General features: G+C 40.9%; 218 protein-coding genes, 1 tRNA gene, 3 pseudogenes, 1 riboswitch and 1 other annotated feature. Of the genes and pseudogenes, 59 read left to right on the top strand and 163 right to left on the bottom strand.

The genetic code is table 11. The annotated features are described in order from the left end of the window. Positions 1–115: 115 nt before the first annotated feature. The 7 genes from FS736_RS20680 to FS736_RS20655 form a co-directional block, all read right to left on the bottom strand. The gene (locus tag FS736_RS20680; RefSeq protein WP_144480871.1) at positions 116–1,249 is read right to left on the bottom strand and encodes a glycerate kinase; all 1,134 of its coding nucleotides are present in this window, start codon (positions 1,247–1,249) and stop codon (positions 116–118) included. Between the two features lie 324 nt (positions 1,250–1,573). After that, entirely contained in the window at positions 1,574–2,842 is a 1,269-nt protein-coding gene (locus tag FS736_RS20675) for a GntP family permease (protein ID WP_144480906.1), read from the bottom strand. 121 nt (positions 2,843–2,963) lie between these two features. After that, positions 2,964–4,076: a sugar diacid recognition domain-containing protein gene (locus FS736_RS20670; RefSeq protein ID WP_144480869.1), complete on the bottom strand. Its 1,113-nt coding sequence runs from the start codon at positions 4,074–4,076 to the stop codon at positions 2,964–2,966. Positions 4,077–4,164: 88 nt separating this feature from the next. Beyond that, complete coding sequence (locus tag FS736_RS24480) at positions 4,165–4,302, bottom strand: hypothetical protein (protein WP_186326874.1); 138 nt, start codon at positions 4,300–4,302, stop codon at positions 4,165–4,167. 620 nt (positions 4,303–4,922) lie between these two features. Beyond that, positions 4,923–5,336: a CoA-binding protein gene (locus tag FS736_RS20665; protein ID WP_144480867.1), complete on the bottom strand. Its 414-nt coding sequence runs from the start codon at positions 5,334–5,336 to the stop codon at positions 4,923–4,925. Positions 5,337–5,426: 90 nt separating this feature from the next. After that, positions 5,427–6,731, bottom strand: a complete 1,305-nt coding sequence (locus tag FS736_RS20660) for a purine/pyrimidine permease (protein ID WP_144480865.1) — start codon at positions 6,729–6,731, stop codon at positions 5,427–5,429. Positions 6,732–6,918: 187 nt separating this feature from the next. Continuing rightward, positions 6,919–8,355 (bottom strand): phospholipase D family protein, encoded by a 1,437-nt coding sequence (locus FS736_RS20655; RefSeq protein ID WP_144480863.1) that lies wholly within the window; start codon positions 8,353–8,355, stop codon positions 6,919–6,921. A gap of 276 nt (positions 8,356–8,631) precedes the next feature. Here FS736_RS20655 and plsY point away from each other — a divergent pair, with 276 nt between their 5' ends. After that, positions 8,632–9,216: a glycerol-3-phosphate 1-O-acyltransferase PlsY gene (gene plsY, locus FS736_RS20650; RefSeq protein ID WP_144480861.1), complete on the top strand. Its 585-nt coding sequence runs from the start codon at positions 8,632–8,634 to the stop codon at positions 9,214–9,216. A gap of 48 nt (positions 9,217–9,264) precedes the next feature. Here the strand turns inward: plsY and FS736_RS20645 are convergent, their stop codons facing one another. Then, positions 9,265–10,095, bottom strand: coding sequence for an STAS domain-containing protein (locus FS736_RS20645; protein ID WP_144480859.1), 831 nt, complete (start codon positions 10,093–10,095; stop codon positions 9,265–9,267). Positions 10,096–10,324: 229 nt separating this feature from the next. Here FS736_RS20645 and FS736_RS20640 point away from each other — a divergent pair, with 229 nt between their 5' ends. From FS736_RS20640 to FS736_RS20625, 4 genes are all read left to right on the top strand, one after another. Then, complete coding sequence (locus FS736_RS20640) at positions 10,325–11,293, top strand: two-component system sensor histidine kinase NtrB (RefSeq protein WP_144480857.1); 969 nt, start codon at positions 10,325–10,327, stop codon at positions 11,291–11,293. 102 nt (positions 11,294–11,395) lie between these two features. Further along, on the top strand, positions 11,396–11,581 hold the full coding sequence (locus FS736_RS20635) for a hypothetical protein (protein ID WP_144480855.1): 186 nt from the start codon (positions 11,396–11,398) through the stop codon (positions 11,579–11,581). A gap of 491 nt (positions 11,582–12,072) precedes the next feature. Beyond that, on the top strand, positions 12,073–13,236 hold the full coding sequence (locus FS736_RS20630; RefSeq protein ID WP_144480853.1) for a CapA family protein: 1,164 nt from the start codon (positions 12,073–12,075) through the stop codon (positions 13,234–13,236). 78 nt (positions 13,237–13,314) lie between these two features. Continuing rightward, positions 13,315–13,608, top strand: a complete 294-nt coding sequence (locus FS736_RS20625) for a HesB/YadR/YfhF family protein (RefSeq protein ID WP_144480851.1) — start codon at positions 13,315–13,317, stop codon at positions 13,606–13,608. 22 nt (positions 13,609–13,630) lie between these two features. Here FS736_RS20625 and FS736_RS20620 read toward each other — a convergent pair whose 3' ends face one another. From FS736_RS20620 to FS736_RS20580, 9 genes are all read right to left on the bottom strand, one after another. Beyond that, entirely contained in the window at positions 13,631–13,927 is a 297-nt protein-coding gene (locus FS736_RS20620; protein ID WP_144480849.1) for a hypothetical protein, read from the bottom strand. Beyond that, positions 13,928–14,371: an acyl-CoA thioesterase gene (locus FS736_RS20615; protein ID WP_144480847.1), complete on the bottom strand. Its 444-nt coding sequence runs from the start codon at positions 14,369–14,371 to the stop codon at positions 13,928–13,930. A gap of 57 nt (positions 14,372–14,428) precedes the next feature. Continuing rightward, complete coding sequence (locus FS736_RS20610; protein ID WP_144480845.1) at positions 14,429–16,750, bottom strand: AAA family ATPase; 2,322 nt, start codon at positions 16,748–16,750, stop codon at positions 14,429–14,431. 115 nt (positions 16,751–16,865) lie between these two features. Beyond that, positions 16,866–17,087 carry a small acid-soluble spore protein Tlp gene (gene tlp, locus FS736_RS20605; RefSeq protein ID WP_144480844.1) on the bottom strand — a complete coding sequence of 74 codons (222 nt, stop codon included), beginning with the start codon at positions 17,085–17,087 and terminating at the stop codon, positions 16,866–16,868. Positions 17,088–17,294: 207 nt separating this feature from the next. Continuing rightward, complete coding sequence (locus FS736_RS20600) at positions 17,295–17,438, bottom strand: acid-soluble spore protein N (RefSeq protein ID WP_144480842.1); 144 nt, start codon at positions 17,436–17,438, stop codon at positions 17,295–17,297. Positions 17,439–17,505: 67 nt separating this feature from the next. Then, positions 17,506–17,637 carry an FbpB family small basic protein gene (locus FS736_RS20595; protein ID WP_144480839.1) on the bottom strand — a complete coding sequence of 44 codons (132 nt, stop codon included), beginning with the start codon at positions 17,635–17,637 and terminating at the stop codon, positions 17,506–17,508. 169 nt (positions 17,638–17,806) lie between these two features. Next, positions 17,807–18,328, bottom strand: a complete 522-nt coding sequence (locus FS736_RS20590; protein ID WP_144480838.1) for a peroxiredoxin family protein — start codon at positions 18,326–18,328, stop codon at positions 17,807–17,809. 148 nt (positions 18,329–18,476) lie between these two features. Beyond that, a complete protein-coding gene (gene mtnA / locus FS736_RS20585; protein ID WP_144480836.1) occupies positions 18,477–19,526 on the bottom strand; it encodes an S-methyl-5-thioribose-1-phosphate isomerase in 1,050 nt (349 codons plus the stop codon). A gap of 125 nt (positions 19,527–19,651) precedes the next feature. Further along, positions 19,652–20,542, bottom strand: coding sequence for a LysR family transcriptional regulator (locus tag FS736_RS20580; protein ID WP_144480834.1), 891 nt, complete (start codon positions 20,540–20,542; stop codon positions 19,652–19,654). A 134-nt stretch (positions 20,543–20,676) separates the two neighbouring features. On the opposite strand from FS736_RS20580, the gene FS736_RS20575 reads away from it, so the two are divergent. Continuing rightward, complete coding sequence (locus FS736_RS20575; RefSeq protein WP_144480832.1) at positions 20,677–21,963, top strand: NCS2 family permease; 1,287 nt, start codon at positions 20,677–20,679, stop codon at positions 21,961–21,963. Between the two features lie 31 nt (positions 21,964–21,994). On the opposite strand, the gene FS736_RS20570 is transcribed toward FS736_RS20575, so the two are convergent. Then, positions 21,995–22,543, bottom strand: coding sequence for a hypothetical protein (locus FS736_RS20570; RefSeq protein ID WP_144480830.1), 549 nt, complete (start codon positions 22,541–22,543; stop codon positions 21,995–21,997). An 853-nt stretch (positions 22,544–23,396) separates the two neighbouring features. Beyond that, positions 23,397–26,105: an aconitate hydratase AcnA gene (gene acnA, locus FS736_RS20565; protein WP_144480828.1), complete on the bottom strand. Its 2,709-nt coding sequence runs from the start codon at positions 26,103–26,105 to the stop codon at positions 23,397–23,399. A gap of 333 nt (positions 26,106–26,438) precedes the next feature. On the opposite strand from acnA, the gene sspO reads away from it, so the two are divergent. Beyond that, the gene (gene sspO, locus FS736_RS20560) at positions 26,439–26,588 is read left to right on the top strand and encodes a small acid-soluble spore protein O (RefSeq protein ID WP_144480826.1); all 150 of its coding nucleotides are present in this window, start codon (positions 26,439–26,441) and stop codon (positions 26,586–26,588) included. 56 nt (positions 26,589–26,644) lie between these two features. On the opposite strand, the gene FS736_RS20555 is transcribed toward sspO, so the two are convergent. After that, on the bottom strand, positions 26,645–26,902 hold the full coding sequence (locus tag FS736_RS20555) for a DUF2524 family protein (protein WP_144480824.1): 258 nt from the start codon (positions 26,900–26,902) through the stop codon (positions 26,645–26,647). Between the two features lie 115 nt (positions 26,903–27,017). On the opposite strand from FS736_RS20555, the gene FS736_RS20550 reads away from it, so the two are divergent. After that, complete coding sequence (locus tag FS736_RS20550) at positions 27,018–27,161, top strand: small acid-soluble spore protein P (RefSeq protein ID WP_079509097.1); 144 nt, start codon at positions 27,018–27,020, stop codon at positions 27,159–27,161. 38 nt (positions 27,162–27,199) lie between these two features. On the opposite strand, the gene selA is transcribed toward FS736_RS20550, so the two are convergent. Beyond that, positions 27,200–28,606 (bottom strand): L-seryl-tRNA(Sec) selenium transferase, encoded by a 1,407-nt coding sequence (gene selA, locus FS736_RS20545; RefSeq protein ID WP_144480823.1) that lies wholly within the window; start codon positions 28,604–28,606, stop codon positions 27,200–27,202. Positions 28,607–28,760: 154 nt separating this feature from the next. Beyond that, positions 28,761–28,943 (bottom strand): annotated as a pseudogene (locus tag FS736_RS25520) (Rdx family protein); the annotation flags it as partial. A 138-nt stretch (positions 28,944–29,081) separates the two neighbouring features. On the opposite strand from FS736_RS25520, the gene selD reads away from it, so the two are divergent. Beyond that, positions 29,082–30,182 carry a selenide, water dikinase SelD gene (gene selD, locus FS736_RS20535; RefSeq protein WP_186326873.1) on the top strand — a complete coding sequence of 367 codons (1,101 nt, stop codon included), beginning with the start codon at positions 29,082–29,084 and terminating at the stop codon, positions 30,180–30,182. Positions 30,183–30,216: 34 nt separating this feature from the next. Here selD and FS736_RS20530 read toward each other — a convergent pair whose 3' ends face one another. After that, the gene (locus tag FS736_RS20530; protein WP_144480821.1) at positions 30,217–31,161 is read right to left on the bottom strand and encodes an L-threonine 3-dehydrogenase; all 945 of its coding nucleotides are present in this window, start codon (positions 31,159–31,161) and stop codon (positions 30,217–30,219) included. 66 nt (positions 31,162–31,227) lie between these two features. Continuing rightward, positions 31,228–32,418, bottom strand: a complete 1,191-nt coding sequence (locus tag FS736_RS20525) for a glycine C-acetyltransferase (protein ID WP_144480820.1) — start codon at positions 32,416–32,418, stop codon at positions 31,228–31,230. Positions 32,419–32,788: 370 nt separating this feature from the next. Between FS736_RS20525 and arcA the strand changes: the two genes are divergently transcribed. Further along, positions 32,789–34,021: an arginine deiminase gene (arcA, locus tag FS736_RS20520; protein WP_144480819.1), complete on the top strand. Its 1,233-nt coding sequence runs from the start codon at positions 32,789–32,791 to the stop codon at positions 34,019–34,021. Between the two features lie 56 nt (positions 34,022–34,077). Here arcA and FS736_RS20515 read toward each other — a convergent pair whose 3' ends face one another. Both FS736_RS20515 and FS736_RS20510 read right to left on the bottom strand, forming a co-directional pair. Next, positions 34,078–34,359, bottom strand: coding sequence for an AbrB/MazE/SpoVT family DNA-binding domain-containing protein (locus FS736_RS20515; protein WP_144480818.1), 282 nt, complete (start codon positions 34,357–34,359; stop codon positions 34,078–34,080). A gap of 201 nt (positions 34,360–34,560) precedes the next feature. Then, a complete protein-coding gene (locus tag FS736_RS20510; protein WP_144480817.1) occupies positions 34,561–35,961 on the bottom strand; it encodes an LVIVD repeat-containing protein in 1,401 nt (466 codons plus the stop codon). Between the two features lie 299 nt (positions 35,962–36,260). Here FS736_RS20510 and FS736_RS20505 point away from each other — a divergent pair, with 299 nt between their 5' ends. From FS736_RS20505 to FS736_RS20490, 4 genes are all read left to right on the top strand, one after another. Further along, on the top strand, positions 36,261–37,817 hold the full coding sequence (locus tag FS736_RS20505) for an ABC-F family ATP-binding cassette domain-containing protein (RefSeq protein ID WP_144480816.1): 1,557 nt from the start codon (positions 36,261–36,263) through the stop codon (positions 37,815–37,817). Between the two features lie 1,043 nt (positions 37,818–38,860). Continuing rightward, on the top strand, positions 38,861–39,718 hold the full coding sequence (locus FS736_RS20500; RefSeq protein ID WP_144480815.1) for a putative selenate ABC transporter substrate-binding protein: 858 nt from the start codon (positions 38,861–38,863) through the stop codon (positions 39,716–39,718). Between the two features lie 9 nt (positions 39,719–39,727). Then, positions 39,728–40,474 (top strand): phosphonate ABC transporter ATP-binding protein, encoded by a 747-nt coding sequence (locus FS736_RS20495; protein WP_144480814.1) that lies wholly within the window; start codon positions 39,728–39,730, stop codon positions 40,472–40,474. Position 40,475: 1 nt separating this feature from the next. Then, positions 40,476–42,107 carry a PhnE/PtxC family ABC transporter permease gene (locus FS736_RS20490; protein ID WP_144480813.1) on the top strand — a complete coding sequence of 544 codons (1,632 nt, stop codon included), beginning with the start codon at positions 40,476–40,478 and terminating at the stop codon, positions 42,105–42,107. 46 nt (positions 42,108–42,153) lie between these two features. On the opposite strand, the gene FS736_RS20485 is transcribed toward FS736_RS20490, so the two are convergent. Further along, a complete protein-coding gene (locus tag FS736_RS20485; RefSeq protein ID WP_144480812.1) occupies positions 42,154–42,576 on the bottom strand; it encodes a hypothetical protein in 423 nt (140 codons plus the stop codon). A gap of 165 nt (positions 42,577–42,741) precedes the next feature. Continuing rightward, the gene (locus FS736_RS24475; RefSeq protein WP_186326872.1) at positions 42,742–42,888 is read right to left on the bottom strand and encodes a hypothetical protein; all 147 of its coding nucleotides are present in this window, start codon (positions 42,886–42,888) and stop codon (positions 42,742–42,744) included. Positions 42,889–43,095: 207 nt separating this feature from the next. Here FS736_RS24475 and FS736_RS20480 point away from each other — a divergent pair, with 207 nt between their 5' ends. Next, positions 43,096–44,163: an AI-2E family transporter gene (locus FS736_RS20480; RefSeq protein WP_144480811.1), complete on the top strand. Its 1,068-nt coding sequence runs from the start codon at positions 43,096–43,098 to the stop codon at positions 44,161–44,163. Positions 44,164–44,278: 115 nt separating this feature from the next. Here FS736_RS20480 and FS736_RS20475 read toward each other — a convergent pair whose 3' ends face one another. After that, complete coding sequence (locus FS736_RS20475) at positions 44,279–45,001, bottom strand: esterase/lipase family protein (RefSeq protein ID WP_144480810.1); 723 nt, start codon at positions 44,999–45,001, stop codon at positions 44,279–44,281. A gap of 174 nt (positions 45,002–45,175) precedes the next feature. On the opposite strand from FS736_RS20475, the gene FS736_RS20470 reads away from it, so the two are divergent. Further along, positions 45,176–45,682, top strand: coding sequence for a YhcN/YlaJ family sporulation lipoprotein (locus tag FS736_RS20470; RefSeq protein ID WP_144480809.1), 507 nt, complete (start codon positions 45,176–45,178; stop codon positions 45,680–45,682). Positions 45,683–45,734: 52 nt separating this feature from the next. On the opposite strand, the gene FS736_RS20465 is transcribed toward FS736_RS20470, so the two are convergent. Both FS736_RS20465 and FS736_RS20460 read right to left on the bottom strand, forming a co-directional pair. Beyond that, the gene (locus FS736_RS20465; protein ID WP_144480808.1) at positions 45,735–46,283 is read right to left on the bottom strand and encodes an HD domain-containing protein; all 549 of its coding nucleotides are present in this window, start codon (positions 46,281–46,283) and stop codon (positions 45,735–45,737) included. Positions 46,284–46,423: 140 nt separating this feature from the next. Further along, on the bottom strand, positions 46,424–49,915 hold the full coding sequence (locus tag FS736_RS20460; RefSeq protein ID WP_144480807.1) for a hypothetical protein: 3,492 nt from the start codon (positions 49,913–49,915) through the stop codon (positions 46,424–46,426). A gap of 214 nt (positions 49,916–50,129) precedes the next feature. Between FS736_RS20460 and FS736_RS20455 the strand changes: the two genes are divergently transcribed. Continuing rightward, positions 50,130–50,489 (top strand): hypothetical protein, encoded by a 360-nt coding sequence (locus FS736_RS20455; RefSeq protein ID WP_144480805.1) that lies wholly within the window; start codon positions 50,130–50,132, stop codon positions 50,487–50,489. Between the two features lie 342 nt (positions 50,490–50,831). On the opposite strand, the gene FS736_RS20450 is transcribed toward FS736_RS20455, so the two are convergent. The 7 genes from FS736_RS20450 to FS736_RS20420 form a co-directional block, all read right to left on the bottom strand. After that, a complete protein-coding gene (locus FS736_RS20450; protein ID WP_144480803.1) occupies positions 50,832–51,503 on the bottom strand; it encodes a GNAT family N-acetyltransferase in 672 nt (223 codons plus the stop codon). A 20-nt stretch (positions 51,504–51,523) separates the two neighbouring features. Next, positions 51,524–52,396, bottom strand: a complete 873-nt coding sequence (locus tag FS736_RS20445; RefSeq protein WP_144480801.1) for a carbon-nitrogen hydrolase family protein — start codon at positions 52,394–52,396, stop codon at positions 51,524–51,526. A 313-nt stretch (positions 52,397–52,709) separates the two neighbouring features. Next, on the bottom strand, positions 52,710–53,516 hold the full coding sequence (locus tag FS736_RS20440) for a serine hydrolase (RefSeq protein WP_144480799.1): 807 nt from the start codon (positions 53,514–53,516) through the stop codon (positions 52,710–52,712). A 9-nt stretch (positions 53,517–53,525) separates the two neighbouring features. Then, the gene (locus tag FS736_RS20435) at positions 53,526–54,536 is read right to left on the bottom strand and encodes an ABC transporter ATP-binding protein (protein WP_144480904.1); all 1,011 of its coding nucleotides are present in this window, start codon (positions 54,534–54,536) and stop codon (positions 53,526–53,528) included. A gap of 2 nt (positions 54,537–54,538) precedes the next feature. Next, positions 54,539–55,468, bottom strand: coding sequence for a C40 family peptidase (locus tag FS736_RS20430; RefSeq protein ID WP_144480797.1), 930 nt, complete (start codon positions 55,466–55,468; stop codon positions 54,539–54,541). A gap of 3 nt (positions 55,469–55,471) precedes the next feature. Then, positions 55,472–56,560, bottom strand: a complete 1,089-nt coding sequence (locus FS736_RS20425) for a dipeptide epimerase (protein ID WP_144480795.1) — start codon at positions 56,558–56,560, stop codon at positions 55,472–55,474. A gap of 19 nt (positions 56,561–56,579) precedes the next feature. Continuing rightward, positions 56,580–57,500, bottom strand: coding sequence for a S66 peptidase family protein (locus FS736_RS20420; protein WP_144480793.1), 921 nt, complete (start codon positions 57,498–57,500; stop codon positions 56,580–56,582). A 239-nt stretch (positions 57,501–57,739) separates the two neighbouring features. Here FS736_RS20420 and FS736_RS24470 point away from each other — a divergent pair, with 239 nt between their 5' ends. Then, positions 57,740–57,910, top strand: coding sequence for a hypothetical protein (locus tag FS736_RS24470; RefSeq protein ID WP_186326871.1), 171 nt, complete (start codon positions 57,740–57,742; stop codon positions 57,908–57,910). 65 nt (positions 57,911–57,975) lie between these two features. On the opposite strand, the gene FS736_RS20415 is transcribed toward FS736_RS24470, so the two are convergent. From FS736_RS20415 to FS736_RS20385, 7 genes are all read right to left on the bottom strand, one after another. Next, the gene (locus FS736_RS20415; protein ID WP_144480901.1) at positions 57,976–59,580 is read right to left on the bottom strand and encodes a peptide ABC transporter substrate-binding protein; all 1,605 of its coding nucleotides are present in this window, start codon (positions 59,578–59,580) and stop codon (positions 57,976–57,978) included. Positions 59,581–59,657: 77 nt separating this feature from the next. Continuing rightward, on the bottom strand, positions 59,658–60,653 hold the full coding sequence (locus FS736_RS20410) for an ABC transporter ATP-binding protein (RefSeq protein ID WP_144480791.1): 996 nt from the start codon (positions 60,651–60,653) through the stop codon (positions 59,658–59,660). A 5-nt stretch (positions 60,654–60,658) separates the two neighbouring features. Next, entirely contained in the window at positions 60,659–61,612 is a 954-nt protein-coding gene (locus FS736_RS20405) for an ABC transporter permease (protein ID WP_144480789.1), read from the bottom strand. Next, positions 61,612–62,544: an ABC transporter permease gene (locus FS736_RS20400; protein WP_144480787.1), complete on the bottom strand. Its 933-nt coding sequence runs from the start codon at positions 62,542–62,544 to the stop codon at positions 61,612–61,614. Before FS736_RS20400 ends, FS736_RS20405 begins: the two co-directional genes overlap by 1 nt. 89 nt (positions 62,545–62,633) lie before the next feature. Next, the gene (locus tag FS736_RS20395; protein ID WP_144480786.1) at positions 62,634–63,458 is read right to left on the bottom strand and encodes a M55 family metallopeptidase; all 825 of its coding nucleotides are present in this window, start codon (positions 63,456–63,458) and stop codon (positions 62,634–62,636) included. Between the two features lie 295 nt (positions 63,459–63,753). Further along, on the bottom strand, positions 63,754–64,383 hold the full coding sequence (locus tag FS736_RS20390) for an NUDIX hydrolase (protein WP_144480784.1): 630 nt from the start codon (positions 64,381–64,383) through the stop codon (positions 63,754–63,756). Between the two features lie 976 nt (positions 64,384–65,359). Continuing rightward, positions 65,360–65,506, bottom strand: a complete 147-nt coding sequence (locus tag FS736_RS20385; protein ID WP_144480782.1) for a lmo0937 family membrane protein — start codon at positions 65,504–65,506, stop codon at positions 65,360–65,362. Between the two features lie 161 nt (positions 65,507–65,667). Between FS736_RS20385 and FS736_RS20380 the strand changes: the two genes are divergently transcribed. Next, a complete protein-coding gene (locus FS736_RS20380; protein WP_144480780.1) occupies positions 65,668–66,456 on the top strand; it encodes an HAD family hydrolase in 789 nt (262 codons plus the stop codon). A gap of 60 nt (positions 66,457–66,516) precedes the next feature. Here FS736_RS20380 and FS736_RS20375 read toward each other — a convergent pair whose 3' ends face one another. Beyond that, complete coding sequence (locus FS736_RS20375) at positions 66,517–67,353, bottom strand: formate/nitrite transporter family protein (RefSeq protein ID WP_144480778.1); 837 nt, start codon at positions 67,351–67,353, stop codon at positions 66,517–66,519. Positions 67,354–67,536: 183 nt separating this feature from the next. Between FS736_RS20375 and FS736_RS20370 the strand changes: the two genes are divergently transcribed. Together FS736_RS20370 and FS736_RS20365 are read left to right on the top strand one after the other, a co-directional pair. Continuing rightward, positions 67,537–68,139 (top strand): PadR family transcriptional regulator, encoded by a 603-nt coding sequence (locus FS736_RS20370; protein ID WP_144480776.1) that lies wholly within the window; start codon positions 67,537–67,539, stop codon positions 68,137–68,139. A gap of 11 nt (positions 68,140–68,150) precedes the next feature. After that, on the top strand, positions 68,151–69,392 hold the full coding sequence (locus tag FS736_RS20365; RefSeq protein WP_144480774.1) for an MFS transporter: 1,242 nt from the start codon (positions 68,151–68,153) through the stop codon (positions 69,390–69,392). Between the two features lie 43 nt (positions 69,393–69,435). Here FS736_RS20365 and aspA read toward each other — a convergent pair whose 3' ends face one another. Next, positions 69,436–70,860: an aspartate ammonia-lyase gene (aspA, locus tag FS736_RS20360; RefSeq protein WP_144480772.1), complete on the bottom strand. Its 1,425-nt coding sequence runs from the start codon at positions 70,858–70,860 to the stop codon at positions 69,436–69,438. 308 nt (positions 70,861–71,168) lie between these two features. On the opposite strand from aspA, the gene FS736_RS20355 reads away from it, so the two are divergent. Next, positions 71,169–72,473 carry a MerR family transcriptional regulator gene (locus tag FS736_RS20355; protein ID WP_222125087.1) on the top strand — a complete coding sequence of 435 codons (1,305 nt, stop codon included), beginning with the start codon at positions 71,169–71,171 and terminating at the stop codon, positions 72,471–72,473. A gap of 114 nt (positions 72,474–72,587) precedes the next feature. Next, a complete protein-coding gene (locus FS736_RS20350) occupies positions 72,588–73,463 on the top strand; it encodes a glycerophosphodiester phosphodiesterase (RefSeq protein WP_260983673.1) in 876 nt (291 codons plus the stop codon). Positions 73,464–73,511: 48 nt separating this feature from the next. On the opposite strand, the gene FS736_RS20345 is transcribed toward FS736_RS20350, so the two are convergent. Next, the gene (locus FS736_RS20345; RefSeq protein ID WP_144480766.1) at positions 73,512–74,141 is read right to left on the bottom strand and encodes a pyridoxamine 5'-phosphate oxidase family protein; all 630 of its coding nucleotides are present in this window, start codon (positions 74,139–74,141) and stop codon (positions 73,512–73,514) included. Between the two features lie 228 nt (positions 74,142–74,369). Here FS736_RS20345 and FS736_RS20340 point away from each other — a divergent pair, with 228 nt between their 5' ends. Beyond that, positions 74,370–74,735, top strand: coding sequence for a hypothetical protein (locus FS736_RS20340; RefSeq protein WP_144480764.1), 366 nt, complete (start codon positions 74,370–74,372; stop codon positions 74,733–74,735). Positions 74,736–75,073: 338 nt separating this feature from the next. Here the strand turns inward: FS736_RS20340 and FS736_RS20335 are convergent, their stop codons facing one another. From FS736_RS20335 to FS736_RS25275, 6 genes are all read right to left on the bottom strand, one after another. Beyond that, positions 75,074–75,805, bottom strand: a complete 732-nt coding sequence (locus tag FS736_RS20335) for an alpha/beta fold hydrolase (RefSeq protein ID WP_260983672.1) — start codon at positions 75,803–75,805, stop codon at positions 75,074–75,076. A gap of 137 nt (positions 75,806–75,942) precedes the next feature. After that, positions 75,943–76,449 carry an NUDIX hydrolase gene (locus FS736_RS20330; protein ID WP_144480762.1) on the bottom strand — a complete coding sequence of 169 codons (507 nt, stop codon included), beginning with the start codon at positions 76,447–76,449 and terminating at the stop codon, positions 75,943–75,945. A gap of 130 nt (positions 76,450–76,579) precedes the next feature. Beyond that, the gene (locus tag FS736_RS20325; protein ID WP_144480897.1) at positions 76,580–77,212 is read right to left on the bottom strand and encodes a zinc dependent phospholipase C family protein; all 633 of its coding nucleotides are present in this window, start codon (positions 77,210–77,212) and stop codon (positions 76,580–76,582) included. Positions 77,213–77,913: 701 nt separating this feature from the next. After that, on the bottom strand, positions 77,914–78,318 hold the full coding sequence (locus tag FS736_RS20320) for a DUF6188 family protein (protein WP_144480760.1): 405 nt from the start codon (positions 78,316–78,318) through the stop codon (positions 77,914–77,916). Positions 78,319–78,758: 440 nt separating this feature from the next. Further along, positions 78,759–79,484, bottom strand: a complete 726-nt coding sequence (locus FS736_RS20315) for a DUF3231 family protein (protein WP_260983671.1) — start codon at positions 79,482–79,484, stop codon at positions 78,759–78,761. A gap of 10 nt (positions 79,485–79,494) precedes the next feature. After that, positions 79,495–79,767, bottom strand: coding sequence for a DUF3231 family protein (locus FS736_RS25275; RefSeq protein WP_260983670.1), 273 nt, complete (start codon positions 79,765–79,767; stop codon positions 79,495–79,497). A gap of 248 nt (positions 79,768–80,015) precedes the next feature. On the opposite strand from FS736_RS25275, the gene FS736_RS20310 reads away from it, so the two are divergent. Together FS736_RS20310 and FS736_RS20305 are read left to right on the top strand one after the other, a co-directional pair. After that, positions 80,016–81,464 (top strand): GGDEF domain-containing protein, encoded by a 1,449-nt coding sequence (locus tag FS736_RS20310; RefSeq protein WP_186326869.1) that lies wholly within the window; start codon positions 80,016–80,018, stop codon positions 81,462–81,464. Next, positions 81,457–81,945, top strand: a complete 489-nt coding sequence (locus FS736_RS20305; RefSeq protein WP_144480756.1) for a hypothetical protein — start codon at positions 81,457–81,459, stop codon at positions 81,943–81,945. The genes FS736_RS20310 and FS736_RS20305 overlap by 8 nt, the downstream gene beginning before the upstream one ends. Before the next feature lie 320 nt (positions 81,946–82,265). On the opposite strand, the gene FS736_RS20300 is transcribed toward FS736_RS20305, so the two are convergent. Continuing rightward, complete coding sequence (locus FS736_RS20300; RefSeq protein WP_144480754.1) at positions 82,266–83,315, bottom strand: ATP synthase beta subunit C-terminal domain-containing protein; 1,050 nt, start codon at positions 83,313–83,315, stop codon at positions 82,266–82,268. 265 nt (positions 83,316–83,580) lie between these two features. Between FS736_RS20300 and FS736_RS20295 the strand changes: the two genes are divergently transcribed. Next, positions 83,581–83,775, top strand: coding sequence for a CsbD family protein (locus FS736_RS20295; protein WP_144480752.1), 195 nt, complete (start codon positions 83,581–83,583; stop codon positions 83,773–83,775). A gap of 56 nt (positions 83,776–83,831) precedes the next feature. Here FS736_RS20295 and pssA read toward each other — a convergent pair whose 3' ends face one another. Then, complete coding sequence (gene pssA / locus FS736_RS20290; protein WP_144480750.1) at positions 83,832–84,527, bottom strand: CDP-diacylglycerol--serine O-phosphatidyltransferase; 696 nt, start codon at positions 84,525–84,527, stop codon at positions 83,832–83,834. Positions 84,528–84,781: 254 nt separating this feature from the next. Between pssA and FS736_RS20285 the strand changes: the two genes are divergently transcribed. Further along, on the top strand, positions 84,782–85,252 hold the full coding sequence (locus FS736_RS20285; protein WP_144480748.1) for a DUF2062 domain-containing protein: 471 nt from the start codon (positions 84,782–84,784) through the stop codon (positions 85,250–85,252). A 44-nt stretch (positions 85,253–85,296) separates the two neighbouring features. On the opposite strand, the gene FS736_RS20280 is transcribed toward FS736_RS20285, so the two are convergent. From FS736_RS20280 to FS736_RS24465, 6 genes are all read right to left on the bottom strand, one after another. Continuing rightward, positions 85,297–85,647 carry a VOC family protein gene (locus FS736_RS20280; RefSeq protein WP_144480746.1) on the bottom strand — a complete coding sequence of 117 codons (351 nt, stop codon included), beginning with the start codon at positions 85,645–85,647 and terminating at the stop codon, positions 85,297–85,299. Between the two features lie 64 nt (positions 85,648–85,711). Then, the gene (locus FS736_RS20275; protein ID WP_144480744.1) at positions 85,712–86,749 is read right to left on the bottom strand and encodes an S-adenosylmethionine:tRNA ribosyltransferase-isomerase; all 1,038 of its coding nucleotides are present in this window, start codon (positions 86,747–86,749) and stop codon (positions 85,712–85,714) included. Continuing rightward, the gene (locus FS736_RS20270) at positions 86,749–87,474 is read right to left on the bottom strand and encodes an SDR family NAD(P)-dependent oxidoreductase (RefSeq protein ID WP_144480742.1); all 726 of its coding nucleotides are present in this window, start codon (positions 87,472–87,474) and stop codon (positions 86,749–86,751) included. The genes FS736_RS20275 and FS736_RS20270 overlap by 1 nt, the downstream gene beginning before the upstream one ends. A 165-nt stretch (positions 87,475–87,639) precedes the next feature. After that, positions 87,640–89,322: a glycoside hydrolase family 13 protein gene (locus tag FS736_RS20265; protein ID WP_144480740.1), complete on the bottom strand. Its 1,683-nt coding sequence runs from the start codon at positions 89,320–89,322 to the stop codon at positions 87,640–87,642. A 41-nt stretch (positions 89,323–89,363) separates the two neighbouring features. Continuing rightward, positions 89,364–90,404, bottom strand: a complete 1,041-nt coding sequence (locus FS736_RS20260) for a LacI family DNA-binding transcriptional regulator (protein WP_144480738.1) — start codon at positions 90,402–90,404, stop codon at positions 89,364–89,366. A gap of 127 nt (positions 90,405–90,531) precedes the next feature. After that, positions 90,532–90,687, bottom strand: coding sequence for a hypothetical protein (locus tag FS736_RS24465; RefSeq protein ID WP_186326868.1), 156 nt, complete (start codon positions 90,685–90,687; stop codon positions 90,532–90,534). Between the two features lie 118 nt (positions 90,688–90,805). Here FS736_RS24465 and FS736_RS20255 point away from each other — a divergent pair, with 118 nt between their 5' ends. After that, on the top strand, positions 90,806–91,348 hold the full coding sequence (locus tag FS736_RS20255) for a histidine phosphatase family protein (RefSeq protein ID WP_144480736.1): 543 nt from the start codon (positions 90,806–90,808) through the stop codon (positions 91,346–91,348). Positions 91,349–91,438: 90 nt separating this feature from the next. Continuing rightward, complete coding sequence (locus FS736_RS20250; RefSeq protein ID WP_041965366.1) at positions 91,439–91,558, top strand: DUF4023 domain-containing protein; 120 nt, start codon at positions 91,439–91,441, stop codon at positions 91,556–91,558. A gap of 55 nt (positions 91,559–91,613) precedes the next feature. Here the strand turns inward: FS736_RS20250 and FS736_RS20245 are convergent, their stop codons facing one another. Beyond that, entirely contained in the window at positions 91,614–93,170 is a 1,557-nt protein-coding gene (locus FS736_RS20245; RefSeq protein ID WP_144480734.1) for a DEAD/DEAH box helicase, read from the bottom strand. A gap of 214 nt (positions 93,171–93,384) precedes the next feature. Between FS736_RS20245 and FS736_RS20240 the strand changes: the two genes are divergently transcribed. After that, positions 93,385–93,759 carry a nucleotide excision repair endonuclease gene (locus FS736_RS20240; protein WP_023614140.1) on the top strand — a complete coding sequence of 125 codons (375 nt, stop codon included), beginning with the start codon at positions 93,385–93,387 and terminating at the stop codon, positions 93,757–93,759. A 27-nt stretch (positions 93,760–93,786) separates the two neighbouring features. Here FS736_RS20240 and FS736_RS20235 read toward each other — a convergent pair whose 3' ends face one another. The 4 genes from FS736_RS20235 to FS736_RS20220 all read right to left on the bottom strand — a co-directional run bounded on the left by FS736_RS20235 (position 93,787) and on the right by FS736_RS20220 (position 97,163). Next, a complete protein-coding gene (locus tag FS736_RS20235) occupies positions 93,787–94,386 on the bottom strand; it encodes a response regulator transcription factor (RefSeq protein ID WP_144480732.1) in 600 nt (199 codons plus the stop codon). Next, complete coding sequence (locus tag FS736_RS20230) at positions 94,383–95,522, bottom strand: sensor histidine kinase (protein WP_144480730.1); 1,140 nt, start codon at positions 95,520–95,522, stop codon at positions 94,383–94,385. Before FS736_RS20230 ends, FS736_RS20235 begins: the two co-directional genes overlap by 4 nt. Before the next feature lie 122 nt (positions 95,523–95,644). Continuing rightward, a complete protein-coding gene (desA, locus tag FS736_RS20225) occupies positions 95,645–96,679 on the bottom strand; it encodes a Delta(5) desaturase DesA (RefSeq protein ID WP_144480895.1) in 1,035 nt (344 codons plus the stop codon). A 193-nt stretch (positions 96,680–96,872) separates the two neighbouring features. Continuing rightward, the gene (locus tag FS736_RS20220; RefSeq protein WP_144480728.1) at positions 96,873–97,163 is read right to left on the bottom strand and encodes a hypothetical protein; all 291 of its coding nucleotides are present in this window, start codon (positions 97,161–97,163) and stop codon (positions 96,873–96,875) included. A 112-nt stretch (positions 97,164–97,275) separates the two neighbouring features. Between FS736_RS20220 and FS736_RS20215 the strand changes: the two genes are divergently transcribed. Further along, positions 97,276–98,103, top strand: coding sequence for an SDR family oxidoreductase (locus FS736_RS20215; RefSeq protein WP_144480726.1), 828 nt, complete (start codon positions 97,276–97,278; stop codon positions 98,101–98,103). Between the two features lie 61 nt (positions 98,104–98,164). Here the strand turns inward: FS736_RS20215 and FS736_RS20210 are convergent, their stop codons facing one another. The 5 genes from FS736_RS20210 to FS736_RS20190 all read right to left on the bottom strand — a co-directional run bounded on the left by FS736_RS20210 (position 98,165) and on the right by FS736_RS20190 (position 101,121). Continuing rightward, positions 98,165–98,704: a VUT family protein gene (locus FS736_RS20210; RefSeq protein WP_144480724.1), complete on the bottom strand. Its 540-nt coding sequence runs from the start codon at positions 98,702–98,704 to the stop codon at positions 98,165–98,167. 19 nt (positions 98,705–98,723) lie between these two features. Then, complete coding sequence (queE, locus tag FS736_RS20205; protein WP_144480722.1) at positions 98,724–99,452, bottom strand: 7-carboxy-7-deazaguanine synthase QueE; 729 nt, start codon at positions 99,450–99,452, stop codon at positions 98,724–98,726. Then, complete coding sequence (gene queD, locus FS736_RS20200; RefSeq protein ID WP_144480893.1) at positions 99,445–99,921, bottom strand: 6-carboxytetrahydropterin synthase QueD; 477 nt, start codon at positions 99,919–99,921, stop codon at positions 99,445–99,447. Before queD ends, queE begins: the two co-directional genes overlap by 8 nt. After that, a complete protein-coding gene (gene queC, locus FS736_RS20195; RefSeq protein ID WP_144480720.1) occupies positions 99,921–100,577 on the bottom strand; it encodes a 7-cyano-7-deazaguanine synthase QueC in 657 nt (218 codons plus the stop codon). The genes queD and queC overlap by 1 nt, the downstream gene beginning before the upstream one ends. Positions 100,578–100,630: 53 nt before the next feature. Continuing rightward, a riboswitch (PreQ1 riboswitch) is annotated at positions 100,631–100,673 on the bottom strand. Positions 100,674–100,746: 73 nt separating this feature from the next. After that, on the bottom strand, positions 100,747–101,121 hold the full coding sequence (locus tag FS736_RS20190) for a hypothetical protein (protein WP_144480718.1): 375 nt from the start codon (positions 101,119–101,121) through the stop codon (positions 100,747–100,749). A 256-nt stretch (positions 101,122–101,377) separates the two neighbouring features. On the opposite strand from FS736_RS20190, the gene FS736_RS20185 reads away from it, so the two are divergent. Beyond that, positions 101,378–101,677, top strand: coding sequence for a hypothetical protein (locus tag FS736_RS20185; RefSeq protein ID WP_144480716.1), 300 nt, complete (start codon positions 101,378–101,380; stop codon positions 101,675–101,677). A gap of 1,121 nt (positions 101,678–102,798) precedes the next feature. Here the strand turns inward: FS736_RS20185 and FS736_RS20180 are convergent. After that, positions 102,799–103,512: a nucleotidyltransferase domain-containing protein gene (locus FS736_RS20180; protein ID WP_144480714.1), complete on the bottom strand. Its 714-nt coding sequence runs from the start codon at positions 103,510–103,512 to the stop codon at positions 102,799–102,801. A 141-nt stretch (positions 103,513–103,653) separates the two neighbouring features. Here FS736_RS20180 and FS736_RS20175 point away from each other — a divergent pair, with 141 nt between their 5' ends. Beyond that, complete coding sequence (locus tag FS736_RS20175) at positions 103,654–104,163, top strand: hypothetical protein (RefSeq protein ID WP_144480712.1); 510 nt, start codon at positions 103,654–103,656, stop codon at positions 104,161–104,163. Positions 104,164–104,206: 43 nt separating this feature from the next. Here the strand turns inward: FS736_RS20175 and FS736_RS20170 are convergent, their stop codons facing one another. Continuing rightward, complete coding sequence (locus FS736_RS20170; RefSeq protein ID WP_395883626.1) at positions 104,207–104,674, bottom strand: PaaI family thioesterase; 468 nt, start codon at positions 104,672–104,674, stop codon at positions 104,207–104,209. Positions 104,675–104,799: 125 nt separating this feature from the next. Further along, positions 104,800–105,399: a methyltransferase gene (locus tag FS736_RS20165; protein ID WP_144480708.1), complete on the bottom strand. Its 600-nt coding sequence runs from the start codon at positions 105,397–105,399 to the stop codon at positions 104,800–104,802. 706 nt (positions 105,400–106,105) lie between these two features. Between FS736_RS20165 and FS736_RS20160 the strand changes: the two genes are divergently transcribed. Continuing rightward, positions 106,106–106,438, top strand: a complete 333-nt coding sequence (locus FS736_RS20160) for a cyclic-phosphate processing receiver domain-containing protein (RefSeq protein WP_144480706.1) — start codon at positions 106,106–106,108, stop codon at positions 106,436–106,438. Between the two features lie 292 nt (positions 106,439–106,730). Here the strand turns inward: FS736_RS20160 and FS736_RS20155 are convergent, their stop codons facing one another. The 4 genes from FS736_RS20155 to FS736_RS20140 all read right to left on the bottom strand — a co-directional run bounded on the left by FS736_RS20155 (position 106,731) and on the right by FS736_RS20140 (position 108,833). Next, positions 106,731–107,099 (bottom strand): YbaN family protein, encoded by a 369-nt coding sequence (locus FS736_RS20155; RefSeq protein ID WP_144480704.1) that lies wholly within the window; start codon positions 107,097–107,099, stop codon positions 106,731–106,733. Positions 107,100–107,124: 25 nt separating this feature from the next. After that, on the bottom strand, positions 107,125–107,520 hold the full coding sequence (locus FS736_RS20150) for a flavoprotein (protein ID WP_144480702.1): 396 nt from the start codon (positions 107,518–107,520) through the stop codon (positions 107,125–107,127). A gap of 99 nt (positions 107,521–107,619) precedes the next feature. Next, positions 107,620–107,892 carry a hypothetical protein gene (locus FS736_RS20145; RefSeq protein WP_144480700.1) on the bottom strand — a complete coding sequence of 91 codons (273 nt, stop codon included), beginning with the start codon at positions 107,890–107,892 and terminating at the stop codon, positions 107,620–107,622. A 257-nt stretch (positions 107,893–108,149) separates the two neighbouring features. Further along, positions 108,150–108,833: a Na-translocating system protein MpsC family protein gene (locus FS736_RS20140; RefSeq protein WP_144480698.1), complete on the bottom strand. Its 684-nt coding sequence runs from the start codon at positions 108,831–108,833 to the stop codon at positions 108,150–108,152. 239 nt (positions 108,834–109,072) lie between these two features. Between FS736_RS20140 and FS736_RS20135 the strand changes: the two genes are divergently transcribed. Then, entirely contained in the window at positions 109,073–109,402 is a 330-nt protein-coding gene (locus FS736_RS20135) for a DUF3231 family protein (RefSeq protein WP_144480696.1), read from the top strand. A gap of 283 nt (positions 109,403–109,685) precedes the next feature. Here FS736_RS20135 and FS736_RS20130 read toward each other — a convergent pair whose 3' ends face one another. From FS736_RS20130 to FS736_RS20090, 9 genes are all read right to left on the bottom strand, one after another. Next, positions 109,686–111,470, bottom strand: a complete 1,785-nt coding sequence (locus tag FS736_RS20130; RefSeq protein WP_144480694.1) for an L-lactate permease — start codon at positions 111,468–111,470, stop codon at positions 109,686–109,688. A gap of 386 nt (positions 111,471–111,856) precedes the next feature. Further along, entirely contained in the window at positions 111,857–112,639 is a 783-nt protein-coding gene (locus FS736_RS20125) for an IclR family transcriptional regulator (RefSeq protein WP_144480692.1), read from the bottom strand. 48 nt (positions 112,640–112,687) lie between these two features. After that, on the bottom strand, positions 112,688–113,467 hold the full coding sequence (locus FS736_RS20120) for a fumarylacetoacetate hydrolase family protein (RefSeq protein WP_144480690.1): 780 nt from the start codon (positions 113,465–113,467) through the stop codon (positions 112,688–112,690). 160 nt (positions 113,468–113,627) lie between these two features. After that, positions 113,628–115,808 carry a malate synthase G gene (locus FS736_RS20115; protein WP_144480688.1) on the bottom strand — a complete coding sequence of 727 codons (2,181 nt, stop codon included), beginning with the start codon at positions 115,806–115,808 and terminating at the stop codon, positions 113,628–113,630. 144 nt (positions 115,809–115,952) lie between these two features. Next, positions 115,953–117,419, bottom strand: coding sequence for an FAD-linked oxidase C-terminal domain-containing protein (locus FS736_RS20110; protein WP_144480891.1), 1,467 nt, complete (start codon positions 117,417–117,419; stop codon positions 115,953–115,955). Beyond that, positions 117,419–118,777, bottom strand: a complete 1,359-nt coding sequence (locus FS736_RS20105; RefSeq protein ID WP_144480686.1) for a (Fe-S)-binding protein — start codon at positions 118,775–118,777, stop codon at positions 117,419–117,421. Before FS736_RS20105 ends, FS736_RS20110 begins: the two co-directional genes overlap by 1 nt. A 2-nt stretch (positions 118,778–118,779) precedes the next feature. Continuing rightward, on the bottom strand, positions 118,780–120,105 hold the full coding sequence (locus tag FS736_RS20100) for an FAD-binding oxidoreductase (RefSeq protein WP_144480684.1): 1,326 nt from the start codon (positions 120,103–120,105) through the stop codon (positions 118,780–118,782). 45 nt (positions 120,106–120,150) lie between these two features. Further along, a complete protein-coding gene (locus tag FS736_RS20095) occupies positions 120,151–120,843 on the bottom strand; it encodes a FadR/GntR family transcriptional regulator (RefSeq protein WP_144480682.1) in 693 nt (230 codons plus the stop codon). Between the two features lie 237 nt (positions 120,844–121,080). Next, entirely contained in the window at positions 121,081–121,665 is a 585-nt protein-coding gene (locus tag FS736_RS20090) for a YitT family protein (protein WP_144480680.1), read from the bottom strand. A gap of 233 nt (positions 121,666–121,898) precedes the next feature. Here FS736_RS20090 and FS736_RS20085 point away from each other — a divergent pair, with 233 nt between their 5' ends. Then, positions 121,899–122,798 carry a glycerophosphodiester phosphodiesterase gene (locus FS736_RS20085; RefSeq protein WP_144480678.1) on the top strand — a complete coding sequence of 300 codons (900 nt, stop codon included), beginning with the start codon at positions 121,899–121,901 and terminating at the stop codon, positions 122,796–122,798. Between the two features lie 76 nt (positions 122,799–122,874). Here the strand turns inward: FS736_RS20085 and FS736_RS20080 are convergent, their stop codons facing one another. The 4 genes from FS736_RS20080 to ystJ form a co-directional block, all read right to left on the bottom strand. Then, positions 122,875–124,119 carry a glutamate-5-semialdehyde dehydrogenase gene (locus FS736_RS20080; RefSeq protein WP_186326866.1) on the bottom strand — a complete coding sequence of 415 codons (1,245 nt, stop codon included), beginning with the start codon at positions 124,117–124,119 and terminating at the stop codon, positions 122,875–122,877. Continuing rightward, a complete protein-coding gene (gene proB / locus FS736_RS20075; RefSeq protein WP_144480676.1) occupies positions 124,119–125,237 on the bottom strand; it encodes a glutamate 5-kinase in 1,119 nt (372 codons plus the stop codon). The genes FS736_RS20080 and proB overlap by 1 nt, the downstream gene beginning before the upstream one ends. Before the next feature lie 91 nt (positions 125,238–125,328). Next, positions 125,329–125,549: a binding site (T-box leader), on the bottom strand. Between the two features lie 285 nt (positions 125,550–125,834). Further along, positions 125,835–126,137, bottom strand: coding sequence for a hypothetical protein (locus tag FS736_RS20070; RefSeq protein WP_144480674.1), 303 nt, complete (start codon positions 126,135–126,137; stop codon positions 125,835–125,837). 144 nt (positions 126,138–126,281) lie between these two features. Next, entirely contained in the window at positions 126,282–127,496 is a 1,215-nt protein-coding gene (ystJ, locus tag FS736_RS20065; RefSeq protein WP_144480672.1) for an NADP-dependent malic enzyme, read from the bottom strand. Between the two features lie 273 nt (positions 127,497–127,769). On the opposite strand from ystJ, the gene FS736_RS20060 reads away from it, so the two are divergent. Beyond that, positions 127,770–128,663: a LysR family transcriptional regulator gene (locus FS736_RS20060; RefSeq protein ID WP_144480670.1), complete on the top strand. Its 894-nt coding sequence runs from the start codon at positions 127,770–127,772 to the stop codon at positions 128,661–128,663. Positions 128,664–128,813: 150 nt separating this feature from the next. Here the strand turns inward: FS736_RS20060 and FS736_RS25270 are convergent. The 4 genes and pseudogenes from FS736_RS25270 to FS736_RS20030 all read right to left on the bottom strand — a co-directional run. Continuing rightward, positions 128,814–129,390, bottom strand: a pseudogene (locus FS736_RS25270) (RNA-guided endonuclease TnpB family protein); the annotation flags it as partial. Between the two features lie 320 nt (positions 129,391–129,710). Then, positions 129,711–130,040 (bottom strand): MGMT family protein, encoded by a 330-nt coding sequence (locus FS736_RS20040; protein WP_144480668.1) that lies wholly within the window; start codon positions 130,038–130,040, stop codon positions 129,711–129,713. A gap of 65 nt (positions 130,041–130,105) precedes the next feature. Continuing rightward, positions 130,106–130,675, bottom strand: coding sequence for a CBO0543 family protein (locus FS736_RS20035; RefSeq protein ID WP_144480666.1), 570 nt, complete (start codon positions 130,673–130,675; stop codon positions 130,106–130,108). Between the two features lie 92 nt (positions 130,676–130,767). Then, positions 130,768–131,049, bottom strand: coding sequence for a hypothetical protein (locus tag FS736_RS20030; protein ID WP_144480664.1), 282 nt, complete (start codon positions 131,047–131,049; stop codon positions 130,768–130,770). Positions 131,050–131,170: 121 nt separating this feature from the next. Between FS736_RS20030 and FS736_RS20025 the strand changes: the two genes are divergently transcribed. Then, positions 131,171–131,632 (top strand): hypothetical protein, encoded by a 462-nt coding sequence (locus FS736_RS20025; RefSeq protein WP_144480662.1) that lies wholly within the window; start codon positions 131,171–131,173, stop codon positions 131,630–131,632. A 67-nt stretch (positions 131,633–131,699) separates the two neighbouring features. On the opposite strand, the gene ppc is transcribed toward FS736_RS20025, so the two are convergent. The 6 genes from ppc to FS736_RS19995 all read right to left on the bottom strand — a co-directional run bounded on the left by ppc (position 131,700) and on the right by FS736_RS19995 (position 147,595). Next, positions 131,700–134,462 carry a phosphoenolpyruvate carboxylase gene (gene ppc, locus FS736_RS20020; RefSeq protein ID WP_144480661.1) on the bottom strand — a complete coding sequence of 921 codons (2,763 nt, stop codon included), beginning with the start codon at positions 134,460–134,462 and terminating at the stop codon, positions 131,700–131,702. 242 nt (positions 134,463–134,704) lie between these two features. Next, positions 134,705–143,809: a carboxypeptidase regulatory-like domain-containing protein gene (locus FS736_RS20015; protein WP_144480659.1), complete on the bottom strand. Its 9,105-nt coding sequence runs from the start codon at positions 143,807–143,809 to the stop codon at positions 134,705–134,707. 181 nt (positions 143,810–143,990) lie between these two features. Beyond that, positions 143,991–144,845 carry a GNAT family N-acetyltransferase gene (locus FS736_RS20010; protein ID WP_144480657.1) on the bottom strand — a complete coding sequence of 285 codons (855 nt, stop codon included), beginning with the start codon at positions 144,843–144,845 and terminating at the stop codon, positions 143,991–143,993. Between the two features lie 53 nt (positions 144,846–144,898). Next, on the bottom strand, positions 144,899–145,864 hold the full coding sequence (locus FS736_RS20005; protein ID WP_144480655.1) for a DMT family transporter: 966 nt from the start codon (positions 145,862–145,864) through the stop codon (positions 144,899–144,901). 119 nt (positions 145,865–145,983) lie between these two features. Further along, the gene (locus FS736_RS20000) at positions 145,984–146,406 is read right to left on the bottom strand and encodes an RDD family protein (RefSeq protein ID WP_144480653.1); all 423 of its coding nucleotides are present in this window, start codon (positions 146,404–146,406) and stop codon (positions 145,984–145,986) included. A gap of 166 nt (positions 146,407–146,572) precedes the next feature. Beyond that, complete coding sequence (locus tag FS736_RS19995; protein ID WP_260983669.1) at positions 146,573–147,595, bottom strand: FUSC family protein; 1,023 nt, start codon at positions 147,593–147,595, stop codon at positions 146,573–146,575. A 180-nt stretch (positions 147,596–147,775) separates the two neighbouring features. On the opposite strand from FS736_RS19995, the gene FS736_RS19990 reads away from it, so the two are divergent. Further along, positions 147,776–149,455, top strand: coding sequence for a glycosyl hydrolase family 28-related protein (locus tag FS736_RS19990; protein ID WP_144480651.1), 1,680 nt, complete (start codon positions 147,776–147,778; stop codon positions 149,453–149,455). A 44-nt stretch (positions 149,456–149,499) separates the two neighbouring features. Here the strand turns inward: FS736_RS19990 and FS736_RS19985 are convergent, their stop codons facing one another. The 3 genes from FS736_RS19985 to FS736_RS19975 form a co-directional block, all read right to left on the bottom strand. Beyond that, complete coding sequence (locus FS736_RS19985) at positions 149,500–150,252, bottom strand: Cof-type HAD-IIB family hydrolase (RefSeq protein WP_144480649.1); 753 nt, start codon at positions 150,250–150,252, stop codon at positions 149,500–149,502. Between the two features lie 14 nt (positions 150,253–150,266). Further along, positions 150,267–151,091: an STAS domain-containing protein gene (locus tag FS736_RS19980; protein ID WP_251540341.1), complete on the bottom strand. Its 825-nt coding sequence runs from the start codon at positions 151,089–151,091 to the stop codon at positions 150,267–150,269. Positions 151,092–151,270: 179 nt separating this feature from the next. Next, positions 151,271–151,963, bottom strand: coding sequence for a hypothetical protein (locus FS736_RS19975; RefSeq protein ID WP_144480645.1), 693 nt, complete (start codon positions 151,961–151,963; stop codon positions 151,271–151,273). A 108-nt stretch (positions 151,964–152,071) separates the two neighbouring features. Here FS736_RS19975 and FS736_RS19970 point away from each other — a divergent pair, with 108 nt between their 5' ends. Beyond that, complete coding sequence (locus FS736_RS19970; RefSeq protein WP_144480643.1) at positions 152,072–152,278, top strand: YwbE family protein; 207 nt, start codon at positions 152,072–152,074, stop codon at positions 152,276–152,278. Between the two features lie 62 nt (positions 152,279–152,340). Here the strand turns inward: FS736_RS19970 and FS736_RS19965 are convergent, their stop codons facing one another. After that, on the bottom strand, positions 152,341–153,486 hold the full coding sequence (locus FS736_RS19965) for a cation:proton antiporter (protein WP_144480641.1): 1,146 nt from the start codon (positions 153,484–153,486) through the stop codon (positions 152,341–152,343). 235 nt (positions 153,487–153,721) lie between these two features. Here FS736_RS19965 and FS736_RS19960 point away from each other — a divergent pair, with 235 nt between their 5' ends. Beyond that, complete coding sequence (locus FS736_RS19960) at positions 153,722–154,615, top strand: YitT family protein (protein WP_144480639.1); 894 nt, start codon at positions 153,722–153,724, stop codon at positions 154,613–154,615. Positions 154,616–154,699: 84 nt separating this feature from the next. Here FS736_RS19960 and FS736_RS19955 read toward each other — a convergent pair whose 3' ends face one another. Beyond that, on the bottom strand, positions 154,700–154,957 hold the full coding sequence (locus FS736_RS19955; protein ID WP_144480637.1) for a DUF1292 domain-containing protein: 258 nt from the start codon (positions 154,955–154,957) through the stop codon (positions 154,700–154,702). A gap of 197 nt (positions 154,958–155,154) precedes the next feature. Here FS736_RS19955 and FS736_RS19950 point away from each other — a divergent pair, with 197 nt between their 5' ends. The 3 genes from FS736_RS19950 to FS736_RS19940 all read left to right on the top strand — a co-directional run bounded on the left by FS736_RS19950 (position 155,155) and on the right by FS736_RS19940 (position 157,347). Continuing rightward, positions 155,155–155,970 (top strand): YitT family protein, encoded by an 816-nt coding sequence (locus FS736_RS19950; RefSeq protein WP_144480635.1) that lies wholly within the window; start codon positions 155,155–155,157, stop codon positions 155,968–155,970. Positions 155,971–156,250: 280 nt separating this feature from the next. After that, a tRNA-Arg gene (locus FS736_RS19945) sits at positions 156,251–156,324 on the top strand. Between the two features lie 378 nt (positions 156,325–156,702). Continuing rightward, the gene (locus tag FS736_RS19940; protein WP_144480633.1) at positions 156,703–157,347 is read left to right on the top strand and encodes a phosphatase PAP2 family protein; all 645 of its coding nucleotides are present in this window, start codon (positions 156,703–156,705) and stop codon (positions 157,345–157,347) included. Between the two features lie 65 nt (positions 157,348–157,412). Here FS736_RS19940 and FS736_RS25265 read toward each other — a convergent pair. The 9 genes and pseudogenes from FS736_RS25265 to FS736_RS19890 all read right to left on the bottom strand — a co-directional run bounded on the left by FS736_RS25265 (position 157,413) and on the right by FS736_RS19890 (position 165,820). Beyond that, positions 157,413–157,814, bottom strand: a pseudogene (locus FS736_RS25265) (DUF2512 family protein). Between the two features lie 68 nt (positions 157,815–157,882). Continuing rightward, entirely contained in the window at positions 157,883–159,235 is a 1,353-nt protein-coding gene (locus tag FS736_RS19925; protein WP_144480881.1) for an amino acid permease, read from the bottom strand. A gap of 113 nt (positions 159,236–159,348) precedes the next feature. After that, positions 159,349–159,696 carry a hypothetical protein gene (locus FS736_RS19920; protein ID WP_144480627.1) on the bottom strand — a complete coding sequence of 116 codons (348 nt, stop codon included), beginning with the start codon at positions 159,694–159,696 and terminating at the stop codon, positions 159,349–159,351. Positions 159,697–159,796: 100 nt separating this feature from the next. Continuing rightward, positions 159,797–161,143 (bottom strand): ABC transporter permease, encoded by a 1,347-nt coding sequence (locus tag FS736_RS19915; protein ID WP_144480625.1) that lies wholly within the window; start codon positions 161,141–161,143, stop codon positions 159,797–159,799. Beyond that, entirely contained in the window at positions 161,133–161,831 is a 699-nt protein-coding gene (locus FS736_RS19910; RefSeq protein WP_144480623.1) for an ABC transporter ATP-binding protein, read from the bottom strand. Before FS736_RS19910 ends, FS736_RS19915 begins: the two co-directional genes overlap by 11 nt. A 98-nt stretch (positions 161,832–161,929) precedes the next feature. Beyond that, a complete protein-coding gene (locus FS736_RS19905) occupies positions 161,930–162,451 on the bottom strand; it encodes an RNA polymerase sigma factor (RefSeq protein WP_251540351.1) in 522 nt (173 codons plus the stop codon). A gap of 154 nt (positions 162,452–162,605) precedes the next feature. After that, a complete protein-coding gene (locus FS736_RS19900) occupies positions 162,606–164,564 on the bottom strand; it encodes a DUF6449 domain-containing protein (RefSeq protein ID WP_144480621.1) in 1,959 nt (652 codons plus the stop codon). Then, positions 164,539–165,438 carry an ABC transporter ATP-binding protein gene (locus FS736_RS19895; RefSeq protein WP_144480619.1) on the bottom strand — a complete coding sequence of 300 codons (900 nt, stop codon included), beginning with the start codon at positions 165,436–165,438 and terminating at the stop codon, positions 164,539–164,541. Before FS736_RS19895 ends, FS736_RS19900 begins: the two co-directional genes overlap by 26 nt. Beyond that, positions 165,413–165,820 carry a GntR family transcriptional regulator gene (locus FS736_RS19890; RefSeq protein ID WP_144480617.1) on the bottom strand — a complete coding sequence of 136 codons (408 nt, stop codon included), beginning with the start codon at positions 165,818–165,820 and terminating at the stop codon, positions 165,413–165,415. The genes FS736_RS19895 and FS736_RS19890 overlap by 26 nt, the downstream gene beginning before the upstream one ends. Before the next feature lie 442 nt (positions 165,821–166,262). Between FS736_RS19890 and FS736_RS19885 the strand changes: the two genes are divergently transcribed. Then, positions 166,263–167,171, top strand: coding sequence for a VanW family protein (locus FS736_RS19885; protein WP_144480615.1), 909 nt, complete (start codon positions 166,263–166,265; stop codon positions 167,169–167,171). Positions 167,172–167,419: 248 nt separating this feature from the next. Then, positions 167,420–169,498 carry a peptidoglycan D,D-transpeptidase FtsI family protein gene (locus FS736_RS19880; RefSeq protein WP_260983668.1) on the top strand — a complete coding sequence of 693 codons (2,079 nt, stop codon included), beginning with the start codon at positions 167,420–167,422 and terminating at the stop codon, positions 169,496–169,498. 37 nt (positions 169,499–169,535) lie between these two features. On the opposite strand, the gene FS736_RS19875 is transcribed toward FS736_RS19880, so the two are convergent. Both FS736_RS19875 and FS736_RS19870 read right to left on the bottom strand, forming a co-directional pair. Beyond that, entirely contained in the window at positions 169,536–170,036 is a 501-nt protein-coding gene (locus FS736_RS19875; RefSeq protein ID WP_144480613.1) for a hypothetical protein, read from the bottom strand. 158 nt (positions 170,037–170,194) lie between these two features. Next, the gene (locus FS736_RS19870; protein ID WP_260983667.1) at positions 170,195–170,665 is read right to left on the bottom strand and encodes a GNAT family N-acetyltransferase; all 471 of its coding nucleotides are present in this window, start codon (positions 170,663–170,665) and stop codon (positions 170,195–170,197) included. A 436-nt stretch (positions 170,666–171,101) separates the two neighbouring features. Between FS736_RS19870 and FS736_RS19865 the strand changes: the two genes are divergently transcribed. Then, the gene (locus FS736_RS19865) at positions 171,102–171,665 is read left to right on the top strand and encodes a GNAT family N-acetyltransferase (protein WP_144480611.1); all 564 of its coding nucleotides are present in this window, start codon (positions 171,102–171,104) and stop codon (positions 171,663–171,665) included. Between the two features lie 235 nt (positions 171,666–171,900). Here FS736_RS19865 and FS736_RS19860 read toward each other — a convergent pair whose 3' ends face one another. From FS736_RS19860 to FS736_RS19840, 5 genes are all read right to left on the bottom strand, one after another. Then, positions 171,901–172,398 carry a GNAT family N-acetyltransferase gene (locus tag FS736_RS19860; protein ID WP_144480609.1) on the bottom strand — a complete coding sequence of 166 codons (498 nt, stop codon included), beginning with the start codon at positions 172,396–172,398 and terminating at the stop codon, positions 171,901–171,903. Between the two features lie 61 nt (positions 172,399–172,459). Beyond that, positions 172,460–173,380 carry a DUF1002 domain-containing protein gene (locus FS736_RS19855; protein WP_144480606.1) on the bottom strand — a complete coding sequence of 307 codons (921 nt, stop codon included), beginning with the start codon at positions 173,378–173,380 and terminating at the stop codon, positions 172,460–172,462. Positions 173,381–173,752: 372 nt separating this feature from the next. After that, on the bottom strand, positions 173,753–174,502 hold the full coding sequence (locus tag FS736_RS19850) for a hypothetical protein (protein ID WP_144480603.1): 750 nt from the start codon (positions 174,500–174,502) through the stop codon (positions 173,753–173,755). 1 nt (position 174,503) lies between these two features. Further along, positions 174,504–175,208 carry a hypothetical protein gene (locus FS736_RS19845; protein ID WP_144480601.1) on the bottom strand — a complete coding sequence of 235 codons (705 nt, stop codon included), beginning with the start codon at positions 175,206–175,208 and terminating at the stop codon, positions 174,504–174,506. A 29-nt stretch (positions 175,209–175,237) separates the two neighbouring features. Next, positions 175,238–175,768, bottom strand: coding sequence for a YdcF family protein (locus FS736_RS19840; protein ID WP_260983666.1), 531 nt, complete (start codon positions 175,766–175,768; stop codon positions 175,238–175,240). Between the two features lie 300 nt (positions 175,769–176,068). Between FS736_RS19840 and FS736_RS19835 the strand changes: the two genes are divergently transcribed. Then, positions 176,069–176,590, top strand: a complete 522-nt coding sequence (locus tag FS736_RS19835) for a MerR family transcriptional regulator (protein WP_144480595.1) — start codon at positions 176,069–176,071, stop codon at positions 176,588–176,590. Between the two features lie 90 nt (positions 176,591–176,680). Here the strand turns inward: FS736_RS19835 and FS736_RS19830 are convergent, their stop codons facing one another. The 7 genes from FS736_RS19830 to FS736_RS25260 form a co-directional block, all read right to left on the bottom strand. Then, complete coding sequence (locus FS736_RS19830) at positions 176,681–176,881, bottom strand: cold-shock protein (RefSeq protein ID WP_144480592.1); 201 nt, start codon at positions 176,879–176,881, stop codon at positions 176,681–176,683. A 183-nt stretch (positions 176,882–177,064) separates the two neighbouring features. Next, positions 177,065–178,093 carry an ion channel gene (locus tag FS736_RS19825; protein ID WP_144480590.1) on the bottom strand — a complete coding sequence of 343 codons (1,029 nt, stop codon included), beginning with the start codon at positions 178,091–178,093 and terminating at the stop codon, positions 177,065–177,067. A gap of 16 nt (positions 178,094–178,109) precedes the next feature. Then, entirely contained in the window at positions 178,110–179,342 is a 1,233-nt protein-coding gene (locus FS736_RS19820; protein ID WP_144480587.1) for a glutathionylspermidine synthase family protein, read from the bottom strand. A 10-nt stretch (positions 179,343–179,352) separates the two neighbouring features. Next, the gene (locus FS736_RS19815; protein WP_144480584.1) at positions 179,353–179,817 is read right to left on the bottom strand and encodes an RNA helicase; all 465 of its coding nucleotides are present in this window, start codon (positions 179,815–179,817) and stop codon (positions 179,353–179,355) included. Between the two features lie 15 nt (positions 179,818–179,832). Next, the gene (locus FS736_RS19810) at positions 179,833–180,231 is read right to left on the bottom strand and encodes a DUF350 domain-containing protein (protein WP_144480582.1); all 399 of its coding nucleotides are present in this window, start codon (positions 180,229–180,231) and stop codon (positions 179,833–179,835) included. 15 nt (positions 180,232–180,246) lie between these two features. Beyond that, a complete protein-coding gene (locus FS736_RS19805; RefSeq protein ID WP_144480580.1) occupies positions 180,247–180,687 on the bottom strand; it encodes an aminotransferase yhxA in 441 nt (146 codons plus the stop codon). 230 nt (positions 180,688–180,917) lie between these two features. Further along, positions 180,918–181,043 carry a hypothetical protein gene (locus FS736_RS25260; RefSeq protein WP_260983665.1) on the bottom strand — a complete coding sequence of 42 codons (126 nt, stop codon included), beginning with the start codon at positions 181,041–181,043 and terminating at the stop codon, positions 180,918–180,920. A gap of 86 nt (positions 181,044–181,129) precedes the next feature. On the opposite strand from FS736_RS25260, the gene FS736_RS19800 reads away from it, so the two are divergent. After that, entirely contained in the window at positions 181,130–182,104 is a 975-nt protein-coding gene (locus FS736_RS19800) for a LacI family DNA-binding transcriptional regulator (protein ID WP_144480578.1), read from the top strand. Positions 182,105–182,154: 50 nt separating this feature from the next. Here the strand turns inward: FS736_RS19800 and FS736_RS19795 are convergent, their stop codons facing one another. From FS736_RS19795 to FS736_RS19760, 8 genes are all read right to left on the bottom strand, one after another. Then, positions 182,155–182,724 (bottom strand): MEDS domain-containing protein, encoded by a 570-nt coding sequence (locus FS736_RS19795; RefSeq protein ID WP_144480576.1) that lies wholly within the window; start codon positions 182,722–182,724, stop codon positions 182,155–182,157. Between the two features lie 190 nt (positions 182,725–182,914). Continuing rightward, entirely contained in the window at positions 182,915–183,913 is a 999-nt protein-coding gene (locus FS736_RS19790; protein WP_144480574.1) for an NAD(P)H-dependent flavin oxidoreductase, read from the bottom strand. Between the two features lie 116 nt (positions 183,914–184,029). Continuing rightward, positions 184,030–184,218 (bottom strand): hypothetical protein, encoded by a 189-nt coding sequence (locus FS736_RS19785; protein ID WP_144480573.1) that lies wholly within the window; start codon positions 184,216–184,218, stop codon positions 184,030–184,032. 121 nt (positions 184,219–184,339) lie between these two features. Next, positions 184,340–184,900, bottom strand: coding sequence for a glycerol-3-phosphate acyltransferase (locus tag FS736_RS19780; RefSeq protein WP_186326862.1), 561 nt, complete (start codon positions 184,898–184,900; stop codon positions 184,340–184,342). Positions 184,901–185,006: 106 nt separating this feature from the next. Then, positions 185,007–186,260 carry an MFS transporter gene (locus FS736_RS19775; protein ID WP_144480569.1) on the bottom strand — a complete coding sequence of 418 codons (1,254 nt, stop codon included), beginning with the start codon at positions 186,258–186,260 and terminating at the stop codon, positions 185,007–185,009. A 174-nt stretch (positions 186,261–186,434) separates the two neighbouring features. Then, positions 186,435–186,668: a group-specific protein gene (locus tag FS736_RS19770; protein WP_144480567.1), complete on the bottom strand. Its 234-nt coding sequence runs from the start codon at positions 186,666–186,668 to the stop codon at positions 186,435–186,437. 121 nt (positions 186,669–186,789) lie between these two features. After that, positions 186,790–187,518: a ZIP family metal transporter gene (locus tag FS736_RS19765; protein ID WP_144480873.1), complete on the bottom strand. Its 729-nt coding sequence runs from the start codon at positions 187,516–187,518 to the stop codon at positions 186,790–186,792. 91 nt (positions 187,519–187,609) lie between these two features. After that, the gene (locus FS736_RS19760; protein ID WP_144480565.1) at positions 187,610–187,993 is read right to left on the bottom strand and encodes a VOC family protein; all 384 of its coding nucleotides are present in this window, start codon (positions 187,991–187,993) and stop codon (positions 187,610–187,612) included. An 89-nt stretch (positions 187,994–188,082) separates the two neighbouring features. Here FS736_RS19760 and FS736_RS19755 point away from each other — a divergent pair, with 89 nt between their 5' ends. Both FS736_RS19755 and corA read left to right on the top strand, forming a co-directional pair. Further along, positions 188,083–188,595 (top strand): CBO0543 family protein, encoded by a 513-nt coding sequence (locus FS736_RS19755; RefSeq protein ID WP_144480563.1) that lies wholly within the window; start codon positions 188,083–188,085, stop codon positions 188,593–188,595. 96 nt (positions 188,596–188,691) lie between these two features. Continuing rightward, positions 188,692–189,642, top strand: coding sequence for a magnesium/cobalt transporter CorA (gene corA / locus FS736_RS19750; RefSeq protein WP_144480561.1), 951 nt, complete (start codon positions 188,692–188,694; stop codon positions 189,640–189,642). 216 nt (positions 189,643–189,858) lie between these two features. On the opposite strand, the gene spoIIP is transcribed toward corA, so the two are convergent. Both spoIIP and FS736_RS19740 read right to left on the bottom strand, forming a co-directional pair. Next, a complete protein-coding gene (spoIIP, locus tag FS736_RS19745) occupies positions 189,859–190,989 on the bottom strand; it encodes a stage II sporulation protein P (RefSeq protein WP_144480559.1) in 1,131 nt (376 codons plus the stop codon). 163 nt (positions 190,990–191,152) lie between these two features. Then, the gene (locus FS736_RS19740) at positions 191,153–192,091 is read right to left on the bottom strand and encodes a magnesium transporter CorA family protein (RefSeq protein ID WP_144480556.1); all 939 of its coding nucleotides are present in this window, start codon (positions 192,089–192,091) and stop codon (positions 191,153–191,155) included. Positions 192,092–192,762: 671 nt separating this feature from the next. Here FS736_RS19740 and FS736_RS19735 point away from each other — a divergent pair. Together FS736_RS19735 and FS736_RS19730 are read left to right on the top strand one after the other, a co-directional pair. Continuing rightward, positions 192,763–192,960: a hypothetical protein gene (locus FS736_RS19735; protein WP_144480554.1), complete on the top strand. Its 198-nt coding sequence runs from the start codon at positions 192,763–192,765 to the stop codon at positions 192,958–192,960. Positions 192,961–194,124: 1,164 nt separating this feature from the next. Beyond that, positions 194,125–196,239, top strand: coding sequence for a PBP1A family penicillin-binding protein (locus FS736_RS19730; protein ID WP_144480552.1), 2,115 nt, complete (start codon positions 194,125–194,127; stop codon positions 196,237–196,239). Positions 196,240–196,295: 56 nt separating this feature from the next. Here FS736_RS19730 and FS736_RS19725 read toward each other — a convergent pair whose 3' ends face one another. The 3 genes from FS736_RS19725 to FS736_RS19715 all read right to left on the bottom strand — a co-directional run bounded on the left by FS736_RS19725 (position 196,296) and on the right by FS736_RS19715 (position 198,808). Next, entirely contained in the window at positions 196,296–196,856 is a 561-nt protein-coding gene (locus FS736_RS19725) for a GNAT family N-acetyltransferase (protein WP_144480550.1), read from the bottom strand. Between the two features lie 69 nt (positions 196,857–196,925). Next, positions 196,926–197,870, bottom strand: coding sequence for an ABC transporter permease (locus FS736_RS19720; protein ID WP_144480548.1), 945 nt, complete (start codon positions 197,868–197,870; stop codon positions 196,926–196,928). Further along, positions 197,867–198,808 (bottom strand): ABC transporter ATP-binding protein, encoded by a 942-nt coding sequence (locus FS736_RS19715; RefSeq protein ID WP_144480546.1) that lies wholly within the window; start codon positions 198,806–198,808, stop codon positions 197,867–197,869. Before FS736_RS19715 ends, FS736_RS19720 begins: the two co-directional genes overlap by 4 nt. A gap of 199 nt (positions 198,809–199,007) precedes the next feature. Here FS736_RS19715 and FS736_RS19710 point away from each other — a divergent pair, with 199 nt between their 5' ends. Next, positions 199,008–199,160: a YpzG family protein gene (locus FS736_RS19710; RefSeq protein ID WP_079509236.1), complete on the top strand. Its 153-nt coding sequence runs from the start codon at positions 199,008–199,010 to the stop codon at positions 199,158–199,160. A 70-nt stretch (positions 199,161–199,230) separates the two neighbouring features. Here FS736_RS19710 and FS736_RS19705 read toward each other — a convergent pair whose 3' ends face one another. The 6 genes from FS736_RS19705 to FS736_RS19685 form a co-directional block, all read right to left on the bottom strand. Further along, positions 199,231–200,058, bottom strand: a complete 828-nt coding sequence (locus tag FS736_RS19705; protein ID WP_144480544.1) for an undecaprenyl-diphosphate phosphatase — start codon at positions 200,056–200,058, stop codon at positions 199,231–199,233. A gap of 133 nt (positions 200,059–200,191) precedes the next feature. Beyond that, a complete protein-coding gene (locus FS736_RS19700) occupies positions 200,192–200,686 on the bottom strand; it encodes a GtrA family protein (protein WP_144480542.1) in 495 nt (164 codons plus the stop codon). Then, entirely contained in the window at positions 200,643–201,677 is a 1,035-nt protein-coding gene (locus FS736_RS19695; protein WP_144480540.1) for a glycosyltransferase family 2 protein, read from the bottom strand. The genes FS736_RS19700 and FS736_RS19695 overlap by 44 nt, the downstream gene beginning before the upstream one ends. A gap of 18 nt (positions 201,678–201,695) precedes the next feature. Further along, a complete protein-coding gene (locus FS736_RS19690) occupies positions 201,696–203,366 on the bottom strand; it encodes a DUF6044 family protein (protein ID WP_144480538.1) in 1,671 nt (556 codons plus the stop codon). A 99-nt stretch (positions 203,367–203,465) separates the two neighbouring features. Then, the gene (locus tag FS736_RS25515; protein WP_353056075.1) at positions 203,466–203,954 is read right to left on the bottom strand and encodes a CBO0543 family protein; all 489 of its coding nucleotides are present in this window, start codon (positions 203,952–203,954) and stop codon (positions 203,466–203,468) included. Positions 203,955–204,392: 438 nt separating this feature from the next. Then, a complete protein-coding gene (locus FS736_RS19685; RefSeq protein WP_144480536.1) occupies positions 204,393–205,628 on the bottom strand; it encodes an MFS transporter in 1,236 nt (411 codons plus the stop codon). A 325-nt stretch (positions 205,629–205,953) separates the two neighbouring features. On the opposite strand from FS736_RS19685, the gene FS736_RS19680 reads away from it, so the two are divergent. Beyond that, positions 205,954–207,696: an AAA family ATPase gene (locus FS736_RS19680; RefSeq protein WP_144480534.1), complete on the top strand. Its 1,743-nt coding sequence runs from the start codon at positions 205,954–205,956 to the stop codon at positions 207,694–207,696. Between the two features lie 50 nt (positions 207,697–207,746). On the opposite strand, the gene FS736_RS19675 is transcribed toward FS736_RS19680, so the two are convergent. From FS736_RS19675 to FS736_RS19665, 3 genes are all read right to left on the bottom strand, one after another. Further along, positions 207,747–208,577: an STAS domain-containing protein gene (locus FS736_RS19675; protein WP_144480532.1), complete on the bottom strand. Its 831-nt coding sequence runs from the start codon at positions 208,575–208,577 to the stop codon at positions 207,747–207,749. A gap of 115 nt (positions 208,578–208,692) precedes the next feature. Beyond that, positions 208,693–208,968, bottom strand: a complete 276-nt coding sequence (locus FS736_RS19670; RefSeq protein ID WP_144480530.1) for a YkvA family protein — start codon at positions 208,966–208,968, stop codon at positions 208,693–208,695. A gap of 229 nt (positions 208,969–209,197) precedes the next feature. Continuing rightward, a complete protein-coding gene (locus FS736_RS19665) occupies positions 209,198–209,956 on the bottom strand; it encodes a MerR family transcriptional regulator (RefSeq protein ID WP_144480528.1) in 759 nt (252 codons plus the stop codon). 511 nt (positions 209,957–210,467) lie between these two features. Between FS736_RS19665 and FS736_RS19660 the strand changes: the two genes are divergently transcribed. Next, positions 210,468–211,217 (top strand): hypothetical protein, encoded by a 750-nt coding sequence (locus FS736_RS19660; protein WP_144480526.1) that lies wholly within the window; start codon positions 210,468–210,470, stop codon positions 211,215–211,217. A gap of 78 nt (positions 211,218–211,295) precedes the next feature. Here FS736_RS19660 and FS736_RS19655 read toward each other — a convergent pair whose 3' ends face one another. The 10 genes from FS736_RS19655 to FS736_RS19615 all read right to left on the bottom strand — a co-directional run bounded on the left by FS736_RS19655 (position 211,296) and on the right by FS736_RS19615 (position 220,631). After that, complete coding sequence (locus FS736_RS19655; RefSeq protein ID WP_144480524.1) at positions 211,296–211,928, bottom strand: hypothetical protein; 633 nt, start codon at positions 211,926–211,928, stop codon at positions 211,296–211,298. Continuing rightward, positions 211,918–212,442: a sigma-70 family RNA polymerase sigma factor gene (locus tag FS736_RS19650; RefSeq protein WP_144480522.1), complete on the bottom strand. Its 525-nt coding sequence runs from the start codon at positions 212,440–212,442 to the stop codon at positions 211,918–211,920. The genes FS736_RS19655 and FS736_RS19650 overlap by 11 nt, the downstream gene beginning before the upstream one ends. 161 nt (positions 212,443–212,603) lie before the next feature. Beyond that, positions 212,604–214,892 carry an ATP-dependent DNA helicase gene (locus tag FS736_RS19645; RefSeq protein ID WP_144480520.1) on the bottom strand — a complete coding sequence of 763 codons (2,289 nt, stop codon included), beginning with the start codon at positions 214,890–214,892 and terminating at the stop codon, positions 212,604–212,606. Positions 214,893–215,002: 110 nt separating this feature from the next. Then, positions 215,003–215,131 (bottom strand): hypothetical protein, encoded by a 129-nt coding sequence (locus tag FS736_RS25255; protein WP_260983664.1) that lies wholly within the window; start codon positions 215,129–215,131, stop codon positions 215,003–215,005. Positions 215,132–215,479: 348 nt separating this feature from the next. After that, the gene (locus FS736_RS19640; protein WP_144480518.1) at positions 215,480–216,700 is read right to left on the bottom strand and encodes a tetratricopeptide repeat protein; all 1,221 of its coding nucleotides are present in this window, start codon (positions 216,698–216,700) and stop codon (positions 215,480–215,482) included. Positions 216,701–216,897: 197 nt separating this feature from the next. Continuing rightward, a complete protein-coding gene (locus tag FS736_RS19635; RefSeq protein ID WP_144480516.1) occupies positions 216,898–218,172 on the bottom strand; it encodes a S8 family peptidase in 1,275 nt (424 codons plus the stop codon). 388 nt (positions 218,173–218,560) lie between these two features. Next, positions 218,561–219,307, bottom strand: coding sequence for an STAS domain-containing protein (locus tag FS736_RS19630; protein WP_144480515.1), 747 nt, complete (start codon positions 219,305–219,307; stop codon positions 218,561–218,563). Further along, positions 219,294–219,953, bottom strand: coding sequence for a cobalamin B12-binding domain-containing protein (locus FS736_RS19625; protein ID WP_144480513.1), 660 nt, complete (start codon positions 219,951–219,953; stop codon positions 219,294–219,296). The genes FS736_RS19630 and FS736_RS19625 overlap by 14 nt, the downstream gene beginning before the upstream one ends. A gap of 22 nt (positions 219,954–219,975) precedes the next feature. Then, positions 219,976–220,329 (bottom strand): hypothetical protein, encoded by a 354-nt coding sequence (locus tag FS736_RS19620; protein ID WP_144480511.1) that lies wholly within the window; start codon positions 220,327–220,329, stop codon positions 219,976–219,978. Beyond that, entirely contained in the window at positions 220,326–220,631 is a 306-nt protein-coding gene (locus tag FS736_RS19615) for an antibiotic biosynthesis monooxygenase family protein (protein WP_144480509.1), read from the bottom strand. Before FS736_RS19615 ends, FS736_RS19620 begins: the two co-directional genes overlap by 4 nt. Before the next feature lie 165 nt (positions 220,632–220,796). Between FS736_RS19615 and FS736_RS19610 the strand changes: the two genes are divergently transcribed. Next, the gene (locus FS736_RS19610; RefSeq protein WP_144480507.1) at positions 220,797–221,579 is read left to right on the top strand and encodes a GNAT family N-acetyltransferase; all 783 of its coding nucleotides are present in this window, start codon (positions 220,797–220,799) and stop codon (positions 221,577–221,579) included. Positions 221,580–221,615: 36 nt separating this feature from the next. Here the strand turns inward: FS736_RS19610 and ltaE are convergent, their stop codons facing one another. Then, the gene (ltaE, locus tag FS736_RS19605) at positions 221,616–222,641 is read right to left on the bottom strand and encodes a low-specificity L-threonine aldolase (protein ID WP_144480501.1); all 1,026 of its coding nucleotides are present in this window, start codon (positions 222,639–222,641) and stop codon (positions 221,616–221,618) included. Between the two features lie 255 nt (positions 222,642–222,896). On the opposite strand from ltaE, the gene FS736_RS19600 reads away from it, so the two are divergent. Further along, a complete protein-coding gene (locus tag FS736_RS19600) occupies positions 222,897–223,322 on the top strand; it encodes a CBS domain-containing protein (RefSeq protein ID WP_144480499.1) in 426 nt (141 codons plus the stop codon). Positions 223,323–223,439 lie beyond the last annotated feature (117 nt).

Genomic DNA, 223,439 nt, shown 5'->3' with positions numbered 1-223,439 from the left:
GTTTTTTTATTACTACCACGCTATAAGCTCTCTGGAACCCCCGGCATAGCCAGGGGTTTTCTAACACAGTAAAAAAACCGCGAGCTGCAGACAATCAGCATCGCGGTTTTTCTTTTTACTTGCTTAATTTGATCAGGGACGCTATATTCGCAGCAGTATTTCTAACATACGTACTGGCATTATTGAATGCATCCTCTAGAGATATCACACCTGGTACAACACTGAATAAAATATCGATTCCGTGTTCGTGGACAATTTCACTGTCCTGTGCAACATGGCCAGCAATTGCGATTACAGGGATGCCGTGCCGTTTTGCGGTCTTTGCTACCCCAATTGGGGTTTTGCCAAAAATCGTTTGTCCATCTATTTTCCCTTCTCCAGTAATAACAAAATCCGCATTTAAAAGTTGCTCTTCAAGCTTTGTAGCCTCAAGAACGATATCAACTCCTCTTTTCAAGTCTGCTGACAGGAATGCCAGCAGGCCGCTGCCGAGTCCGCCTGCGGCCCCTGCACCAGAAATATGTTCGATATCTTTTCCTAGATCTTTCCGGATAATTTCTGCGTAATGTTGAAGATTGCCATCCAATACTTCAATCATTTCTGCAGTTGCCCCTTTTTGCGGACCAAAAATATGGGATGCGCCTTTGGGACCGGTTAATGGGTTATCCACATCACAGGCCACTTCGATATTCACCGCGATCAAACGGCTATCTGCTTGCGTCATATCAATGGAAGCCAATTCACCAAGAGATCCGCCACCTTCGCTGATCTCATTTCCATCAACATTGAGGAACTTGATCCCGAGGGCTCTCGCCATTCCTGCTCCTCCATCATTCGTGGCACTGCCGCCAATTCCGATGATGATCTTTTCCACACCAAAGTCAAGGGCGGCAGAAATTAATTCTCCAGTGCCGCGCGTAGTGGTTACCAGCGGATTGCGTTTCTCCCTGGATACCAGATGAAGCCCTGAAGCTGCAGCCATCTCGATAATCGCGGTCTTTCCATCACCAGACAGGCCGAAAAATGCCTTAACTGGCTCGCCAAGCGGTCCTGTTACAGTTTTTGAGATTATCTTTCCCTTAGTTGCATCAACGAGAGATTGTACAGTGCCTTCACCGCCATCCGCCATTGGAACTTTTACAAAACTTGCTTCTGGCAAAATCTTTCTCATGCCTGCCTCGATCGCGCTTGCTGCTTCAAGTGCAGTCAGACTTTCCTTGAAGGAATCTGGAGCTATTACGATTTTCATACTTTGTTTCTCCTCTCATTTACTAACGGAGTAATGTGTAAGGAAGGTATGGAGTTTAAAATAATCCATATTGATTTTGTGAAAATATATTTTTTAATTTGGCTCTGTTAAGGCTGAATGTTGATTTTTAAACCCTGTTGATTGTAGTGGAAGGCGCGTAGACTCCTGCGGGCTCAACTGGTCAGGTGAGACCCCGCAGGAGCAAAGCGATGAGGAGGCTCAGCGCCAGTCCCGCGGAAAGCGAAGCGCCTGGAACGAAAATCAACAGCCTTAATTAACAGAGCCAATTTCAAAAAGGTTTCTGAAGAAATTTAACCGAAAAATCTATCCAAAGAACTTAAAGATTCCAAAAATCAGGGTTGAAACGATGGCAAGTGTCAAACCTATTGCAGTTTCATACGGAATCAATTTCAGACGCTCTTTAATCTCCATATTCACACTTCCTCCAGTTGCATGGAAAAAGCTTCCGTGCGGGAGGTGGTCAAGCACAGTTGCACCAGCATGCACCATTGCCGCACCCGCCAATGCAGTTACACCCATTTCTAAAATGGTGGTTCCAAATACCTGGGAGGCAACAGCTGTTCCAGCAGTAGTCGAAGCTGTAGCAGCAGACATAAAGATACCCGATACAGGTGCAAGAACGAAGGCCGGAAGTCCAAGTGCATCAAGACTGTTGATGAGAACATCCTTTAAGCCTGAATTCGCGATGATTCCCGCCAAAGTACCTGTACCCAGAAGCATGATAGCGACACCGGACATTTTCCCAAGGCCTGATACAGCATAGTCATTGATATGCTTGATTCGTCCCATTGCCAGTGCTCCTGCAATCCCGCCGGCTGGCAAGGCAATCATTGGATCAATGTTTATATCAAACAATGGTCGAAGGGCAAGCAGGATAATCGTCACTAATGGGGCGACAATCGCTGGCACCACAAGCGGCAGCTCCCCGTTAACTTTCGTTTCGCTTTCCTCAGCTGAAACGCTTGAACCTTTATGAACCAATTTTTTAGCTAAAATATACGTGACTGTAAGTCCAAATGCAGCTGGGATGATTCCTGCTGCCATGATTGAAGTCAATGGAACACCGAACGCATCGGATGCAGCAATGGCATTCGGATTTGGTGACATGATGTTACCGGCTTTACCCCCGCCAATCATCGCAAGCAGAATCGCAGTTTTTGAGATGCCTGCTTTGCTGGCAATTGCCAGGGCAATTGGAGCGACTGTGATAACAGCCACATCAATGAATACACCAACTGTCGTAAGGATCATCGTTGCAATTGCCAAAGCAAGCAACGCCCGAGTTTCCCCGACTTTTTTAACAATCGTTTCCGCAATGACTGCTGCTGCGCCTGATTCAATCAAGACCCCGGCCAGTACACCTGCAGCGAGGATGCGCAATACAGCAGGAATAATTCCTTTGGCGCCCTCCATCATCAAGGTAACCGTATTTGTAACATCGACGCCGCCAACGAGACCGCCAATCAATGCTCCGGCGATCATTCCGTAAGCAGGTGAAACTTTTTTCAGTATTAAGAATATAGCTACGATAAGGGCTACTAATGCGCCGAAAGCGCTTACTTGAATATCCAAGTTGTGTTCCTCCTTCAAATCTTTGATTACCTCAATTGTAAGCGCTATCTCATTCGATTTCATTGGTCAAACCACCAAAAAAAGATCTGTATTAATACAGATCTTTCGTGCATTTGCACAATCATTCAAGTTCATTATTGAGAAATGACAAGTAAAGATGAAGCAAATCCGTGGTTTTTCGAGGATCTTTGCCTGTTATTTCTGTTATCTTGTCTAATCTGTACCTAAGGGTGTTCCTATGGATAAAAAGCATTTTCGCAGCACTGTTCATATCACCATTGGTATCAATCAGTGCTCTTAATGACTCAGTCAATTCCCCTTTAGTATCCCTGGCTTTTAACCTTGTATAATAAGGCTCTAAACCCTCAGTCAATCCCATATTTGAAGCTGTTAGGAGGAAAACAGGCAGATAATAATCTTCATACACGAAGATATCTTTGTCAGGTGCTAATTTCTGGCCTGCTTTCAAGGTATGTTCAGCCTGTTGATAAGACATTGCCAATCCTGTCAATCCAGGGTGTTGTTGTCCAATACCTATTTTTATGTACACATCACTGGTTGATTTATAACTGTCGACCCATCCCTCTGCCAGTTTTCTAACCTGATTGGCACTTTGGGCGGAAGGCATCCTCTTTAAAATCACTATCCTGTCATGCTGCATAAGCAAAAGGTCATCCTTTTCCAGTCTGCCTTTAAGAAAGGTGAAGGTTTTCTTCCTGTCAGAAGTTAAAATAACCATCGCTATCCGAGGTAAATCCAGATTAATTCCCAAACGCATGGCCCTTTCCAGGAAAAGCGGATCCATCTTCCCTTGGGAATGGATAATTTGACTGACAAGCTCTTCCTTCAGCCTCTCATCCCACTGGATTTCATTCATTAGCACTGCTTGCTGCAGACTTAGTTCAGCAGCCATCCTGACAAGTTCACCAAAACTTCTGATTTCCTCAGGAGAACCAGTGATACCGATAACACCAACTATTTCTCCGTCAAAGCGAATGGGAAGGTTGATACCTGCCTTCACCCCATGGAGATTCTTTGCTTCTTTTTCTGTAATTTCATAGCCAGATCCCTGTTTGATGACATTGACAGCACCTTCATGTATATCATCGATTCGTTTCTGGTCCCCCGACCCAATGATGACACCCCGGTTATCCATTACATTGATATTTTTCCCGATGATTCCCATCGTCCTGTCAACAATCTCCTGAGCCAGCTGCTTGTCTAAAAAATCCATTCTACATTCCCGCCTCGCAAAACATATGTATCTACTTTATCACCATTACTTAATAAATATTATAAAACAAAGATTTTCTATTGATCATTTAATCTGAAGTGCATCCTGGTTCAGACAAATCAACGGCGATTACTCCTGATTTGTACGAAGTTGGCCCTGGTTCAGACAAAACGACGGCGATTACTCCTGGTTTTGTCCGAAGTTGACCATTGTTCAGACAACTCAACGGCGATCACTCCTGGTTTTGTCCGAAGTTGGCCCTGGTTCAGACAAAACGACGGCGATTCCACCAGGTTTTGTCCGAAGTTGGCCCTGGTTCAGACAAATCAACGGTGATTACTCCTGGTTTTGTCCGAAGTTGGCCCTGGTTCAGACAAAACGACGACGATTCCACCAGGATTTGTCCGAAGTTAGCCCTGGTTCAGACAAATCAACGGCGATTACTCCTGATTTTGTCCGAAGTTGGCCCTGGTTCAGACAAAACGACGGCGATTCCACCAGGATTTGTCCGAAGTTGACCATTGTTCAGACAACTCAGCCGCGATTACTCCTGATTTTGTCCGAAGTTGACCTTAGTTTAGACAAATCAACGGCGATTCCACCAGGTTTTGTCCGAAGTTGGCCCTGGTTCAGACAAAACGACGGCGATTCCACCAGGATTTGTCCAAGTTGAACAGTGTTCAGACAACTCAGCCCCGATTACTCCTGATTTTGTCCGAAGTTGGCCCTGGTTCAGACAAAACGACGACGATTCCACCAGGTTTTGTCTGAAGGCGACCCTAGCCTGACTAATAAATGCCGATAAAAGTAAAACGTGAGGAAGCTGTTCCTCCTCACGCAAAGATATTATTTAGTTAAAGCATGCTCTACCTTTATACAGCGATCCATGATCACGGTGTACCCTTTTTCTTTCAAAAAGCGATAAGCTTCTTCATTTTCGAGACCTAGCTGTGCCCAGAAGATATCCGCATCAATTTCTGCAAATTCCTTAGCGACGTCCATCAAATATTCCGACCTTCGGAAGACATTTACGATATCAACATGACCGTCTATTTCTTTAAGGGACTTTACCGCTTTTACGCCAAGTACTTCCTCCACTGCAGGATTCACTGGGATAATTTCATACCCTGCCTTCTGCATGGCTTCAGATACCATGTATGAAGTTCGCTGCGGATTATCACTTAAGCCCACTACCGCTATCCTTTTTGACTTTTTTAAAATCTTGCCGATTTCTTCACGGCTTGGATACTTCATTTCCATCCTCCATCACTCCAATGTTTAGTTTCTTTACTTTTATCCTACCCTCTAAAAGAATTATTTTAACTTATTAACCTGAAGAACAGTATACTATTAAGCTTCTTTAAAAGTTTGCATTTTCCTTTTCCTGGCTAATGAGAACTGGTCAGTTATAACTGCTATTAACGTCCCAAGAATCAAACCATTATTCAGGATTGAAACCATGATAGGAGGAACATGGCTGAATGCTTCTGCTGGTACAAACATGGACCCTACGCCTGCAAACAGGGAGGTTCCAATAACCGCCCGTGTCCTATGTTTGTCATTTTCCCGGTCGAATTCGGAAAATGCAATTCCAATCATATTAGCAAAGATCACAAACGTGACTGAATAGCCGACAGGTGCTGGCAATGCGGCAAATACAGACATGACTTGCGGCAGGAAGCTCGCTCCGATTATGAATAAAGAACTAATGATGAACGGCAGCAGCTTTGTGATTCTTGTTGTTGCGATAAACCCGGCTGCTCCTGAAATAGGCACAGAACCAATGGCAGAGAATAACCCTCCAAGGATCTGATTGATTCCGGCGGTATATCCGCTGGCACGGTAACGGTATTCACGATTATCAGCTCCCAGATCATTCAGCACTTGGCCTGTTACCCTGATGCTTGCGAGCATATTGGTTATGAGTAAGAAGGTGATGAATACAGAGGTTACCATCAGACCTGAATCATAAATAGGCGTCCCGAAAGCCAGAACATCCGGGAAAGCAAACACAGGTCCTTCATACCGATGAAAAGTCTCCCCTAAGTCAAGCAGTGAAAAAAGCAGCCAACCTGTACCCAAACTGATCAATATGGCATACTGACTGATTAGTTTTAAACGGTGACGGGTTAAGTAAAATGTTAAAGCAACCAGAAACAAGCTGAATAAAGCGACTGAAAGATTCACTTCGCTATTGCCTCTCCCAATCCCCATCATCCCCTTAAGAAATGAACCGCTTAATTGGATAACCAGCAGCAGCAGATAAATTCCACTGACAACAGGCGTGAACAATTTTGCCAGCTTGTCGATCAGCTTAAAAAAGCTTAACAGGAAAAAGACCACTCCGCTTACAATCATGGCGCCTTCCAGTGCCTGAAGGGTCTCAATATTAGAAGTGAACAAGGCAGTACTTAAACCTGCATAGATCGTGAAGACACCCCACCATAAACCGGCAGGTCTCTCGTTGATCGGCAGCCGGTGGCCGATCAAAGCCTGCAGAAGACTTGATATTCCCAATACAAACATTGTCCTTTGAACCAGGCCGGTTGTCTGTATTTCATTAAGATGAAAAACATCTGCAATCGCAATAGGGGCAACAATTGAGCCGGCAATAATAAAAGCCATCCACTGTATGGCTGAAAGAAAAGTTTTCATATGTGGATCTCCGTTCTAATAAGTTTCTAAATGTATAACCCATGTGCAGCACACTGATGCATTTAGTCTATAATAATATTTTAATTAAAGATATATATAAGGATGATTAGTTTTTGTCACAGGCATTCAAGGGCTTCCATCCAAGCTCTCAAACAAGAAAGGACACCCAGTGTCGGTGTCCTTTTGGTTAATAGCTGGTAAACCATAATATTCTTTGAATCCAGTAGACAATGTATTTAAATGGTGTCATTTTGTCCTTGTTTTCTTCATATTCTACTGTGTATACTGCAGATTCGTTATTCCAGATTTTCTTGAAATATTGGTCAACGTCCCTGGCGAGCTCACTGTCGGAAGGAGCGGATACTTTCATATTGGTTTCCAGATTTAGGTCAACCAGATTCCTTCGGGTAAAATTAGCTGATCCTCCTACTATGACATCCTTATCCTTACGGTCAAAATAAATCATTTTGGTATGATACTGTTCTTCTCCCGTCTTGTACCATTTAACCTCGATGTTATCACTGCCCAGATTTCTGATTTCTGCCGAAACCGGTATGTTTGGAAGACCGGTTTTCTGATTTCCAAAGGCATTTTTATTGGGATCGAGAATGATCTTTATTTTCGTACCTCGATCGGCCGCCTTGTCGATTTCATCAATAACGGATCTTTCAGCAAGATAGAACATTCCGATCCAAATTTGGTCACCCTCTTCACTTTTCTTCAACTCATTCAGGATATGTTTGAGAATCTTGCTTTCCGTCAGGACCTGGACTTCAAAGGGGCCAGTTTCTTTTTTTGGCATGTATTCAGGAAGCTCAGGCCCTCCCGAAAAGTCGGCGACAGCCTGTTCCGACTCGAGGATATCTCCGATAATATTTCCGCTTGTTTCAAGGGCGATATTCGAATGCAAACCGCTAGCATCATGAGGATTGGCAGATGTAATAATGGCCGTTTTTTCAGTCACAAACACTTTCCGATGATTCGCCTTTAGGTTCATCAATTCGAGATAAGAACGGATCGTTACATCAGGAGCATTCTTGGCCATGGGGTTCGGTATCCAGCCTTCACCGGATTGACCAAACCACTGAAAAAATAATCTCCAAACTGCTGAATATAGCGGATTGGAATCCCGCAAAGGGTCCAGGTCAGTAAAGACAACCTCGATTTCATTCTCCCTTAATTCTTTTAAAAATTTGGCTTTATGGGATCCATATGTCAGGTTGATTTCATCAGTAATGAAGACAATTCTGAGATTGGGATGTTTCTTCTTTTGGGCGATCAGTTTATCGGTGATGTTCCGGCTTAAGTCAGGAAATCCAAGATCCTCATTATAGTAATCATTGAACAGGAACATATCGAGGACGATGAAATCTTCTGCTTCTTCGATCCTCTTCAAAACAGTATCAAAAATTTCCTGTTCAGTTTTTCTTTTGCCATCTTTTCCTTGATAGGTAAGATCATATAAAAATCGCACATTCTTTGCCCTATGGACATCACCTTCGTAGGAAAGGCCTGGCGGAAGGTCTTTATGTGTATGATAATAGGCTGTCAGGAGAACCAATAACCCAATGAACAGCATGAACATAAGCTTTTTACTTTTTATCATATTCTTAAACTTCACCATCGGGCAGGACTCCTTAAACTTTGATAGTATACTTATTCACTTCTTAAGCAAGTTATAAACTTAGCAAGCATGCAGCCGGGAAATTAACTGATTCCAAATCGAACAAACTCTGCTATTTCTTCGAATAGCAAATCTGAGTATAAAAGAATATTCTAATTTAACAGTTTTGGAAAATATACTAAGCCGGATGAAACCTTTGTTTCAAGAATTACATGGTGTTTTCAGGAGAACGTGGTAAAATAAAAGAACCGTAAAATCTTTAAAGGAGAATATTTCATGGCATTAAATGCAATTATTATTATTCTAGCTTATTTGCTCGGATCGATTCCTTCTGGATTGATTGTGGGAAAAGTATTCTATGGCAAAGATATCCGTGAACATGGGAGCGGGAATTTAGGGGGCACAAACACATTCCGGACACTAGGTGTTAAAGCAGGAATGGCGGTGAGTATCGCTGATGTACTTAAAGGTACTCTTGCTGCAAGTCTTCCTTTACTTCTTGATGCTGAAATCCACACCCTGCTGGTTGGTATTTTTGCAGTAATTGGACATATGTACCCTATATTTGCGGGCTTTCGCGGCGGAAAAGCGGTCGCTACTTCCGGCGGTGTTTTGCTTGCCTATGTACCGGTTTTATTCTTGTTCATGCTGATCTTCTTTTTCATAAGCTTGTACATAACAAAATATGTTTCTCTTTCTTCCATTTTGACTGGGATTGCTGCCTTCATTTACTCACTTTTCACCCGGGATCTTCCTCTAATATTGGTCGTTGCGGTGCTGGCAACCTTCGTAATATACAGGCATAGGGCAAATATTAAGAGAATCCGAAATAAAACAGAACCAAAGATCACGTGGCTGTAAAACAGTCAAATAAAAAACCGGCAAACCAGATGATGGTTTGCCGGTTTTTTATTTGCGGACGACTCCAAAGGCCTTCAGCGCCTGTCCCAAATTGTTGTACATTTTTACATCATCAAACCTGATGCCGAGAGTTACAACTGAATGGGCAAGTTCAGGCCGGATACCTGTAAGATTCACTTCCACTCCAGTAAGCTTCAGACCGTCGATGATCTTGAATAGTTCCTGGGCCACCATAGTATCGACAATGAATACTCCTGAAAGATCCAGGATCAGGCAATCAACTTCCTGGCGGTTTGCTTCTCGCAAGGTATGCTCCCTTAGAACTCTTGCTCTATGGGTATCGATATCGCCTATAATCGGGAGCACTGCCACTCCATCAACGATTGAAATCACAGGAGTACTGAGCTCATCGATAACTGCTTGTTGTGCTTTTAACCTTTTATTCGCCAATCCTGTATAGGACGCAGAGAAAATAAGTATCAAATCATCTATAAATCCGTTGATGACTTTCCCTACCCTCATACCTTCTCCCATGGTAAGCTGACTATCATTTTCCGTTATGCTTATAAACTCATCCCACAGCACATCGCGAATGATATGAAAATGCTTAATCGATTCACTAAGTGAAAGTCCTTGCCGAACCTTGTCCTCACTTACCCTTGTTCCCCAATCAAGTATGTCCTGATCAACCGATTCTCCTTCCATAATCCTTTCTAATAAACGAATTAACTTTCCAATCTGTTCTTTATAGAGTTCGGATTGTGATTGTCTTGCAAGCTTCAGGAAGGTATCCGGCTGGTTGTCACTAATCGATTGGTGTATCTTGTCAACTAAATCTTTTTCTCTTTCCTTAAGCAAATCATTGAATACCTTTGTCATGTTATATCTCCTTTATAGTAATCACATTTGTTCTTTATTAAAATATTTTTGTTCTTTATAATGAATATTTTATTTTTAATGGTATAATTTATATAAAAATGTCATATATATCCGAAAGAAATCGAATTTGGCTGTCTAATTTAATATTGCGAATTCCTGATGAAATTACCCAAATACGTATGTTTTCAAACAACATGATGCAGTGAATTTTTTAAAAGAAGGGAACCAGATGAAAATGATGAATCCTTCCTCTGCCTATAGTTTTTACCCAATGATCGAACCGAATTCTTCGTTTCGAGCTGATTTCACATCACAGAACGGTTCACATATTTTCCCGCTAAGCACAGTTCTCCCCTCTGAAAACAAGTCAATAGCTTTTCGTAAATTAATGGTAAAAGATGAGTTAACCATTATGATTGACAAAAAGAAGGCTGAATTGGAAAGTGAACTTCAAAATTTAAACCAGGAGATTCAAGAAAAACAACAAATCTTAAAATCATTGAAAACCGCTTTGACCGATGTATCCAGAGACTTTCAATCTGTTTCTTCAAGCGCTCTGGCGGCCGGATTCGCCCATGAAATAAGGAACCCATTAACTACAATAAAAGGATTTATCCAATTATTGAAGCCTGAGCTTCAATCAACTGGCAAACAAGAACTGGCCGACGTTGCACTGGAGGAAATCAATCGGGCAAACAGCTTACTAACTGAATTCCTATCTGTGTTAAAACCAACTCCTGCTGTGAAAAAAAGGCTTCCAATCAACGGTCTGATAAAAAAAATGAAGGATTTGTATACAAGCGAGGCAATCCTGAAGGGGATCGACTTAAGTTTTGAACTTCCGGATGAGGAACTTTTTATAATGGCAGAGGAAAATTCAATAAAACAAGTCCTGCTCAATTTATTGAAAAATGCAATGGAGGCTGTCGAAGGAAGTGGGAGAAACGATGGAGCCGTTAAAATGATTGCTGGAAAGGATGCGGATTTTGCAACGATCAGTGTAATTGATAATGGAAGCGGAATTGATGAATGGAGCTTAAAGAAAATCTTCACCCCTTTTTATACAACAAAGGCAGAGGGAACAGGCATTGGACTGGCAATCAGCAAACAATTAATTGAAAATCACGGCGGTGAAATGAACGTCTATAATGAGTCTTCGAGAACAATATTCAAGATCTCTCTACCCGCCCTGTTGTAAACAGCTTTTCGATTAGTCAAAAAATTGTCAAATTGAATTCGGTCTAATTGTACGATTGTTGATAAAATAAAAATAAGAACACAGGAAAGAAGGCGGACTAGTATGGAAGAAGTTATGAAGCTGACAGACCAATTTGTTTATTCAACCACAACAGCCGATGTAACGACTCCAGATGACTTTATAGTTGAATTCCTGGCTGATTTACATGAACAATCGAATCCAAAGACTATTAAGATCAAGAATCTCGATGAGTTAATGGACTTTATAGAAAAAATGGATAGCGAATAAAATGCGGCTCTTGATTGAGTCGCATTTTCATATTTTCAGCAGTTTAAACTTACCCTTCCCAAACACATCCCTAATATAATCGAGCTTGATTCCATTAAAATAAACCAAATCATCCTGATGGATCAAGATGTCGACATCATCGAAAGTGTAGATTTGATCATTGCCTAATGGCCGCTCTTCCAGAGCAACTCTGAGCTGGGGGCCTCCTCAGCCAATTCCCATAGTGAGGCGGATAAAAAGTTTTTCTCCGTCGCTGCTTTCTTTGCGGATTGCATGTTCCAGTATTTTTTTGGCGCTCTCCGTTATCTTGAACATCATCCTCCATCCTCTCTTTCTGCATTTTTCTCACATCTTCGGGACATGAAAGAATCAAATTTTGACAAAAATTTGAATATCATAATGAAACATATATATTTAGCATCTATCTTATAATATATTATCTTTAGGGGCAAAAAAATAGATAAGCCTCATCAAATACTGGGGAGATTTCTATGAGAAAAAAGAAGAAAACTTTTTTTGGCATGATCTTGGTTACCGGATTAAGCATTATAGCAGGAACACTAACATTCCAGATGTATCATGAAGCACAGGCAAAAGAACCGAATTTGACAGTAATACAAAAAAAACATTCTGTGCGAAGTATGGATGTATCCGGTAAAAATTTTGAGGAAACCGTGAAATTAGGGGCAATCGGCGATATTCTGATTCATGATACGGTTTATGAAGACGCTCTTACTAATTCAGGATATGATTTTAAACCGATGTTAACCAATGTTAAACAGCAATTAACGGAGCCTGACCTTCTGCTGGCCAATCAGGAGACCATTCTTGGCGGGGTCGAAATTGGTTTATCCAGCTATCCGGCGTTCAATAGTCCTGTTGAAATTGGGGATGCACTGATCGACACTGGTGTCGATATTGTTTCCAATGCCAATAATCATTCCCTGGACCGTTCTGAAAAAGGCGTCATGACCTCCTTACGAAATTTGGAAGCTGCCGGGCTGCCTTATGTGGGTTCTTTCAAGGATGATGCTGACAAGAATAAATTAAGGATATTGAATAAAAACGGTATTCATATATCTTATTTGTCATACACCTATGGAACAAATGGGATTCCGGTACCCTTCGGCAAAGACCACCTCGTCAACCTGATTGACCGCGAGGTAATGAAAGCTGAAATCCACCGTGCCAGAGAGGAGTCGGATGTGGTTGTCATGAGCATTCACTGGGGAAATGAATACCAGCGCTTTCCGACAGATGATCAAAGAGAACTTGCTCAGTTCCTCATCGACGAAGGTGTAGATATCATCTTCGGACATCATCCGCACGTCCTTCAGCCAATGGAATGGGTGACCGCCTCTGACGGCAGAAAGGGTCTTGTAGTGTATTCTCTCGGTAATTTCCTGTCTGGTCAAATGTGGGATTACAAGGATATTGGAGGCCTCGCAACGGTGGAGGTTACAAAGCGCATCACTCCCGATGGTACTGATATTGCTTTGCAGAATCCAGAATTCCTTCCTACCTTCGTTTCCAGCAGCAGACAAAGCCATTACAGGGTGGTACCTTTGAAGGAAGCAGGGAGATTCGGTCTTGCCGACGCAGAAAATAAATATAACGAAATCATGCATCATATGACACAATACATTAAAAAATAATCCTGTAAGTGCCTGGCAAATGATGACCGGGCATTGCTTATGTTATAATCGGGGCATCTGGTATGGAAGGAGAACGATATGGAAATTACAATCAATGACGATGCGGCAGCCTGGTATGAAAACGAAATGGACCTTTCCACCGGAAGCTATTTACGCTTTTTTGTACGGTATGGAGGCTTCAGTTCGATTCAAAAAGGTTTTTCACTTGGCGTTTCGAAAGAGGAACCCGATCATATCGGCGTGAAAACAGACAAAAACGGAATCACTTATTATATTGAAGAAAAAGACATTTGGTATTTTGACGGCCACGATATGGTAGTGGATCTTCACCCTGTTGGCCAGGAACCCGAGTTTAAATTTGAAAAAAAATAAGGCGGGCGCATGTGCGCCTGCCTTATTTTTTGCCAAGAAAATTCTTAATGCCTTCCTTTTTCAATACCTCTTCCTGTTTCATGCCAAAGAGGTCGAAATGCGGGTAATCAGGTTTTCTATTGTCAATCCATTCAGGGCTGAGACCGTATTTTCTCCCCCACTCTGCCAACTTTTCAATGTCCCTGCACCCTGCTTTTGTCACCGTGGTACAACCAGGAAAACGGTCATCTATCCAGTAGTGAGTGAGAAAGGCAATCTCTCCTTTGTGGATTTTCTCTTTCCACTCTGCTAGTTCATGCTTTTTGATCCCGAATGCCAATCAGACCTGCTCCTTTTCATTCTCAGGCTTTTTCATGGCTTTTAGATAAGCTTCATGCCAGTCAGGAAAAGACCTTTTTAATGAAATGGGCCGGAAACTGTCCTTTTTGACACAGACGTGCTTTGAGCTGCCAGTGAGTGCAAGTTGACCTTCGCCATTAAAAATTTCATAATTATAGACAGAACGGAGACCATCATATTCTTCCACCCATGTCCTGATTGTGGCAGTATCCCCATACCGCAAAGGTTTTTTATAAGAAGCCTGAATATCAAGGACAGGCGAGATAATGCCTTCCTTCTCCATCTCAGCATAATTAAAACCGAGCTCTTTAATCAATTGCGTCCTGCCCAGCTCCATCCAAACCAGATAATTTGCGTGATAAACTACACCCATCTGGTCTGTTTCTGCATATCTAACCTCTATTTCTCTTGATGAAATCTGCATCCTCATTCCCCTTCTGCTGCTAGATTGTCTTGTTCAATAAAAATTTTCGAAACATTATTATGACAGTATTTTTGACAGCGCCGCTTCAAAATCCTGTTTCTCCAAGTATATAACATCCTGGTCCAAGTTCTCTACCGATCCGCCGCCCATCAGGCGATAGGCTTGAGACTGTATGGTTTCGTCCACCAGATTTGTAGCAAACCTTCCGTTCCCCTTAATCTCTGTTTCGGAAAGCTTTTCTGATAAAAAACCAATGGCCTGATCATTGATTTTATACTGATATTTTCCGGCATAGTTCCTGATAATGAGCAATAATTCATCGACACTATAATCAGGGAAGTGAAAAAACTTCTTGAAGCGTGATCGAAGGCCTGGATTGCTTTCCAACAGCAGATCCATCTCGGCAGGATAGCCCGCCAGGATGACGACAAGGTTTTCATTATGCCTGGTCATCTCATCCACAAGCGTATCGATCACTTCTTTGCCAAAGTCACCTGAGCTTTGACCAAGCAATGAATAGGCCTCATCTATAAAAAGAACTCCGCCAAGTGCCTCACGGATTTTTTTCTTTGTCTTAATGGCTGTCTGGCCTACATAACCAGCGACAAAATCCGCGCGGCTGCTGGTGATCAGATGTCCCCGCTTTAACATCCCGCATTCTTTTAACAGTTCAGCGTAAATCTTTGCGACAGTTGTTTTTCCGGTCCCGGGGTTCCCGGTGAAGACAGAATGCAGCTGGATTGGGACAGCGGGCAGCCCTTTTTCCTTTCGGAGCTGCTGCATCCTTACGAAAGAAATAAGCGAGGTGACTTCTGATTTTACCGTATCCAATCCTACTAATGCCTGGAGGCGATCAAGCGGTGGTTCTGCTGAAGGCTTTGAAGAAGATTCAAAGTCTGCTTTTTCCAACAACGTATATGTTGAAAAATCATCCTCTTCAGACTTTCTTGAGCCTTTTTTAAATATAGCTTCCAATACAAGGTTACGCACTGTTCGTGCATTGCCAAATGTATCATCAACTCTTTCCTTTTCAATTCTGTCCCTTAGCTCAAGCTTTGCAGGTTCAGTCATGGCGTAATCATTATCCCGCGCTGCCTGCTCGGCAATCTCCATCAGTTCATCTTCCGTATAATCAGGCAGATGAATAAAATTCGATTGCGGGAAACGAGACCTTAATCCTGGATTTGCATCGAGAAACTGGCGCATTTCTTCTGGATATCCAGCAAGGATTACCGCAAATTTGCCGCCATATTCATTTCCAGTCATTAAGGATACCAATGTATCGATTGCAGTTTGGCCATAATCATTCCCTGTCTGGCCTTCACGCTTAAGACTATATGCTTCATCGATGAATAACACACCGCCAAGAGCCTGTTCGACAATTTTGCGTACGTTTTCCTCGGTCTGCCCAACATAAGCGCCGACTAACTGTGAACGGTCAGCCTCGATGATTTCTTCTCTCGGCAAAACACCAAGTTGATGATAAATTTTTGCAAGCAATCGTGCAAGCGATGTTTTTCCTGTTCCTGGATTGCCTGTCAGCACCATATTCAAGCTTTGGTCATCTTTTGTTTGCAGTCCAAGTTCTTTTCGCTTTTGCTGATATTTGAGGAAACGATAAAAATCATTCACTCTCTCTTTTACGGATTCCAGGCCAACCATCTGATTTAGTTCAGCCAAAGGATCCGTTTCCGACTGGTTTTGAAACTCCATATCCTCGGCGAATTCTTCTTTCCATTGAAGCTTGATTTCATCAAGGTTATGAAGTCTTTTTTTCATTTCTTCATAGTGGACTGCTGTATGGAAAACGCCCGTTACCGACTCTTCATATAGTTCTGTTGCTTTCAGGAGTGCTGCTGTTTCATCGATTGCCTTTTCGAGTAATTCTGTCAGCCTGCCGAATTTTCGGCTTAAATCGGAACCATCTCCTGGTGTCTGTTCCTTTAGCTCATCCAGCACTTCTTCGGCATGTCCAAGGAATTGCTGGGAAATATCGATGTATTGTTCTGCTGTTTTCTTTTTCAGTGCCCGATTGTCTGTTTCCCTGATCCGAGGGTAGACCAGGTTTTCGAACAAATTCCCTTTATTCTTCCATTGGTTTGACGCAAGCAGGGATTTAGCTTTTTTGTTAGAAGCATCTTGCTCAACCGCTGATTTCAGCCACTCAAGGACAAGTGAATCAAATCCGTTCCGTTTAGCTCTTGATTGAGCTGCCAGCGTCAAAACATGTGACAGTTTTGTCGGCGCTTCACTTTTTGTCAGTACTTTAATGGCTGTAATCAAACCAGCTTCATCACGAATGAAACCCTTAGAATGTATTTCTTCCTCCCAAAGTAACAGCTGTTCATCTAAAGGGATTTGCTTTTTGTGTTGTTCCATACGAATCACTTCTTTATCTATAATTTAACGAATGCCATTTCAACTTTACATTCCGTATATTAACACATTTTCCCGCAAACGAAAAAAGACCCGCCTTTACGACGGGTCTCTCCCCTTACTGCTGTCTGTTAGCTTCATCCTTAATTTCTGCCCTGAAGGCATCAATACTCTCACGGCGGCGCTCATTCTTCTCCTGAATCCGCTGCTGGTCTTCAGGACTCGAATTATTCATTGCAGCCTCAGCATCTTCCATGTTCGCAATGGTGTGATGGATCATGGACTGCAGCTTTTCTACATTATCACTGCGATCGTCTGGCTTAGGTGTATGGTTTGCCATTGTCATGTACCTCCTTTTAAAAAGTACAACAATAGTATGTGATGAATGAAAGTGAATATAAGCGGAAAACAGTGGATACTTTTTCGACAAGGATTTTATCGCAGATATTGTTGCTTTCTGGGTCTAAGGCATCGGGTACGGCATTTTGAGAGAAATTAAATAAAAAATAAAAGCCTGCCATCTATTCGGCAGGCGTGGTTCCAAGATCTATTCACCTTTAGTCTGGATTACCTGTGCATGTTCTCCAGATTTATCATTCATCTTCTTGCCCTTGTTACCGCTGAAACCGCGCGGCTGGGTTCCAAGGTGGCTCGGAACATGGTGCTTGCTGTCCCTTTTAGGATTACTCATGACCATCCCTCCTCTAGATTAAGTTTTACCAGAAGAAGAGTTAATCATGAATGGTAATGTATGAAAATTACTCAGCTTTACCTAAGTGTTTTTGCTCTAATTTTGCCTCGATTTTTTCGAGTGCATCACGGTCATTCAGAAGTTGACGTTTATTTTCCATAACTAGCTCTTGAAAAGAACGTTTTCTAGGTTTCCTCATCGTGTTCACCATCCTTTATCATCATTCTAACAGTTATTATGTCCGGAAACGGTTGCAATTATTACAACTTTTTGAAAATTTAATCGTATTTTTATTCATACCCTTATTTTCCGGGTACTCCCCATGCAATTTTTCCCATAAAAAAACACCAGGAAGGGTACCTGATGTGTCATTTTAACAGTTCTTCCATTTGCTCATAACTCATGGAACCAATATGCTTTTTTAAAATCACTCCATTTTCGTCAATAATATAGGTAGTCGGAATTGAAACAATCTGGTATGTCTGCTGTGTCGTGCCAGATGCATCAAGCAAGATCGGAAATGACAGCTTATTTTTTTCAGCAAATGCTTTTACATCATTTTGGGGATCCAGATTAATGGCGAGAATTTCTATCTCCTCTGAGTGATTTTTGTAAAACTTCTCCATCGCAGGCATTTCCTCTTTACATGGCGGGCACCATGTAGCCCAAAAGTTAATCATAATCTTCCTGCCCTTATATTCCTTAAGATCAACCTTTTCCCCTGCAAGGTTTTTTAAGGTAAAAGGTGGTGCCATCAAACCAATATCGATGCCAGAAGATGTGGTTGAAGCCTGAATGGCGTCAGGGTCATCTGCCTTATAAAAATGCTGATAAACAGCAAACAAAAGCAATCCAGCAAGAATCCCAGCACCAATCGCCTTTTTAATCATGAAGTACCCTCCTTAGACTTAGTTACAAGTAGGTTATCCCAAGTATACTAAGATAATGAAAGTGGATATGTCAGAATATATGATGATTGTGTGAACTATATCGTTGCAAATAAAAAACCGGAGATCATATCTCGGGCGGTCTTCCTCATTATTTTTCAAAAAGACGCGGCAATTCCTCGCTGTAATTTCCGCGCATGATTCCTTTTTCGGTGATGATGGCTGTTATTAAATGATGAGGTGTGACATCAAAGGCTGGATTGAAAACTTTGACTCCTTCAGGAGCAGTTGCTTTCCCGAATCCGGCAGTGATTTCTTCTGCAGCACGCTCTTCAATTGGAATGTCTTCACCTGTTTTGGTTTCAAGATCGATGGTTGATAACGGCGCTGCCACGTAAAACGGAATATTGTGGGCTTTTGCCAGTAAGGCAACACCGTAAGTACCAATTTTATTTGCGACATCCCCGTTGGCGGCAACGCGGTCGCAGCCGACAATGACTGCCTGCACTTTGCCCTGTTGCATTACCATTGCCGCCATGCTGTCAGTTATAAGAGTCACATCGATCCCAGCCTGCATCAACTCCCAGGCGGTCAGTCGGGCTCCCTGCAGCAATGGACGCGTTTCATCGGCAAATACCTTTATATCCATGCCTCTTTCCTTCGCCAAATAAATCGGCGCCAGGGCAGTTCCATACTTTGCTGTCGCAATCCCGCCTGCGTTACAGTGAGTCAGGACTGTCATCCCATCTTGAAATAAACTTAACGCATTTTCACCTATGGAGCTGCAGACATTTTCATCTTCCTGGCGAATGGTATGAGCTTCTTCGATCAGCAATTTCTTAATACTCGTTACAGGTTTCCCGTTTTCAGCCTTGGCGCGTGCATCCATCCTATTTAGAGCCCAGAACAAATTGACTGCAGTCGGCCTGGAGGTGGCTAAATAATCTGCCTTTTCCTTGAAATACTCATAAAATGTCTCAAAGTCTGACTCAGGTGCGTCTTTGATGCCGAGAGCCAGTCCGTAGGCAGCTGCAATGCCAATTGCTGGAGCCCCTCTGACTTTTAGCTGTTTAATCGCGTCCCATACATCCTCTATATCCGTGATTTCCAGGAATTCTGTCACCTGTGGAAGTTTTGTTTGGTTCAATATGTAAAGCTTTTCATCGTCAAATTTTACCGACTGTAAAAATATCTCCTCCATGCTGCTGCTCCTCCTTCTGCATTAACACAATTTTGAAACTAAATATCATTTTACCAATTTTCAGGCATTGAGCAAGTGAAATATTAAGTGGGCGTAGTTTTCATATTTATAAATATAAGATGCACTCAATCAATGTTATGATCATGAATACCAAGCTGCTGTTTCACCAGTTCGATGAAATTACGTGCTGGCCGGGATAGATGGTGCTGCTTCAGCCAGATCAACCCTATCGATGAAGTCAGGGTCGAATCTGTTATTTCTCTGGCATACAAATTATTTTGGCCGTATGACCGGAATACCGATTCAGGAACGATGGTCGCGCCAATCCCTGAAGAAACCAGCTTCATCAGGATATTCATGTCAGAACACTCAGAAATGATCTGCACAGGCAGCTGCGCTTTTGTTATGGCCTCATGGATGATATTATAGCTCCCAAGTCCCTCTGTCGAAGGAAGGATGAGCGGGAACCGGCTGATCGTTTCAAATGATATACTTTCATCAATCTTCTCCCTGCAAACAAACACAAATGGCTCATTATACAAATGAAGATAACTTAAATCATGATGAGACAAGGGAAGTCTGACAAGCCCCAATTCAATAGAGCGATTTCTTACAAGTTCAGCCAGGTAGGCAGAATCATTTTGGACAATACGCAAATAAACCAGAGGAAACAAAGAATGGAATTCGTCAAGCCATTCCGGAAACTGGGGAACGGAAAGTGTATTGATTCCCACTGATAAATTCCCTTTCCTGCCTTCATCGGTTTCTTGAAGTTCATTTTTTACTTCCTCAAATGAATGGACAATATTGAGTGCATGCCGGTAAAGCAATGTTCCTTTATCAGTCAGCTCCAGTTTCTTTCCATGCCGTTCAACGAGCATTACTCCCAATTCTTCTTCCATTTGTTTCAATTGAAGGCTTAACGGAGGTTGTGACATATGAAGACGATGTGCAGCCGCTGTGATGTTTTTTTCCTCCGCAATCGCAATGAAATAACGCATTTGTCTAATATCCATGTAATCCCTCTATTTAAAAAAGATATGATTAATATATAAATTATATATTTTCAATATACCAATTGTCTATGTTACGATATTTTCATTCGTTTCAAAGCGAAAAAATTTATCTATATAAAGAGAGAGGAGAAAAAATGGATAAATTATTTCAATTAAAAGCACATGATACAACAATCGGAAAAGAGTTTTCAGCTGGCCTGATCTCTTATATAACTGTTGTGTATATCATCATTGTCAATGCTACCATTCTGTCAGCAGCTGGAATTCCTTTGGAAGCTGGAATCATTGCCACCATTTTGACCGTTTTCGCTGGCTGCCTGCTCATGGGTTTCTGGAGCAATACACCTATTTTGGTGATTCCGGGAATGGGATTGAATGCGATGTTTACATACACAATCGTACAGTCAGGGGGCTTTGCATGGCAGGAAGCACTTGCCATGGTGTTTGTTTCCGGGGTTATTTTCATGTTATTAGCTTTCACTCCACTGGCAAAAACGATTGTCTCGTCCATTCCTGATTCCCTGAAGGAAGCCATCACTGTTGGTATCGGCATCCTATTAATCCTGATCGGTTTCGATAATAGCGGAATCATTACAAGTTCGGAACATACTTTACTTGCAATCGGAGACCTCAGCAGTTCAACAGCCCTCATCACTTTGATCGGATTGGTTGTCACTGTCGTATTATTCATTAAAAATGTGCCCGGCAACCTTTTGCTAAGTATCGCATTCACAGCAGCACTTGCCTTGATTTTTGGTGATTTCAAGGGTGATGGAGCGTCATGGAGTATGCCATCATTCAAAGGGTATATGGCAGTGTTTGGTCAAATGTCGTTTGCCAAAGCGGGTGATTTTGTTTTTTGGCTTACTGCTTTTTCATTGGCAATGGTTGTTATCTTCGAAAATATTGGCTTGATCCATGGACATACAAAGATGCTAAACCAGACACAAAAATCCAGGAAAGCTTTACAGGCAAATGCAATTTCAGTAGCCACAGCCGGAATTTTCGGGACTAGCCCTACCGTTGCATCTGTCGAAAGTGCTGCCGGAATTGCTGCTGGCGGACGGACTGGATTAACGAGCATCGTAACTGGTGTCCTATTCCTGGCGTCCATTGTATTAATCCCTGTTATTAAAATGGTACCGGAAAGCGCAGTCTCTCCTGTCTTAATTTTAATAGGTGTACTAATGCTGCAGAATATTACCAACATCAAGCTCGATGATTTACTTGAAAGCTTCCCTGCTCTGCTGATCATTGTCCTGATTCCGCTGACATATAGCATTGCAGACGGAATGGCGATTGGTTTTATCCTTTATCCCTTAATGAAGCTATTAATGGGGAAAGGCCGGGAGATCCAGCCTGCACTCTATATGATTGCCTTGCTGTTCCTGGGTAACTTTGTTTTGCAATATGCTCTATAATGAGAAAAACAGCCCTGGGTCCAGGGCTGTTTTAGTTTGCTCTTTTTAGAATATAGGATGAAGGATTCATATAAACATTCGGAATAAACTTGGAAGCTTCTTGCAGCAGATGGATCTGAGCTGCCTGTGCCTGGTCAACTGTCCCCATTCCATACATCTTCAATGACCGTTCAAGGACAAGCATCGGTTCGTAGCCATTTACATAATAGAGACTCTCACCAGTGGCAGGATAATAGGATTCAAGCGGCTTTATGTTGGAAATGATGTGATATTGAGCTTTACCTTTTTGAGAGTAACCAGCCACCACCGCCTCAAAGGGACGGCCATCTGCAGGAAGCAAAGGATTATTGATTGATGACTGGATTGATTCAGCCAGTTCTCTGAGACTGAATCCTTGTTTAATAAGGGTTTCAGCGGCATCTGCTGCCATCACCGCATATTCCTCATCACCTGAAAAAGCAATGAACGCTGTATCCGGTATCAATTCTTTGAAATGGATGTCATCAGTCATCTGCTGTATCCCCAAATCAGTAACCAATGAAATAAAATCTTCTCTTGCTACTATTGATACAAGGCCCATAGAAATCACTCCTTATGTTCCACCTACCTTAAACATACCTCTTTGGCAGCAAATTTCAATAGGAGAGTTTGTCGATTTATCAGAAGTTTTCGTGAATTTTGTAGGATATGTGGAAAAGATAAATTTCCTCTGGTGTAATAGTGGTGGGAACTATGTTTAATAGAAGTTTTATTCTATTAACAGGAGTACTAAGTGAAGAAAACCATAACGTAACCAGGTGAAAACCGCTTCCAATATAAAGCTAGCTTGCTGACAGATACTTGTCACCTGGCAAAACCAGTATTTTGACAGGTTTAGCTCCTTCACTCGAAAACCTGTCAAGATAACCCCGTTTTTTTGACAGGTTTGGCCCGATTACTCGAAAAGCTGTCAAGATAAGCACATTATTTTGACAGGTTCAGCCCGATCACTCAAAAAGCTGTCAAGAAATCCACGTTTTTTTGACAGGGTCAGCTCCTTCACTCAAAAAGCTGTCAAGATAACCCCGTTTTTTTGACAGGTTCAACCCAATCACTCGAAAAGCTGTCAAGATAACCCCATTATTTTGACAGGTTCAACCCAATCACTCGAAAAGCTGTCAAGATAACCCCATTATTTTGACAGGTTCAACCCGATCACTCGAAAAGCTGTCAAGATAACCCCATTATCTTGACAGGTTCAACCCAATCACTCGAAAACCTGTCAAGATAACCTCATCCTTTTTACAGGTTCAGCTTCTTCAGGCGAAAGCTATCAAAATAAATCAGATCTTTTTAAAATGTTAAGCATCATAACAAATCCCCGCGGTGCTAATTCCACATATACTAAAAAACCCCCTGTTCCTCGTAAGGACCAGGGGGTTAGATGTATTAAATTACGCTTTTAATTTGTCGCGAAGAACCATTTGCAGGATGCCGCCGTGACGGTAGTAATCGATTTCTACTTCTGAATCGAAACGGACAAGCGCTTCGAAAGTTTTCTTGTTGCCTTCTTCGTCAGTAGCTGTCACAGTGATGATGTCGCGCGGACGAACCTTTTCATCGATCTGGACATCGAATGATTCTCTGCCTGTCAGGCCAAGAGTCTCAGCGTTTTCACCAGCTTTGAATTGAAGTGGCAGAACGCCCATCAATACAAGGTTTGAACGGTGGATACGCTCGAAGCTTTCAGCGATAACAGTCTTGATGCCTAATAGGTTAGTACCCTTTGCAGCCCAGTCACGGGATGATCCCATTCCGTAATCTTTTCCTGCAATAACCATAAGGCCGGTGCCTTGCTCTTTGTACTTCATGCAAGCATCAAAGATGGACATGACTTCGTTCGTTGGCCAGTAAGTCGTGAAGCCGCCTTCTGTGCCAGGAGCGATCTGGTTGCGGATACGGATGTTCGCGAATGTTCCGCGCATCATGACTTCGTGGTTACCACGGCGTGAACCGTAAGAGTTGAAGTCACGTGGCTCTACACCCTTTTCGCGAAGGTATTTTCCAGCTGGTGTATCTTTGCCGATCGCACCTGCAGGAGAAATATGGTCAGTTGTGACGGAATCACCGAACTTGCCGACAACACGAAGGCTGTTCAATGGAGCAACTTCTCCAGCTTCTGGAGTCAAACCTTCAAAGAATGGAGGGTTTGCGATATAAGTTGAATCCTCATCGAAAGTGTATAGCGGATCGCTATTTGTCTGGATCTCATTCCACTTTTCGTTGTCAGTGAATACAGTTTCGTACTCTCTGCGGAATAGTTCAGGTGTTACAACGCGGTGAACGACTTCGTTCACTTCTGCAGTTGATGGCCAGATATCCTTGAAGAATACATCATTGCCATCTTTATCTTTTCCGATAGGGTCATTCTGAAGATCGATGTCCACTGTACCAGCAAGTGCGTAAGCCACAACCAATGGCGGTGAAGCCAGGTAGTTTGCTTTTACAAGCGGGTGGATACGTCCTTCGAAGTTACGGTTGCCTGAAAGTACTGAAGTTACTAGAAGATCGCTTTCAGCAACAGACTTTTCGATTTCTGGCTTTAATGGACCAGAGTTACCGATACATGTTGTACATCCATAACCAACAAGGTTGAAACCAAGAGTTTCAAGGTAAGGAAGCAATTCTGAATCGCGAAGGTATCCAGTTACAACCTTTGAACCAGGTGCCAATGAAGTCTTAACAAACTTAGGAACTTCCATTCCTAGCTCAACAGCTTTCTTGGCAACAAGACCTGCACCTACAAGTACGTATGGGTTAGATGTATTTGTACAGCTAGTGATCGCAGCAATCGCGATAGCACCTGTTTTCATAGTAGTTGTATCGCCATTTGCGAATTCAACAACAGCTTGTTTTTGGATTTCCTTTTTGCCAAGTCCGAATCCCTGGTTTCCTGCAGGAGCAGTCAATGCTTCCAGGAAGGATTTCTGCATTGCAGAAAGTGGAATTAAATCCTGCGGACGCTTTGGACCAGACAGGTTAGGTTCGATTTCAGAAAGATTGATTTCTACTACATCAGTATAAACTGGCTCTAAAGCAGGATCGAAGAATAATCCGTTTTCCTTGCAGTATGCCTCAACCACTTTAATGTGGTCTTCTGGGCGGCCAGTTAAACGCATGTAATCCAATGCTTCTCCATCTACTGGGAAGAATCCGCAAGTAGCGCCGTATTCTGGTGCCATGTTTGCAACAGTCGCACGGTCAGCAAGTGGAAGCGTCACTACGCCAGGTCCGAAGAACTCGACGAATTTGCCAACAACGCCTTTGCTGCGAAGAACCTGAGTCACTTTAAGTGCAAGGTCTGTTGCAGTAGCGCCGTTCGGCATATCTCCTACTAATTTAACACCTACTACTTCTGGTACTGGGAAGTATGAAGGCTGGCCAAGCATTCCAGCTTCTGCTTCGATACCGCCTACGCCCCATCCAAGAACGCCAATACCGTTGATCATTGTAGTATGAGAGTCTGTACCTACTAATGAATCTGGGAATGTTTCGAATTCACCATCTGCATTTTCTACAGCGTGGACAACGTTTGCAAGGTACTCAAGGTTCACCTGGTGAACGATACCTGTTGCCGGCGGAACAGCGCGGTAGTTGTCGAATGCTTTCTGTGCCCAGCTCAAGAACTGGTAACGTTCAGCATTACGTTCGAATTCAAGTTCCATGTTCACATTAAGTGCGTCTGGAGTTCCGTATTTATCAACCTGTACAGAGTGGTCAATGACTAGATCAACCGGCTTTTCAGGATTGATTTTGTCTGGGTCTCCACCCATGTCAGCCATTGCTTTCCTTAGAGAAGCTAGGTCAACGACTGCTGGTACACCAGTGAAGTCCTGAAGAATGACACGTGAAGGCTTGAACGGCACATCCACTTCTTTCACTTCGCTGGTTCCCCATTTTGCTAGATTTTCAACATGCTCTTTTGTGATCACAAAGCCATCATGCTGGCGAAGCACGGATTCAAGCAATACCTTAACAGAATAAGGCAGTTTTGATACATTGCCGATTCCAGCATTTTCTAATGCTGCCAGGCTATAGTAATGATAGCGTTTCCCGTCAACTTCAAATGAACTGCGGGCGTTAAAAACATCTTGGTTTGACATATGTTTACCCCCTTCTTCTACGTAAACATCATAAACTAAATAAAAGTAATTGTCGAAAAGTTTGAATCTTGTATTCCATCCTAACTTTTCTCACAATTTCATATTAATATAACCTTGTATATAAGTAAATAACAAGAAAGTTATTGCGATTGATAAGTTTTCCTTATTATAAAAATTATAAACATGTTAAAAACAAACTTTCTGTTATTTTATCAAAGAGGAATATTGTTTCCTAATTTAATCCAAGTCAATTAAAAACTATTTTACAAAAGTGAAAAAGCAGGATTATGCAGTGTGTAATGGGAAAAAATATGACAGATGGAGGTGATTCATGTGGTAAAAAGAAAAGCAAATCATGTCATTCCCGGAGCAAATGCTGCAAAAGCTCAGGGAAATGGTGCGGGATTCAATGAAGAAATGGCAAATGAACCTATGACCGAGCTTGAAAAACAAAATAATAAGAAGCGTAAAAAGAATCAATAAATAATAACATGCCTGGTATATGAAAAAGCGGAAGGAACACCTTCCGCTTTCAACTTTTATTCCATATTCACTTCGTTCACGATACTTCTGAGATCCTGCTGGAACCTTTCTAATTGTCCCCTTTGATGTTCAGAAGCGGTTTCAAGAGCATTTTCAATTTGTTGGAATGCTTCATTCACTTCATTTTTAAGGTGCTTTAACTGGTGACCATAGCTTGCTGAATCACGGACAATTTCCGAATAAAGACCTTGTGCGTCTTCAAACCCTTGCTGAGCTGCCTGGAAGGCTTGTTGTTTATCTTTATTGTAAGGCATGTGTGATTTCCTCCTGATGTAGTAAAATCTATACCGTTAAATTGCACATTTAAAAGTTATTTATTCAGTATAAATTCAAGTGAAAATCTAATCCTAAAATCAGGAGGGATGAGCAATGAACAAAAACGATTCCAAGGATATGCGCAAAAATGCTCCCAAGGGTGACCAAGACAGCCAGCCTGCTCCACTAAGCGGATCCAAAAAGGTAAAAAACCGCAACCATACTCGCCAAAAGCACAATTCTGGCCACGATATGTAAAAAACAAATGGCTGCCAAATAATCTGGCAGCCATCATGCTATATTAATTTGAGTGCGGCCAATAGCTGCTGTTCTTCTTCCGGGGTAACGGTCCGAAGGTCGACATGCACCTCTTCTTTATGAATTCTCACTATGATGGCTGGTGAATGTTCTGTCCTAAGCTTTCTCGCAATATGTTCAGCACTTACTTCAGGGTGGCTGATGCTGGCCAGGCAGGCAGGCAGCTCGACATCCGGCATTGTTCCCCCGCCGACCTGGCTAGTCCCTTCTGTGATATTTACATTTAATTTTCCGCCAAAAGATTGGATAGACTTGACGAATTTTTCAGTCCTTGCCTCAAGTTCCGTTAAAGGCACAAGTAAATCCCGAAGAGTCGGGATATGGCCCATTCCCTTTTCTCCCTTAAGATAATCCATCAATGTTGCTTCAAGTGCTGCCAGCGTCATTTTATCAACTCTTACGACCCTGGCCAGCTGATGCTTTTTCAGTTGATCAATAAGCTCTTTTTTTCCAGCGATAATACCAGCTTGCGGACCGCCCAGCAATTTATCCCCGCTGAATGATACGATATCCGCTCCCATTCTGATCACTTCACTAACAACAGGTTCTTCCCCAATACCATGCTTTTGAAAATCATATAAAACACCACTACCTAGATCTTCGTAAAAAATGACATCTTCGTGTTTATTTGACAGTTGTGCTAACTCTTCGGTTTCTACGGTTTTCGAAAAGCCATATATCTTAAAATTGCTTGTATGGACCTTCAGTATCATGGATGTTTCTTCTGAAATCGCATTCTCATAATCGTATAGATGGGTTTTATTTGTTGTCCCTACTTCGACTAATCTCGCTCCGCTTTCTTCCATTATCGAAGAGATACGGAAGGAACCGCCAATTTCCACAAGTTGTCCACGCGAAACGATAACCTCTTTACCTCGTGCAAGCGCACTGAGAATGATAAAAACAGCAGCAGCATTATTATTGACGACCATAGCCGCTTCTGCACCTGTAATTTCCTTGACCAATGCTTCCACATGACTGTGCCGTGACCCGCGTTTGCCTTCATCTAGCTTATATTCAAGATTGGAATAGTTCATAGCTGTTTCCACTACATGCTTTATGGCATTCTCGCTCAATCGGGCCCTGCCTAAATTTGTATGCAAAATGGTTCCGGTAGCATTAATGACAGTTTTAAGTGTATATTCCAATCGTTCAGCTGCAGAACGGTCAACAGCTTCAAAGATTTGGTCTATAAATGCTTCTGTCCCTGGTTCTGCCCCTGCCCAATTCCCTCTTAGCAGTTCTTTCCTTATCCTATCTATTTCTGATTTCATCACATCAGTCAGATAGACTTCATCGAGATCATACTGGTCAATTAAATCCGTAAACCTTGTATCTTTCTGCAGTTCATGTACTGCAGGCAAGGCTCTCAAAAATTCTTTCATGCTCGCATGCCCCCACAAAACAAATCTACATTGTTCCATTATATCATTAATATCCAATCGTAATTTTTTCAATCAGGTGAATTAAGTCTTGTGAAATTACAGCAATATTGCATCCTGCAGCTTAAAAAAATGCCTGGCAGCTGCCAGGCAATATTTATGCTTCTATTTGCTTTATGATTTCGTCGACATCCGGAAATAAGCCTGTATCAAGTTTGGAGTATAGAAGTTTTCCGTTAACCGTAACCTCAAAAGCTCCTTTGGAACCTGGTATCAGTTCCATTTTTTCTATTTGGCTTCGAAAATGCGTGAATAAATCTTCCGCGAGACTCGCGGCTTTTGGTGCATAATTTCACATCATGCAAAATTCGACGGCGACTTGATACTTCTCCATTAAAAATCCCCCTTGCAAATATATATATAATTACTGTAATTTTAGTGTAAAGTCTGACTCTGTGCAAATAATAGTAGCTTAAGGATGATTTTAAAAACAAGAAGGAGTATACTTTCTGTTGAGGTGATAAGGTTGAGTGAACATGAAAAAATCCGTTTGACTTCGTTGTCAACAAAAGCTGGCTGAGGATGTAAAATCAGTCCAGAGGACTTGACGCAGGTTCTGCGTCTATTACCTGAACAGGAACCTGTTCCTGAGTTGCTCGTCGGACATGAAACATCCGATGATGCAGGTGTATATAAACTGACAGATGATATCGCCCTGATCCAAACAATTGATTACTTCACCCCAATCGTGGATGATCCATATATGTTTGGCCAGATTGCTGCCGCCAATGCACTTAGCGATGTGTACGCAATGGGTGGAGAGCCAAAAACTGTTCTTAATATAGTAGGATATCCTGTCAAAAAGCTTGGTCCAGATATACTTGCAGAAATATTAAGAGGGGCGAGTGACAAAGTGAAAGAAGCTGGTGCCGTTACAGTTGGCGGACATTCAGTCGATGATCAGGAGCCTAAATTCGGCTTATCCGTGACAGGTCTGGCACACCCTGAATCCATATGGAAAAATGTCGGCGCCAAACCAGGTGATGTGCTGGTCATTTCAAAACCAATCGGGGTTGGAATCATAACGACCGGAATTAAGCGTGGTGTGGTAACGGCCGAACAAGAACAGTCCGTTACCGAAACAATGGCCTTATTGAACAAATCCGCTGCAGAAGCGCTCAAAAGCTTCACTCCTCATGCAGTAACAGATGTGACTGGATTCGGCCTCCTCGGTCATGGAAGTGAAATTGCACGAGGCAGCAATGTCAGCTTTGAGATTGAATTAACCAGAGTTCCTGTCCTGGAAGGTACATATGAATTGGCGGCAAAAGGCGTTGTACCAGGAGGTTCTAAGTCAAATCATAAGTGGCTAGTGGATGATGTCGAGTATGCAGACATATCTCCTGAAGAGCAATTGGTCCTTTGTGACGCAATCACGTCAGGCGGCCTTCTTGTATCACTGCCAGAAAATGAGGCCATTCAATATGTAAAAGCACTCCAAGACAAAGGATTGAATCAAGCTGCTGTAATAGGAAAAGTCACAGAAAAGCAGGATAAACTGATTTATGTAAAAAGGTGAAATCAAATTTGATTTCACCTTTTTTCTTAATTTATTATAATTTGACTTTCAATTTTTCCAGCATATCGGCAGTCATACTCCCGAGGTCATATTTTGCCTTGAATCCCCATTCTTCAGCAGCAGCAGAAGCATCGATTGAATTCGGCCAGCTATCAGCAATTGCCTGCCTTACAGGATCCACTTCGTAAGACAGTTCAAATCCTGGAATATGCTTTTTTATTTCAGCTGCAAGTTGCTCCGGGTCAAAACTCATTGCCGTTACATTAAAAGCATTACGGTGGATGAGCTTAGAAGGGTCTGCTTCCATCAAATCAATGATCGCCCCAAGCGCGTCAGGCATGTACATCATGTCCATGTATGTCCCTTTGTTGATATAGGAGCTGTATTTACCATTTTTGATTGCTTCGTAATAAATCTCAACCGCATAATCAGTTGTTCCGCCTCCTGGAGGTGTGACGTAAGAAATCAATCCAGGGAATCTCACTCCCCTGGTGTCAACTCCAAAACGGTGGAAATAATAATCTGCAAGTAATTCTCCTGCAACCTTGTTCACACCATACATCGTAGTAGGACGTTGAATTGTGTCCTGATGCGTATCGTCTTTAGGTGTGTTCGGACCGAAAGCACCGATAGAGCTTGGAGTGAAAAATTGCAGGTTCAGTTCCCTTGCTGTTTCGAGGGCGTTCATCAAACCGCCCATATTCAGGTTCCATGCAAAAACCGGCTTCGTCTCAGCTGTTGCTGATAGCAGTGCAGCCATGTGCATGATTGTGTCAACATTGTATTCTTTTGCCAATTCAGCCATCCTGTTGGCATCCATGACATCGAGAATCTCGAATGGGCCGTTGACTGCTGCTTCTGAATTAGTCTGTCTGATGTCAGTCGCAATGACATTGTCCTGTCCGTATATGTCACGAAGTTTAACTGTTAATTCTGAACCAATCTGGCCAAGTGCACCAGTAATCAAAATCTTTTTCATTCTATGTACTCCTCCTGCTTTTCCTTAAAACTATGCCGGCTTGTCAGACAAACCGGCATCCCCCAATTAAATAATCCCTAATTCTTTTCCTACCTTTTCATAAATAGATAATGCCTGATCAAGCATTTCTTTCGTATGCGCCGCGGAAGGCATATTCCTTACCCGGCCTGTTCCCCGCGGTACTGTTGGGAATACGATTGATTTTGCGTAAACCCCTTCTTCATATAATCGCTTGCTGAATTCCTGTGTTTTCACTTCGTCTCCAATGATGCATGGAGTGATCGGCGTCTCAGAGTGTCCAATGTCAAAACCAAGCTTTTGCAGTCCATCCTTCAGATAGTTTGCATTTTCCCATAGACGCTGGTTCAATTCTGTGCTTTCCATCAGGATTTCAATTGCCTTTATGCTGGCAGCAACGTCAGCAGGAGTGAGTGAGGTTGAGAACAGAAATGGACGGCTTCTCACTTTCAGCCAGTCAATCAGGTTTTGCTTTCCAGCAACATATCCTCCGACTACACCAATAGCCTTCGATAATGTTCCAATCTGGAAATCGACTTTATCTGAAAGTCCGAAATGCTTGACAGTTCCTGCGCCTTCCCCAAGTACTCCAGAACCATGTGCATCGTCGACATATGTAAATAAGTCGAATTCTTCGGCGATTTCAACGATTTCCGGCAATTTTGCAATGTCTCCATCCATGGAGAATACGCCATCGGTGATGACCATGATTTTATTGTATAGACCGGATTCTTTGGCTTCTTTTGCTTTTGCGCGCAGGTCTTCCATGTCAGAATGGTTGAAACGGATGATTTTTGCACGTGACAGACGGCAGCCGTCAATAATCGAAGCATGATTCAATTCATCAGAAAGAATCGCATCATTTTTATCCATTACAGCGGAAATCGCAGCCATATTACACATGAAGCCGGATTGATAAGCAATAGCAGCTTCTGTCTTTTTGAACTTGGCAAGCTTTTCTTCAAGTTCAACATGAAGCTTAAGTGTGCCGTTAATCGTCCTAACGGCGCCTGCTCCCACTCCAAACCGGGAAATCGCTTCATCGGCAGCTTTTTTCAATCTGTCATCAGTAGCCAGTCCTAGATAGTTATTAGAAGATAGATTGATCATTTCTTTTCCATTGATTGTTATGACTGGTCCATTAGGGCTTTCTAGCGGGTCGATTACATTGTATAGCCCCTTCCCCTTTAATTCCTCCAGGTTCTCGTTCAAAAATTGATCCAATGTTTTGCTAGACATCGAATTCCCCTTTCTGCCGAAACGGCATGTCATTTTTACAAAAACAACTGTCTTTTTGGAGCGGACAACACCTAAGTCCATCAATCCATATGTAATGGGTATTTATAAATTATACTTTATCACATTTCTATGAATTGTACATCTATGAAGGACAGAAAACGCTTACTTTTTATTACTTTTCCCTAATGTGCTTTAAAAAACATGATTTTATTAAAACGTGGTTTGAATAATTTTTAAAGGGTAAATAAAAGAGGGCCCGTCTGTAACCAGGCAGGCATCAAGAGGGCAGCGAACAACCTTTCATCTGCATCATCATCACTCCCTCATGTCTCATATAGAAATAGAAACTGAGTTTTGGAGGTTAATTTTTATGAAATATCCACTTAATATAAATTCAGAGATTGGAGAGTTGAAGTCAGTAGTGCTGCATAGGCCTGGCAAGGAAGTCGAAAATCTGACACCAAAATATTTGGAACGGCTTCTTTTTGACGACATTCCGTATCTTCCAGCAGTCCAAAAAGAACATGATTATTTCGCTGATGTATTAAGGAACCGAGGCATCGAGGTTCTTTATCTCGAAAAATTAATGGAAGAGGCCTTACATACAGAAGAATTAAGACAGGAATTCATTGATCAGGTACTCAATGAAAGCAAAAGCAATTTGAACGGATCGAGAAGCATAGTGGAAGAGTATCTTCATTCCTATTCTACTGAAGAGATGATTCAAAAAGTGATGTCTGGCGTGTTGAAATCAGAAATCGAACAGGAGAAGAAAGTGCACTTGCATGAACTTCTGGACGACTACTATCCTTTCTTCCTGGATCCTATGCCAAATCTCTATTTTACAAGAGATCCAGCCGCCGTGATTGGGGATGGAATATCATTGAACAAAATGTGTGAAGGAGCAAGGAAAAGGGAGTCACTTTTCATGGATTTCATCATGAAGCATCATCCCCGGTTCGCTGCCCATGATATTCCTTTTTGGTACGACCGGGATCAGTACTACCCTCTCGAAGGCGGGGATGAACTCGTGCTCAGTCCTGAAGTCATTGCCATCGGGGTAAGTGCGCGGACTTCTGCCCAGGCAATTGAAAAATTGGCAAAACAGATATTCTCCAAAAATGATCGAATAAAAAAGGTGGTAGCTGTTGAAATCCCTAAATTGAGGGCATATATGCACCTTGATACAGTGTTTACAATGGTTGACCATGAAAAATTCACCATCCATCATGGAATCGAGGGGCCCAACGGTGATATAAAAATATATATTCTTGAAAAAGGTACAGACCCAGACAAACTTGCCATCTCAGAACGCTCCAACTTAACAGAAACATTGAAGGAGGTCCTTCGCCTTCAGGATTTAATCCTGATACCCTGTGGAGGCGGTCATGAAATCGCTGCTGCCCGCGAGCAGTGGAACGATGGCTCTAATACACTGGCGATCGCTCCCGGAGTCGTTGTCACCTATGATCGAAACTATGTGTCCAATGATTTGCTGAGGAAAAATGGCGTCGAGGTAATTGAAATTCCAAGTTCTGAACTCTCACGCGGGCGCGGTGGCCCTCGATGTATGAGTATGCCAATCTACCGGGAAGATTTGTAAATAAGAAGAATAAAGCAGTCCTGTATTTAATTCAGGACTGCTTTTATATGAAAATTCTAGTTGGCAGCAAGGTAGCTTTGCAATTCTTTAACCAATTGTTCAGCCCCTTCTTTACTTAACACAATTTTTCCGTCTGCAAGCGACATGTTGTCATTGCTGATCGTGCCAGTTATAAGGCAAGTCAGGTCAGGCTGGTATTTTTTCAGGATGATCATATCCTCATCCACGAATATCTCCAGCGGATCATTTTCACCGATACTTAGTTTCTTCCTTAATTCCATCGGAATGACCACCCTGCCCAGCTGATCCGTCTTCCTCACGATTCCTGTAGCTTTCATATTGCATCCTCCCCTTCCTACCATGTGGGATATGGATGTCTGTACTGTGAAACGATTCTAGCCCAATACAATTATAGCAAAACGAGGCATATATTTACATTTATCAAGTGTCGGTTTCGTTAAAATATTTACTTTTAAAAATCTTCATTTGCAAATGAAAAGCACGCAAAATGCGTGCTTTTCAAAGTTCTATTCAAAGTACTATTCTACTCCCTGGATTTCAGGTGATGATCCATTGTTTTTCAGTAATACTTTTAGTCCGGATCCAATATCAGAAGCAAGAACAAAGTTCCTGTCGACAAATACTCCCCAAACATCTGACTTTTCAGGAACATACTGCCCAGCTTGTTTAGGATTTGCCGGATCCGTTATGTCCACCGCGTATACTCCCCCAGCGTAATGTGATAAATACAATGTATTCCCCTGTACTTTCGGGTCATGGACTGTATTGGCGAAAGTAACCCCATTTTCTATATTATCTACTAAATCGGTCTTGAACTCGCTAAGCAATTTAGGATTTGTTTTATCTTTAATGTCAAAAATCCTAGTATAGCCGTATGATTGTTCATAGCCTTCTTTAGATGGATTATAAACTTCCCTTGTCTCAATCAGCACATTGCCGCCTTTTGCCAGTGTAGCTGAGTGTGCAGATCCCTGCTGGTTAGAAGCGAAATCTGTCCTTCCCAGATATTCCGGATTTTCTGGGTTGCTGATGTCAAAAATGACCGTTCCCAGATCCCACATCGAAACATATGCATACTTCCCGGTTTCATCGATCATAGTGCTATGGTTGAAGACTGGACGTGTTTTCCCATCAGGAGAATTCCAGTGGTAGCCGTTAAAATCTTCAGGAATTTCTTCCATTGACCTAGGATCGAATTCCCATAGCTTCTCTGGATTCGACGGATCGCTTACATCGACAATCTGAAAATCCTTCTCCTCCCCATGACTGTAATAGTCAGCATAAGGGTTAGCAGCTAGTACAAGCGCGCGATTGCCCTGCATGGTCAGGTACAGCTCATGCGTTCCATTGGTTTTTTTGGTCACTTCATAAAAACCCAGCTTCTTAGGGCTTTCTGGATTTGTTACATCATATAGCAAAAATCCGCCCTTTGAGTCAGGATTATTTCTATTAAGCTGCTGAACACTAACAACTGCAAGATCCCCTTTAAAAGATGGTGTGTTCACACTCTTGACGATAACCTTTTCCTGCCATGTACCAGGGATGTCATTATTCGCGAATACAGACACTTCTTTTGGGTTGGCCGGATCTTTGAGATCAAATACACGTACTCCGCCATTACCCCCATTCCTAGTATGGGTGCCAAGATAAGCGTACCCTTTGTGGGCAAATACATCTGCAAAACTATTCTGCTTTCCATCTGCCCTGACTGTTTTCATTTCAGGAGCAGCGGCTTCATGTAAGAATTTGAGGTTTTTATTTCCCTCCATGACAGGGACCGATACTTCGCTATAGCCTGTCCGTTCACCTTTCTCAATGTTTACATCACCAAGTTCATCATGGGCAAGGACATTGAATGGAACAGAAGAAACAGTTAAAGCTCCAGCAAGAATCAAGCTAGGGAACAATCGTTTTTTCACTATTTAAAACCTCCTCCTATGTATTGAATAACAATATAGCAGAGGTAGAAACTCATCAGCAAACAAAAAACTGTATATTTTGTAAATTCAGTTAATTATCCCTAATTTTACAAAAAATTCCTAAGGAAATGGTAATTGTTTCGAAAATCGAATTAGGTAAATTTCCACAACAATTAAATTCTTCGTTTCCATTACTTCCTGCCCACAAAACTCTAGAACAAAATCAAAGATTTTAGTATGATTAATGAATGTGATTAGGAATGAATGAATTGAAAATAGATAAAGCGAGGACTTAAACAATGAGTTTATTGAATGTAGAAAATTTAAGCCATACATTTGGGGATCGTACCCTTTTTAAAGATGTGTCATTTCGTCTGCTAGCCGAGGATCATGTCGGCCTTGTTGGCGCAAACGGTGTCGGGAAGTCCACCCTCATGAACATCATCACCGGACAACTAATCCACGATTCTGGAAAAGTAGAATGGACACCCGGAGTTGAGTACGGGTATTTGGACCAGCATACGGTTTTATCTCCTGGAAAAACAATTCGGGACGTGTTACGTGATGCCTTCCTCCCTCTCTTTAAAAAGGAAGAAGAGCTGAACGAAGTCACTGGCAAAATGGCAGATGCAACACCTGAGGAACTGGAAAAGCTGCTCGTAGAAATGGCGGAAATCCAGGATGCTCTTGATGCTGGCGGTTTTTATTCCCTTGATATCGAAGTTGAGGAAGCGGCAAGAGGCCTTGGCCTTGATGCAATCGGCATCGACCGTGATGTTTCTGCATTAAGTGGCGGACAGCGCACTAAGGTCTTACTTGCTAAGCTTTTGCTTGAAAAACCAAAGGTCCTTCTGCTTGATGAGCCGACTAACTATCTTGACGTTGAGCATATTCAGTGGTTGACCAGGTACCTGAAAGATTATCCTTACGCTTTCATTTTGATCTCGCATGATACCGAGTTCATGAATCAGGTTTCTAACGTCATTTTCCAGCTCGAGTTCTCAAAACTGACACGATACACTGCTACGTATGAAAAATTCCTGGAATTAGCTGAGATCAACAAGAATCAGCATCTAAATGCATATGAAAAACAAAAGGATTTCATCAAGAAACAAGAAGATTTCATTGCAAAAAATAAAGCACGTTATTCGACAACAGGCCGCGCGAAGAGCCGCCAGAAACAACTTGATCGCATGGAAAGGATCGACAGACCTGAGACGGCTTTAAAACCCGCTTTTGATTTCAAGGAATCACGCGCAAGCAGCCGATATGTATTTGAAGGCACAGATTTCGAAATCGGATATACGCACCCGCTGCTTCCAAAACTATCCGTTACAATAGAACGCGGTGAAAAGATTGCGCTAGTTGGTATGAATGGAGTCGGGAAATCCACTCTACTTAAAACAATGCTCGGAAAGATTCCTCCATTGAGCGGCAAAATCGAGCGGGGTGACTTCCTCTTCCCTTCCTACTTTGAACAGGAAGTTAAAGCAGGAAGTATCACACCTATTGAGGATGTGTGGAGTGAATTCCCTGGGATGGACCAGCATCAAGTAAGGGCGGCATTGGCCAGAAGCGGCCTCAAGAACGAGCATATTTCACGCCCCCTCAATCAACTGAGCGGCGGCGAGCAGGCTAAGGTACGCCTGACCAAATTGCTTATGAATGAAAGCAACTGGCTATTATTCGATGAGCCGACAAACCACCTGGATATCACAGCAAAAGAAGAATTAAAACGTGCATTAAAAGCATATAAAGGAACAATTGTCCTGGTCAGCCACGAACCTGACTTCTATGAAGATTGGGTTACAAAAGTTTGGAACGTGGAAGAATGGGCAGCGAATGCGAATAACTAATCCAGGAATAAACCTGCTGGTTCATATACCAGCAGGTTTATTGTTTATTATCCACTCTGTATTTGATCCCTCTATCTACTTCGGGTGAATATTCAAACCAATGAGAACTTCAGACAAAACCACATTAGATTGCAACTGAAATGTCCGTACTTACACCTACTTCAGATAAAACCACATTGAATTGCCACTGAAATGTCTGAACTTGCACTTACTTCAGACAAAACCTCAACAAATAACCCATGAAATGTCTGAACTTCCCCCTTCTTCGGACAAAATCCCATCGGAAAGCCACTGAAATGTCCGAACTTGCACCTAATTCAGACAAAACCACATTGAACTGCCACTGAAATGTCTGAACTTCCCCCTTCTTCGGACAAAATCCCATCGGAAAGCCACTGAAATGTCCGAATTTGCACTTACTTCAGACAAAACCTCAACAAATAACCCATGAAATGTCTGAACTTTCCCCTTCTTCGGACAAAATCCCATCGGAAAGCCACTGAAATGTCCGAACTTGCACCTAATTCAGACAAAACCACATTGAACTGCCACTGAAATGTCTGAACTTACACTTACTTCAGACAAAACCTCAACAAATAACCCATGAAATGTCTGAACTTCCCCCTTCTTCGGACAAAATCCCATCGGAAAGCCATTGAAATGTCCGAACTTGCACCTAATTCAGACAAAATCCCAACAAATAACCCTTCAAATATCTGAACCTTCCCCTGCTTCGGAGAAAATCCCATCGGAAAGCCACTGAAACGTCCCAACTTGCACCTACTTCAGACAAAATCTCAACGAATAGCTGCTGATAGGTTCGAACCAGGACAGCATTCTGACAAAAACTATTGAAATAAAAGCTGGATTGTCCAAACCCTCACACTCCGCAGCTAAAAACCCAATAGAGAAAATTACCGAGATGCTTCGGCCTAGAAAATTCCACCTTTCATAAAAAAGTTAGCGAAATGTATTGAGTTATTCACTAGTTATTGATAAATTTTATAAAGGTTATAAAATTTATTTATATAGGTGATGTGAAAATGAAAAAACTTATGATCGCAGCAGTCTTGCTGCTGACTGCTCTTTCGGGCTGTGCTGGGGAAAATACCGAAGAAGCTAAAAAGGAAACAATCAAGATTGGAGCAATTCCGGATCAAAACGCAGCTGATTTGAACAGGAGCATGGAAGACTTTGCAAAGGACCTGGGCAAAAAGACAGGTATGAATGTTGAGTACGTCCCTTCTGTGGATTATTCAGCTTTGGTAACTGCTTTTCAACGCGGTGAAATTCAGCTTGCATGGTTTGGAGGATTGACGGGTGTCCAGGCTAGAAATTTAGTCCCTGAAGCTGAAGCATTCGCACAGAGGCCGATTGATGAAAAATTCAAGTCTGTTTTTATTGCCCAAAAAGATAGTGAGATTGATAGTCTTGAAGATTTAAAAGGTAAATCTTTTACATTTGGCAGCGAAAGTTCAACTTCGGGACACCTGATGCCTCGTTACTTCATGATGAAAGCAGGCATTGACGCTGATCAAGACCTTGATGGGAAACCTAACTACTCAGGTTCCCACGACAAAACTTATAAGCTAGTTGAATCTGGAGCCTACGAGACAGGAGCATTGAATATTTCTGTTTGGGAAGCAGCTATCAAAGAAGGCAAGGTCGATGAATCAAAGGTAAAAGTATTCTACACAACTCCTGAGTATTTTGACTACAACTGGACTGTCAACATCGCAGATGAAGAATCAAAAAAGGAAATCAAAGATGCGATTCTATCAATGACTAAAGAAGACAATGAAATTATGGAATTACTGCAAACCGATCGATTCATTGAAACAAATAATGAAAATTATAAAGCAATCGAAGAGGTCGCCAAGCAACTAAAGATCATCAAGTAGGTGGACTTCATGAGCGAATTCATTGAGGTAAAAAATATAGAAAAAGTTTACGAGCGGAAGATAGCCTTATCTTCCCTTTCTTTGTCGATAAAAAAGGGTGAATTAATCGCTTTGATCGGGCCAAGTGGTGCAGGAAAGACGACTTTGCTGAATCTGCTTGCCGCTAACTTATCGCCAGATCAAGGAGAAATTACGATTGACGGCCAGCTGTTGGCTGAAATGACCGACCAGAAAAAACGGGCCAAAAAGATCGGTATCATCCGTCAGCAATTTGACCTTATAGGGGAATTGCCGGTGATTCATAATGTACTTGCAGGAAAATTATCAGAATGGGGCATCATAAAATCTCTCCTATCCATGTTGTTTCCTCAGGATAAGGATGATGCAATTCGAGCTCTTACACGTGTGGGTCTGAGTGAAAAACTGTATGAACGAACATCTGCCCTTTCAGGCGGGGAACAGCAGCGTGTTGCCCTTGCCCGGCTGCTTGTCCAGAGCCCTGAGATCGTACTGGCGGATGAACCTGTCGCATCACTTGATCCTGCTCGTGCCGAGGACATCCTGGCACTCCTTGTCAAAATCGCATCAGAGGAAAATCAAACATTGATTGCCAGTCTGCATTCCGTTGAGTATGCAAAAAGATACTTCGATCGCTTGGTCGCACTGCAAGATGGGCAAATTTTCTTCGATTTGCCTTCATCATCCGTATCAGACGCTCAAATTGCCAGCTTGTACAAACTGAAGGAGCAAGAGTAACATGGAGAGAAGCTGGTGGAAATTCGAACTTCATAAAAGAAAGATACTTAGTCTTATCCTCTTGCTGGCCTTTCTTTGGAGTCTGACATCCATACATTGGAACAAGGACTTGTTTCATGGCGGAGGAATAAAAACGGCCAAACAGATTGCAACGGCATTTTTTAGTCCAGATTTATCGAAGGATATACTCCAGCTTGCCCTGGAGTCCACCTGGACGACGCTAAGCTATGCTGTGGCAGGAATGAGCCTGGCCCTTGTCATTGCTTTTTTCTGGGGAATCCTTGCTTCTGGAGTCCTTGTATCCAATTTAAAAACAAAGCGGCATGTAAAAGCATTCTTCAGAGGTCAGCTTGGCTTCATGCGAGCAATCCACGAGCTTGTTTGGGCCTGGCTGTTCGTTGCTTCAATCGGCCTTTCCCCCTTTGCCGCTATTTTTGCCTTGGCCATCCCTTATGGGGGGATTCTGGGCAGGATTTTTGCAGACATGCTAGAAGACGTCCCGACACAACCAATCAAGGCATTGGAAGCTGCTGGCGCAGGCAAATTCCAGTCACTATTTTACGGATACCTTCCGATGGTCAGGTCAAGCATCGTAAGTTATGCCATGTACCGTTTTGAATGCGCGGTTCGTTCATCAGCCATCATGAGTTTTGTAGGCATTGGCGGGCTGGGCTACCAAATACAATTAAGCCTTGATGATTTACAATATAATGAAGTATGGACATTTGTGTTCTTCCTGATCCTTCTTGTCATCCTTATCGATGTCTGGAGCAATCTTTTAAGGAAGAATCTGAATTCAGCAAACGCAGAAAAAAAACAGCTGAAAATTTCTTTCTATTCAATGATTCTACTCGCCATTGGATCTTGGCTTTCCATTTACACCATCGAAAATGCTAGCCTATCAATGCTATTCACAAAAGAAAATCTCCAATACTCCAGTCAGTTCTTCAAAGGGCTAATTGGGATTGGTGAAGATCAGCCGGCTTTTCTGAGCAGTGACAGCTGGTCCAATGCTGTTTCCCTTACATGGGAAACATTAGTGATGAGTATAATGGCCACTGGGTTTGCAACCATTGCAGCCATATTAACAATGATTCCTGCAGCCAGGAATGTGGCAGACGGGTCGCTTACCCTGTCAAAAAAATGGCATGGATGGCTGTCATTCGGTATTGTGCGGGCTGGGTATATTTTCACAAGGGCCGTTCCGGAACTGGTTTGGGCCATGATTATCATCTTTATTTTTAAGCCTGGAATTCTGCCTGGTGCGATAGCACTTGCCCTTCATAACTATGGAATTCTTGGCAAGCTTTTGGCCGAGGTAATAGAGGATTTAGATTCCCGCCCGGTGAGGAACCTGGCATCCTGCGGTGCAAGCAGGGTCCAATTATTATTATACGGTGTCCTGCCGGCTGCGCTTCCCCGTTTCCTGACGTATATACTCTACCGATGGGAGGTAATCATGCGGACCACTATCGTAGTTGGCTTCGTTGGAGCAGGTGGACTTGGACAGCAATTCAAATTAAGCATGAGCTTCTTCCATTATACAGATATCACACTATTACTGTTCTTCTATCTTGTTCTTGTCTTTGCTGCAGACTATATTTCGGAAAAAGCAAGATTCTTCATAAAATAAACCCGGCCAGTAAAAGGCCGGGTTTAATCTTTTCCATTTAAAAACCTTATAGAAGATCCAACTTGTCCAGCCCATTTTCAAGGAAGTATTTTTCATAGCGGGCTTTCAGCTGGAATAGTCGATTAATTTTTTCTTCAATCGTAGAATTGAAATCGACTTCACGTTTTAAATCAATCGTTGCCAATTTATGCGTAAGCTGGTCCCAAAAGACATCTTCCTCATATTCATCGATAATGGCTTCGACTGTTTCTTTAAGGCTATCGGAAAGATAGTAATACTCCTCTTCATTGTCAAAGTATATTTCTTCACCAGCTTCAAAGTCCCTTGCAAGGGAAAAAATATACTGTTCCAGGTCCTCTGCTTTTTCGGCCAGTCCATGATTTGCTTCCGTCAGTCCAAGCGGCCAATTTCCAAGCTGCAACAGCTTGACAAGCGTCAAAAATTGATCTTTTGAAAGGTCAATTCTCATTACACCCTCCCCTTTCATATGCTTGTTCCATTTATATGATGGAAGTGCGCCCGATTTTCCAAAATTTCCGCGACATCTTCGACTTTTTCGTGACCGCCCCTTAACTCCCAAACGTGAAAAATAAAAACGGCAGGTCCCTTTTCCAAGGGCCTGCCAGAATCTATATTAGTTGCTAATGTTTATTGCTTCACCAATTAACTGAATGTCTTTATAAATCTCGTTTTTCACATCACTGTCTTCACAATGCGCATATTCATCGAACAAACGGCCTAATTCCTTGATAAACAAAAGATGTTCTTCTACTGCAACCATACAGAGACCCCTTTACACACAAGATGACCATTGGCATTTTCTGTAATTCCGTTTTCTCAGACCTGAATATTTACCCGTTAAATAAACTATCAAACTACCAATTTTTAATAATATATGCAGCAGCTGTCCACTATATGACAACCATTGTTTAACGAGTGGCCCTTTAAGGTAAGTAATTAGTAGATATAATAACCAGGGGGTAATGAAATGTGGGTTCAACGGCCTTTTTTTAAATATTCGACAGGTCTTATCCTGATACTGCTAATCATCTTTCTTTTTGGTAAAATTGATTACTTCGTCTCGCCTCTGCAAAATTTTATAATCGCCATTTTCTTTCCGGTCCTGATCTCAGGCCTGATGTATTATATTTTACGTAAGCCGGTTCAATGGATAAGCCGCTATCTCCCTAAAATCGCCAGTATTTTAATCGTGTTCGCCCTTGTAGCAGGATTATTTACAGCCTTATCTTATTTTGCAGGCTCCCTATTGGGAGAAGAGATTAGCGCCCTGACAGAAAATTTTCCTGAAAAAGTCGACGAGGTTACAGAAGAATCCCAAAAAGTCATCAATGACAATAAAATAGGAATTATCAAGGCAGATGAAATCAAGCAGAAGGCTTTAAATTATTTAAGCAAGCTCTCTCAAAATCTCGGGGAAAATATCATGACATTATTTTCCGTGATTACGAGTATTGCAACTGTTCTAGTCGTAGTACCTTTCCTGGCTTTTTTCTTCCTGAAGGATGATGAAAAATTAAGACCATATATTCTAAAGCATATACCCAGTGAACATGCACAGGAAGGAAATAAAATTTTAACGGACATTGATAAAACCTTGTTTACCTATGTAACAGGACAATTCATAATCGCACTGGTTGACGGTATTTTAATGTACTTAGGATATTTATTTATCGGCCTGGACTACGCTCTCTTGCTTGCGGTCTTGGCAATGTTTTTAACTATCGTTCCATTTTTAGGCCCCCTTTTAGGAATCATTCCGGCGCTGTTCATTGCATTAACGAACAGTCCATTAATGGCGCTTAAGGTGCTCATCGTGCTGGTGGTCGTGCAGCAGCTGGAGGGTAATCTTGTCACTCCGCAGGTAATGGGGAAAAAGCTCAGCATCCACCCAATTACCGTCATCCTGATTTTGATTGCAGCCGGATCATTGTATGGATTTATCGGCATCCTGATTGCCATACCACTATACTCGGTGGTAAAGATCATCATCAAGGATGTTTGGAAGTTCTATAAACTTCGAGATAAAAAGATATAACCTGAAAAAGACAGCCAAATTCCTCTGGCTGTCTTTTTTGGTATTAGGAAGCAGGAACTTGCATTTTTTTACATGTGCCGTGTACATAGTACGGAACTGGGTTCTTAGTCTTTCCTTAATTAGAGTTCTCCCCGCCATCCTTGAGTCCATTAAGAATCAATGGTCGAACGGACGAGTCTGTAAGCAGGCCACTGTGGCTAACACCGCTAATTTCCACATTGTCTGCTCCATCAATAATCGAACTCGTATACGGGTTAATAACCGTATCGGCACTGCTGAATATCGATGTATATTGGATAACTGAGGTAGAATCATTTCCATTTGGGGTTTCATCAACACTGTTCAAATCATTCAGGAAAGCACTCCCTGGCACCATTTCCCTTGCTCCCTCAGTCCATAAGCCGAAATAAGAAGAATTTGTTCCATGATGCGGTGAACCTAAAGTTATAACGTCATCGACATTCTGGGCACCATCCAGGTACTTCACATAATAGCGAGTGCTTAACCCACCCATACTATGGGCGACTATGTCTACTTTCGATGCTTTTGTCTGCCGAAGGACATTTTTAATGAACGATTCCAATTCATACGCGTTATTAATATTGCTTCCAGTTGTATTCGAATATTGGATAGCAAACAGATAGTTTGATGGCCATCCCTGGCTGACAAGCCATTGTTTCATATCATCATAACTCGATGATGAACCTGTAAACCCATGGACAAAAACAACCGGATCTTTTTCAGAGGCCGCTGTAACCCTCTTGGCTGCACCGGCGGGTGAAACAAGAACAAGGAGCAGGACAATCGAAACAGATAAACTTATAAATCCCCTGATCATTGCTTATATCAATCCTCCTAAATATATAATCTATAAATCTTATGGAATTGATTTCGTAAAATTCCATAAATAAAAAAAGGAATATATGAATTCAGCAAGATTGATTTGAAACCGTATAAAAAGGGATTTATTTGGGCAGTCTATTCCCAATTTGATATAAGGGAGGATTTGCCAATGAATCGCGTCAACTCGTCATTCCTGACACTATTAGCACCGGCCTTTTTGATTGCTGGTTGCAATACTTATACAGATGAAGGAGCAGGAAATCCTCAAGTTTACGGGGAGAATAGCCCGCGTATCCAAAATGTTAATGAGGAATACCGCTCTGCTTCTTATAATCAGACATACAGGATGAGGGTCGAGGATGACTTAGAGGATCAAGTAGTAAGGCTTCAGGATGTGCAGAGCGCTACCGTCATTTCTATCCAGAGACAAGCCTATGTAGCTGTTGTGCTGGAGGATGGCAATACTGAATCTGTTCCCGACGACGTATACGATGAGATCACCAGCCAAATTAAAGCCGCCGATGAAACGATTTCGGAAGTTTATGTATCATCAAATGCAGATTTTGTTGTGGAAATGTCGGATTATCGTGATCAGCTGCAGAGCAGAAGACCGATCCCAGGGCTCGCAGAAGATTTTAATGATACGATTGAAAGGACATTCCCTGTAAATCGTTAAAACAATCCGGAGTGAAAGGGCATCGGAACATATCCGGTGCCCTTATCATCACTTAAATAGGCAGGCTGGTTTCCCCGCTGTCCGCCCCTTTCGACAATTCTGCATCAATCATTTTATCAAGCCGGATAATACTTTGTTTCGCCCGATCGTGATCTATTTTTCGGTAATGGTGTTCACCGCCTTCTTCTTCGTCTTTTTCATCCGCCCATTTTACGACTTTTTGGAGCGGAGTACGGACAATATCATTCGAAGGCAAAAAAGAGTCTGTGTGGAAAAGGATGGCAAGTGAAGTGGCTTTCGCCTGTACGGGGTTTTCACCCAGTCTGATCAGGAGCTTGTGCGCTCTTTCCGCTCCTTTTATAGGGTGGATATCGTTCTTCCGGTATAATTCGTAATCCCACTTTCCGTTTTTGTACCAGGTAAAATGGCCGATATCGTGAAGGAACCCAGCTTTGGCAGCCATATCTACATCCACATTATGCTCCTTGGCAAGCTGGAACGCATGATAGGCAACTGCGATTGCATGCGCCATTCCAGAACGTTTCAAATACTTTTGGGCAATATGGTGTTCATATATATCCAAAAGAGTGACATCTCTCATTGGCTGACCTCCATACATAGTGATTTGCTTATTTTTATGAATGTTAACAGAATTAAAGAAAAATTGCACACTTAAAACCTTCCTTATCTTTGTAACGCTAAAAAGGCCGGCAAAGAAGTCCCTTTGCCGGCAGTCTGTCATTAGTTCCAGTTTTTCAACTTCTTTCTTACACTCTCTTTTATCCTTACTAAAATGGTCTTCTCTCCTTTAGCTCCCTTTTGTTTGTTCCATTCATTAAAACTTGCGACACTGATAAGGATTGAGCCTGCAATCAGGAGGTACCCCCACCACGGAAGGTTTCCCCAGAAAGGTCTCGTTTGCAGGAACAAGTTCAAAAGCAAGACCCCCGCTCCAACAAAGAAATACGATTTTACCCTCAGCCACATACCCACAAGCATGGAAACAAGCGACAAGGACCCAAGAATCAATGCATCATAGACCGTGTTGCTTGCCAGCCCATCCTGAATTAGCAGCAGAGAGACAATCACGAGAACTGCCCATTGAATATAGTCTATAATCTTTGCATTTTGCTTTTTGAACATCCGTCGCATGAAGATGACTAGCCCCACGAACGGCAATACATATACCTCCCTTTCTAATAAAGCTGGAACTTCGATTTGCCCAATGACCGTATAATACGGTACCAGTAAATAGGCTCCTGCCAGAAAAAGAATCCACTCAGAATTCACACCGTTGATCCTGTTTTTTTGAAGCCATAATCCTCCTGAAAGAAGCAGACCATGAATAATCAGTGCCCAGTACGTTTCAGTGTGAAGTGGTGCGATTGAGCAGATGAACAGGAAGCCAACGATTGTATAAGCATCTAGACTCTTCAGCCCATAAACACCGCCACTCTCCCAAAAATGCTTATACAGCCATGTTCCTAGTAAAACAGTCGTGACTCCAAAGGCAGCAAGGATGGCAATCTCGAAAAACACTTGAAGATTGGACAGGAACATAAACTGGATTGTTCCGTAAAAAATCATCAGCAACGGTGCAATGGCAATCAAATCCCACTTAAATCGGCGGAGCAGGACCAATACAATCACCGCATAACCAATCGTTATACCATATAAAACCCATGTGTATGGATAGGCGACGAGAAATTTTAAGATTCCCAATAGCGAAAACGGAATCAGATAAAACTGTGTTCTGTTTTTAAAATCCCTGGATGAAAAGAACCAGATGACTGTGATTAACATACTGACCATCAGAAAAGCATATTGACTCGATTCTTCTGTTGTAAAATAGCTGATCCCAGTCTTGGTTGCCATAAATAATGTAGTGAACGCTCCATACAGGAAGGATTTGATCATCCATTCTTTCTTCGCGAATATAAGGCTTGCAGCATATACAGCTGTTGCGACCAGGTAGCTCCACACCGCAGTATCTTCATAATAGAAAAAGTTAAATGCCATGAGAGGAATTAAATATATATTTCCAACCCAGGCAAAACCTGTTGCCAGTCGCGTTTCCTTACCCCGCAGCCCTGCTGCCATGCCCAGCAGCAGCCATCCTCCTGCTGGCATTAAAAGTGACTCCGCTATGTCATTAAAGAATATAATCTCTTCACTTATTGAATTTACAGTGATCAGATACCAGACAAGGATAATGATTCCCGGCAAAAATACTATTATTCTTTCCCTGACCGCAAAGTAAAGCAGCAGTGACATGAAAATGCCGACAAACCAGATAAGTGATTCGCCATATATGCTGTCAATATGTGAAACGAACGTAAAGAATAGGCTGATAGCATAAAAACCATGGGCAGTGAAGAAGGAACTTTTGGCTAGAACGGAATCTTTCATTTTCCTAAAGGCCCTGTGAACAGCTAAAAGCAAGATTCCTGCCATCGCAAAGTTTCCTGGCATTCCAATAAAATCATCATACATACTGGATTGGGTCCTTACTTCCTCTCCAAATGAGGCAACAGCCAAACCAAGGCAGACTGGAACAGCCCACTGAGCCAAAGTAGGGATAAGATTCCTAGAATCGATTTTCCGCATGCTGTAAAATACAAAGCTCGTGAGCATGAACATCAGTCCCAGCTCCCACCAGCCAAACATCGAAAAAGTAATAAGGACCATGAAAAGCATAATCAACAACCCAATATCACGCGAGCTGGTTTTAATGACCTGAAGCTGCTTATGTTGAAGCAGCCAGCCAAAGGTCATAAAAAGGACCAGACCAATTAAGTATAACGGCAGTGTTAGATTCTCGAACTGAATCCAGTTTTGCAGCTTCAACACCACTTCAAACAATGCGGCCGCAAGAAATATCGGGCTTAGATATGCAAAGATCATATTTCTATCTGCATTTGCAAGATAAATGAAATTAGCAGCAATCAGCAGGTAAGCCACAAATAAAACCAGCGACGGATTTTGTGAGTGCATCATCAGTCCCTCAGCGGTTATGAAGAGGAACGCAAAAGCTGATACAACTGCACTTGTCATTTGGAAAGCCTTTTTCAAAGAAAATTGGTCCCCGAACAATCTTGGCAATAATAGAAAGACAAATCCAAGAAGCGCATAGCCGATAGGACTCACTTCTGTAAGACGCCAATTTTCTAAGATTTGATAAGCACCATACACTAACATAGTGCTGAACACAAAATGGTACTGCTTTTGGCCAATCACAAAAATCATGGATAGATAAACAATGGAAGTTAAAATCAAACTGAATCCATTGAAAAACTGATTCTCATAGAAAAAGAGCATCAACAAAGTTGATAAGACTAAGTTAGCCTGTGAATAAACGGCAAGTTCCCTTGTGAAAAGAGGCAGACGGCCTTTCTTTTTGAGCTGGTGATACCCAGTGATCAAAATCCCATTGAAAATCACCAATCCCAGGTAAAACCCATCTGATTCAAGACCTGTTGCCCTCAGTACATAAGCAGCCGCAATCGAAGATGAAATAAACGTAAACCATACAAATAGTCTTGATGATAATCCCCTGGCAAGCATGGCATAAATCGGAATCAGAATTGAACTGCTGATTGTTCCTAAAATGAATCTTCCTTCACCGTAAAATGATAAATAAGGACCTAGCAATTCAAACCAACCCAGTGACAGAGTGAAAATAGGCAAAAATAAACTTGCAAGTACCACAAACGCGAATGCGGTCTTTTCGATTTTCAGCACAGTGTAGCTTATATAGGCGATACCATAAAATAACACCGAGACAAGGGCGATCGATCCAGCTTTCATCCAGGAAGTCATTGTGTCCCAATTGCTTGTCGCCACGAACAGGCCGCCGATTAAGAGCATAATTACCCCAATATTCAAAGACCAGGATATATTCCGTTCACGAATGTCTTCTGGAGATTTCTTAGGCCTGATTTTCACCGATTTCGGCTTCGTTTCCACTTTATTTTCAGATGAATTATGAACATTACTTGTGTGTTTAACCTGCTGTTTCGTTTTTACCGATTTAATACTATGTTGATCCGCACTTCTGACTGTTCTTACCTTCTCTTTCTCCTGCTGTTCCCTGGCAAGCAAATCAATGAAATATTCATTATACGCTTCAGCGACGGTGTCCTGTTCCTGTTCAGAAACATAACCTAGCTCCTTTAAATGATAGAGCTCATCACGGAAAATTCTCCGTCTTTCCTCTTTAGGAGTGAATTCCATTTTTATCCCTCTATTCCTGTATAATCCCAATCTGATCATTTAGTGTAATTTTACACCATTAATAAAATAATTCAATATTTTATCAGGAATTTCCATACGTGTTTTTTCGACAAACTCTGTTCCATTCATGCCTAAATCCCTTTATAATAGCAAAGTGGTACAGGTTTAAATTAAATAATCACAAAAAATATTAAGAGATTTAGAGGTTAATAAGATGGCTGATTTTTTATGGGTAATTTATCTCGGGTTTCTGGGGACAACGGCAATCTGGTTTTTAATTAAAGGAAAATACAAGAACAATATCACCAGACTTGACTTCATTGTTTCGATCATAACCTGGATGGGTCTATTCGGATATGTAACTGAAACGGAAATGCTGGTAACTTTGGTGTGGAAAATGGTATTTATTCTTGGACTACTGTGGGATGTGGTATTCACCATTTTCTTTGCTGAACGTTTTGCCGGTGATTTTGGCTTTGATGAAGATGAGGAATCAATGCCAGTGGCAGCGAGATTGGTTGGTTTGATTACTGTCGCACCATTATATTATGGAATTTTTCAATACGCTTTTTAAAACGGCTTTGGCCGTTTTTTTGTTTATCTAAAAATATTATCTCAACATAATAATGTTGTTTTCTAGAATAGCATCGCCCTATTTTTATGGATTTTAAGCACTTTTTCACAACAGATTTACCTGGAATTATCACCAGGTACTAATAGCAACGGAAGTGTATTTCTGAGACGGACACCGTTTGGATACTACGCCGATCGCAATCTGAGCAATAAAAAAAAGATAAAACCAAATGGTTCTATCCTGTTATTGCGGACCACTGTATAAATTGCTTTTGCCTACGTCATTTCATTCTACTTGCATATTAAAAGACCATCAGTTTCGATTACTGCTAGTCCGTATACATTATAGAGGCAGCAAGGACACTGTTTCTTTCCTCTTAAGCTGCTCCACCATCTTGATCCATTTCTCTGGCTTCTTTTCGAGTACAGAATAATAAGTCGTCAAGAAGTCTGTGATTAAAGCTGCCGGCAATTCAATGGTTTCCTCATCACCCGGCATGAAGCATAAATCCAACCCTTCTACAGCTTCTCCGTCATTTTCCCATGAAGGATGGACATAATCTAAATCCAATCGCTTATAACCCAGGTGCGAAAGTACTTCGCGTCTAACAAATGGGTCCATTGTTTTTACGCCGCCAAACTCGTGGTCTGTTTTACGATAAGGGTCATAAATTTCAGCAAACATCCCGAATAAGTCTACACCCTGCTCAGCTGCTAGGCTTTGCAGATCATCCATTCTTTTATTGACTAGAAAGCGCCCAATGCTAAGGCCCGGTTTGCCGACAATCGTGAAGTCTGTCATTGCGATATTCCAATCCGGGTAATAGCGGTATTCAGTCACCCCCACGACTTCTTCTTCATGGAGGGCAACGAAAACACGGATTCCCGGGTCTTCAAGCGGTTCTTTCCACAGATCAAATTCCAAAACTTCCTCAGGAGGGAAAACCTCTTTCATTAAGTTATGGAGTTTGGCAAAAAGGGGATCTTCAATGCTGCTAACACGGATATACTCCATCTAAAATGCTCCTTCTCGAGTCAGATTTTTTCTGCTTCTTCCCAGTCTGGATATAGATCTGTTCGACGATCACGCCAAGTTGTCACAGAACCTCGCTCCCTTACTTCGTACAAAAGCTCGAGGTCAAGGTCTGCAGTAACGACCATATCATCATTCAGTTCTCCTTCTACCTGAAGACCTTTAGGAGGGAATGGGATATCATTTGGTGTGATGACTGCCGCCTGGCCAAAGTTGGCACGCATAAAATCGACCGTCGGCAACGCACCGACTGTGCCGGTCAAAACTACATAAACTTGATTTTCGATCGCCCGTGCATGGCTTGTATAACGAACACGGTGGAAACCATGTCGGTCATCCGTGCAGGAAGGTACAAATATAACATCAGCACCTTTACCTTTAGCCATTCTGACAATTTCCGGGAACTCAATATCATAGCAGGTCAAAAGAGCAATTCGCCCCTTTTCTGTATCAAATACCCTGAAATCCTCTCCCGCACTCATATTCCATTCATTCACTTCAGTTGGTGTGATATGGAGCTTTGCCTGTTCAACGATCCTTCCATCGGGATAAAACATATGTGCCACATTATATAATTTTCCTTCTCGCGCGATGACATGTGTTCCTCCGATGATATGCATGCCTGTTTCCAAAGCGAAATTCTGGAACAGGTTTAAGTATTGTTCAGTAAAACCAGGGAGTTCATTGATGGTCAGTCTTGTACCCTGTTCACTGCCGATTGATAACAATTGAGTAGTGAAGAACTCAGGAAACAATACAAACTCAGAACCATATTCCTGTGCTGTTTTAACATAATGCTCACATTGCTGAGCGAACTCTTCAAACGACCTGATCGTGTGAAGATGGTATTGGACTGCGGAAACCCTCATTTTCATCCATCATTCCCCCTGTATAATAAAGAAATAGCATCTTGAAATCAAAACTTCAGAAATACGAAAATCATTATAGTACATTTTATTTTTTTTGGATATATTTTTGATTAAAAAAACCATATTAATATGAACAGATAAGAATTCATGAAAAAAAGAACGAGAGTGAACCCTCGTTCTTTTTCATTTCGAGAAAATTTTATTGGTAAAACCAAGCGGGACCATAATCATTGTATATCCGCTTGCACTTAATAATTCATACCCACCCCGCTTAATAGCAAACTGCTAGCAATTTATATCTTTTTAATATCAATAGCTATCAATAATTGGGGTTCCCTGTCGAAATTCCTGAAATATAGCTGTTTATCTGCTTTCCAACTTGCCGAATTATCGATTTTCCTGTCTCATTATCTTCCAGGCCATCGATCAGGACAGCGGCATATGCTCTTTTGTCTCCATAAGTGATAAAAGCACAGTCATGCTCAATACCAGCCAATTCTCCAGTCTTATTTCCAATTTCCATTAAAGATTGATCCATATAAGCAGGCAGTTTTTCCTTAAATTGCTGCTGAAGGAGCAAAGCAGTGAATCGATCTCTTGATTGCTCCTTCAACCATTGGCCTTCAATAGCTTCTTTCAGGCAAAGTACAATATCCGCAGAAGTGGTGAAATTATCGTTTCCGGCTTGGGCAGCTTTGAAATCTAGCATTCTTCGCTTCAGAATCGTGTTTTTCATCCCGATTTTTGAAATTGTCGAATTAATCGGGGCCATTCCAATCAGGTCGATCACCAAATTCGTTGCTGAATTATCAGAAACGATTATCATAAGGGTCAACAGGTCATGAATGGTTATCTGCTGTGTGTTCATTGCTTGCAGGACCCCTGTATCTCCCACTTTGTCTTCTTGCCTGACACTTAGCAGCCTATCCGGCTGCAGAATTCCTTCCTCCAACTGCCTCAAAGCCTCAAATAAGATCGGCAGTTTTATCAGGCTCGCTGACCGGAAAACTTCGGTACTGTTAAACTCTATGATCCTATCTTCAATTTCTAAAAACAAACTCGCCTGGCCTTTCCCACTGGCGAGTTCTTTTACTAGTTGATCCTCTAATTCTTCAATGTGCATCATACCAAACCCTTACCTGATATTTACTAACATTTCCTTATTCCTATCGTTGGCTACATCTTCATTATATAGATGACAAGCTACAAAATGGTCCTTATCGATTTCTTGCCAGACCGGTTTCTTCTGGGCGCAGATTTCCATTGCGTGTTTGCATCTTGTCCTGAAAACACAACCGCTTGGCGGATTCATCGGACTAGGCAGTTCTCCCTCAAGAATGATGCGTTCTCTCTGGTCTTCGATATCAGGATCAGGTATTGGGATGGCCGATAATAATGCCTGGGTATATGGGTGAAGCGGTTTATTATACAGCTGGCTGCTTACGGTCAGCTCGACGATGTGGCCAAGATACATGACACCAATCCTGTTGCTTATTTGCTTTACCATAGAAAGGTCATGGGCGATGAATAAATATGTCAATCCTTTTTCCGCTTGCAGTCTTTTCAGCAGATTCACTACTTGCGCCTGTACAGATACATCCAGTGCGGAAATCGGTTCATCAGCAATGATGAAATCCGGATCGAGCGCAAGTGCTCTTGCTATTCCTATCCTTTGACGCTGGCCGCCGCTGAACTCATGGGGATAACGATTTGCATGATCCCGATTCAGGCCAACATCCTCGAGCAGTTGATAGATGCGTTCAAGACGTTCCTTCTTATTTGGAAATAACCCATGGACTTCCATTGGTTCGGCAATGATTTCTTTGACTGTGGATCTCGGGTTCAAAGATGCGTAGGGATCCTGAAAAATCATTTGCATCTGCTTATGAAATTGGAATTTCTCTTTTTCAGATAATGCATGGACATTTTTGCCGTTGAAAATGACTTCTCCATCTGTACGGTCATACAGACCAATCATCGTCCTTCCGGCAGTGGATTTGCCACAGCCTGATTCTCCAACAAGCCCGAATGTCTCACCTTTAAAAATATCAAATGATATACCATCTACAGCTTTCAGTACTTCATTTTTACCCATTGTGAAATGCTTCTTTAAATCTTTGACACTTAATAGAACTTCATTTTTCATCATTATGCCTCCGTATTCATCCAGTAGCGTCTAGCTGCACAGAGTTCTTTTTCATAGATTGTACCTTCGAGCCGAATGATTTCAATGTTCTTACCTGTATTGGGAGAATGAAGAAGTTTCCCATCTCCATAATAGATGCCTACATGATGAAGTTGTCCTTTTCCTTCCTCATATGCGAAAAAGAGTAAATCACCTGGCAAAATATCATGTATTTCTATTTTCACGCCGGCTGCTGCCTGTTCATGGGCATCCCTTGGAATAATGCAACCATTGGCCCGGCACATACTGTAGCTGAATCCAGAGCAATCATATCCATAGCTGCTCATTCCTCCCCACAGATATGGCAGCCCAAGGAATTGCTCGCCCGCTGCAACGATTGCATCGCCATTCTTTTGCGGAATTTCTTTTTCAGATGGATGGACTTCAACATCCTCTGTCCGCAAAATTCCGATTCCTGTTGGCGTCTTGACGCGGATGCGGTCGACGACATCCTCCACGACAGGCAGCATTGTCTGATAGCTTAATTCCATCAATTTTTCATTTTGCTCTGAGTAAAGCAAAGCTTTCCTGGAGGTTACCACAGCAACTTGGCCTTTCTTGATATACCAATCAGACTGTTGAATCAGCTGATCTTTTGGGATCCAGCCCGGATAACCTCTTTTGTCTTTGCCTGAAGGCTGGTCCGGGATAACGACATGGACCCAATCATCCTTTTCATCAATGATCAAAACTTCCTGGCCAAATAAAACCTGTGATTGAACGAGGTTATCATCACATAATTGCAGCCTCAGTTCATACGTGAGTTTTTCGAGCCATTCTTCCAAATTAACGTTCCCTGATACAGCAGCTTCATCGATTTCCCTTGAAGAATCATAGGAAGTCCAAAGAGTTGCTACCGGTACATTGACGAGCCAAAAATTATTGCTTTCCATTGATCATTCCTCCTTCAAAAAGACTTGTTCAATCCCAAGGCCTGTTCGTACGGGAAGTGTTATTTTTCTGCCATTATACTTTATCCCGCCTGAAATGGATTCTTTTGCAAGCATTAATGGTGCATCAAAATCAAAGCGAGTGATGTTCTTCTTGCTGGCGGCAAAATGGGCAGCAGCCGTGATACCGAGCTTGGTTTCGATCATACTGCCTACCATGCATTCGATCCCGGCTGTTTCAGCCAATTGGTTGATGATTTGAGCCTGATAAATTCCGCCTGATTTCATTAACTTTATATTAATCAGATCTGCACTTCTCCTTCTGATCACTTCAAATGCCTGTTTTGGTGAAAATACACTTTCATCGGCCATGATCAATGTATCAACCGAATCTGTGACCTGTTTCAGGCCGTCGAGGTCCTCGGCTTTTACGGGTTGTTCTACCAGTTCGATGTCCAGACCCGCATCCTCCATGCTTCGAATTGCCCTGACTGCATCCTTCGGTTTCCAACCCTGGTTCGCATCAAGACGGATTTTTATCTCTTTGCCGACCCTGTTGCGGATTTCTTTGATCCTCGCAATGTCTGTAGATATCTCGCCAATACCTACCTTAACCTTCAGGACATTGAACCCATTCTTCACGTATTCAACTGCATCGTCACCCATCTCTTCGGGACTATTCACGCTGACGGTAAAATCTGTTTCGATTTCATTCCTGAAGCCGCCGAGAAGTTGATAGAGCGGAAGACCGCAATTTTGAGAGATGCAGTCGTACAATGCCATATCTACAGCTGCCTTCGCACTTGTGTTATTGACAAGGATTGTTTTTAACCCCTGAAAAATAGCTTCATAGCCAAGAAGATTTTGATTTAATAAGAAAGGGCGGATTACATCATTGATTCCTGCTTCAATGCCAGAAAGACTGTCTCCAGTAATCACCAAAGTCGGAGGTGCCTCACCCCAGCCAACAATCCCATTATCACATGTGATTTTAACAAAAGTCGCTTCAGCTACAGTAACTGTACGAAGAGCCGTTTTAAAAGGCTTATTCAGAGGGACTGCTGTGCGGAATGTCTCAATCTTTTCAATAATCATATCCTTATCTCCTTCGGTACTAGTTAATGCCACTCTCGACAAATAAATGTTTTGTTTCGGTGTCCATTCTGGCAGCCGCTCCCAACGGGACTCCAATATGCGGTGCACAGTGACCCATTTTGAATCCCTTTAGTGCAGGCCTGCCCGCGAGCTTAATGTAGTGTTCGATGACTTCATCCAAGGATAATGACAGGTCCCTTTCCGGAACACAATTATTGAAATCACCTAAAATAATTCCGGTTGCCTCCTGTAATTTCCCTGCCATATACAACTGATTAAGCATCCTATCAACAGCACGCGGTTCTTCATTAATGTCTTCAATCAACAGGATCTTGCCTTTTGTATCAATTTCAAATGGCGTCCCCATTGAACTTGTTAGGAGTGATAGATTGCCGCCGACCAACGGGCCTTCAGCTGCACCCCTTACCAGTTCTTCTATTTGCGAAAGATCAAGACCATATCGCAATTCTGCTGGCTGGAACAATTGCCGGAATGTCTCTTTGGATAGTGGATGGGCACCTTCTTTGCCAATATCCGAGGCAAGCATGGGACCATGAAATGTGATGAGGCCAGTCTTCTGCCGAATGGCTGTGTGTAAAAATGTGATATCGCTGTAACCCCAGAATATCTTTGGATGTTTTTCAATTAGTTTATAGTCTATAGATGATGCGATTCGTGCGGTGCCATAACCACCTCCGGCACAGATAATCGCATTAACCTCGTCATCAAGGAACATTTCATGTAAATCTTCCAACCTCGCATGATCATCGCCAGCAAGATAACCATATTCTTCGTATAATGATTTACCTAATTTATAGTTCAAACCAAGCTCAGCAATAAAGGCTAAGCCTCGCTTCAAATTTTCTTTATTTGGCGGACTTGCTGGCGCGATGACTGCAACAGTATCACCTTTATTCAAACGGTTGGGCTTAATTGCCATGTCAATCAACTCCCTTTAGTCATTTTGGACAAGTTCATAAGATATATAATTCCATTAATATGGTAAAATCAAAATCTTTCCGTGAAAAAAGAATAGTATGTTATAGGATATTAATTAATGGCTCTGTTAAAGCTAAATTCTAATTCTACTCCTGTTGATTGTAGTGGAAGGCGCGTAGACTCCTCCGAAAATGCTAACGCATTTCCATCGTGCGTGGGCAGGTTCGAAGAAGCTTATCAATGTCCCGCGGGCTTAGCTGGTCAGGTGAGACCCCGCAGGAGCAAAGCGACGAGGAGGCTCAGCGCCAGCCCCAAGGAAGAATTGCTTATGAAAAAGACGGCAGTTGGTCTTTTTCATATCTTCCAGCGGAAAGCGAAGCGCCTGGAACGAAAATCAACAGTCTTGTTTAACAGAGCCTATTTTATGTACTATTAAAAAGAGGTGTTCCAAGACGAACACCCCTTTCTTAGAATCATTACTTCTTATCGGCCCACTTCAATTCCAGATATCCTACTGGGTGGCGCACAACACCAGTTACAGCTTCGTTTTGAAGATATACCTGATTGTAAAAATGAACAGTGAAGATTGGAGCTTCTTCAAAAAGAATCTTTTCAGCTTCGTACATTAATTCAAAACGTTTCGTTTCATCAGATTCGTTCTTCGCTTTTTGAATCAATTCATCATACTTCGGATTTCCCCAGCCCGTACGGTTCATGGAGTGTCCAGTCTGGAAGTTTTCCAGGAAGTTGATTGGATCTGCATAGTCAGCTAGGAATGAGCTTCGTGAAAGCTGGTGCTTCAGTGCTTTCTGGTCTTCTGCGAAAACATTCCATTCCATGTTCGCTAGCTTGACTTCCACTCCCAAATTTTCCTTGAACATTTGCTGCAATGCCTCTGCGATCTTTTTATGAGTATCGTCTGTGCTATAAGTCAGGGTAACGTCTGGAAGTTCAGAATACCCTTCTTCTTCCATACCCTTCTCTAGCAATGCTTTAGCTTCTTCAATGTCTGTCTTGTTAAAATCTCCATTTACTTCACGGAAATCTTTGCCTGATGGATCTTGGAATCCTGGAGATACAAAACCATAAGCTGCTTCTTCTTTGTTCTTTGTTACAAAATCAACAATTTTTTGCTGGTCCACAGCAAGTGCAAACGCTTTACGGATATTCACGTTTTGGAATGGTTCCTTCGTAACGTTGAAGCGGTAGAAGTAATCTCCTGCCTGGTCTTCAACCTGGACCTTTCCTTCTTTAAACAGCTTTTCGCTCAGTTCAGCAGGTACGTCTGAGACGTCAAGGTCCCCTGCCTGATACATTTGATATTCAGTATTTGTGTCATCAACAATCGCCCATTCAACACGGTCAAGTTTAACGTTTTCTGCATCCCAGTACTGGTCATTCTTTTCCATGACGAATTTCGTATCATGTTCCCAACTTGCCAGATTGAAAGGTCCATTGCCTACAAATGACTCCGCTTCTGCGAACCATTTTGGATTTTCCTTCGCAACTTTTTCATTCACCGGGAAGAAAGCCGGGTTAGCAATTACACTAAGAAAGTATGCCTGTGGACTTGTCAAAGTAACTTCGAACGTCTTTTCGTCAACAGCCTTTACTTTGACATCTTCAGCAGGCCCCTTGCCACTGTTGAAATCTTCTCCGCCTTCGATAAAATAACCCAGGAATGCTGCAGATGAACCAGTCGCAGGATCAAGCAGACGTTTCCAGGCAAATACGAAATCATTTGCTGTTACATCATCACCATTAGACCATTTTGCATCTTTACGGATATGGAATGTGTATGTTTTTCCATCTTCAGATACATCCCACTTTTCTGCCGTCGCAGCTTCTGGCTGATGTTCTTTGCCAAGTCGTGTCAGGCCTTCCATCAGGTTGTTCAACGAATTCCATGATGCGGAATCGAAACCGATTGGCGGATCAAACGATGTAGGCTCCTGGCCGTTATTCAGGTGAAGTACCTTTTCGCCGCCTTTTTCGCCACTGTCTTTTTCTGTTTCTTTGCCAGCTTCATTATTGGCGGTACATGCCGCCATCGTGAACACAAGCAATGCTGCCATTAACATTGTTAAGATCTTTTTCACTTTGTCTCCCCCTTAAGTTGAACTTCTTTTATATCAAAAGGCAAAAGCCTGTTTGACCATTATTTGTTTGCGAGCAGCTTTTGGGCACGCTCATCCTGAAGCCAGCAATCTACTGCATGGCTATCCGAAAGGCTGGTCTGATCAGGATATACTCTGTCACATACTGACATCGCATATGGGCATCTTGCTGTGAACGGGCATCCCACAGGCGGAGAAAACAAATCTGGCGGTGTACCTCCAATTGGAATCAATTCCTCTCCTTCTACATCCAAACGGGGTACAGAGTTCAATAACCCTTTAGTATACGGGTGCTGTGGATTATAGAAGATTTCTCTTCTGGTACCTGTTTCAACGATCTTGCCGGCATACATGACAGCAATCCGGTCAGCCACTTGAGCCACTACACCAAGATCATGGGTAATCAAGATAATTGATACGCCTGTCTTTTTCTGAATATCCCTGAATAATTCCAGGATTTGCGCCTGGATGGTCACATCAAGTGCGGTTGTAGGCTCATCCGCAATCAAAACCTCTGGCTGACATACTAGCGCCATCGCGATAACGATCCTTTGCCTCATGCCTCCACTGAATTGATGCGGGTATTGTTTTAACCGGACATGCGGACTGGGGATCCCGACAAGGGACAGCATATCAACCGCTACTTTTTTCGCCTGCTCTTTGGTCAGCTTCATATGCTGCAGGATTCCTTCAGTAAGCTGGTCGCCAATCGTCAAGGTTGGATTCAGTGCCGTCATCGGATCCTGGAAAATCATCGAAATATCCGATCCGCGTATTTTTCGCATTTCTGAATCTTTCAATTTTGACAGGTCTTTCCCTTTAAAAAGAATCGACCCTCCATCAAACTTCCCTGGCGGTTCTGGGATCAGTCTCATGATGCTTTGCGAAGTTACGCTTTTACCGCATCCAGATTCTCCAACGATAGCCAGGGTTTCTCCCCTATGTAAATCAAAAGTGACACCGCGGACGGCTTTTACCTCGCCCCCATATGTCTTGAATGAAACATGAAGGTCATTTACTTCAAGTACTTTTTCCATGGTGCTTACCTCCTTAGCTTCGGATCAAGTGCATCCTGAAGCCCATCACCTAACACATTAAACGAGAACATCGTCAAAGAGATGAAGAATGCCGGGAAAAACAGCCTCCACCAATCACCCGATAATATGACCGGCAAAGCATCGCTGGCCATTGAACCCCAGCTCGCCAGCGGTGCCTGGATTCCAAGACCAAGGAAGCTAAGGAATGCTTCAGCAAAGATTGCCGATGGAACGGAAAGGGTGATTTGAACGATGATCGGTCCCATCGTATTGGGAAGAAGATTTTTGCGGATGATCCGCCCTGCTTTTGTACCGAATGTCTTAGACGCTAAAACGTATTCATAATTCTTGATTTGCAGGACCTGACCGCGGACAATCCTCGCCATTCCTATCCATCCTGTTATCGTCAAAGCAAATATGATCGTAGCCAGGCTTGGTCCCATCACAACGCTGATTAGAATCACCACCAGCAAATACGGCAGTCCATAAAGTACTTCAATGACCCTCATCATGTAATGGTCTGTCCTGCCGCCCTTATAGCCAGCAATACCGCCATAGATGACGCCAATGACAAAATCAATCAAAGCCGCTGCGATGCCGACGAACAAGGATATTCGTGCCCCGTACCAAGTACGTGTGAATACATCGCGACCCAGCTCATCAGTACCAAACCAATGTTCACTGGATGGCGGGAGGTTCTGGTTGATTAAATCCTGATGGTCGACTGTATGTGGTGAAATGAGTGGCCCGAAAATAGCCATAAAGGTCAAACCTGATAAGCAAAACAATCCCATCATTGCCAGTTTATTTTTCAGGAGGCGTCTCCAGGCATCCTGCCAATACGAGAGACTGGGCCTGACAACAGCTTCTGCTTCTGAGTCACTCTTTTCTATAGGAACAAACCAGTCATCGGGAATCGACGAATTTGTCTGATGTTCCTGATGTTTTCGCAGAGCCATCATTTCCCCTCCTTTTTATGAAGTTTGATTCTCGGATCCAGGATTCCGTATGCCAGGTCAACCAGGAAAAGCATCACGATCAGCACAGTACTGTAAAAAATCGTGGTTCCCATAATGACAGGATAGTCACGCTGGTTGATGCTCTCGACAAAGTACTTGCCCATGCCCGGAATCGCAAAGATTTTTTCGATTACGAAGGTACCTGTCAAAATGCTTGCCGCCAGGGATCCCAAAATGGTTACTACCGGAAGCAAAGCATTTTTCAACGCATGTTTGAACACAATTTTTACAGGGGAAAGCCCTTTTGCTTTCGCTGTCCTGATATAATCCTGAGTCAAAACCTCCAGCATGCTCGCCCTCGTCAAACGGGCGATGATGGCCATTGGTCCGGTCGCAAGTGCCAATGTAGGCAGGATCATATGCTTCGGGCTGGTCCAAGTGGCGACGGGCAAGATTTGCCAGGTCACGGCAAGCTGCTGGATCAAAAGCGTGGCCATCACAAAGTTAGGGACGGAGATCCCGACCACCGCAATGGTCATTGCAAGATAATCGATAATGCCGTTATGCCGCAGGGCTGCGATGATTCCCAACAGAATTCCTGAGAAGATTGCCACAATGAGCGTGACCATTCCCAGTTCAAACGAAACCGGAAATCCTCGGCCCAGCATTTCGTTCACGGTTTGGGAGGATTTTTTAATAGACGGTCCGAAATCGAAAGTAACAACTGACTTTAAATACAAGATATATTGAACATAAAGCGGTTCATCCAAATGGTAAAAACTTTCGAGGTTTTTTTGTACAGCCTCGCTTGTCGCCCGCTCTTCGTTAAAAGGTGAACCAGGTATAGTGTGCATCAAGAAAAAGGTCAGTGTAATGATGACCAATAAAGTCAGCGCCATAGAGCCCAGCCGTTTGATTATGTATTGCAGCATTAACTCACTTCCTTATCATGTCTTCATGTCAGCAGATGTCTTTGACGGTCTTAATGAAAGCACAGGCATCAAGATAGCGAAAACACTGCTTACGAAAAAGTTGTTCTCATGGCTAACTCTGTCATCACAAGCATAGCTTGATAGGCTTCTAGAATATCCTTTGCCTGAAAACGGACAATGGTCGTTCCCACTTCTATTTCCGTTCCCGGCATCAGATTAGCCCACTCTGCCTGCCCATAGTTAGCGAATTGGATTCTCAGGACCGGATTATCCGGCGGAGTAAGCGGTTTCACTTTGTCGCTGTTTTTAATAGCTTGTTCTGTCTTCTCGGCAATAAGTTCCCCAGCTTTGATAGGTGTTAACGATTTTGCCGCAGATCTCGAAATTGACTCCTTAACAACCGCAGTGGTGATATTTGGAATCAATGCTTCTGCTTCTCTTGCTGCTCCATCATCTCCAGCCACCATGATAACTGGTACCCCAAAATAACCTGCTACATATGCATTAAATCCGAGTTCCCCAATTTGAACATCGTTGATCCACATATTGCGGACACCAAAAATCATGGAATGCGACATTACGCCACTCATTGAAGCTCTGGCATGATAGCCGACAAACACTGCTCCTTTAAAACTGTCATCCAATCCCTGGACCATCGAGAAGGGCTTCACATCACCGGTTATCAACTGGGTATCAGGGTGAAGATCTTCAATCAGCAGATTATTCATTTTAGAATGGCTGTCATTGACGATGACTTCCTCACATCCAGTTTCAAAAGCCTTAGTGATCACATAGTTCGCTTCCTGGGTCATGATTTTCCGGCTACGTTCGTAATTATGTTTAGATGAATCCACATGGGTATGGTCTACCAATCCGGTGATCCCTTCCATGTCCACTGATATGTACAATTTCATTTTCAACCAACTTTCTATAAATAAATAATTATCTTAAAATTATAAATAATAAATCTACCAACCGCAACCTTTTCTCCTATAAATTTCTGCAATTACTAAGAAATAGGAGTATTGTCACTAAAAGTAAATATGGGTAAAAAACTATTTGTGCAATAATAATTTTTGGGTGTCTATTTTATTTAATCTGGATAGAAACTGAATAGTTAATTAATATTTTATGATGCATGTGAATACGAAACAGCTTTTTCAAAATAATGGTATTCAGGAATAAAAAAGAGCGCCAGAAATGGCACTCCTAATCTCTAATATTTTCTTGTTCCATCAGTTCAAGGAAATGAGTCAGTACCCGTGCTGTCAATCCCCAGATCACCTTGCCATTCACCCTATAAAAATATTCATCCATTGATCTGGTCTGCCAGTTGTAATTCTCTCCACCGATAATCAAGTCAAACGGAAATCCATCCTCTGGTTCGACCTGGAAATTAATTTTATATGTAGCCGGCTGATTCTTTTTGAAAAATGCCAGGGGAACAGTGAAGACCTCACCTACCTCGGCTTCACTCGGCTTGATTGACTCTGGGTTATTTATCGTTCCAACAAACGGGTAGATGATGGTACCAAAAGCTGACACCATAAAATCCAATGGAATCATATTTGTGATCTCACTCTCTTTAATACCCAGTTCCTCTGACGTTTCCCTTGCAGCAGCTACTCTTGGTTCCTCTCCCTTTTCAATCCTGCCGCCGGGAAAACAAACCTCGCCAGGCTGCCTTCTAAGTGTAAGTGCCCGTACTTCAAACAAGATATGAACCTCATTATTGACCTCCACCAACGGCAGCAGCACAGCAAATTTCATAAATTGTTCATGTCCCAATATTGAGGGTGTACGCCCCAATAAAGCTTCTGATATTTGTTTAATTTTCATTATTGGACATCCACTCTCCCCGTATAAGTATATGTCTTTATTGTATTATGAAAAACCATTGAAAATAAAGGAAACGGCTCTTGATATTTTACAGAGTAAAAATAATCTAAGAAGAGTTTTTAAAAATCCTGAGTAAACAAGGTTGTTGCCAAAAATCACTTAAAACTATTTCATCCGATACACATTTATCCTTATTGGCGAATCCAATATCCTTAATCAAAATGTTTCCATTAATAAAATCATTTAATAGAAAATAAAGCGCAAAAAGCTTCATTGGTGATTTGAATCTTTATATACCGGATAAACATGTCACTAATAAGATCTATTGGTGACTCTAATCTCAACATAATGGAAAAAAAGGTCTCCAAACAAGCTCCATTGGCGACATAAATCTCCACTTACTGGAAAAACAGGGGCACCAATAACCTTTATTGGTAACTCGAATCTCCATTTACTGGTAAAACAGGTCACCAATAACCTCCATTGGTGACCGAAATCTCCACTTACTGGAAAACCAGGTCACCAATAACCTCTATTGGTAACTCAAATCTCCACTTACTGGGAAAACTAGTCACCAATAACCTCCATTGGCGACTCTAATCTCCACTTACTGGAAAATCAAGTCACCAATATCCCTCATTGGCGACTCCAATCTCCACTTACTGGAAAATCAAGTCACCAATAACCTCTATTGGTAACTCAAATCTCCACTTACTGGGAAAACTAGTCACCAATAACCTCCATTGGCGACTCTAATCTCCACTTACTGGTAAAACAGATCACCAATAATCTCCATTGGCGACTCTAATCTCCACTTACTGGAAAATCAAGTCACCAATATCCCTCATTGGTGACTCCAATCTCCACTTACTGGAAAATCAAGTCACCAATAAGATGTCTATTATACAAACCACTGGTTCCGCCTCTAGCAAAGCAAAAGACAGCGACAAATTTGCCGCTGCCCTTAATTCGATAATCAACCTGTTGATCGTCCTTTGATTGCTTTGTATGCAATCAATATGATGCCAATTACGAGGAGGATGTGGATAATTCCGCCGGCTACCTTAAAAACCAGCCCCAGCACCCAGAGTACCAGCAATATTGCTGCAATTGTCCATAACATTGGCAAACATCTCCTTCCCTGTTGTTGTCTTGGTTAAAGTTTACCCTTTTGAAATTTTTATTAAACAAGCTGCCCTCTAACTGGAGACATGATAAATATTTGATAACATATGTGTCGTTGTGTAAAACTTAAACTATTCATTCATGACAGGAGAAATTCACATGGGACCATACAAGATTTTATTTTTGGATATAGACGGAACAATCTTAACGCCTGATGACACGATTGAGAATTCTACAAGGGCAGCCATTAAGGAAATGAAAAAACAAAATATTGAGGTGGTATTGGCTACAGGACGCCCGCTCCACGAAATATCGGATCTTGCAGAGGAACTTCAGATTACCTCTTTTATCGGATATAACGGTGCGCTCGGCATATATGAAGGAGAAACCATTTTTGCAGAACCTATGAAATCTGAGGATGTAAGATACATCCTGGACATTGCCGATGATAATGATCATGAGGTGGTCTGTTATTCGAATTCAAAAAATTACTTTACCAGCCTAGAGCCGGATGCGGTCCAAGCCTTTCAAAAACATTTTCATTTGCGCCAGAATGATATTTTTACTGAGGATGCCATTGAAGATGTTCTTGGAATGACAATCATCACAGCGGGAAACAAAGATTACTCCCTTTACCAGTTCAATGATGGAATCCATTTATCCCAAGTGAACGTTGAGGGCATGCAACACTGTTTCGATGTCATTCGCGATCAAGTTAATAAGGGAATTGGCGTGGAATTTCTTTTGAAAAAGCTTGGTATAAAACGTGAGGAATCGATTGCTTTTGGAGATGGTATGAATGATAAGGAAATGGTGGCCTTTGCAGGAGAAGGATTTGCGATGGGCAATGCACACCCTGATTTGTTTCAGCATGCCAAACATAAAACCACTTCTGTCACCAATTCAGGAATATATAACGGATTAAAGTCACTTGGGTTAATCGAATAATAGCCACAAATACAGACCCGCAATATAAAAAAGGAACCTCAAGTTAGAGGCTCCTTTTGTTTACCTTATCGCCCTTTTCTTCGCGCTTGCTTTTGAAAATTCATTTTCGGGCTGTTCAGCTTGCCTTTTAATGGTATCTTTATAGCTCATCCAATAAATCAAAGCCACAAACACACCACCGCCTACTGCGTTGCCCAAGTATACTGGCACAAAGTTGGTGAAGTATTCACCCCAACTATAATAACCCGCAAAAATTGCTGCCGGAATCACGAACATGTTTGCAACAACGTGCTGGAATCCAATGGCAACGAAGCCCATAATCGGGAACCAGATTGCTAATACCTTCCCGGTCATGTCGGAAGCACCATATGAAAGCCAAACCGCCAGACCAACAAGCCAGTTACAGCCAATTCCTGAAATAAATGCCGCCCAAAAACCAGCATCCAGTTTTGCCCCTGCCACAGAGACTGTTTTTTCAAGATAAGGACCAGTCTCCGTCAAACCTACAATATGGCCAAAAAAACAGGCTACAAATAGAGCACCTACAAAATTGCTTAAAGTGATCCAAAACCAATTTTTCAATAGCATCTTCATTTTTACCTTCTTAGCGAGACTGGCCATCGAAATGGCTGTCATATTCCCCGTAAGCAGTTCTCCTCCAGCAAGAAGGATCAAAATCAGTCCTAGGGGAAAAACCGAGGCACCTAGGAATGTTCCGAATGTCCCCCACTCATGCGGCAGGTTTGCGATCACCCTGATGTCCAAAAGATAGCCAATAGCGATAAACGCTCCTCCGAGAAAACCCAAAATAAGCATATTCTTCACGGGCATTGCAGCCTTATATGTGCCAGAGTCAATAGTCACTTGTGCGATTTCATGGGGTTTACGAAATGCCAATTTTATTCCTCCTGTCGTTTAGATGCATTATTTCCTTTTGATAATTGAACATTTCTTTAATGAATTAATTCCCCTTTGTCCAACAAAAAAACGGTGTTTCATTATGTTTTGACATTTTTTATAAATAAACATATCATATTGATATATCAAAATGATATATATAATCATAAAGGAGTGCTGAACATGTCAATTGAACATTCCATCCTTGCAGTCATCAGCTTCCGTCCAAGCACCGGCTACGACATTAAATCCGAATTTGAGCATAAAGCAGCGGGTCTATTCTGGGGCATGAGTTACGGCAGTCTTTATCCCAAACTTAAAAAGCTTGAAGAAGAGGGATTCATCACCACCATTGAATCAGAGACTGGAGGGCGAAAGAAAAAACTCTATGAGCTGACCGGTAAAGGCTGGTTTGAATTGGAAAGCTGGCTTGCCAGAAGACCTGAACCACCAGCTATTAAGGATGAGTTATTCATGAAGATGGCTGCCTGGCATAACCAAATGGATATTACAATCCTGGCCGAACATCTAAAAGAAAGAGCAAAGGAGTCACAGGAAATCCTGAATTTCGTCAAAGAATGGAAACAAAATAATACTTCATATATTAACGGTGTCGGAATGCTTTCAATGAGATATGCCGAGTTAAAACTTGAGGCTGAGCTTACTTGGATAAAAGAATCGCTCTTCTTCATCGAGAATGATGAGCTGCCTGAAGGCCAGGATCCGAAGAAGCTTGGCGAAAAACAAATAGAACGAAGAAAAAAAGCGCTGAAAAACGGCCATTAGGAGGATGGAATATGGAGGCAGGTATCTTTAAACCGTTGAAGAACAAAGCTTATCGTTCGCTTTTTGGTGCACAGGTGTTTTCTGATTTGGGGAATTGGCTGGATTTTATTGCGATACAGGTAATCGTTGCATACCATTGGGGACTGGGCGAAGCAGCAATCGCTTCAGTAATCATCGTCATGGGAATTCCCTGGGTGATCATCGGCCCGCTAGCCAGTGTTTTTGTTGACAGACTTCCCCAGAAGACATTGATGATCACTTGCTTATTACTTAGAATCCTTTTTGTTGTTGGTGTGTTTTTCGCGCCGAACCTTTATGTACTCCTGTTGTTTGTTTTTCTTAAGGCAACGGTTGCCGCACTCTATGATCCTGCTAGACAAAGTGCGATCAGGCATATCGTTCCTGAAGATGAATTGCCGGAAGCTGTGACTTTAAGCCAGCTTTCAGTCAATACCATGAAAATCATCGGCCCGGCCCTGGGCGGTGGATTGATCGCGCTTTCCGGTGTAAGAAGCCCCTTTATCTTTGAAGCCGCAGGCTTTCTGATTGCGGTTGCGATTTTGATGGCCCTGCCAAAAATCGAAGCAGAAGCTTCCATAAAGAAACAACATCAAACTTCTTATTTGGAAGACCTCACAGAAGGCATAAGACACATCTTCACTGCCAGGATACTAAAGGCAGCAATCATCCTTTCCTCCATTGCCTTCTTCATTATTTTTCTCTATGATGGTTTGTTTGTCTTTGTCGCACAAAATCTTGGGTTTGCTGGAGAGGAATTTGGTTTGCTGGTAAGTTCTGTTGGTTTCGGCAGCGTAGTCGGAGCCCTTCTCCTCGGACGATTTACAAGCTGGAAAAATAAGCCGATCCACCTGATGGCTTCAGCTTCTGTCATGAGCGGCATTCTCATTCTTCTTATCGGAGTAGGTGTGTATGGTGTTTTCGAACTTCCGAAAATATTATGGATGGCTGGTGCATTCCTGCTTGGGATCCTTGCTTCTGCTGAAGGTGTTCCATATGGATATGTACTGCAATCAGAAACACCCAAGAATATTATGGGCAGGGTGTCTTCTGCAGCCGCATCCTTGCAGACATTCTCGATGCTAGTCGCTCCTGCTGCAGGTGCCTTGTTGGCTAAATGGATTGGTGTTTCAGGGGTGCTCGTCGGTGCTGGCATTTCTACCTTTTTCCTCGGTACCTTTGCTTTAGCCTTCCTTTTAAGAAAAACCGCTGATACAAGAAGTATTGGAGCCTAAAACAAACGAAGCCGTTGTCGGTCAGGACAACGGCTGTTTGCAATCAATCTTTATTCAGCAACTCTTCACCGGCTATCCCGGGATTCGTCATTTCATAAGGATTCAGGATCAAATCCAGTTCTTCCTCTGTCAGTACATTATATGCCAGACATAGCTCTCTTACCGATTTACCGGTGAGGATGGCTTCCCTGGCTATTCGTGATACCGCTTCATACCCAAGATGGGGATTTACAGCGGTTATAATGCCAACGCTTCTTTCCACATCTTTTTCCAGCTTTTCCTTATTTGCTTCGATTCCAACAAGACAATGATCTGTAAACACCTTAAAACCATTGTTCATGATACTGATTGATTGGATCAGGTTGAAAACGAGAACAGGTTCCATGACGTTAAGCTCAAGCTGGCCTGCTTCCGAAGCAAGGCAGATGGTATGGTCATTCCCAATGACCTGGAATGCGACCTGGTTGATGACCTCTGGCATAACCGGGTTCACTTTTCCAGGCATGATAGAAGAACCTGGCTGCCTTGATGGCAAGAAAATCTCATTAAAACCGACCCTTGGTCCAGAAGCCATCAAGCGTAAATCATTGGCAATTTTGGACATATTCATCATACAAACCTTTAATGCCGCTGATACCGTTGTATATGCGTCTGTGTTCTGAGTGGCATCGACTAGATGATCTGCATTCTTCAATGGATATCCGCTGATCTCAGAAAGGTGACGGACAACATTCTTGATGTACTTTGGATTGGCATTAAGGCCTGTTCCAACTGCTGTAGCCCCCATGTTAACTTCGAATAAGTGGCCACGGGTATGCTTGATTCTTTCAATATCTCGCTCAACGACTCGGGTATAGGCTTCAAATTCCTGACCGAGGCGAATTGGCACAGCATCCTGCAGATGAGTCCTGCCCATCTTGATTACTCCATCAAATTCTCTTGATTTCTGGGAAAAAACATCGCGCATGATATTCATCGTATCTAAAAGCTTGTCCAGCAGCGACAGCACGGATAAATGGATTGCTGTAGGAAAAGCATCATTAGTCGATTGAGCCATGTTCACATGAGAGTTCGGGCTGAGGGTAAAATAATCACCCTTATTCTCCCCTAGCAATTCCAATGCACGGTTCGCAATGACCTCATTCGTATTCATATTGATAGAGGTTCCTGCTCCACCCTGAATCGGATCAACGATGAATTGATCATGCCACTGACCCTGGATAATTTCATCAGCCGCCTTTACGATCACCTCACCAAGTCCGCCATACAGTCTTCCTGTTTCCATATTTGCTAATGCCGCTGCTTTTTTTACCATGGCCATTGCCTTAATTAATTCACTATGTATTCTGTACCCGGTAATCGGGAAATTTTCTACTGCTCTTAATGTCTGGATGCCATAATATGCATCTGCCAATACTTCCTTTGTTCCAAGGAAGTCTTTTTCTATCCTGACTTTTACTTCAGTCATTTCCTACCCCTCCAAAAAGCTTCAGATTTAGATTAAGTATTGAGGGCAATCAATTTCCGACAATTTTTTTATCCCTCAGCCTAGTTATTGGGCTTACATGACTATTGTAAATCAAAATCATAAATTCATCACGACAAATCAAACTTTTTTCTTGGGAATCGAATGCAAACTCTGTACCTTTATTGGTTGTTATGCAGAAATCCCACTAGTTTTGATAGCTTTTGTCATCATGCAGGAAAACAGGAATACATTTGCTGAATTGTAATAGGACACTGATTTTTCATAATACAATTCAGAAAGGAATGGGCATGATGACTGACACTCAATTCACGAAGGCATATACAATTAAAGAGGTGTCCAAGAAAATTAATGTTCCGTCTGGAACCATCAGACAATGGGAAAAGGACCTGTCCGGCCTGCTTGTTGTTCCCAGAACGAAGCAGGGAGCAAGATTCTATACGGATGTTGAAATAGATCAACTGATGAAAATAAAACAGATGCGGGATAAAAATCTCAGCAAAGATATGATTAGGGACCTTCTGCAGCATCATATGGAGACAAACCATTTTCCCGACCAGGAATACAATCCTAACAGCCTGACAATTAAGCCTGAATCGCCTGGCACTTCCCTTTCTTACAGCCAGGATGAATATAGTGATTTCATGAAGGCAATGGAGCAATATAAAGATTCGTTGATTGAAGAAGTCAAGGCAGAGATCAGAAATGGTATTAGAAAAGAAGTCATTGAAGAGGTAAAAAAGGAAATTTCCAAAGGAACTCTCACTACAGTTAAATCCCTGTCGGATTCAATTTATAAAACCGGTGAAAGAACCAATGAGCATATAACGGTGCTTTCAGAAACAGTGAACAGGACTTCAGAAGATAGTTCCAAACGGCTCGTAACCATTTCATCCGAGCTTACGAATGTTTCGAAAGGCACCTCCGAAATTAATGCCAATCTCGAGAAGGTTTCAAAGGGTACTTCCGAAATGTTCACCAAATTATCGGAGCGGGTTACCAAAGCTTCTCATGGTACCACTGAAAAAATTACCCAGTTATCTGAAACTATCCAGAAAAGCTCAAAAGGTACAAGTGAAAAAATCTCTAAACTGACTGAGAGTGTTGCGAAGGTTTCAAAGGGTACTTCTGAAAAAATAAATGCACTTACAGGAAGCCTTACGAATGTTTCAAAAGGCACCTCCGAACGAATTGCGACGCTTACGTCCAATATGACAAAAACGTATAAAGGAACGAATGAGAAAATCTTAAAATTAGCAAGTACTGTTGATCAGCTATCTTCTGGCACTAACAAGGATATATCCAATCTTGCCAAGCGTCTGAACGAAACGACCGAAACGGTCTCCGAGGAATTCAAGATTCTTGCTGATTATGTTTCCAACAGTCGGGAAACTACAAATCAGGAGTTGGCCAATCTGAATCAAGTCATCAACCAAGAACGCGAATATTTGGTCCGTACCCTACAGAGCGAACGGGAAGAATTAAGACAGGAAATCAAACAGCGCGATGAAATGTTCAAAGGTATGGTTGACAGTTTCAGGGAAACAGCCGCTTCAAAACAGGCAAAAAGAAACTGGTGGAAGGTTTGGAAATAGAATCAGCATATAACCAGGCAATTTGTAAATAATAGTTACACTAGAACAGGATTCAAGCAAAAGAATATCGTACAGCAAATGCAAATGAATCTGGAGGGAAAACTAGTGGGCCGTATGAATCGCTGGCTGGGAACTATTGCGTTGGTCATTTTTTTACCGTGGAATCTGTCTCCACAAGCAGCCAGTTCCTCAATTAATGGAATGGAAGATATCAATATCTCACACCGTGGTGCTTCTGGTCATGCGCCTGAACACACTTTCCCATCTTATGAATTAGGAAAGGCAATGAATGGCGATTACATTGAGATCGATCTGCAAATGACCAGGGACGGTGAATTGATTGCCCTGCATGATGAAACGATTGACCGGATTACAGGCAAGACTGGACTGGTTAAAAACTTAACACTGGAAGAAATCAAGCGGCTTGATGCAGGCAGCTGGTTCAATGAAGCTTTTCCGGATAAAGCGAAAACTGAATTCAAGGGGCTTAAGATCCCGATGCTTAGGGAAATCCTTGAAAAATTCGGCTCTGATTCGAAATTTTTTATCGAAACAAAATCACCGGATGTCTATCCCGAAATGGAACAAAAGTTGATTGACCTTCTGAATGAGTATCAACTGATTGGTGCCGAAAATAAAGCTGGCAATGTGATCATCCAGTCATTCAGTTCTGCAAGTTTGCGGAAAATCCATGCAATCGATGAATCGATTCCATTAATCCAATTACTTTCCTATTATGCTCCAGCTACTATAACGGATAGTGAAATCGGGAAATTGCAAGAATATGCTGTAGGTGTTGGGTTGCATTACACTGCTGCCAATCCTGCGTATATAAAAAAGATTTCTGATTCTGGATTACTGATTTTTCCTTATACAGTCAATGAAAAGGAAGATATGGAAATGCTTCTTGATTGGGGTGTAAACGGGATGTTCACTAATTATCCTGACCGCCTGTACGAAGTCTACCGGGAGAAAATCAAGAAACGTTGAAAATTAAAATGCTTTAGAAAAAGCTGCCAAAGGGCAGCTTTTTTAATCCTAATACAATCTATTCCTATACCCATCTTCTAATCTATCTTTTATTTCGGCCGCAGTCGTGCCGGGCAATTTGGAATGAGCAGCAAGTATTTCAGCCCCTGATGGCAGTGTGGAAGGATCTGCCCAGCTTTCGGGAACCCATAATCCAGAACGTCTTAATGCTTTTCCGCACTGTATGAAACATTCTTCTACCTCTATTTCTATACCTAACAGTGGATTTTTCCCTCCTGCTGCCATCCTTCCCAGCAATTCAGGATCAAGTGTAAGGCTTGCCCTGCCATTGACTCTTAATGTTTCCGACATACCTGGGATAAGGAATAATAAGCCAACTTGTGGATTCGATAAAATATTTTTCAGCGAGTCCATTCTTTTGTTTCCGGGACGGTCTGGTATCACAATCCTATTTTTATCGAGAATCAGCACAAACCCTGGAGTATCTCCTCTGGGAGAGGCATCACTGCAGCCGTCTTTATCCGAAGTGGAAAGAATTAAAAAGGGTGATTTTGATATGTAGTTGCGGCAATGCTCATCCACATAAGAAATGACCTTGCGCTTTGCCAGTTCACTTGGTTCCCCGAATCGTTCTCTTAATTCATCAAAGCTTTTGATCGTATGATCCAATTCCCTCATTCCCCCGTTTTCTGTTTATGTAAATCCTTACCACTTTAATCATCATATTATAACGAATTGTTTTAAACTCATCCTAAGAATGTTCATAAAACACTTTGGTTAAGCATTACTTTACCACAGCAACTAATCTCCCGCCTTTTTCTTCTCAAATTTGAACCAGTATATGGATTCTAATGAAATTAGAAGGGTATATTAATAAACATCTTAAATAGAGTTGGAGGTACAAATATGAACAATGCTGTTAACCAATTTCTTGAAAAAGCAAGAAACACTTTAAACCAAGCGTATAGCAATGCAAAGGAGACTTTTTATTCCATCACCTCTACACCATCAGCTACGGTACAGCAGATTGCAAATTATGTGATGAATCATCCTGACAGTAAAGTGACCACGAAACACTATTTGGGGATTACTTTGTCATTCTATGAGCTTGCGCAAGGACAAATGAAGTATTATTTAGAAACAAATGGCTCTAAGATTCTTCAGTTAGATGTTCATTCAAACTTTCACAGTGTCGTTGCTTATCGTTCCTACCGGGATCAACTATCATTAAATACCCCCGTCAAATTCCCGAATTTGAATCAAAGTCAATGAACGAAAAGAAAGTACCTTTCCACTTTTTTAACGACTTCTGTTCTAAACGGCAAAAGCTAATTAAAAGGAGATTTGGCAAGAAAAATGCTTGGGGTAGTGAATCTCCAAGCATTTCACTAATTATTTTTCTGGCATAAGTACCCGTTACTTTAAGTAGTTTTTTACACAATTGTTCTGATATTCATTTAGAAAATATACGTGCTTGTTAACAGTCCAACCAACTATTTACGACTTCTTCAAAATCTCATTTATGGTGGTGACAATTTCGTTGTGGATTAACTGTATGGAAGTCAAGACTTGAGGATCTCTTTAATTTTACAATATGATTTAAGTTTTTCTTAAAATAACTGGCCCATTTGCTTAATAAAAGGTTTTAAGACTTCACCTAATTCTTTCTTCTTGTTTAGCCAAATATAATGTTCTGCTCCTTCAATTTCGATATATCTAGAATTAGGAATAAGATTTGAGATTTGTTCAATTGACCAAGAAGGGCGAATATCATTTTCGGCATAAATAAAAAGTGAAGGTAAGTCAATCTGTGAGATTTCTTTTAACAATAATGGTTTCTTTATAAATTCTCTCCAAGAATCAATAAGAGAACGGTGAACAATATTATTAGCCTCATACTCAAAATCCGGTTTCAATTCATCAATTTCTACTTTGTTTCGATTATAAGTATCTTTCCAATCCCTATCATTTTGGATTCCAGTTCCTGAAATTGAAACATAGCCTATTACGGATTTGGGATACAAAAGCGAATAAGCCAACCCTAAATCAGCCCCCCAGGAATGTCCAATTACTACCCAACTTTGATGGCCGTACTCTTCCCGAATGTTTTCAATGTCTTGAAGACAAGCTTCTAAATCGTACCCATTTCCATCATAATTTGATCGACCACATCCTTTAGGATCAAACATAATAACTTCACAGATATCATCAATAAGATTTGATATAGAATCTAAATAGTTACAAGAGCCAGGACCACCGCTGATTAAAATAACCGGAACTCCCTGCCCTCTTTTATCTGTCCAAAGATTGCCATTTTCCACCTTAATGTACTTTTCAACCAATAATATCACCCTTGAAATAAAGTTTTAATGCTGATATTCTTCCTAAATACACCAATCTTCTTCCACTAAATTGCTTCGTTTTTTTAAAAGTTTTTTCAAACCCTATTTATCTTTCCTAATCGATGCGCCTGTCAGTATCATATTGGAGAAACAATCTGCTTCGATATCCCTGTCTGATGCTTGATTTTAAACTGGGGGCTTGTAATATATTCAATGTAATTTACCTCCCCTTTAAACTGCAGATAAGCTTGAGAGCGAGTTCGAATAGCGGGATGTGTAACCATTTCTAAAACTTGATCTTTCGCTACCCAGCGGCAATCAGTGGTTTCTTCAGAAACAGCTAATTGACCACCAATAGGATGACATACGAAATCAAAAATAACTTGAGTAGGAACATCAGTTTCACCATCGTACCATTTAAAAGTACCCGTATTTGAATAGACACCAACTAAGTGGCTAACCGTCGTGCTAATTCCACTTTCTTCTTTGATTTCACGAACCAAAGCATCCATGAGATTTTCTCCGGCTTCCACTTGTCCTCCAGGATAAACCCAACCACCGTCACGAGTTTTTACTAAAAGAATATTTCCTTCCGAATCTTCAACAAATCCACCAGCAGATACAATATGTGTAGGAAAGAACATATTCCAACCCCCTTTTTATTCGGAATTTTCCGTTTATTTATTGCGTATGCAGTATCCATATTCCTTGATCGTTTTTAATTAGAAAGAACTCAAAATGTGTAGGCAGTTTCACCATGAGTCTACGCATCTATTAGTTTCTGACTTGTTTTGTAAGGTGTGGTTTAATAATTTGTACCGCATGATCAACTGAAGTCTCTATATAACCGATAATTTGATTAAAAGTAAAAACATTAAGTTTTTCATTTAGAAGTTCCTTATCGTACACCATATCTCCTAATACATAAGGAACTAATTTTTCAACTTCTATCGAAGTAACCTCATCTAAATCTTGGGTTAGATGATAATGACTAAATAACTTTCTCAATTCATCTGAAAAACCATAGTGTTCTAATAACTTTCCATTTAGTAATCGGAAATCATTATGGTATAACTTGTATAATCCATCATCAGCATCCATTCTGTTCTTTAACCAAGACAGGTTAAAACCTCTTAACCATATATCATCAGCAATTAAATGTGCACAGTACCCCAATATATAAGCGTTTTCTACTTGGGAACTATATTTATGTAAAAATCCTTTATAATCAACGTTTCTTGAATAATCTTGCACTTCACCTATGAAGAAATGTGATAAGTTTTTTTCCTCGTATGTAAAAACTGCGTCTGGAGCAATGCTGCCAAGCAAAAATGATGTTTTGTCCTCGATCGATAAAGCCTCTGCAATTTTTTTACCAATAATTGAGTGCATTATTCTTGAACCCAAAATACTCTCCCCTTTTTTCACTTCTGATCTATTTAATTCAAGAAGACATTTTATAACCCTATGTTTTCCAGCTTCTTCTTTAACTAAATTGCGCCATTTGTTCAATAAGGAAAAAAAGAAGGAAGCTATTCCTTCTTGAATCAACCCACCTTATACTGTCCGTACATTTCTATCTCCTCCAAGTAAAAAAGAAGACATACAGCATTCCCATCAGTAGATAATTGCTAATAAAAGAAGGCATAAGCACCTTAATTAACCATATATCAGATCCATTGGTGAGTATTGACAGAAAGGTAGAAAAACTAAAATATACTAATACGTATACAATAATCCCCTTATTGCCCATTCCAATTTTATTTTTAATAAGATTACCAATATATAATGATATATAGAAAAATTGACTAATTTGTTTATTCATCCTTTTCTCCTATTCCTGGTTCATTTTGTACTTTAATCCAAAAGATAATAAATTAGCCTATCCTAAGACAAAAACTTATAATAAACTAACTGCCCCATGCAAATAGGAATACAACAAAAAAGGTACCATCTTCCTTTTAGATCAAATAAATTTCATATTACGTGAGTTTCCATTAGTACACGTATGGGTATGCTGCTACGTTTAAGAAATAATAAGGAGGTATTACAGCTAAATGCATTATTATACTTAAGCCACCAAACAATCGTACGATGGTTGTGCTTAACTAATCCGAATAAGAACCTCCTGGCAAAGATACTAATTCAAACCCTTTGTCTTCACTTATCTGCCATCCTTCAAAATAATTACTGTCATGGAACAATTCAAGAACAACGTCACCCTCAAATTTCACGACTAAATCAGATATTTCATCAAAATGAAGGATATTAATTATTCCTTTTCCCATAAGTATCTTTTCAATCTTTTTATGAGAGTATCTTTCAGGTGAGTGGATACAGTCTGAATACCCAATGGCAATTTCTTTCTTAACTTGCAGCCTCCATGGACATTCAACTATTAATCTGCCTGATTCAAAAATCATTACTAAAGGTAGATTCTTATCCACTCTTACCTCGGTTACTTTCTGGCCTATAAAAGAATTGAAGTCAATATTACTTAATTTTCTATACATTTTCTTCCCTACTTTATATAGAAATCATTTAATTAGAGTTCTTTTACTTAAGAACACAAAGCTGTTATAAGAGAGCTTTTTAAAACAAAGCGACATTTCATTCTTAGTATTCTTTACCGGCAAGGAAATTCCTCTTAGGATATCTAGGTTTCTTATTTAACTATTCGTCGTAGAAAGTTGAAAAATATAAAAATATATATCCGACCCTATTTTACCAATTCTAACAAATATAGTCATATGAATTTACATACTGATAATAACTTTTTGTCACCAAGTCTAATTGGGTACGAATTACCGCGCTGATTCACCCTCAACAAAAAGAAACAGTCCAATTCAGTTACAAAATGGACTGCTATTTAGCGTGCTTATTAAGTTATATTCTCTTATAAATAGAGTTACTAATTTTGGAAAGAGATTTTTCTAATTGGATCAAATTAAGCTTATTTCTGTCCGGAAAGCACGTCTCGATCGTCGGCCATCGGGGGTTCCTCCAACCAGGAGTTTTTAATCATGATATTCGCACCGTCCTCAGCATACAATGCGATTTCCGGGATCAATGATGCATACTGTATTCCGATATCTTTTCGCGGACTTGCCGCCATTGCTGCACCATAATTGCCGATACCCGCGGCAATCATAGCTGAAACATGGAACATAATCAGCTTATCCGAGAAAATTTGTGTTGTCGTATCTGTTACTGCCGAGTCCCAGAACATCGGAGCTGGTATATCATTCTGCTTAAGAATATCACTGAATAAATCTCCGTGCTTATGGGCGATTTTCTTTCCTCGTTGTAAGTATCCCTTGACTTCTTTATCTTGAGCTACCTGGATGAAACCCATAATTAAGGCCTTGCCTATTTGATTTGTCTGTATATTCAAGAATAAATGTGAAATTTCTATAGAAGTCAATGCTCGCCTTCTATTTTTCAATCCGGAAAGAAATTTTTGTTTTTCCACAAATTCTGCTTTATCCGGAACCGATATAAATGGAGGCCTTATGTAAGTACCCTGTTCAAGCATCAATTCCCTGGTCTTATCCTGCAGCTGGATTGCCGATTTTAATACGCTTTTATGCAGGAGGATAACATCAGGCCGTGTACCGAGACCGATTGCCGCTGCGTTTGCAGCCATGCCAAGAATGGACATATACCTAAGATACATCATCACAAACGTATCAGAAAAGAGCCTTGGGGGAATGGACATTCACGTCTTTTGCTGTAAAACCGACCGGATAGGGAAATCCTTCTCCATCGAAAATCTCCTGTCCAAGAGAAATGTTTTTTCGTGAAGCATTTAGGGCAAATTCGACGATTTCTTTTACTCTGTTATCTTCGGTTTTATTCAAAAAATAGCTTAATACACAGATTGAAACCGTATCGTTTATATACTGTGTCCAAAGACTGGACATTTCTGCAGCTGTTAAGTCGATTTTCGTCTTATCTTCCATCTTCTCACCCCGATACTTCGATGATATAATTATTATTTCTGATTCAGTTTTTTTTATTTATTACATAACTAATTTAGATAAAAATCTTTATAGTGAAAAAAACCGAGTCCATATGAAATAAATAGTAAAATGGACTTAAGATGTCCCATATAGGAGTGAGCACTCTGATTGAACTTCTTTTTATAATCCTAATCTCCGGCGGGTTAGCTGGATTAGCGAATATCATTAGATTCCATGTAAGCGCTTGGTTGAATCGACTTATCCTGGTCCTCGCCTCTCTGTTGCTTGTCGAAATTTCTGGTTTGCTTTTTGGAACAAACCATTTAATATGGATGGTTCTCTTTTTTATTGCATTATCAGGATCCTCCTTCAACCTGATAGGCGGATTAACTGCCGCTGGATTAAGCACCTCCCTTGTTTTCTTTCAGGCTGAAGTTTTCCCGATACTCCTTATCCCGGTGTATTTTGCAATTGGTTCAGCAGCAGGTTATGTTTCACAACAAATCGATAAAAAGGGAACCAATCATCAGTTGTGGACAAATATGCTCATGAATCAATCAAAGCATTTACAAGTGTTCCGTGAAGTAAGTACGACCATGCAGCGAACTCTTCAGCAGGATATGCTATTGAAAGTAATCCTGACTTCGGTTACTGCGGGTCATGGACTAGGCTTCAATCGGGCAATGATTTTCTTGTCATCACATGAAACAAATTCTTTAAAAGGAGTAGTCGGTGTAGGGCCGATGGATGTAAAAAAAGGCTATGAAGTTTGGGAGAAGATATCGGAAGACAAATTGAAGCTGCGCGACTTGATTGAACATAATTTCGACAGCAACTTCACTGATCCTGAATTGAATTCAATACTTCGGTCACTGGATATTCCGCTTGATGGCCAAAATGTCTTTAGCCAATCATTAACACGACAACAGCCGGTGATCGTGAAGGAGATCGATGAAACCGATTCCTCCCAGGCACTGATTAACAGCCTGTTCCAAACGGATGAATTTGCGGTCATCCCCTTGATTAATCAGGGGAAAAATATCGGAATCCTTTTGATAGACAATATTGTTAACAAGCGTCCGATTACATTGATAGATACTGAGAATATTCTGCCGCTTGCCAACCAGGCGGCCATCGCGCTTGACCATGCCAGACTTTATCAACAGATTGAAGAAATGGCCTTGAGAGATGGACTTACGGGGCTCCTAAACCAGCGCGCATTCCAGACTATTCTTGATGATTACTTTCCAGATGATGCAAAAGGTCCCGGGCCTTTGTCATTGATTATTTTCGATATTGACTATTTCAAGGTTTTTAATGATAAGAATGGACACCTCCTTGGTAATGAGGTGTTGATGAAACTTGCACGTGTCATAGAGAATTCATTAAGAGCTGGTGATTTCTCCTTCAGGTTTGGCGGTGAGGAATTTGTTGTGCTTTTACCGGGAACACCTCTGCCAAAAGCAGAAGTAATGGCGGAAACCATTCGAAAAAATGTAGAAGCAGCAAGCTTTCCCGGCGAGGAAACCCAACCACATGGCATTTTAACTGTAAGCATTGGAATAGCATGTACAGATCACCCTGCCATCACGAGTAAAAATGAACTCATTGAGGCAGCCGATCAAGCACTTTATAAAGCAAAAAGATCTGGAAAAAATACGGTGGTCACATTTAAGGAGTTCGTTTGCATTGATTGAACTGACATTTATTATCGCTGCATTGGTCTTCGTTTTGACATCTATAATGACAAGCAGGCCGATGTATACCCTTTCGATGAAGAATTACTCGAAGCGGGTCACATCCCAATATGCTATCAGAATAGCTGATTTACATTACTCTTATGACCAGATGATCTATTTCATTTCACTTCCTACTACTCTTCCCTATATAAAAGCGGCGGTGAAAGAGGACTTGATCATCGAACAGGATTACTCATCCTTTTTTTATCCTGAGTTAAAGGGAATAAAAATATCTTTGGACCATGAAGGAGAAAAACTATATCTCGCATATTTGCCAATCGGAAATTTCCGGCTTCCCCATTTAGATAAGCTTCAGCAAGAAGGCAGTATTGATGAAGAGGCTTATTTAAAAATTAGTACCACAAAGCTGCTCCACCCTGACACCCTGCAAGAGGTTCGGGATGAGGTGTTCAAGCAGCTGCAAGTAGGCCGTTATTAAGGAGCCAAAGGTCAAAGAACACCTCACTGTTAAATGCATATCTAATAAAAACGGAAAGAGCCGGTTTTAATTAATTGCCGGCTCTTTTAATTCTTTTAGTGAATCTTTATCTGGGCTTTCCAATCAACGATAAATCCATTTTTTCAGCAGTGCAGCCCAAAAAACCATCAACAAATGGATGGAATTATTGACCAATACATGGCGCAAATTCTTCATTGCAATCCCCGTCTTCAAAACATACAAATCCATGTTAAGCATGAATATTCAGCTGGTGAACGATAAAAAGCCCTAGGCACCTCGGGCTTTTCTCAATTATCTGATCAAGATTCGATTTTACCAATAAATTGGAGGTCTTCTGCATTAAACTCACTTGGAGAGCTTTCAAGAATTTTTTTCACGTCAGATAAAGTTTCTTTTAATCCTACTGTTACACCTTTTTTCCCAGTATAAGGTTCGGCAACATAAAAGGGCTGAGTCAAATAGGCCTCCAGTTTTTCACCTTGCTTGTAGACTTGAAGTTCGGATTCCGGCAGACGGCCGACACCGTGAACCGTAACGATCGAACGCAACTCCCGATATCGGCGGAGTAATTTTTGTGCTTTTTGCTGTACGCCATGGTGAACGGGGTCTAGATAAGAACCCTCAAGGATGGAAGATGTAGAGTAGATAGGATTTACGGCCGGATATTTATGTCTTGCAGCCAAATCAGCATCGAATTGCCACAAAGTATCGAGCGGTCCATATGGAAGATCATCATCCACTGCTTCTCCTTTTAAATCGAGCAAGAATGTTGTTACTTCTGTCATGTCTTTATCATCAAGCATTTCTTGCAGGGTGTACATCTCTCCTGATAAAACATATGCACGATCAGCTGTAAGTACAAATTTCTTGTCAACCCCTGCAGAAATCATCATGTTAAAAGTCTCTTCTATACTATTAGCCACAAAGTCAACATCATCAAGGATGTCGTTCATTTCAGGATGGTTGTCCTTTGGATTGAGAAGAATGGTCTTATACTCTTCCATTTTTAATCTGTGCAGCATTTCAGCCAATACTACTAATTGGCCCATACCCGGCCGTGCGACCAGGCCAACTGTCCCGCCTTTTGCAATTGGAGCAAATAAGTCTAAGATTTTAATACCAGTTTCGATCATTTCCACACTCTCCCCTCTTAAAATAAGTTCATCCAGGGAGCAGCCAGCAAGCTCCGCCAGTGCCACAATTGTACGTACCTCCGCCCTGCCAACGGGAATTTTACCCGTAGATAGGTTTGAAACAGTAGCAGGTCTTAGTCCGACAGATTTTGCTGCGGTAGTAAGATTAGGTACTCGCTTCCTCAGTAAAGCCACATTCAATCTAAGTTTTTCCATCGCTTCCTCCTCCTTACTTTTAATAGTAATCATTTTTACTCTATAAAGCAACGATCACTTACTCTCTAAAGTAATTTTTTTACTCATTAACTTTTCGTGTGCATAAAAGGCAGTTCACCTAAATAAATTAAATGCTTATCGATTTGTGTAACTGTACTCAACATCAAGCTATTTTAACTAGAGTTACTTTCACAGAAGTCTTATGAGTTTGTCCTCCCTTTAAACGGGTATAAAAGAATATACACAATTAAAGGAGGCCAAAACAATGAATGACGAACAAACAAAAGGCGCTTTCGATCAGGTAAAAGGTGAAGCCAAGAAGCAATTTGGCAAGGTGACCAACAATGAATCCATGGAAGCGGAAGGCCGTCTTGATAAAGGAAAAGGCAAATTGAAAGAAACCGCCGGGGATTTAAAAGAGGACGTATCACGCGCATTTAACGATTCTTCAAGAGATTAATAGCTATAAATAAGAAAAAATGCCTTCGCAACGAGCGAAGGCGTTTTCTTGTTGTTCTACTCAACATTATTCTTATTTTTACCCTTTACAAACCGGTATGCAAGATAGGCTATATATAACGGTGTTGCAAAATAAATCAAATATGGGAATTGTCCATACGTCCCTTTCCATATGACAAATAACAAAGACCCAAGAAAAATGGTAACAATGGTACCGTATTTTGGAAGCGGAACTTCTTTAAAGCTAGGAATCCTCACCCTGCTGACCATCAGGAAGCTGAGAGCTGTAAAGACAACCGTCGTAACGATATTAGGAATCAAGTGCCCGAATAGGGTAAGGATGGCCATGATTCCGCCTGCAGCAGTGATTGGAACGCCAATAAAGTAATTAAGTGATGATTTATCCGTGCTGATGTTGAACCTCGCCAGGCGATAAGCTCCAAAAAGCGGAAATAGTCCGGCAACCATTAGACCCCATATCCCAAATTGGTAGAAATATGTATAATACACCAGGAATGACGGCGCTACACCGAAGGTAACGATGTCCGCAAGTGAGTCAAGCTCCTTGCCAAGCTGGCTATCCGCCTTCAGCATCCTCGCAAGTCTTCCATCCATGCTATCGAGCATCATGCCGATTAATATTAAAATGGCCGCATTGTTAAATTGACCATTAGCCGCAAATCCAATCGAAAGAAAACCACAATACAGATTCCCCAGTGTGAACATATTGGGAATCATCTTTGTAAACCGCATCAGTTGTCATCACTCTCCGAACATAATCTAATTCTGCATATGCCTATTTTTACCCTGGCAGCCTAGCAAACATGTTTATTTTTTCATTTAATCGCCGAAAATATAGTTTAACTATATCATTAATTCTCATCCTGAGTAGAATATAATCATAAAAATTCATAAAAGATTTTGTAAGAAATGTTATGGATGGCCTCTGTAAAAAATGCTTTAAAAATGTTTCTTCTAATTGTATACTTATCTGGGGTTGGTGAATTATGATCAACAAATATATGCGCAGGATCAAATTTCTTCTTATAAAATTATTAAGAATAAAGGAAAACGCACACAATGTTTCAATAGGATTTACCATGGGTTTTTTAATCCATTTCATTCCATCTTTTGGGATGGGACCCATCCTGTCTACCGTAAGTGCTAAGGTGTTCAAGGGTAATGCTATGGCAGGTTTCATAAGCGGCGTAGCTCTGATCTGGCTGTTTCCATTTTTGTTTTATCTGAATGTAGTCGTGGGTGAGACTGTCATTCCAGGTGGGAACTTTCATTCTCCAGTTGGTATGACATTACATGGAATGGAAGCAGGAATGCATTTAGGTGCCGTTTTCTTCATTGGCATGATTATTAATATCCTTCTCTTCGGTTTGATTGTCTATTATGTCGTTTATACCATCATGAGAAAGTACCGATTAAACTTCCTGAATATAGTAAAAAAATGGGATATAAAAAAATAAGGAGCAAGAAAATTCTTAAGATTTTTCTGCTCCTTATTTTTTATTTATATGACTTCCAGGAATTCGATTAATTCTCGTTCAAGGCCTGGGTAAAATACAGTCCTCCAATTCCCCACAATATAAGGACCCTCTATAGGTATGATATTTCGACTACGAAATTCCTTTATAACAGAATTCAGATGATCCACCTCAAAGCAAAGATGCATAGACACTCCACTTTCCGATACGGGCACGTTTCCAATAAGTTCAATCTTGAAGCCATCCTTTTCCAAGAAGAAAATATCCTCTCCCCCAAATCGGAGTCCTCCATTTTCTTTAAACCCGAAAATTTTCTCATAAAAGGCTTTCGCAGCCTGTAAATCACTTACTTCAATCCCTAAATGATGGAACCTCATTATTCCCCCGCTCTCCTTTCAGGTGACTTATGATCAAAAACTAACAGTGTCATCTTAAACTCGGTTAAATAATCAGATTGATATCACCGAATTCGTGCCATAAATAATTGTTTTTAATTGCGGCAGCATAAGCTTCAAATAGGCCATTCTCATTAATGAATGCTGTCAGCATATCCAAATGGCTGGCCTTCGGTTCATGAAATCCCGTAATGATCCCGTCCACGAGCTGTAATTGATATTCAGAGTTAACGTAAAGATTGGTCCAACCATTCAGGGTTGATTCAGCAGCTGCGGTTTCAAGCGCCCTAACTACGGTCGTTCCCCCGGCGATAATCTTCCTTCCCCCTGCTTTCGCTTTGAGTATTTCATCCATTGCTTCCTGGTTTATTGAGTATTCTTCATAAAGATCTTCCGGCGAATGAGGATTCAGGTCATCAAGCAAATAACCAAGCCCGGTATGAAGTTGAAGATACACTAGCTTTATCCCTTTTCCCTGGAGCTTCATTAACATTTCCCAGGTGAACGCCCTGCCTGCTGATGGCATTTCTATTGACCCTGGCTGGCTTGCGAAAACAGTCTGGTAATAATCAAGCTCCCACGGAACTTTGATATACTCGTATCTTACTGGGTATCCTACTGAATAGATTGCATCATAAAACTTTTCTCCTTGAAGAGTGAATTGCATAATTTTTAATGGGGATTTCAAGACTTCCCCAATAACCTCAGCTTCTAATTTATCCGATATTTTAAAACAGTCCCCTGTTTTTACATTCTGCTGTGTAGCCAGGACTTCCCAAACGGCTCCAGCCCTTTTTCTGGCTAGTCTTAATTCAATGTCAGTTCCAATTACCTTCCCGTCGCGCATCCAATCTGCCTTCAGGGCAGCCGGTATGGTTCTGCTGTTATTCAATACAAGTATATCTCCTGGGTTCAAGTAATTTTCGAGGCGAATAAAATGATCGTGACTAACACGGCCAGTTTCCCTGTCTAAAACCATCATCCTGACCTGATCGCGGCGAAGTCCCCGCCTTTCCGGCGGATGGGAAGCATTAAGGTAATCTGGCAGGAAGAAATCATATGTTGCAGTTGTTTTTGTCTGCATTATAATCCCTCCTTTTTAAATGCCTGAGCCTCTAATCTCTGGCCATTGACCCCTTTTGAGGCATCTGAGGCAAGATAAAGGAAGACATCAGCGACCTCATTTGGATCTGCTAACTCATAATCGCAATCTGGAACCGCAAGTGCATGCATCTCGGTGTCCATTTCACCCGGGTCAACCATATTTATTCTAATATTCGTAGATTTTAGTTCATCTGCCCATGTCTCGGTCATACCTTCGACGGCAAATTTTGAGATTCCATATGCTCCCCAGCCGGCATATCCAACATTACCTGCTTCTGATGTTACATTTATAACAGACCCCTCATTATTTACCAGCATGGAAGGCAGGACCCTTCGCGTGACCAAAAAGGGACTGATGCTGTTAACCTTGAGCACCTCGGTGAAATCCTCCTCGGGAAAATCGAGTAAAAGAGGCATGGGGCTAGGTCCCAGAATGGAGGCGTTATTGATTAACACATCGATTCGTCCATATGCTTCAAGTGTGAGAGCGACGAATTTCTCTGCGTCCCTGGGAATCGATATGTCAGCCGTAACGGCAAGCACTTCGACTCCATAACTTACCGCTTCCTCCCTGACCCTGTACAACTCCTCTGTCCTTCGGGCACAGACTGCCAGTTTCGCTCCCTCTTTCGCAAACCTTAACGTCAATGCTCTTCCAAGTCCCTGCGTGACACCAGTAATCATCACCACTTTGTTTTTTACCATAGTCAATCCTCCTTGTGATTTCTTTCTTGTCTTTATCATAAGATTTCCAAGAAAATGAATCCTCGTAGAGAAGCTTGAAATGTACTACGACTTTAGTCTGAACTTTCAAAGTAGAACCCAAAAAAGGCTGCACAATGGCAGCCTTTTCAGATTACATATTAATTATTAAAGTTCCAGAAGGTATACTATCGCTTCATATGGTCTCAAGGGAATTGAAGAAACGTATTCAGGTGCTGGCTCGTAATTTGACACTAGAACATCGCTTTTCTTATCCTGGAGGTCTGCTGGTAATGTGAAGCTTTGTTCCTCACCGGTAAAATTCAATATAACAAGGAGCTTTTGCGAGCCCAACGTCCTCGTATATACATATATGTTTTCATCTTCCGGAAGCAGAATATCATAGCGGCCATGGACAATAATCTGCTGCTCTTTCCTTAACTGAATCAGCTTCCGATAATAGTGGTAGATGGAATTTTCATCAGCGACTGCCTGCCTTGCATTAATCTGTGGATAATTTGGATTTACCTGAATCCAAGGCGTTCCTGTTGTAAAACCGCCATGCTCGCTATCGTCCCACTGGAAAGGTGTACGCGCATTGTCACGCCCTTTCACATATATGGATTCCATAACTTTTGCTGGATCTTCCCCCTGCTGATTGACCTTCTCATCGTACATATTCAGGGTCTCAATATCCTTATAATCATCGATCGAGTCAAAGCGGACGTTGGTCATCCCGATTTCCTCTCCCTGATAAACATACGGTGTTCCTTTCAGCATATGCAGGAAGGTGGCCAGCATCTTCGCCGATTCCACTCTGTATTGCTTGTCATTCCCAAATCTTGAAACCATCCGCGGCTGGTCATGATTATTCAAATACAAGCTGTTCCAACCAATATCCTCAAGGCCCATTTGCCATTTAGTAAAGTTTTTCTTTAAATCAGTAAGCTGTAAGGGTTTGAAATCCCACTTTCCACCTGGGCCGGAATCCAGGTCAACATGCTCAAACTGAAAAACCATATTGACTTCGTTCCTGGATTCATCAGTGTAAAGCTTGGCTTGTTCCACATTGACACCAGGCATTTCGCCAACAGTCATTACATCATAATCAGCAAGTGCTTCTCTATGCATTTCCTGAAGATAATCATGGATTCTCGGTCCATTCATGAAATATCTGCTTCCGGATACATATTTTTTTCCTTCAGGATTTGGAGCGTCAGGGAGTCCATCTACTTTTGAAATGAAATTGATGACATCCATCCTGAATCCATCGATCCCTTTATCCAGCCAGAATCTCATCATGTCATATACTTCCTGGCGAAGCTTAGGGTTTTCCCAATTTAGATCAGGCTGTTTTTTACTGAAGATATGCAAGTAATACTCTTCAGTATTTTCATCGTACTGCCATGCAGAGCCGCTGAAAGTGGATTGCCAGTTATTCGGTTCCTTGCCATCTTTCCCCGGTCTCCAAATATAATAATCACGATAAGGGTTATCCTTCGATCTTTTCGACTCCATAAACCATTGATGTTCATCAGAGCTATGGTTTACAACCAGGTCCATGATCAGTTTAAGTCCTCTATCATGCATTTCTTTAAGGAGAAGTTCCCAGTCCTTCATTGTCCCAAAGTCATCCATGATATTTTGGTAATCACTGATATCATATCCGTTATCATCATTAGGAGATTTATATACAGGAGATAACCAGACTACGTCTATACCCAATTCTTTTAAATAATCAAGCTTAGAAATAATGCCAGGGATGTCGCCAATGCCATCACCATTGGAATCCTTGAAACTCCGGGGATATATTTGGTATATGACAGATTCTTTCCACCAATGTTTTTTCATGCAAGTCACTCCTAAGTAATCTTAAGTAAACGTTTACGTTTTTAATTTTGATGCTCATATAACATCCCTCGCCTCATCGAAAGCCTTTTTACACTATCCCGTTCGACCACAGAATGCGGCATGATTCTGCTTTCGACAATTGTGCCCTCGGCCATCATCGTAAAAAGCATTTCTGCAGCAACCCGTCCCATTTGTTCCAACGGCTGAGCTACTGTCGTCAATGGCGGTATTGCCATTTCTGCAACCGGGAGATTATCGTAACCGATGATTGAAAGTTCATCTGGTATTTTAATTCCGGCTTTATGTGCCGAAGATATCGCGCCTAGAGCTAGCTCATCGCTTGCAGCAAATATTGCTGTTAAATCTGGTGATTGTTCCAGGAGTTTCGGAAAATGAATATAACCATCCTTAAATGAAAATCCCGGTGAATGGATGATACTCTCTTCTATTATGGCGAGCCCATTATAAGCCATAGCCTGTTTAAATCCATCTACTCTTGTCTGGCCGGCTATCGGATCCTGAGTGTTTCCGCCAATCATTCCAATTTTACTGTGCCCCATTTTTACCAGATAATCAGTTGCAGTAAATGCTGCATGTTTATCATCTACTTTTACGAAGGGCAAAGGGTATTGGTAGGATTCGGTTGAAACAAGTACAACAGGCACCTTCATCGACTCGAGTTGCTTGTAATATTCCTCAGTCATCTTTTCACTGACGAACAGGATACCATCTACCCTCTTCTCTGCTAAGAGCTGTAAATACTTCATGGTTCGCTTTCCTTGTGATGCTGTATTGCAGACGATCACACTTGAGCCCAGATCATGAACCGCTTTTTCGACTCCACGCAGGATATTTGAAGAGAATTGACTGGAAACCTCCGGAAAAAGGATTCCTACAGTATTGGATTTATTGCTGACCAATCCACGGGCGATTGCATTCGGCTGATATCCAAGTTCTTTGATGGCTCGCAGCACTTTTTCTTCGGTTTCTTTGGAGAAGCCACTCAGTCCATTAAGAACTCTTGATACAGTGGCGGTAGAGACTTTCGCTTGTTTTGCTACATCTTTTATTGTATGACTCATTAACCATCAAACCCTTTACGTAAACGTTTACGTTCTAAATTAATCATAATATGGTTTCAATCTTATATCAACTATTTCTTATAAAAGAGAAACCTGAAGGCCCTGACCTTCAGGTTTCTTTCCCGGATTACTTTTGCTTTTTTTTGCTATCTTCTGCAGGTCGGGTTCCAGCATTTTCAGTAATACCGGTAAGGATTTCCCGGTTATATTTACTGCGGTCTTCTCCCATACCAGGCAATGAATTTGCCATTGGCAGTTGTTCCAGTTCTTTTCCTCTTGGCATTTAAACACCCCTGCCCTTAATGTTCCTCATCTTATTGTTACTAACCAAATAATTTAAGCAGGTATTTCAAGTGATTCGTTGAATTAATTATCATGATAAAATTGTTAGGTGGTAATTTATGAAGATTGGGTTATTACGTCATTTTAAAGTGACATTAGGCTATCCTGCAAAGTTTGTGACTTCCCAGGAGCTGCTGTCATGGCAGCAAGAGTATAATGAATCAAGTATCGAGGAAGTAGGAATCGATCATCAAGGTCAAAAATGGAGTAAGTGTTATTCCAGTGATTTACCAAGGGCAAAAACCACTGCATATAAGGCTTATGATGGAGATATTATTTTTCTGGAGGAACTTAGAGAAATCTCGATATATCCAGTCATCCCCTCTGATTTACGGCTTCCTCTTTGGCTTCACGTATCCTTAATAAGGATTGCGTGGTTTTTTGGACATAAATCTCAGAGGGAAAGTAAACAGGAAGTCATTGCAAGGATTAACAAGGTTTTGGATCAGGCAATGGAACTTGACGAAGATGTTTTGATTGTAGGGCATGGTGGAATCATGATGTTTTTGAGAAAAGAAATGCTAAAAAGAGGTTTTAAAGGCCCCAAATTCAACAAGCCTGAAAATGCCCTAGTCTATATTTTTGACAACCAGACGCGATAATTAGGCGTCTTTTTTTATGAATGCGCATGAATGAACCGGCTCTGTAATGGAAAAAGTAACGACGAGCCAGTTATATGAGGAGGTACGGAAATGGAGAACACACACGAATTTGTCCAAAAATTGCATGATAAGCAGCGAAAAGATGAACAGAATAGAAAGCGCCAGGGAAAAGAAAACCCGAGTGACAAGCTTCCTAACAAACAACATTAAAGATACTTGCATCACATTTTAAAAATAGACCGCTTAAAAGCGGTCTATTTTCATGTTATCTTTTTCGGCGGTTTCTGGAACTGCTCTTGAGACCCATTCGGTCTGTCGATGAACTGGAGTTGGTTATGTTCCTGCTATCCCTTTTAGGCTTTTCTCCTATGTTGCTCCTTGTCCGTCCGTTTCTTGATGGATTTTCAGCCTGTCCACCTCTTTTTTCGTCTGGACGGTTTGTTCTTGATCCCTGGCTATCTGCTTTCCTTCTTTGTTCCCGTCTTGACGATGGCTGTTCCCTTTCTGTGCGTTGTTGACCTTCCATGCGTGAGGGACGATTGCCATTGCGGGAGGATGATTTTTTATCGGCTATTTTTTCGCCTCGATGATCTCTTTCAGGTTTACTGTTACCCCTTCGCCTCAAGCCTGAATTCCTTCCTTTATAGTCGCCAGCTTTATGCGTTTTAGAGATTCTCTTATCTCCTGATTGATCTTCATCTCTTTTGGCATTCCCCATATTTTTCTTTTCGATCCTGATGTTGAGTTCCGATTCAATTTGTTCCAATAATGATCGATCTTTGGCTGTATAAAAGGTTAGCGCGAGTCCTTCATTGCCTGCTCTTCCTGTCCTTCCGATCCGATGGATATAACTTTCGGTATCAAGGGGAATGTCATAATTGAATACATGGGTGACACCTTCTACATCAAGTCCCCTTGCTGCTACATCGGTGGCAATAAGGTACTGAATCTTTGCTTCACGGAACTTCTTCATTACCTGCTCCCTTTTCGCCTGGGACAGGTCACCGTGCAGCTCATCACAATTGAAATGATTTGCTTTTAACACATCGTTCAGCTTGCTTACCCTTCTTTTCGTCCGGCAAAAAATCACCGCCAGAAATGGCTGATAGGATCTTAAAGATTCAATCAAATCACCTTGCTTGGACCGATCCGTTGAACTGATGGCCATTTGTTTGATATTTTTTAGCGGAGCCTGGGTTTTCTCAACCTGGATGTACTCAGGCTGGAACATATGTTGTTTAGCCAGCCTTTTGATCTCATCAGGCATTGTCGCTGAAAATAGCAATGTTTGTCTTGTTTTTGGCGTCTGCTTGATGATTTCTTCAACCTCATTCAAGAAACCGATATGAAGCATTTGATCCGCTTCATCAAGTACAAGAAACGCGGCTTTGGAAAAATCGACAGTCTCCCTGCGGATATGGTCAAGCAATCTCCCTGGAGTACCGATGACAATATGGATGTTTTTCTTTAGTTTTTTCAGCTGCGCTTCTACATCCTGTCCACCATATACAGCAAGAACATTCATTCCTTCTATATCATCCGTCAGCTTTTTGATTTCATGGGTAATCTGTAAAGCAAGCTCTCTCGTAGGTGTAACAATCAATGCCTGTATATTCGGATTATGAATATCGATTTTTTCTATAATGGGCAGCACAAAAGCGAAAGTCTTACCGGTACCTGTCTGAGACTGGGCAATCACATCCTTGCCATCCAGCAATAATGGTATTGCTTTTTCCTGAATTGAAGTAGGCTCAGAAATCCCATTCCGATTTAATGTGTCTGCAATATATTCTGATATACCTAATGATTTAAAATGATTCAATATAAATCCCTGCTTTCTTTATTCGGCTGGATGAACCCAACCACCCTTCTCATTATTGCTGTTTATGTTAGAAAATATCAAGGTTATATTGCAAATGATTTTTCAGATTCACCTGAGTTGTCAAGCTTCTACTATTGGGTAAAATAATAATATGTGGATTTTAGATATTGCCTGTGGTACGATTTACTAATTGAAGAATAGGAAGTGATTATAAGTGATTAAAATTGAACTGCCAGCACCAGACGTAGTCATCACACGAAGCAAGCAATTAGGAGAAAAAGTTGAAGCTGTGATCAGCAGTGAATATGGTTTTACTGATTACCACCGGATCCCAAGGGATAAAGGCGGAATCATCATGTTCTTTGACGCTGACGATGAATTGATGTTCGTAGGAAAAGCACGTAAGCTTAGACCACGTGTAAAAAAACATTTCGAGGATAATGTCTCCCCAATTAAAAACCATCGTCATGAAGTGAACAAAATTGCAGTCATAACTGTGGTAGATCCAATCGACAGAGAAATTTATGAAACCTATGCTATTAACGTACTTAAAGCCAAGTATAATATCGATAAGGTATTTTATAAATAAGAAGAGCCTGCATGCAGGCTCTTCTTATTACTTAAACCAGCCTTTTTCCTTTGACTGGGTAATGGCTTCTATCCTGTTTGTAACCTGAAGTTTATCCAGGATTGTGGAAATATAGTTTCTGACCGTGCCTGTTGTAATGCTGAGCTGTCCGGCAATTTCCTTTGTGTTTTTGCCATCGGCCACAAGTTCAAGGACCTCCATCTCACGTTCGGTCAGCGGATTTTCCTCACTGTATACATCATCCATGAGTTCAGGGGCAAACACTCGTCTTCCTCCCATCACACTCCGGATTGTGCTCGCCAGTTCCTCTGAAGGACTATCCTTCAATAAATACCCGCTGACACCTGCTTTCAACGCTCGCTGAAAATACCCGGATCGGGCAAACGTGGTTAAAATGATAATCTTGCAGCCCAGCCCTTTCAATTCTTCCGCCGCTTCAAGTCCGGTTTTTCCAGGCATTTCAATGTCCATCACACATACATCCGGTTTTATCTCTTTGGCCAGTGCAACTGCTTCCTCCCCGTTGCTCGCTTTGCCAACGACTTCCATATCATCTTCAAGACTCAGCAGAGACCCCAATGCCCCCAATAGCATGCGCTGGTCCTCGGCAATGACAATACGTATCATAGCTGGTCCTCCCTATCGGTTTGCTTCAATACTTTAGGTATTTTAATTTTAAGATTCGTACCGTTATCTGAAAGAATATCAAGTGTGCCATTCACAAATTCCAGTCGTTCCCTCATGCCCTGTAGCCCGCTGCCCTTGTAGAGGTCCTCTTCCGTAATATTGCCGACTCCATTATCGCTCACTACAGCAGCAAGTTCATTTTCTGTTTGCCGAATGGAAACGCTGCATTCTGTTGCTGAACTATGTTTAACAACATTCGTAACTGCTTCTTTAAGGCACATGCTTAGGATATTTTCAGAAAGCAAAGATACGTTGTTGAGATTAAAATCTTCTTCATTTCCGACAAACTTGATTTCCGCTGCTTTTAAAATCTGTTTGATGTGGATGAGCTCGTCACGGACGCGGATCCCTCTCATTTCTGCCACCATTTTTCTTACTTCATTCAGGGCAGTCCTTGCCGTCTGCTGAACATCCTTTAATTCCTCTTTTGCCAATTCGGCATCTTTATTGATCAATTTGCGGGCTAAATCACTTTTCAATCCGATTAATGACAACTTTTGGCCAAGAGTATCATGTAAATCCCTGGCGATCCTTTGACGCTCTTCAAGCTTAACAAGTTCCGAAATTCGCTTATTTGCATCCTCAAGCTTTTCTTCGAGCTCTCCTCTTTCATTTTTGTTATGAATGCTGAAAGGAAGCAGAATCACACTGATCCACACAATCACAATGATAGGAAGCTGTTTTATAAAGAACTCTTCCTGGAGGACGATTTCAAAATTGATGACAATCGATGTCCCTACCAGGTGAATGAAATATAAAACTAGAAACGGAATACGGTCTTTTATATTCCCAATAAAATAAACAATAAAAAATGCAAAATAAACATAGCTGAAAAGACTTGCAGATGCAATGGAAATACCGATCAGGATACACGTCCATAGGTATACTGTCCATCCTCTTGAGACAAATGCGAGCCAGTATACGAGAAAAAACAGCAGAGTCAGGATGATTCCTGCCGCTTTCCCAGCCATAGTTGGCATCTGCCAAATGAAGTAAAAGGGAAGAATACCGAGTATAGTCCATATGTATGGGGAAATTCCTGTACTTCTAAGTGAATTGAAATACCTTTTAAACATATAAAAACCTCTGCTTTATGATTGCTGATTCTATTCTATCATAATGGAAATGGATATAATTACAAAAAATTACTCCCCTGATTCAAGATGCCTTTATACATCCAGAATTAGGGGAGCGAGTTTTATAGTTCCGGTTTTGTCTGAGTCGTCAACTTATTGCTTTGCTGCAATGCTTTCATTTCCCTGAAGCTAATGAATTGCTTCTTTCGTTCGTCCCAAAGACGGAAACGCAAGGAAGTCAGGCTGGTTGAAATTGTGATGGTCGGCACATTCTGCAATGGCTTCGTATTATTATGAACTTCTTCAAGCTTATAGTTCGGGACTCTAGGGCTTAAGTGGTGAACGTGGTGGTAGCCAATATTTCCAGTGATCCACTGCAATACTTTTGGCAGCTTGTAGTATGAGCTTCCTTCCACGGCAGCTTTTACATACTCCCAGTCTTTATCCTCTTCAAAATAAGAATCTTCGAATGTATGCTGTACATAGAACAGCCAGATGCCAAACATCCCGGCAATGAAGAAAATCGGCCCTTCTACCATTAAGAATGCCTTCCAGCCAATTGCCCAAATCAGGAGGCCAGAAATTCCAAAAATCAAAACATTTGTCAAATAAGTGTTAAGGCGCTCCTTCGTTCTGGCACCTTTGCGGTTAAAACGGTTCTTGAATAAAACGATGTAAATTGGCCCCAATACAAACATTACGAATGGATTGCGGTACAATCTGTACGCAAGCTTCTGCCACGCAGGAGCAGCCATATATTCATCGACTGTCAGCACCCAGATGTCGCCAGTTCCGCGTTTGTCCAAATTGCTGCTGGTTGCATGGTGGACAGCATGGTCATGGCCCCATTGGCTATAGGGAAACAAAGTCAGTACTCCGGTGAGGGTTCCGACAACTTTGTTCGCAGTACGGTTTTTGAAGAACGAATGATGCGTGCAGTCATGGAAGATGATGAAGATCCTGACCATGAAACCAGCAGCAGCAGCCGCAAGCACAAGTGTCAATCCATAGGAAATCGACAGACTTTGATAGGCAAAATACCATAATGCCAAAAATGGAATGACAGTGTTGACTATTTGAATAATACTCATTTTAGTGTTTGAATTTTCATAAGGGGCGACCTGTTTTCTAAGTTCTTTTGCGTTGTTAGTTGTCATCTTGTTCAATAATTCCCCTTTCGGATTTCTTAGTTAATTAAATTATAAATAAGGGAAATGGTTTTGTGCAGTAGCAGGTGTCATGTATGACATATGATAAATGTCATGTTTCGTTTTGTTTTTACAATAAAAAGGTTGGAATATCAAGGATTTATGATTATTATCTGGTACTAACATTTACTAATAATTTTTTCTATGTAGTTGGTTTATTCCGCTTTTGATCTCTTATCGAATATTCCTTCACCCAGCCAAAACTTGTTCGATCATTTCCGGTGCCATCAATCATTTCTGTCAAAGTTGGCGGATACGGATTTACCCTTATATGTTTAACCAAATTTTCAAATGTGAAATTATATTTCAAAGAATCACAAATAGACATCCAAGCTAAAATTGTTTCGCTCTTAACTGTCACTACCGGATAAATATATTCGATTAAAGCCAATAGTTTTAAACTCTCTTCCTTCGTCACTTTTTTCTTCACCATCCTTCAAACCCACAGTAATTCATTTTTTCCATGCTGGCCGTAAAGATACATCGCAACTTGAGCTTTATCAATGTAGAATGAGATAAAAAGCTGTCCTGGCGGGTGAGAATATATGAAGCATGCAATTATTACGGGTTCCTCAAGCGGATTTGGAAAATTGATCGCAATTGAACTGGCCAAATCAGGCTATCATGTGACTGCCACAATGAGGAATCTAAAAAAGAAAGATCATTTGTTGGAGCTTGCAGCGGCTGAAAAAGTGACAGATCAGATTCAATTATTTCAGTTGGATGTTACGATTGATGAATCAATCCAAGAATTCAAGAGGTTCGTGCATTCACTGGATTCAGTAGATCTGCTAGTCAATAATGCCGGCTATGCACAAGGTGGCTTTTCAGAAGAACTTGAGGTGGACACATATCGAAAACAATTTGAAACGAATTTTTTTGGAGTGATTGCTGTCACTCAGGCCGTCCTCCCTTTTATGCGTCAGCAAAGGTATGGAAAAATCATAAATATGAGCAGCATCAGCGGAAGGTTTGGATTCCCAGGCCTGTCTGCCTACGCAGCATCGAAACATGCTCTGGAGGGATACAGTGAAAGCTTAAGGCTGGAGTTAAAGCCTTTTGGAATCGATGTAATTTTGATTGAACCTGGTTCCTTTAAAACGGATATATGGAAAAGCATTGAAGCAGTTCCAATGCATGACCAATCACCATATGAATCCTCTATGGAAGCGATTATGAAAGAACTAAAAACCGCTGAAGCCAGTTATGGGAATCCTCAGGATGTTGCCAGGCTTGTTTCTGGAATTGCATCCGCAAACTCCCCGCAATTGAGATATCCAATTGGTAAAGGCATCAAGAATACCTTGTTTTTAAAAAATCTTCTTCCGTGGAAAATGATTGAAAAAATCGTTATTAAAAAATTGAATATGTAATCCTCCCAGCAGATTCTTTTCATAAAAAAGGTGCCCGATCAATAGATTGGGCACCTTTTCTCTAGTTAGACATTGCTTTATTGTTGAAAATATGATTGATTGGATTAAGCAGCATGGCACCGATTCCCTGAATGATGGTTTTTACGATGACTTGGCCTAAAATCGCAGCAGGGACGGCTTCCCATGGCAGGAAGTTTGCTCCTAAAGGACTCAATCCTAGCACGACGAATATGATTGAGTCCAACAGTCCGCCAACCAATCCGCTATAGAAGATTCTCCAGCTCATTGGCAGTTTTAGCCTCGTATAAATTTCAGTATCGGTCGTCTCAGCAACAGCAAAGCTCAAAGCCGAAGCGAATACAATCCAAAGAGTGTCACCAAGAATCGAAGAAACAATTGCTGATAATACAAGAGCCAAGCCAATGAACATGTATGTTTTCGCTCGGCCATACTTATTTTGGACAAGGTCACGGAAAATGAATGTGGCTCCTATCAATAATGTACCCATCGGCACAATGAACATACCAAACTGAAGTGGTGCAAGTGCCGCTGTAATCACGTTGGCAGTTATAATTGAAATCAAGTATAAAAAGATTCTCATAATCTTACCTCCTGTTTATTTAAACCCCTCTTTTATTTCCCCAAATATACACATGAAGCTGCGGCAGAACTCTTACATTCTTCATTTCATTATCATTCATCACTTTGTCAATCAGCCATTCATACTTATCGACCAATGAAACCGCAAGCTCCTGGCGGTTTTCGGTAACAATATCATCATTCCCTACCTGCAGATAAAAAGATAGTGCAGGATATCGTGTATGCACCATTTTAGCGTAATCATAATCAATGTCATCAAAAATTACGATCTTCAGGCTTACATTTTGTAATGCGCCTTTTTCAGCCAAAGGATCTACAATTTTATCCAGGACATAAAAATCAGTTTTCATCCCTGAACTAGGCGGTTTTGGCGACAGGGTCAGCGCTTGAATATCCAGGAACCAATCCTGCCATTTGCTGCCCTGGGTTTCCAGGCATATATTAATATTTTTTTCCTTTAGCAAATTAACAAGACTCGACAAGTTTTTCAGTAACGCTGGATTACCTCCTGAAATCGTAACATATGAGAACCCTTCTCCACCTAGTGTTGTGAGCTCATTCCAAATTTCTATTGCATCCATTTGCCTGATTAAATCATTTCCGGACCCATCCCAAGTAAATGCTGAATCACACCAGGCACATGAATAGTCACACCCTGCGGTACGTACAAACATTGTTTTTTGGCCTACTACCATTCCCTCACCCTGGATGGTCGGCCCAAAAATCTCCATAACGGGAATCTTACTCAATCTTCATCCACTCCCGTCTTGCTTCTGCATAGCTTGTAGGAGTTTCATAGAGTCTGACGAATTCAACCTTAGCTCCGTCATACAAGTGCTTTCTGTTTGCCAGAGCATTTGCCATTTGTTCATAAATCCAGACAACCATATTTTCAGCCGTCGTATTCATCGGCGGCAAGGTTTCATTCAAATATCTGTGGTCAAGGTATAGTTCTATTTCTGTCTTCCAAATATCCTTTATGTCACCAAAATCAATCATTAGACCGCGGGCATCAACAAAACCACTCAGACCGAAGATGACTCTATACGTATGTCCGTGCAGATTTTTGCATTTCCCATCATATTCATGAAGATGATGGGCGGCATCAAAGGTAAATTCCTTGCTGACAAGGACACGTTTTGAGTGATATTTTAACTGTCCTCTTTTTATATCTTCATCTATTTTTTGAAGCTGGTCGACAATTCGGAAATCGCACATCATGACTCAGCTCCTTCCAGGAACTCATCCAGTCCTTTCTTCCGCAGCCTGCAGGCAGGGCATACCCCGCATCCATCGGCGATGATCCCGTTATAGCAAGTCAATGTCTTTGTCCTGACAAATTCCATTGCGCCAAGATCATCGGCCAGCTTCCAGGTTTCCGCCTTATTCAGCCACATTAAAGGTGTATGGATGACAAAGTTATCATCCATTGAAAGATTAAGGGTAACATTCATTGATTTTATAAAAACATCCCGGCAATCAGGGTAGCCGCTGAAGTCCGTTTCACAAACACCTGTTACGATGTGTTTTGCGTTGATTTGACTCGCAAGAACACCAGCAAATGATAAAAACAATAAGTTCCTACCTGGAACAAACGTGGACGGCAACTCCCCGTCCTCTCCATCTTTCACTTCAATTTCGTTCCGGGTCAATGCGTTTGGCGCTAATTGGTTCAGCAGTCCCATATCGAGGATATGATGCTTGATTCCAAGTTCACTTGCAATGTCCTTCGCACAGTCAATTTCTGTCCTGTGACGCTGGTTGTAATCAAATGTCACTAATTCAACCTCTTTAAATTCTTTTAAAGCCCAAAACAGGCATGTTGTACTATCCTGCCCGCCACTGAAAACGACAACAGCTTTCTCGTTTTTCATAAAAAATTCTCCTTTACAACGAAAAAACAGCACCACTAAGACAGCAGTACTGTTTTCCCTTAGTTTTTTTGAGAGGGTAGCTAGAACCTCTTCCGTATAGACGGAATATGTAATTTTGACTTATTCATTTTATCATACATTTTATAAAAGGAAAGCTAAATTTATACCGTCATTTTTTGGTTTTCACCAGGTGCTCTTGCCTGAATCGGAGAGCTGACCACTTTGAGTCTATGGAGACATTGCTTACAGCTCTATAATCAGATAGTTCGCTTACGATCGCAAAAAGAGAGTCGCGGTTGATGTCTGTTTTAACCTTTGAACTCTTCTTCGGGAATGCAATCCAGAAAACTGCATCTTCCTTTAAAGCTTCCAGCGCCTTTGGCAGCCACGCCCTGACTTCGTCACTACTATTCACGAACAAAAGTAAGAAATTATTTTTATCACTCTGCTGTTCACCTTCCACCCCTAAGCGGAATCCATCTGGTGCATTCAATACCAATGCATTGCCTTCTTTAAATCGCAGCTTTTTAACTATTTCATCCATAAAGAACATCCTTTCAGTTTAAACTATTCATTTTATTTATTATAAATTACAACGGGTTAAGAACAAACGACTAGCACCATTCTAATTGTTAGCACCTCCTCTCCGTAAATGAATAAAGTGAATGTAGAGGTGATGAATCTTGCCGGAGTGGATTGTGATTTTTTATCCAATAAATTTTTTATCAGCTTATATTCTATATATCTATTTGTACAATCGTAGAATGTATATCGATTTACACCTGGGCAGGAATATAACGATGGTGGCCGCCGCCGGATTAGCGCTGGGAACGGGGCTGATTTTTATCAACTTAAATCCTTTACACTTCCTGGAGGCCGCGTTGCTTTCCGTGATTATTGGAGGTTTATCAGGGATTCTATTTGGAAATCTATTTAACTACAAAACAATATTGACTGGATATCTAATTGGTTTAATCATGGGATTCACGGCACCGATGGCAGGAACTGCCGCTTCTGAAGGGATTTGGTACCTTCTCACGATTGAGATCATTATCATCAGCTGTTTTTGCATAGCTGCCTTCACAATTTACAAAGCTTAAATTCCATTTGAAAAGCTTATTTTAAAACAACGACGTGGTTTTGACAGCTTTTCGCTCGCGACCATCTAACCTGTCAAAATAACGACCGATTCTTGACAGCTTTTTGCTCTCTACCTATAAACCTGTCAAAATAGCGACGGGTTCTTGACAGCTTTTCTCTCTACACCATATAACCTGTCAAAATGGCGCCGGGTTCTTGACAGCTTTTCTCTCTACACCATATAACCTGTCAAAATAACGATGGATTCTTGACAGCTTTTTGCTCTATACCATATAACCTGTCAAAATAACGATGGATTCTTGACAGCTTTTCGCTCTACACCTCACAACCTGTCAAAATTACGACGGATTTTTGACAGCTTTTCGCTCTATACCTATAAACCTGTCAAAATAACGATGGATTCTTGACAACTTTTCGCTCTACACCATCTAACCTGTCAAAATATCGATGGATTTTTGACAGCTTTTCGCTCTACACCTCACAACCTGTCAAAATTACGACGGATTTTTGACAGCTTTTTGCTCTACACCTCACAACCTGTCAAAATTACGACGGATTTTTGACAGCTTTTTGCTCTATACCTATAAACCTGTCAAAATAGCGCCGGGTTCTTGACAGCTTTTCCCTCTACACCATATAACCTGTCAAAATAACGATGGATTCTTGACAGCTTTTTGCTCTATACCTATAAACCTGTCAAAATAACGATGGATTCTTGACAACTTTTCGCTCTATACCTATAAACCTGTCAAAATAACGATGGATTCTTGACAACTTTTCGCTCTAAACCATCTAACCTGTCAAAAAATCGATGGATTTTTGACAGCTTTTCACACTACTCCTTCAAACCTGTCAAAATTACGACGGATTTTTGACAGCTTTTTGCTCTACAACTATAAACCTGTCAAAATAACGACGGGTTTTTGACAGCTTTTCACACTACTCCTTCAAACCTGTCAAAATAACGATGGATTTTTGACAACTTTTCTCTCTACACCATCCAACCTGTCAAAATAACGACGGGTTTTTGACAGCTTTTCACACTACTCCTTCAAACCTGTCAAGATTCAAAAAGACTGAGAATAAGCAATCTAAATCAGTCAATAATATGGCTGCTTTTTCATCTAATTGAAAAACCATCAAATAATCTGCCACCGTATTCTTCTAATATTTCCTCCGCCAATTTTATGATCATTTGCTTGTTTCCGGTTTTGTAATATATTTCGAACGATCCAATAAATCTTTCAGTAAATTCAGGGTCAAATCTTATTAATTCCCTCACTACCCATTTTGACTTGCCGATCCACCGTTTGTTGGTCCTTAAAATAAATTCTTGAAGTTGGTCAGCCAAACCATTGGCAATGAAGAGTTCTTCTGCCTTATTATTTGTCCCGATGAAATCATCCAGAGTATCGGTGATGAAATATCTCTTGAACTCGATCTCTTTCAGCGTCCATTCGGCAGGACCTTCTTCAATGATACTTTTCGCTTCATCGATTATTTCAGCCAGTAATTCATTATTTCTGATGACCACTCCCTCAGCAACCATTCTGGGCAAACTGGGCCTCGCCCTGCTAATATCGTTTTGAAAAAACTCTCTGCAGGTGTGCAGATTATGTACAAATACTTCAATTGGCCACCCATATGCGACCAATGACTCTCTGTATGCTGAGGGAATATCTTTTATAAAGACCACCATATCCAAATCGGAGGTTTCGGTTGCTTCCCCCCTGGTTACACTCCCGGCCAGAAGCGCTGCGTCACAGTCAGGAAACCGGTCATCTATGAATTTCTTGGCTGTGGCAAGTGGAGATAGTCCTCTTTTCCCTTTCATGCAAATCCCCCCCTCGAAAATAATGTATAAAGGTATTATTATCCAATATTGAGTATTTGTCGATGTAGCATGGATGTTTTAATTGCTAACCTGAGTGGTATCTTACAATATACGAATAGTGGGATCAGGAGGATTTTACTTATGACCGTTTCATTAAAAAAATGGATATTGCCTGCTGGATTAGCAGTTATGTTGATCTCTGGATGCAGCAATGATGAAGCTGAACAGGGAGCAAAACAATTAGAAGAAGAAACAAAAAATGCCGCGAAAGCAACCGAGGAAAAGTCAAAAGAAGTCGTTGATAAAGTAAAAGAAGAAACACCGGGAATCATCCAGAACATGAAGGATACCTACAAGGAAGGTGAACAGGAAGTAAAGGATAACACCCTGCAGTCCGGAGATACGGCCACAGTCCAAAAAGATGCCTATCTTGCACTTTCAGCAGAAGCTTATGATGAACTTTATAAATTGATTGAATTGAATGATGTAGAAGGAGTGGACAAGATCGTAAAAGATCAAGATGTCAAGGAAATCAAGCAGGGAAGTGAAGCAGAAATTGTGGAAAGAGACCTCCGACGCACAAAGGTGAAAATGAAGGATTCAGGCGAAGAAGGTTTTCTCCCGACAAATTTGCTTGAACCTGTGAAATAATCAAATTTAAGACCCTGAGGGTGAACAGGGTCTTTTTCACGCATTATTTTTCTAAAAAAGTATCAGGCATGACAACAGCCACTACTTCCCCTTTAGCACATAATGTTTCTCCAGCATATACTTCTGTTTCTACGCGATATTTCTTTGGATGAATCTCGCGGACGGTTCCTATTGCTTTCAATTCGATTCCATTAGGTGTTGGCTTCAGGAAATCGACATGAAGCGATGCTGTTACAAACCTTGGAGGCTCTGCCCCATTACCTGGTTCGTTACCATTTTTCCGATGCAGGTAGAGGGCAGCTGAACCAGTGCCATGGCAATCCACCAGCGAACCAATCAAACCGCCATATACGAAACCTGGTAATGCCATATGTTCTTTTTTGGGTTTGTATATTGTTATTGTCTTTTCACCGTTCCAACCTGTACGGAAATGATGGCCGTGTTCATTCATCCTTCCGCAGCCATAACACCAGGCAAAATCCTCTGGGTAATCATCCTGTATTGCATTCATCACTTTCTCTTCCAATTTGTTTCCTCCCTTATCAATCCTTATTCAGTAATAATTTCTCTATTCACGGTTAAATCCCTTTAAAAAGCAGGATTTTGCTAATTTCTTTCATTTCTTTAAAACTTGCTTTAAGGGTTCAATCTGTACACTAAAAATCTTTCATTCAGGTTGGGATCCGGTAATTCATATTCAAATACCAGTGCAAATGGTGTCTGCGACTCCAAATAAAAAATATAATCTTCCGATGGAAAATAAAGAATCAAGTCGATTTGCCTCGGTTCCCTTTCAAAAGATAACAGGATATTCTTAACTACCTTCATCATAATCTGCACTGTAAAAGGATTAAAAAAGTAAAATTTATTTTCATCAAGGGAAATTTCATAATCCTCTGCCAAAATGCAGTGAAAATGGATGGCATCCGCTCTGTTACGATGATTCTTCAAATAGTTAAGTTTATTTTCAAGTGCTTCCGAATAGAAGATCTCATTCATTTCAATTCCAGTGACAGTTGAATTGAAACGATAATTAAGATAAAAATTCAAACGCCCTTTACCACACCCAAAGTCAACTATTTGATCATGTCGACTAAGTTCATACTCTTGAAAAAATAACTCAAGTGCCTCGTATGGAGTAGGTTCATAACGATGATAATGCAAGGATGTCATGAATCCTTTCTGTTGGCCCGTGGTTCCAACATTCAGCAATCTATCAAACTGTTGCTCATTCATCAGCATGTTCTCCAATCATAATAGGGATACAGGTTTCTTGAACAAGTCGCAGGATATTGTATTTTATCCATGAGCCTGGATCTATATATAACAACTCTTTCATTTCCCTGTCTCTTTAGGTAAAATTATCGTATTGTTCAGCTACCTACATTTTAACTTATAGGTCTTGAAGAAACATAACTTTTCTATATATATAGCAGGGGGCAGCGAATGTATTCTAAAAAGGAAGCATTAAAGCAGGATTGTCGATATGCCATGGCTGACTGCCTTAACTGAAGATTTTCGTTTTAGCACAACGAGCAGCCCAAAACCTGCTGGTCTTCATTTATTACAATGGTTTGTTAAAAAGGTCTCCCTGGCTTGTTCCCATGATGAAAAAGTTTACACTCAGTTTATCAGGGTGCTGCACCTTAAATCTCACCCTGTCAGCCTGGTCAAACTGAGCCTGCTCGCTAGGATTTTCCGCCCAACAATTTTTAAACCCCGACGATAAACTTGATTGGGGTTTTGATTGTTTTAAAGATTTTTGCATGACTTAAAAAAACACAAATAAAATAGATAAAACACAAATTTTTAAAAATAGAAGGATTTCCCAAGCTGAAAATGTCCATTTTTGTCGCGATATGTGTTAGGCTTTAGATTAAGAAAGAATTTTGGGCTATCCGACTTTTCTTAGTCACCCCTCTTTTAGGAAGGAGTGCTAGAAATGGAGAAAATAAGTGTTTTTATGGATGATTACCGCCGACCGCCAGAGGGTTATATTTTGGCCGAAACGATTGATGAATGTCTGTACCTTCTTCATAATTACGATATCGACCATCTTTCACTCGACCATGACCTTACAAATCATGTAAGGAATGGATTAATGCTCGTGAAAATAATGATTACTAAACAACTTTACGCTGAAAGAATCACCATCCACTCCGCTAACCATACCGGAGGAAAGGCAATGTTCAACAGTTTTAAACAAGCTCAGAAAGACAGCTTGATGCCCAACACCATCAATATTTATTTACGCCCCCTGCCCCTGCATTACTAATGCATATCACTTGACTCTACAAATCCATTCCCTAAGTGCAGATGTCCACAATCCCCTTGCTTACAATTAATTCAGCCACTTTTGATTTAATGGACGCTCTTTTCATTAATAGATTCCTTTTCTGAATAATGATCCAGTAATATTAATTATTTCTGGTTGAACTTAATACTCATTATCAAAAAAGATTAAAAGAGCAATGGATCACATTGCTCTTTCTTGTATTATCGATATTAAATTTTTGTAAAATACGAGTCCCGGGCAAAAGCTTAATTCCCCTCTGGTTTGGCAGCCTTTAAAGAGTATCGAATGATAGGATATAAGCACTTACTGTTACAGCTATAATAATTAGACCAGCTGCAAGCCAAAAATAGAAATCGACTATTAACAATGTTGCAGCTATCGATATCCACATAAGACTGATGCTTAAAATTTTGTTCTTCAGCGTGATTCCGTTTTTCTCACGGAAATCCTTTATATACCCGCCCAGCCATTTATTCCGGATTAATTTTTTGTACAGTTCATCGGACGCTTTGAAATAACAAGCTGCCCCTAACAAGATTAGCGGGGTAGTAGGCAAAAGAGGAACCACGATCCCAATCACTCCTAATATGATTGAGAGCGATCCAATGATGATCAATATAACTTTTACTGCGATGTTCATCGTTCATCCTCCTTGCGGTACTTCGCTAATCAAACTGGCTTACAGGAATGCCAGCCTCTATGTAACTCCTGATTAACTTCCAGCCGAAATCATAAGTGAATGTTTGAAAGAAAAGATTACAAGTATCCATCTTTTTTCCGTCAATAACCAGTTTCGCAATGATTACTGCCATTATTTCTTGCTCCCTGAGCTGAATCCTCTTTACTTCTGCTAAATCCCATACTGCGCCGTTGCTTTTGACAAAATTGAAACCATGCTCCCATCCTCGAATGGATTCATCAAATCCAAAATCATGAATTTTCCCCTGTGTTACTTCTCTTGCCTGGTATTCCCTTGAAATCATCGATTTAAATTGAGTTAAAGAAGACTTCTTCCATTCTTTCAGATATTCTTCAAAAAAGCGATTAAATGACTTTTCCAATTTCCCTGCCCCCTTAAAGCACATTGACAAAATTATCCTATACCATTCTGTTTAATTCAATAACAAAATATAAAAAGCTGCTCCATAGGAACAGCTTGATTATTTAAGAGTAATAGAATGTCTGGTGTAAAAATGACTGTACCGATAGAAAAATTCCACGAGTGCCTCTTGTCCCTGTACGGTAAAGGAATAGCTAGTTCTGGTCGGCTCTTCCTTTTTTTTATAATCAATGCCCTGCTCGGCCGCAAATTCTTCTAAATAGGATTCCAGCTCTTTTTTCTTGATTGTATTCGGTGTATCCGAAAGAGTCGTCTTTTTTGCTGAAATAAAGTTTTCAATACATGAAATTAAATCTCTATTGCTGATAGTCATTATGTTGTAAAATCATCCTTTACAGTAGTTATTTAATCCAATATATGACAATAAAAAAAGCCAGAAAAGGATTAATCAGATTAATCCTTTTCTGACTTATGTTCTGGTTCTATGCCCATTCATTACAATCAGAAGTCATTTTATTTGATTTTTTGAATAAAACTTACAAAATGTTTTTAAGTAAGATTAAGAGTCTTAATCATTACCCTAATAAGTATAGTAACATCTTATCTATTTTTATTCAAGTTCATCTTTAATTAAGGCTTCAAAATGAATAAAGTATAGCTTTTATCCTGTTCGAAATTCCAGTCCACAAAATAATCGGTGATCCTGGCATTAAGATATTTTTCATAGGAATCCCGATGATTTTTAATGACCTTCTTTTCAAGATTTAGCTTTGCAATTTTCAAGGTTTCCGAAAAGCCTAGTTGGATGAATTCTTTTTCCAGACTGATGAGGATACCGTGCCGAACAATGATCAAAGTACGCTCATTTAACAACTTGCAATGAGTTTCTTTTGGGGCCTTTTGTATTTCCATACTGAGTTTGACAGTTTCGTTTTCGATTAAGTCTTTATTATCAAAGCATCCAAAGTTATAAGGGCGGTCATTTTTAAAAATAAACAGGAACATTCCTGATTTGGCTTCAAGATTCCAATCATAATAAAACTCTTTTATTTCATCTTTCGTATTCATCTCGATGTATGATTTAATTTGTTCTTCAAGTGTTTCCATCATTAAGTCTCTTGTTTTTTGCACATAGACACTCTGTTTATTTGAAATAAGTGTGTTTTCCATTGGGGATAAGAAATTGGTGATATAAATTGAAACAAACGGGCTTGAAATCGTGCAAAAAACATTGCCTGGACCACGCCCAAAGTTTTCCCGCAACAAACGTCCAATATATCCACTGATTTCTTTTTCTAATTCAGCAAAATCCATAATCTACCTCACAATGCAATATACTCCTCCTTGTTTTTCCCTCTTTAAGGAGCAATAAAACCATTTATGAATCGTATTTAAATTTAGGATTTATCCCTTGAATTATGTATCATTTAATTAGTGTTCATCGTTATATTTATGATTTGTATTGGGAATAGTACTTCTTGAATGAAAGGGGGCGGAATCTTGGAAAGCAATCATAATACCATCAAAATGACAGCAGCCGATTTATCCTTCATATGGGCCACGACTTAAGCGACACTACGTCAATATGTGTCCTGCATTATTTTTTGCAGAACATTGAAGTTCCAGAAATCAAAATATTGGTGGAGCATGCACTGGAACTTTCACAACAGCATGTCGCTAAATTCAAAGAGATGTTCATCAATGAAAACATTTCTGTTACGCATGGGTTTACAGAACAGGATGTCAATCTGAAATCAGAAAGACAGTTCTCTGATATCTTTCATCTGAAATACTTGAACTACCCGCCACTTAACTGCTCTTTCGAACCGTTTGAAGTGGGGGATGTTTGGGAAAATACGAAACTTAAACGCCTTTTTCACTAGCACTAAACTCACCCTGCCCAACAGGAACATATGTTCCAATTATATCATGCCAGTTAGTGCTTTGGCTCTCGCCAACCGACATTCATCTCCCCTTATCTCAAGGCTAAATGAACTTCTCTCGATTGAAGAGGGAGTCTGCTGTCTTATAATGATAAAAATAATGCACTCAACGCTTGAGTGCATTAATCCTTGGTTATTCCCTTTTTTTCCTGATGGAGACACTTTTGTTAAAACTATCCTAAAAAGGGTCTCCGTTACCTTGATGGAGACCCTTTCTAAAGTTCTACTGTTTAACCACTGGCTGTGTCTCCTGCAATAAGAGACCAGATCTTCTGTTATTAGTAGCAATGATGTATACCGCGGCAACGGCGATGGCTACGGCAATATAGGAACCGAGGTTGAATATTCCTTTTTGTGAGTACCAGACAATTGAGTAGCCAACCGATCCGGTAAGCAATGCGTAATATGTGAATGGGAAGAGAGTTTTCCTGATGACAGCGCCTTCTTTTCCTACCAGGCCAACGACCGCGGATGCAGCTACCACATTATGCACACATATCATGTTTCCAGCTGCGCCTCCAACTGCCTGGAGAGCAACGATCCAGGTAGGATCGACACCGATGTTTGATCCTACGTTATACTGGAATAAAGAGAACATCATATTGCTGACCGTGTTGCTGCCGGCGATAAACGCGCCCATACCTCCAATGAAGGTTGAGAACAGCGGCCAATTATCTCCTGCCAGGGCAGCCACCCCATTTGCAAGTTCAATCGGCATCTTATCAAATCCCGCAGCCCCGCCACCGGTGTTCAGGAAAACCTGAACCATTGGCACGGTAAAAATAAGTGCAGTTGAAGCAGAAATCATGGTTTTGCCGGACTGGAACCATGCTTTTTTGTATGCGCTTGCATTCATTCCATGCAGGAAATAGGTAATCAGGGAGACGATGATGAAAATGGTTCCCGGCAAGTACAACGGCTGAAAGCTGGATGTAATTCCTGAGCCGAATATGTCTTCAAATGATACGGTCCATGCTTTAAACCACCCTGCTATCGGAAGGGAATTGAGCCTTGTCAGGATCAATAGCACACCAACGAGAACATAAGGTGTCCATGCACGAAACATGCTCATGCTGCCGCTTTTATGGGTAACATCCTTGATTTCAAGATTGCCGATCCATTCAGCATCCCACTTTGATTTTTCTTCAAAATCCCATTCTTCTTCTTTCGATGGCATCAGGAATCCTTTTTTAGCGGCAAAAATGACAATCACCAATCCAACCAGGCCGCCAATCATTGAAGGGAACTCTGGTCCTAGGATGTTCACGACAATTATATATGGAATCGTCATCGCAAACGAAGCGAACAGTGCAAATTTCCAGACTTTGATTCCTTCCGAGAACGATTTGTTTTTCCCGAAATACCTTGTCATCAGGGCAACAACAAACAATGGTACCAGGGTTCCTGCAATCATATGCAGCAGAGCAACCTTTACAGCAATGAGATCCACGAGGCCAAGGAAATCACTCGTGATGCTTGAGTCTGCGGATAATCCTGTAAAAACGCCTACAAGCATCGGAGTCCCAACTGCACCAAACGAGACTGGGGTACTCTGGATGACCATACCGGCCACTACCGCCGCCATAGCCGGAAATCCCAGTCCGACCAGTAAAGGTACAGCCACCGCTGCTGGAGTGCCGAATCCTGCGGAGCCTTCAATGAACGAGCCAAACAGCCAGGCAATAATGATAACCTGTATCCTTCTGTCCGCTGAAATATCGGTGAATCCCTGGCGGATTGTTTTTATCCCGCCGCTTTCCTGTAAAGTGTTCAACAGCAAGATCGCTCCAAAAATAATGTAAAGAAGATTTCCTGCTACAATCAACCCATGAACTGAGGCAGCACCAACATTGGCACCAGGCACTTTCCATACGAACAAGGCAAGGCCTATGGCCACCAAATATGAAATTGGCATCGCCTTGCTTGCTGGCCATCTTAGTCCGACCAGAAAAATACCTACCGCAAGAATCGGCAGCAAGGATAAAAACGCTAACAATCCAGTACTCACAAAACACCATCTCCCTTTTGTTTGATAATAAAAAACAATGAATTCTATTGTTGCGAATCACGCAACATTGTTATATAACTATAAGATTCATGTTATATAACACCTATTTCTTATTATACAAACAATCCAGTCCGAATTTCAACAATTTTAAGAAAATTTAGATTATTATATTAATAAAAGGATTTTTTTGCCTTTATAAATTAACAGGTCTCAATTGCATATAAAGCTGGGAAACAGATGTTTTGTCAAAGATTAAATATTTTTTGAAGTTAAATGGTATGGATGATTTTTCAAAAGAACAGCAGGTTAAATGCGGGTTGGGTTTTATATCTAAAAAAACAAAAAAATTTGCCCGATATAACATCGAACAAATTTTTTGACTCTTCTTAATTAAGTTGATTTGGTTTTGAGTAGCCAAGTCGTGAAGAAATCCTCAGCCCCACATTGACCATCTTCTTTTTCAGCTGCTCAAGTCTTTCCTCGGTCATCCGGATTGATGGTCCTGAAATACTGACAGCAGCAACAACTTTTCCAAGATGGTCGAAAATAGGGACGGCAATACAGGTGATTCCACTTTCATTCTCTTCAAGGTCAAGAGCATATCCCGCTTTTTTTACCCGGATCAACTCCTCGAACAAGACATTTTTTTCAGTAATGGTCTTATCTGTGTGTATTGGCAGGCCTTTACGGTCAATGATTTCCTGGACGATGGCAGTTGGCTGATAAGCAAGAATCGCTTTTCCTACGGATGTACAGTGCATAGGAGCACGCTTTCCAACCTTTGAATGCATCCTTAATGTCTCAGTTCCTTCCAGTTTCTCAATATAAACGACCTCTCCCTGATCATATACGACAAGATGGATGACTTCATTAGTCTCATTCTCCAGCTCCTGGAGGAATGGTCTAGCTTCTGCTCTCAAATCGATTGAATCAAGCAGTTTAGAGCTGATTTCCAGAAATTTATACCCCAGTTTATAACGGCCTGTTGACTCGTCTTGTTCAATATAACCATATTGAGCAAGAGTTGACAGTATTCTGTAAACAGAGCTTTTATTAATATCTATTTGTTTTGAAATCTCTGTTACTCCTAATCCGCCCTTTTTCAAACTGACCAACTGGATGATATCAAGTGCACGGCTGACTGATTTAACAACATTTTCCCTTTCCACTTTCCCTCACCTCATGTACTGCTGCCCCTTGAATAGTTTGCGGTGTTGTCAGCTGGCAGTTGTTTTTTCCTTGACAGCTGTAAAAACATTCTTAAGCGTTCCTATCTCATCAATCTGACACTCAATTACATCTTCTGAGCCCACTAGCTCTGCACCTACTGGACTGCCTGTAAGGATGACATCCCCGGGTTTAAGCGTCATGACCTTTGTCAAATAAGAAATCATTTTGCGGATTGGAATGATCATCAACTCAGCAGGGCTGTTTTGTTTTTCAACACCGTTTAAATTTGCCTTTACATTTACTTTGAAAGGGTCGAGTTCAGTTTCGATTACTGGTCCAAGTGGTGTAAAGGTATCAAAGGATTTGCCGATTGTCCAATGTCCATCCTGGTGGAAAAAGCTTGGTGCTGTGACATCGTTGCCGATCGTATAACCAAACACATAGTCTAAAACTTCCGATTCTGAAATATTCCTTGCTTCTTTCCCAATCACGACGGCAAGTTCAGATTCAAATTTAACTTGTTCTGTTCCTTCAGGTATGATGATTTCTTCTTCAGTCCCGATAACAGAAGATACAGGTTTAAAGAAAAACACAGGAATCTCCGGAAGTTCAGATGGGAGATCCTCCTTTTTCGCAACAAAATTGGCGCCGATTCCAATTATTTGGTTTGGAACAAGAGGGGCAAGGAACTTAACCTCTTCAGCTGAAAAGACTTCTCCTGAATAATCCCAGCTACCCAACATATCTCCTGAAATGCCCTTGATGCCTTCATCCGTAACGACACCTGAATACTCCTTTGTATCAACTGTAAATCTAGCGAATTTCATCCTTTTGCTCCTCTCAGACTCTAAGGTTCATTAGAGTTATCTATGCAGTTTATGGTTTATTGCATGTTTATTTAAAATAAGAAACTATTTTTCTTGACCTGTTTTTTACATATGGAACAGGGGCACTCTTATCTGGATAGAATGCCCCAGTTGAAATAGATTAGTTTTTCACAGCATACTTTGCTTTAGCTTCCTGCCGGCGGCGATGGAGGATTGGCTCTGTATATCCATTTGGCTGTTCAAACCCGCGAAACACAAGGTCGCATGCGGCCTGGAAAGCAACCGAGTTGTCAAAGTCCTCTGCCATTGGGCGGTAGGAAGGATCCAGCTCATTTTGCTTGTCAACGACTTTTGCCATACGTTGTAAAGTCTCAAGTACTTGATCTTTAGTGCAAACTCCATGATGAAGCCAGTTTGCCATATGCTGGCTGGAAATCCTTAATGTTGCCCTGTCCTCCATCAATCCTACATCATTGATGTCAGGAACTTTGGAGCAGCCAATTCCTGACTCCACCCAGCGGACCACATAACCGAGGATTCCCTGTGCGTTATTATCCAGCTCTTCCTGGATTTCCTCTTCCTTCCATTGAGGATTGTCAGCGACAGGGATTTGCAGGATATCATCACGGTAATCCTTTGATTCGCCTGCCAGCTGGTCCTGGACTTCAAATACATCCACCTGATGGTAGTGAAGCGCGTGTAAAGTCGCAGCTGTTGGAGATGGCACCCATGCAGTATTGGCTCCCGCCTTTAAGTGGCCAATCTTTTGCTCAAGCATTGGTCCCATCAAATCAGGCATCGCCCACATCCCTTTACCGATTTGCGCATGTTCTTGGAAACCAACATCAAGTCCTGTTGCAACATTGGACTTTTCATAAGCCTGAAGCCAAACGGATGATTTCATATCATTTTTGCGGACCATTGGACCAGCTTCCATTGAAGTATGCATCTCATCGCCAGTACGGTCGAGGAATCCAGTGTTGATGAATACGACCCTGTCTTTCACTTCACGGATACAAGCCTTAAGGTTTAGACTTGTACGGCGTTCTTCATCCATTACTCCGATTTTAAGAGTATTGCGTTCAAGACCGACTAAATCCTCTGTCCGGTCGAACAACTCATTGGCAAACGCAACTTCCCTTGAGCCATGCATTTTAGGTTTTACAATATAGACTGAACCCTTGGAGGAATTCTGGTATTTTGTATTTCCAATTACGGAATGTTTAGCGATCAAGCTAGTAAAGACCGTATCGAGGATACCTTCTGGAACTTCATTTCCTTCGGCATCAAGGACAGCATTGCTTGTCATCAAGTGGCCCACATTGCGAACGAACATAAGTGAGCGGCCTTTAAGGGTAAATTCCTCCCCATTAGGAGCTGAGTACTGGCGGTCAGGATTCATCGTCCTGGTCATGCTGCGGCCATTCTTGTTGAATGTCGCGGAAAGATCACCCTTTTGCAATCCCAGCCAGCTGCGATAAACGACAACTTTGTCCTCAGCATCAACCGCTGCGACAGAATCCTCGCAGTCCATGATTGTTGTCAGTGCTGCTTCAAGCAGGATATCTTTTACCCTGGCTTTATCAGTCTTGCCAATCGGATGTTCCTGATCGATCTGGATTTCAAAATGCAAACGGTTATTTTTCAGCAATACAGCCTTTGGTGCATCAGCATCTCCCTGGTAACCTGCCAGCTTTTCCTCTTCCTTTAAGCCAGTTCTGGTACCGCCAGAAAGTGTAACAGCCAGCTTTCCATCAACAACGGCATATTTCTCTGCATCTTTATGGGATCCCTCCGCTAATGGGGCAGCCTTGTCAAGAAAATCCCTGCCATAAGCGATAACTTTATCACCGCGTACCGGATTGTAGCCAAGACCTTTTTCTGCTCCATTTTCTTCACTGATGGCATCTGTGCCATAAAGCGCATCATACAGACTTCCCCAGCGTGCATTTGCCGCATTGATCGCATAGCGTGCGTTATTGACTGGGACGACCAGCTGCGGACCTGCCTGCAAAGCAACCTCTTCATCAACAGCTTCTGTAGTGACCTGGTAATCTTCCGTTTCCGGCTCCAGGTAACCGATTTCATTTAGGAACGACTTATATTTTTCAAAATCGAAATCTCCGTTGTTTTCCCTATGCCATGAATTCAGTTTTTCCTGGATTTCGTCGCGGACCTTCAAAAGCTCCCTGTTTCTTGGGGCCAGTTCCTGGACCAGACTGCCCAATCCGGACCAGAACTGTTCCTGATCCACCCCTGTTCCCGGAAGAACCTCGGAATTGATAAATTCATATAGTTCTCCTGCTACCTGTAAGTTGCCCGCTTTTACATAGTCTGCCATGCGAATACTTTCCTCCCTTTACCTTTTCGTTAATAAGTATTTGTTTCTTATTACGAAACGCTGTTTCAAAATTTCTTTAAAAAAATCATATCATGAATTTCGGTTGCATTTCAAATATTTTATCCCTTTTGATTATTCTGATTTTTATTGAGATGAAGCCGCGGCAATTTCCTTTTTCACCTCGACACAACGTCCAGGAGATGGAAAGAGTTTTCCAGCATTCAAGAGATTTTTAGGGTTGAATACCTGCCTGATTTCTGTTTGTGCATGGATTTCCTCGTCATTGAACACAAACCGCATTTCTTCCCTTTTCTCTATTCCAACTCCATGTTCACCGGTTATCGTTCCGCCGACATCTGCACAAACCTTCAGACACATGCTTCCGGCTTCCAGCGCTCTTTCGGATTCCCCCGGCTTTCTCGCATCAAACAGAACGAGTGGGTGCAGGTTCCCATCCCCGGCATGAAAGATATTGGCGATCCTCAGCCCAAATTCTTCGCTTATTTCATTGATCCGCTTTAAAACCTCAGGGAGCCTGCTTCTTGGGATAACGCCATCCTGTACTAAATAATCAGGTGATATTGCGCCCATCGCTCCAAAACCCGTTTTCCGGTTGGCCCACCATCTTGCTCTTTCCTGTTCACTCTGGGCTGCTTTTACTTCGCGGACATTATTGTTATTGCATACCTCAAGAATCTGGTTGATCTGTTCATCGAGGCCAGCGGCAATTCCATCCACTTCGATCAGGAGCACAGCCTCTATGTCCTTTGGATGCCCTACAGGAAAAGCGGCTGCCTCCACGCCTTCAATCGCCGTTTGATCCATCATCTCCAGTGCAGCAGGGACAATTCCAGCTGAAATAATATCTGATACAGCTTTGCTGCCATCTGCTACTTTATCAAAGTAGGCAAGCACGGTTTGCTTTCCTTCTGGATTCTTCAATATCCTTACAGTTATTTTTGTAACAATCCCCAATGTGCCTTCGGAACCAGTCAATAATCCAAGCAGGTCGTAGCCCGGCAGATCCGGGATACCATCTTTTCCGATTTCTATAATATCCCCATTTGGCAGGACAACCTCAAGTCCGAGAATATGGTTCGTCGTAACACCATATTTCAGGCAATGCGCTCCCCCAGCGTTCTCGGCCACATTCCCGCCGATCGTACAGCAATACTGGCTCGATGGATCCGGAGCATAATAATATCCCTTATCTGAAATGGAGTTGGTAAGTTTAAGGTTGACAAATCCTGGTTCCACCACTGCACGTCTGTTTTCAAAATCAACACTCAGGAGTTTTTTCATCCGGACCATGCTGATGATTACCTCTCCGTTCAAAGGAATTGCTCCTCCGCTCAGACCCGTTCCTGCCCCTCTTGCTAAAAATGGCAGTTCACTTTCATGACAGTATTTAACGATGGCAGCAACTTCAGCTGTATTCTTCGGGAAAACGACAACCCTTGGCAGATGCTTATGGATGGTGAAACCGTCACAGTCATAGGCAAGAAGATCTTCCTTTTCATAGAGAACGGACTTGCGGACAGGATCATAACCGACGATTTTAGCTAGATTCAGGACATGAGGGTCCTTCGATTGAATACCTTTCTTTGCCATCATTCACCCTCCTTCTGGCTATCTTCTTTTTGATAAGCCCAATCAAGCAGCTGAATCGTATGGACAACCTTTTGATTTCTTCCGTGCTTCTCGACTCCGATTGCCATCTGAAGCATGCATCCCGGATTCCCCATCGAAATCATCTCAACATCTTCCGGGACATTTTCCATTTTGCTTTCAAGGACAGCACCGGCCATATCAGGGTTTGTGATGTTATAGATTCCCGCACTGCCGCAGCAGCGGTCAGAGTTAGGCATATGCACCATTTCCACTCCAGGGATATTCAAAAGAAGATCCCGCGGTTCCTGTCTTATTCCCTGTCCATGTGCCAGGTGGCAAGCATCATGATAGGTCATCCTGACGTTCATCGCTGCTTTTGGCTTTTCATATCCAGTGTCATGAAGATATTTAGAAATGTCTTCAACCTTCTTGGAGAACTCCAACGCCCTGTCATGCCACTCGGGATCGTCGCGGAACAATTCATGGTACTCCTTTAGCATGCTTCCGCATCCCGCTGCGTTAACAATGACTTTATCAGCATCCTTGAATGCTTCAATATTTTTCCTGGCAAGCTTCCTGCCTGTTTCCCTGTCACCAGCATGGACATGCAGTGCCCCGCAGCATGTTTGATTCCTCGGAATGATGACATCGTTGCCATTTCGGGTCAATACATTTATGGTTGCTTCATTGACATCACTGAACATGACGTCCATTACGCAGCCAGTCAGCATCGCTACTTCATTTTTTGTTTCTGTTTTCGCCTTGATCACATCGACATTCTGATATTTTTTGCGTACAGGTTCATGTACCTCCGGCATGATTGCTTCCATTTCCACAAGGTGTTTCGGCATGATGTTGATCAGCCCCGTTTTCCTGACTGCCTTCTGAATGCCGCTCTTTTGGTAAAATTTCAGCAGGCTGCCCAAGGAATTAAGGCGATTTTGATGCGGGAACAACTCTTGAAGGAACAGTTTGTTTACTGCACCCTTCCAGCCTGTCAGCGGCATCGCCTGGCGAATTTGTCCGCGGGCTTCTTCAATCAGGCCACCGACATTGACATCGGCAGGACAGGCAGTTGTACAGGCACGACAATCGAGACAGGCGAACACAGGATCCATGAACTGCTCATTTACCGAGAGTTTGCCTTCTGCAACCGACTTGATCAAATGGACCCTTCCTCGCGGAGAATGCTGTTCCTGACCCGTAAGTTCATAGGTTGGGCAAGATTCTAGACACATGCCGCAATGGACACAGTCGGCCCATTTATTTTCATCTGGAAGGTCGCTCCAGAGGTAATTGCCTAAAGTCTTGGAACTGCAAGCAGGCTCTTGCTTTAAATCTATCTCTCGTAAACTCACAATTATATCCCCCCAACAAAACGTCCAGGATTCAGGACTCGATTTGGATCAATCTTTGTTTTGATTCCATCCAGAATGAACTGGTGTGCCTGCTTTTCTCCCCATACATTTACCATTTTGCGCTGTTCAAGGGGTAAATGCCTGACTACAGCATAACCGCTAAGTTCTTCAGCTTTGCTTCTTAAAGGATGGATTGCAGAATTAATGTCTGCCTCTGCTCCCTTCAGTACCAACTGGCTTATTCCATGACCAAGACCGCCATGCGCTTCTATGAGCAGATTATGGGAATCCTGTACCACCTGACATTCCTGCAATATTTTGATTACATTCATATTCACAGTGCCGATCTTCAATATTGCTTCTGTTTGTTTTTCAGTATTACTAACAGCAGCATTTGGCACGAATCCATAAAATTCATTCCAGAATGATCTTGCCTCTTCATTCCGAAGGATGTCCAGACTGGACTCAGATGGCTTATGCTTCTGGATAAAATCTTCCTGATACATCACGGAGCTTTCCACATCTTCGAGACTGACTGCCATGGTGTAAACCTTTTCATTTAAGAGTTTTGCTGATAATGAGGGATTGATCAGCTCCAGGGCAACTGGTTCAATTACCGTATCCAGCAGTTTTACAGCAAAAGTCCTTGCATCTTCCAGACTTTCTTGACGAAATTTAAGAAGTACCAGGCTTTCGTATTTTGCCACAGGACGAAGCTTCAAGGTGATTTCGGAAATCACTCCAAGAGTGCCCATTGCCCCGATAAACAATTTGTTCATATCATAGCCTGCAACATTCTTTACAACCTTTCCTCCTGAGCGGATGACAGTACCGTCTGGATAAACAATCCGGAGTCCGATGACTGCATCACGCGCCGACCCATAGCCAAGCCGTTTGGGTCCGCTGTCATTGGCAGAAATTATACCGCCAATTGTCGCATAGGCAGGCAAGAATGGATCAAGTGCGATTTTTTGGTTAAAATCCAGCAAATAATCCTGGATTTCTTTAAAGGTGGTACCCGGTTTAACTGTAAGTGTCATATCCCCGGGAACATGCTCGACGATTCCTTTACAATTGGACAGTGACAGAAGGATATCTGCACTTTCAGTTGTTCCCCCGTATCCTTTTTTTGTCCCTCCGCCAATGACATTCACGGTTTTATTTGTCTCATTGGCATATTTTAATAGACTTGCGATTTCCTTTTCGGTATTCGGAAATACTGTCAACACCCCTCCATTGCCAAAAGGTTGCTTTCCGTCTCCTCCTTCCGATATCTGAGTTTCAGGAAAAACAGCTTTTATCTCCGTTAAAAGCTCTGCGGTAATCATGGCAGCCCTCCAACTGTTTCTGAGTAAGAAACAAAATTTGTTTTTTTAAACATTTAAAACGGAACTATTTTTCAGCAGATCTTCTACACAGTCCAGATGTTCCTGCATCAATCGTTTTGCGTGAGCAGGATTTTTTGTCAGGATCATCTGATAAATCCCGTAGTGCTGGCCGGCGATCTCTTCAAAAACTGCCCTGTCTTCTTCTATAAAGCCATGGAATCCGATCATCGTTTTTTTCATGGATGCTGAAATGAATTCAAGCAGCTGAACAAGGATTTCGTTACCGGCAGCTCTCGCAATCGCCATGTGAAAGTTATAATCAGCTTCCCAGCTATTTTCCCCTTTTCCGGAAAGCAATTCGGCCATTAACTCCAAATCGGCCTCAGAACGGTTCTGCGCAGCAATGCCTGCAATGCCTGGCTCAAGGAGTTTCCTTACCTGAAAAAGCTGGCTTATGTCCTTTGAACTTGGAAGCAGAAGGTGATTGTTAAATAATTTTCCAGAGTCGAACTTACATATGTAGGTACCTTCCCCCTGCTTCACGGTAACAGCACCCTTTCCTTTAAGGGTTGTAATGGCGTCCCGTACCGCGGAACGGCCGACTCCGAACATGTCACAAAGTTCACGGACCGAAGGAAGCTTTTCTCCCGGAAGGAAAGTCCCCTCTTCAATCATTTTCTCGATTTGCTCCGTAACCGACTCAGACACTTTTTTAGTTGGAATCTTCTCCACCTTCACCACTTCACCCCCTTATCGTCAGATATCACATATCTGATATGTGTCATACTTAAATCTATTTAAGCATTAAAATGTGTTGGAATCAACAAAATAGTTTGAAAATATTAAAAAATCTAATAAGTTAATTTACACTTTCCATAATTTGAAATAGGAGACAAATTCTTCTTAACTTTAAAATTCATATTCTCTTTAGCTTTAAAGTAAAAAAAGGATAGGTCCCCCCCTATCCTTTTCCAATCAATACCTATATATTGTTATCGATTTTATTGATGTAAACAGTAATGCTATCAGGCCAACAAGTGTAACAATCACTAGGGAGTAAAGAAATACAGTCTGTTTAAAGATGACTGCCCCGCTTAAGATGATGAAAGTATCTATCATCAGGATGATCACTCCAACATTTAGCGAAAAAATTTTTGATAGCATCAGCGCCAGTAAATCCAGACCTCCAGGACTCGCATGAATTCTTAACATCAGGCCGGCTCCAGTTCCCACAAAGATACCTCCTAAACAAATACTTATCAGAAACGGAAAATGAAACATTCCATTTAGAGGAGATAAAAGGCTGATCATTAAGGCAGATATAAATGTACCAATTAGGCCGTAGAAAAAAAGGTTCATATCATAATAAATGGCTATAAAATAAATAGGAACGTTTAAAAAAGTAAAGATTATTGCCAATTTCCATCCTAATAAATAACTAAGCAATAGGCTGATTCCCCAAACGCCCCCATTAATCAGATGAGAAGGAATAATAAAACCATTTATCCCGACCCCAATGAACACACTGGCAATGGTGATGGTAACTATTTTTCCTGCCAAATCTCCTTCTCCTCCCGGAACTTTACTGAATACATTATCCTATGAGTGATTCCTTCGTTAAATTCATCCTTAATCTTACAATGAAAAGAACCTCTAATTAGTCAACGTTTAAAAGATATTTGCTAAATCCATAACTTAATAGAATCTAAACTCTTCTTAACTTTAAATTCATATTCTCTTAAACTTTCGGAATTATTATTAAGAAGAAATATCACGAAAGGAGATTACAAAATATGAAACCAATTTTCAGAAACATCTTAATGTCAGCAGCCTTGATTGGAATCGGTTCGGGAATAGTTGACTCGGCCGCAGCGGCTGAACCTGTTGATCCATCCTTAACAGCAAACCAAATTTTAAATGTGGCACATCGGGGAGCATCTGGATATGCACCGGAGCACACACTCACTTCCTATGAATTGGGTGAGAAGATGAAAGGAGACTACATAGAAGTCGACCTTCAAATGACAAAGGATGGCCAATTGATTGCCATGCATGATGAAACATTGGACCGGACAACAAACGGAACCGGACTCGTCAAGGAATATACGCTGGATGAAATCAAAAAGCTGGATGCCGGCTCATGGTTCAATGAAAAATATCCGGACTATGCAAAAGAGGAATATGCAGGACTGAAAGTGCCAACACTTGAAGAAGTGATCCAGAAATTCGGCAAGGATGCCCGCTACTATATCGAGACAAAATCGCCTGAAGTATACCCAGGGATGGAAGAAAAATTGTTAGAAATACTTGAAGAGTATAAGTTAACAGGAGTTAATGCTCCTTCCAGCAAAGTTTTGATCCAATCTTTCAGCCCTGAAAGCCTGAAGAAGATTCATGATTTAAATCCTGATATCCCGCTTATCCAATTATTATGGTATGACGAGACAGCAGCCATTACAGATGCTGAACTAGAGGAATATAAAACATACAGCATCGGACTGGGCATGAATTTCAACCGTATAGATGAAGCATATGTACAAAAGGTCAGAGAGTATAATTTGCTGATACATCCGTATACAGTCAATGAGAAGGAAGATATGAGAAAACTCCTTGATTGGGGTGTCACAGGAATGTTTACAAACTTCCCAGACCGATTGCAAGAAGTTCTTCATGAAAAAAATAACACACATTAAATATTAGGCAGATAAAAGATAAAAACGCATGCTTTTGGCGTTTTTATCTTTTATTTATGTAAAACATGATCGTTGATTATTTCACTTGTCCGTTACCCTTAATTATATATTTGGTTGAAGTCAAGGCCTGCAGCCCCATTGGCCCCCGTGCATGAAGCTTTTGTGTACTGATTCCAATTTCAGCCCCAAATCCAAATTCATATCCATCTGTGAATCTAGTTGAAGCGTTGTGGTAAACTGCAGCAGCATCCACTTCCTGTAAAAACCTGTATACATTTTCAGGGTCGGAAGAAACAATCACTTCAGAATGCTTTGTCCCATACCCGTTAATATGCGAAATGGCTTCATCTATGCTGCCAACTACTTTTATGGCTACTTCCAATCCCAAATATTCTGTCGACCAGTCTTGCTCAGTGGCTGGAATGATTGCTCTCCCGGGAACCATTTCATCACCGTGAATGATTACCCCTTTGTCCTGCAGGGTCTCTACCAGTTTGGGCAGATGCATGGCTGCCCACTCTTCATGGATAAGGATTGTTTCACACGCATTACAAACAGACGGACGCTGTGTTTTCGCATTCATAGAAATATTGATTGCCATATTTCTGTCAGCTGATTGATCGATAAACACGTGACAGTTACCCGCACCCGTTTCCAATACAGGAACAGTAGAGTTTTCCACAACCGTTTTGATCAGTTTCGCACCGCCTCGGGGAATCAGTACATCGAGGTAGCGGTTCAACTTGAACATTTCAGATGCAGTGTCCCTGCTTGTATCTTCAACAAGCTGAACTGCATCAACAGGCAAATCGCTCTTCTCAAGCGCTCGATGGATTACCTGGACAATGGCTTTGTTTGATTTGATCGCTGTTGAACTTCCGCGCAGAAGCACAGAATTACCAGTTTTCAAACAAAGGCTTGATGCATCAACCGTCACATTCGGGCGCGCCTCATAGATCATGCCAATAACCCCGAGCGGGACGCGCGTCTGTGAAATTAAAAGGCCATTTTGCCGTTCCCATTGCTCCAATACTTCACCAACTGGGTCCTTTAGCTGTGTTAACGATATTAAGGCTTCCGCCATATCTTCAAGCCTCGCCGCATCCAACCTAAGCCGATCCAAAACTGATTCACTCATCCCATTATCTGTCCCGGCAGCCAGATCTTTTTTATTTTCAGCAATGATAAAATCCTTTTCCTTGATCAGCTGGCTGGAAATGAGTATGAGAGCTGAATTTTTCTGTTCTGTTGTCTTTTTTCCCATTAACGCAGCTGCTTTTTTTGCTTTTTCCCCTTTTTGAATCAATTCGATTGCACTCATTATTTCTTCTCCTTTCGCTGGCTGACCCAGTGATCACGGTGGATAACAACGCTTCTATCACTGTTGACAATGGCCATCGCCTCTGAACTTGATAACCCTTTAATTTCGCCTAGCTCCCTTGATGAAAAATTGACCTGTCCTCTCCCGACTAATTCGCCATTGGGGCCAACTACCTCCACGACATCGTTAACCATAAAGCTGCCAGTAATATTTGTTATCCCAGCCGGAAGGAGGCTTTTACCATGTTTTAAAATGGCCTGAACTGCCCCCTTGTCCACCTCAACCTTTCCTCTTGGAATCGAATGCAGTGCCAGCCATTGCTTCGATGTTTTCAGGCTTGCATGAGAAGTACTTCCAATATAGGTGCCATCCCCTTTCCCATCCAGAATCTCTACCAGTTTCTCCGCTCCAGTACCAGAGCCAATAAAAACCTGAACTCCCAATGCCGTTGCAGTCCGTGCAGCTTCAAGCTTTGTTTTCATTCCTCCCGTCCCGACTTTTGAACCCGCTCCTGATGCACTTTCGAATAATTCATCCGGAATTTTCGCAAGGTAGTTGAACTTTTTGGCATCTGGATTGGTCCTGGGATTTTGATCATATATTCCATTGATATCTGTCAAGATTATTAAATGATTTGCATGAATGAGGCCGCTCACCAATGCGGAAAGCAAGTCATTATCACCGAATGCCAGCTCCTCAATCGATACGGAATCATTTTCATTTATGATTGGAAGCACATTTCGTTTTAGTAGTTCGGATATTGTTGCATATGCATTCTGATACTGTTCTTTATGAAGGAAATTTTGCCGTGTAAGCAGCAGTTGTGCGGCAACAAGTCCATATTTTTTCAATTCCTCTGTATATCCCTTGAGAAGATGGCCCTGCCCTACTGCTGCAGCTGCCTGCTTCCCGGCAATGGTTACAGGCCGGGATGAATACCCGAGGTCGGTAAAACCGGCGGCAACGGCTCCTGATGAAATCAAAATCACTTCATGGCCAAGCTTCTTCAAGCGCGCCAGCGCATCTACATGTTCGCGCAGCATATCGATACAAAGCCCGCCATTCAAGTTTGTCAGTGAACTGCTTCCAATCTTTACGACAATCCTCTTTCTTTTCATATGCTGCCACCTTCTTTTTGTTATTGGTTCAACAATAATTAAAAAGCCTATGATCTTTTGATGAATAAAAAAAAGCCCTCCTATCCCTTGATAAAAGGACGGAAGAGCTTGTCTTTCGCGGTACCACCTTCTTTGGCACTTATCATACAAGTGCCCGACTTCATGTTCCGGAAACGGCGGAAGCCGGTCAGGTTTTCCTGACAGTTCAAGGGATAGGTTCAATAGCTTTGCAGGCTGTAAGATCTTTCAGCCGGTGAATCCTACTCTCTATTGCCTGATTTCTATTTACTGGTTCCCTGTCATTACTGTTGACGATTATATTTAAATTTTCAGTTTATTAGACATTATGTATGACACAGGATTTTATGTCAATAAAAACTTTCTCGTCAATCAATCAACCTGCAAAAATTACTGATCCTTATTACCAGTAAAAATTCCCCCTCAAGTTACATTCCTTCTGTACAGAAAAACTGAACAACTTAAAGGGGACAAATCCAATTTTTTTAGTTAAAGCTGTTTAAGTATTGATTTTGCTGTTGCTTCTTGTAAATTTTGAATTCATTGTGAGAACTACAAATTTTAGGATACTGGCCTTATTTAAACAGCTTTGCGGGAAAATTGAACATTTTTGAATAGTTCAGGGAAGTCATTTGCAACCATCTTTCGAATTTCAATGATATCCACCACTTGAATCGGATATGCTTTGATTTTCATTAGAGAAGAAAACGAACTGCCTTTAAAAATAGTAATATATTTTTGTATAGTGCAGCCCTTTTCTAATAAGCAATCATCTTTAATCTCATAGTCTCTAAGTTCAATTTTCTCGTATAAGACATGATAGTTTTCGATAAATTCGCAACGAAGCATTTCCTTTGTGTCAAGCACTTCATAAATTCTCAACTTAATCACTCTCTCATTCAACATAATTTAAATTCCGTCAAAATACCGCCGATTGATCTGGAATGCCTTCGTCACTGATAAATCCAACTTGCAAAACTGAACACTAGTCTGTTTAGGAAACAATCTCTACAGAAATAAAGTGATTTATTGCTGGGTATTGACCAACTGATTGGATAAAACCTCTTTGCGCGCTACACCTGTTTCCCAGGCAGCCTTCGCCACCGCTTCTCTTACTGCAGGAACGACTCTGCTGTCTAATGGCGCTGGTATCACATAATCCTCTTCTAGCTCCTCACTCTGAATTAAACCTGCAATTGCTTTAACAGCTGCAGCCTTCATCTCGTCATTTATATCGGTAGCCAAAACATCCAAAGCTCCTCTGAAAATACCAGGGAACGCAAGGACATTATTTACCTGGTTAGGCAAATCAGAACGACCTGTTCCAACTACCCTCGCTCCGGCAGCCTTTGCTTCTTCAGGCATAATCTCAGGCACCGGGTTGGCCATGGCAAAAATGATTGCCTCGCCAGCCATTGTTTCTACCATTTCCTTAGTCATGGCACCGGCGGAGGAAACTCCAATGAAAACATCGGCATTAACAATCACATCTGCCAGCTGTCCTTTAAGTTTGCGGTGGTTGGTAATCCTTGAGATGGATTCTTTCAGCGGATTCATGCCTTCCTGTCTGCCTTCATAGATTGCGCCCCTTGTATCACACATAATAATATCGTTTACACCCATTGTGATTAAAAGCTTTACGATGGCAATCCCTGCAGCACCTGCTCCATTGATAACTACTTTTATTTCATCGATTTTTTTATCTACAAGCTTCAAAGAGTTAATCAATCCCGCTGCTGTTACGATTGCGGTTCCATGCTGATCATCATGGAATACCGGGATATTCATTTCTTTTTTCAGCCGTTCCTCGATGTAAAAACAATTGGGTGATGCGATATCCTCCAAATTGATTCCTCCAAAGGCTGGCTGCAGCAGCTTTACTGTTTTAATGATTTCTTCAGGGTCTTTCGTATCCAGGCAAATAGGAACGGCATCAATCCCTGCGAACGACTTGAATAGGGCAGCCTTCCCTTCCATTACTGGCATTGCCGCCTCGGGGCCAATATCGCCTAAACCCAAGACCGATGTTCCGTCAGAAACAACTGCGATTAAATTGCCTTTGATGGTATAATCATAGACTTTTTCTGGTTGATCATAGATCTGCTTGCACGGTTCAGCCACCCCAGGGGAATATGCCAAGCTTAAATCCTTCATGCTATTTAATGGCATTTTTACTTCTACCGACAACTTTCCTTTGAACTTCTCGTGAATGAAAAGCGCCTCTTTTTGTAAATTGCTCATCTTTACATCTCCTTTTCCTGCAGAATTTTTTTAATTTTCTGTATTCGGATTTAACAATGCACCTGATAAATTTAGTTCATTATATAATGGGTTGCAGTTATAAATGAAATACATATAATCTATATCCTTTATGCTTTTTAGCTATAAAGCAGTTACTCACAATAGAAACAGCAGGTTCACACAGTAGACTCAATGAGGTATTATCATTTAAAATGTTAGAATATTATAAAAAAACAATAAAACATTAATCCATTTTCAAGGGAGGGAAGATTTATGGACATTCGTCATTTGGAGTACTTTACAGAGGTAGCGAAGCATTTAAGCTTCACGAAAGCTTCACAAACATTGCATGTAACCCAGCCTTCAATCAGCAAGGCAATTAAAAATTTAGAGGGAGAATTGGGTGTTCCTTTATTTTACCGTTCCTCAAAGCAGCTGGAATTAACGGATGCAGGAAAAGCGGTATTAATTAATGCAAAGGAAGTTTTACAGGCATTCAAAAACCTCACACTTGAGTTAACTGACATTATGGAACTGAAAAGCGGGGAAATAAGAATCGGCATTCCTCCTATTGTGGGTGCTGCCTTCTTTTCAAAGTTCATAAGCCAATATAAAGAGAAATATCCTCTAGTGAAAATAACTTTAACAGAAGTAGGGACCAAGAAAATAAAGCTGGGTGTAGAGGAAGGAACTTTGGATATAGGTCTGATTTGCACATTGCCTGCCCCTAACAGCAGCTTTGAAATCATAAATGTAATAAAGGATCCTTTGATGTTAATTGTCCATCGGGACCATGGATTAGCTTTAAAAAAAGAGGTGCACTTCTCTGAATTGGATAATGAGCCGTTTATACTATACCGGAAAGACTTCACGCTTTATGACCTAATCATTGAGGAGTGTTCCAAGAATCACTTCCAGCCCAATATCGTCTGTGAAAGTTCACAAAAGGATTTCCTGCTTGGAATGGTCGAGGGAAAAATGGGAATAGCACTATTGCCTAGTAAAATTTGCAAAAATATAAGCAATGATGAAATTGCTGTCATTCCTCTTGTTCAATCAAATGTTAATCTAGAGCTGGGGATGATTTGGAAAAAAAATAAATACTTACCCTTTACTGTCCGTGAATTTATAACTACCTCCCGGCAATATCTTGAGCTGGAAAGCTAATCAAAGCGAAGGCAGACGGGCAGCCCCCCTATTTACAGCAGGGTCTCCTGGCGGCACCGTCTTCATTACCTGTGTTTAAAAGAAATCGACTATATATGTTGAACTACCCGCCACTTAACTGCTCTTGCGAACCGTTGAAGTGGGGGATTCCTAAGAACACCATCGTAACCGCCAGTTATGGATTAGGCTAGCCCCGGTTAGAAGTCTTATGGCTTCGTATTTGAGATTTAACCCTGCATTAATATCGCGGTCGTGATGCACACCACATATACAAGTCCATTCACGCAAACCTTGATCTTTAACATCCTTATTTTTATAACCGCAGCTCGAACACAGCTGAGAGCTAGGCAAGGTTTTACTCACTTCCACTACTGCCTTGCCGTACCATTCATTCAGCCTTGTATTTTAGCATCGTTTTGAATTGATACCAAGACACATCCGCGATAGACCCAGCTGTCTTCTTATTTTTCATCATGTTTGATACTTGCAGAATCTTTATTCCGATAAGATCGTGGTTTTTGATGATATCCGTAGAGGTCTTATTTAGGAAATCTGTCCGTTTGTTTTCAATCATTTCGTGAATTCGGGAAACCTTTTTTCGTTGTTTATTCCAATTACCAGAGCCGATGATTCGCCTTGACAGGATCTGTTGGGCTTTTGCTAACCTTTGTTCTAACGACTTAAAATAACGGTTGTTTCTGTACCTTGTCCCATCTGCCAGAATCGCGGAAAGCCAAAGGAGTGACCTCGTCGTGGATTATTCCCGAGTGAATGCAGAGGTCCTCAAATATTCAGAAGATGGATTAATATCATGATTGCGAACGAATGGCTTGAGCAGCCACCCTTATCAGTTGACCGAAAGGATCTTACCAAAAGTTAATTTAGATTAAGACCCCCGATGGGTATTTACACCTTTTTGGGGGCTTTGCTGTTAATATGACGGCTTTTTATGCCCTGTTTATTCTTCACCCTAATGTTGCCGCATTGGATCGTAAATAATATCCATTCACTGCCTTTATAAATGGATAAGGAATACTTAATTTTCCCTCAAGGTTGTTCACCAAATTCCCAATCTATATCCCATAAATAAACAAGAAGGGAAATTGCTCGATCAGACTTAAATTGAACACCATCTGAGATTAGCAAAGATTTCTGGGTTTGAAACATCTCCTCATCCTTGAAACCAATTTCCCCTTTGGAATTAATGACTCTATGCCATGGCAAGTTATATTTTTCTGACATGGAATGCAGGATTCTGACAACCTGTCTTGCTGCTCTTGGGCTTCCAGCGGCTTTTGCGATTTGGCCATATGTCATGACTTTTCCAGATGGAATATTTTTAATGATATTAATCACATTTTTTGTAAACTGCGTCATTGTGCCACATCCTTCTCACAACAATATACCATGAAAAACCCTGGCTCAAGAGCCAGGGTTTTCGATTATGTGGAATATGATTTGAATTTTTTAATGATTGCCCAGCACATCAATCCCAATAACCAGTAAATTGGGAAGCTATATATATGTTTCCATGTGAATTCTTTATAAATTCCAAGATGGACCATAAATGGCTCTGCCATAAATGCCAGGAAAAGAGATAGCAGTCCAGTTGCGATGAAAAATTTCTTAAACGAACTGCTGAACCTTTGATATACGAGCATGAAAGGTATGATGACAACTCCAACATCATAGGGATATAACTGCGGATTTAAATATGGAGTCAGCCTGACTGGATATGTCCACACCATGGCATTGGTGCCAATTGAATCCAGGAAGATGGCTGTGACTCCATAAAAAAGACCAAATGAAGTATTTTCAATCAGTCTTGTTTTATCGACCTTCATCCACCAGATAATAGCCGGAACAATGGAAAGGACAACAAGGAACCACCATTCATATGTCAAAAAATTATTCTCGTGCCAATATGCCCTTAATATCTTATGATATTTTGCCTCGGCATCCAATACTTCCTGCAGCGAGATGGTGCCTAAAACAATAAGATATTTATTCAACGGTTCTCCTGCTGCACAAATAATGGAAGAAAGCATAAAATCACACCCTTTGTATATAGGGTGTGATTTTATGCTGTTTTATATGTAAGCAGTTAACTTTGATGTTTTATTTCTTTATAAGCCCTGATCAGCCGGTCCGGCTTGGCATTTGTATAAAAGGAATACACCCCTCTTGTGGTATGGAGATAAAGGAATCCTTTCTTTCCTGACATATTTTTAAAGGTAATATCAAGGATATCATGGAGGTAAAAAATATCAGAAGCTGTGGTTATTCGATCATGATACATTGTGATGAACTGTTCATTCTCTTCATAAATTTGCTCATTATCCACTATTCTTCGATTCACTTTCAAATAACCATGTGAACAAAGCATACACAGCTTCCCCCTTTCACATTTTCATTTTCCCTGCCCTTTTTATTTTACGCATGTTGATTAGGATCGACTAATATATTTAACAATATTAACAAGGCATTATAGAAAAGGGAGGATTTTTTTGAAGTGCATTGGCGAATTTTTGGAACATGAGAAGTACAATGCCTATGGAAGAATCGCAATCATCGAAAATAAGGAAGCCATCTTGAAGGTATTTGGATTCAAAAATGGAAAGTGGCTTGATTTATGGGATATCGATCCCCGGGTTCTGACCCTCTTTTATCGATCTTATGAAGATGAGTGTGATTGGTTCATCGTTGTATACGACTATCCCTCTTTCTGTATTGACAATGACATAAAGGAAGCAATCATCTGGCATGAAATTGGGCATATTGAACATCCGGTCCCCGAGCAGCAAGTCAGCATTGATAGTGAAATTCATTGCGATAACCTTGCCATCAAAAACGGCCACAAAGAAGGCATCCGTAAAATCCTTAATCTTACGATGAAGATGGCTAAGACTCTTAATCATGAAATTTTAACGCAAATGACCATGGAAAGGCAAATGAAACTGCCATTTTGAACCTTAAAAAACCCATCCAGTTTTTTACTAATAACTAAAGAGACCCGCCAATCGGCGGGTCATCCTGTCAACCAGTATTCCTTAAACCAGCGGCAACGCCACTGATTGTCAATAAAACCTGTGTCAATAATTCATCATCCGGATTTTCATCCTTGCGAAGTTCTTTAATCAATTCCACTTGGATGAAGTTTAGTGGATCGACATACGGATTTCGCCTATGGACAGAATCTTTGATGTTCGGTGTATGGTCAAGCAGCTCTTCATCCTCCGAAATTTGGAGAAGAATGTTCCTTGTCCGTTCATATTCCTCCAGGATATTGCTGAAGATACGGTCGGCAATGGATTTGTCCTCAACTAAGGAAGTATATTCCTGGGCAGTGGTGATATCCGCTTTCATCAAAGCCATCTGCAGATTATCAATCGTACTGCGGAAGAATGGCCATTCAGCGTACATATCCTGCAATAGCTTCAGATTTCCCGAATTTTCCTGCGCAAAGCTCTGCAGGCCTGATCCAGCTGCATACCATGCCGGGAACAGTTGCCTGCTCTGTGTCCAGGCGAATACCCATGGAATAGCACGCAAATTTTCGAATTTGCTGCTGTTTTTACGGCTCATTGGCCTCGAACCGATATTAAGCTCCGCAAGCTCTTTCAGCGGGGTCGCCTGATTGAAATAAACAAGGAAATCGGGATCCTCAAATACCAGGGACTGATATTTCTTTAACGAAACAGCAGAAATTTCTTCAATCGCATCTACCCATCTTTTATCGCGGACATGCCCCTGTTCTGATTCCTTCAACACATTGGCTGCCGCCTTCATCATTGTCGAAGTAGCCTGCTCAAGACTTCTATAAGCGATGTCTTTCAAAAGATAACGGGATGAGAGAACTTCCCCTTGTTCGGTGATTTTCACGCCCTGTCCAAGTGTCTCGACCGGCTGTGAAAGAAGGCTTCTATGCAAAGGTCCGCCTCCCCGTCCTAGTGACCCCCCTCGACCATGGAAGAACTTGAGAGCAATGTTATATCTCTTTGCCATTTCATTAATCTCAAGCTGGGCTTTGTAAAGTTTCCAGTTTGCTGTCAAAGTTCCGCCATCCTTGCTTCCATCTGAGTATCCCAGCATGATTTCCTGCTGATCTCCCATTTTATTTAAGTGATTGCGGTATAATGGCAGATTGAATAATGTTTCCATAATTTTTGGACCGGCTGTCAAATCATCGATTGTTTCAAGAAGCGGAGCGACATTAAGATCAGATTCCAGGGTTCCGTCAGCATGGAGCCTGTATATACCTGCTTCTTTTGCCAGTATAAGTACCTCTAGCAAATCACTCGCAGATTGCGTCATACTCACTAGATAAACGGAAATTGAACGTTTGCCGAATTCTTGATGCGCCCGCTTGATCATCTGGAATACCTCGATCATTTCCTGTGTTTCTTTTGAGTAATCCTCGTGAAGCAGCAGCAGTGGTCTTGGGTTTTCCAGAAGTTTGACAAGCAGTTCCTGTTTTCCCTCTTCTGATAGTGCTGGATAATCTTGAGTGATCCCCACCTTTTTCAATATTTCGGCGATTGCCGCTTCATGTTCGCCGCTGTGGTTTCGTATATCAAGCGTGGCAAGGTGGAATCCGAATAGTTGTACTTGTCTGATCAATTTTTGTAATGTTTTCAGTTCATGATGTACCGGGTGATGCTGATAAATGCTTCGTTTTATGACAAGAAGGTCATCGAGTAATTCTTCTGATGCTTTGTAACCAATCTCTGATTTGCCTGCTTCCTTAAGCCTTTGAATAATGACCGCGAATTTCCGGCGGTACACCTCGCCTTCAACATTCCATTTTTGATCGTCGGCAAGGTATTTTTCTTCTTCCCGTTTGACGGATTCCAGTAATTCTTCACTTACAGCTGCTCTTGTAGTTGAATGGCTGAATCGTTTCATCAAATCAACTAATACAGCTTTGTATTTTTTTAACACAAGGCGTCTTTGTCTTTGCAATGTTTCCCATGTGACCTCAGGTGTGACATTTGGATTCCCATCCCTGTCACCGCCAATCCAAGATCCAAAGCGCAGGAAATGAGGGACTTTCCATTCATGTTCCGGATAATGTTCTTTCAAACTAGTTTCCACCTCTTGATGGATTTCAGGCAAGACATCGAACAATGTCTTGTCAAAATAATATAGTCCATTCCTGACTTCATCAATGACTGTCGGTTTGCGGTCTCTCAGTTCATCTGTCTGCCACAGGACAGAAACCTCATTGAATAAGCTTTCCTCTACCTTCTCACGCTCTTTCCTGGATAACAGCGGATTATCAAGGCTTTTAAGGATATCCGCAATCCTTTTCTGTATTTCAAGGATTGAGCGCTTAGTAGCTTCTGTAGGGTGGGCTGTGATGATTAATTCCAACGATATGGCATTGATGACATTTTGAATAATATCGGAGGATATATAATTGTCTTTTAGTGAAAGGATGGCTGCTTCTATTGAACCTGGCTGTGTGCTTATGTCCGAATCGAGCAGATAGTCGCGGCGTCTGCGGATCCGATGGTTTTGTTCTGCTGCATTGATTAAATGGAAATAGACTGAAAACGCGCGAATGATATTTTTTCTCATCGGAACAGACAATCCTGCAATTTCCGTTTTTAAAGCCGTGTATGTTTCAGGGTCATTTTGATTTCTGAGTGTTTTACACATTGCCCTGATCTTTTCTACTTTTTCAAACAATTCCACTCCGCCATGATAGACAAGTATGTCACCAAGGATGTTTCCAAGCATTTTCACATCCCGGCGCAATGGCAAACTGCTGTCATTTACTTCAATTCCTGATGTCATTTTGTCACCTTCCTAAAACTTGTGAGAATATTTTAAATATTAATCTATCACAAAAGTACCCAGTTTGTGAAATGATAAGCATATGGACTGAAAATGGATTAAAAAATTTGATGCTCAAAATCCTTAATTTTCAGTTTAAGTATTACATTATCATAGTACCCTTAAATGCTCTTTTCAAAAAGAAAAGGCTCCCCCAGAAAGGGAGCCAATATGAATTGGTCTTTAAATTATAAGTTTTGCTGTCAGCTTGCTTTGTCTTTTTTCTCAGGTTTCCCGGTCACAATCAATTTCATTGCCTTTATTGCCTTCGTTTTACCTGCGTAGTTTTCAGTTTCTGCAATCAAAGTATGGATACCATTATCCAAATTCAGTTCTGCCTGGAAGATTCCGTCACGTCCAGTTTTAACAGAATCAATCAGGAAGATTTCGTTTCCGCGCTTTTCGTAGATATTCACAGAGGTGCCATTGGTTGCTGTACCCTTTACCAAGGCAGGTTCTCCTTTCACCATCATTTCTTCTTGATCCCATAATGGTTCTTCAGGGATTTCCTGCTCTGCATCCTTCGACCAGCGCAATGCATTTACGAATAATTTTCGCCCATTCTTCGTCCATCCATAATCAGGTCCGATTATATTGGTGACCGCAAATGAAGACATCAGCAAATGCATATGCTCCTTGCTTCTGAATTCAAACTCAATCGAATTACCTTTTCTTTCACTATCGATATATAAGCTCGAGAGTGGTACACCTGAGTAATTTTTGAAAGTTGAGTATGGACTTTTTGCGGTATGGATTTTGACCAGACCGTCCTCATCAAAACTAATGCCATCAAAAATTGGGTGTCCATCCACTCCATCGATATAAACAGCGCCTTCATTATACCCTTGCTGATCGATTTCAGGACTTCCCACTAACTCGTTGAGCACTGGAATGGAACCTTCATCGACACCCCATGTTCCTGTGAACACCAAGCTGGTTTTATGTTCATCGCTTTCTTCTATCAGCTGTTGGAACTGTTCTCTAGTACCTTTGTTCGTATTGACCAGGATGATCTCATATTTCTCGACATTTCCGAGGATGTCCCAGCCTTTTTCTTCTGCATACAATTTTTGTTCATTCAGCAGCTTTGACAGTGCTCCGTTTACATCTCCAAGCACGGCTGCTTCAAATGGATTCAATTCCAGGTTAAATTCCAAATCATCTGAGCCTATAGTGAACTCGAAACTTTCCTTGAGGTAACCATCGACAGTTACCTGCAGAGTATAGTCACCAGGCAATAAATCTTTAAATAGATAGGTTCCATCATCCTTGGCGGAGCTTTCGGTCTTAAAGTCCGGCTCATCTTTCGGAATCAAAATCAATTGTGCATCAGCTATCGGTTTCTTGCTTTTCTTGGATGTAATGGCACCCTTCAATTCTGATCCATCAATTGCTTCAAGGGTAAAGTGCAGCTCGACCCTGCTTCCCACATCTTCGACTTTCGCTTCCTTGGTCTGTTCTTTAAAGCCTCTTGCCTGGACTTTTAAGTTATACTCACCAACACCAATGCCAAATTTATACTGGCCAGCTTTATTAGTTGTCGTTTTGTGGCTGGTTCCCTCAATGGTGACAAAAGCTCCTGCAATCGGCTTCCCTTGACTGTCCTTGACTTCCCCAGTAATCTCTCCCTGGCTTGCTGTCAACGCATAATCAATCGCATTCAAGTATACTTTTTTAGCATTTTCAGTCCAGCGATCGTTCGGGTGGCCATATGCACTAATTTGTAGTGCAGAAAGCAGGATGTGGACACTATTCGATGAACTGAACTTATAGCCAATCGTGCTTCCCAGCTCCCCCTTATTCGGATTCGTCAGAGATGCAAGCGTTGTTCCACTATAATTTGAATACACCGAGTACTGCACAACACCTTTTGGATTTACAAGGAGCTGGACCTCATCCCCTTTATTGAAACCTTTCAGGATAGGATGATCTTCTGCCACTTTCAAACTGATTTCTCTATCAACGTAACTTCTTTCAAGGGATTCCGGATCACCGTAAGCGTTGCTAAGATCACCAATTGTCCCTCCATAATTCGCAGTGAAAATCATGCTGACTTCATTCTCGTTCGCCTTCTCAACCATAGCCTTGAAGCGATCTTCATTCATGTAAGTGTCATTGACAATGACTGCTTTATAATTTTGCAAATTCTCTATCAACCGTTCGTATTCTTTATAAGGATAGAGTTCACTATCATACCCATTTGCCTCAAGGAAAGGCATGATTCTATCCTTCTGAGCAGGGTTGGCAAGAATAGCAATCTTCTCGGATTCAATAAGAGAGGCATTAAAATCAGTTTGCTGCCCTTCTGTAATTTCGACTGACTGGTAAATCGGGCTATAGCCCGTCGCAATCACTCTAACTTCATAAGTTCCTGCAGGCAGTGTCGTCTGATAATTCCCTTCCTCATTTGTCTTCACGGTCACTGGTGTGCCAATTACCTCGACATTTGCCCCGGCAATCTCTTCTTTAGTAGATGCATCAACTATTTTACCTGCCAGAATACCGGAATTGACAGGTTTGATGGCGAAAGCTTCAGTCACTGCCTGACCATTGGAAATTGTGATGGTAAAATCTTTTGATTCGTGACCAAAAGCTTCCACAGTCAGCGAATAGGTTCCTTCCTCAAATGCAGCAAAGAAATTGCCTTTGTCATCTGTCTGATAGATTTTGCCCGTTTCTTTTACTATAATCGACGCCATGACTGGTCCATTTTCATTCCGGACAGTACCCTGGAGTTCACCGACAATGGCGTCTTTTTCGTCGAGTGCCCAGTTCAGTGCATTATTCAAGAGACGCTCCCTTGCAGGGTCAAAGGAATCATTCGGCTTGAAAACATGGCTGATTGTCATATTGGCGAGCAGGATTTCGACTGAATCGATTGTTCTGCCCTTGTATGCGACCATGCTGCCCTTTTCTCCGGTTGCTGTATGCGAGAAGTCTACGACAGTTTTACCTGAATAACCGTCAAAGCCATAATAGTAACCCGATTTCCCTGGAATCTCGATAATATCCCCTGTGTTGAATCCTGTTGTCAATGGATGGTCTTCAAGTACAACCCCTTGTGCTCCGGCTTTGTTATTATGTTCAAAGATTGTCTTTGGATCTTGGTTGAATTCCTGCAAATAGCGAATGGAACCTCTTCCGCCAGCCTGGCCAGTCCAAATGACCGATTTACGCTTTTCATCCAGGGCTTTTTGGAATGCGAGGAAATCCTCTTTTGACGGGACGAGGCTCGGTGCATAATCCGAGTTGGCGAAAACAACATCCACCTCATCCAATTTTTCTATATCCTGATAATTGAGGTACAACACCTTGTAACCTCTTTCCTCAAGATACTGCTTATACGATGTTCCCGAAGCAGTCAGGTCCACGATCACTCCTATTGTTGGTGAAGGACGTAATTTCACACTCAGGGAAACTTTTTGTTTATCAGTCACCTTCAGGCTGACATCCTGGCGTACATATCCATCCTTTTCAATCCTTGCTGTGTAATCTCCCGGCTCAACTTTGGTGATAACATATTGTCCCTGCAAATTTGTCACTGCTTCTCTTGGTTTTCCGAGGATGGTTACCTTGGCACCCTCTAGCGCATTTCCATCCATGGAATCTTCAACTGTTCCAGAAATCACTCCGACATTCTCAGCTGGAGAAAGAATAACCTCCTTTGGTTCACTATCCACTTCTGCACTAGCCTTCACTGTTCTTGCACCATACCCATAGGCACTGATTTCAATTTCGTATTCCCCTGGCAGGATAGCGATCGTGAAGCCCCCATCCTCGTTGCTTGACTGGGTCTGGAACGGCTGTCCCTTTACTTTGATATCCGCTTTCAATGGATTGCCTTGTTCATCGACAACCTTCCCGCTGATTACGGGATACTCGACATTGGCTGCCCATAATACCGAGTTGATCAAAAGCTGTTTTCCTTCCTCGGTGTAGTCTTTCGCTCCATGATAATAACCAAAACCATGGCCGCTCATCAGCAATTCTGCACTTCCGGCCGACCGTGGCTTATAAGCCATGCCAAGACCATGAGGGACATCAGAACCTTCATGCTTGATTTCAGCCAGAGGATAACCGCTGTAGTCCTTGAAATATCCGATATAGCTGGCAGCCGGGGACAGGATTTCAACCAATTCTTCTTCCTTTGCTCCATTGAAGACAGGATGCTCTTCGAGAACTTTATATTGAGCCGCTTCTGTCGTTTTCCTTATTGTTTTCAGCTCTTTTGGATCATTCCTGTAACTCACGAGCTGCTTGATTCCGCCACCCCATACCGCATCACCAAAGATCAGGCTGGTCTGTGCTTTGTCGGCAGCAGCAAACATCTCATCGTTTATAGCTGATGAACTCGGATCATTGAAGAAAATAACATCAAACTCATTCATCTTTTCAATTAAATCTGCAGGCTGTACATCCCTGACTTCAACCCCGATTTCTTTAAATAATGCCTTAAAGTTTTTATCTGTTGAATAGTAGTCACCTACAACTCCGACAGATGGCATAGGGATGATTTTGATATCCAAATCTCCAGTATGACGTGCTACATCAATGCTTTGCTTATTCGTGATGTATCCTTCCTTGCTGAAAGTAATTTCAAATACCTCTTCCGCTAATCCTGATATTTTATAACGTCCATTCGTTGCGGTCTGTACTTGTTCTACTATTTCTCCCGCCTGGTTTTTCACAGAAACAAGGACGTCGGAAAGCTCCATGCCAGATACTGAATCCTTGACACTGCCTTCCAGGACACCTTTTTCTGATTCACCAAGTGCGATTTGAACAGTTGCTGGGGATTCATTGGCTACTGTGATTGTCTCTGACTTGGATCCCAATCCCTTCGAACGCACTTCCAGCTTAAAGGTTCCTTCATCATGAAAAATGGTAAAGCTTCCGTTTTCGTCAGTTTCCGCTTTTACGCCAGTTTCCAATACTTCGATAGATGCTTCAATAGGCTGTCCGGATGAATTGGTTATTTTACCAGTGACCTTTCCATATTTCACGTTATACAGGTAGTCAATGCTATTGAACAAAATTTGCTGCTGTCCTCGCAGCCATGCTTTCGATGATTCCCACGGAACTGTAGCATGACTTGACAACAATAAATGGGCACTGTCTTCGGAGACAGCATTATAAGCGATACCCGCCCCGACAAAACCCTGATCGGTGCTTCCGATTTTTCCAATTGTCCTTCCAGAATAATGGTTGAACCAGGCAAAATCAGCGTTCCTTTCTAACACATTGATTCTGTCCCCCGCTTTGTATCCTTTGAAAATAGGATGTTCAGCTTCAACCTGGATTCTGATTTCCCCAACATCATAATCATGGCCCAGCTCTTTAGGATTATTATAGAAGTCTTTCAAATGATGAATGGACCCATAATTTGAGCCCCACTGGTCGGTGAAGATGATGCTGACATCATTCGCTTCTGCTTTATCGACTAAATCTTTAAACTGTGCCTCTGTTGGCTTGATTCCATCTGAACCATAGCCTCCATTCAAGTAAATCACTTTATAACGGCCGATCTCCTCAATCACGTCCCATTCCCGCTCTTCAGCTGTATACCCATTAACGTTCAGCATGGTGGTGATTTCGCTCTTGTAATCATTCAAGACCGCAATATCAATTGGCTGCAATTCGAATGTCATATCCGCATTTTCACCGGCTTTTACAACGATTTCCTTGCTGCCAGCCTTAAATCCTTTCATAGAAATCGACACAGTGAAGGTTCCTTCAAACACTTCTTCAACTGAAAATAACCCTTTGCTGTCTGTTTGACCTTTCACTGGTGAGCCCTTCAATTCAATCCCTGCTCCCTCTACAGGCTTGCCAGTTCGCTGGTCTTTTACCAGGATGGAGATTGACCCTTTTGCTGCATCTTCAAGTTCATAGTCTTTTGTTAAAACATACCCGGAAGATAACCCAACTTGTTCGGTAATTTGCTTTTTGCCGTAAGATGAAATCCGGATCGTATAATCTCCCGGAGTCTGTTTTAGCAGAAATTCTCCATTTTTATCTGTTTCAATAGAATTTCCTGTTTCGGCAACAGTAACAGTACCTTTAATGGCATTCCCACCTGTATCTTTCAATGTCCCTTTTACAGAAGCTGGTGAATTGTAACTTTGAACACCGTTCTGGTAAGGCACGAAAATTTGTCCTGGCAGGATCGGTATACCAGAAGTACTGTAAACTGGAAGGCTGAAATCCTTCAATCTTTCACCGGTATACACATCAATGACAGATAGGTTTCCGCTTGTGCCTGCAAAAAACAGAAGCCCATTAGCAGATACAGAACCATTGTTCAGCGTCGTTCCGACAGCCCGGTTGTTCCAGAGTTCCTCGCCAGTATTCGAGTCAAAAGCGCGCAATGCAGGCTGTACAGCTGAACCGATCACAACGATATTTTCATAGACGATTGGAGACCCAGCCTGAGTATCTCCAATTCCGCCTGCTTTCCACTTTTCTTCGCCCGTTTTCGCATCAAGGGCATAAAGTGTGCCGCCTTCTGTATTGAAATTGGTACCTGCAACATATAGTGTTCCTTTATCGTATACCGGCTTGGATGCAATTCCTTCATTTACAAGAGTTTTGCTCCATACTTCGCTTCCGTCTTCTACACGAAGAGCTCTTAGTTTTTGATTATCATAGCTGCCGATAAATAGCATCCCGTCGCCTGCACTTGGCCCGAAATAGGCAGGGCCTCCAAGTTCGACGATCCATTTCTTTTTGCCTGTTTCAGCATTCAACGCAATCAGCTTTGCTTGATCTCCAAGATCGGAAGCAACAAACAGTGTCCCATCAATGTATAAAGGAGATTCATAGACTCCTATTGCACCTGTGTTTGCAGTCCATACAATGCTGCCTGATTTTAAATCGAGTGCATACATCTTTCCGTCCTGCCCGCCTGAAAGATAGACTTTGTCTCCTTCTATCGTTGGTGAAGACCTATTCGAGCTTCCAATTTTCACTGTCCATAGCTCTATTCCGGTTACAGTATCCACTGCAATAACAGACCCGCTGTCGGTAACCAGAATCAATTTCCCTTTGGCTGTTGCAGGAGTGGAAAATAAAATTTTTCCTTTACCTCCTGTATCGTAGTTCCATCCTTCAACAAGCGCATCCAGGTCTATGGCATTTCCGGATACTGCATTCCTGTGCATATTCCCATTCGCCATACTCCATTCTTTTTTTGTCAGTGTGGCGTTCGCTTTGACCTTCAGTTCAAGAGAGAGATCCTTGCTGACTTCTATCTCCTTTGCCAGGCCAGTTATTCCTTCACCCGAAATCTGCAGAACATACTTTCCTGCTGGCAGATTCTTGACCTCAAACTTTCCGCTTGCATCCGTTCGATAAGTGGATAGAGGAGTTCCTTTTACCCTTACAAAGGCAAAAGGGATTGTTTCCCCGTCCTCAATTGATACATTTCCTTTTACACTAAAAGTATCTGCATTCTCCAATACCCAGTTCACAGATTCTGTTTCGCCCTTCTTCAGCTGTATTGTGAATTGCAAATCCTTATAGCCAAAGGAAGTGACCTTAACCTTATGGCTGCCTTCCCTGATTTTGAACTTGAAAGTTCCATCTTTGCCAATGTCATAGGACAGCCCTTCTTCTGCAACCTCAAGTTTCCCTGGTATTGGCTTTCCAGCCTTGTCTGTAAGCTTTCCGGCAAGTTCACCCGCAAAGGCTGTTTCGGTGACAGCCTGATAAATATTGATGATTCCGCTGCCATAGGAATCATTGGGCAGAGTACCCATATGCGGTTCAACTCTGACAGTCTGTTTAAGTGTTTCTTTTATCTGGTCGACTGTCAGGCTGGGATTCGCCTGCAATAAAAGCGCGACTGCCCCTGTGACATGAGGAGTGGCCATCGAAGTACCGCTGATTGTATTGTATTTTCCTTCATTTCGCTTGGATGGCCATGCTGAATAGATCTTGTGGCCAGGCGCAGAGATATCCGGTTTGATAAGTCTCTGCTCATTTCCATTCTCATCCTTCCAAAAAACCGGACCCCGACTTGAGAAATAAGCTGTTTGATCATAAATATCCGTTGCCCCGACCGCGAAAGTTTCCGGAAAACTTCCCGGTGAACCGATTGTTTGTGAGCCAGGGCCATCGTTTCCAGCTGCGAAAGCTGGGAATATCCCTGCTGATACCCATGCTTTGACATCTTCATAAAATTCGAGATTATAAGTATTGGCATTCCCCCATGAATTATTGACCACATCCGGAGCCTTTGAAGGGTCCCCGCCTGGAGCCATGAACCATTGGAATGCCTGATGGATGGCTGATAGTGTTGTCGAACCGCCGTCGTTGAAAATTTTGGCGGCAATCCATTCAGCTTCAGGTGCTACGCCGATCGGCTCTCCGTCTCCTCCGCCAACGGCAGTACCCGCTACGTGTGTTCCATGGCCAAATCCGTCATTTGGCGTTTTATACCCCTGACCTGACAGGTCAATCCAGGAATACTGACCGTTTCCGTCCCGACCGCGGTAATTTTTCTTTAGAGCTTCGTGGTTTCCATCTACTCCGGAATCCATGATACCAACAACAATCCCTTTTCCTTTTAACCCGTATTGTCCCCACACTTTAGGAGCATAGATTTTTTCGAGTCCCCATTCAGGCAGTCGCGGGGGAGACTCTTCCACAGTCACCTCAGGTAAGCTGAGGGTTTCATCAAGGGAGATTTCCGCAATATCTTCACGTTTTTTCAGTTCATCCAGAGCTTCCTTTGTGACGGAAGCGGTTATTCCATTGATAATCCATAGAGTCTCTTTCTTTTTGGCTTTTCCCTTTGTCTCCATTGCTGATAGTGCCTGTTGTAATCCCTTTTGGGAATTGTCCGCTTTTTCTTTGAGGTGGTCTTGAATTGATTTTATTTTTTCTGCCCGGTTTTTCTTTTCTTTTACCTGGGGATAAATCTTATTGAGATCAGGTTGGTCCTTCATCCTGATGATGACATCAATTACTTGCTCCCTTTCAAAGGCTTTAAGGAGAACAGCATCCTTTTCCTTTTCAGCAGCTGTTTGTTTATCACCTTTCAATGGTGGCGGTTCAATGCCCAGTCCATCTAACAGGTTCGTCAGCTCTTTATGGTCTGCTGACTCAGTTTCATTCTCTCCTGTATTGCCTGATTCATATTCTTTTTCCCGTTTTTTCTCCAGTACGAGTTCTTCTTTTGAAAAACTAGCTGGCTTCTGTGATGCAGCAATGGCTAGCTGTGATGAAAAAGTCGAAAATACCATTATGAAGGCCAGTATTACCGCCCAGAGCTTTCTAGCAGTCTTTTGCTTCGATAATCTTCCCAAGTTTCTTGCACCCCCTGAAAATTTAATTACCGAAGAAATACTGCAAAATTTTGTAAAAACCTTTAATTATTTTGAATATTTATACTTTTCAGATTAAAATGATTAAAAAGCATTATAACTATGCTGGAATATATAGTAAATAAGTAACAGCTGGTCATAAATAAAAGACCATATAATGGTCTCAATAGCAGTCTAAGTCGATTGAGGGAATCACTTTAGCGTTACAGGTTTTTTCATAAAATTCAATCGGTCCGGCTTGATCAATGATGATTTCCTTGTAGCCCATCTTGCTCATTTCTTTCAGGCAAAAATGCAATAATGACTCTCCAATGCCCTTCGATCTTCTGTTCTTTACAACGCCCATCGGTCCAAAAAAGCCTGGTTTTTGAATGTCAAAGGCTGCAAACCCTACAATCTCTTCCCCATCCTGATCCATGGCAACACATATAGATGATTTCTGCTGTACTATGGATTGCTGAATCGAGTCCGTCCATCGGGACCCGAATTCTTCTTGGATGAAACGAATCAGTTTTTCCCCGTCCTGATTACTTAACATCCTGATATATTTGTATTCTCCTCCGGTTGAGTTGTATCTTTTTAAAGATAGTATCATGTCCCTTGAAATAGTTGCTATATTCAAAAGGGCATTTTCCTGATCCCTGGTTAATAATCCTTTTGTTTGCCCTGTCTTGATCAGTGCTTTCAGGACATGTCCCTCATTGAGAAAAATTTGATTGTAGTTTTTCATATAGTTGACCGCTTGCTTGAGTACCAGTTTTGTTGATAGACAGACTGGCAGATTAAATGGTTGGCAAAACTCATACGACATCGTCTCTTCATGAGGAATTAAAGATTCCCTCACGAACGAAGGGTCAATTAAGCTTTTTTGCTTTGCCTCCCAGACTGGGAACGAACCGTCGTTCAGGCAGCCGAGCAATAGATGACCGGGCAAAATGCAGGGACTTAAAGAACCTTTGCGCTCTTTTTCCGCGATTTCCAATGCCTTTTCCATTTGTTCAGTAAGTTTGTACTGCATCCCGCATCCACCTCTTTTAAAGAGTGCTAAATTACTAATAACTTGTTCTCAGATTAAGCACTTATTTTCAGCTTTTCTTCTTTTCTGCTAAGCGTAGAGTAGCTGTGCAATGCCATCCCAAGCATGACAAGTCCAATACCTGCCCAGGATAAAGGAGAAGGCAGCGGCATCGAAAGGATTAAATATTCACCAGCTAACGCAAAGAGAACCTCCATTGACTGGGTTGCTTCGACAGCAGCAAGTTGGGCCATATTCCCCCTAACTAAATCTGTTGCCCTGAAAAACAATACGGTTGCGATTACTCCTGAGGCAATGGCAACAAGAAGGGATTGCAGGCTTTGGCTCATGGATGGAGCTCCCTCTGTAACATAACCAAAAACAGCAAGAACGAGCCAGAATGGCAGACTGGCCAAAGTCATTCCAAGCACTCGCTGATAGGCGTCGAGACTTCCATTAATAACTTCCATCATTTTTCGATTGCCAAGTGGATAAGCAAAAGATGCAATCAAGACTGGAATCACTCCAAGCAATACCATTTGGAGAGGAATCTGCCGTGCATGTTCGATTTGCATCAACATGATGCCCAATAAGATGACAACGGACATCCCCAGTCCCTTAAAAGGGATTTTTCCTCTGACAGCTACTAAACCATCGTTTGTCTGTTTTATTTCATAAAACAAGGGACTGAGAAAAGCGCCTGATATAATCGTGATTTGCCATGTACCTGCGATCAGCCATCCTGGAGAATAGGCAGCCGCATATGTCAGGGGTGCATAAAAAAGGACAAATCCAATAAAACTCCATAAAAACCACGGGAATAGATTTTGTTTCATATGCTGGATTAATGACTTTAAATTCTTCCTTGCAGCTACTATTGCCAATAGGAACGGGACCATGAATATGTATCTTAATGAAGCACTCCATATCCAGCTTCCACCTGATAATTCCATTGACTGATTAAGGACGAAGGTAAAAGCAAAAAAGAAGGCAGCTAAAACACCTAACATAATTGGACCCATTGGTTCACTTCCCATTCTTTATTCGGAATCTATTTCAATCTATCATACTACCATAATCCAGGCTTTTCTACACAAAAACAGACACCTGGTATCCCAGGTGCCTAAAGCCGCTAATGGTATTACTGTTCATAATTTATTTCATCAGGTTTTTCATAGGTTACATAAGTTCCAGCAATAAAATCATGAATCGCTCTTTTATCCTGGCGCAAACCTACCATGAAGGCACTGACAATTACACCAATCCCTAAAGTCAATAGATAAACAAGCCCAGCGACTACTGTACGCATGAGCATCGTCCCAAAACCAAGTTTTTCGCCATTGACTTTCGCGATCCTTACCCCTACAATTTTCTTTCCAACGGTATAGCCAGACCATATTACTGGCACAAGAACAGTGTATACCAAGTTCATTGTGGAAGTAAATATGTTGTCTTCCGCGTTGCCTGTTATCAGGTAACTAATGATTGAAAGTGGTACACCGATAATTAATCCATCCAAAATTGCCGCACCTAGTCTTACCCAAAAACCTGCTGGTCTGCCCAATGCATTCCCTCCTAGAAGTAAAATGAATTCCCTGTATTTACACGTGAGAATGCAATGAGTGCATTCTTGTGGTCATACATATTAATACTTAATGCAAATAAGGATTATTTATTCTTATTTTTGTTTTAGGCTCTGCCGGTCTATTTGCTTATTTCCTTCAATCCATTCATATTTTTCTTTTTTGGTACTGATCAATCAAATCATCGAGCCTTTTGAGTTGAAAGGCATAATCATAAATAGCTGAACCTATTATCGTCAGACGCAGTCTGTCATCTCGGTCCATTGCTTTATCCTCCATGATTGTTTCAAGGAAATTCCCGCTTTCCTCGACAATCTGATCTACATTAAATTCCTTGATTTTGCCAGAGTATTTCAGGAGAATCAGTTCATGGTATTGGATTAGTTCTTCAAGATGATCATCAAACTCTCTGCTCTCCTCCTGCTGTGGCCGGCTCTGAAAGAAATGGTCCTCGACGATATCAAGGAGTCTCAAGCCGTGATGAAGACAAGCCAGCATTTGTTTAAACACGACCAGTTCCCTAACATCAAGGCGTTTGAACTTTGATATTTTCTCTCTCTCTTCGTCGAGTATTTTATATAGTTCTTCCAATTTAGCGATATCTTTTCGCAATTGGACCCACTGTGTTTGAAAAGTTTTTTCGGTAAGTTCATTGGATATTGCCGTCCTGATCAGCAATGACAATGTTTTAAAGCTGCTATCCATTTTACCGGTGAAATTTTTATTGAAATTAGGCGGATAAACGATGAGATTCACGAGAAATGCCGATCCCATTCCTACAAGGACAATCAGGAACTTGTTGGCAGCTGTAATGATACCTTCAAATTCCTGTGAACTCATCATGATTAAGACCGTGATAACTGTTAAGGATATTGAACTTTCCATTTTAAGCTTCAGACTTAATATGATGACAATCATTGTTACCAGGCCGATGACAACAGGGTTGTTTCCGAATAAATATATGGAGGCAACGGCGATGAGCGCACCGACCAAATTAGCCTGGAATTGTTCTAAAACTTGTTTCCAGGAGCGATAAATCGATGGCTGGATTGTAAACGAAGCTGCAATTGCCGCGAAAACCGGCGGCTCTAATCCAATCCATTTTGTTAAGTAGAGGGCCAGGGCAACTGCGATTCCAGTTTTCAGCACTCTTGGACCTAAAGTAATCATGGAAAACCCACTTTCTTTTAAAAGAAAATCTATCTATTCTATGATTACCTTGATAGGCAGGATAAAAACTCATTGGGTCTTAATACTCTCTTAAATATCATGTTTTTAACATACAAAGAGGTTATCTTTCCCTCCATCGGGAATAATATTCTAGCAGCTTTTTTAAAAGGTGGGAATAAGATGCTGAAATTAGAAAGAAATCATGACCCCAGGAAAAATGCTGAAATGATCTCACGCATCTCCGGGAAAAAATTATCGATGGTTCAATTGATCAGTGAAACTAACCAGTTATTCAGAGAAGTCAGCGAGGATTACAAGCCTCTATTAATGAATTCAAATAAAAAAATATCGTCTATTTTCACTAATTTCCAGACTAGCCTAAGAAGAGTTTTCCAGACTAAATCAGCCTTTGATGACGCTGTTCAATATGACACGATTGTTGACAGAAATGGAAATGTCTTTCCCGATTGGATAGGAAAATTGAATGAAGAGTATAAACACCTCGTAAAAGAAATTAATCGGGAGGTTCATATTGAAGACTTCGGAGCGGTCGGAGATGGTAAGACAGATAATACCGAAGCTTTCAGGATGGCTGTTGGACGTGGACATGTAAAGGTATATGTACCAGAAGGTATATTTATCGTGAAGGAGATAAAACTGCCATCCTATACCATCCTTGTCGGCGCAGGAAAGGGAAAAACAGTCATCAAGCTTCATGACTCTTCCCCAAAAGGAAAAAGGCTAGTAACGAATAAACATCACCGAACGGGAAATCGCAACATTTATGTCAGCGGAATGACCCTGGACTGGAATGTTGAACGGCTCGGAAATGTTGAAAAAACAAGCACCTGGGGAAACCACTCCAGCTGCCTGCTGTATGCCAATGTAAAATACGGCTGGGTAAAGGATGTTGAAGGAATCAACCCCGGGCTTCATTGCTTCGACATTTCGTCACCTCTCTACAATTACTATGGAGATGGGTACCGGGCAAGGGGCGGAAGTGAATTTATCTGGCTGGACAATCTGACAGGCTACGGTTTTGGCGATGATGGGATTACCACTCATCATAGCGATAACATTTTCATTTCAAATTGCCATATGAGTGATCCAAGCGGAAAAGCACATAAAAAAGGATTTTCAAACTCCAACGGAATAGAAATAGATGATGGTTCAAGAAATGTATGGCTATTGAACAACTCTACCACCAGATGCTTCGGCGGTATTGAAATTAAGGCCCACCATACATCTTCTGCAGCAAATAATGTTGTCATTATAGGCCATTTATCCGTGAACGATAATAGATCTTATAATTTTCGGCATATTGGCCATCACAAGGAGAATGATCCTGAATCAAAAACAGCCATTAACATAACAGCAGCCAACATCATCTCCATCCATCCGGTTTACACTGAACTATATGCCCATTCAGCACCTAGAGCCATGGTTGTATCTGCGTACAAAAACGTTGCCGTCAACCATTTCACGGCAATTGGCGATCCATCCTATGACTATAATGGCGAACCTGTCTTGGCCATCCAGTACAGAGCCCGAAATGTCATGCTAAAAAATATAGAACTAAGGGGTTTTTCAAACGCTGGTTCAGACATCAAGGTTTTCGGAGGCAATAATCATGCTGACAATGTAAAAATTAGAAATGTGGTCACAACACATTCTGCTCCTAAAACAATAGAAATCGGGAAGGGCGTAACAGAATCATCAGTTGAGAAGGTTTTCGCTGAGGCAATCAATGGCAGGACAGTTGTACAAATATCTGAAAATAAGGCCATGGTAAAGGATATTCAATCAAAAGGCTTCAGGCAAAATATATCGAGACACTTCGGAAGTGAGATTAAGGTGTGACGATATTAAACAGAGAGAGGAAGCAGTGCAACTGCTTCCTCTCTTCAAACGAGCACCCATTTATGAATTGACTGAGCGACTCCGCTTTCACGATTCGTACCTGTAACATCATCCGCAGCTTCCTTGACAACATCCTGGGCATTTCCCATCGCGATTCCCAATCCAGCCTCAGTGATCATTGCAATGTCATTCAGGCTGTCTCCAACGGCCATCACGTTTTCCATTGAAATCCCTAATAATTCACAGACCTTCTGCAAGCCCTTGGCCTTATTGATTCCTAATGCGTTGACTTCAATATTTTTCAGACTGGAATTGCTTATTTCAAATAAACCTTTTTCTTTTAACTCTGTTAATACACTTTTCCTGATTTCATCCTCTTCAATATGGAAGCCAAACTTGAGCCACTTTTGTGAAAATAAGTCCTCTGGCATGTTATTCCTCCAAACGTCTTCACTGCTTGTAGCCCAAAATCCCGTTTTGTGCTTCCTAGACAGCTCAAACATCCATTGGATATGTTCTGTATCGACCGGATTAACTTCAACGAGCTCCCCATCTGGTCCCCATATTTCTCCACCATTAACTGTCACAAGATAAGAAGATAATTCGAGGGATATAACATAATCTCGCGCTGTTTTGAGACTGCGTCCGGTACTGAGTACCACAAATACCCCTCTTCGTTCAGCTTCCTTGATTGCCTGTCTATTTTCATCTGTAACCTCATGGTTTTCATTGAGGAGAGTTCCGTCCATATCGAGTGCAATTAATTTAATATTTGATCCTTTTTTATTCAAATCCATCCTCCTATAAACCATTAATTTTGGTTATTGATGCTGTCAATTGCCTGTTTTACAGTTGCGAATGTATTGATCCTCGAGAAATCAACTCCACCTTCTACCGCAGCCTGTGCTAGTTCGGGGCGCATCCCAGTTGCGAACGATTCCACTCCCAACAACCGCAGGACATTATGAATATCAAAAATATGCTTGGCAATCGCTGCATCTATCGTGACAATTCCTGAAAAGTCAATGATCAACGATTGAACCTTTTGCTGAGCAACCTGTGGAATCGCCCGTTCCATGATTAGTCTCGCCCGATCATGGTCCATTTTTCCGACTAAAGGCAAGACGGCTATATTCTCCTGGACCGGAACCACTGGGGCCGACAAGATATCCACTTCGTCCTGGACTTCCTTCATCAGTTTCGAAGCTTTCCTTTCAAAGGCAAATACAGTTTCATTAATGCTGATATCAAGCATATTGTTTACTTTTTTATTGATCCAAATTAAATCTTCAGTGTCTACACCATGTTTGAGACTTATATCTGCCATTTTATCGATAAACACTATTCTTGTTGGCGGATATCTGAGAAGTATGTCAGAAATTTGTCCTCCTCTTGCAGCTTCCCTCTCTCCATTGTCCTTGCTCCATTCAATCAACCCATGAGGAGTGGTTTCATCTGCATTCCTGATTGAGTCACCAAGAAACCCAAGGTACTCAGTATAAACAACAATTGCCTGGTCAATTTCCTTCTTTGGGATTTCGACACCAACAATTTCAACTATTGAATCTACCATTTCCTTTGCGATTGTTTCGGCTTTTAGTTGTAATTCATTTGCCACCGCAGCTGTTGGATTCACAAAGGTCACTTCCCTTTTCTTCATATTAATAAAAGTCTATTACTTACTATCAATAGGATACACTTTAAGGGAAAAATAATCTCTTTTTAAATCGTTATTTTGAACAGTGAATAGAAAATAATCGGGTCGGCCTAGTTAAATAGTAACGAACAAGATTCAACTTCCATTTAATCACACGTTTAATATTCTTTTGAAATTCGGGTCAATTCAAAAAACTCTTTTTCTGGTTTCATCCATTTTGTTCCCTTATCTGAAACTAAATAAATCCCGTTATCCAAGTCATAATAGACAGTAATAGTCAAAGCTCCAAACATAATAGTGCTTTTCTCTTTATATAAAAGTGGCTGATTTCCTGCTTCTGGTGCTTCATTGATCATTTCTCCAATTTGACTGATTATTTTTTTGTCAGTCATCTTGAAGCAATCACCACTTCGGTCTGGCTGCTCATTTATACAGACCTCAGGCACTTCAGATTCGACCCATTTTGCAGCTTTTATTGGTACTGTTCTATCGAATGTGACCTCCGTCTGGTCCATATTTATGAAATATGACCCGCTGATTGACAATGCCCAATCTGTCCCTTTCTTTTCCCAGCTTGATGTGAAGCCAGCTCCATCCTCATTGGAATCTGACGAGGCCTGCTGCATAATTAAACTCCAACCATTTTTCGGGAGCTCCTCCTCGTAAAACTTCATGACCTCACTCCAATGATTTCCCTCTATTTTATAGACTGGGCTATCTGCCTCCAGCCCTTTATATAGCGGAATATCCTCAGTGCGTTCAGGAATCAGATCAAACCCTTCGTATTTTTCTTTTTGATTTTGTTGAAAATAAATCAGTATGGCGGCAAACAAAAGAACAAAAAAAATCAACCATGGCAATCTCCCAACCTTCAAGGCAATCCCTCTTTGCTTTTTTCCTATATAATAAAGCAAAAGATGGTAGAATAGAATACTTGAAATGAAGTGAGGTGAAGATTGATGACAAAGAGTAAAGATGGAAAAAATCGAAATGACATCAAACCTGGTTTAAAAGTAAATATAGTTCTCAAGGCAGACCAGAAAACAGGAAAACTCACTCAGGGAGTCGTTAAAGATCTCCTTACCAATTCGGGCACACATCCACACGGAATTAAGGTTAGGCTTGAGGACGGTCAGGTTGGGCGTGTAAAAGAAATACTGGAATAAGGGATTATTCCGGCCAAGTACCGGCCACATAAAAAAGCATTAAAGGGATGACCCTTTAATGCTTAACTTCTTTTTTCTTTAACTTTATCAACGATCAATGTATTTAACCTTGGTGCCAACTGGAACAAAATTGTTCCTATAAAAGCAATAACCAAGATATATATACTGGCGAAAACCTTTAACTCTCCAGTTGCAAGTGCAGCTATGATTACGGAAAACTCACCCCGCTGAGTAAGCGATAGCCCCGCTTTTAGCGAATCGCTTCTTGACAGGCCAAACCATTGCCCTCCCATATACCCAACAATCAATTTATGGATCAACGACCACAGAACGAGCACGACAAGCAGTCCTAAATAAGGAATATCGCTCGTCAATTCAATGTGAAGACCAAAATTCAGGAAAAAGAATGGAAGGAATATATTCCTTACTGGCAATGCTGCTTTTTCAACCTTGTCCTTTATTGTTAACTCAGATAGCATCATACCAGCGAGAAAGGCACCGATTACCTCTGATAGCTCCAGCATTATGGCAATTCCTCCGTAGGTGAGGGCAATGCCGGTAATCAAAACGATGAATATATCGTCCTGGTTGATTTCTTTTAGAATTGATTCCGCCTTTTTAAAGACAACCTTTGCAAAGAACACGGCAATCCCGGCGAGAATGCCTATCTTCGCTAAAATTATTAAAAAATCAGTAACCGTCAATCCTTTTCCAGAGAGTCCAATAAGTACTGTTACAAGGACGGGAGCAATCAAATCCTCAAAAACCAGGATCAGAAGCATGAACTCGGATTCTTTATTCTCAGTCCTGTTCTTGTCCTCCAACAGTTTTGCCGTAATAGACGAACTGGTAGCATAGACAATTCCACCTACAATCAAGGATGATACCCAATCCAGTCCGAACAGCGAGCTGATCACAGCAGTTACCAAAACCCCCAGCACCACATCCAGCAAGCCGCCCTTCCAAACCCTGGAACTGTTCGATATTAACCTGTTTACAGGGAATTTCATTCCAAGAATAAAAAACAGCAGGACTAATCCAATCTCCCCTGCCACTTCAATTACTTTGGATTCTTTAATAACTAATGATAATACCAGTCCAAGTAAAATATATAATAATATATCTGGAATTTTAATCAATTTGATGCCAACCATGCCGATCAGAAAAAGCATCAACAGAAATATTCCAATGAATAAAGTCAAATTCAATTCAATACATCACCTTTTCGTTTTTTAAAAAAGCATTTACCTTCCTATTTTGTACCCAATTCATGACATTTCAACCCTGGAAAATTGAACTACTTACTGGCTTACTTACTGACTGGATAAGAACTATTGAAGATTCACACATTAAATAGAAACATACTTTCAAACAGTACATTTACATCTTTTATGATAAAATAGATTATATATTCAAACGGTTGATTCTACTAAGGGGGAACAAATGAACAGCAGTCAAGAAGCAGTTCTTGCCCGGCAGCAGCATAAGGGCATTACAAAAACAAAACTAGCTAAAAGAATCTTTTTCATCATTTTGGGAGCTGTCCTGATGGGTGTAGGAATTGAGGAATTCCTCGTCCCAAACAGAATTTTGGATGGCGGAATTGTTGGCATTTCAATTATCCTCTCTCATTTAACAGGCTGGCGCCTCGGCCTCTTTATTTTTGTATTAAACATTCCTTTCTTTTTCATTGGTTATAAACAAATTGGAAAAACATTCGCACTTTCCACCCTTTTGGGGATTACTGTTCTTTCATTAACAACCAGCTTTCTTCATGAAGTACCTGTTTTTACAGAAGATTTGCTGCTTGCCACCGTATTCGGAGGGATCGTTCTCGGGGCTGGTGTAGGCATAGTCATCCGTTACGGCGGATCTCTGGACGGTACTGAGATTCTGGCAATCCTCGCAAATCGAAGACTCCCATTTTCAGTCGGTGAAGTCATCATGTTTTTTAACATCTTCATTTTTGGAACCGCAGGATTTGTGTTTGGCTGGGATCGTGCAATGTATTCGATTCTCGCGTACTTCATCGCTTTTAAAACAATTGATATTGTGATTGCTGGACTGGATGAATCAAAAGCAGCGTGGATCATCAGTGACCAGCATAAGGAAATCGGCGAAGCGATTCTTGCTCGGCTTGGCCGGGGTGTAACCTATTTAACAGGTGAAGGAGCATACACCGGGGATGACAAGAAAGTAATTTTCTGTGTCATTACCCGTCTGGAAGAAGCGAAACTAAAATCAATTGTCGAAGAGCTGGATGAAACTGCCTTCCTTGCTGTAGGTAACATTGCTGAAGTACGAGGAGGAAGGTTCAAGAAACGAAATATCCACTAGTGATTATTTTAACCGCAGGGAAAAAAGTGCAGCCCAGAGAACATCTGGGCTTTTCGTTTATCATCAAGTAATTTGTTAGCCCCATCACTCTTCCGCTGGTGCTGCATCAACAGCAATTTGATAGGCATCTAGCAAGTTGGATTTTTCACCTTCACTTTCAAGTCCTACGAGAAATTGGTCCTCACCTTGGTCCTCTACTTTCATTACCACAGTTTCTTCCCCTTCTCTCAACATCGCATAAGATAGTCCATTCATTTCAAACAATGCTTCTACTTCGAACTGTCTCTCATTTCCCATCTCATCTCTTACGGTTACCAGGTCCCTGACTGAATCATTGTCCATAGCTGCTCACCTCCAACATTAAATCATCTTATTTTTCCCTTCTCTGGCAGATATATAATTTTCATCATTCGATTTTTGGTTGAAAATAGCACTTCTAAATCAAAATAATATATGAATTTAAAATAAACTTTTAAATCCATTTCTTTATTTTCACCGATATAATATTTCTCACACACTATTTATTGGAGGCGTCCTACTTGAAGACAGCTGGAATTATTATTGGCTCACTCATCGTTTCATTTGCATTCAACCTCTTCCTGATTCCACATGGAATCATGAGCAGTGGAATCAGTGGTCTTTCCATCATTTTATCGATGCTCACATCTATAAATACGGGCATTTACAATTTCCTGTTGAACTTCCCCCTGCTTGTTATTGGTTATTTGAAATTAGGGAGAAAATTCATCATTTATACAATCCTTTCAGTCATTACCATCTCAATTGCACTTTATTTTATACCTGTATTTAAACTCGCTAAGGACCCGATTCTTTCTTCCATTTTCGGAGGTGCTATTGTCGGACTGGGAATAGGTATTATCTTTCGCTCATCAGGTTCATCAGGCGGATTTGATATCATTGGAATGCTCCTTGCCAGACGAAAGGACTTTCCAATGGGAACATTATTGTTTGCGATGAATTCTATCGTCATTTTGTTATCAGGCTTCTTATTCAGCTGGGATGCAGCACTGAATACCCTTGTTTCCATTTTCGTTCTGGGAAAAGTGATTGATAAAGTTCATACACATCATGTGAAGCTTACTTTAATGATCATTACCAGAAAAGGCGAGGAAGTGAAACAGCATCTTCTTAAAAATGTCTATCGCGGTGTGACGGTTATCGACTCTATTGGCGGATACTCCAATGAGCAAAGCAATGTCATCATTACGGTCATATCCCGGTATGAACTTACCGAAGTCAAAACACTCATAGAAGAAATAGACCCTGAGGCATTTGTGAATATAACAGAAACCCTGGAAGTAATGGGCCTGTTTCATCGAAAACAACAACATTGAACAGCAATCAAGAAGCCAGATCATCTGCTTCTTGATTGCCCTCTGAAAATTTACAGGAAAAATCATCTTGAAATTTTTCTGGATTCATCATATAATAATTAAGTCGCTGAAATTCAAAACCAATATACCTTGTCCCAGTAGCTCAGTACGTTCGAATCCGCTTCATCGAAACGGCTTCAGCGTCCACATCGAGCCGCTTCTTGGAATTCATTCTGAGATGTGGACGGGATATCACACTAATCTAGTTACTTTCTCAAATTTCAACTTTATTTCTAATCTTGTCCCAGTAGCTCAGCAGGATAGAGCAACAGTTTCCTAAACTGTAGGTCGGGAGTTCGAATCTCTTCTGGGACGCTTAAAAACCTTGATAATATATCAAGGTTTTTTTATTTTTTCAGATAGTATTAATATTTCCATACGAAATTTACGATATCCAATCACTTATTCTCTCTTTTCTCTGTCTCCCTTCTTTTTATAAGCTTCTTTTTTTTAGAGAATAATTTTCTTAGAGTTTTTATTTAACTGGTTGAGCAGTTGAGGGGAACTTTCCATTACCGTTATGAAAAATCACGCTTGTAGATAAAAAATAGATTTGGTTAAGAATTGTGGAACTAAAGCCTATGAAAATCGTCTATATAAGTGATTACAGAAAAGGTAAAAATTGAATGGGGATTAAAATGGACTGTTTGTGGTATTTATACACCATCAGCAATTCAGCAAAGGGGATAGGACATGAAAAATAAAAAGAAAGATCTGCCTTATCTATTATTTTTACTGGTCATGCCAGTATTAGGCATGATTTACAAATTAATAAACAACAATCCAAGGGAGGCAGTAATCCTTTCAACTGACTTCGATAAAATGATTCCCTTCCTTCCGGTTTTTATTATACCCTATATCTTTTGGTACGGTTTTATTTTGGGTTATTTGGTGTATTTTTGGTATAAGGAAACACGAGTTTATTTAAAGACATTGACTCTGATTGTTGTGGGAGAATTGATTTGTTTCCTGATTTATTTCTTCTTTCAAACAACCGTTCCAAGACCGGAATTGACAGGAGATGGGATCCTCATTGACCTTGTCGGAATGATCTATAGCCACGATCAACCCTTTAATGCTTTCCCTAGTATCCATGTGTTGACTACATTCACAATCATTCTTGGCAGTCTTCACATTCAAAACAAGCATATCATCCACAGGATTTTCATACCTTTAATGGGATCTTTGATCATCATCTCGACGCTTTTTGTAAAACAGCATTATATCCTGGATATGTTTGGTTCCATGTTCTTGACTTCATTCATCTATGGCATTGTTTTTGATGTACTGGAATTCAAGGTCGCTAAAAGCTCGGAAACCGTATATGTAAAAGATTGAAGAAACAACAAGGCCACAAAAGAGCTGAAAAGCACAGCTTTTTGCGGCCTTCTTTATTTACCTCTTTATTTACCTGTATCCTCATCGCTTCTGACATCCGGTTTGACAGGGTATAATTCTTCAGATGCCTCTGTTTTGTATCGGTAATTTCCATTGTTATACTTTTCGCCAACTTCCAAAACACTTCGGGATACGTATTTATGGAAAAAGTATTCAGTTACGGCAATTCCGCCAGCTTCTATTAAGGATGGGAGCAATAGGCGCTCTCCATAGGTCAAGCTTTCTCCTATTATTCAAATGATCATAAAGACAAGTCCGAAATCTGCTAATGTTGCGATCGTATTATTAGTCTTTGACAGAAGGAATAAGTCCCCTATTAAGTATGAAGCAATAATAAGGATCAGAGAAATCAATAGTACGTTAGTAAATGGCATTTCATATATTACCCCAAGGATGGTATACAGCAAGGCCAGGCTCTAAGGTGTTCCCACTCCATCTCCACCAATATTTAAGATTTATATTATTTTTCTCCATTCTATTTATTCCATACTTTTTTCTGCAAAACAACAGAGATCAATCCAATTAACAAAACAACAATAATGCTGATAAAGAAACCCATTCGTATGCTCTTCTCAGCCAGAGTTCCTGTAACTGCAGCAAGAATAAGGAATATGCCCAATGTGGAGAGTGTTTTCCCCCATACCTTCATTTCAACTAATTTAAGCCCCGACAGGATAATGAAAGCCCAATTGAATAGAATCAGGATTCCTGCGGCAGTAGTAATATACTCATATATTTTTCCCGGAAGCAGCAACGCGGTAATTATGGAAGCGATCAGTCCTACTACTGCAAGTCCCAGGGATGGAAGCGGCAATTGCTTCCACTTTTCAATTTTCTTGGAGAAAATCTTCGGAGCATCCCCATCCTCGGCCAGTGTGACGAGCAAGGTTGTAACACCAAATAAAGAAGCTGTCATAGTCGAAAAACCTGCGAGAATGATTGCAGCATTGAATACATGCGGAAAGAAATCCAACTTGAACTGACCCATGGCAGTTACAAATGGACTTTCCTTATCGTTAAAAGCTCCGTGTGCAGCCAGAATGACAGCAAAGCCCAATGAAAGCACGTACACAATGACCAGTAAAATCAGCATGATCACACCCGCTTTTGGGGCATCTTCTTTATTTTTCAATCTTGTCGCCATCAATCCGATTACCTCTATTCCTCCATATGCGTAAAAAGCATAAATCAGCGATGACCAAAAGCCTTTTAGTCCGCCAGGAAAAAGTTTATCTACTGAGTTCGGCATATAAACTTCCTGCGTTTCAAGATTGAACAATCCGAAAAGAGCTGCTGCAGCAATAAGGATGAACATGATGATGGCTGCCGTTTTAATAACCGCAAGCAAATCTTCAACCTTATCAAAACCTTTATTTCCGGTTAGGACAACGCCGATTGAGAGAACTGCGTAACCAGTTGCAAAAATCCATAAAGGGATATGGGGAAACCAGAATTGGGATAAGATCGAAAGAGCGGTCAGCTGGCTTCCCATAATCAGGATATTGGAACTCCAATAATTCCAGCCGCAGCTGAACCCAGCCCATTTTCCGTAAGCCTTTTTGGCATAATAGCAAAAAGAACCATCCTGTGGGTCTTCGGCTGTCATTTTTGCCAATAAATTATAGACCAGGTAAGTACCAATAGCCGCAAGGATAAATGAGATGACGATTGATGGCCCGGTGATTTTGATTCCAATGGCTGAACCCAGGAAAAAACCTGTGCCGATCGTACATCCCACACCGATAAGGGACAATTGCCACCATTTTAAATCTCCTTCATTTGAGTGATCCCCGCCTTTGGATTTTACAGATGGCAGAAAAAAATCCATTCCTTTCTCCCCTTTCTCGATAAGTATTATCATTAGAGAATCCACCTGATATTATGTATTGAGTGATAAGGCAAAAAAAAAAGCCAATTCCCTAAGGAATGACTTTTTTAGAGTTAATTCTTGCCTTTATCGGTATCCGATTCCTTGCTCAATCCAGTCATTGTGCGATACAACTGTGTATACATGCTTCCTTGCACGATATTTTCAAGAAAGAATTCACCAACTAGCTCTTTATACTCCTCATCTTCAAACATTTTCTTATTTTGAAGCTCCATTTCCGCTAACCCTTCATAGGTGGAAACTAATGCATAGGTATGATCTTCTCCTGATATTGGCGACAAAAGCTCCACCCTATGGTCATACTGTTCGTTCCGGAAATTTTGAATCAAGCGCAGATTCTTGATCCCGTCCGGGAACTTATCTTGTTTCAATTCAAATGTTTGAATAACAATGACTGACATATCCTATCCCCCTGTAAAATGGTCGATAGGTTTAGATTTTTCCAAAGGCAACAAATCTATTCATTCCTGGTCAGGAGTTATAAAGATGTAGCGCATCCTGTTATACTTCTCTTCTCAAAGCCTGGAGCACATCTACTTTTGTAGCTCTCTGTGCTGGACGCAAACCAGAAAGGATTGTGACAAGGTAACAAATTATGAAGCTGATTATTGGCAGTGTAAAGGGAATATGGCTAAATATCAAGCCCTCGGGCGGTTCTTCACCAAATGCATGCTTTATGATGATCGGCAATCCAAAATTAACAATTATACTTATAACATAGGCTACGAGCGTGCCGATCGCTGCTCCGATCAAGCCGATATAACTGCTTTCCAGTATGAAGATCTTTTTGATTGTCTTTGGATTGGCACCGATCGCTTTCATGATTCCGATATCTGGTGCCCTTTCTGTAACGGCCATGGTCATTGTGTTATAAATTCCTATCGAGGCAATGATGATGGCAATCGTTCCGATGAAAATAAGTCCAGCCTTCACGATCGTGAACATTACATTCACATCCTTCAATTCATTAATGACCGAATAGGATGGAAAATTGTTTTCTTCAAGCTTAACTGTAATATCTTTTACTGCTTCCATATCTTCAGCGTATATTTTAACCTCGTCAAACTGGTCAGCCGCTATTGCTGGCAGTTCCATGTCTGGGTTGTTCGGGTCCTTCATCATTCCCCGCGGTGTTCCTGTAAACTCCTCTACTTGCTTAAGGACCCCTTCGGAAACAAATACCACATTGTCATAGACCCATTCCTTCGTGGGCTTCTTACGGATTCCTGCAATGGTAACTTGCAGCTTCTCTTTTATTTCTTTGCCATCTTCAAACTTGATTACGTTCATGATGATTTTCTTTCCTACAAGTTCACCTTTGTATTGATATTCTTCTTTTATCTGGCCGTTTTCATTATATATGTCTTCTGTTGCATCTCCGTTAGGTCGCAAATCTTCAACAAAATGGTAGCCAACAAGCACCTCATTGTCTGATTTCGGCAGATGCCCATCTGATAATTCAAGCCCGGACTTCATTTCGGAAGGCATATCGGCAACCACTGCCCGCGCAAAGGTCTGGTGTTCACCAACTTCAAACTGATAATCCTGGAGGTTTTTCCTTCTGGTAACAGCTTTAACATCCTTAATTTTTTCAAAAAATGCAATATCCTTTTCGCTCAGCTGTTTAAATCCATTTTGAGGATCTTCTTTTCCTGGTACTTCTATCTCTGTCACAATCCTTCTTTCCAGCGTTTCTTTCACAATCGATTTATGAAGCCCAAATCCTACAGAAGCAAGGACAATGAGGAATGCAACACTCATCGCTGTGGCCAGGATGGTCATGAACAGCCTTGTCCTGTTCTTCTTCATGTTTTGCCTGACGAAACGAAATTGATCTTTAAGCCTCATTTGCAATCACCTCTTCAACTACTCTTCCATCTTTTAATTCAATGGTCCGATGGCCAATCCTTGCAACCTTGTCATCATGGGTAATGATTAAAAAGGTTATGCCAAGTTCACTATTTAATTTTTTTATGAACCTAAGCAAATCCTCTTCCGTTTCTGAATCCAGACTTCCAGTCGGTTCATCCGCCAATATGATCGGCGGATTGACAATCAAAGCGCGGGCAATACTCACTCTTTGCTGTTGACCACCCGATAGTTCTCCGGGGTAATGATCCTGAAAGTCTGCCAATCCAACCATATCCAGAATTTCGCTTGTCCGCAGTTTTCTTTCTTGCTCTTTCACGCCCTTTAAAATCAAAGGCAGCTCAATATTTTGATAGGCAGTCATACTTGGAATCAACTGAAAGCTTTGAAAGATGAAACCGAGATGGTGAATTCGGAAATCTGCAAACTTCGCCTCGGACAATGTCGATGTTTTGATCCCATTGATGGTTATTTCCCCATGTTTTGGGCGAATGAAGCCACTGACTAGATTGAGTAGTGTTGATTTTCCCGAACCGCTTCTGCCTACAATGGTGACGATTTCCCCTTTCCCAACTTGCAAAGAAACATCCTTTAAAACAGGGATGACTGTCTTCCGCCCTTTTTTACCAATTTCAAATTCATGACTCAAATGGTTTATTGAAATCATAACTCTACTCCTCATACATTTTATTGAATATTAGTAATTAAATGCCGGTACCTACGATGAAAAACATAGGCGATTACTTTCATCGCCTAAATCCTGTATCAAGCTGGATATTTCTCTGACATGACTTTTTTCAATTGTTTCCTGGCTCTATGCAGCCTTGTTTTGACTGTCCCGGATTTGATGTTCAACTTACTGGCGATCTCATTTTCCTTTAAGCCGTACTGGAGTTTAAGTACAAGCACCTGCTGATATTCTTGGGTCAAAAGATATAGAAGATGCTGGATTTGCTCCTTGAACAGAAGTATTTCTACTTCCTTCTCTAGTGATTGTTCAACGTCGTGATCGCTAAAAATCTGTTCCATGATGCTTTGATCGGATGGTAGCCATCTTCTCCGCTTCTCTGCCCGCAAATAATCAATGGCGGTCCTGGCTGCGATTGCCGCTAACCAGGAACCAATCTTATACTCGTCAACAATGGTATCAGCTTTTTTATATGCCTTTATAAAAGTTTCCTGGACCACGTCTTCAGCTAAATGTCGATCTTTAGTAATCCTGAAAGCGATTTGCTGAAGTTTTTTGCCATGTATCCTATAGAGTTCATCAAAATCAATATAAGCCATATCGATCCCCCTTGCCCAGAAGCTGAAATTCATTTCAACTTCAACCTTTCCTGTCTCTATTTGTCTATTATTAAAGCTGTAAAGCAAGGCTGTTGATTTCGTTACTGGCGATTTGCTATCCAATAAAATATCAACATTGTGCCTTTACAGTACCCTATTTAAAGTACTGCTTAATGAACGTTGGAACATCTTTACTGCTGAATGTCCGTATTTCTTTGTGGTTTCCTTTCTTGTAGACAAAAACAGCGGTATAAGGTTCCTCATTAAACCACCCATAACCTGCTTTCTCTATTGCGGCACGCAGCTGGTCATCGTTCGTTATTTTAAGCGTATTTCCATCATTCAATATTCGATTTAATAATTCTTCTTCTTGATATTCTTTGAATTGATCTGATTTTATAGATTCATTTGTTACGACAATATAGTCTAAGTCCTTGGGAGTCACTATGGCTTCCTCAAGCATGCCGTTATCCTCCAGCCACTTGATGAAGCTTGAATAAGACTGTTTTAGTTCTACATTTTCATAGTTATTGATACCGGACATGATTTCAATCGATGACGTATTTCCGACTGGATAATTGTTCACGGTATAAGGTTCCCGCTCAATTTCTTTCCTCAGGATGGAGATAGCCTGTTTGATTTTCTCTTTATCTGTAATCGTCAACGGCACATCTGTAATATTCTTATTGATCTGGATGGAATTAACATCTTCGGTTTTAATGTTGAATACTGGATTATGAGCATGTTTATACTCGGATGATTCATAGATCTTTTTTAATTGCGGTACATAGTCGTTCGGATTGATTCTATACTGGCGGACCAACCTGTCTCCGTTTTCTAATTCATAGATAAAAAGAGAATACTCTTGAGATTTCATTCCTTGTTCATTTGTTTTTTCATTATGAATGATACTTTTATGGAATTCCCTTACAGCCACTATGTTTTCCCGCTCGAACATTGGTTTTGGAGCATAAGGGTCATTTGGATCGGAATAAATACCGTTCCCATAGATGACACTTTTGATGTCATTAAGTGCAGGTACCTTTTTCTCATAAGGAGCAAATGCCTGGGTAATCATGATTAAGATTGCCAGTACGACTGCATAGGCCACCAGACCTCTTCCGCTGCCAAATACCCTCCATGTTTTCTGCAGAACCATCTCGGCAGCGAAATAACCGATTGTCGCTCCGGCAGCATAACCGAAGATCAGCCAGGCGAATTCATTTTGCATAGCATCGAAATACATGCCGCCCAGCAGTGTCATGCAAAAAACAACTCCGAACTTAAAGACCTTTTTTAAGCCTTTAAAAGCTATGGCTTCTGACGCGGATTCTATATTCCTCTTTTTATAGATTAATAGTGACAATATGTAAGCTGCTATCACTATGACTAGATAAAGGAGAACGGCCTTAGCAGATATAGATTTACTCTCAAGCAAAGCGAGATGCGAAATAGGTGAAAGATATTCAATATTCCTGATTTGGAAATAATCACTAGGAAAACCATATAACAACAGACCAAGATTATAGATAATCAACAAGGTAAAGCCTGCCGGGAACAACAGCATGATATATGTTAAAACTCCCTGTACCACTGATATCCCAGTAACCATTGCCATTAATACTCCGGATAGGAAAAATACAGCATTGTATAAAATGACAATTCCAGTCCAACTGAGAATGTCCCCAAGCTGGAAATACAAACCCAACCCAAATGCACTGTGGATAATGACCGCAATCAAAGCATTCAATACAACGGGGATAATCAGAAACACAAACCCTGTCAGTGTATAGAAGTGGAAAATATGTTCCCGTTTCAAAGGCAGACTATGCATTAAATCAGCTGCCTGTTTAACATGTAAGAAACGGTAAAGAAAGATTGCCATCACCACAGGTACCGTGATGATCATGATAAACTGGATCGCAAAGTCGAAGTCGAATAATCCTTCTACAGGTGTAAAATAGCGGTAGTCATCACCGGAATAGTTCATCATGATTCTTAATGGTATGGCAAAGAATAACGCAAGAAAATAGATGACGGATATCCAGCCGATATTCCTTCCAACCTGGAGGATCATTTCCTTATTATTAAACAATGATATTCTTGATGGCATAACCGATATCCCCCATCTCATAAATGAAGATTTCTTCTAATGTCAATGGAAGCAGGTCGAAGATAACAGGCTGGGTTTGACTGAAGACCTTTACGATTTCTTCTTCTTTCCCCCGGATAATACATACCATTACACTTCCTCTTTTTTCGCAATGGAGCATTGTCAGGCGTTGTCCAAGATATTCTGGTGCTTCCCCCTTATAGGCCACCTGTACTTTATGAATATCAGACTTGAGGTCATCAAGGTCTTTTTCCAAAAGCAGTGAGCCTTGATGCAAAATTCCAATATGGTCACAGATATCCTCGATTTCACGCAAATTATGAGAAGAAATCAAAATGGTCATTTCCCGATCTGCTACATCCTGAATCAATAGGTTTTTAACTTTTTTCCTTGCTACAGGGTCGAGCCCGTCCATTGGTTCATCAAGAATCAAGACTTCTGGCATCGTCGATAATGCAAGCCAGAATGCTGCCTGCCGCTGAATTCCTTTTGAAAAAGTGTGCAATTTCTTTTTTATGCTGAAATCAAAGACCTCAGCTAATTTTACAAATCTTTCCTCATTCCAGGATGGAAAAATGCTTTTATAAAAATTGGCCATCTGCCTGACTGTATATTGAGGAAAAAAATACGGCTGATCTGATATGTAAAAGATTTTTTGCTTCAATGCCTGGTTTTCATATATGGAATTTCCTTCAAGCATCACTTTCCCCGAATCCTGTTTGTAAATGCCGGCAAGCAATTTAATGATGGTGGTCTTACCTGCACCGTTGGAACCGATCAGCCCATAGATTGAACCTTTATTGATGGTCATATTGACATTTTTTACAGCTTCTTGTTTTTCAAATGCTTTATTTATTTCGATCATTTGAATCATCCTGCCCGTGTCCCCCTTTCGTAGCTTCCACGCTTTTGACCAATTCATGGAGTGCCTCTGCAGATACACCAAGGTATAATGCCTCATTCAGGAGTTTTTCCAAATCCTGTTTTACCTGCAGTATTTTATCGATATCTTTACCAGTATCCATGGGGTTGACGAAACTCCCCTTGCCTTTTAATGAATAAATGAACCCCTGTGTTTCAAGTTCTCTATATGCCTTCTGGATTGTGTTCGGGTTTATAGTCAACTGCTGTGCCATCTGTCGTACGGAAGGCAATTGTTCATCAGGTTTGAGCACTTCATTGATAATCAACTCTTTCATCTTATCAACCAGTTGTTCGTATATCGGTTTTCGGCTCCTCAGGTCAAGCTCAAACATAATGACCCCCAATCTGTACTAAGTGTACTATTATTATTAATACAGTTAAATTATATGCCAACCTCTTCCAGAAAGATAGGGGGAAATTTCTTAATAATTTCTTAAGAAAAATTAAGAAAAGCGAGAAAGGTGATTTTAAAAGCCACCTACTCATGGTGTAATTTTACACGATTATTAACATCCGACTCAATAGCTATTTTAGAAATTTTTGGAATTCCTTACTTTTTCAAAAAAAAATACCCCAGCAATGAGATGGAGTGATAGCGAAAAATGTATTTATCTATCGTGCGTGCTATTCGGAAAAAACTTGACGCTGACGTTTGTATCTCGACAAATTCAATAAACTCCTTTTCCACTTTTCCATTTTCCATTAAACACCATCAATCCCATAATACATTAAACCCAATTTATTAAACCATAATATTACGGGAGGTGAATTTCTATGAAATGGTTGCTTGCATTTGGACTTATACTATCGAGCAGTACCTCGGACAGCCATGATGATATATCTATTATTTGGGAAGATGAGCCGGTTGCGGAAGTCCATCGAACGGATTTTTCCATACCATGGTTCGGATTTCCGATTCTTAACCATACATTGCTTCACACCTTGAATATGCAACTTTCCAATCAAATAAAAAAAGAACCGAAGAATGCAGGACTTGATGATTATGGAAATATCATACCTGAAAAGGTTGGCTACACTCTTGACGAAAAAAAATTCAAAGAAAGGTTCGCTAAAAGTTTTTTTGATCACGGGCCTTCACAAATCTTAGTTCCAACACGTCGCGTGTATCCCAAGGTCGACAGTGAAATAATCGCCAACATCAGGACTAAACTAATTGGCCATTACATAACCTATTTCAACAGTGCCAATAAAGAAAGAACCCATAATATTTCCCTTGCGGCAGATGCTATCAATAACCATGTCGTTTTTCCTGGTGAAATATTCTCCTTTAATAAAGTTGTCGGAAAAAGAACAGCTTCCCGTGGTTATCAACCCGCACCGATTATTGTGAGAGGGGAACTATCGGAAGGAATCGGCGGAGGCATCTGCCAAGTGTCTTCGACTTTGTTCAATGCTGCAGACCGCTCAGGTTTGAAAATACTTGAGCGATACTCACACAGCAAGCAGGTCCCTTATGTCCCTCCTGGAAGAGACGCGACTGTCAGCTGGTATGGCCCGGACTTTACTTTTAAAAACAAACATAGCCAGCCAATCTTGATCAGGGCGAAAACCTATCCCGGAAAAATGGTCGTCTTAATTTATTCATCAGATGAAATCGATATTGAGAAACGTAAAGTTCCAAGTACGGATAGTAACGCCATAATTCCGGAAGAACCTTTATAGATACCAGAGGAATCCCAATTTATTAAGGGATTCCTTTTATTTAACAGGAAAACCTTTACATCAAAGTAAAAAGTTATGTAAACTTATGGTAAAAGATGGTTTCGCAATAGCCCTTTCTTATTATGTCTATAACAGTTCTTCTTACCCATACATCAAGTCCTGAATACTAAACAAACCCAGAAAGTCGGGAAGATCTGAAAAATTCAAGGAACTAGTTTTATAGAATTATTCCATAGGATGTGAGATATTTGACACCAAAAAAAAATACTACACCCATTCGAGTCAATGTTTTGTTCTTTTCTGTTTTTATCCTTTTTTCACTGCTTGTCCTGCGTCTCGGGATTGTTCAGATAGTCCATGGAGAGGACTATAAACGGGAAATCAACCGTAAAGAAGATGTTACGGTCAATAACCCGGTCCCGCGAGGAAGAATGCTGGACAGAAACCTGGAGCTCATTGTCGACAATAAACCTCTAAATGCTATTACATATACAAATGAAGGTGCGTCCCAGGAGGAAATGCTCGATGTAGCAGGAAAGCTGGCCAAAATCATCGATAAAGATACTGATAAAGTCCGTGAAAGAGATATGAAGGATTTCTGGATGCTCAAACATCCAGAGGAAGCAAAAGACCTTATAACTGAAAAAGAAATGGACCAGTTCAGAAATAAGAAGCTGAAAAACAAGGATTTATATAAACTCCAGATTGAAAGGATTACAGAGGATCATCTCAAGCAATTAAGTGAACAGGACATTGAGGAGCTTGCCATTTTCAGCATCATGAACAACGGATATAAGTTCGTTCCACAGATCATTAAAAATAAAGATGTATCAAAAGATGAATTTGCCATTGTCAGCGAAAACCTGACTCTTCTTCCAGGCGTGAATGCAACGACAGACTGGGACCGCGAGTATAAATATAAAGAAACCTTCAAACCTGTATTGGGCAAAGTGACTACTAGCAGTGAAGGTCTCCCCGCTGACAGGATTGATTATTTCATTTCTCGCGGATATACCCGAAATGACAGGGTAGGAAAGAGTTACCTTGAGCAAGAATATGAAGATATTTTGCAAGGAACAAAAGAAAGGGTTATAAATATCACCGATAAAGCAGGCGTTCTCCTGGAGAAAGAATTAGTAGCCGAAGGCCAGCGCGGTAAAGATTTAATTCTCAGTATAGACATGGACCTGCAAGTGGCTGTAGAAGAAATCATTGAAAAAGAATTATGGGCAGCGAAGAGGTCGCCAGGAACCCGACTGCTCGACAGTGCTTATGTCGTGCTGATGGACCCAAATACCGGTGAAGTATTGACCATGGCAGGAAAAAAGATCGTAAAAGATAAAAAAACGAATGAAGTCCAAATGCAAGATGACGCATTAGGTAACATCATCAACACCTATAATGTTGGATCTGTTGTCAAGGGAGCAACCGTCCTGACTGGTTATAAAACAGGCGCAATCAGTCCCTGGACCAGTTTCGATGATCGGGCTTTGGACATTAAAGGTACACCGATAAAAAAATCCTATAGTTATTTAGGGGTCTTGAATGATATCGAAGCATTAAAAAAGTCCTCCAACGTTTATATGTTCCATACCGCAATCAGAATTGGGAATGGAGTCTATCGCTATCAAAAACCGTTGAATCTGGACCCACAGGTTTGGGATACAATCCGAAACTCATTCGCTTCATTCGGTTTAGGTATCAGGACAGGTATCGACTTGCCCAGCGAACAAACCGGAGCTAAAGGAGCCAACTCTCCAGTCGGTAAAGTGCTGGATTTGGTAATTGGACAGTATGATACCTATTCGAATATGCAGCTAGCCCAGTATATTTCTACGATTGCCAATGGCGGGCACCGGATGCAGCCAAGGGTTGTCAAGGAAATACGTGAACCAGCAATGAACGGCGATCTGGTCGGACCGGTTTATAAATCGTTCTCGCCAAAAGTTCTCAATGATATTGATATGGAAGATCAATGGCTTGCACGCGTCCACACCGGCTTTAAAAAAGTCATGCAGGAACCAGGAGGTACTGCTTATCGATATTTTGGCAATGCCACCTATTCACCGGCAGGAAAAACTGGTACTGCGGAGGCCTTTTATGATGGCCAGTACAGAGTAAAAGGTGACCCACTCATCGAAACAATGAATATTAGCCTAGTTGGCTATGCCCCTTCGGAAAATCCTGAAATCGCCATGGCGGTCATCGTGCCATGGGCTTATCAGGGCAGTGTTGACCACGGAGCGAATAAAAAAATCGGCCGTGCCGTGATGGATGCATATTTCAATATGAAAAACCCATCAAAGCAGCCGAATGATGAACAATGAAAAAGCTGTGCCGGCTGGCACAGCTTTTCTTATTCTTTTACAATTCCTTTGCTAGAGAAGGCTTTTTCATGTCAACACTTTCAAATGCTGCACCAATCTTTTCTTCAGCCTGTGCGAATTTCTCATCGGCTGCTTCCAATGCTGGAGCATCCTTCTTCAGCTCTTCTGCTTTCAAATTATATGATTCTGCAAGATCTTTAAGAGCCGCTTCAAGGTCTGCTTTTTGATCCTTCAATTCAGCAGGAACTTCCAGTCCTTCAACTTTAGTTGCAACTGCAGCTGCTGATTCACTTGCCGCTGCCTTCTCTTCCGGTTTAGGCTCCTCTGCTCCCTCATATGCATTCAAGTCAGCATCTGCCTCGTTAATTGTGTTCACAATGCTCATGTAAAATTTGTACATGGCGCTCTTAGGGTTTACTGCCGGCTTTTCGGCTGTTTCTGTTTCAGCTTTTTCGGGTTCTGCTTCTTTGTCCGCCGAACACCCTGTCAATCCAAGTGCAAAAGTAATTGCAGCAAGTAAAATCCAAAACTTTTTCATTCTGATACTCCCCTTCAATCTATATATATGCTTGTTGTGAAACCGGAATTTCACACAGCTTTTTCATTATATAGGGATTATTTAACAAAAATCAAATTTTTTATTTGTTTTTTCAAAAAAAGTCCCTATTTACTTTGAAGCAGCAATGCATTATCTTTTCAGCGCTTTACCATTGTAATAAAATCATTCGTCATTGTTTTGAATTCAGCTTCCCTCATGAATCCGATTTTTTCATACAACTTAATGGCCCTTATATTAAAGGACGCTACAGTAAGCCTAAACGGCTGGTTCTGTGTGCTGGACTCCAAATCTTTCAATACAAAAGAAAAGAAAAGAAAACCATAACCTTTTCCTGTCATCTCCGGTGCCAGGCCAATCCCTATATCTATAGCCGTTTCACTATAAACTCCGATCTCTCTTCCTGCAGGAACTTGCGCAGAAGGTCCTGTGCAATAAAAACCGATTAATGTACCTGCCTGATCTACTACAGACCGATAACCTTCATTCAAGAGCTCCTCTATTGATTCCTCACTGACAGTATTATTGTAAAGTTCATAAGGCGAGTCATATACCCAGTTCAGGATTGTTACTGCAAGGTCCCTGGTCATCTTGTTGCTGACGAATTCCAACTTTATGTCCCCCCTTTTTATTTTCGCAAGCAAACTTAATAATTCAGTAGAAAATATGAAATTCCTTCCTTAGATTAAATTTTTTAGGTTGATTTGTCATTCTTTTGTAATATCAGGTTTAATAGTTTTATATATGGGAATATTACAAGTAACAAAACGATGACAGGAGCGATTACATAATGATGACTACATTTGTATTACTTGGTGGAGCTTTCGCAATCGCCGCTGGTTTAAATTTCTTTGCAGTTAATGATGAAAATGCATTTATAGATGATGAAGCAATTAACTAAAGAGACGCTGCAGCAGCGTCTCTTTTTTCTGTGCCAATTTTGAAACTTTTATTGTATTTTTAAGCTGTCGCAGGAAATAATAGAATAAAAGAGAAATACTTAAGCATAAACTGCTAGCCTCATTTCAATTAAGGAGGTACGGATTCATGCAAACCCCAGATATATTGCCCGGAGAACAAGTGGCACTATGCAAGGTGAAAGAAGATGATTTAGAAAAATGGTGGAGCCTTATCCATAATGATGAACACCCCGAGTGGAAAAAATGGGATGCTCCTTATTATCCGTTGAGGCATATTGAATATGAAAAATTCAGGGAACAGATGAGCAACCTGATCCAACAGGGCTATGATCGGAAATATTTAATCAAAGTCGATGATGAAATCATTGGAATGGTCACATATTATTGGGAGCACGAATCATCTCAGTGGCTTGAAATCGGGATCGTCATCTATCTCCCTGAATTCTGGAATGGTGGATATGGAACAGATGCTCTAATAGCCTGGATCCAGCATCTTTTCGACACTTTCCCCATCCCCCGCATAGGTTTTACCACCTGGTCTGGAAACGCCAGGATGCTGACTGTCGGCAAAAAACTCGGCATGGTTGAAGAGGCAAGAATCAGAAAGTGCAGGCTATATAACGGAAAATACTATGATTCAATCAAAATGGGGTTGTTAAGGGAAGAATGGGATGAACGGTATCAGGGATAATCTTATAAATCATTATCCCTATCAGATTGAAAGGAAAAATGCCTGGCTTCTGTCAGGCGTTTTTTGATGGACCTCAATGATTTTCGGCGGAATGGTGACCTTACTTTCCGGAATCCCATAAAAGTGTGCACCAATGAAGTCTATTGGTGACCTGAATCTCCGGAATCACTTAAGAGTAGGCATCAATGGAATGCCTAACGCTCAACAAGCTATAATCCTGAAAAAATCCCCTGGTCTAAAGGATTCTCGACATATAAAATTCGTCGTAGAATTGTCCATCCTTGAACATTGAATCCTTCTTCGTTCCTTCTATTTCAAATCCCATTTTTGTGTATAATGCAATGGCTCCCTGATTCTTTGTTATCACGGTTAGTTCCAGTCTGCGCAGTCCTATGCCGCTCGCCCAATCCAATAATTCAGTGAAGAGACTTGTCCCAACCCCTTTTCCGCGATATAGATCTTTTATCCCAATTACCAGATATGCTGAATGCTTTGTTCTGGGCGCACTTCCGCCTTTGGCGATTAAATATCCGGTTAATTCACCACCAGTCTCCGCCAGAAAGATATTTGAGTTTTGTTCGGATATAAGTACATGAATCATTTTCTTTTGAGTGTCCGGATTGAACTTTCTTTCACCTGGCCCAAAAAGCATAAAATCTGAGGAACTTTCCACCTCTTGCATTAGTGTTGCAAACTTATCTGCGTCCCGTTCCTCGGCTTGTCTGATCTCCATGGAAACACCTCTTTCATTATAGTTTTAAGAAAAAGAAAACAGAGGAAAGATTCCTCTGTTTTTATGAAAAAATGCTTTTGATGCTTTCTATTAGTTCCTTGAAGAAGTTGGAGACTGATTCCAGGAACCCTTTATCACCCACTGCTTCCTCGATCCTTTTCTGGATATCATCCGAAAGTGTTTCTAATTGGGTTTTTACATTGTCAAAATTTATATTCAGGTCCCTCATCTTATTGAACAGGTCGATAAGGAGCTGCCTGTCTTCAGGACTTAGCTGAATCTCAAGTGTTTTTAACTTATCATCAATGATTTTTTCGATTTCTTCTTTTGTTGCCGGATTTTGCTCGGCAATTTCCTTCTTGATTTCAGTCAGGAGTTCACTGACTTTATCCTGATCAAGGCCATCCTTTTTAGCCAGTTTTGTCGCCAGGTTCAATTCTTGATTCGCTACTTCTGTGCGGTCCTTATTGAGTTCTGTTCCTTCACCTTCATCATACGCCTTGTAAATTCCAACGAGTGCTGAGTGACCAGTAACCTTCACCGGGGAAACCACATCCACGACTGCATCCTCGATTCCTGCAGTCAACAGGGCGTTCGCATACATTTCATCGGTTACTTCTGTAATATTTTCCGGAGTGACCTGGTTAATCACCAGTCCCTCTCCTGTATCTTTCCTGGTGATTTTCGCCGACGAGTACATGTTTGAATGTTCGTCACCGTCTATATAATTTACTAGGTCTTTTCCTGTGACAATTATTTCTTTAACTTTTGATGGGTCCTTCACTCCCAGCAGCTCCCTGACCTCATCCTTCTGTTTTTCAGAAAGAGCTTCGCCGTATACAACAATCGGAAGGCCATATTTTTCATTAATGGCATCCTCATCATTATCATTAGACGCAAATGCTGGTACAGCAATCATCCCTAAAGACAAAATGAGTAGATTGAATAATGCTGTGATTTTCAACAAGTATTTCGGTTTCATATATATTCTCCTTTTCAAACCAATTCTTATAAAACAATCTTATTTTTCACCAGATTCAAGCTTTCTGGCCACTTGCCTTTCCAGCCTTTGAACTTTGTGCATTAAGTTATAGATCAAAGCAGTCATAAAACTGAGCTGGATCAACATGAAAATTCCCACGAACAAAGCAGAATCAACTTCAAACCCGGAAAATAAAAACATTAACAAATAGAATAATATAATACCTCCAAAAAGATTTGCAATGAATATAAACAGCCAATTATCCATTTCTCCACCCTTCAGTACATCTATATGTACGATAAAAATGGTATAAAAGTTTCAACTAAGTTCAATATGAAATTTTTCTGCTCTATTAAAGAATCCTGGAGAAAATCATTGGTAAATTTCCCTCTTATCCAAATACCTGATATGTTCAATATGGCTCTCTCCACTCCCAAAACCATGTGAGTTCCCTGGTAAAGGCGGATACTCATCGCTTCCATCCTTGTTAACGGAGCTCCATCCTAAATAGTATTGTTCAGGCGGAAAAAAATCAGAAAAAATCGAATTCGGCATACTGGAAGCAGTCAACTGATTTTCTACAGTGATAAATTCAATCCATTCATCAGGAATTTTAGTAAAACCATAACTGGACTTTCCACCTACTTCTATTTCCAATTCCATTTGGACCTTTGGAAAGTAGTGGTGCTTTCCATCAGATATGCTGAAGTTTCCGTCTTTCTTTAAATAAAAGTTCAGGTTTGCAAGCTGATTATCCGGATGAAAATTCCAGATAATATAGTAGCTCCCGGGATCTTTAGGGTCTGTTTTCCATAATTGAGGAGTCGCACCTGTGTCAATGCGTGCAAATTCCCACTTGTGTTTTCTCCACTCCCAGAAACTGAGACCATATCCTTCATTTTTTGTAATAAAAGGGGCCAGAACATGCTTTGAATCAATAAAAATGATATCTTGAATCAACTCTATGTCTGCCTCAGGGAATTCCTTCATCATTTCATTAATGGCTTGTTGTTTGCCAGGAAACCCACCCGGGGGAGCGAAATAGAACCAGTAACCAGCGAGTATCACCAATAGGGTCAGCCCCAGCCCCCCAAGGAGCAGCATACTTTTTTTATTTCCCATTCTACTTCCCCTCCTTTAAAAAAGAGGCTTTTGAGCGGAAATAAAATTGTTCCTGTGGTGTTATAATTAAAATCCCTCTTCCATCCTCTTCTACATAGATCACCGGGTGAACCCCGCTGCCCATTCTGGCTTTTACCCCGGTTATTTGATATGCAAATCGTTCATCGGCCTGAGCCTGCGTTTCAACGTTCTCCATTGAATCATAATACCAGGCATCGCTGGAAATTTTCTTTTTATCCATTTTTGGAATTTCAGATTGAAATGATTCTGCGTCCAGCATTTTTTCGTTCGCAGATGGATGAGTTTTCAGGATGGATGCTTCACTGATGTCTGAAATGTATGTTGATAACTTGTCATTTGGATAAATGCTCGATTGAATCAGAGGACTCAATAATGCTGACAAAAGGAAAATATAATTAGCCAGGAATCCTAACCATGCATATTTTCGGTATCGGGACCAGCCAGTACCTTCGTTCCTTTTATTATATCGAGCAAAGAGAATCCAAACTCCGAGTGGAAGTATAGCTACTTTAATCTGCTGGTCCATATAAGGAAGATTAATAGAAAATGAGAATAACCCTATGAAAATTACGAGTGCCATCTTCCATATCTTTGGCTTAATTTCCTGCTCTCGGTAAATCCTGAGAGCTATAAATAAAATCAGAATCCATGATACAAAATTCATAACAAACATTGTCAAGTTCATCTACACACCTCAAATCCCTCTAAATCATTTCATCTGAATGCATTGATCAGAAAATATTTGGTCAATGCAAGATATTCTCTTGCATACGACTTTACGACTGCTTGTACTGGGGTCTCAGCTGGGAGTCCGTTCAACGCGAGTCCCTCTTTTTCTGCAATCATGCCGGCACGGTAAATATGGAAATCATTTGTTACGACAAGTCCAGACACAGCATCTTTCGGTATTAACCTTTTAGAGAAGCGAATATTTTCATATGTATCTGTAGATTGATCTTCGAGAAGAATTCTGGATTCTTCGATGCCGTATTCCATCAGAGCTCGTTTAATCGCTTCTGCTTCGGATATATCCTCGCCAGGACCTTTACCTCCTGAAGCTATGGCAATTGTGTTTAGGTTTTCTTTTAGGTAGTCTGCCGCAGAGTCTATCCTGAATTGAAGCGCTAGTGATGGGTTTTCCCCCTTCACACGGGCACCAAGAATGATCATGTAATCTGCATTTTGTGGCACAGATTCATTAGCGTGTTGAATGATCTGATAATGGAGTATGCCGAAGTATAACATGGTAAGAACCACTCCAGCCACTAACCATCTTTTAAGAAACCTTTTATCTTTTATCCTCATACTATTTACCTGTCTTTCTAATAATTACTACCATATTACCATCCTTTTGTGTAATTGTTTGGTATTCAGTAAAATTATGACAAAAATCTGACTGTTAGGAAAGGATTTTAAGCACTAGTAATGATTCTTCAATCATATTCTGTTGCTTCTTCACTATCTTTGACGAAAGACAACTAGTTTTGTCAGGCACAAAGGAATTGACTATTATAACAGCGAAATTTTTTTATGGGAGGGATGATCATGAACACTAGTGCAGTCGCAAAGTTGCTTGGGGTTTCGCCAAGTACGATACAGCGTTGGGTGAAACAGGCGAACCTTCAAATGGAACGTACAGAGCTAGGGCATTATCAATTTTCGGATGAGAGCATCGAAATCTTGAAAGATATCAAAGATCAGCTTAATAACGGTGTTCTGCTTCAGGATTTAAAAATTAAAGGGAGAAAGCCAAGAAAAGCAACCGTAATAGGCGGATCAACTGAGATGGCTCTTGGACCGCTGGTCAGGCGGATGGATGAATTTGATCAAAAGCTTGAAAGAAAGGCGGATGAAGTGGTTGCATATCAGATTCTCCAGCACAGAAGGGAAATAGATGAGCTACAGAATGAAATAGACGTTCTTAAGAATCTTATCATCAGCATGCAGGAAGCTGCCGCAGAGAGGGAAAAAGAAACCACCGAGGTAAAGACAGAATTGTCATCGTCGCTCTCACCTCTAAGGAAATTCAAAAAGAAAAACATCATTAGTTCTTTTTTTGGATTTTAAGCCTCGCACATCGTGGATGTGTTTTTTTTTTGGTCTTGTTCAAACAAAAAAACAGACCCAAATTACTGAGTCTGTTTTGGATATCCTTAGTTAGAGCTTCTGTACGTTTGTAGCCTGCGGACCACGCTGGCCCTGTTCAACATCAAACGATACTTCTTGTCCTTCATCTAAAGATTTGTAGCCTTCACCCTGGATTGCTGAGAAATGTACGAACACATCGTCTCCACCTTCACGCTCAATGAACCCAAAGCCTTTTTCACTGTTAAACCATTTTACCTTACCACGTTCCACTATTGTTGCCTCCTAGCGATTTAAGAAAATTGCAATTTAACCTTGCGTGATTATTATATCCATTCATGAATATTTTAAACTCTAAAATAGGATTTTTTTTAGGAAGGACTGAAAACCAGTATCTCCCAGACGAGCAACGAGAAACACGCTGCTTTCATTTACCTGCTTCTTTTCTATTGATTTTCAACTGCTGATTTTCCTAAAAGTCTCTTCATCACAGATGATAAACATCTTTGCTCCGTCTGGAATAGGTTCATTATGCTTTCTGGCAACATCAAGTGCATGGCCGTCTGAAATGAGCGTCGCTCCTAAATCGAACAACTCCATCGCTGCCTGCTTGTATGTCCCCCAATGCGGTTTCTTTTCGACCTCATACAAGTTTTCACCTTCCATGTTACTGAGCAATTGTTTGAATAGCTTACTTGAGCCATGAAAGATTGCCGCCTGGGCCATCAGCTTGGATACTGATTCATTCGATAATATGAATTCATCTATATTTGCATGTTCGAACAGTGCAATATGCTTTTCCTTCATAATCTCGGCGATTGTGTATATGTTTTTTCCAGACTGTTTGGATATATGCTCCACCCTTGAAGCAATAAGCAAAGTTTTCCCATCAGCATATTCTGGCAGCCCGATACGATCATCTGTAAATACTGCCACTGACTTTGACTCCAGGATATTAGCCTTAATCAGCACTTCTTCCTCTGCAGGGTTGCCACTGACAAAATGGACTCGTTCATGCTTCACCGGTGATTCATTGCTGTGGTCGACAATAACGATATCAGATCTATTATTGGAGTTCAGGATTTCTTCAACAACGTTTTTCAGCTTATCTTTGGAGGAACCAATCAAAATATAGTGGTCCTTGCCTTTGTATGCCAATTCCCCTTCCTCCTTCATCTTTTTATAAAGTGCCAGGCTTTCAAAAATTTTGCCAATTATGATGCCCATTGCTCCGATTCCAACTGTATAGAGCAATACCATTGTGAAAATCCTTCCGAGGTCACTGCTTGGAGAGTAATCTCCATATCCAACTGTGACGACTGTTGTCATTGTCCACCAGACGGCATCCAGATATCTTGGAAATGTTTCAGGTTCAAGAGTTTTAATAATCAGACTGCTTAACAGGATCACAGCCAAAACAATCAGTGTGATTTTCCACAGACTGATTCTCATCATCTTTGTGAATAATCTTTGTAAAATCCACATGTATGTACCTCCTATCCTAAACGATCAAGCCAGCCGGCAAAAAGCATGATAGGTTGTTTGTGATCTTGCCGCCAACCCTGTAACCAAAAGCGGACGGTTCACCATAGACAAGAAAGCTCCCGGTCAGTATATGTCCGTTTTGTCTCCCATATTCAGATAGGTATTGGACAGAAGGCAATTTGATATACTGCTGAAAAATTGATGGTACTTGATCGTAATTTTTCTGTTGCTCCTCAAGAACCAATTGACCGCTCGAATCGAAAATCTGAACTGTGTCTCCTTCCCTCCCAAAAATCGGTTTTTTGACATAAGGGATTTTTTTTTCGAGGAAATAGTCTGCTTCCAGATACGTGGGAAGAAAATATTGGTGTATCCATTGGTGCTCTTCTTTACTGAAGAAAGGATCCTTATTTTCATGCATTCCCCAAATTACCGCCTGTACTGCTTTATTTTGCAACAAGAACGCAGATGGAGGATTAATCACAGCCAGTTTCTTTGTTTTTATAAGATCCATCAACCAGAGCCCGATTCTATTCCCTGAATGGTCTTCATCAAGGATCATGCTCTCAATCGGGAAAGTTTGCCTGTACAGAATGTCAATTTTGCGTCCATATTCATCAAAAAGGCCCTCTCCTGGCTGGATTCTTAATTTATCCAATGAGATAAACCTTGAAGGTAATCCGTACAATTCTTGTAAATACAAAACAGTGTTCTTGTCCTCAATATTATCTTCATGCGCTGTAAAAACGACGTATGGTTCCACTTCGGCTACCCATTTTGCAGAGGCATGAACGGCTTTCCTGATAGCTGCGGCTAGCTGCTCTTCTTTTGATTCATTTGGATCTCCATAGCCAAAACTCTTTGCCACCAGTCCATTTACGTGAAACAACTCTTTGATGAAAGTAGGAGTATCGGCATTAATTTCAATGCATTTGTATGTATCATCCGTTTTTATGAGATCAAGTCTTGCAATGACACTTTCTGGATTCAAGGTTTTTAGCCGGATAAAATCTACGGTTTGGTGAGGAAATCCTAACTCAAGTAAGGTATCTTTATCCACCTTTCTCAGCAGGTCACAGATTTTGAAAAACACTTTTCCAACTCTGGAAGTACAAAGCCTGATTTCATCCGCTTCGTTCTGGGAAATTGCTGCTACATCGTATAAAGCGTATTCTTCCCCATATAAGTCAGGCCAGAAATTCTTGATCCCTCTATAGAAATTCATTCGTCTTTTTCGATGGTCTTCCATGGAATGCCTCCTATTCCATGTCGTTTTCATGCAAATTTTTCACATACAGAACGTATACTCCCCGGTCCTCATCAATTTCAGTAGAAGTAACCAACATTTGGCCAATTTCCGGGACATCCGTTACATCCTTTAAAAGATAACGAATGACATCGAGATGGGTTTGGCAAGGAACAGTGGATAGCAATTTGTAATTCTCAAATTCACTATACCTGCGAAATTCAACGTGAATGCCCAATCCCCTATAATTTTTCTCGTCAATGACTGAATTGTTCCTTCCACGGTCCTCAAGAACCAGGATTTCTTCTTCCCCGTTCATTTCATTCGACACTAATTCATATTGGTTTCCCTTGATCACGAAATAGGTGCATAACTGTCGTGCATAAAACTCATCTATGCCAACAGTCGCGGTCGTATATTCATATAAAGGTTCGTAGCCGCCTTTTCCATCATGGATAAAATAAGTCAGTTTTTTCATGGCACTAAAATCTCCTTAATACGAAAGACTCTTGGCTACAATCCAGCCAACAGCAAGTGAAAGTGAAAATAGAATGACACCGACAGAACGATTATCTTCCTCTATCGCTTTTTGAAGGCTGTACCTGATTGTTACAACCTCGGCGACAAAAAACACGAGGATTTGAGTGAAAATTCCAATAGACCCCCAAATTGCCATATCAAGCAGGGAAATTGAATATTCTGCCGCAGCCCCAAGGACAATGGCGAGTCCGAGCATTTTCCCGCCAAGAGAAAGAGCAGCAGTAACATTTCTCTTGCCGATCAGTTCAAATTCCTTGATTTTAGGAGTAGCAAGCACGAATAACCCTACCCCTGCTGTCAGCAAAAGCAGTCCAAGTCCTAAATAAGAGGCAAAATTTATATATAAATTCATTATTCATTCTCTCCCTTAGCCGCCAGTCGTGCTTCTTGACCCGCTTCCGAATCCAGAGCTGCCTTTTGGCGTCCTGTTTTTGTAATTGCTGTCCAGCCTGGCCCCTTTAAATGACGAGCTGTTCTTATACTTCATATAATCATTGCTCTTATAAAGCATCGATCGATTGGCAAAGAACATACCGGCAAAAAAGAAATGGCCAAAGTATGGGGAATTATTATCATCACATTCCCAGACCCCATCTTCAGCATCCCATTCCCAGTCACTACAATCTGTCCCTTCTGGTACCGGAGGGATATCCTGATCCTGTGATGCACTCCAATCCTGTCCCTCACCTGCAGATGAACCCTCATCCCAATCTCTGTCTGGTAAAACCTGCGGATTATTACATGCTGTAGCTCCCATTAAAAGAGCTGTAGCTGAAATCCCAGCCATAACCTTTTTGGTTTTGTTCATATTTTTCACCTCTTTCTATTCAACAGATGTATTTACGGCAACCTAAGAAAAAAGTTTCAAAATTTCATGCAAACTTTAATTCATTCTAACATTTCCCTGGTTGAAATGATGCACAATAAGGTATCTCCTTATCTCTACCGGATCATCACAATATGTCGTTCTTTTACCCTAAGTCCTCATTTCTTCCTGCTACGCATTCTGAGTATTTAAAACCTAAAGTCCATCTGTAATTAAGATTCCCCATTAAAGAATTCTTCAAAATTAAAATCCTCTATTTCTGACTTTCCCAATGCAATTTTTGCTAAAATAATTTCAAATAGGCATAATCCTGTTAATGTAACTATTCCTGTAAACATAATGACAGCTCCTTAAATTCTATTTGCTTATACCATAATTTATGGAACGCGTTTCAGGTCAAGAATATTTTTGTGAGGTTTTTTAAATGGCTAATATACGAGAAATTGCCCGACTGGCTGGAGTCTCTGTTTCAACCGTTTCCCGGGTATTGAATAACCATCCTTATGTTAGTCCGGAGAAACGGGATGCAGTGTTGGAAACGATGAGAAAGCTGGATTACAGCCCTAATATTAATGCAGTCCACTTATCGCGCGGCAGGACAAATATGGTAGGAGTCGTACTGCCAACCATTAACCATCCTTATTTTTCGGAGCTGCTCGAAGGTATTGCTGAAGAGGGAATGAATCATAATATCCAGCTGGTTATTTTCCAGACAGGCTACCGTGAAGAAAAAGAGTTCGAAGCATTGGAACAATTAAGAGGCCAGCTTATTGACGGAGTCATTTTCGCTTCACGGGCAATACCATTTGGAACTTTAATGAATTATAAAGGTGCAGGCCCAATTGTGTTATGTGAAGACTCTGATCAGGAGGAGTTTCCTTCAATATCGATAAAACATGTTGATGCGTTCAATCTCGGGCTGGACTACTTAATCTTAAAAGGTCATCAAAAAATAGCGATATGCCTGGGAAGGCTTGAAGGGACAAATAGCCGTAAACGAAAAGATGCTTACGAGAAAAAGATGAAGATGATTGGCGAGGATGTGCGATCAGAGTGGGTCCTTGGTCAATGTTTAATGATAGAAGATGGAAAAGAAGTGATTGAGCAGTATTTAAAAATGGAGGTAAGGCCGACTGCCTTCATAGTTGGTAATGACCAGGTCGCGACAGGCATGGTGACAGAGGCAAAAAAATATGGAGTTGATATCCCCGGAGAATTGGCCATAATCAGCTTTGATAATCACCCTATTTCAGAAATCATGGACATCACGACAATAAGCATACCCACTAAACAATTAGGTACCACCGCCTTCCAAGCATTGCTTAAGCGCTCAGAGAAAAAAGGATTTGCGAAAAAGATCACCCTTCCATTTCAATTAATCGAAAGAGGTTCCGTTTGAGGGACGCTATCAATAAAAGAAAAACCTGCCTATATTAGGCAGGTGATGTATTAGTTTATACTGCTTTTACGTTCTATAAGGTCTATGTTGTCATCGGTCATATGATAATCATGGCAATCCATAAGTATCTTTTCAAGTGAGTCTGGTACCCTCTCGAAATCATAGGCGCAGATTGTAATCAGCTTTGTATCCTTAAGCATGATATCAGCTTCTCTTTCATATTCGCCAAGATTCTGGAAGATTTCATCCTGATCTCTCCATTCTACATGGGCCCAAGTCTGGATGGGAATATTTTTTTCCAGGAATGGTTCAATCATATTTTCCAGATAACTTAAAATCGTTTCTTTATGGAAGTTGCCTCGATAGCAGTAGAAATCGTAATTATTAAGGGTATGGATCATATCTCTCTGCGTCTCATCAAATTCAGATTTGATCCTTTTCTGGATTTCAGGCATAAACCGGTCATTTTCAATAATCATGACATGGTTGCCAAGTGCAATCGCAGCATTTAAATAGACAAAAAGATTACTAATATATTTATGATCATCCCTGAATGAATAAAAGATATGGGCACCGGTTTCTTCCGCTGATGAAATCAGGTTTAGGATTTTATTGTGCATTGTTATCAGTCTCCTCCTGAATTCAAGGGAAACAAACAATGAATTCACATATTCAAACTATAACCTTTATTATATCATACTTCCTTCCTTTAATCGATTAAACGTGTTTTTCATTTTAATGGCTGATCCATTTTCCACATCAAGCATCCGCCATATTCATGAACATTTACTATATAAAATAAATTGGTGTTTATTTTACAGCATTGGCTGCCAATTTGACCGCTTTTCCATTAAGACTAGATAAAGCCTCTTTATATTCAGCTTCTAATTGTTTGATAATCTCAGATGCAGGCTGAATTTCATTGATGGCCCCAACTCCCTGCCCCGCTGACCAAATGTCTTTCCACGCCTTGGCATTGGTCTCCCTCTGCATGGAATCAAAATTGACACTTTCCTTTTTCTTAAGTGTTTCTGGATTTAATCCAGCTTTCACAATGCTTGGCATTAGCATGTTGGCCTTTACACCTGAAAAAGCATCTGTAAGGATAAGGTCTTCTTGTGTTGCGTCAACTACCATCTTCTTGTATTCGTCATTTGCCATACTTTCCTCTGCTACAATGAATCTTGTTCCCATATAGGCAAGATCCGCTCCTGCGGCCTGGGCAGCAAGGATCGATTTTCCTGTAGTAATAGATCCAGCCAGCACAATGATTCCATCCCAGAAGGTCCTGACAGAATCCACAAAAGCAAAGCTGTTCAATTCTCCAGCATGCCCTCCAGCCCCATTGGCAACAAGAATGAGGCCATCTACTCCGGTCTCTGCCGCTTTCCTGGCAAACTTCACATCACTCACATCAGAAAACACTAATCCGCCATATTCGTGGACAATTTCCACTACTTTCCTTGGGCTTCCCAGAGAGGTGATGACGAGCTGCGGCTTATGCTTTTTTAATAATGCAAGCTCTTCGTCAAGACGGCTGTATGTACTATGCACGACCATATTCATTGCCCATGGTGCGATTTTCCGTTCGGGTTCATGAGTTCTCACATCTGCTAAATCTTCATTCAGCTTGCCCATCCACTCATCAAGTACCTCGATTGGCCTGGCATTAGGGGCTGGAAACGATCCAATCACTCCGTTTTTGCAACATGCGCTCACAAGGTCAGGCCCGGAAACAAGGAACATCGGTGCTGCTATAGCTGGTACTGTCAGTTGATCCCACCAGCTTTCAGGAACCACTTTACTCATATTATCATCCTTTCTCTACATGTCAAAATTTTCTGAATATCCATATCATAATTTAATACACTTAATAATTCAACAAAGACAAGTAATTTATTATATTAAAAAAAGAATCCGCCACCTTAATGTGAAGGATCCTTTCGATACTTTTTCAGTGTGCCTTTCATACTATTTCGGATTCTAATAAACATTGATTCATGATCTTCTTCCGGATTTTTTAAATAATGCCGCCAAATGAACTGACTGATCTCTTCTATTAACAGCAATAATACAATTGGCAGAATCAAATACCATATCCACGTCCACATCATTCAGGCTCCTTTCGAACAGATATATTATCCTATTCAATTCTTTACCTCAACATGTGTAAGAGTTAAACATTGACAGTATTGATGGAAAAAAGGATCATCGCCGAAGGAAGATTTTCATTCCTTACCTTAGTCTCTCAAGGATATCTTCGCGGTGAATATAAATGATTGCCATTACGAGAAATCCGCTAATCATGATAACTGCAGTGTCTGTTCCAAGAAAATAAAAGCTGATTGGGATCAATAGAAAAGAACCAAGACCGGCAAACGTAAAACTTTTTAAAAACGGATAGAGTAATAGGAAGCCGCCGATGATGACCAGTGCAGTAAACGGTTCAAAAGCGATCATCCCGCCGATGAAAGTGGAGATTCCCATCCCGCCTTTAAATTTCAAAGTAATGGGTTTTACATGGCCTAAGATTGCAAATCCTAACCCTCCGAGTACTAAATCTGATGAAAATCCAAAGTAATGGCCTGCGATAATGACAAGCGCCCCTTTTAGGGCATCTCCAATAAATGTTAAGATGAATGACAACTTCCCATTTACCCGGCCGGCATTGCGTGCCCCTACATTTCGGCTGCCTTCAGTCCTTATATCCTTTTTTCCCAGCAGCTTTACTACAACAAATCCTGCCATCAAGCTTCCCAGCAAGTATGAACATACAAAAAAAGTAATTATAGCCAAAATAGACACAACCTGTCTTAAATTATTATTAAAGTTTATTCGGTAAAAAGACATAAATTCCTTTAACTGAAACCATTAGAAAAAGGAGCCTTTGACCGGCTCCCTTCTAAGATTTCTGAACAGACACGAGAGTGCCCCTGAAGTATTGCTGCTTCCTCATATAATAGTAGAAGACTAAAAAAACAGCACCGCTGACTAGACGCATACCGGCAGCAAGATTCATAGCAGTATTGATTGAACTAAACTGCAGCAAAAATACCCCAACTTGCGGAGCGACAAAACCGATAATAGCTAAAATGATATTATATTGCGCAATGAAGCTGCTGCGATTTTCCTCCAATGTAACTTCAAGAAGTTGATTGAATAGCAAAAGCACAGTTCCGGAAACAAACAAGCCTGAAGTGAAATTCACAAATGTCAAATAGTACATATTCGTCGAAAGGATCGTTAAAAAAGGTGCGGTCGCCATGCCTGCCGCTGTAAATGCAAGCATTTTGGCATTGCTGTGCTTATCAGCCATCCTACCCCACCATTTGAAGCTGATGATTTGTCCTACCTGGTTCGCCACTGTGATAATGCTGATCCAAAACCCAGACATATGCGCAATTTTAATATTATAAATATTGAACAGCGGCCAAGCCAGCTGCCAGGCAAAGTTGAAGAATAATCCGCAGATCAGAAAATAGATGAATGGTTTATGTTTATAAGCGTCCCAGCCGAAATTCACCCGTTTCAATTCTTTTTTCACTTCTTTTTTCGGTTCTATATGTTTATTCAAATAAAACACTTCCACGACACCGAAGAAGAATGCCAGAACAAACAGTATCTGATATGGCATAGGATTCGCTTTGTCAAACCACTGAAGCCCAATACCAATCATCAATGTGGTGAACATGCCAGCAATGGTCAGAATCCTGTTCCTCTCACTGAAAAAACCGCTCCTCCTGCTATCAGAAATAAGATCGCCAATAAATGACTGCCAACTGAGCATCGCAAATGAACCAGGAAGATTCATAAGGCCGATTAAAATAACAAACGTCCATGCCCTGTACTCCTGAGGCAGGTAAATGACAAGGAACATCGCAAGCAAAAAGAAGCGAGTAAATAAGATTGAAAGGCCAGTGAACCTCTTCTTTTCCTGAAGCCGGCTCATGATTGCGGTCCCGAGAATCATGGCGAACATCCCTACGATTTGCGGAAGCGAACTAATTAAACCTACTTGGTAATTCGTTGCACCAAGGACACCGATCGCGAAAAGAGCAAAATAATTATTGCTCATGCTGGTTACAATTGTTGAAGCAACACCATTTAAGATACTATTTTTTTCATTCCGGAGTGCCTGTTCAGAAGGACTTTGCATATCTTCTTCCTCTTTCAAATGATTCAAATTATTTTGTAAATCGAAATATCTACCTAATTTTACTCCTTCTGTTTTTTACTGGCAATAAGAATTTTATCCATTATTTAAACAAAGATTATTCTGAGAATTTCTTTCTTGAGGCATGAAAAAAAGGAGCATTAGGCTCCTTTGCGATTAAACGTTATTCAAGACCAATTTCAATCTGTTGTTACGCTCTTCTTTTTCCTTTTCGTCCGCAAGGTCATACTTTTTAAGGAGATGGAACACTTCGTTCAGGATATCCTGGGTATGTTCTTCTTCCAGAAATTTGCTGAATGAGGCTTGGATTTCCTGCGGCAGGAACTCCTTCTGTGACTCGTACTTTTTTTGGACATCTTCCTTGCTATGGTCAATTTTGCATTCTCCCATATCAAAAATCCCTCCTTACAATGGATACTGTTAGCATAACAGACTCTCAATTGCATCTTCAATTCACTTAATTAATTGTTTGGATTCCTTTATTAATCCTGATGAATATTCCAAACCTGACTCATCCAAATTTAATCGTTAGATACAGCATTGAAATCAATCCGAGGATAAAAGAATATGTTGGAAACTTTATATGCTTCTCCTGGCTTTCTGGTATCAGTTCCTTATATATAACAAAAAGCATCGCCCCAGCTGCAAAACTTAAACCGTATGGTACCAGCCCATCAACATCTGCTGCAAGAAAATACCCGATTACCGCTGTTACAATTTCTACAGCCCCTGTAAAGGTAGCAATTAAAAGCGATTTCAGTTTCGACATATTCTGATGTATTAAATAGATCCCTACGAGGAATCCCTCAGGTGCATTCTGCAGGCCAATAGCAAAGGCTATGATAGCACCAAGATTATCCTCACCGGATCCGTAACTGACACCGACTGATAAACCTTCGGGCAAGTTATGAAGTGTGATCGCCGTAACAATCAATAATGTTTTACGATCAACACCTGATAAAAATTTAATGTCACTAGTATCAAGATCTTCCGATTTTGAGTTGATGAAATTCAGAACAAATGTCCCTAGCAGCATACCAACGCTTAACACCCAGATATTCGATGCTTTTAAAGACTCGGGTATCAAGCTGAATGTTGTCGCTGCCATCATAATGCCTGATGCATAACCAAGAAGAAGTGACTTCACTCTGGAAGAGACATTATTTAAGAATAAAACTGGTATTGCTCCCAAACCCGTTGCCATCGCGGAGATGACCATGCCCAAAAAAGCTTCAGCCATAATTTTTTCCAATGCCTCCTATTTTACAAAAGTAAAATACTATTTCCCTTAAATAGGGAAATTACACTTGGAAAAATTATTCTTTGTATTTTCATGGTGCGACTAATTCTACTTTTATCCGATCTGGATCTTCGAAAAAGACTGCATAATGTCCATTCCCACCAGCAAAAGGGTGCCTGTCTTGATATAGGATTGGGATGTTTTTTTCCTTGAGCTTCTCTGTCATCCAATTTACTTGTTCCCTTGAACTTGCATGGAAAGCAAGATGGTTCAGGCCTACTCTGGAACGATGATAACCTGATTTAATAAATTGATCCTCTGTCTGTACAAAGACCAGATAAGTCGACTGGTATTTCCAGCTGATTCCCCGATCCCATTTTTGATGGACTTCGTATCCTAATTCGCTTAAAAACCAGTCCCAAAACGCAATTGTTTGATTAAGGTCCGTTACATTGATTTCGACATGATGCAACATCTGGTTTCTCCCCCTTTCCAATACCGCCTTTTGTATCGGGAACCTTTTAATTGGAAACAATATCATAAAATGATAAAGGACGTCATGCTATGTATCTGGTTGTAACCGTAGCTATATTCCTTATTTTAGGCTATTTTGTCGTTGACTGGAAACGTTGGCGGGATTTCTATCCGACAATACAATATTATATAATATGCAATTTAATGTATAACTTTATTTTCTTTAACCATACCTTGTGGGCATACAATCCAAGGACTCCATGGCTGAATCACACGGTTATAGATTTGGTTTTCAGTTTAATCATCATCCCGATCATCATTATGATCTATCTGGAACATATCCCTGCGGTATTTATAAAGAAACTGCTTTATTGGACAGGATGGGTTGTGCTGTTTACTGTCATCGAGTATTTTTTTCAGAAAATGGACTTATTTATTTATCGTAATGGATGGAAAATCATGCATTCAGCACTCTTCAACGGGATAATGTTCACTGTGCTTTGGGTTCATTATAAACGTCCTTTAGCAGGCATATTGATCTCGATTCCCATCATTATCCTTCTGCTCTATTTCCACCACCCAACATTCATGGATTTAAAATAATTAAGATTCTCAGCCTTTAGCTTTGCTTCCTGTTCGCTTTTGTTAATATAATAATGAAAAGTGATTAAAGACGAAACTTTCATTCAGGGAGATTTTATGATACGTACAATTTCTGTTAGTCATTCTGACCAGATTCAAACTGGCCGAAGTATAGAGAAAATTTTATCAGAAAATGACAAATGGTATTGGATTGATTTCAATGCACCGACAGAAGAAGAAATTGAATTTTTAAGAGAGCCTCTTAAATTCCATCCATTATCGATTGAAGATTGTATCCATACCTTGCAAAGACCTAAACTGGATTACTATGATGATTATCATTTTTTTGTTTTTCAGGCATTGAATCCAGAAACCATGCACAAGGAAGAGGTCGACCTATTCTTGGGCCCCAACTATATCATCACTTTCCATAGTGACAACACACGTGAAGTTGAAGATGTCTGGATGAGATTGGAGCTTTCCAAGACACCAGCAGAATGGAATCCCTCTATTGTCCTTTATCATGTTTTGGATAAAATAGTTGATAACTATTTTCCGCATGTCTATCGCATCGAGGATTTGTTGAACGAAATAGACGAAAATTCAGCAGACCGGTCAATGGAAGAATTGCTCGAGGACCTATTCGACACAAGGCATGAGCTCCTATCACTCCGTCATACCATCACCCCTATGAGAGATCTGGCATACAGAATGATCAACTCTCATCGTCTCTCTGGTGTTCTTGAGCAAAAAGAATATTTTGCGGACATTCATGACCATTTATTGAGATTGGCTGAAAAGGTGGAAGCAAGCCGTGAATTGACAACAGATATTCGTGATAGCTATTTATCGATGAACGCTCATGAAACGAACCGGGTGATGAAAGTACTCACTGTGATCACAACCATTTTCATGCCTCTTACCTTCATAGCCGGAATTTACGGAATGAACTTTGAGAAAATGCCAGAACTTTCTTGGAAGTTCGGTTATTTTGGAGCTTTATTCGCCATGTTCATCATTGGAATAGCCATGTTTCTCTGGTTCAGAAAAAAAGGCTGGTTTAAATAAAGTGCCTATGCAAGAGACCATTGAAGTGTTTTCAATGGTCTCTTGCTTTTCTATTCTTCATCTTTATCAAGCCTGATAAAATCCTCCACAAGGCATTTACTGCTTATAATAAGTCCAGACAGGAAACAAGCAATAGTGGTCTCATAAGTTAAATAATGAAAAGACAAAAGCGTAGAGCAAACCGTCAAAAGCAGCCAAAGGTATTTTTCCCGATGCTCAGCCATTAACCTCTTCCGCCTTCCAATAAATTTGGCTGATGGCTTCGGCCAATGCTTCCACTGTATTTTTTAATTCTTTCATATTATTATCGACACCGCCAACTTCCACTACCAGAGAATTGGCATTCAAATCCTGATTATAGATCCCATCAACACCAATACCTTTTTTAGGGAGGACCCCCTTGCTTATGCCTGGATATTGCTTATTAAGGATTTTATGAAGCTCATTCGCAAACTTGAGGTTTTTTTGGAAGTTCTTATTTTCCTCACCAATGACAAAGACAATCCTCGCATATGGTTGATTATTTATAACAGTAGTGGTTGAATCCTTTCTGACTGAATCTCGGTGCAGGTCTATGAAATAATCCAATTTTTGATTCCCCGCCATCGCCTTTTGGACCAGCGAACGTGAAATCTCATAAGATTTATAACTGAGCCAGCCCTTTTTATCCAACTCCTGGCCAATATTGGTCTTATCCACGCTCGCTCCAACACCGCGCTTTTCCAATTCCTGTCCGAGCAGTTCACCCACAATGGTAATGTTGGTCTTCCCATCCACCGCTTCGTTTTCATTCTCCGCACCCTCCATGCCAAGCAATGGCAGGTAAGATTCCCAACTATGAGTATGATAAATGAAAACAGATTTTTCTGATGGTGAAGACCCAGAATATACCTTCCCACTATTAAGCTCCTTCAGCTCATTCGCTGCCATATTCCTTTCCTGCAAAAGCACATCAATAGGCGGAGCCGATTCAATCGGTATATCCGTAAAATCCACACCCTCTTCAGCGATGATGAAATTTGAATCAAAGGCCATGAAACCTGGCAGTTCACTCCTAATCAGGCTCCTGATATCATTCGTCTCAATATTTGTAAGCAATTTGAAACCTGTGGAAAAAATCGGGTAATCAGTATTTGCACCCGTTAAAGCATGTCCTATAAGCGGATTCTCATAACCGATGATACGCAGGAAAACCTCAGCACCTATATCACCGTTGACTTTGAACTTAAAAAAGCTGATATTCGAAGAAGAAAGAAGTCCTGCTGCCAGGAACAAACTTATTGTGCTGATCAAAATGAGGAAAATCATCAAAATTTTTCTGTATATTTTAACAAAAATTTCAGTCATTCAATCACCCTTATACATGTGATACGAATTCTTTTAATTCATGAATATGTAAAAAACAAGATTTTAGACTAAAAAACGCCTGGACATAAGTCCAGACGTTGTTTTTTATGTGAAAATGAATCCTGTAAAATAACACCCTGCAAAAATTAGTATGCGAATAACATTAAAAATATCTTTTTTTCCAGAAAATGAAGGCAGTGATCCCCGCCAGGAGCACGGCCATGCTGATGGCCAGGAAGAAGGCATATGGATTGTGCTGGAAAGGCAGTTCAACGTTCATACCATAAAAGCTTGCCACCATTGTTGGGAATGACAGGATGATGGTAATGGATGTCAAAAACTTCATCACCATATTAAGATTATTTGAAATGATAGAGGCAAAAGCATCCATCATTCCGCTTAAAATGGAGCTGTATGTTTCAGCCATTTCAATTGCTTGTGTATTTTCGATGATGACATCCTCAAGTAAATCCTTGTCTTCTTCATACATTTTCAAATAATTAAAGCGCATGATTTTTGCAAGCACTACCTTGTTGGATTTCAATGAAGTAGTGAAGTATACCAGACTCTTCTCGAGAGCAAGGAAGGCATATAATTCCTTGTTTTTCATGGATTGGTGCAGTTCCCGCTCGATTTCATTCGTCTTTTTATTAATCTGTTTCAAATAACGCAAATAGTAAATTGAAATAACGTAAAGGATCTGCAGAGCAAACCTGGTTTTTTTGAATGTATAGAATTCTTTTACCCGGTTATTGCGGAATTCCTCAAGTACTGGTGTCTCTTTTAAAGAAACAGTAATAATACAGCTGGATGTCTGGATAATTCCTACAGGAATCGTTTCATAAATTGGAAAACCCGACTCATCATGGGTAATATATGGATAGTCGACAATAATATATACATTGCCATCTTCCTTATCAATACGAGGGCGTTCTTCGTCATCAAGGGCGTCCCTGATAAAATCAACCGCTATCCCCGTTTCACCGGCCACTCTCGTAATTTCATCCTCAGAAGGATGCACCATATTGATCCAGCAGCCTTTTGAAATTTCTTCAACACGTGTTAAACATCTATCTTCATTGCTTTTGTAGATTTCTAACATTTCCGCCACCTCCTCGTTTTTAAATTGAGGAAGTCAATTACCGTTTATCAGAGTTGATAGTCTTCCAGCTTTCAATTGTATCAAATCTACTAGATTATCGACTTCCCCGCGCCTATCGGGATCAGGTTCTATTGAATAACCCAAAGATACCAACTCCTCTCTTTTTTCACCTCTTACATATTACTCCTGACTGCGTTAAAGTACAATGGTATTTTTCTATCACTGCTCTATTCGTAGGTTTTATTGCTTTAACACTATAATGAAACCTGTATAAACCAATTCAAGTGAGCGGCATCTCGGCAAATAGTTACTTTAATAAAGGTGATACAACCATCAATAAGAAAACAGTCTTAATGGAATATCAATATAGAAAAAGTCATCAGGTATTTTAATAAAAACGCTGACAATATACATATTTGGGTATATATCAGAAAACTTAGATACCCCTTTATGGTAGTAATAACGAGGAATAATAATTTAATGAAGAATATGATCGCAAAACTCTTTTGGCATTAACGCTTGTTTTTTCCATGGCAGCTGTTGGTGGTACCCCACAGAAAAAGCTGAAGCTGCCACAACCGGGCGGATGTATTGGTTACTGTCGGTCATCAAGGTGCAGATTCCTATTCCCAAATTTGGAAGGCGTTTTATATACAGTCAGCTCAATTGGAATGATGGCTGACAGAATCCTTTGGACTGAACAGCAAATCGGCTTCATGGCTGACAGAGTCGTATATGTAACTGAATTCTCTCAAGACAATTCCATCAAAGTTATTTACACTGCATTATGGCCTACCGGTACAAAAGATGGAGGGTATACATATCAAGTATCCCTGATGCCTGTTGCCATGCTTCCAGCAGGCTGGTAAGAAGAATGTAAAAGGCGGAACTTTATAGGTTCGCCTTTTTTCTATGATAGATTGCCGGTGTTTGTTTTCTTAAAGTTATTTACAAAGTCTTTTATGCTGATGCGAAAAAATCATCTAAATCTCATTCTTTTTTTGTTTTCCTCTACTCTTTTTATGGGATTGTTACGTATGATATTCTTCTCCCCTTCTAAGATATTTTTAAAAATAAAGTAAATATGCGCTAATTATCCCCTGCTATTTGTTCATGTTCCATTCGTTAGTAGGTCATATTGTTGCTGCATAATACAAGTATTTATCATTTATTGTCATACTAATAACTACAGGCCAAAAGGGCTCCAGCTTTTCCGAAACTAAAAAAAAATATATAATGAAAGATACTTTAGGTTGCTAACCTAATTTTAATTTTGACAAGTTTCAAGAAAGGGTAACTCAAATTGTCTTGAAACCGTCTTTATTTTGACAGGTTTTCATGATCAAGAGCCGAAGTTGTCAAGAAAACACCTTTATTTTGACAGCTTTTCATCAAAGGAACCCAAACCTGTCAAGAAAACATCGGTATTTTGACAGCTTTCCGTAAAAGGAATCCAAACCTGTCAAGAAACCATCGGTATTTTGACAGCTTCCCATCAATGGAGCTCAAAACTGTCAAGAAACCATCGGTATTTTGACAGCTTTCCATCAAAGGAAGCCAAACCTGTCAAGAAACCATCGGTATTTTGACAGCTTTCCATCAATGGAGCACAAACCTGTCAAGAAACCATCGGTATTTTGACAGCTTTCCATCAATGGACATCAAACCTGTCAAGAAACCATCGGTATTTTGACAGCTTTCCATCAATGGAGCTCAAACCTGTCAAGAAACCATCGGTATTTTGACAGCTTTTCATCAAAGGAACCCAAACCTGTCAAGAAACCATCGGTATTTTGACAGCTTTCCATCAATGGAGCTCTAACCTGTCAAGAAAACACCTTTATTTTGACAGCTTTCCATCAATGGAGCTCAAACCTGTCAAGAAAACACCTTTATTTTGACAGCTTCCCATCAATGGAGCTCAAAACTGTCAAGAAAACATCGGTATTTTGACAGCTTTCCATCAATGGAGCTCAAACCTGTCAAAAAGCTACCTGATTTTAAAACGTTTGATTCACAAAAGGAGAAATTTTATGCAATTGTTGCAACGACTCTGGGAGGCTATTGTCCGATTCTGGAAAAGACGCCACCTGACACAAATTTTGTTATTGATCTTATTGATTTTTATATTGCTGTCCATCCTTTGGTTTGCTTTTATTGCCAGCAGGGCCAATGTCCAGACGTTAAAGGATGGTTTAAGCCAGGCAACCACAATCTATGACCAAAATGGAGAGGAAGCCAGCAAACTTGCGACAAACCGTACTGGCGGGGTGCCGATTGAAGATATGCCAGAGCATGTGCCGAATGCGGTAGTCGCCATTGAAGATGAGCGATTTTACGAACATCATGGTTTTGATATCAAGGGAATTGCGCGTGCATTCTTCGGAAACCTGTTTGCAGGACAGATTACCGGTGGCGGAAGTACGCTGACCCAGCAGCTGACGAAAAATGCCCTGCTTTCTTCTGAACGGACTTATAAACGTAAAGTGGAAGAACTTTTTCTAGCCGTAGAACTTGAAAAGGTCTATGAAAAAGATGAAATTATTGAAATGTACCTAAATCAGGTTTATTTCGGCAGTGGTGCATTCGGAATCAATAATGCCAGCAAGAAGTATTTTGCCAAGGATATTCAGGATGTGACGATTAGTGAAGCGGCACTGCTCGCCGGCTTGCTTAAAGCTCCTTCCGCTCTTGATCCCTATAATAATTACGATGCTGCTATCAAGCGTCGGAATGTGGTTCTTGCAAAAATGAACGAATTAGGGATGATTACTGATTCGGAGTTTAAGACAGCAAAGTCTGAAGAGATACAATTAGAAGACGGCGGCGGTTCACTTGCAGATCGTAAATATCCTTCCTATGTAGATGCCGTATTGGATGAAGCTACTAGCAAATACGGATTGACACAGGATGAAATCATGACAAGAGGCTACCGGATTTACACAGAACTGGACCAGAATATCCAATCCGGCTTAGAGAAGGTATACCGGCAGGATTATCTGTTCCCTGATCGGACGAGTGATGTATTGGTACAAAGCGGATCTGTGCTTCTAGACCCTAAAAGCGGCGGAGTCCGAGCCCTGGTCGGCGGCCGCGGCGATAAGGTCTTCCGTGGCTTCAACCGGGCGACACATTTAAGGGCCCAGCCAGGCTCGACCATGAAGCCGCTGGCTGTTTACACACCAGCTCTAGAAGAAGGATATGAGTATGATTCGATGCTGATTGACAAAAAAATGAGCTTTAAAAACTACAGTCCGAAAAACTTCTCAGATACCTACAAGGGAGAAGTGCCAATGTATGAGGCAATTGAAAATTCAATAAACCTCCCTGCTGTCTGGCTATTGAATGAAATTGGCTTGAATAAAGGTATTGATGCTGTCAGGAGGTTTGGCATCAAGGTCGAGAAAGAAGACCAGAATCTGGCTCTGGCTTTAGGCGGGATGCATAATGGAGTTTCACCCCTTAAGATGGCCGAAGCCTACTCTGCCTTTCCAAACGGCGGTAAACGCCAAGATGGACACCTGATTACGAAAATCGTCGGTCCTACGGGAAAAGTAATAGCCGAGCATGATGGCTCCACCACTCGTGTAACCTCTAAGTCGGTGGCCAATAAAATGACATCCATGCTGTTGAATGTAGTGGAATCTGGTACTGGAAAAGGAACCTATATAAAAGGAGTCGACCTTGCCGGAAAAACTGGTTCAACACAGCTGCCATATGCTGATATCAATGGGACGAAGGACCAATGGTTTGTTGGATACACCCCCAATATCGTAGGTGCTGTCTGGCTCGGATATGATCAAACAGACCGAAAGCATTATTTATCCAGCAGCAGCTCGAAGGATGTGGTTCCTTTATTCAGGGCCATTATGGAAGAAACTTTGCCACATGTTGAACATGAGGAATTCGCAGTCAAATCAATCAATGAAAGCAACACTGGAGACATTGACTATAAACAAACCGAAAAGGCAATCAAGGATAAAGCAGATAAATTAGAAGAAGAATTAAAAGACCGCGCTGGTAAGGTTGAAGAAAAATTAAAAGAGGAAGCTCCGAAGTGGAAAAAGGTTTTTGAACAGATGCAGGAGGATGCAGGTAAAGTCGGCGATAAAGTCATTGATAAGCTACGTGAATGGAAAGGACAGTAAAGACAAAGTGAGAGCAGTTAAATGTGGCTGCTCTCTTTTTTATATTCCTTATTAAGTTAAAAAGTCTTAGAATAAATACAAGTATCCCGCAAATCACCCTCAACGGAAACTGAATCGTTTTTTAATATTCCATCAAGGGAGAAACCTAATTTCTCGGGAATTGCCCTGCTTTTACTATTCAATGAATCGCATCTGATTTCAATTCTGCGAGCTTTAAGTTCTTTTACCGCAAACTCTGTGATCCCCTGTACCGCCTCTGTCATATATCCTCTCCCACTATAACGTGTGTCGATCCAGTAACCGATTTCAAATTTAGGAACGTCCCAGTCAATCCTATGTAAACCAGATGAGGCTATAAATTCCCCGGTATCTTTCTTGAATACCAGCAGCCTTAGGTCTGTACGATTTAAAAAATTCAGGTAGCCTTGCCTGATCACCACTTCTGTTTCTTCAACTGTTTGTTCCTTTTGGGCGAATGGCATCCAGGGTTGAAGTTCCTTTAAAGAAGCGTTGACGGATTGACATGTAACCTCTCCATCTCCGGGTAACGGCATCCTGATCAAAAGTCTGTCTGTTTCAAATTCACCTGGAAACTCCAATAAAATAGGGTTTACCATACTGACCTCTCCTTTCTCTAATTTCCCAATTAAAAAAGAGCGGCCAGAGCCGCTCTTTAATTATTCTCCCTATATGCTGATATCCCTCTTTTGAAAAAAGAAAAAGGTTAACATCATGAATATTGCGTAATATACAGCGAGTATAGACAGTGATACCGGCAGTGTTATATCCTCTAGGATCCTTTCCTGAAGAGCATAGACTGTTAAATCCAAATGAGGGAAAATTAAAAATTTTGCCCAAGTATACTTGTCAGCAAGCATCAGGATTATGCCACCCAGTGTAGACGAAAAGAAAAGGACAAAAATACCGATACCGACTGCTAGAGCCTGGCTTTTAAATAGCGTAGAAAGCATGAATGCAATCGTCATGATCATGAGCAGGCTCGGAATGAAGTAAAGCATTTTCAAAAGGAATTGTTCACCTACAATGGCAACCTTCCTTCCCTCTAGTGTGATTTCAAAAATCTTCATATTAAAATCACCGCTTCCAAATAGAACCAAACCAATAATATAGCCGGATACGATCAACGTAATGACCAACATCAAGGCATAGATGATGACGGCTATGTACTTTGACAGCAGGATCCTCCATCTGTGGTGAGGGCGAATCAATAACTGCTTTATCGTTCCATCAGAGAATTCTGCCGCTACGTTGGCACTCCCTACTACAACTACGAACAAAGTAACAAGCGAGCTGACACCAACAACGACATCATTCATGAAGTGCCAGTTAGTCTTTGCATTTGGATTGATGTCCTCATCCAAAAACTCCTGAGTTTGATCAATTTGGTTTTGGATCATTGCCTTTTCATCATTAGAGGCAGATGCCAGCTGGTTTTCAAGCATGGCGATTTCCGCCTCCGTATCCTGACGCCAATTTGGATTTGGATCAGCACTGACCTTCATATAGATAATTCCTGCAATTAAAACAGCCAGGACAATAATGACCATATAAATCCAGCTTGCCATTTTTCCGAAGATCTTCATTAATTCATTCTGGATTAATCCAATCATGTCATTTGCTCCTTTCTGTCCTTATTTGTGATTTCCAGGAAGCGATCTTCCAACGTTGCTTTTACATTCAATATTTCGAAAACATCAATCTTATTTTCGACTAACAGCTTGTTAAGAACGGGTATTTGTTCTTTTCTCATTGATAATGTCAGACGTGAACCATCCTTTGATGTCACTTTAATCCCAGGCATTTGCTCTGCCAGCAGCCTGGCCGCTATGACAGGGTCTGATATTTCCACAACTACCGTTCTTGGCTTCTCTGTCTCTGACGTTTCATTTTCGTGCATGGATGAAATATGTATGAGCTTTCCATGTTCAATGATCGCGAATCGGTCACACATCAACTGCATTTCAGACAATAAATGAGATGATACCAATACGGATGTTCCCTGACTGGTAAGTAAACGCAAATAATCGCGGAATTCCCTGATGCCCTGGGGATCCAGTCCATTTGTCGGTTCATCCAAAATCAAGATGGAAGGTTTATGCAGAATAGCTTGTGCTACTCCAAGCCTCTGACGCATCCCTAATGAATAAGTTCGAACTTTATCATGTATTGCATTCTCCAGCCCTACCAGTTCTGTGACTTCATTGATTCGCTCTTCACTTACCTCACCTAAAGCCATGCGGGCATAATGCCTGAGGTTTTTAAAACCACTAAGGTACTTATAAAACTCAGGGTTTTCTACGATGGCACCAAGTTCATTCATTGCTGCCGTAAAAGAATTGTCCAGATCGTTCCCATTCACAAGCACTGTCCCGCCCGTACGGTTGATCAGGCTGACAATCATACGGATGATTGTTGTCTTCCCTGCGCCATTTGGGCCAAGAAGTCCAAATATCTCGCCTTTTTCTACTTGAAAGCTAACTTCATCCACGATTGTCTTTTTACCAATCGTTTTAGTCAGTGACTTTACTTCTAATGCAAAATGCGACATAGAATCTCCTCTCTTCATGAAAAAAATACGTATATCCAATGATTAATACGAAAAATATTGTAAAAAGTTACAAAAAAGATAGAAAAGATTCTATATCGTCTCTGAATAGCCAGTATATTGCCAGTCATTAATACAAACGATATAACTGATATTCAAGCGAATATCCTGTGTTTCAAAAATCCAATCATGAGGTGATTGTATGAGTTACAAAGATCATTTAGATCCACACTCACAACTATTCCACCACACTTGGACTAGGCGGAAGCATACCAATTCGCAGGTCAATGGTGAAACCCAGGTAACCAAAAACACTATACTTGCAAGAAGTAATGCGAAAGCACACCGATTTTGAATTTTTGAAACAAAAAAAGGAAAAGACGCCCCAGGGCGTCTTTTCTCATAAAAACTCAAAGTAACAAGGTTTAAAGAAAAATAAAATAAATGGCAGCTGCCAAAATAATTCGATAAATCGCAAATGGCACCAATTTAATTTTATTGATCAGTTTAAGGAAAAATCGAATGAAAAGTAAAGCAAATACAAACGCACTAATGAATCCTACCGTAAAAAATGGCAGGGCATCCACCGTAAAGTACTGCCAATTCTTCATTAAAGAGATCGCGCTTGCACCAAGCATGATTGGTACTGCCATGATAAAAGTGAAATCAGAAGCTGCACGGTGGTTCAAACCAAGCAGTACACCACCTGAAATCGTGGATCCTGATCTTGAAAACCCTGGCCATAAACCAAGACATTGGAATAAACCGATACCAAGTGCCTGCTTATAGCTGATTTGATCAACATCATCAATCTTAACCACACGAGGGTGCAGGCGGTCGGCGATGATCATCAGGATGGCACCGATTACTAACCCAATTATGACGGTTTCCACAGAGAATAGGTGCTCATCAATATAATCCTCGAATAAAACACCAATTACACCTGCAGGAATCAAACCAACGATTACTTTTGAAAGACTAAGTCTTCCCCTGGAATCTGAGATAGAAACTCCCTTTTGCAAGCCCAGCAGGTTTATGAATCGATCCTTAAACACGATTACTACGGCAAGAATAGATCCTAATTGGATGACGACTTTAAATGTATTGGCAACAGGTTCCGTAAATATGTCTTTAGAATGCAAAAGAAGGTCATCGACAATAATCATATGCCCTGTTGATGAAACAGGAGCAAATTCGGTTAATCCTTCTACCAGACCAAGTATGAATGCTACAAACAATTCCCAAATATCCATTAAGTATATTACTCCTTTAGAAGATGAAAGTATGCTGCTGTTTCCCCTTTTCGTAATGAAAAGGTACCAAAACAGCATGCACTCTTTCAGTTTTATCTCTTATAGGATAAATAGTCAATAAAAAAATGCAGCCTCAAGAGCTGCAATAATCCCTTTCTTTAAAGACAAATACTTTCTGGCCGATAAAATTCGTAATGGTATAGAAAATAGATCCTAGAATAATTGCAATAGAGTCTAAACTCAAATATAGATCATGAATCGTACTTTCATTTATCCTTTCCGTTATACTATGACTAACCGAGAATGAAAGAATATAACTGACCAGGATCACTAAAACAAATCGAGGTGCCCCAACACGTACTGGAACGCTGCTCTGAAAGGTAAATGCCCTATTTAATATGAAGCTGACAGCAGCACCTATGCTGTTGCCGGTAAAGGTGGAATGCCAATATGGCCAGTCAAGCCCATTTTTCAGCAAAAACATCAAACCCATTCCAACCATGGTGTTAAACATGCCGACGATGAGGAACCTCAAGAATTGCATGGAGTTTACAAAACGTCCTCCGATCCACTTGTTCAAATGGCTAGTTGTTCTCAGATAGCTTCCGTGTTTCAATGATTGACTCATACTCGTCCTCCTCCTTGTTCACCAATTTTCTTGGTAGGGGCAGGTTGAACAGGTCAACATCGACAATATATTTTGGCCTGCGCTTCGTTTCCTTGTAGATTTTCCCAATATATTCTCCGACCAATCCGAGGGCAATCAGCTGCAAGCCGCCAATAAGCCAAATCGATGTGATCAAGGACGTCCACCCAAGCTCTGTATTTCCAAAAAACTTTAAAGCTAAAAAGTAAATGCCAGATATCAGGCTGACAATAAATGATAGGCATCCGATAAGCATGACGAGCCTGATTGGAGTGACCGAAAACGATGTTATTCCATCGAAGGCAAATGCAAGCATTTTTTTCAATGGGTACTTTGTTTCCCCTGCAAACCTTTCCTTTCTTTCATAATAGACATTAGCTGAGTTGAATCCAATTAACGGAACAATTCCTCGCAAGAACATATTACTCTCAGCAAATCGCTCCAATTCATCTACCGCTCTCCTGCTCATTAAACGGAAGTCCGCATGATTAAAAATTAGTTTTACCCCCAGTTTATCCATTAGCTTGTAAAATCCTTCTGCGGTCAAACGTTTGAAGAATGTATCCGACTCCCTGCTGCTTCTTACGCCATAGACAATTTCGTATCCTTCAATGTACTTTCTAACCATTTTATTGATTGCATCGATATCGTCCTGAAGGTCTGCATCAATGCTCACCAGACAATCTGAAGAATCTCTTGCCGCAAAAAGACCTGCTAGCAAGGCATTTTGATGGCCTGCATTTTTGGACAGCTTCAAGCCTTTTATTAATTCATTCTTAAGGCTGGCTTTGTATATCAAGTGCCATGTATTGTCTTTGCTCCCGTCATCAACAAACAGGATTTTACTTTTTTTCGAAACCAGGTTTTCGTTTATCATTTGCTCAAGTTTTATTGTTAGCTGCTCAATAGTTTCTTCCAACACTTCCTGCTCATTGTAGCAGGGAACGATAATAGATAAGATTGGCAAATTCATGGATGGGCCTCCTTGTTGTTATAAAACCTGATATAGGTAAATTTTCCAGGCACTCGCATCTGAAGTGAAGATGGCATCAAGCTTCAAATCATTCTCAATTGCATTATCGATCGGGACCGCTGAAAAAATGTATTCGCCACCCATTTGTTTGAATGGCTCGATATTGATATCCAGATTCTTGATTCTTTTTTTGGAGTTTTTCTTGAACATGTAATGCTTGCCCAATTCATCTGTGAAGAGGTAACATCGTCCTCCCCATTCATCAAAATAAGTACGGATTTGCTGGTTCTTTTCCAGCTCGTTTTCGATAATCTTGCGAAATTGGTGCTTATACCTTAAGGGATAAAAATTATTATAGGTATCAAGTGTGTAAAATCCGTTATATTGGGCGATAGCAGGATGCAGCCCGATATTGGCTATTCGGTAGCTGCTTTGGGGTTTCCCAATGTGGTCCTTTATTGCTTCAAATTGTTTTTCAGCATAAAATTCACTCACACTCGGTTTTTTGCTCTGGACGATCTCTTCATTGCTAAACAATAATAAGATAATTTGTGCTCCAATCAGGAATGGAACAGTTTTTTGAAATAACTTTTCTTCCCAGAGAATCCTAAGCCCAACCGCAAAAAGAATATAAATGATCAATGGCCGCAAAAAATGATATCTGGCAAAATTGAAAGTATCAAGGAAGTGGAATCTTTCAGTTAAAGGAACCCAGCCTTTATAAAACCAGAATGAGTACCATGCCGATAATAGAAAATTCAGCAGGAAAAGAAAAACAAATATGCGCTCTTTTTCCCATCTCCGGTGCTTCCATACAATCAGCATGGCAGCAATAATGACCGGCAAAATGATAAACGTATGCACCGTCATGACATGAGTATGACCGAAGATGAAGTTTTTAAAAGTGAGTCTTACAGAATCAAAAAACGACAGCCGTGCGTGAAAATATTCGTCCCTGCTGTTCGGTTCACTATCAAACAGAAAAGAGTATACCAGTCTGTAGTCCGTAATCAGGTAAACCGCTGTCATATAAACAATCGCAATCAAGAAACGCCAGTTGAACGCTTTTTGGCGGATGGCATCGCTAATCCAGAGTAAACCCATGGCGCTCAGGAAAAAGAAAAAACCTAAAACAATGCTAGAGTAAAATGGCAAAAGTGTAAGGGTAAGATAATGACTCCACTTTCCATTCCCTTGTCTGATATGCAAGAAAGCCCATAGTGCCAATGGCATCCCTAAGGTACTCAGCATCCCAGAGGGCCAAAAAGGCGTTAAGGCAAACGCCAATGCCGTACCAATGAGGATCAGGGTTCTCTCCCTACTTGTAATAAAATGGTCCTTTAAAAGTAAATACATGCCAAGGAAGGCGAAAAATCTAGTAATTGCCTGGCTAATTCCATAAGCGATCATTGTTGGGAACCAAACATATAGCCAAACAATCAGGCTGAATTCAGTCCCAAGCGCATTTCTTGGAAGCCCATTGATGACTTGGGGAATAACAGTTTCTGCTGATCCAGCAATTTGACCACTCTCTGCAAGAAATTTATACCATGCCAAATTGGAATCCAGATTATCATGGACCCGAATATGGGCATCGTCCCCCAAAATAAAATACGGCGAAACGAAGACTGAAATCACGAGAAGAGATAGTATGATGTATTTACTCTCTTTTTCCTGCAAATAAGACAAATCACATTACACCTCATATTCCATGTTCGCCTTTTTAAGATTTGCACAACGACAGAAAATATTCCCTTAACAGTTAAACAACTTCCATAATACTTTTCTTTAGAGAACATCAAAATCAAAGACAATCAGATAGAAAAGTACAAATAATACTGACAGGAACAATGCATTTAAAGGCTTTTTATAGTGGAGCCTTAGCATGGGATACATCGTACTGTAAAAGAAAATTTCCCAAATAATCGACCATCCATGGTCAAATTTAATGGCTCCATACTTTAATGCCAGTGCCTCTATCAGGACGGAAAGTGATATCCATTTGAAATAATGCAAAATCTGTTTGTTTCGATGTTCAGGGAAATTTCCCAAAAACAAAACGATCATACTCGGATAAAACAAAAATGTATATAAAGATTCCGTTACAAATAGACTGATGAAATTTCTGTCAAACTCCCACAAATGTTTTTTGCCAATGTATGATATATATTCATAGAAGCAACTAAACAAGGCCCAATAATAAAAGGTTGGTAAAAACTCTCTCCATCTTTGCCACTTCCCCTTACCAAATGAAAACAAAACCCCGCTTACTATCACTGCAGCATGGAACAAGCTTTCAACCTCCTTTACTAAGGACCCTTGCAACTTCGGAACATCCAGATTTTAAAACAAAGCTCTTCCCATAAATTTTGTTACATCCATATCAATTGTAAAAACCGGGTTCTGGGTTTTACGAATATTTTTGCCTATCATATTCGGAAGTATCGTTGAAAAGAGCACTGTAACCCTATTAACAGAGGAAAAGTGTATAAATTTGAAAAGCAACAATCAAAGCGAAAACAGATTCAAAAAAGGGTGCTTTCTCAAGGCATTTGCTAAAGGTGCATTTTCCAGAAACACAATTGAAGAACGCGTTTATTAAAGGTATTTTTGAACTTTCTCTCATTTTTTATGTATGGCCCAACAAATATCTATGAATAAAGAAAAAAGGCTGTAATGGCAATTAAATTGCCATTACAGCCTTTCAAATCTCTTTCAATTCAAATTCCTCTCGGATTCCAGGACAAAAAGATTCTTTTTGGATTGGAGGAAAACCATTGCTGTCAACGTTATTGCCAAGAGCAGCCCAAATGACGCAAATCCGATGGTAGCCGTTTGCAGCTTTAAGGTTTCAGCCAGGTATCCCAACAAGAGTGTCAACAGGATTTGGAGTATCGCCTGAAAAAATGCAAATGCGCTGCTAAACCTTCCCATTAAATCCAGAGGGACATTGTTCTGAAAAAAGGTCGTGTATCCTGTAAATGAAAATGGAGAGAAGAATCCGATTATAATGAAGCCTATTACAGCCATAGGAACAGTATCTGAAGTTGCCAGAAAAAACATAAAGTATCCTGTCACCGATAAAAATGACCCTAAACCCAGCAGCGTACGAATTGAAAGCCTCGATGCCAACGCAGAAACTGCGAAGGAACCAGCCATATAACCTGCGCCTGTAAGACTGACTAGCAAGCCATAATTTTTTTCTGATAAACCGATGACTTGCTGGATAAAGGTTACCTCCTGTGAATCAAGTGCAAAGGATATCAATGTAATGAATTGGAAAATCATAAATACCACCATAAATCCAACCGCTGTCTTTCCAAAATCGGCCACTGCCTTCCAATCAGCAGCAATCATTTTCACAGTGATACTGTCTCTGTATTTTTCTTTTCCCTCTTCCCTATCGACGTCTGGCAGGAAGTATATAGCCGCGGCACAGAAAAAGAATGTAACTGCATTAATATAAATGCTGGTATTTATGCTTCCATACATGATCAGCAGGCCAGAGACACTTGGCCCGACCAGCATGGCTCCTGAAGTCGCGAATGAAAAAATGGAATTAAACCGTTTTCTTTTTTCCGGGGGAACCAACTTTGCTATGTATGTTTCAGAAGTAGGGCCAAAAAAAGCGCCAGCAATATTAGTCAAAAACATGATGATATAAATAGGAAAAAGCGACGTAAAAAAAGGAATCGCTACAATGAATATCCCCCGGATAATATCAATCCAGATCATCAACTTTCTTTTGTTTACACGATCGATTACGCTTCCAGCCCATGTATTGGTCAAAAGGATCGCCAGGGGCCTGATAATAAACAAGCCAGCAATAGCTGCAGCTGAGCCTGTGATCTTTAATACCAATAAGTTAATTGCCACAAAATAAATCCAGTTGCCAATGTTCGAAATCCCAATTCCAAGAATCAATAATATGGGATTTTTCCATCCCTTCAAGCAAACCCCTCCTGAATACAGACAAAGTTGTCGGAATTTTATCAAGCTTTTTTCTCTTTCATCCTATCGGTAACTTCCAAAAGTTTCAAGTATCTAATCAAAATAAATTACAATTTATTCCATATATAATCTTTGTCACAATTTGTCCATATAAATTTTCCCAACAAAATTATTTGAAACATGCTTTATACCCGCATTTTTAGCACTCTTAAACTCTTTTATTTAAAGTTTCATATATTTACCACCGCCTCCACGACAATTTACCCATTTATAACATCGGTATATTACTTATAATGGTATATAGATTCGATAAGGAGCTGAAAGCATGAATTCAAATCCGAAATTTGTTTCTAAGGTCCTTCCGCTTTTTGCGGCGTTTATGGTATTGGTAACAATAGCAGCGACAATAGTCGTTCAAAATAATGATGACCAAGTATCGGTTCCATTTAATTCGCTTGTCAAGTCAGTAGAAAGTCTTAACGGCGATGAGGCTACCCTGATTGAAAAAATGGATGGAACTCTCATACTTAAAACAAATGATTCAACATTTGTTTCCCAAGTTCCCCCTGGCAGTGATATGGTCGATAAATTAGTAGAAAAATATAATATCAGTTATGAATATATGAATAATAGTAAGTATGGTGCCTGGATTCTTGGCGGTGTTCTGCTGCTTTTGATGGGTGCTGCATTTGTAATCCAAAAGAAAACCGGAGGAATTGGTGCCGGTAATCGAATGAAAAACAGCCTTTCCAAGCCTAATCCTTTGCCTTCCATCACGCTAACTGATGTTGGAGGTTTACAGGAGGAAATGAAAGAAGAAATAAGCCAAACACTTTCCATCCTGAAAAACCCAGAAAAATCAGCAAGGATGGGTATTAAACCTCCTAAGGGAATTCTTTTATACGGCCCTCCAGGTACCGGCAAGACTCTTCTTGCCCAGGCAATTGCCCATGAGCTCAATGCAAACTTTTTCTCAGCCAGCGGATCGGCTTTCAATGAAATGTTTATCGGAGTTGGTGCTTCAAGGGTGCGAAGCTTGTTCCAGAGTGCACGGAAGCAAGGTCCTGCTGTCATCTTCATTGATGAAGTCGACGCACTTGCCGGAAAGCGTAAACCACATGGCGGTGAAGAAGGCGAAAAGACACTCACTGAGCTTCTGGTCCAGCTTGATGGCGGACATTCAAACGATGGCATTCTGTTCATTGCAGCCACAAATAGAAAGGACATGCTGGATGATGCATTCCTTCGTCCTGGACGGATTGATTTCTCTTTCAATGTGCCTCTTCCGGATACTAAAGGCAGAAGGGAAATCATTGATATCCATATTAAAGGGAAAAATCTTGCTCCAGATGTCTTCTCATCATTGGATGACCTGGCAGAAAGCACTTCAGGTTTTTCAGGTGCAGAGCTCCACTCATTGTTTGAAACTGCCAGCAGACGTGCATTGAGAAATGGACAGGATTTCATTTCAAAAAGCGATATTGATTATGCCCTGGACCGTACAATCCTTGGCAGCACATCCAGGACACTTCAGGATGCCGACACTAAGCGCAGGGTTGCCATTCATGAAGCTGGACATGCCCTTGTGTCTGCTGTCACCAAACCTGGTTCTGTCCGGAAAGCGACCATTATCCCGCGCGGCCAGGCACTTGGTTATGTAGCCCCGATTCCAAAAGAGCTGCAATTGTCTACCCACAGCGATTTGATTGACCGCATCGCGATGATCCTTGCTGGTGGTGTCGCTGAAAGAATGTTCCTAGGGGAGCACAGTATTGGGGTAAGCGGAGATGTTCAACAGGCGAAACAAATCATTGAACAAATGGTCGATACTGGTTTGTTGCAGGAAGGTTTCTCACTCACATTCAGCAAAGGATTAAAAGAAACAAAAATGCAGGAACTTTTTGATGACGCTCTCGAAAAATCCGAAATGATTATCAGGTCTCATCAAAATCAGTTTGGACAACTTGTCGAAGCATTATTAAAGAAAGAAACACTTGAAGGCTCTGAAGTAGATGAAATTGTCCAGGATAAATCTGGTTTTCGTGAAGATCGATATGTAATGGTATAAAAGATTTCTATAAAAAAAGGATTTCCGAATAAGATATCGGAAATCCTTTTTTATTTACGCTGGTCAATAGCCTGGGCAAGATTCGTTTTAATGTCTATTTCTTTAAAGGAAATTCCCAGCTGCACAGCTGTTTGTGCAATCTCAGGGCGCATACCGGAAAGTGTTGCATTTACCCCTATTAGTTTCAAGGCATTCAACAGCTGGAATATCTGATGGGCAACCATGGTATCAATCATTGCAACCCCTGATAAATCAACAAACAAATGTTGGATTCCCCTTTGGGTGCACTGATGCAATGTATTTTCAAGGATCATTTTAGCCCTTGATGTATCAATATCCCCAATAAGCGGCAGCAACCCTTGACGGTTCGTCAGCGAAATGACAGGGGCGCTTAATTCATTGATTGTTTCCTGCTGTGCTTTCAACACACCCTGGGAGTATTTATACGTAGCTTCTATAAAACGCAGGATTACCTCATCCATTTCTTTAAGGATGATATCATACCAAAAATCGACCTCTTCTCTTGCTATTTCAGGATGTAACTTTGCAAATCGGCGGATATAATCAAAGTACTGGTTTCTTACATTTTTAAATTCCTTTATCACAAACTGAATCGGAGTTTTCACATGCTCGCCATCACTTGCAATCTTCTCGATCCATGGTTTAAAGTCCTGAAAGAATTCCCCTTCTGCCTTTTTGAATAATTCAATGAAATGAAGGTGAAATTCATGATTTTGTTCTTTCAGCGCAGAAACGACATCTGGATCACTAGAGGCGTATACACCTGCGGTATTTTCTTTATCGATATTTTGATGCCATTCCTCCGTTAAATTCCGACTATTTTCCCTTAAAAAATTGTATAACTCCTGATTTCTATGCAAAGAAATCCCCCCTCGTCTGGAAGCAAACAGATGATCAAAATATTCGTAAGCCTTTACTCAGCCTAAAAGGATTATAACAAACATTCTCCTATTAAAAAATTTTAACGCCGGTGCTTTATTCCAAGTTGTGCTTTTCCCTTAATTCTTTAGGTGCCATTTTAATAATTTGTTGAAATACAATTAACAGCACACCAACATCATCAACGATTCCAATTAGTGTAAAAAAGTCCGGAATAATATCAAATGGAAGCAAAAAATAACCAATGATCAAGCTCGCTGAAATTATTTTTTGCCTGACCGGAACAATTCCGGAAGTAAAAAATTCTATAAGAAAGGGAAAGAACTTTTTCACTTTAAAAACCAACCGAATTCTTTTAAAAAACTTCTTCATTTCATCCACCTCTTTTATAGAGACTATTATATCCTTCTTTCACCACTTGTCAGTTTTAAAACCTCCTTGAGATATAATTATTTACGATCAGCAGGTGGATTCGTTTCATTTTATCAAAGTCTATTTTCGTAAATATCACAGTGTTCATCCAAAAAAGAAAAATAACGTTTGCCCAAGGACTGCCGATTTTAAAAAAAGCAGCCATTTCAATGGCCGCCCAGTTTCTTTACTATTCTTGTTCATCGCAATAAGGATGGATCGCTCTTTTGAAGAATGCAGCCAAGCCGGGCTGATATTTATCGATATTCTTTGTGAAGCGTGGATCATCGACATATAGATCCCCCAGCCCTCGAAAAATATCAATGGTACAATCATAATAGTGATCTGTGATGAACTGTCTCCAATCCGCAACTGCTTCCTGAACAGCCGGATCATTCGGGCCATCAGCCATACCGGAAATCAGCCTCTGGTATATCTCTTCTGTTTTCGCCTGAATATTTCCCCAGTCATCAGGAGTATAATTCGCAGTCCTCTTTTCTACCTTTTCAACTGTCTCTTTTCCGTATCTCGCCTTTGCTTCCTCACTATATTTCTTCTGATGTTCTTCAATTTCTTTCATACCGAATCCTTCGAACATATCTTTCTCCTTCATTTGATATCCCCCTTCAATTGAATTAATCGTCTTTTCCACTGTCCTGATGATCTCATCTAGCCGCTTCTTTTTCTTTAAAAGCAAAGCTTTATGATTCTTCAAGGATTCTTTCCTGTTGAAATCGGGCCGGTCCAAAATATCCTTAATTTCTTGCAGGGTGAAATCCATTTCTTTAAAAAACAATATTTGCTGCAGGCGTTCTAGGTCTCTTTCTGAATAAAGCCGATATCCAGCATCAGTCACAGCCTCTGGCTGCAGCAAACCAATCCTGTCGTAATGATGCAGAGTTCTAATACTCACTCCTGTCAGGTTGGCAACTTCTTTCACCTTGAACATATCTTGATCACCTCCACACCTATAGCGTAAACTATCACCTTGCGTCAGGGTCAACAGGGTTCTGAATTTATTTTTAAAGTTTACATAATACTTTTATAATCTATTTGACATTAAAGCTATATCGATTTTCGTGAATTCTCCTTTTCATGGACATTTTGGCATGCTCCCTTTCTTGAAATGTCTATTAAATGGGGATTCTTGGACATTTTGCCCCGCTCCGGCTTCTGAAATGTCTATTAAATAGGGGTTCTTGGACATTTTGCCCTGCTCACACTGCTGAAATGTCTATTAAATAGGGGTTCTTGGACACTTTCCCCTGCTCCCGCTGCTGAAATGTCTATTAAATAGGGGTTATCGGACATTTTGCCCTGCTCACTCTGCTGAAATGTCTAATAAAGACCGTTTCTTACACTACCCACCCTTAAATCTCCTTTGCCAGCTAGTTCAATTAATTGATATTTTTAAACAGATACGATCATAATACAGTTATTAAATCCAAGGGGGATCATTCATGCCTAGACTGGTTGAATATATAGAAAAGATTGCTGATCTCCCTTTAAAAGACAGTTATTCACGGGAGGAACTTTTGACTCAGGACTTTTTATTAGCTAATGAAGGGCGCCTTGCGGTCTATTATTGTACGCATAACGAGTATGTAAATCCAGATGCGAAAGTATTTATCGTAGGAATAACACCGGGTTTCCAGCAAATGAGCAAATCAATCGCTGTTGCCCGCTCCCTGATTGAAGTAAACTATCCAGTTTCCCTGATTCCTTATTTATGCAAGCGTGAAGCGAGATTTTCCGGAATACTTCGTAATCATATCATTGAAATGCTTGATGAACTTGGCTTACAAAAATGGCTTTCATTGGAATCCTGCGCGCAACTATTTGATGAAAATGACAACCTTCTCCATACAACATCTCTCATTCCATATGCGGTTTTTAATGATGGGAAGAATTACACTGGACATAAACCTAGTATTCTAAAGAACAATATGCTTTTGGGTTTCTTAAAGGGATATTTTGAACCACAGGCTGCCATGCTTCGGAATACGCTTGTGATCCCGCTCGGAAAGAGTGTCGAAGAAATCATGAGGGTGTATGCCAGTGAAGGCCTTCTGGAAGAAAGAAATATTCTCTTTGGATTCCCTCACCCGTCAGGTGCAAACGGTCACCGCCTGCAGCAATTTACCACTAACAAAGAGAAAATGAAAAATACCATTAAGTCCTTTTTCCAGGCCAATATTAAAGACAACTAGCTTATAGGGAATTAAAATTGAAAAAAAGAGGCCATGAACCATAGCCTCAAACCACAAATTTGATTTTAACCAATCACATTATTCAAACGGAACCTCATCGTCATAGGCGGCTTTATAGATGCTGATCAATTCCTCCTTTTGCTTTTCATTCTCTATTAAAATATCCCCATAAGCTGGGACAATAGTGTGCCATCCGTGTTTTTTGTTTTGACGTGACACGAATAAATAGCTCTCACCTTCTTTCAGAAGTTGATCATTTTCAACCAGGACCAGTTTGTTTCCTTCGTATCCCCCCTGTTGGTTCACAGTTATCCGGCCATTCAATTGGCCTTTGATATTTTCGGCAACCTCAACTTCATATTGAGTTTCAAGTATCCCATCTTCATTACTTGTTCCCTTCGTCTCTTGTACCTTCCCAATAAAAACATTATCCGCCCATCCAACGAGTTGTTTTTGGTCCGTTACATCAAATGCATAGCTCGCCGGGATGTTCTGTACTTCCGGATTTCCCGGAGTATTCTCTAAAAATAGGACTGATCCGGCAACTGAAAGTGCGATGGCTGCTGCGATTGCAGGGGCTGCCAGCAACTTCCGTTTTTTTGTTTTGCTGCTCATTTCTGTCTTGGCCTTTTGGACTCCCAGTTCAGTTCTTCTGCTTAAACCCTCTGGTATCTCGATTTTATTAATTTCTGATTGAATGTTATTGTTCATTAGCTTCATCCTCCTTTAATGTCTTTCGAAGTTTTCCAAGACTGCGATAAAGAATTGTCTTTACTGTGCCAAGCGGAAGCTGGAGAATATCGGCGATTTCCTTGAATGTCATTTGCTGATAGAATTTCAGGAGAATGACACTTTTTTCTTCTTCCTGAAGTTTTTCAATTAAATCCTTCAAATCGATTCCTAAGATATCATCTTCTTGAACAGCTTCTTTTGTATATTCCGCAAATTCTGGTTTTAAAGGTACAATGTTCTTTCTTATTCTCAATAGGTCAATGGAACAGCTGATGGCAATCCTCATCAGCCAGGTTTTAAAATATTTGGGTTCTTTAAGATCTTTGATGGACTTGAATGATCTGTAAGCAGTTTCCTGGACAACATCCATTGCGTCATTCTGGTTTTTTACATAGATAAACGCCATTCTGTATAAATCCTGTTCATATAGCTGGAACAGCTCCAAAAATGCCTTATCATTGCCTTTTTGTGCTTTTTTTATTAATTTCAGCATTAGATGCACTCCCTTGTACTCCTTGTTATCCATTAGACGTTAGATTCGCCAGTTTGGCTTTAATATCCTGTAAAAAAATTCAAATGTCTAGGCTATCAAACCAAGCTGTAAATCCAAACGTCTTGCAAAAGAAAAAACACCCTTTATAGAAAGGATGTTCATCAATACAGAAGCGTGAATTTTTTCCAAGCATCGGGCAGAAGTGCCTGATATTTATTGTGCAGGTAACGGTCGTCAATCAACACAATTCTGCCTGTGTCATCTTCTGACCGAATAAGTCTTCCTCCGGCCTGCAGTACTTTATTCATTCCAGGAAAGACGTATGCATAATCATAACCATTCTTACCTATAGCAGCAAAATGCTTACTAATCAAGTCCCTTTCGAACCCAATCTGAGGGAGACCCACACCTACAACCACAACCCCGTTAAGCCTGTCCCCCTTTAAATCGATTCCTTCAGAAAATACACCTCCAAGAACAGCAAAACCAACGAGTGATCCTTGATTATCAGCTGTGAAGGATTCCAGAAATGCGGCACGTTCTTCTTCGTTCATCCCTGTACCCTGGACAATCGTACAGATATCCTCATTGGAAATGCTCCACTCCTCCAGTACCATATTAAGATATTGGTAGGATGGAAAGAAAAACAGATAATTACCTGGATAATTGTGAACTAAATCAGACATTGTTTTGACTATTGGTTTAATTGACCTTGTCCGGTCTTTGTACCTTGTTGATAAGGATTGAATCTTCACATCTGTCTGTTCACTAGAAAAAGGAGAAGGAATCAAAGAGACATAATCCTCGCTATCACCGCCAAGCATATCTCTGTAATAGCCCATAGGATTAAGAGTAGCTGAAAAAAAGATTCGGGACTTAAAGCTTTTTCCTGCCTGTTTGATTAAATGAGAAGGATCCAGACAAAATTGTTTAATACGCACATCATTTTTTTCGATTAGAGCATATACAATGAAGCGTTCATCATATAAACTGCTGATTCTTTGCCAATTTTGCGCAACGAAAAAAGTTTCAAGCAGCAAGTCTGATTCTCCTGCACTCCCTCTAAGGAGTTCTTTTTCCGCATGTTCCATAAACTCTGCTATTAACTGATTCAGTTCCTCTAGTGGCTCCACGCACTCAATTGTTTTTGAGAATCCAGCCTGCTTTCTTAATTGGATAAAATAGTCATTTAGACGTTTGGATATATGGCCTAATGAATGATTCTTTTCTTTAAACTCCCTTTTCAACTGAAGGAATGGTGATTTCTCCAGAGCAGCTGTGAACATATCCCTTCCTCTGTCAACGAGATTATGTGCCTCATCGACAAGAAGGACTGTTTTCTTTTTTTGTTCGTCGAATAGCCTTTTCAAAGAGACTTTTGGATCAAATATATAATTGTAATCGCATATGACCGCATCTGCTGCGTATGCTAAATCCAATGAAAACTCAAAGGGACAGACTCTATGTTTTTTTGCATACTTTTCAATACAGCATCTATCCAGGATAGCTTCATTTCTGAGGATATCCAGTACCGCACCGTTAATCCTGTCATAATATCCATCTGCAAATTCACAATGTTCCTTGCTGCACTTTCCCTCACCTGTAAAACATACCTTATCCTTTGCGGTTATTGTAACAGTCCTAATCTCCAAGCCTTTTTTTATCATAAGACTGAACGCTTCCTCTGCGGTCTGTCTTGTTGTCGTCTTGGCAGTTAAATAAAATAACTTCTTAATCTGTTCCTCCCCAATTGCCTTAACTGAAGGAAATACAGTTGAAATGGTTTTGCCTATCCCAGTTGGTGCATTTGCAAATAACGTCCTTCCTTCCTCGATTGTCTTATAGACAGCCCCTGCAAGCTGTCGCTGGCCATGTCGGTATCGAGGAAAAGGAAACTTCAACTTTTTAATGCTTTGATCCCTTTTCAAACCATGTTCCGCCTGCAACCGGGCATATGGTGCAAAATCTGCGACCATTCCTTTAACGGAGTTTTCCAACTCCTCTTTGGTAAATGATCTTTTAAAAAACTTCTTATCACCAGAAGTTTTATGAACATAAGTCAGCTGGATATCAATCTCTTCATTTTGATGTTCCTTTAAAAACATATAACCATAGCATTCTGCTTGGGCCCAATGAGCAGGGTTTGAGTTCTCTTCGATACTTTCCAAAGGCAAAGAAGTCGATTTAATTTCATCAATCGTTGTTTTCTCCCCTGAAAAAAGCAAACCATCACAGCGTCCTTCGATAATAAATAAAAGGTTATCAAATTCAATTTCTGTTTTTAAAAAGACTTCACTCTGATCCATCTCTTGATAAGTATTCTGGACTTCCCGATGGATTCTTGAGCCTTCAGAGAATGATGAGGCCGTTTTAAAACCCGATTCAATGCTTCCTGTTTTAAATACATATTCAGCCAGCATCCTCACCGGGATTTTTATTACATGCTCCATCCTGCTCACCTCCCTGTTTGACTTCCTTCTCCCATTATAGTACATACGTTCTCTTTTATTCAATAAAATAAAAAACCGTCCCAGGAAACCTGGAACGGATTGATATCTTTTTACCAATGGCGTGTATTTTCAAGCAAACTGTCAATCTCAATTGGGTTCAGCGAAAAACTTAAATCATCTTCAGCAATTTCCATTGTATCTTCCAACAGCTCGTCAATATCCATGCTAATTCTTCCCATACCGAACCTCCTCATTCATTTTAGCCATCCATTGTCCATGCGGGCTTCGTGAAAATAGTTCGTATATTATATGAGGGTTCTGGGGGTCATTTAACGCAGTGAAAATTTTCCCAAGTTGTTAATTAGTAATCAATTATTTAAGAACTTTTTAGAAATGAAACTCGAAGACACAAGCATCAGTTTAAATGGAAGTATGCCTTTTAAAAAACAAAAAGGCCTAATTAGAAGGCCTTTTTGGTAGTTAATCATGCTGGAGGTAAAATTGGCGGCATGCTTGCTGCTAATACACCCAGAGCCATGGCACCTGTCATTAAGGCTGTTAACATCTTTTTCATACGGATTTCCTCCTTAATTGATTTTTTCTATATATTTTACTGCTTGATCAAACCTTCCCATCTCCCGATAGTGATTTGATAGCATTTTGTAAAACCAAATTAATTCTTCACTTTTACCATCGCTTTCTTCAAGAAATGGTATTACTTTAGTTTCTGAGTAATCTAGCGATTTTTCTGGAGAGTCCAAAGTCATTAAATAATAATTAGCTAACATTCTATACTTGCGGTTTTCAGAATCCTTAGATAATTGGTATACTTCCTCAAAGGCTTCCCTTGCTTTTTCTTCATTTTGCAACTCATATTGGATTTCTCCAATGGAATAAAGAGTAATGAGATAGTGTTGTGTTCCTTTTGTTTGTAAAGATAGGCTTTTTTCAAAAAAGAAAATGGCCTCTCGATAGTTCTTAAGCTTTTTTTGAAGGTAACCCATATTATGATATATTTCAGGTAATAAATTTTTTTCCTGTAAAATCTCTGCGTTTCTGATGAGATTTTTATAGCAATCCTGGGCTTCTTCATAGATCTTGGAATTAGTATAGTTGATCCCAAGCAACATCAACACATGTAGAATTCTTTTAAAATTGTGTTGTTCCATAAATTCTTGCAGTGCCATCTTTCCATAGTAAATGGCATATCCTAAATCTTCTGGAGAAGTTTTAGCCAAAGCCCGATGATAAAGTATTTCTCCATCGGGTATGTCGAACTTAGATCCTCTGCCAATGGTGTCTAAGATCTGATCTGCTTTCTTATAAATTCTCTTTTTTAATAACATTACAGCATGCAGATAGGAAAATAAAGCCATTTGAGGTTGGGAAAATATTTTCTTTTGTTTCTTTAATAATTCGTATTGTTCTTGGGCCTCGGAAAATCTGTGTTTAAAGATTAAATACCTGAATTTAGTAAGTTCATATGTATGTAGATTTGTAGTGAATGGAATAATTCCTTCAAATTCCTTTAGCATTTCCATTGTTGTATCTGCTTCTTCGTCTTGAATAAAATCAATCTTTTCATTAAGTTCTTTAATTAGCTGCTTAATCTGTTCCTCATTTTCAGTGATGGATGCAAGGTTGACTCCCAGTCTTTCGAGCAGGAGGCCCATTGTTTCTTCATTTGCTTCTTTAGAGTTGCTTTCAATCTTGCTTAAGTGGGGAACTGAACATATGCCATTTGCCAGTTCCTTTTGTGTTAAACCTTGCTGGATTCTGTAAAATTTAATTAATGGTCCAAACTGCATACGTTCACCTTCTGTTTTCTTATTAATCTACCATCTTTTCCAACAATTTAAACAGTCCAAAAGTACTATTTTTATAAAATTCTATATATTAGAAATTGTTTCTTCATATATTACCTCAAATAAGATAATAAAGCCACCCGAATCAATCATTTAATCCGGATGGCCTGCAAGTTTGTGCATTATATTTTTTTAGGTAATTATTTTACGCGAGGGAAACCGAATCCTGATGCGTAATCATCACCAGTTCCAGCTCCAGTTCCGCCTTTGATGTCATAAAGCTTCGCGCGTCTTTGAATTTCTGTACGGAGCTGAGAGTTGCTCCATGATTTATTCGAAGACCACAGTTTAGCTGCAAGGCCTGAAATGTGTGGCGTTGCCATAGATGTGCCGCTCATTGTTGTATAGTTTCCATCTACAGCTGTTGAATAGATTCCGCCGCCAGGTGCTGATACTTCAACGTCCTTTTCCTGGATGTAGTAGTCGCCGTCAGTATTTGGGTTGCCACGAGAAGAGAAATCAGATACTTTGTGTGTTCCATTGACAAATGTATTATCCAGTGATGCTACAGCGATTGCATTTGTTAATGCGCCTGGATAACCAATCGTATTGGCACTCGGACCACTGTTCCCTGCTGCTGCTACCACTAATGCACCTTTGCTGTATGCATAGTCAACAGCACTTGCAATCATTGAATCCTTGCCGCTTGAACCAAGTGACATCGAGATGACGACCTTTGATCCTGTACGGACACCTTCATCGGCAGCATGGCGGATGGCACCAGCAATATCATCAGAATATCCGGATCCATTGTCCCCGAGGACTTTATAGCCCCAGAGTTCTGCTTGAGGAGCAACTCCATAGATACCTGCTCCATCATAACCGCCATTTGCTACAGCAGTTCCGGCAACATGTGTACCATGGCCCTGGCGGTCAGTACAAGTCCCATTAACCATCGATGAAGAAGTTTGGGTGAAATCCTTACATTGTTCAACATTGTCTGTCAAATCAATATGGTTTCGGTTAATGCCTGTGTCTAGGACAGCTACCTTGATTCCATCCCCACCGCTTGTCGCTTGGATGTAGTTATCGTTATAAATTGCTTGAATGCCCCATGGTGTCTGGTCTGACGGATAAGATGCCATGGTCGAATAGTCACCTTTGCCTTTTCCATTTGCTTCTACTCGGGCATCGATTGTATGCGTGCCAACCTGGGACACTTCAATATTCTTGTTTTTCAACAATGCTTGATATTGCTTGCTGTTCACTTCAGTTGTAAAACCTTGGCCTCCAAAATCCCAGCGTTTCCCATATTGTTCTTTAACTTTAGCTTTTTCTGCACTCGGACCCTGAATTAACACACGATAAGTATCCTGGCTTTCCTGTGCACCGGCACCAAAAGCGCCAGTCGCGAACATGGAAACACCCATTGCCAAACTAAGTACAGCGGATCCGAAAACTCTTTTCTTCTTCATCCTTTTGCTCCTCTCACCTTTAAGAAATTTGCAGCTTGTCGGCTGCAGGATTAAGTATATTGCAAATTTTCTGTGTTTATCAACGAATAAATAGGCATAAATGATTGGGAAAAACGAGAAGGAAGAAGGATAAAACAATGCATTTTTACCATAACTTTCCGGTGTTATTTACCAATTCATCTTCCATTTTTCCCACTAAGTAATCCTCAACTTGAACTTGTCCTTTTCAATATATATAATGTGAAAATGTCAAAATAGAGTTGAAAAACAAAATCAAAAAAATGGTAAAAAACGAAGCTTAACTTATTGGGAAAACGCTTGCCTATCCTTTCGTCCAGTAAAAAAAGAGCAAGAAAAAACACCTCGATTTCCATCGAAGTGTTCATCTTTAATGCGATATTTTAAAGGCCTTGCTGAGACTATTCAGATACGGAACATCTGGCACGGCCGTTGAATGGTTCAGGAAAAAGGCATGGTGGGGTTTAACACCGATTATAGACGGTTGCAAACCCATAACTTGCAGCTCCTTAACTAAGGAGATGAATGCTTCTACTCCCTCAATGGTCAGCTCTCCTACCCCATTTAAATCAAACAGGATCTCTTGATATCCACCTTCCTGTGATTGATTCAGTACTCTATCTTCGTTTTGCCCAATCAATTTTTCATCTAAATTTCCAAATAAAGGAACCAATGCTGAGGTCTTCGTTAATTTTATAAATGGACAAGAAAGGCTTTTAATTTCAAGAAGTGATTTTTCTACCTGCTCTTTTTTTTCAAGCAGCTCCAAATCTGTTTCTGCCAGTCTAACCCTATGTTTTTCAACAATATTTTCCAATTCAGATAATCGATGATTTTTTTCTATACAAATGACATGTCCTCTATCTTCATGCCAATTTACACTAATGTCAAACAAGGCATAAGGGGAAAATTTTGTTTTCATGATCAGTTCGCCTTCTGCCTTGCTTTCTTTGTGTTCAAAAAGGGTCTTAATCTTTTTATGGCTTTCCCAATCCACTAGCTCCAGAAATTTTTTCCCAACAGAAAAAACATCTTCACTTGCAGCAGAATAGGCAAGAATATTGTATTCGATATCAATTAAAAAATATGGTAATGGCAAATGTTTAAGATCCGACATTCATTTTCACTCCATGCTGATGGCCAAGCCAATTTTTCACATCATCCATATTTTTATGGAAAATAGTACGGTCTGATCCGTAGCGATGAAATTCATATTGATCCAGCAGCCTGCCCCCAACGATTACAACCGGCTGGTTTGGAAGCTTTTCCAATGCTTGGATATATGGGCTAAGATGCTCAGCATGATACAGGATTGAAAAAGAGAGGCATATTACATTTGCTTTCCATTCTTGTGCAGCTTTCACCACATACTCTAGCGGAAGATTGGGACCATGGAACTTTGTTTCCCAACCATACTCATTGAATAGCTGGCTGGCCATTTTCAGTCCGAGGTAGTGCTGTTCATTTTCAACGCAAAGAAACATCGCTCTTCTCCCATTAGGAGAAATTTGCAGTGTTCTTCTTTTTTCCCAATTGTAACGGGCAAGCAAAAAAACACATGTTGATGTCGCCAAATGCTCATCAGCAACAGTGATTTTGTTTGTTTCCCACATATGACCGATCTGTCTCATTGCAGGGGTGATTATTTTTTCAAAGATATATAAACTTTCTTTTGATCCCTTGCACTCTTGTTCAATTAGTGCCCATGAATCATCCTGATTGCCCTCGAGCAAAAGCTGGGCTAATTCGATTGCTTTTTCCATTGGCACTCACCTCATCCCGGTGTTATTTCACACCCCTTAATGAATTAATCGCACTTTCAAGCATGTTGATAAATACTACATTAAGCTCTTCATCTGTTTTTTCAAATGCCTTCTTCAATCTCATAAAATTATCAACCAGATGTTCCGTCTTCATTCCTCTGGAGGTCAAAATTCCATTTAGCCAGTGTGCATAATCAATAAAATATTTGTCATCATCCATATCTGCTGCAGTCTGCATATATTTTATGTGATGTCCATTGTCTTCTCTGCACTTTTGGCGTCCCCTCTCCCCGTATTTTTCAAGCAGGAAAGGGAAATCATTGTATATCCCCTCAGTAACTTCCTCAATGATCGACGATATGACAGCCTCATTCATTTTGCTACCACCTTATACCGGCCTACCGAGGGACGGATTGCTGCAAGTTCCTGGTCAGGATAATTTTTCTCTAGTTCATGTACTTTCTTGTATGCATCACTTGTAATATATTTTATATAATTTTCTTTTGAATCCCATGATATCTGAACGGTCAGTTCTGTCGGGTTATTTTCGTTCTGTAACAATTGGAAGGAAACGAACCCCTCATACTCATCTACCAATCTTGATCTTTTTTGATAGATGCCAATCACTTCATCAACTTTATCTTCAGGAATAACCACTGTTGAATGAACGATATACATGTTCGATCTCCTCCTGTTCTTTTTTGCAAACATAGTCCAATTATACATTTCCTTTTACCGCCTATCAAATTAAGCATTTCTCAGAAAGTGCAACTGAAAAAAGTCTTGTTATTTATCTCCAAATAAATTATCATACTAAAAAGCTATTTAAAGGGAGATTCTGGCATGATTAGAAAACTTCATGAAAAAGATAACGATATAGCAATGAACTTTTTACTGGAAGAAGCGTCTCTCAACCTCTTTATCATAGGAGATATTGAAGCATTTGGATACGATTCTGATTTCCAGGAATTATGGGGCTTCTTCGAGGATGATGAACTATCAGCGGTATTACTCCGATTCCATAACTCTTTCATTCCTTACGCAAAAAATGATAGGCTCCCTGTTAAGGAATTCTCAGAAATTATCAAGAAATACTCAGGAAAAATCTTTTTATCAGGAAAAAGTGAACTAGTTGAAAAATTCGAGGGAATAAATGGATTAGACCTTGGTAAAAAGCAGATCACCTATTTCGCGGAATGCACTACGGATTCCTACTTAGAAGAAACTGAACATGATATTTTTACAGCAGGTCCTGAAGATGTTGATCGTATTATTGAGTTAAGAGCCAGTATTGACGAATTTTTTCCTAATCCGAATGCACGTGAGATTTTTTTACAGTCGCTGGAAGCAGGCACTGGGAGAACTTACTATATTGAAATGGATGGAAAAATGGCCGCTTCAGCAGCAACTGCTGCTGAAAATTCAAAATCAGCGATGATCGTTGGTGTTTGTGCACATAAAGAATATAGGAGAAAAGGGCTTGCAACAGCTGTGATGCAAAAGCTTTTCAAAGATGTTATGGACGAAGGAAAGCTTCTATGCCTATTCTATGATAATCCTGAGGCTGGCAGGATTTATAAGCGGCTGGGCTTTACAGATATAGGCATGTGGACAATGTATAGATAAGAATCAGGGCTGGATGCCGAACATCCAGCCCTGACTTTAATTTTTGGCAACCTTTGCAATTGCTTCAATTGCCTTCTGGATCTGATCCTCATTTACATCGTAATGCGTAACAAAACGCACGAATGTTGGACCAAAGGTTCCTGAAATCACTCCTTCTGATCGCAGTTTCTCAACAAATGCTTCAGAGGTGATATTTAAATCTGTAACATCAGCAACTACAATATTTGTTTCCGGCTGTCTTGCAAGTTTCATTCCTGGAATCGATTCGATTCCCTCTGCAAGAATCCTGGCATTCCACTGATCTTCTCCAAGACGATCTTTCATTTTCGTCAAAGCGATTAAACCCGGTGCAGCGATGATACCTGCCTGCCTCATTCCCCCACCTAAACGTTTTCTCCATTTTCTTGCTGATTTTATAAAATCGGAACTGCCCGCAATGATAGAACCCACTGGGGCTCCTAATCCCTTTGAAAGACATATTTGAACAGTATCCGTGTACTTAGCAAATTCCTTTACATCGACTCCAGCTGCTGCCGCAGCATTGAATAATCTCGCGCCATCGAGATGAACAGGAACTTTATTCGCTTTTGCTACGTTGTAAATAGCTTCCATGTTTTCGACTGGAATTACTGCTCCGCCTGCCCTGTTATGAGTATTTTCGAGGCAAATTAATCCTGTTTCGGGGTAATGGATATCTTCAGTACGTATTGCACTAAGAACATCTTTTGGATCCATAGCCCCTTTTTTGCCCGCGATTGTACGCGTCTGGACTCCGGCAAGTGCAGCTACTGCACCTGATTCATAATAAAAAATATGGGATTCTTCTTCAAGCAGCAATTCCTGACCCGGCCGGCAATGAGAGAGCACAGCTATTTGATTTCCCTGGGTACCACTTGTAACATATAGCGCTTTTTCTTTTCCAAGTATTTCAGCTGCAATTTCTTCTAATTCATTTACTGTGGGATCTTCCTGATATACATCATCACCCACTTCTGCGGCATACATTGCTCTGCGCATTTCATCAGTCGGTTTTGTAACTGTATCACTTCTTAAATCAATCATTCCTTACCCCTCATTTCTATGTAAAGTTTACTATTATATTTATTTTAACAACCCAACCTGCAAAAAACTAACAGTTTCTTTTCAACTGCCTTCGGGTAATTCCTTAACAAAGGCTGAATCTTCTTAAATTGATTGTTTCCATATTAATTAACAGACTTTGGGCTTCTCTTGTCCGTCACCGGATCTTATCCATTTTAGAGAGCAACAAGGTTAAATAGAGCCTTTATACATTCATCAAGGAGGAAGATTATTATTATGAATATAGAAAAAGTTATGACAAGAGATGTAGAGTATTGCCGTCCTGATACACCGATTCATCAGGTTGCAGCGAAAATGAAAGAACTGGATGTTGGAGTCATGCCAATTTGTGAGGGCGAGCAATTAGCAGGCCTGGCTACTGACAGAGATATAGTTTTAAAGGCTGTTGCAGTAAATACTTCATTGGATTCCCCGATATCAGAGGTAATGACAACCGATCCTGTCCGAGGCACTATCCATATGTCGGCAGAAGAAGCAGCAGATTTGATGGCAGATGTTCAAATACGCAGACTGCCAATCGTAGAAGATGGAAAAATGATCGGAATTGTATCATTAGGAGACCTTGCAGTTACCGCTAATCTAGAAGATGATGCAGGAAATGCCTTGGAGGATATCTCGACTCCTTCAGAACCTGAAAAATAAAAAACTCAAAAAACCCCGTTACATAACGGGGTTTTTTGAGTCAGTTTGTAGACAAAAGGGGTTCGGAATGCACTCATTCCGAACCCCTTTTTGGATTTCATCGGTTTTTTCAAATGA

The sequence above is a fragment of the Cytobacillus oceanisediminis 2691 genome (assembly GCF_007678455.1).
GTDB lineage: Bacteria > Bacillota > Bacilli > Bacillales > Cytobacillaceae > Mesobacillus > Mesobacillus oceanisediminis_A.
This window is presented reverse-complemented; position numbering and strand designations above follow the sequence as displayed.

What these genes read in the sequence shown, in the direction of transcription:
- FS736_RS20680 (WP_144480871.1), bottom strand. Translation starts at nt 1,249, where the DNA reads ATGAAAATCGTAATAGCTCCAGATTCCTTCAAGGAAAGTCTGACTGCA.
- FS736_RS20670 (WP_144480869.1), bottom strand. Translation starts at nt 4,076, where the DNA reads ATGGATTTTTTAGACAAGCAGCTGGCTCAGGAGATTGTTGACAGGACG.
- FS736_RS20665 (WP_144480867.1), bottom strand. Translation starts at nt 5,336, where the DNA reads ATGGAAATGAAGTATCCAAGCCGTGAAGAAATCGGCAAGATTTTAAAA.
- FS736_RS20660 (WP_144480865.1), bottom strand. Translation starts at nt 6,731, where the DNA reads ATGAAAACTTTTCTTTCAGCCATACAGTGGATGGCTTTTATTATTGCC.
- FS736_RS20655 (WP_144480863.1), bottom strand. Translation starts at nt 8,355, where the DNA reads ATGGTGAAGTTTAAGAATATGATAAAAAGTAAAAAGCTTATGTTCATG.
- plsY (WP_144480861.1), top strand. Translation starts at nt 8,632, where the DNA reads ATGGCATTAAATGCAATTATTATTATTCTAGCTTATTTGCTCGGATCG.
- FS736_RS20645 (WP_144480859.1), bottom strand. Translation starts at nt 10,095, where the DNA reads ATGACAAAGGTATTCAATGATTTGCTTAAGGAAAGAGAAAAAGATTTA.
- FS736_RS20640 (WP_144480857.1), top strand. Translation starts at nt 10,325, where the DNA reads ATGAAAATGATGAATCCTTCCTCTGCCTATAGTTTTTACCCAATGATC.
- FS736_RS20635 (WP_144480855.1), top strand. Translation starts at nt 11,396, where the DNA reads ATGGAAGAAGTTATGAAGCTGACAGACCAATTTGTTTATTCAACCACA.
- FS736_RS20630 (WP_144480853.1), top strand. Translation starts at nt 12,073, where the DNA reads ATGAGAAAAAAGAAGAAAACTTTTTTTGGCATGATCTTGGTTACCGGA.
- FS736_RS20625 (WP_144480851.1), top strand. Translation starts at nt 13,315, where the DNA reads ATGGAAATTACAATCAATGACGATGCGGCAGCCTGGTATGAAAACGAA.
- FS736_RS20615 (WP_144480847.1), bottom strand. Translation starts at nt 14,371, where the DNA reads ATGCAGATTTCATCAAGAGAAATAGAGGTTAGATATGCAGAAACAGAC.
- FS736_RS20610 (WP_144480845.1), bottom strand. Translation starts at nt 16,750, where the DNA reads ATGGAACAACACAAAAAGCAAATCCCTTTAGATGAACAGCTGTTACTT.
- tlp (WP_144480844.1), bottom strand. Translation starts at nt 17,087, where the DNA reads ATGGCAAACCATACACCTAAGCCAGACGATCGCAGTGATAATGTAGAA.
- FS736_RS20600 (WP_144480842.1), bottom strand. Translation starts at nt 17,438, where the DNA reads ATGAGTAATCCTAAAAGGGACAGCAAGCACCATGTTCCGAGCCACCTT.
- FS736_RS20595 (WP_144480839.1), bottom strand. Translation starts at nt 17,637, where the DNA reads ATGAGGAAACCTAGAAAACGTTCTTTTCAAGAGCTAGTTATGGAAAAT.
- FS736_RS20590 (WP_144480838.1), bottom strand. Translation starts at nt 18,328, where the DNA reads ATGATTAAAAAGGCGATTGGTGCTGGGATTCTTGCTGGATTGCTTTTG.
- mtnA (WP_144480836.1), bottom strand. Translation starts at nt 19,526, where the DNA reads ATGGAGGAGATATTTTTACAGTCGGTAAAATTTGACGATGAAAAGCTT.
- FS736_RS20580 (WP_144480834.1), bottom strand. Translation starts at nt 20,542, where the DNA reads ATGGATATTAGACAAATGCGTTATTTCATTGCGATTGCGGAGGAAAAA.
- FS736_RS20575 (WP_144480832.1), top strand. Translation starts at nt 20,677, where the DNA reads ATGGATAAATTATTTCAATTAAAAGCACATGATACAACAATCGGAAAA.
- FS736_RS20570 (WP_144480830.1), bottom strand. Translation starts at nt 22,543, where the DNA reads ATGGGCCTTGTATCAATAGTAGCAAGAGAAGATTTTATTTCATTGGTT.
- acnA (WP_144480828.1), bottom strand. Translation starts at nt 26,105, where the DNA reads ATGTCAAACCAAGATGTTTTTAACGCCCGCAGTTCATTTGAAGTTGAC.
- FS736_RS20555 (WP_144480824.1), bottom strand. Translation starts at nt 26,902, where the DNA reads ATGCCTTACAATAAAGATAAACAACAAGCCTTCCAGGCAGCTCAGCAA.
- FS736_RS20550 (WP_079509097.1), top strand. Translation starts at nt 27,018, where the DNA reads ATGAACAAAAACGATTCCAAGGATATGCGCAAAAATGCTCCCAAGGGT.
- selA (WP_144480823.1), bottom strand. Translation starts at nt 28,606, where the DNA reads ATGAAAGAATTTTTGAGAGCCTTGCCTGCAGTACATGAACTGCAGAAA.
- FS736_RS20530 (WP_144480821.1), bottom strand. Translation starts at nt 31,161, where the DNA reads ATGAAAAAGATTTTGATTACTGGTGCACTTGGCCAGATTGGTTCAGAA.
- FS736_RS20525 (WP_144480820.1), bottom strand. Translation starts at nt 32,418, where the DNA reads ATGTCTAGCAAAACATTGGATCAATTTTTGAACGAGAACCTGGAGGAA.
- arcA (WP_144480819.1), top strand. Translation starts at nt 32,789, where the DNA reads ATGAAATATCCACTTAATATAAATTCAGAGATTGGAGAGTTGAAGTCA.
- FS736_RS20515 (WP_144480818.1), bottom strand. Translation starts at nt 34,359, where the DNA reads ATGAAAGCTACAGGAATCGTGAGGAAGACGGATCAGCTGGGCAGGGTG.
- FS736_RS20505 (WP_144480816.1), top strand. Translation starts at nt 36,261, where the DNA reads ATGAGTTTATTGAATGTAGAAAATTTAAGCCATACATTTGGGGATCGT.
- FS736_RS20500 (WP_144480815.1), top strand. Translation starts at nt 38,861, where the DNA reads ATGAAAAAACTTATGATCGCAGCAGTCTTGCTGCTGACTGCTCTTTCG.
- FS736_RS20495 (WP_144480814.1), top strand. Translation starts at nt 39,728, where the DNA reads ATGAGCGAATTCATTGAGGTAAAAAATATAGAAAAAGTTTACGAGCGG.
- FS736_RS20490 (WP_144480813.1), top strand. Translation starts at nt 40,476, where the DNA reads ATGGAGAGAAGCTGGTGGAAATTCGAACTTCATAAAAGAAAGATACTT.
- FS736_RS20485 (WP_144480812.1), bottom strand. Translation starts at nt 42,576, where the DNA reads ATGAGAATTGACCTTTCAAAAGATCAATTTTTGACGCTTGTCAAGCTG.
- FS736_RS24475 (WP_186326872.1), bottom strand. Translation starts at nt 42,888, where the DNA reads ATGGTTGCAGTAGAAGAACATCTTTTGTTTATCAAGGAATTAGGCCGT.
- FS736_RS20480 (WP_144480811.1), top strand. Translation starts at nt 43,096, where the DNA reads ATGTGGGTTCAACGGCCTTTTTTTAAATATTCGACAGGTCTTATCCTG.
- FS736_RS20475 (WP_144480810.1), bottom strand. Translation starts at nt 45,001, where the DNA reads ATGATCAGGGGATTTATAAGTTTATCTGTTTCGATTGTCCTGCTCCTT.
- FS736_RS20470 (WP_144480809.1), top strand. Translation starts at nt 45,176, where the DNA reads ATGAATCGCGTCAACTCGTCATTCCTGACACTATTAGCACCGGCCTTT.
- FS736_RS20465 (WP_144480808.1), bottom strand. Translation starts at nt 46,283, where the DNA reads ATGAGAGATGTCACTCTTTTGGATATATATGAACACCATATTGCCCAA.
- FS736_RS20460 (WP_144480807.1), bottom strand. Translation starts at nt 49,915, where the DNA reads ATGGAATTCACTCCTAAAGAGGAAAGACGGAGAATTTTCCGTGATGAG.
- FS736_RS20455 (WP_144480805.1), top strand. Translation starts at nt 50,130, where the DNA reads ATGGCTGATTTTTTATGGGTAATTTATCTCGGGTTTCTGGGGACAACG.
- FS736_RS20450 (WP_144480803.1), bottom strand. Translation starts at nt 51,503, where the DNA reads ATGGAGTATATCCGTGTTAGCAGCATTGAAGATCCCCTTTTTGCCAAA.
- FS736_RS20445 (WP_144480801.1), bottom strand. Translation starts at nt 52,396, where the DNA reads ATGAAAATGAGGGTTTCCGCAGTCCAATACCATCTTCACACGATCAGG.
- FS736_RS20440 (WP_144480799.1), bottom strand. Translation starts at nt 53,516, where the DNA reads ATGATGCACATTGAAGAATTAGAGGATCAACTAGTAAAAGAACTCGCC.
- FS736_RS20435 (WP_144480904.1), bottom strand. Translation starts at nt 54,536, where the DNA reads ATGAAAAATGAAGTTCTATTAAGTGTCAAAGATTTAAAGAAGCATTTC.
- FS736_RS20430 (WP_144480797.1), bottom strand. Translation starts at nt 55,468, where the DNA reads ATGGAAAGCAATAATTTTTGGCTCGTCAATGTACCGGTAGCAACTCTT.
- FS736_RS20425 (WP_144480795.1), bottom strand. Translation starts at nt 56,560, where the DNA reads ATGATTATTGAAAAGATTGAGACATTCCGCACAGCAGTCCCTCTGAAT.
- FS736_RS20420 (WP_144480793.1), bottom strand. Translation starts at nt 57,500, where the DNA reads ATGGCAATTAAGCCCAACCGTTTGAATAAAGGTGATACTGTTGCAGTC.
- FS736_RS24470 (WP_186326871.1), top strand. Translation starts at nt 57,740, where the DNA reads ATGTCCCGCGGGCTTAGCTGGTCAGGTGAGACCCCGCAGGAGCAAAGC.
- FS736_RS20415 (WP_144480901.1), bottom strand. Translation starts at nt 59,580, where the DNA reads ATGTTAATGGCAGCATTGCTTGTGTTCACGATGGCGGCATGTACCGCC.
- FS736_RS20410 (WP_144480791.1), bottom strand. Translation starts at nt 60,653, where the DNA reads ATGGAAAAAGTACTTGAAGTAAATGACCTTCATGTTTCATTCAAGACA.
- FS736_RS20405 (WP_144480789.1), bottom strand. Translation starts at nt 61,612, where the DNA reads ATGGCTCTGCGAAAACATCAGGAACATCAGACAAATTCGTCGATTCCC.
- FS736_RS20400 (WP_144480787.1), bottom strand. Translation starts at nt 62,544, where the DNA reads ATGCTGCAATACATAATCAAACGGCTGGGCTCTATGGCGCTGACTTTA.
- FS736_RS20395 (WP_144480786.1), bottom strand. Translation starts at nt 63,458, where the DNA reads ATGAAATTGTACATATCAGTGGACATGGAAGGGATCACCGGATTGGTA.
- FS736_RS20390 (WP_144480784.1), bottom strand. Translation starts at nt 64,383, where the DNA reads ATGAAAATTAAACAAATATCAGAAGCTTTATTGGGGCGTACACCCTCA.
- FS736_RS20385 (WP_144480782.1), bottom strand. Translation starts at nt 65,506, where the DNA reads ATGTTATGGACAATTGCAGCAATATTGCTGGTACTCTGGGTGCTGGGG.
- FS736_RS20380 (WP_144480780.1), top strand. Translation starts at nt 65,668, where the DNA reads ATGGGACCATACAAGATTTTATTTTTGGATATAGACGGAACAATCTTA.
- FS736_RS20370 (WP_144480776.1), top strand. Translation starts at nt 67,537, where the DNA reads ATGTCAATTGAACATTCCATCCTTGCAGTCATCAGCTTCCGTCCAAGC.
- FS736_RS20365 (WP_144480774.1), top strand. Translation starts at nt 68,151, where the DNA reads ATGGAGGCAGGTATCTTTAAACCGTTGAAGAACAAAGCTTATCGTTCG.
- aspA (WP_144480772.1), bottom strand. Translation starts at nt 70,860, where the DNA reads ATGACTGAAGTAAAAGTCAGGATAGAAAAAGACTTCCTTGGAACAAAG.
- FS736_RS20355 (WP_222125087.1), top strand. Translation starts at nt 71,169, where the DNA reads ATGATGACTGACACTCAATTCACGAAGGCATATACAATTAAAGAGGTG.
- FS736_RS20350 (WP_260983673.1), top strand. Translation starts at nt 72,588, where the DNA reads ATGAATCGCTGGCTGGGAACTATTGCGTTGGTCATTTTTTTACCGTGG.
- FS736_RS20345 (WP_144480766.1), bottom strand. Translation starts at nt 74,141, where the DNA reads ATGAGGGAATTGGATCATACGATCAAAAGCTTTGATGAATTAAGAGAA.
- FS736_RS20340 (WP_144480764.1), top strand. Translation starts at nt 74,370, where the DNA reads ATGAACAATGCTGTTAACCAATTTCTTGAAAAAGCAAGAAACACTTTA.
- FS736_RS20330 (WP_144480762.1), bottom strand. Translation starts at nt 76,449, where the DNA reads ATGTTCTTTCCTACACATATTGTATCTGCTGGTGGATTTGTTGAAGAT.
- FS736_RS20320 (WP_144480760.1), bottom strand. Translation starts at nt 78,318, where the DNA reads ATGTATAGAAAATTAAGTAATATTGACTTCAATTCTTTTATAGGCCAG.
- FS736_RS20315 (WP_260983671.1), bottom strand. Translation starts at nt 79,484, where the DNA reads ATGATGTATCTTAGGTATATGTCCATTCTTGGCATGGCTGCAAACGCA.
- FS736_RS25275 (WP_260983670.1), bottom strand. Translation starts at nt 79,767, where the DNA reads ATGGAAGATAAGACGAAAATCGACTTAACAGCTGCAGAAATGTCCAGT.
- FS736_RS20300 (WP_144480754.1), bottom strand. Translation starts at nt 83,315, where the DNA reads ATGGAAAAACTTAGATTGAATGTGGCTTTACTGAGGAAGCGAGTACCT.
- FS736_RS20295 (WP_144480752.1), top strand. Translation starts at nt 83,581, where the DNA reads ATGAATGACGAACAAACAAAAGGCGCTTTCGATCAGGTAAAAGGTGAA.
- pssA (WP_144480750.1), bottom strand. Translation starts at nt 84,527, where the DNA reads ATGCGGTTTACAAAGATGATTCCCAATATGTTCACACTGGGGAATCTG.
- FS736_RS20285 (WP_144480748.1), top strand. Translation starts at nt 84,782, where the DNA reads ATGATCAACAAATATATGCGCAGGATCAAATTTCTTCTTATAAAATTA.
- FS736_RS20280 (WP_144480746.1), bottom strand. Translation starts at nt 85,647, where the DNA reads ATGAGGTTCCATCATTTAGGGATTGAAGTAAGTGATTTACAGGCTGCG.
- FS736_RS20275 (WP_144480744.1), bottom strand. Translation starts at nt 86,749, where the DNA reads ATGCAGACAAAAACAACTGCAACATATGATTTCTTCCTGCCAGATTAC.
- FS736_RS20270 (WP_144480742.1), bottom strand. Translation starts at nt 87,474, where the DNA reads ATGGTAAAAAACAAAGTGGTGATGATTACTGGTGTCACGCAGGGACTT.
- FS736_RS20265 (WP_144480740.1), bottom strand. Translation starts at nt 89,322, where the DNA reads ATGAAAAAACATTGGTGGAAAGAATCTGTCATATACCAAATATATCCC.
- FS736_RS20260 (WP_144480738.1), bottom strand. Translation starts at nt 90,404, where the DNA reads ATGAGTCATACAATAAAAGATGTAGCAAAACAAGCGAAAGTCTCTACC.
- FS736_RS24465 (WP_186326868.1), bottom strand. Translation starts at nt 90,687, where the DNA reads ATGCCAAGAGGAAAAGAACTGGAACAACTGCCAATGGCAAATTCATTG.
- FS736_RS20255 (WP_144480736.1), top strand. Translation starts at nt 90,806, where the DNA reads ATGAAGATTGGGTTATTACGTCATTTTAAAGTGACATTAGGCTATCCT.
- FS736_RS20250 (WP_041965366.1), top strand. Translation starts at nt 91,439, where the DNA reads ATGGAGAACACACACGAATTTGTCCAAAAATTGCATGATAAGCAGCGA.
- FS736_RS20235 (WP_144480732.1), bottom strand. Translation starts at nt 94,386, where the DNA reads ATGATACGTATTGTCATTGCCGAGGACCAGCGCATGCTATTGGGGGCA.
- FS736_RS20230 (WP_144480730.1), bottom strand. Translation starts at nt 95,522, where the DNA reads ATGTTTAAAAGGTATTTCAATTCACTTAGAAGTACAGGAATTTCCCCA.
- desA (WP_144480895.1), bottom strand. Translation starts at nt 96,679, where the DNA reads ATGACAACTAACAACGCAAAAGAACTTAGAAAACAGGTCGCCCCTTAT.
- FS736_RS20220 (WP_144480728.1), bottom strand. Translation starts at nt 97,163, where the DNA reads ATGGTGAAGAAAAAAGTGACGAAGGAAGAGAGTTTAAAACTATTGGCT.
- FS736_RS20215 (WP_144480726.1), top strand. Translation starts at nt 97,276, where the DNA reads ATGAAGCATGCAATTATTACGGGTTCCTCAAGCGGATTTGGAAAATTG.
- FS736_RS20210 (WP_144480724.1), bottom strand. Translation starts at nt 98,704, where the DNA reads ATGAGAATCTTTTTATACTTGATTTCAATTATAACTGCCAACGTGATT.
- queD (WP_144480893.1), bottom strand. Translation starts at nt 99,921, where the DNA reads ATGTGCGATTTCCGAATTGTCGACCAGCTTCAAAAAATAGATGAAGAT.
- queC (WP_144480720.1), bottom strand. Translation starts at nt 100,577, where the DNA reads ATGAAAAACGAGAAAGCTGTTGTCGTTTTCAGTGGCGGGCAGGATAGT.
- FS736_RS20190 (WP_144480718.1), bottom strand. Translation starts at nt 101,121, where the DNA reads ATGGATGAAATAGTTAAAAAGCTGCGATTTAAAGAAGGCAATGCATTG.
- FS736_RS20185 (WP_144480716.1), top strand. Translation starts at nt 101,378, where the DNA reads ATGGTGGCCGCCGCCGGATTAGCGCTGGGAACGGGGCTGATTTTTATC.
- FS736_RS20180 (WP_144480714.1), bottom strand. Translation starts at nt 103,512, where the DNA reads ATGAAAGGGAAAAGAGGACTATCTCCACTTGCCACAGCCAAGAAATTC.
- FS736_RS20175 (WP_144480712.1), top strand. Translation starts at nt 103,654, where the DNA reads ATGACCGTTTCATTAAAAAAATGGATATTGCCTGCTGGATTAGCAGTT.
- FS736_RS20170 (WP_395883626.1), bottom strand. Translation starts at nt 104,674, where the DNA reads ATGAATGCAATACAGGATGATTACCCAGAGGATTTTGCCTGGTGTTAT.
- FS736_RS20165 (WP_144480708.1), bottom strand. Translation starts at nt 105,399, where the DNA reads ATGAATGAGCAACAGTTTGATAGATTGCTGAATGTTGGAACCACGGGC.
- FS736_RS20160 (WP_144480706.1), top strand. Translation starts at nt 106,106, where the DNA reads ATGGAGAAAATAAGTGTTTTTATGGATGATTACCGCCGACCGCCAGAG.
- FS736_RS20155 (WP_144480704.1), bottom strand. Translation starts at nt 107,099, where the DNA reads ATGAACATCGCAGTAAAAGTTATATTGATCATCATTGGATCGCTCTCA.
- FS736_RS20145 (WP_144480700.1), bottom strand. Translation starts at nt 107,892, where the DNA reads ATGACTATCAGCAATAGAGATTTAATTTCATGTATTGAAAACTTTATT.
- FS736_RS20140 (WP_144480698.1), bottom strand. Translation starts at nt 108,833, where the DNA reads ATGGATTTTGCTGAATTAGAAAAAGAAATCAGTGGATATATTGGACGT.
- FS736_RS20135 (WP_144480696.1), top strand. Translation starts at nt 109,073, where the DNA reads ATGGGCCACGACTTAAGCGACACTACGTCAATATGTGTCCTGCATTAT.
- FS736_RS20120 (WP_144480690.1), bottom strand. Translation starts at nt 113,467, where the DNA reads ATGAAATTCGCTAGATTTACAGTTGATACAAAGGAGTATTCAGGTGTC.
- FS736_RS20115 (WP_144480688.1), bottom strand. Translation starts at nt 115,808, where the DNA reads ATGGCAGACTATGTAAAAGCGGGCAACTTACAGGTAGCAGGAGAACTA.
- FS736_RS20110 (WP_144480891.1), bottom strand. Translation starts at nt 117,419, where the DNA reads ATGGCAAAGAAAGGTATTCAATCGAAGGACCCTCATGTCCTGAATCTA.
- FS736_RS20100 (WP_144480684.1), bottom strand. Translation starts at nt 120,105, where the DNA reads ATGATTACCGCAGAGCTTTTAACGGAGATAAAAGCTGTTTTTCCTGAA.
- FS736_RS20085 (WP_144480678.1), top strand. Translation starts at nt 121,899, where the DNA reads ATGAAACCAATTTTCAGAAACATCTTAATGTCAGCAGCCTTGATTGGA.
- FS736_RS20080 (WP_186326866.1), bottom strand. Translation starts at nt 124,119, where the DNA reads ATGAGTGCAATCGAATTGATTCAAAAAGGGGAAAAAGCAAAAAAAGCA.
- proB (WP_144480676.1), bottom strand. Translation starts at nt 125,237, where the DNA reads ATGAAAAGAAAGAGGATTGTCGTAAAGATTGGAAGCAGTTCACTGACA.
- ystJ (WP_144480672.1), bottom strand. Translation starts at nt 127,496, where the DNA reads ATGAGCAATTTACAAAAAGAGGCGCTTTTCATTCACGAGAAGTTCAAA.
- FS736_RS20060 (WP_144480670.1), top strand. Translation starts at nt 127,770, where the DNA reads ATGGACATTCGTCATTTGGAGTACTTTACAGAGGTAGCGAAGCATTTA.
- FS736_RS20040 (WP_144480668.1), bottom strand. Translation starts at nt 130,040, where the DNA reads ATGACGCAGTTTACAAAAAATGTGATTAATATCATTAAAAATATTCCA.
- FS736_RS20030 (WP_144480664.1), bottom strand. Translation starts at nt 131,049, where the DNA reads ATGCTTTGTTCACATGGTTATTTGAAAGTGAATCGAAGAATAGTGGAT.
- ppc (WP_144480661.1), bottom strand. Translation starts at nt 134,462, where the DNA reads ATGACATCAGGAATTGAAGTAAATGACAGCAGTTTGCCATTGCGCCGG.
- FS736_RS20010 (WP_144480657.1), bottom strand. Translation starts at nt 144,845, where the DNA reads ATGCAGTACAAACTTACTGAACAAATGGAAAAGGCATTGGAAATCGCG.
- FS736_RS20005 (WP_144480655.1), bottom strand. Translation starts at nt 145,864, where the DNA reads ATGGGTCCAATTATGTTAGGTGTTTTAGCTGCCTTCTTTTTTGCTTTT.
- FS736_RS19995 (WP_260983669.1), bottom strand. Translation starts at nt 147,595, where the DNA reads ATGATTACTTTAGGTCCAAGAGTGCTGAAAACTGGAATCGCAGTTGCC.
- FS736_RS19990 (WP_144480651.1), top strand. Translation starts at nt 147,776, where the DNA reads ATGCTGAAATTAGAAAGAAATCATGACCCCAGGAAAAATGCTGAAATG.
- FS736_RS19985 (WP_144480649.1), bottom strand. Translation starts at nt 150,252, where the DNA reads ATGGATTTGAATAAAAAAGGATCAAATATTAAATTAATTGCACTCGAT.
- FS736_RS19970 (WP_144480643.1), top strand. Translation starts at nt 152,072, where the DNA reads ATGACAAAGAGTAAAGATGGAAAAAATCGAAATGACATCAAACCTGGT.
- FS736_RS19960 (WP_144480639.1), top strand. Translation starts at nt 153,722, where the DNA reads ATGAACAGCAGTCAAGAAGCAGTTCTTGCCCGGCAGCAGCATAAGGGC.
- FS736_RS19955 (WP_144480637.1), bottom strand. Translation starts at nt 154,957, where the DNA reads ATGGACAATGATTCAGTCAGGGACCTGGTAACCGTAAGAGATGAGATG.
- FS736_RS19940 (WP_144480633.1), top strand. Translation starts at nt 156,703, where the DNA reads ATGAAAAATAAAAAGAAAGATCTGCCTTATCTATTATTTTTACTGGTC.
- FS736_RS19925 (WP_144480881.1), bottom strand. Translation starts at nt 159,235, where the DNA reads ATGGATTTTTTTCTGCCATCTGTAAAATCCAAAGGCGGGGATCACTCA.
- FS736_RS19920 (WP_144480627.1), bottom strand. Translation starts at nt 159,696, where the DNA reads ATGTCAGTCATTGTTATTCAAACATTTGAATTGAAACAAGATAAGTTC.
- FS736_RS19915 (WP_144480625.1), bottom strand. Translation starts at nt 161,143, where the DNA reads ATGAGGCTTAAAGATCAATTTCGTTTCGTCAGGCAAAACATGAAGAAG.
- FS736_RS19910 (WP_144480623.1), bottom strand. Translation starts at nt 161,831, where the DNA reads ATGATTTCAATAAACCATTTGAGTCATGAATTTGAAATTGGTAAAAAA.
- FS736_RS19905 (WP_251540351.1), bottom strand. Translation starts at nt 162,451, where the DNA reads ATGGCTTATATTGATTTTGATGAACTCTATAGGATACATGGCAAAAAA.
- FS736_RS19900 (WP_144480621.1), bottom strand. Translation starts at nt 164,564, where the DNA reads ATGCCATCAAGAATATCATTGTTTAATAATAAGGAAATGATCCTCCAG.
- FS736_RS19895 (WP_144480619.1), bottom strand. Translation starts at nt 165,438, where the DNA reads ATGATTCAAATGATCGAAATAAATAAAGCATTTGAAAAACAAGAAGCT.
- FS736_RS19890 (WP_144480617.1), bottom strand. Translation starts at nt 165,820, where the DNA reads ATGTTTGAGCTTGACCTGAGGAGCCGAAAACCGATATACGAACAACTG.
- FS736_RS19885 (WP_144480615.1), top strand. Translation starts at nt 166,263, where the DNA reads ATGAAATGGTTGCTTGCATTTGGACTTATACTATCGAGCAGTACCTCG.
- FS736_RS19875 (WP_144480613.1), bottom strand. Translation starts at nt 170,036, where the DNA reads ATGAAAAAGTTTTGGATTTTACTTGCTGCAATTACTTTTGCACTTGGA.
- FS736_RS19865 (WP_144480611.1), top strand. Translation starts at nt 171,102, where the DNA reads ATGCAAACCCCAGATATATTGCCCGGAGAACAAGTGGCACTATGCAAG.
- FS736_RS19860 (WP_144480609.1), bottom strand. Translation starts at nt 172,398, where the DNA reads ATGGAGATCAGACAAGCCGAGGAACGGGACGCAGATAAGTTTGCAACA.
- FS736_RS19855 (WP_144480606.1), bottom strand. Translation starts at nt 173,380, where the DNA reads ATGAAACCGAAATACTTGTTGAAAATCACAGCATTATTCAATCTACTC.
- FS736_RS19850 (WP_144480603.1), bottom strand. Translation starts at nt 174,502, where the DNA reads ATGGGAAATAAAAAAAGTATGCTGCTCCTTGGGGGGCTGGGGCTGACC.
- FS736_RS19845 (WP_144480601.1), bottom strand. Translation starts at nt 175,208, where the DNA reads ATGAACTTGACAATGTTTGTTATGAATTTTGTATCATGGATTCTGATT.
- FS736_RS19840 (WP_260983666.1), bottom strand. Translation starts at nt 175,768, where the DNA reads ATGTTATACTTCGGCATACTCCATTATCAGATCATTCAACACGCTAAT.
- FS736_RS19835 (WP_144480595.1), top strand. Translation starts at nt 176,069, where the DNA reads ATGAACACTAGTGCAGTCGCAAAGTTGCTTGGGGTTTCGCCAAGTACG.
- FS736_RS19825 (WP_144480590.1), bottom strand. Translation starts at nt 178,093, where the DNA reads ATGTGGATTTTACAAAGATTATTCACAAAGATGATGAGAATCAGTCTG.
- FS736_RS19820 (WP_144480587.1), bottom strand. Translation starts at nt 179,342, where the DNA reads ATGGAAGACCATCGAAAAAGACGAATGAATTTCTATAGAGGGATCAAG.
- FS736_RS19815 (WP_144480584.1), bottom strand. Translation starts at nt 179,817, where the DNA reads ATGAAAAAACTGACTTATTTTATCCATGATGGAAAAGGCGGCTACGAA.
- FS736_RS19810 (WP_144480582.1), bottom strand. Translation starts at nt 180,231, where the DNA reads ATGAATTTATATATAAATTTTGCCTCTTATTTAGGACTTGGACTGCTT.
- FS736_RS19805 (WP_144480580.1), bottom strand. Translation starts at nt 180,687, where the DNA reads ATGAACAAAACCAAAAAGGTTATGGCTGGGATTTCAGCTACAGCTCTT.
- FS736_RS25260 (WP_260983665.1), bottom strand. Translation starts at nt 181,043, where the DNA reads ATGTTTACAGGAATAGTTACATTAACAGGATTATGCCTATTTGAAATT.
- FS736_RS19800 (WP_144480578.1), top strand. Translation starts at nt 181,130, where the DNA reads ATGGCTAATATACGAGAAATTGCCCGACTGGCTGGAGTCTCTGTTTCA.
- FS736_RS19795 (WP_144480576.1), bottom strand. Translation starts at nt 182,724, where the DNA reads ATGCACAATAAAATCCTAAACCTGATTTCATCAGCGGAAGAAACCGGT.
- FS736_RS19790 (WP_144480574.1), bottom strand. Translation starts at nt 183,913, where the DNA reads ATGAGTAAAGTGGTTCCTGAAAGCTGGTGGGATCAACTGACAGTACCA.
- FS736_RS19785 (WP_144480573.1), bottom strand. Translation starts at nt 184,218, where the DNA reads ATGATGTGGACGTGGATATGGTATTTGATTCTGCCAATTGTATTATTG.
- FS736_RS19775 (WP_144480569.1), bottom strand. Translation starts at nt 186,260, where the DNA reads ATGCAAAGTCCTTCTGAACAGGCACTCCGGAATGAAAAAAATAGTATC.
- FS736_RS19770 (WP_144480567.1), bottom strand. Translation starts at nt 186,668, where the DNA reads ATGGGAGAATGCAAAATTGACCATAGCAAGGAAGATGTCCAAAAAAAG.
- FS736_RS19765 (WP_144480873.1), bottom strand. Translation starts at nt 187,518, where the DNA reads ATGGCTGAAGCTTTTTTGGGCATGGTCATCTCCGCGATGGCAACGGGT.
- FS736_RS19760 (WP_144480565.1), bottom strand. Translation starts at nt 187,993, where the DNA reads ATGTTGCATCATGTCGAAATCAATGTAACGGACCTTAATCAAACAATT.
- FS736_RS19755 (WP_144480563.1), top strand. Translation starts at nt 188,083, where the DNA reads ATGTATCTGGTTGTAACCGTAGCTATATTCCTTATTTTAGGCTATTTT.
- corA (WP_144480561.1), top strand. Translation starts at nt 188,692, where the DNA reads ATGATACGTACAATTTCTGTTAGTCATTCTGACCAGATTCAAACTGGC.
- spoIIP (WP_144480559.1), bottom strand. Translation starts at nt 190,989, where the DNA reads ATGACTGAAATTTTTGTTAAAATATACAGAAAAATTTTGATGATTTTC.
- FS736_RS19740 (WP_144480556.1), bottom strand. Translation starts at nt 192,091, where the DNA reads ATGTTAGAAATCTACAAAAGCAATGAAGATAGATGTTTAACACGTGTT.
- FS736_RS19735 (WP_144480554.1), top strand. Translation starts at nt 192,763, where the DNA reads ATGATGGCTGACAGAATCCTTTGGACTGAACAGCAAATCGGCTTCATG.
- FS736_RS19730 (WP_144480552.1), top strand. Translation starts at nt 194,125, where the DNA reads ATGCAATTGTTGCAACGACTCTGGGAGGCTATTGTCCGATTCTGGAAA.
- FS736_RS19725 (WP_144480550.1), bottom strand. Translation starts at nt 196,856, where the DNA reads ATGGTAAACCCTATTTTATTGGAGTTTCCAGGTGAATTTGAAACAGAC.
- FS736_RS19720 (WP_144480548.1), bottom strand. Translation starts at nt 197,870, where the DNA reads ATGATTGGATTAATCCAGAATGAATTAATGAAGATCTTCGGAAAAATG.
- FS736_RS19715 (WP_144480546.1), bottom strand. Translation starts at nt 198,808, where the DNA reads ATGTCGCATTTTGCATTAGAAGTAAAGTCACTGACTAAAACGATTGGT.
- FS736_RS19710 (WP_079509236.1), top strand. Translation starts at nt 199,008, where the DNA reads ATGAGTTACAAAGATCATTTAGATCCACACTCACAACTATTCCACCAC.
- FS736_RS19705 (WP_144480544.1), bottom strand. Translation starts at nt 200,058, where the DNA reads ATGGATATTTGGGAATTGTTTGTAGCATTCATACTTGGTCTGGTAGAA.
- FS736_RS19700 (WP_144480542.1), bottom strand. Translation starts at nt 200,686, where the DNA reads ATGAGTCAATCATTGAAACACGGAAGCTATCTGAGAACAACTAGCCAT.
- FS736_RS19695 (WP_144480540.1), bottom strand. Translation starts at nt 201,677, where the DNA reads ATGAATTTGCCAATCTTATCTATTATCGTTCCCTGCTACAATGAGCAG.
- FS736_RS19680 (WP_144480534.1), top strand. Translation starts at nt 205,954, where the DNA reads ATGAATTCAAATCCGAAATTTGTTTCTAAGGTCCTTCCGCTTTTTGCG.
- FS736_RS19670 (WP_144480530.1), bottom strand. Translation starts at nt 208,968, where the DNA reads ATGAAGAAGTTTTTTAAAAGAATTCGGTTGGTTTTTAAAGTGAAAAAG.
- FS736_RS19665 (WP_144480528.1), bottom strand. Translation starts at nt 209,956, where the DNA reads ATGTTCAAGGTGAAAGAAGTTGCCAACCTGACAGGAGTGAGTATTAGA.
- FS736_RS19660 (WP_144480526.1), top strand. Translation starts at nt 210,468, where the DNA reads ATGCCTAGACTGGTTGAATATATAGAAAAGATTGCTGATCTCCCTTTA.
- FS736_RS19655 (WP_144480524.1), bottom strand. Translation starts at nt 211,928, where the DNA reads ATGAACAATAACATTCAATCAGAAATTAATAAAATCGAGATACCAGAG.
- FS736_RS19650 (WP_144480522.1), bottom strand. Translation starts at nt 212,442, where the DNA reads ATGCTGAAATTAATAAAAAAAGCACAAAAAGGCAATGATAAGGCATTT.
- FS736_RS19645 (WP_144480520.1), bottom strand. Translation starts at nt 214,892, where the DNA reads ATGGAGCATGTAATAAAAATCCCGGTGAGGATGCTGGCTGAATATGTA.
- FS736_RS25255 (WP_260983664.1), bottom strand. Translation starts at nt 215,131, where the DNA reads ATGGGAAGAATTAGCATGGATATTGACGAGCTGTTGGAAGATACAATG.
- FS736_RS19640 (WP_144480518.1), bottom strand. Translation starts at nt 216,700, where the DNA reads ATGCAGTTTGGACCATTAATTAAATTTTACAGAATCCAGCAAGGTTTA.
- FS736_RS19635 (WP_144480516.1), bottom strand. Translation starts at nt 218,172, where the DNA reads ATGAAGAAGAAAAGAGTTTTCGGATCCGCTGTACTTAGTTTGGCAATG.
- FS736_RS19630 (WP_144480515.1), bottom strand. Translation starts at nt 219,307, where the DNA reads ATGTCGGATCTTAAACATTTGCCATTACCATATTTTTTAATTGATATC.
- FS736_RS19625 (WP_144480513.1), bottom strand. Translation starts at nt 219,953, where the DNA reads ATGGAAAAAGCAATCGAATTAGCCCAGCTTTTGCTCGAGGGCAATCAG.
- FS736_RS19620 (WP_144480511.1), bottom strand. Translation starts at nt 220,329, where the DNA reads ATGAATGAGGCTGTCATATCGTCGATCATTGAGGAAGTTACTGAGGGG.
- FS736_RS19615 (WP_144480509.1), bottom strand. Translation starts at nt 220,631, where the DNA reads ATGTATATCGTTCATTCAACAGTGGTTATTCCTGAAGATAAAGTTGAT.
- FS736_RS19610 (WP_144480507.1), top strand. Translation starts at nt 220,797, where the DNA reads ATGATTAGAAAACTTCATGAAAAAGATAACGATATAGCAATGAACTTT.
- ltaE (WP_144480501.1), bottom strand. Translation starts at nt 222,641, where the DNA reads ATGATTGATTTAAGAAGTGATACAGTTACAAAACCGACTGATGAAATG.
- FS736_RS19600 (WP_144480499.1), top strand. Translation starts at nt 222,897, where the DNA reads ATGAATATAGAAAAAGTTATGACAAGAGATGTAGAGTATTGCCGTCCT.